Genomic DNA, 229,707 nt, shown 5'->3' with positions numbered 1-229,707 from the left:
GTTGACAACGATGTCGATACCGCCGAAGGCCAGCGCGCTGGCATCGATCGCGGCCTGTACCGCGGCCTCGTCGGTGACGTCCGCGGCAATGCCGATGGCGACATCGGCGTTGCCGATCTCGGCCGCCGCCTCGGCGGCTTTGTCGGCATCGAGGTCTGCGATCACCACGCAGGCGCCCTCAGCCGCCAGTCGGGTGGCGATGGCCTTGCCGATTCCGGAGGCGGCACCGGTGACCAGCGCGATGCGGGTGGCCAGTGGCTTCGGCTTGGGCATGCGGGCCAACTTGGCCTCTTCCAGGGCCCAGTACTCGATCCGGAACTTCTCCGACTCGTCGATGGGCGCGTAGCTGGAGATCGCCTCGGCGCCACGCATCACGTTGATGGCGTTGAGGTAGAACTCGCCGGCGACCCTGGCGGTCTGCTTGTCCTTGCCGTAGCTGAACATTCCGACGCCGGGGATGAGCACGATGGCCGGGTCGGCGCCGCGCATCGCGGGGCTGTCGGCGGTGGCGTAGCGCTGGTAGTAGGCCTGGTAGTCGGCGCGGTACTGCTCGTGCAGTTCGGTCAGCCGGGCTTTGCTTTCCTCGATGCCTGCGTCGGCGGGCAGGTCGAGGACCAGCGGCTTGACCTTGGTGCGCAGGAAGTGATCGGGGCAGCTGGTACCCAGCCCGGCCAGCCGGGGATGCTCGGCGGCGCCCAGGAATTCGAGTACCGGGGCCACATCGGTGAAGTGCCCGACCTGGGGGCGGTCGGCTGATGCCAGACCGCGGATGAACGGTGCCAGTGCGGCGGCCTTCGCGCGTCGCTGCGTCTCCGGCAGCGCGGCGTACCCGTCCAACGGTGCGCCGAACGGTTGCTCCGCACCGTTGGCGGAGATGTACTCCTCGGCTGCGCGGATGATCTCCAGTGAGTTGGCCTGCGCCTCATCGGAGGTCTCGCCCCACGCGGTGATGCCGTGCCCACCGAGGATGCAGCCGATCGACTGCGGGTTGGCCTTCTTGATCTCCGAGATGTCCAGGCCCAGCTGGAATCCGGGACGCCGCCACGGCACCCACGCCACCCGGTCGCCGAAGATCTTCTGGGTCAGCGCTTCTCCGTCGGCTGCGGTGGCGATGGCAATTCCGGAGTCGGGGTGCAGATGGTCGACGTGTGCGGCGTCGACGAGCCCGTGCATGGCGGTGTCGATCGACGGCGCGGCGCCGCCCTTGCCGTGCAGGCAGTAGTCGAATGCCGCGACCATCTCGTCCTCGCGGTCCACGCCGGGGTAGACGTCGACGAGGGCGCGCATGCGGTCCAACCGCAGCACGGCCAGTCCGCTCTCGGTGAGGGTGCCGAGGTCGCCGCCGGATCCCTTGACCCACAACAGGTCGACATTCTCACCGGTCACCGGGTCGGTATCGGTGCCCTTGGCCGAGGTGTTGCCGCCGGCGTAGTTGGTGTTCTTCGGGTCCGAGCCGAGCGCGTTGGAGCGTGCGATCAGTTCGGCGACTGTGGTGTTGTTGGCCATACCTATGCTCCCCACGAGGATTGGGTTCCGCCGACGCGGGCGGCGTTGATGGTGTCCTGGTATCCGCTGTCGCGGAACGCGGCCATCGGGTCGGCCGGGAGACCCTGGGCGGCGCGGCGTTCGGCGAGCATGGGACGGACGTCGGTGTAGAAGGCGTCCATGAAGATCTCGTTGGCGCCCAACACATCCCCAGATTCCTGCGCGGTGGTCAGTGCCTCGGTGTCCACCAACCCTGCGCGTGCCGTCATCTCCTGGACGTTGAGCACCGAGCGGATCTGGCCGGGGATCTTCTCCTCGACATTGTGACACTGATCGAGCATCAGGGCCAGGTCGGAGCCGCTGTCCAAACCGCCCCCGCGGATCACCTCGAACATGATCCGGAACAGCTGGAACGGATCGGCCGCCCCCACGATCAGGTCATCGTCGGCGTAGAAGCGCGAGTTGAAGTCGAAGGAGCCGAGCTTTCCCAGCCGCAGCAGCTGAGCCACGATGAACTCGATGTTCGTACCCGGCGCATGGTGTCCGGTGTCCAGGCACACCTTGGCCCGCGCGCCGAGCGCGGTCACGTGTGCGTAGGACGTGCCCCAGTCCGGGACATCGGTGGCGTACATGGCGGGTTCGAAGAACTTGTACTCCAGCACGAGTCGCTGCTCGGCGCCGATGTGCTGGTAGATGGCAGCCAGCGATTCGGCCAGCCGGTCCTGGCGGCCGCGGATGTCGCCCTGCCCGGGGTAGTTGGTGCCATCGGCCAGCCAGATCTTCAGATCGCGGGATCCGGTTTCGTTCATCACCTCGATGCAGGCCAGGTGATGGTCGATGGCCTTCTGCCGCACCGCCTTGTCGGTGTGGGTGAGGCTGCCGAACTTGTAGGCGTCGTCCTGGAAGGTGTTGGAGTTGATGGTGCCCAGCCGAACCCCGAGGTCCTCCGCGTAGCGCCCGAGAGCGGCGTAGTTCTCGACGGTGTCCCACGGAATATGCAGGGCGACAGCCGGTGCCAGCCCGGTGAGCCGGTGCACGGTGGCGGCGTCGGCGAGCTTCTCCTCGATGGTGCGCGGCGTGCCGGGGGTGCCGAACACCTTGAAGCGGGTGCCGGAGTTCCCGAATGCCCAGGAGGGCAGTTCGATGGCGAGATTGTCCAGTGCGGTATTCATCTGCGGATTCCTCAGACTGCGGTGTAGGGGGCTTGTGCCGGTGCGCTGACCGGTGCGCCGTAGCGCTCGGATTCGATCTGCTGCAACGACTTACCCTGCGTGCGGGGCGCCCAGACAGCGCCGATGATCAGGGCGACGGTGAGCAGTCCGACCAGCAGGATGCCCACGGTGGTCAGGCCGGTCGCAGCGAGCATGGTGGGGAAGAAGTAGCTGAGCAGACCGGTGGCGGTGCGCACCACGAAGAACATGATGCCCTGGGCGCTGGCCCGGTACGGGGTGGCGAACAGCTCGCTGGCCCACAGGCTGTAGAAGGCCTGGCAACCGATGCCTGCCGAGATGCCCCACAGCACAGCGAAGATCAGCATCGTGGAAATACCGCTGTCGGTGAAGGCGACCAGCACGATCCAGCCGACGATGCCCAGTGCGGCACCGAAGATGTAGAGGGCGCGCTGGGAGACCCTGTCGGCGTAGCGCATGAAGCCGAAGTAGGTGGCCGCCACCGTGCACCCCCACACCAGCACCTGCAGCAGGTTCTGCTGCACGGGGCTGTGCAGACCGGCGGTGTCATAGACGCGGGGCATGAAGATGCCTGCCTGGCCTGCCACGGTGTTCCAGAACAGGTAGATGCCACCGAGGAACAGCAGGGCGGTGATGTTCACCTTGCGGGAGAACAGGCCGCGCACACCACGTGCGCCGACCGAGGACTGCAGCTCGCGGCTTTCGTCGACGGCTTCCTCTTTCCAGATCTGCGACTCCTGCAGGCCCTGCCGGATCCACCAGACGACGGCGGCGACCACGAACAGGTGCACGAAGATGATGCGCGACCCGAGCAGTTCCAGCGGCGCCAGCGCCGCGGCGAGCGCGAAGCCGATGAACGGCCCGACCGACCAGGCGAGCTGGGCGGTGCCCACATGCTTGGCGCGCTCACCCGACGGCGCCTGCTCGGCGATATAGGTCCACGAGGCGGGCACCCCGGCGCCGACGGCGATACCGGTGATGATGAAGGCCGCCAGCAGCATGGTGAAGTTCATCGCGAAGGCGGCCAGCAGCACGCCCGCCATGTACACCAGCAGGTCGTAGGTGTAGATCGCCTTGCGCCCGAAGCGGTCACACAGCGGCCCGCCGATCGCGGCGCCGATGGCCGCGCCGAAAGCGTTGGCACTCAGGGCGGCCAGCAGGCCGACGGCGAAATTGCTGATGCCGAATTCGGCCTGCCAGAACCCGAGGCTGGTGGCGATCGCGATGATCGATCCGGCCTCGATGTAGTTCGACATGGCGACCGAGATTGTCGCCCGCCAGCCAGTGGTGGAGCGCGCTCCGATTTTCATGGGTGTCCTAGGTGTGTGCAGAGGTGGGGGTGATCAAGCGAGGTGGAAGTATTCGGTGAGCAGCTCGAGGCTGCTGTCGGGGTGGGCCTCGGTGCGGAAGTACTGAGCCATCTGCTCCTGCCACTTGTCGTTGATCGCGGTCCGGCTCATCTCGGCGGTGGCGCGGGCGAAATCATCGGTCTCCAGGTAACCCACCACCATGCCCTCGTCGGGGCGCAGGAACAACGAGTAGTTGTGCCAGCCGGCGGTACGCAGTGCGTCGAGCATCTCGGGCCAGACCTCGGTGTGCGCCTCGAGATAGTCGTCGACGCGGTCGGGCTTCAGGTGCATCACAAAGCACACGCGTCGGATGTCGTCCATTCGCCACTCCCTGATTGAAACGTTTCAATTTGTGATTGGGGCAACAATAGGACGTGACCGCCGACACGTCAAGCGCCCTCGTGCGCCGCCGTTCAGGTCCAGTTCAGGCCCTTGTCGAGAGCCGGGTCACCAGCTCGGGCTGGAACAGCACGTGACGGGGATGGCGGCCTGCATTCTCGGTCGCCTTGATCAGTAGATCGATTGCGGTGCTGCCGATTTCGATGCTGGGCTGGCGCACCGAGGTCAACGGGACGACCGCGGAACGGGCGAACTCGATATCGTCGTAACCCACCAGCGCGATGTGCCCGGGCACCGTCACATCGCCCATCAGGGCCAATGCCTGCAGCACACCGATGGCCACCAGATCGTTGGCGCAGAAGATGCCATCGGGCCGGTGCGGTGCGGGACGGTCGCGGATCTGCTCGCCGACGGCGCGGCCGGCCAGCACTGTCAGCGCCGGTGTCGTGATGACCTCCAGTTCGGCATCCGGTACCCGTTGCAAGGCGTTGCGGGCGCCCTGCAGACGGTCGCGGACCTGGCGCAGCTCGGGTGGGCCGCCGACGAAGGCGATCCGGCGTCGTCCGATCCCCGTCAGGTGCTCCACGGCCAGCGTGCCGCCGGCCACGTCGTCGACCGCGACCGAATCGAATTCCGTTCCGGACCCGTCGCGGTCGACCAACACGACGGGAGTGCCGCGCCGGCGCAGCACCTCGAGGCGGTCGAAGTCATCGCCGACCGGGGATACCAGCAGCCCGAACACCCGCTGCTCGTCGAAGGCGTCCACATAGGAGCGTTCGCGCTGCGGGTCGTCATCGGAGGTGCCCAGCAGCAGGGTCAGATTGTGTTCCAGCGCCCTGGCCCCGGCACCGCGGGCGATATCGGTGAAGAACGGGTTGCCCACGTCCAGTACGACCAGGCCGACGCTGCGGGAGCGGCCCGCCTTGAGCTGGCGGGCGGCGTCGTTGCGGACGAACCCGAGTTCGTCGATGGCGGCCTGCACCCGGGCCACGGTGGACGGGGACACCTTGTCGGGCGAATTGAGCACGTTGGACACCGTGCCGACGGACACGGCCGCCGCCGCGGCGACCTCCCGGATGCTCACCATGCGCGGTCGATCGCGTGGGCACGGACCGCGGGGGCGATCCAGGAATTCAAAAACGTCCGCAGGTCACGGCCGGTGCGTGCCGGCCGGCCCGGATCCAGGATGAACGACTGCAGGGTCCGCAGCATGAACTCGACCAGCTCGTCGAGTTTGTCCCCGGCGAAACCCGCTGCCGCCCAATCGACATCGAAGCGTTCCAGGATCGACCGGCCGAAGCCGATCGCCACATCCGAGGTCACCCCTGCGGTGAAGGCGCTGGCCTTGCCGGGTTGTAGGACCAGGCTCAGGTACCTGTCGTGCGGAAGTTGCTCGAACGTGTAGGCCAGGCCTTCGATCACCGCCTCCGTCGGGTCGGTGATCGAACCCAGCTGATCGGCCAGTCGATCGAGAAACGCCGCCACCGAGGACACGGCAGTAGCGGCGAGCAGGGCCTCCTGGGTGGGGAAGTAGCGGTAGACGGTCTGCCGGGTGACCCCGAGGGTCTGTGCCACCTCGGACACGCTCACCGTGCCGTGGGTGTCGATCGCCGTGCGGGTGGTCGCGATGATCCGGTTCACCGCGTCGTCGTCGTCGACCGGGATGTCACCCGACCAGCCATGCCTGCGCATGAGTCGATCGTCGCATGATCTACGCGGAAGGCTTGACAATACAATCAACAGTAAATGTATGGTCTGGATATGATCCCCAGCCCACCGAAGAGCACCGACGAAGAGCTGACCCGCCGCGCGCTGCGCCATGCCCTCGCCGGTACCACCGATATGGCCGACCGCGAACTGAAAGTGCCGCTGCACTATTACCGCGATCCGAAGATCACCGAAATCGAGGAATCCCAGATCCTGCGCAGGGTGCCGCTGGCCATCGTGCCGTCGGCGCAGATCCCCGGGCGCAACGACTATGTGGTGCGCACCGTCCTCGGCGATTCGTTGTTGGTCACCCGGGACCGCACCGGCAAGAGCCACGTCCTGCTGAACTACTGCCGCCACCGGGGTGCCATGCCGGCCTGCGGTGCCGGCAACGCCGCCAGATTCGTGTGTCCGTACCACGCGTGGACATACAAGAACACCGGAGAACTCTTCATGGTGCCCGGCAAGGCGGGCTTCGACTCGATGGACGTCAAGGACTACGGCCTGGTCGAACTGCCGTCGGAGGAACGCTACGGATTCATCTGGGCGGTGCTCACCGCGGACGCCGGCATCGATCTGGATTCCCATCTGGGGCCACTGAAAGATGAACTCGCACTGTGGGACTACCGCTCCTACGGCTATCACACCGAACGCGAATTCTCGTCAGAGGTGTCCTGGAAGGGGGCGCTGGAGGCGTTCGCCGAGGGCTACCACTTCCCGTTCGTGCACGGCGAGAGTCTGATCGGGCAGAACACCCTGCCCAACACGGGTGTCTACGATGAGTTCGGCAAGCACCACCGCATCGGATTCCCGTTCACCTGGATCAAGAACCTCGCCCCCGGGGCGACGGGTGAGACAGGGGGTGACCCGTCCGCGACCTTCGATCCATCGGCCAACATGGGCGTCATCTACTGGGTGTATCCCAATCTCATCCTCGCCAACAGTCCTGTCGGCGTGGAGATCATCGACATGCTGCCCGAGGGGGACCCGACCCGCTGCACCGTCCGGCACAGCTGGATGGGGCGCATTCCGGCGACCGATGACGATATGCGCGCGCTCTACGACACCGTCTACGAGGGTGTGCACGCTGCGGTGCGCGATGAGGATTTCGCGATGCTGCCGCAGTGCGGACAGGGCGTCCGGCACGGTCAGCATGACCATATGATCATCGGTCGCAACGAAATCGGAGTGCAGCACATGATCAAGGTCTTCGCGCAGGAGCTCGGCGTGGCGCTGGGGTAGCCGCGGCGGCGGCCGCCATCAGGGTGTCTGCCAGCCGGGTGCCCGCAGGCGTCATCCGCGCCGCCGGCGGTGAGGCCAGATACACCTGCCAGGTGACCTGTTGCGCCAACGGATGTGTCTGCAGATCGGGGAACCGGTCGGCCTCCGATGCCGGCATGAAGGTGGTGCCCAGGCCGTTGCGGACCAGCTCGGCGATCGCCGCGAACCCGGCGGGCACCTCGTACGGGGTGCGCGATTGCACACCGGCGGAGTGGAACGCGTCGTCCATCAGGCGCCGCAGGCCGAAGTTCGGCGGGAAGCCGACCAGCTCGGCATCCGCAAGATCCGCGAGATCGATCGCACCGCCCGCGATCTGCGCCTCCGCCCGGCGGCAGACGTAGACCATCGGCTCCTCGAACAGCAGGCGCATGTTCAGACTCGGTGGAAAGCGCTCCGGTACCGACACCAGTGCCAGGTCCAGTGAGCCCTCGGTGAGCGCAGACAAGTAGGCCGACGCGCCACTCTGGCTCAGGTGCAGTCGGAGTCGGACATGCGGATGGTCGCGATGGAACTGCCCGAGAGCGGCCGCGACATCCAGCGGACCGAAAGCGATCAGCGAACCGAATTCGACGGTACCCGAGAGGGTTCCGCGGAACTCCTGCACCGACTCCGCGGCGGACCTGGCCGTGTTCAGTACCTCCAGGGCGTGACTGCGGAACCGTTCGCCGGCAGCGGTCAGGCTGATCTGCTGGCGGGACCGGTCGAACAGCTGCACATCGAGTTCGCGCTCGAGCTTGGCCACCGAGGCCGACAGTGCGGACTGCACGACGTGGGCGCGGGTCGCGGCGCGGGAGAAGCTCATCTCGGCGGCCACCGCGACGAAGTGCTCGAGCTGGCGTAACTCCATCTCGTCAGCCTATCGACAGCAGTGATGACACGTATCGAAAGCAATCGTTGGACTTGATCGGTCTCAGGGGGTGTGATGAGCGGGTGGATATCAGCAGACGGAATTTCGCCCGCATCACCACCGCGGCGGCGGGTGCGTTGACACTCGCGGCGTGCACGACCGCGCCGCAGGCCACCGGAGCACCCGCGCCGGCACCTCCCGCGCCTGCGCACACCCTCGGCCCGGTGAAGCAGATCAAGGCCGGCCTGCTCGACGTCGGCTATGTCGAGGCCGGCCCGGCGGGCGGGCGGCCGGTCATCCTGCTGCACGGCTGGCCCTATGACATCCACAGTTACGCCGATGTCACCGCTGACCTTGCGGCCCAGGGCTTTCGGGTGATCGTGCCGTTCACCCGCGGGTTCGGATCCACCCGGTTCCTGTCCGGTGGCACCGTCCGCAACGGGCAACAGGCGGCGATCGGCCACGATGTGATCGATCTGATGGACGCACTGAACATCCCCAGCGCCATCCTCGGCGGGTATGACTGGGGTGGCCGGACAGCCAATGTGGTTGCCGCACTGTGGCCGCAACGCGTGAGCGGGCTGGTGGCGGTCAGTGGCTACATCGTCGTCAACCTCGCGGCGAACCTGGAACCGTTGTCGCCGCAGGCCGAGTACGGCTGGTGGTACCAGTACTACTTCGCCACTCCGCGAGGTGAACTCGGCTACCGGCGCAACACCAAGGACTTCAACCGGCTCATCTGGCAGAACGCCTCACCGCTGTGGCAGTTCGCGGACTCCACCTACGACCTGAGCGCCGCGTCCTTCGACAACCCCGACCACGCCGAGATCGTCGTGCACAACTACCGGTGGCGGCAGAGCCTGGCGCCGGGTGAAGCCCGCTACGACGCCGACGAACAGCGGCTCGCCGGCCGCCCCACCATCGCCGCGCCCACCATCACCGTCAGCAGCGATTTCGACGGCCCGGCCAAGGACGGCACCGGTTACCGCAAGCAGTACACCGGGCCGTACGAGCACCGGGTCCTCGACGGCATCGGGCACAATGTGCCTCAGGAGGCGCCCGCCGACTTCACCGCCGCGGTGGTCGATGTCAGCCGGATGTGACCAGAGTTTGTTGTCGTACCCCTCTGCGATAATCGTGATATGTCGCCTCCCGCAAACGTTTACGCCGAACACGTGCCTCCGGTGCGGCGTATCGAGGTGTTGTTCGATGAGATGGCGGAGTTGACCGGGCAGCGCAATGCGATCGATGGCCGGTTGGTGGAGATCGTTGCCGAGATCGACGGCAGAGGCACGGATGACGGCAACTCCTTGTGGGGGGCCACCGGATGCCGATCGATCGAAGCGCTGGTGGCGTGGAAGGCCGGGGTCAGCCCGCGCCGGGCCGAAGCCATGGTCGCCGTCGCACATCGCATCGACGAACTTCCCCGCTGCACCCAGGGCTTGCGGGAAGGCCGGGTCTCCTTGGATCAGATCGGGGTGATCGCTGAAGGCGGTGGCGAGGGCTGCGATGAGCATTACGCGGAGTTGGTGAAGGTCGCCACGGTCAGCCAGCTGCGGACCGCGGTCAAGCAGGAACCCCGGCCTGAGCCCGAGTCCAAACCCGAACCCAGGCGCAAGATCACCACCATCGAGGGCGACGATTCCACGACGTGGCGGATCACCCTGCCCAAGGTGGAGGCCGCGAAGTTCGAGGCCGGCCTGCAGTCACACCGCGATGCGTTGGTCGCGGACTGGAAACGCGACCACGACACGCACGACAGCATCGACCCCGAGNAGGCCGCGAAGTTCGAGGCCGGCCTGCAGTCACACCGCGATGCGTTGGTCGCGGACTGGAAACGCGACCACGACACGCACGACAGCATCGACCCCGAGGACGGCAGTAAACGCCAGTACGACGACGAGCCAAAGATCTCCGAGCAGGCACCGCCGTTCCCCGACGGGGTGGATGCGTTCATGAGCCTGGTTGAGGCCGGCTGGGACACCGAAGTGCAGCGGCGCCCGCACGGGCAGCACACCACGGTGGTGGTGCATGTCGATGTCGAGAAGCCTGTGGCGTCACTGCATCTGGGTCCTGCGCTGACAGCAGACGATCGGCGATATCTGCTCTGTGATGCGACGTGTGAGGTGTGGTNGTGGCGTCACTGCATCTGGGTCCTGCGCTGACAGCAGACGATCGGCGATATCTGCTCTGTGATGCGACGTGTGAGGTGTGGTTCGAACGCCACGGCCGCCCCATCGGGGTGGGCCGGGCGACCAGAACGATCAGCCGCCGGCTGCGCCGCGCCCTGGAGCACCGCGACCAGACCTGCGTTGTCCCGGGTTGCGGGGCCACCCGAGGTCTGCATGCCCATCACCTGGTGCACTGGGAGAACGGCGGGGCGACCGAGCTGTCCAACCTGGTCCTGCTCTGCCCGTTCCACCACCGGATGCACCACAAAGGCGGCATCACCCTCACTGGACCCGCCGAGAACCTGAAAGTCACCGACAGCGACGGTGAAACCCTCATCAACGCGTCGCTGGCCCGGCCACCGACGGTACCGCCACCCGACGTAGCACCGTGCCCGGGACCGCTCGGGGAACGCGCGCAATGGTGGTGGTACACACCCTTCGCGCCACCACCGCCGACGACCAACTAGGCGCCGGTTACTCCAACACGAAAACCGGGATCTGCCGGTCGGTCTTGGTCTGGTACTCCGCGTACGGCGGGTAGGCGTCAACAGCGAGCTTCCACCAGTGTTCGCGCTCGGCGCCCTCGATCTCGCGGGCGGTCAGCTCCACGACCTTGTCGCCGTCCTGGGCGGTGACCTGCGGGTGGGCCTTCACGTTGTGGTACCAGGACGGGTGCTGTGGATCGCCGCCCTTGGAGGCGACCATGGCGTACTTGCCGTTCTCCTCGACGCGCATCAGTGGCACATAGCGCTTCTTCCCGGACTTGGCGCCGGTGGTGGTGAACAGCACGACCGGGCGGTCCAGGACCTCGACCCCGTCGGTGGTGCCGTTCTCGATGATGCGTTTGGTCTGTTCGCGTACCCAGTCGGTGGGGCTCAGCTCGGGGTTGTCAGTCATAGGGCCAATAACAGCACGCCCGGCGCCGGCTATTCCACATCTTGACCGGATCTGAGACCCTCGCCGGGTGACTGCACGCGGTGATGTCTTCATATCTGTGCCCGAGCTCGTCCAGCGGCTGGACGCCGGCGACCCGACGACCATCCTGGATGTCCGGTGGCAACTGGGTGCGCCCGACGGGCGTGACGCGTACGAAGCCGGGCACCTACCCGGAGCGGTGTACGTCGCACTGGAGGAGGAACTCAGCGATCACGGCGTGGCCGATCGCGGTAGGCATCCGCTGCCGTCCGGCACGGATCTGCAGGAGGCCGCCCGGCGGTGGGGTGTGCGCCGCGGGGTGCCGGTGGTGGTCTATGACGACTGGAACCGTGCGGGGTCGGCCCGCGCCTGGTGGGTGCTGCGCGCCGCGGGCATCGATGATGTGCGCATCCTCGACGGCGGGCTGGCGAGGTGGCGGGCTGCCGGGGGTGCGGTGCAGACCGGGTCGTCGACACCGCCACCCGGGGACATCGTCGTCGAACACGATGATCTGTACGCAGGCGCACTGCCGACACTGACCGCCGAGGAAGCCGCCGAACATCCGAACCTGCTCGACGCCCGCGCGCCGGAGCGGTTTCGCGGCGAGGTCGAGCCTGTCGATCCGGTGGCCGGCCACATCCCCGGCGCCAAGAACCTGCCCAGCACGTCGGTACTGACCGACGATGGGACCCTGCTGTCCGAGGATGAGCTGGCGGCGCTGGCCTGGTCGTTCGGCGGTTCCGAGCAGGTCGGGGTGTACTGCGGCTCGGGTGTCACCGCCGCTTTTCTGGTGGCCGCCCTGTCGGCGGCCGGAGTGGACGCGGCGCTGTTCCCCGGCTCGTGGTCGCAGTGGAGTGCGCAGGACGGACCGGTCCAGACCGGTGATCAGTGATGGGCGATCATCTTGACCGCCACCACCGCGGCACCCGCACCGGCGAGCAGTAGCACGGCCATTGCCTGCTGCCACCAGACCAGCCCCGCCCGGTGCACCGCCGCGAAGGCGATGAGCCCCATCTCCGCGACCAGGAACCACATGGCGATCCACACCGCGGTGGGGGTGTCCAGTACGCCAAAACCGGCCAGCGCCAAGATCAATGCGGGCGCCGCCGCAGCCTGCAGGATCTGACCGGAGGATGCCAGCATCGCCCAGGCCGCCCGACCCCGCGGCGCCTTTCCCTCCACGCTGAGCCGGGCGATGAATTCGGCCAGCAGCGCCGCCGCCCACAGCCCGCCCGCGGCGACCGCGACGTCGATCACCCGGAACCAGGCGTTGGTGTCGATATTCGTGTAGCGGGCCAGTGCCGCGAGGGTGGCCAGACACGAGATCGCGCCGTACATCCGCTCCCGCAACGCGGCCACCACATGTTCGACCTCCGGGCCGTCCTGCACCGTGGGCGGCCTCACGTCAGCCGCTCCAGCAGGAAGGTGCCGATCTCGCGGATCGAGGTGTCCATGATCTCGCGGTTTCCCTGAGTGTTGAAGGCGTGATCGACCGGGTAGGCGGTGTGGGTGACATCGACGCCGCCCTCCCGCAGCCGGCCGGCGATCTCCACCATCTCCGGGCCCAGGGTGTCGAGGTCACCGGTCTGGATCAGGGTGGGCGGCATCTTCTTCGGCAGGTCGGTGTCGTGGTACGGCGATGCGACCGGACTGTCGTGACTGGCCGGGTCCACGAAATAGAGGCGGGCCGAAAGCTTCTGCAGTGTCGGAGAAATCGCCGCGTTGGCCTTGGGCGACGTGCGGTCGGTGCGCGTGCAGTCCGCGACCGCGTAGGACAGCACCGCCGCGCGCAGTGTGATCGCGGTGTCGTGCGCGTACTGCGCGAGGTTCATGCTGAGCTTGGCGCCGGCGCTGGCCCCACCGACACTGACCCGCTCGGCATCCCAGCCCTGCTGGTCGGCATGATCGAGCGCCCACTGCAGCACATCGATGCACTCCTCTTCTGCCACAGGGAATGTCACCTGCGGGGCAGCGTGATAGTCGATCGCGAGCACCACACAGCCGATATCGGAGGCCAGGTAGCGACAGATGTGGGCGTCCTCGTGGGTGTTGCGCAGCACGAAGCCGCCGCCGTGGATGTCGATGTGCAGCGGCGGGCGGCGGGTGGCGGTGCCGCTCAGCGGCGACGCGGGATGCGGCCGGTAGACGAAACAGCGGACCGGCCCGTGCCGGGTGGGCACCCGCACCACGGCGGGCGGGTCGAGACGGTGCGCCGGTCTGGGGATGTTGGGTGGCCGGAACACCAGCGGAGCGGCCTGCTGCGCCAGGTACGCCAGCGCGTACTCCAGCGGCGCGATCCGGGGGTTCGACATGGCTGACACGCTACCGTGGGCTATCGCCGGTCCCTACGGAATCGGCCGCACCGTCAGCATCTGCGATGACGCCCCGATCGGCCCGCTGTCGTCGTGAATGATGCTGTGGGTCAAGCCGAGTCCGTCGGCGCTGAACGACACGGTGGTGTCGAAACCCAGCCAGTCGCCGCGCGGCTCGGCGAACAGGTGTGCGGTCAGGTCGATATTGGGAAAGCTCACCTCGGTGGGCTCGGCGCGCACGGCCAGCCCGTTGGCGATGTCGAGCAGTCCGATGGCCCGGGCCGATGGACTGACCGGTTCACCGGCGACCAGCCCGGTATCGGTGCGCACCCACGCGCAGGAGCGGCCCGGCGCGTGCGCGAGGCGGCGCACCTCGGCCGATGCGATGAACCCACCCGGCCATACCCCCGACATGTCCCAGGACGGCATCTCGCCGGCGCCGGGGATCGACGGCAGCGCCGAGCCCACCAGATGTGCGGTCGGGAACCGCTGCATCAGCCAGGCGCGCAGCACCAGCACCGCGCGGCCGCCGTGGCTCATCGTCGCCTCGACGAGTTCGATGCTGCGGCCCGGTCGTAGCACCCGGACCGCCACCTCGACCGCCGCGACGGGCACCGTGCCCAGGATGTCGTAGGACAACCGGGTCAGCGGTAACCGGTCGTCACGACGGCGGTCACGGTCACGCTCGATCACGTGCGCGAGGAGTCCGAGGGATGGCGCGATGTGCTGCTCGGAGGGGCTCCAGGCACCCAGGGTGTATTCGGTGGCCCGGAAGCTCGAATCGCCGAGACGTTCGAAGTAGTGCATTGTGACCAAACGTTACAGCCCAGAATCGCGTCGATCGGATAGCTGGTGTCGCCACCTCGGTTCGGCCATCGTGGCGCGGTGAGCAAGCAGATCATCTTGAACGCGTTCGACATGAACTGCGTGGCCCATATCGTCGCCGGCACGTGGCGCCATCCCGAATCGCAGGCGGCCCGGTACAAAGACCTGGAGTACTGGACCGATCTGGCCAAGCTGCTGGAACGCGGGTTGTTCGACGGGCTGTTCATCGCCGATGTGCTGGGCATCTACGACGTGTACGGCGGCGGTCCGGAGGCGGCCCTGCGGGCCGGAACCCAAGTGCCGGTCAATGATCCGATGCTTCTCGTGTCGGCGATGGCGGCGGCCACCCGGCATCTCGGATTCGGTATCACCGCGGCAACGTCTTTCGAGCACCCGTACTCGTTCGCCCGCAGGATGTCCACGCTCGATCACCTCACCAAGGGCCGGATCGGTTGGAACGTGGTCACCGGCTACCTGGAGAGCGCGGCCCGCAACCACGGCCTGGACACCATCACCCCGCACGCCGATCGCTATGACATCGCCGACGAGTACACCGAGGTGCTCTACAAGCTGTGGGAGGGGTCCTGGGAGGACGACGCGGTAGGCACCGCCCCCGACCGCGCCCACTACGCCGATCCCGCGAAGGTGCACGCCATCGAGCATGACGGCAGGCACTTCCGGGTGCCGGGCATCCACCTCTGCGAACCCTCGCTGCAGCGCACCCCGGTGCTGTATCAGGCCGGCGCTTCCCACCGCGGCCGCGCGTTCGGCGCCGAGAACGCCGAGGTGATCTTCATCGGCGCACCGACCAAGGACGTTCTGCGCGAAGCGGTCGCCGACATCCGCACCCGCGCCTCCGATGCGGGCCGCGACCCGTACGACGTCAAAATTGTCAACGGCCATGTGGCGGTGACGGGCGCGACCGAGGCTGCCGCCAAGGCGCGCTACGAGGATTTCCGCAGGTACACCGATCCGGAAGGGGCCCTGGCGCTCTGGTCGGGCTGGCTGGGCAGCGATCTGTCGAAATTCGATCTCGATGACCCAGTGGCGGTCACCGACAACGAATACCTGAAATCGTCGGTGCAGATGTTCGGGCAGGGCCAGTGGACGCTGCGTGATTTCATCGACGCCCACGCCATCGACGCCGAGGGTGGTTTCACTGTCGGCTCGGGCACCCAGGTCGCCGATGACCTGCAGTCCTGGGTTGAGGACACCGACGTGGACGGATTCAACATCACCAACGTCATCACCCCCGGATCGTTCGCCGACTTCATCGACCATGTGATCCCCGAACTGCAGCGACGTGGGGTCTACAAGACGCAGTACACCGAAGGCACCCTGCGGCACAAGCTGTTCGGGCGTGGAGCCCGCCTACCCCAAACCCATCGTGCGGCGGGGTACCGCCGCGTCACCCAGGAGGCAACCCGATGACATCGACCGCGATCGAACCGCTGACCCACGGTTCCGCACGCCTGGCCGCGCTGCTGGCCGAGATCGGCGAAGGCGCGTTGGAGCGTGAACGCGCCAACGACCGCCCATTCGCGGTCATCGACCGGATCCGCGAGGAACGCCTCGGTGCGCTGCGGGTGCCGGTGGCAGACGGCGGAGGCGGCGCCAGCCTGCGCGAACTGTTCGCCACCGTCATCGCGCTGGCGGCCGCCGATGTCAACGTCGCGCACATCCTGCGCGGGCATTTCGCCCATGTGGAGGAACGGTTGCGCCTCTCCGGCGACGACCGGCAGCGGGCGATCGATCTGGCGTTGTCCGGTGCCATCGTGGGTAACGCCTCGACCGAACTCGGCTCCGAGCCCGCCGGCGGTTTCGTCTGGCAGACCAAGCTCACCAAGGACGGAGATGCCTACCGGCTCAACGGAAAGAAGTTCTTCACCACCGGCACGTTGTACGCCGACTACGCCGAGGTGCTGGCCAGCGACCCGGACGACGCCTCGGTCATCGCGTTGGTGCCCACCGACCGCGACGGGGTAACCGTACTCGACGACTGGGACGGCTTCGGTCAGCGGGCCACCGGCACCGGCACCGCGATCTTCGAGAACGTCGCGGTCTCCGCCGACGAGCTGCTGCAGTTCTCCCCGCCGGAAACCGATGCCGAGCGGCCGCCGCTGTACCACTCGGGCGCGTTCTTCCAGCTGTATGTGACGGCACTGGAAGTCGGTGTGCTGCATGCGCTTCGCGCTGACGCCGTCGCGCACGTGCATCAGCGGGCCCGCAGCTTCACCTGGGCCCCCAACCCGTCGGCGCCGGATGACCCCCTGCTGCAGCGCGAGATCGGGGAGATCGCCGCCGCAGCCTATGTCGGGGAGGCCACCGTGCTGGCCGCCGCCGACGCGCTGGCCATCGCCTATGCGGCCGACATCAGCAAGACCGACCCGAATCTGGAGCTCGCGCACGAGGCTTCGCTGCAGGCCGCGGCGGCCAAGGTGGTCATCGATCAGCTCGCGCAGAAGGCCGCATCGCAGATCTTCGATGTCGGTGGCGCCTCGGTGGTGCGGCAGTCCCACCTGCTGGACCGGCACTGGCGCAACATCCGGACCCTGGCCTCACACAACCCGACGTCCTACAAGGCCCAGGCGATCGGCGCGCTGTACACCCGCGGCACCAAACTCCCCGGCAGCGGCTACTTCTGACCCGCGATTTGTGGAGTCGCCGTCGGAACCATTCCGACCGCGGCTCCACAAATCACGAGAAAGCGCCGCGGTCTTCACCATGGCGTCGCAGCGCAAGCTCATCGTCAAATAGCCGCCTAGAATCGGGGCATGGCCCGTAACTATGCGACTGCTGACTCGGTCTCCCTCGAAGAACTGCTGGCGTTTGTCCGCCCTCGTCACGCAATGGTGCTGACCACCTTCCGCGCCGACGGGTCGCTGCAGAGTTCCCCGGTCACAGGTGGGGTGGACGAGCAGGGCCGCATCGTCATCGCCAGTTATCCGCAGCGCGCCAAATCGGTGAACATCGGGCGCACCCCGCGGGCCAGCGTGACCGTGCTGTCCGAGGAGTTCAATGGCCCGTACGTCCAGGTCGACGGCGATGCCGAACGCATCGACCTGCCCGAGGCGGTGGAGCCACTGGTCGACTATTTTCGTGCGGTGGCCGGCGAGCACTCGGACTGGGATGAGTATCGCCAGGCCATGGTCGATCAGGGAAAGTGCCTGCTGCGCATCACACCTCGACGGTGGGGACCGGTCGCCACCGGCGGCTTCCCGCCCCCGCGTTAGTTCGGGCGCCGGTACTTGCCTTTCGGGTCGAACCCGGAATTGCTTATGGCGGTGGATAATCCGGTGCCGATCGGTCCGAGGCGGTCGAACAGCCCGGTGGATCCGGTGGCGATCCCGTCGGCGCTGGTGTGGCTCAGCGCGGCGAGGCCGATGTACGGGCCGTCGGGTAACCGGCTGAGCGCCAGGGTGTAGTCGGCGTTGATGAACGCCAGCCCCGCGGTGCTGAAGTTGGTCATCGAGCTGGTGACATCGACGGCCATCGCCGCCCGGATGAACGGCGTCGGCGCTTCGCCGGCCACCAGATCACGGAACTCGCGGACCCACGCGTACCGCGGTCCCGCCTGCTGCCAAGGGAATTCCAGGCTGTTCGAGTCGGCGGTGGGTCCGTAGGCCCGGATGAACATCGGGACGGTGTCCCCGATGTTGGCGGGTTCGGCCGGTATCGGCGGGAGAGTGAGGGCGGTGCTCCAGAACTCACCGTCGGGCTGGGCGCCGCGACGCAGGTACAGCGCCGAGGCGCGGGCCACGAGGTGGCCGTCCTGGAGCATCGCGGCGTCCACGGCGCGCATCCGGCCGCCGGCGCGCACCACGGTGGCGCTGACCCGGACCGGTTCGGTGGCCACCCGGCGCAGGATCTCGACCGTAAGCCGGGCCGGGTGCAGGTCGGGGTCATCGACCTGGGCCTCGATGGCGCGGGCCAGCAGACCGCCGACGACCTGGCCGCCCAGTGTGGGCCCCCAGCCGCCGTGGGCGACGGGGTTGGGCACCAACTCGTCGCCGCGGCGGGTGAGAAACGGCGTCGCCGTGGTGCTCGTCATGTGGTTCCTTCCGAGATACTGCCGAAATCGTTACCGTTGTTGCAACGGTAACTCGTGGCGATTGCGGTGGTGGGCCGAGTCGGTGGATTAGCCTGAGCGCATGAAGCTGGACGGTCAGCAGCTGGCCGCGTTCGCCGCGGTGATCGAGCTCGGCAGCTTCGATGCTGCCGCCGAGCGGCTGCATGTCACCCCGTCGGCCGTCAGTCAGCGCATCAAGGGCCTCGAACAGCGGGTGGGTCAGGTCCTGGTGGTCCGTGAAAAGCCCTGTCGGGCAACCGCGGCCGGAATTCCGTTGCTGCGGTTGGCCGCGCAGACCGCGATCCTGGAGTCCGAGGCGCTGGCCGAGACCGCGGGCGGGTCGACCGAACGCACCCGCATCGCGATTGCGGTCAATGCCGATTCGATGGCGACCTGGTTCAACGGGGTGTTCGCTCAGCTGCCCGGCGTGCTCTTCGATATCCGGATCGAGGATCAGGACCACTCGGCGAGGCTGCTGCGCGAGGGGGCGGTGATGGGTGCGGTGACCACCGAACGCACCGCGGTGCCGGGTTGCCGCGTGCAGCCACTGGGCGTGATGCGCTACGTGCCGGTGGCCGTCGAGGAGTATGTGCGTGCGCACCTGCCCGGCGGGTTCACCGCCGCTGCTGCGGCGGCGGCACCGTCACTGGCGTGGAATCGAGATGATGCTCTGCAGGACAACCTGATCCGCAAGGTGTTCCGCAGACCGATCGCTCGCCCGGTGCACTATGTACCGACAGCCGAGGGTTTCGGGGCGGCGGTGCGGGCCGGTGTGGGGTGGGGCATGTATCCCGAGCAGCTCGTCAACGCGGACTTCGTCCAGATCGCCGACGTACATCTGGACGTGCCGTTGTACTGGCAGAGCTGGAAGATGGACAGTGTGCTGGTCGGCACCGTCGGGGCGGCCGTGCTGAGCGCGGCCGCAGCGCTGCGGCAGCGCGGCCGCTAGGCCGAGGCGCCGACCTTGCGGCGAGCGGCCTTCTCCTCGTAGAAGCGGGCCCGTTCGTCGACGGCGGCCAGGAACTGGGCGAGTTCGATGCGGGCCTGTTCGCCGTCGGGACCGAAGTCGCTGCGGTCGAAGATCTGCCAGAAGCGCAGCACCGGCTGCAGCACCTCGTCGTGGTGGATGCGCAGATCGTAGATACCGGCTTTGGCGATGAGGATGGAGTTCTCGTGAAAGTCGGTCATGCCGGCGCCGGGCATGGTGAATCCGATGACCTCATCGCGGATGGCCTGCATGGCGGCGTCCGGAGCGATCTCGAGCGCGGCCGCCATCAGGTTGCGGTAGAAGACCATGTGCAGGTTCTCGTCGGCTGCGATCCGGGCGAGCAATTGGTCGGCGATCGGGCAGCCGGAGGCCCGCCCCGTGTTGCGGTGCGAGACGCGGGTGGCGAGCTCCTGGAATGACACGTAGGCCAGCGCCGCCAGCGGTGTCTTGTCGCCCGAGTCGTATCCGGCGATGGTGTGCTCCATGCGCAGTGCCTCGAGCTTGGAGGGGTCCACGCCACGGGTCACCACCAGGTAGTCGCGCAGCGCGATGCTGTGGCGTCCCTCCTCGGCAGTCCACTGACCGACCCAGGTGCCCCAGGCACCGTCGCGTCCGAACCGGGTGGCGATCTCGCGGTGATAGGACGGCAGGTTGTCCTCGGTCAGCAGGTTGACGGTGAGCGCGGCCTTGGCGACCGGGTCCAGCGGGGAGTCCTCGGGCGCCCAGTCCTCGCCGCCGAGAAAGGCGAAGTCGCGCCCCCGGCTCCACGGGACGTAGTCGTGCGGGTCCCACGGTTTGACAGTGCTGAGGTGGCGCTCGAGGTTCTGCTCGACGATCGGTTCCAACTCGTGTAACACGCTGGTCTGATCCACCATGGCGGACTCCGTTTCCTCTGCATACAACGAAACCTACGGTACCGTAACTTACGGTACCGTAGGTTGTCGTGGTTGGAAATGGATCCGAAGATCCGGACCTGCTAGCCGATCCCGACAATCTCCTGGGCGATGGTGCTCAACCGCGACTGAGCGGCCGAAACCACGCGCTGGCGATTCTTGTGGAACTCTTCGTAGGCGATCACCACGCGGATATCCGCCGGCTCGTCCAGTTCCTTCACCGCCGCGACGGCGTCATTCACGTTGAGCTCGTCGTAGCCGGCGATGGGAAGTTCCGACGCCTCCAGGACGCCGGTGTTGCCGCGCAGGTTGTGCAGCGCATCGGCCACATCGTCGGCGCCCTCACGCCGGCTCACCTTCTCGGCCGCCGACAGCGCGGCGTCCCGGGAGGCGGACAGCGTCTTGGCGGCGATGTCGCCTGCCTGGCTGCCGCGGGCCAGCGCCTCGTCGACGGCCGGGCGGGTGGAGCGGACCGTGGTCAGCACCCGGTCGAATGCGCGGGTGGCCAGCTGCCCCGGCAGGTTGGCCAGCTTGACCGCCGCACCGGCCGCGGCCTGAATCGGCGTGCGGCGCAGCGCCGCAGGGCCGCCCAGCGCGTCCTCTGCGAGGACGGTGGTCAGCCAGATGACGGTCGCACTGTGCGCCTCGATCAGCGAGTCGGCGAGTTCCTGCACCTCGGTGTTACCGGCCGCGACGGCCAGCGACTTGAGGTAACGCGCGCGATCGACGAGCAGATGCTCCAGCGCGAGATCGCCCAGCAGCGCTTCGGCGAACGGTTCAGCCTGCTCGGTCAGTGCCTTCACCAGCGCGGCGGCGCGGCCGAGGAACGGTCCGAAGAAGGTGGGCGAACCGCCGAGCTCGCGGATGGTCGCCTCGATCAGCGCGGCGCGGGTGCGGGCGTTCTCGGCATTCTTGGTCAGCTCCTCGTGCACCGCATCGGTGCGCGCCTGGCTGGTGCGGAATTCAGCGATCTGGATCTCGGTGCTGGTCAGTTCCAGCACGGTTCGCAAGTTCGTGATGAGAGTGGTGGTGTCAGTCATGACGTGGGCCCCCTGAAATTGTTGGTCACGGCCGTGATGGCCGTGCGACGCGGACGCGCCCTGTCCAGTCGGCTACCCGGACCCCCTGCGCTTGACACAGAAAGGCCGGGGGATGTGGCCCAGATCTCGTTCTCGCGGCTTCCTGTCTCGACTCGGGCGCTATGTCAACTGTAATAACAGCAGTTCAAGCTAAGGTATGACGATCGTTATAGAAGGGTGGACGCTATGGGGATAACCGATCACGATGCGCGCAACCGCATGGTGTCCGGAGCGGCCGACATGCTGGGGCGGCGCGGTCTGAGCGCGATGACCGTGCGCGATCTCGCCAGGCACGCGGGCGCACCGCTGGGTTCGACGTACCACTACTTTCCCGGCGGGAAGGCGCAACTGGCCGCCGAAGCGGTCCGTTGGGCCGATGCGCACACGACGGCCGAACTGCAGCAGGTCGCCGACGCCGGCCCTGCCGCGATGCTGGATGTGCTGCTGCGCAGCTGGAACAAAGTGTTGGTGGACAGCGAGTTTCAGCGTGGCTGCGCGGTCCTGGCGGTCGCGGTGCAGAACTCGACCGATGACGACGACGATCCCGCGCCGCGGGATGCCGCAGTGTTCGCCTTCAGCAACTGGACGACGATCCTGGCGAGAGCGCTGCGTCACGCGGGTGTGGCCGACCCCGGGGCGACCGACACGGCGATCCTGATCGTGGCCGCCGTCGAAGGCGCGGTGGCCATGAGCCGCGCCGAGCGCAGTACCGACCCGCTGGCCGCGGTGGGCCGCCGTCTACACGCGATGCTCACTGCGCTCAGAGCTTGACCCGCAGCACGTCTCGAAGCGGCCGACGAGGAGTGGGTGGCGCCGTCTCGTCGAGTTCGGGAATCCGGCCCAGGCGCACCACCACCTGTGGGAACGGCCGGCCGACCAGCGCGCTGACGATGTCCCGGCTGACCGGCACCTCGGTCAGGTGACTCAGGGTGCACGATGCGTAACCCGCCATGGTGGCGTCGAGGAGCAGAGCGGAAAGGGCCTCACCGCAGCGCAGCAGGTCGTCGCGGGTGTCCTCGAGCGCGGAGATGACCGCCAGCTGGGCGGTGTCCTCGACGACATTGCGGCGACGCTCCTGATTGTGCGTGACGGGAAAGGACCGCCCGACGTCGACGCGATCCGCCTCGGCCGCCGACACCAGCGAGCTGTGCGGAATGCCGTCGTTCACCTCGAAGGGCGATGTCCACCAGTCGATCTCGTGATGGTACGCCGAGTCGTAGAGGCGCAGCGCGTCGGTGAGTTGGGAGGCGTCCGCGACGGCGGGCCGGTCGGCAGGGGCGATGATGTCCACTGCCACAGCGGGATCGGCGGACTCGCGCAGCAGCAACTCGAAGGACTCCCAGTCGGCGGGCGCCGTCATCGGTAGCCGGTCGGTACGGCGGCGCAGTATGGCATCGGCACGGCGTCTATGACCATCGGTGACGGTGTCCAGCGTGCCGAAGGTGATGGTGGCCACGTGGTGGTGGTCGTTCGGGTTGGGGTAGCGCTGCACACGAGCGTCCAATCCGGCGGCGGCCGCGGCGACCCGGAAGTGGTCCAGTGCTGCGCCACAACTGATCACGGCCTGCCTGCCGCCGGCGTCGGTGGCCACCAGCCGGTCGGTGTCGACGAACAGTTGCACGCCCTCGGCCGAGATGACCCACCGCCACGGCTGGCTGTTGTGATACGACGGGGCGCGGCACGCGAGGTGCACCATGTCCTCGATGGTCTTCGCAGGGACCAGGGTCGGCGATGTCGTTGCCATGAAACGAGTCTGCGCCGGTGTGCAGTCGGGCCGGTAGGGCCGGAAGTCCCTAACCCTCTAGGTACGCGACGATCGCCTTGGACAGCCCGTGCCGGGCCTCGTCGAGATCGATGTAGGAGCCGAGTTGGCGCTCGGAGGTGATGCCGCGCATTGCGCCCGGGATGAACAGTGCGACCTCACGGACCCGGGCCGGATCCACATCCAGATCGGAGAATGCGCTCTGGCAGTCGGTGATCCAGGTCTTCTGCCAGGAGGCCAGCTCGGCCGCGGTCTGCGGATAGTGCTGCTCCAGGTCGGTGCGATCGCGGGGGAGTGCGGCACGCAGATTCTCGATGGCCCGGGAATCGGTGCCGCTGAGCCCGTCGTAGAGGATGTCCAGAATCCCGGTGACGCGCTGCGCCAGGGAACCGTGCGGTGCCGCGTGCGCCGGGATGGTGCCGCGGCGTTCGGCGGTGCGTCGCAACACCGCCGCCCAGAGCCCGTCGATATCGCCGAACTGGTACTTGACCGTGCCCCAGGTGGCGCCGGCGTCCTTGGCGATGCGATTGCCCGAGACCGAGCCGGGAGCTCCGGATGCCAACGCCTCCAACGCCGCATCGAGCATGCTCTCGCGGCTGGCCTGCCCCCGCCGGTTGGTGCGGCGCTCGGCGGCTTCGGTCACCGGGTGGATGCTACGCGACTCTTGACTTTAATAGAACCCTCTGTGATTCTTGGCCCATGGCAAAGCCACCACTGTCGATGAAGCCGACGGGCTGGTTCCAGGTGGCCTGGTCGGACGAGATCGCCGTCGGCGATGTAAACCGGATGACCTACTTCGATCAGGAGATGGTCGCCTGGCGGGCGGAGTCCGGCCGGCTGACCGTCATGAACGCCTACTGCGAACACCTCGGCGCCCACCTGGGCTACGGCGGGCAGGTGAAAGGCGAAGTCCTGCAATGCCCTTTCCATGGCTGGCAGTGGAACGACGAGGGCCGCAACGTCTGCATCCCGTACCAGGAGCGGCCCAACCGCGGCAGGCGGATGCGGATCTATCCGGTGGTCGAGCGCAATGCGTCGGTCTACATCTGGCATGACGTCGAGAACCGGGAACCGTTCTTCGACGCGCCGGACATCTTCGCCGACTTCGGCGACCGCACCGAGGGTGACTACTACCCGCAGCAACGGCTGTTCCGGCAAGGGCTGGAACTGCATCCGCAGTACGTCCTGGAGAACGGGGTGGACTTCGCGCATTTCAAGTACGTGCACCAGACGCCCATCGTGCCGGTGTTCACCCGCCACGACTTCGCCGAACCCGTGTCCTACGTCGACTTCACCATCACCTTCGAAGGCGACGACGGACAGAAGATCGAGGATGTCAACAGCGGCGTCGAGGCCATCAACGGTGGGCTCGGTATCGCCGTGACCAAGAGCTGGGGGATGGTCGACAACCGGACGATCTCGGCGGTCACCCCCGTTGACGACCGCACCTCCGATGTCCGTTTCATGGTGTACATCGGCCGCACCCCGGGGCGCGACGACCAGCGGGCGGAGGACAAGGCCCGCGATTTCGGTGAGGAAGTCATCCGGCAGTTCACCCAGGACATCCACATCTGGTCGCACCAGCGCTATTCGGATCCGCCGGCGCTGGCCACCGCCGAGTACGAGGGCTTCACCGCAATTCGCAAGTGGGCCATGCAGTTCTATCCAGATGGTCTCGGTGGCAGCGCTGCGGACCTTGCCAGAGTGAGAAAGGTCGACACCCTATGACCGAGCAGATCCGCGTGTTCCAGGTTGCCACCGGCAACGTGGGCACCGAGATGATCAAACGGATTGCCGCGCATCCTGATCTGTCGCTCATCGGGCTGCACTGCTATACGCCGGAGAAGGTCGGCCGCGACGCCGGCGAGATCGTCGGCCTGGCGCCCAACGGCGTGATCGCCACCGGTTCGGTCGAGGAGATCATCGCGGCCAAACCCGATGTGGTCACCTTCCACGGGGTGTTCCCCGACGAAGACCTGTACGTGCAGGTGCTCGAAGCCGGAATCAACATCGTGACCACCGCCGACTGGATCACCGGATGGCACCGCGATACCAACCATCCGCATCCGTCCGGGCGTCCGGTCAGCGAGGTGCTGGCCGCGGCCGCCGCCAAGGGCGGGGCGACGTTCTACGGCACCGGGATGAACCCCGGCCTGAATCAGATTCTGGGCGTGGTGTGTTCGGCCGACGTCGCCGAGATCGACAACATCACCACCATCGAATCGGTGGACGTCTCCTGCCACCACTCCGCCGACACCTGGAAAGAGGTCGGCTACGGACTTCCCGTCGATGACCCGCGACTGCCCGGCATGCTGGAGAAGTACACCCGTGTCTTCGCCGATAGCGTGCTGCTGATGGCCGACTGTTTCGATGTGCAGCTCGACGAGGTGAAGTTCAGCTACGAACTCGGGGCCTGCACCAAGGATGTCGATCTGGGCTGGTATCAGCTGCCGAAGGGATCGCTGGGCGGCAACTACATCAAGTACCAGGGGTTGGTCGGCGGCGTGCCGAAGATCGAGACCCATCTGGAATGGCAGATGACCCCGCACACCGACCCGAGTTGGGATATCAAGGGCTGCTACATCACTCAGGTCATGGGCGACCCGTGCGTCTACAACAAGCACATGATCTTCCCGAAGCCCGGCGTCGACCTGTCCGACCCGACCAGCTTCGCGTCGATCGGGATGACCGTCACCGGTCTGCCCGCGCTGAACGCGATCAGGTCGGTGGTCGCGGCGCGGCCCGGCCTGCTCACCAGTGCGGATCTGCCGTTGCGCGGTTTTGCCGGACGGTTCAAGTAGCGCCGCAGTGGGGTGGCCGCGCGAGGCGCGCGGCGGCCCGCAGGTAGCTTGGGTTGGCGGTCGGCAGCGCTGTCGACCGACCGAACCGCCCGACTGTGAAGGAAGACCGATGACGGCCTTCGACAATGGAATCGCCCTTGAACCCGCCGGTGACGGGCTGCTGCGGGGCCGCACCGTGCCCGAATGGGCGAACATGGTCGGCCCGTTCGGCGGCATCACCGCCGCGGCGCTGCTGCGGGCCATCGAACTGCAGCCCGATGTGCACGGCCAACCGGTGGCCCTGACGGTGAACTACCTGGCCCCGATCGTGGACGGCGACTTCGAGATCAGCACCCGTGCAGTGCGCACCAACCGGTCCAATCAGCATTGGCTCGTCGAGCTCAGCCAGGACGGCGAGGTGAAGACCACCGCCACCGCGGTTTTCGGGATCCGGCGGGACACCTGGAGTGACACCGAACCGGCCAGGCCCGCGGTGCCGGCTCCCGCGGAGGTGCCCGTCGGGCCGGACAACGGCCCGACCTGGATGCGCAACTACGACATGCGCTATGTCACCGGTGCCATCCCGGATCCCGCGGACGGCGAATCCGCATCCTCGGAGACCACCCTGTGGGTGCGCGACAATCCGCCCCGGCCATGGGATTTCGCCGCACTGACCGCCGTGTGCGATATCTTCTACCCGCGGGTCTTCCTGCGGCTCGGCCGTCTGCTGCCGGCGGGCACGGTGTCGATCACCGTGTACTTCCACGCCGACACCGACACCCTGGCCGCCCAGGGCGATGACCACGTGCTGGCGACCGCACGCGCACAACAGTATTCGTCCGGTCATTTCGACCAGACCGCCCACATCTGGGGGACCGGTGGCACGCTGCTGGCCACCAGCCACCAGATCGTCTACTTCAAGGGATGAGCGCTGGACTCCAGTAGCCAATCCTCGAACCGGATCCCGAACAACGTCGCTCCGGCGCCGGGAACCAGGGTGTCGTCCTGCAGTTCGGCGCCCCAGTAGCGCGCACCCGGGTCGGCCACCACCGACCGGCTGTCACCATGCGCGGTGAGCGCAGTCCGGATCAGCTCGTCGAGCCGATAACGTTGCGGGCCCGCGACGTCGGCGATGCCCCCGACCGGGTCGCCGGCGGCGGCGATGGCGACCGCCTCGGCCACATCCGCGGAGGCCATCGGCTGGAAGGAGACCGGCGCCAGCCGCGCGGTGCCGGCGTCGGTCGCGGCGTCGGCGATGCCGGCGACAAACTCGAAGAACTGCGTCGCCCGCACGATGGTGAACGGCACGTCGGCTTCCCGGATGAGTGACTCCTGGGCCAGCTTGGCCCGGAAATAGCCACTCTGCGGCGCCAGCTTCTCGGTCCCCACCACCGACAGCGCCACATGGTGACCGACACCGGCGGCGGCCTCGGCCGCCAGCAGATTGGTCGTGGCGGTCCGGAAGAACTCCATGGCCGGCTCATCCTCGAAGGACGGCGAGTTCGACACATCGACGACGACGTCGGCGCCGGCCAGTACCTCGGCGAGCCCCTCGCCGGTGATGGTGTTCACCCCGGTCGACGGCGCGGCGGCGAAAGCGTCGTGGCCGTGTTCGGTCAATTCCCGCACCACCTGTGACCCGATCAGCCCGGTGCCCCCGATCACGACGATCCTCATGATGAACCCCCTCCGGTCGATGACGTGCCATGTGTGACGCGCCCGACAGCCAGAACGGCGCAATCACCCCGAAGTCATCCATCACCGGCTACGGCGTCGCCCTACGGACCGCTGACTACGGGTTTCCAAGGGTCCGCCCGGGGGCGGGAGGGACAAATCTGGGAACCGTGAAACTCATCAGCACCGTCACCGAGTCCGATGCCGAGCTGGCCGCGCGTTTCGAACGTGACACCGCGCCGCTGCGGCCCGTGTTGATGCGGGGTGCCCGCCGGCTGACCCGCAATGAGGCCGACGCCGAGGACCTGCTGCAGGACGCCCTCATGCACGCATTCATGGGTTTCCGCCGGTTTGAGCCCGGCAGCAATCTCAACGCCTGGCTGTTTCGCATCTTGCACAACCGCTGGATCAGCGGCTACCGGATGAAGCAGCGACGCCCGGCGGAGTACGCGGTCGAGTCGGTTGCCGATCTGGACCTGCCCGCCGGCTTGATGCGCAGCACCCCGTCGGCGGAGGCCGCGGTGATGGACGTCTTCCCGGACGCCGACATCAAGGCCGCGCTCGACGAACTTCCGGAGGGTTTCCGGATCGCCCTCTACTACGCCGACGTGCAGGGACTGACCTATGCCGAGACGGCCCGGGTGATGGGCACCCCCGTCGGCACCGTCATGTCCCGGGTGTTCCGCGGCCGCGCTCAACTGCGCGCCACCCTGGCCGGCGTCGCCCGCGAACGCGGCATGGGCCGCGTTCAGCTCGAACAGGTTTCCGCATGAAAAAGGAGATGCACGACATGACAAAGGAACTGACCGGACAGACCGCTCTGGTGACCGGCGGCACGGCCGGTATCGGGCTGGCTTGTGCGCGACTGCTGGCCGCCGCGGGAGCCACGGTGCTGATCACCGGGCGCAACCGGGAGCGGGGCGAGGCCGCGGCGGCCGCCATCGATGGCAAGGTCCGCTTCATTCAAGCCGACATGTCCGACCTCACATCGATCGCGGCGCTGGTCGAACAGAATCCACGGGTCGACATCCTGGTGAACAACGCCGCCACCTTCCCCGGCGCCATGACCGTGGAACAGGACGTGGTCTCCTTCGAGTCGACGTTCGACACCAACGTCCGGGGAACGTACTTCCTGGTGGCCGGATTGGTTCCGGGAATGCTGGACCGCGGCTACGGCAGCATCATCAACGTCACCTCGATGGTGGCGTCCAAGGGGGTGCCGGGCGCGTCGGTGTACAGCGCCTCGAAAGCCGCGGTCGAGTCACTGACCCGCACCTGGGCCGCCGAGTTCGGTCCGCGCGGTGTGCGGGTCAACACGGTGGCACCCGGACCGACGAACACCGAAGGGGTGGTCGCCGAATGGGGTGACACCAATGACGAACTGGGACGGACCCTGCCACTGGGCCGCACCGCGGAACCCGCCGAGATCGCACAGGCGGTGCTGTTCCTGGCTTCAGGCGCATCGAGTTTCGTCACCGGACTGACCCTGCACGCCGATGGCGGCGGGGCTGCCGCCTAGAGACAGGAGAGCTGACATGTCTGATGCATGGAAGACGGCGCTGACCGTTCTGCAGGAGGCGCAGCCCGACATCCCGCCCGGGGCGCACGTGATGACCGTCGTCATCGAGTTCCCGCCCGGTGACCCCGGAACGCCGCCACACCGGCACCCCGGGCCCGCCTTCGGGTACGTCATCGAGGGCGAGATGCTGTTCGAACTGGAGGGTGAGTCACCGCGTGTGGTGAAGGCCGGCGAGGCGTTCTGGGAGCCGGGTGGTGATGTCATCCATTACAGCGACGGCAACAACCGCACCGACATCCCGAGCAAGTTCACCGTGACGATGATGTGTGTGCCCGGCCGGCCGATGCTGGAACTGGTCGACCCAGAGGAATTGGGGCAGCGCAGAGACCGACGGTGGCAGGCGCAGGCCTGACCGCGACATCGTCGAAAAGGGAGTCGTCAGAAACGAGTTGAGCCCTCCCACCTGGCGGTGGGAGGGCTCAACTCGGAAAAGTAGGGACCCTAGCGGGCGGGCTTGCGGTGACGGCCCATCAGAGCGGTCAGCCAGCGAACATCGAGCAGCATATGTGTTCCGCCTTTCTGGTTATGCGGTCTTGTGCAGGAGTGGGAGCAGCCGGCGCCGGGCGAGAGTGCCCTCGGCGAAGTGGTGCAGCGCCTCTGGGACGGAGACCGTGATGGGGAATGCGTCGTCGAGCATGCGCAGGACGTCGAGGACCGCGGGGCTCGCGATGAGCGCCCACTCGACTCCGGCGATATCGCACTCATCATCGAGGGCGTAGAGGAGAGACACACCACGCGCGGAAAGGAACGTCACGTCACTCAGATCGAGTGCGAACGGCTTCTCCGCGAGGACCAGTCGGCGGACCTTGTGGGTGAGTCGATCGAAGTTGTCGTCATCGATGACACCGGAGACGGTCACCACCATCGCGAGGTGGCGGCACTGAGCTCGCAGTTCGGCGCCGTCGCACTTGACCGCCGGGTTGCCGTAGCGGAATGCGATCGTCATGTTCTGCCTCCCTTCTGGTTCTGACCTGTCGTTCTCGATATCACCGAAGTTATCGGCCGAATTTAAGGTACCGGGGAGTAGTGATTGAGACTTTGCTAAGAAGATAGTCTGAGAGCCGGGTAAGGTTTCGCTGAGCGAAATGTAAGCCGTTGTGCTGCAACGCTTTTCGGCGATGAGTTTAATTACCCGAAACGGCGGGTAAACCGTACCGTCGAGTAGCCTAAATTTCAGGGTCAGCGTTTGAACTGATTTCCCGAATATCCATCCCACGGCGAATAGTCCGCGATCAAGGTCTCCTGGGGTGGGCGGATGCCCTCCGGCACGTGCTGCAGATTGATCCGCACGCGGTACCAAATCGAGCTCGGACCACGCATCCCGTCGATGAGAACGTCGACCGGCTCCAGCCGCTCGGACGCCTCGGCATGGCGGCTCCGCCACAACTCCAGCGCCGCCATCGCCTCGTCGCGCGTCTTGGTCCGGGCGACCTCGATCAACGGCATCTGTGAGGCGCGGCGCCCGTCGGCGCTCTTCTTGCCGGGCGGTTTCTCCGCGGGCCCCAACCGCTCGGCGAGTTCCAGCAGTTCGGTCAGATCACCGGGATGGGCATCCATATCAGCCCATGGATCGCCGATCTCGGCGAAACGGGCCGGCACGGTGCGGACGGTGAACGCCTCCGGCAGGCAATCGGCGACCTCGTCCCAGTACAGCGGGGTGGACACCCGGGCGTCTGGCTTGGCGCGGACCGAATAGGCCGAGGCGACGGTGCGGTCCTTGGCGTTCTGGTTGAAATCGACGAACACACGCGCGCCGCGTTCCTCCTTCCACCACCGGGCGGTGGCAAGGTCGGGCGCCCGCCGCTCCACCTCCCGGGCCACCGTCTCGGCGGCCAGCCGGACCTGCTTGAACGGCCAATGCGGGTGGATTCGCGCGTAGATGTGGAATCCGCGGGAACCCGAGGTTTTCGGCCACGGGGTCAGGCCGTGATCTTCGAGCACCTCACGGGCCACCGCCGCGACGGCCAGGATCTGGCCCCAGTCGACTCCGGGCATCGGATCCAGATCGACCCGCAGCTCGTCGGGGTGTTCCAGATCCTGGGCCTGCACCGGGTGCGGGTTGAAGTCGATGCAGCCCAGACCGACCGCCCAGACCAGGCCGGCGTTCTCGGTGATCACCGCTTCCTTGGCCGACGTCCCGGACGCGTACTTCAACTCGGCCACGTCGATGAAGTCCGGACGCTTCTCGGGGGCACGTTTCTGGAAGATCGCCTCTTCGCTGATGCCCTTGACGAACCGTTTCAGGATCATCGGCCGGTTGTGCACACCGCGCAGCGCGCCATCGGCAACGGCCAGGTAATAGTCGACGAGGTCGCTCTTGGTGACATCGGCCCGCCCGTCGGCGCCGGGAAAGATGACTTTGCCGGGATTGCTGACGGAGACCTCGCGCCCGCCGACCTCCAGCGTCCTGCGACTGCCGGCCGAAGCGCCCATACGGCCATGGTAGTTATCTGCCGCGACTCGACACCCGTCACATATTGTGGCGTTCATGCCCAGTCTCACAGACCTGCCCGCTCAGGCAGCGGCCAAGGCCCAGCAATACCTCAGCCGCGGCGCCGCAGAGTTGCATTACGCGCGCAAGATGTTCGAGGCGGGAGCCCTGCGGCTCGAGTCGCCGCAGGCGATGGCCGCCATGCTCGCCGATATCCGGCGCTGGGGCGAGTTCGGGATGATCCCGGCGCTCAACGCCCGTCGCCATCCCGACGCCGTCGCCATCATCGACGACGACGGCGAGATGACATTCGGGGAGCTGGATCGTGCCGCCCACGCGGTGGCCAACGGGCTGCGCGCCAAGGGCGTCAAGGGCGGCGACGGTGTCGCGCTGCTGATCCGCAACCACCGCTGGTTCCTGGTCGGTGTGTACGGAGCGGCCCGGGTGGGCGCCCGGATCATCCTGCTCAACAGTGAGTTCTCCGGGCCGCAGATCAAAGAGGTCTCCGAGCGCGAGGGCGCGCAGATCATCATCTACGACGACGAGTACACCGCCGCGGTGTCGCAGGCCGACCCGGCGCTGGGCAAATTCCGGGCCCTGGCCACCAACCCCGACAAGGATGAGCCCTCGGGTTCCACCGATGACACCCTGGCCGACCTGATCGCGCGCAGCAGCAAGCAGCCCGCCCCCAAGGTGACCAAGCATTCGTCGGTGATCATCTTGACCAGCGGCACCACCGGCACCCCGAAGGGCGCCAACCGCAGCACGCCGCCGTCGCTCGCGCCCATCGGCGGCGTGCTGTCCCACGTCCCGTTCAAGTCCGGCGAGGTGACCTCGCTGCCCGCGCCGATGTTCCACGCACTGGGCTTCCTGCACGCCACCATCGCGATGATGCTGGGCACCACCCTGGTCCTGCGCCGTCGGTTCAAACCGGCCACCGTGTTCGCCGATATCGAGAAGCACAAGGTGACCGGCATCGTGGTGGTCCCGGTGATGTTGTCGCGCATGCTCGACGAACTCGACAAGATGCAGCCCAAGCCGAACCTGTCGAGCCTGCGGATCGCCTTCGTCTCCGGGTCCCAGCTGGGCGCCGAACTCGCCGGCCGGGCGCTGCGCGAGCTGGGGCCGATCATCTACAACCTGTACGGCTCCACCGAGATCGCGTTCGCGACCATCGCGCGGCCCAAGGATCTGTCCATCAACCCGGCGACCGTCGGCCCGCCGGTCAAGGGCATCACGGTAAAGATCCTCGACGACAACGGCGGTGAAGTCCCGCAGGGCGATGTCGGGCGGATCTTCGTGCGCAACACCTTCCCCTTCCAGGGCTACACCGGCGGCGGCGGTAAGCAGATCATCGACGGGATGCTGTCCTCCGGTGACGTGGGCTACTTCGACGAGCACGGACTGCTCTATGTTTCCGGGCGCGACGACGAGATGATCGTGTGCGGCGGCGAGAACGTCTTCCCCGCCGAGGTCGAAGACCTCATCAGCGGTCACCCGGAGGTCATCGAGGCCACCGCGCTGGGCGTGGAGGACAAGGAGTGGGGCCACCGGCTGCGTGCCTTCGTCGTCAAGGTGGAGGGTGCGAGCGTCGACGAGGACGTCATCAAGGCCTATGTGAAGGACAACCTGGCCCGCTACAAGGTGCCGCGTGAGGTCATCTTCCTCGACGAACTGCCGCGCAACCCGACGGGCAAGATCCTCAAGCGCGAGCTGCGCGAGATCTCCGTCGACGACTAGCCGGGGAATAGCGGTGGCGCCGTAGGGGTAGTACTACGGCGTGAATATCGACCTATCTGGCAAGACCGCACTCGTCACCGGCTCCACCCAGGGCATCGGCCTGGCCATCGCGCAGGGGCTGGCCTCGGCCGGTGCGCGGGTCATTGTCAACGGCCGGACCCAGTCCAGGGTCGATGAGGCGGTCGCCACGATCGGCGGTGATGCCATCGGCGTGGCCGCGGACGTGGCCGACGCCGCCGGTGCGGACGCCGTCGTCGAGAAGTTCCCCGATGTCGATGTGCTGGTGAACAACCTCGGCATCTTCGAGGCGGTGCCGGCCCGGGAGGTCACCGACGAACAGTGGCGGCGTTACTTCGACGTCAACGTGCTCTCGGCGGTCCGGCTGATCCGTGCCTACCTGCCCTCGATGACCGAAAAGGGCTGGGGCAGAGCCATTCAGATCGCCAGTGACTCCGCGATCGTCACCCCGGCCGAGATGATCCACTACGGGGTGTCCAAGACCGCGCTGCTCGCGGTGACCCGCGGCTTCGCCAAGGATGCCGCAGGCACCGGCGTGACGGTGAACTCCGTGATCGCCGGGCCGACGCACACCGCCGGTGTGGAGGACTTCGTCTACCAGCTGGTGGACAAGTCGGTGCCGTGGGACGAGGCGCAGCGCGAGTTCATGATCAAGCACCGTCCACAGTCGTTGCTGCAGCGGCTGATCGAGCCGGAGGAGATCGCCAACATGGTCACCTACCTGGCGTCCCCGCTGGCCTCGGCGACCACCGGTGGTGCGCTGCGCGTGGACGGCGGGTACGTCGACGCGATCCTGCCCTGACGTACTTCCCGCGAGCAGTCGCAAATGGCCCCCAAATCAAGCGATTTGGGGGCCATTCGTGTCTGCTCGCGCAGAGGGTTTACGGGTCGCGGGGCAGGCCGAGCAGACGCTCGGCGATGATGTTGAGCTGCACCTCGGTGGTACCGCCGTAGATCGTGGTGGCCCGGCTGAACAGCAGTCGCTCCGCCCACTTGCCCGGATCCTGCTCCTTGTCGCCGATCGCGCCGTCGGTGCCGAATGAGGAGACGCCGAACTCGGCGTAACCCTGGCCGGTCTTCATGGACAGCAGCTTGGAGATCGCCGCGGCCGGCATCGGATCGCCCCCGGCCAGCGTGAGCAGCGTCGAGCGCAGGTTGAGCACCTTGGCCGCGTAGCCCTCGGCGATCAGCCGGCCCGCGTGGTTCTGCTCGATCTGGTCGAACTGACCGTCACGCACGAACTCCACGAACTGCTCCAGGCTGGCCAGGAACGGCGGCTCGGCGCTACCGATCGACACCCGCTCGTTGGTGAGGGTGTTGCGGCTGACCTCCCAGCCGCGGTCCACCTCGCCGAGCACCATCGAGTCCGGCACGAAGACGTCATCGATGAACACCGTGTTGAACATGGCGTCACCGGTGAGCTCGCGCAGCGGCTTCACCTCCACGCCGGGCGACTTCATGTCGATCAGGAAATAGGTGATGCCATTGTGTTTCGGCGCAGTCGGATCGGTCCGGGCCAGCAGTGCGCCCCACTGGGAGTACTGCGCGCCGGTGGTCCAGATCTTCTGGCCGGTGATGCGCCAGCCGCCGTCGACCTTGGTGGCCTTGGTGGTCAGGCTGGCCAGATCGGAGCCGGCGCCCGGCTCGGAGAACAGCTGGCACCAGATCATCTCGCCGCGGAAGGTGGGCGGCAGGAACTGCTGCTGCTGCTCATCGGTGCCGTAGGCGACGATGGACGGGATGATCCAGGCGGCGATACCCATCTGCGGCCGGGCCACCCGCCCGCTGGAGAACTCCTGGGAGATGATGATCTGCTCGATCGGTGCGGCATCGCGGCCCCACGGCTTGGGCAGATGCGGCTGCACCCAGCCGCCCTCGGCGATTGCCGCGTTGCGCTCTTCGCGCGCAATGGCTTTCAGGCCGGCGACCTCGGCGCGGATCTCTTCGCGGACCTTTTCGGTATCGGGGTCCAGGTCGATGTCCAGCTTGCGCAGACCGTTGGCGGTCGAGGTGTCGACGACCCGCTGCGGGTAATCGGCGGCCCGCCCGAACGAAGCCGCCAGCACCAAAGCCCGGCGGTAGTAGACGTTGGTGTCGTGCTCCCAGGTGAAGCCGATACCACCGTGCACCTGGATGCACTCCTGGGCGGTGTGCTGAGCGGCAACCGGGGCCAGCGTGCCGGCGACCGCGGCGGCGAAGGCGTACTTCGAATCCTCGCTGCCGCCAGCCGAACCCGAATGGAATTCGTCGATCGCGCGGCTGGCATCCCAGACCGCGGCGGTGGCCCGCTCGGTCTCGGCGATCATGCCGGAGCACTTGTGCTTGATGGCCTGGAACTGACCGATGGGCCGGCCGAACTGCTCGCGGATCTTGGCGTACTCGGTCGCGGTGTCCGTGGCCCAACGGGCGACGCCGACGCATTCGGCCGACAGCAGCGTGGTGATGAGCGCCCTGGCGTGGTCGCGGCTGAGGTTGGACAGCACCCGATCGGTGCCGACCTCGACCGCATTGGCGCGCACGTGCGCCAATGGGCGCAGCGGGTCGAGACTTTTGACGTCTTCGACCTCCAGGGCGTCGGCGTCCAGCGCCACCCACTCCTCGCTGCTCTCGATCGAGACCGGCAGGACCAGGAGCGACGCCTGCGCCGCGGCCGGCACGGCGCGCACCTCGCCGCGGATGACGAGCTTGTCACCCTGACGGGTGGCGGTCAGGCCGGAGTCGATCGCGTAGGCGGCGATGGTGTCACCGGACGCCAGGCCGCCGAGGAGTGGCGATTCGGCGTCGTGGGCGGAGATCAGGGCGCTGGCGATGGCCGACGGGACGAAGGGTCCCGGCACCGCGCCGTAACCGAACTCGGCCAGCGTGATCGCCAGTTCCAGAATGCCGAAGCCCTGGCCGCCGACGTCCTCGGACAGGTGCACGCCCTGCAGGCCCTGCTCGGCGGCGGCCTTCCAGTACGGCGGGGGATTGGAGATCGGTGTCTCCAGCGCCGCGTGCAGGACATCTGCCGGGGCGACTTTGGCTACCAGCGACTTGACCGAATCGGCCAGGTCATTGTGTTCAGAGTTGATCGCGATGGGCACGCTTAACCTCCATGGGGCAACTTCCCTATTAACCGGTCGGTTGGGTTTCGAGGGTACCCCGCGGTGACAGGGGCCACACCAGTGGCCTAGCTGACTTGGTTTACCACGTTGGCCAACTCCCGGCCGCCCCGCAACCGGCGACAGTTGTCCACCGCGACCTCCAGATAGCGGCGCATGGTGTCGACCGTGTACCAGGTGACATGTGGCGTCAGCACCACGTTGTCCAGGCCGAGCAGCGGATTGCCGGGCTCGACCGGTTCGGTGGAGAAGACGTCCAGCCCGGCGGCGGCCAGGCGGCCCTCCCGCAGCGCCGCGGCCAGTGCTTCCTCGTCGACGATCGGCCCGCGCGCGGTGTTGACGAGCACGGCGTCGGGTTTCATCAGCGCCATCGCGTCCTTGTCGATCAGGTGCCGGGTCGCCGAGGTGAGTGGTAGGTGCAGCGAGACGATGTCGCTTCCCGCGAGCAGTGCCGGCAGCGGCCGCCAGTCGGGGTGGCCGTCGTCGCGGGTGCTGGTGTGCAGCACCCGCGCGCCCAGCGTCCTCAGCACCGTCTCGACCTGCTTGGCGATATTGCCGTAGCCGACCAGCCCGACCGTGCACCCGCCGATGTCGCGGACCGTCTCACCGAGACTCGGATCCGACGGCCAGCCCCGGCCCTCGCGGGTGGCGCGGTCCAGGACGGGCAACCGGCGCAGCGCGGCGAGCATCAGCAGCAGGGTGCCCTCGGTGACCGACGGGGCGTTCGCTCCGGGCATGTTCGCGACCGCGATACCGCAGCGTGTCGCCGCGTCGACGTCGATGGTGTTCACCCCGGCGCCCAGCTTGTGCACCAGCCGGCAGTTCACTGCGAGCTCCAGATCGCCGGCCGACAGCGGTCGCAGCACATGCCAGATCACCTCGGCGTCGGGCAGCTCGCGCTCCAGGGTGGTGTCATCGTCCTCGGCGCACCACCGAACGTGCAGCCAATCCGATTCTGCGGCAACGAGATCGAGTACTTTCTGGCCGGGGGTGAAGTGGGCGAGAACTCTCAGCGCCACCGTTTCGCGATCCACTTGGCGATGGTATCGGCCTGCTCGCTGCGCGCACCCGGCGTGGTGAAGTAGTGGTCGGTGTCGATCGACAACAGCGCCTTGTCGTCGCTACCCAGGGCGTCGTGGATGCGCTGGGCGTCCGAGGGGTAGACGCCGGTGTCCTGGTCGGCGTTGATGACCAGCGCCGGGCAGTCGATGAGCGCCAGATGAGGTTCGGCCCGGGTCTGGGCGTGCCGCAGGCTCCACATGCCGATCCAGTTGCGCAGCGTGCACGCGGCTGCGATGCCGTAGGCGGACCGGTTGGCCTTGACCGGGGGTCCGGCGTAACACATGTTGGCCTGACGCCTCGTCGGTTCCAGTGCAGGATCGACCATCCGCGGATCCGCCCAGGTGCGCAGCACGGTGAACGGCCGGTCCGAAAACCCGGCGGCTCGCACGCGGGTGAGCTCGGCCTCCGCCCAGTCGGTGATGGCCTCGTTGCGGGCGATCTGCGCGGCGCGGTAGCGGGCGATGAAGTCGCTCGAGTAGGGCGGGCCGTTGCGCGCGCCGAACAGGTCGAGGTCGGGATCGGTGGCCAGCGCGTCATTCTCGTCGGTGACCGAGGCGTCCATCCACGCGGTGAGCACATCGGGACGGCCGGGGTGCGCGGCGCTGGCCACGTAGCCGTCGGCCGCGGGCAGGTCGGTGAGACCCGCCGCCGGGCGCATCCCGTCGAGCGGGGTGACGTGGTGGTGCACAGCCTGGGCCTGATAGGCCGCCATCAGGGAGCCGCCACCGGAATTGCCCAGCAGCACCACGGTTTCGATGCCCTGTGTCTCCCGCAGCCAGCGCACCCCGACGCCGATGTCGACCAGCGCATGGTCCAGCAGGAAGGTGCTCTCGAAACCCCGGAAGCGGGTGTTCCACCCGAGGAACCCGATCCCGCGGGTGGCCAGGTAATCGGCGAGATAGTGCTCGGAGAAGTCGATTTGATAGTGCGTGGCGATCACCGCGACCTTGGGTTTGCGGCCGACCCCGCGGTGATACAGACCCTGGCACGGGTGCCCGCCGGCGCCGGCGCGGCGCGCGGTCGGGGAGTCCGTTCCGACGAATTCCCGGGTGACCCCCGGCGTCGGGCCTTTCGACGTCATGACTGCGCAATCTCCTTGTGATAGATCGTCCGGTGAAAGATCGCGGCCAGGGTGGCGACGCAGGCGTCGTCGTCGGCGGTCTGGGCTCCGGTACCCGAGAGTTGGGTGTAGCAGAACTGGTTCAGCATCGACACCAGGGCGACGGCGATCAGGTGCGCGTCATCGCCTGCGCAGCAGCCTTTGCGCTGGGCCCGCTGGACCATCTTGGTGACCAGGGCGATCGGCAGGGCGCAGATGTCGGCCCAGTACTGCGCGAAATCGTCGTTGACCGTGGCCAATTGCGAAACGGCGATGATCTCGGCGAGCCGGTGTCGATAGGTGTTCCAGTGCGCGGCGGCGGCGGCGTGTGCGCGCTCGGCATCGGTGAGACCGGGTTCGGCGGCGGCCATGGCGCGTTCGCGGGCCTCATCGCGGAATCGGACGGCCCACTCCCGGACCATCGCCTCCTTGGAGTCGTAATAGTTGTAGTACGACGCGGTGGAACGGCCCGCCTCGGCGGCGATATCGGCGATGGTGGTGGCCAGAATTCCCTTGCGCGCGATAACCGTTCGTGCTGCCGCGTCGATGGCGGCCTGTGTCTGACGCCCGCGTGCGGTGGGCAGCTCTACCCGTGCGGTCACGGAACCCTTTCCCCGGAGTTCGTTGATCGAATCTGAATCTGATGTTAGATTCAGATTCAGATCTGCGCCAGAGCTGCACAAGCCTTTCCCCGTCGCTCCGCTCGCCCCAGGAGAGCCATGATCAAGCCCGACAACCCCAACTCCGAGTTCACCCTCGGGGGTATCAACCACGTTGCACTGGTGTGCTCGGACATGCAGCGCACCGTCGACTTCTACTCCGGCGTGCTCGGCATGCCGCTGATCAAGTCGCTAGATCTACCCGGCGGGATGGGGCAGCACTTCTTCTTCGATGCCGGTAACGGCGATTGCGTGGCCTTCTTCTGGTTCACCGACGCCCCGGACGGCATCCCCGGTGTATCCGCGCCGGTCGCGCTGCCGGGCCTCGGGGAGATCACCAGCGCGGTGACCACCATGAACCACCTCGCCTTCCACGTGCCCGCCGAGAAGTTCGACGAGTACCGGGAGAAGCTGAAGGCCAAGGGCGTGCGCGTCGGGCCGGTGCTCAACCACGACGAGAGCGAATGGCAGGCCTCGCCGACGTTGCATCCGGGTGTGTACGTGCGCTCCTTCTATTTCCAGGACCCGGACGGCATCACACTGGAGTTCGCCTGCTGGATCAAGGAGTTCACCGAGGCCGACACCACCACGGTGCCCAAGACCGCCGCCGACCGGCGGCCGCGCGCAGTGGTCTAGAACTGCCGCTCGTTTTCGCCAGGTCCTGCCCGCCGACCGATTTCCCGGGTCGCTACACTCCTGCCCGCCGAGGGTCGGGGAACGTATTCAGCAAGGCGGTCAGTAGCTCGATCAGCTCGTCGCGGGTCAGCGCGATAGCCCCGGTGAGCCACCCGTGGATGGTCTGGTTGACCCCGCCGACGATGAAGTGCGCGATCGCCTTGATCTCGTCGCTGTCCTCGCGGGCCAGCACGGTCTGCGCGTGCTGGCCGGCCAGCACGGCGAAGAACCCGCCCAGCTCGGCCCGCTTGCGCACCAGAATTGCGTTGGACAACTGCGGATCGAACAGCAGCCTGCCGATCCGCGCGTCATCGCCGATGGTCCGCACCAGGTTGGTGATGCCGGCCCGGTTCTGTTCCGGTGGTGGGACGGCCGCGACCGCCGCCTGGGTGGTGCTGGCGATCTCGCCGATCACCGAGTCGAAAACCGCCGCGACGAACTCGTCCTTGTCGGCGAACGCCTCGTAGAAATGGCGGGTGGCGATACCGGACTGCCGGCAGATGGCCCGCACCGTGAGTTCGTCGTAGGTCTCGCCGAGGAGGTCCAGGCCGGCTTCCAGGAAGCGGCGGCGCCGCTCGGCCAATCGCTGCGGCGCCGCAACGCCGCGGTAGGGCCGGAGCTGCGTCATATCGTCCATCTTGACACCCGTCCGATGGGCGAGGCAATATCAGGAAACATTCGTTCTCACTTTCATCCACAGAGGTGTCAATGACGATCACCGAACGTCCGATCAGCCAGACCGCCGGCGTGCCGACCCGCCGGCCACGCTGGGGCGCCACCGTCGATGACGGGCTCATGGGGGTTGCGCTGCTGGCGGGTCCGGCGAACGTGGTCATGCAACTCGCCCGCCCCGGTGTCGGTTACGGCGTGCAGGAGAGCACGGTCGAGAGCGGTCGCGTGGACCGTCATCCCGTCAAGCGCGCCCGCACCACCTTCACCTACCTGGCCGTCGCGGGCCGGGGCACCGACCAGCAGAAGGCCGCCTTCCGGCGCGCGGTGAACACGGCGCACGCCCAGGTGCGCTCCACCCCGGAGAGCCCCGTGCAATACAACGCCTTCGACAAGGACCTGCAGATGTGGGTGGCTGCCTGCCTCTACAAGGGTTCGGTCGACATCCAGCGGATGTTCGTCGGGGAGATGGACGACGAGACCGCCGACAAGCATTACCTGGACGGGATGACGCTGGGCACCACCCTGCAGGTTCCCCCCGAGATGTGGCCCGCCGACCGCGCCGCCTTCGACAAGTACTGGCAGGAACAGCTGGACAAGGTGCACATCGACGACACCATTCGCGAATATCTGTATCCGATCGCGGTGGGCCGGCTGCGCGGTCTGCGGCTCCCCGGCCGCCTGCAGCGACTGCATGAGGACACCGCTGGGCTGATCACCACCGGCTTCCTGCCCCAGCGGTTCCGTGAGGAGATGCGGTTGCCCTGGGATCTGAAGCGTCAGCGCCGCTTCGACCGGCTGATGAGGGCGCTGCGCGTGGTCAACAACGTGATACCCGGCGCGCTCCGCCAGTTCCCCTTCAATGTGTTACTCAAGGATCTGGACTGGCGCATCCGCACCGGCCGTCCGCTGGTCTGACGTCCACGCCGGGCCCCATTTGCTGAAAATCGCATCAGCCGAGGTCAACCACGCCGGCTGCCCTTAACCGTCCGCGGTCACTGGATTCGTGGCACGCGGTGAGCGCCGTCACGGTCCCGGCCGACCCCGAACGTCTCGACAGGTTAGTTAATGCAATGCTAACTTCGGCGGAGTTAGCCTAGCCATACCAAAGGAGACGGCAGGGGGGCGTGTGCTTCTTTGCGAATGACATATGGACACGGTCAGTGACACGCTCACCTCGAGCGTAGGGGGAACCCGCGTCGATCGCGACGTGGTGAACAGGTTCGCGACCTGTTGTCGATCGCTGGGCCTGTCGGTCAACGACCGGCAGCGGCCCGCGGACCTGGCCGCCGCGCGGTCAGGGTTCACCGAGCTGACCCGGATCGCCCGCGAACAGTGCGACGCCTGGATCGGACTGGCGGCCGCCGGCGCAGGCGAGAACGCCGGCCGCGTCATCACCACCATCTGGCGCACCCTGGGCACCCTCGGCGCGCTCACCCGCGAAATCGACCTGGGCGCCGAGGATCTCGGATTCACCTACGACACAGGACTGTACCTGCAGTTTCGCGCGACCAGCCGCGACGATATCGTGTTGGCCTATGCCGCCACACTGGGCGAGGCCGGTGACTTCGCCGACGCCGATCAGCTTGTCGGGGAACTGATCTCACGCCGTCCCGCCTGGCTGCAGGCGCGCTGGGTCCGGGTGGCCCTCTATCACCGCAGCCGGCGCTGGTCGGATGTGGTGCGCACGCTCACCCCGGTGGTCAACGACCCCAAGCTCGACGAGCACTACGCCCACGCCGCCCGGGTGACGCTGGCCATCGCGCTGGCAAACCTGGGAATGTTCGCCCCCGCGCTGTCGCACCTGGAGAACCCGGAGGGTCCCGTCCCGGTCGCCGCCGTCGACGGTGGTCTGGTGAAGGGGCTGTGCCTGCGGGCGCAGGGCGAGGACGACGAGGCCGCCGACGTGCTGGCTGAGTTGTACGCCGCCAACCCCGAGCATGCCGGGGTGGAAGAGGCATTGTCGGACCAGTCATTCGGGCTGGACACCACCACCGCTGCGCGGATCGAGGCCCGCAGCAATCCGTGGGACCCCGCGACCGAGCCGGGGGAGTCCGACTTCGTGGACCCGGGTGCCAAGGAACGCAAGGCGCACCTGCTCATCGAGGCGGAGGCCGAACTCGCCGAATTCATCGGCCTCGAAGAGGTCAAGTATCAGGTCGCACGCCTTAAAAGTTCGGTGGCCATGTCGATCCGGCGCCAGGAACGCGGGCTGACCGTGGCCCAGCGCACCAACCACCTGGTCTTCGCCGGTCCGCCGGGAACCGGTAAGACCACCATCGCCCGGGTGGTCGCCAAGATCTACTGCGGGCTCGGACTTCTGAAGAAGGAGACGGTCCGCGAAGTGCACCGTGCCGACCTCATCGGCCAGCACATCGGCGAGACCGAGGCCAAGACCAACGCCATCATCGACAGCGCGTTGGACGGCGTGCTGTTCCTCGACGAGGCGTACGCCCTGGTGTCCACCGGCGCCAAGAACGACTTCGGCCTGGTGGCCATCGACACCCTGCTGGCCAGGATGGAGAACGACCGCGACCGGTTGGTCGTCATCGTCGCCGGCTACCGGGCCGACCTGGACCGCTTCCTGGACACCAACGAAGGTCTGCGATCCCGCTTCACCCGCAGCATCGACTTCCCGTCCTACAGCGCACCGGAACTCGTCGAGATGGCGACCCGGATGGCCGAGAAGCGCGACAGCGTCTTCGAACAGGTCGCCCACGACGAGATGGAGGCACTGTTCGCCCATCTGGCCGCCAGCACCACCCCGGATGCCACCGGCACCGCGCGGCGCAGCCTTGATATCGCGGGCAACGGCCGGTTCGTCCGAAACCTTGTCGAGCGTTCCGAAGAGGAGCGCGAATACCGATTGGACCACTCAGATTCCGACGACTTCACCGATGAAGAGTTGATGGCGATCACCGCCGACGACGTGAGCCGCTCGGCCGCCCCGCTGCTGCGTGGGCTCGGGCTTTCGGTGCCGCAGAAATGAGTGAGACGCCAGAGGACCGTCGCGAGTTCACCTCGCGCACACCGGTCAACGAGAACCCCGACCGTGTCGCCTACCGTCGCGGCTTCGTCACCCGTCACCAGGTCTCGGGCTGGCGATTCGTCATGCGCCGCATCGCATCCGGCGTTGCGCTGCACGACACCCGGATGCTCGTCGACCCGCTGCGCACCCAGAACCGCGCGGTGCTCGTGGGCGCCCTGGTATCGGTCACCGTCGTCGCAGGCTGCTTCGTGTTCTCCCTGATCCGCCCCGGCGGAGACGCGGGAAGCTCGACCATCCTGGCCGACCGCGACACCTCCGCACTGTATGTGCGCATCGGTGACGTGGTGCACCCGGCGCTGAACCTCACCTCGGCCCGGCTGATCGCCGGCCAGGCCGACAACCCGACCACGGTGAAGAGCAGCGAGATCGACAAGTTCGCCCGTGGCAACCTCATCGGCATTCCCGGCGCCCCGGAACGAATGGTGCAGAACACCTCTCGTGACGCCAACTGGACGGTGTGCGACGCCGTCACCGGCAGCGCCACCGGCGTCACCGTGATCGCCGGTACCCCGGACGAGCAGGGCGAGCGGGCCACCGCGCTGCCCGATGACCGCGCGGTCCTGGTGCAGAACGTCGGCGGCGTGCACTCCGGCACCTGGCTGCTGTGGAATGGCAAACGCAGCCCCATCGACCTGGGCAACCGGGCCGTCACCGACGCCCTCGGGCTGGGCACCGACATCCCCGCACCGCGCGTGATCGCGCCCGGCCTGTTCAACGCCATCCCGGAGTCCGCTCCGCTGGTCGCCCCGGCGCTGCCCGGCGCGGGTGAGCCACCGCGCTTCGCCCTGCCGGTCCCGGCCCCGGTCGGAGCCGTCGTCGCCGCCTATGAAGCCGACAACACGATCCGTTACTTCGCGGTGCACGCCGACGGCCTGCAGCAGGTGTCGCCGGTGCTGGCCGCGATCCTGCGGAACTCCAATTCCTATGGGCTGCAGCAGCCGCCACGCCTGGGTGCCGACGACGTGGCGAAGCTGCCGGTCGTCGGGGGTATCGACACCAACGCCTACCCCGCCGATGAGGTCACCCTGGTCGAGCCCGGTCCGGCGCCGGTCACCTGCGCCCACTGGTCCAAGCCTGCCGACGCGACCGAGAGCTCGCTGAGCCTGCTCGCCGGTGCCGCGCTGCCGCTGCCCGACGGGTTGCGCACCGTGGACCTGGTCGGCGCCGGCGGCGGATCGACCGCCAACCGGGTTGCGCTCGCCCCCGGTAGCGGTTATTTCGTGCAATCCGTCGGATCCGATGCCGGCGCACCACCCGCCGGATCGGCCTTCTGGGTCAGCGACACCGGCGTCCGGTACGGCGTGGATGCCTCCGGTGACGCCAAAACCGTTACTGCGCTGGGTCTGACGCCGCCGCCCCTGGCAGTGCCGTGGTCGGTGCTCACCCAGTTCGCGGCCGGACCCACTCTTTCCAGGGCGGATGCGCTCGTCGCGCACGATGCCGTGTCGTCCGCGGTCGCGTCCGGCCGCGAGGGAGAAAACTGATGAGTCGCTTGATCTTCGAGGCTCGCCGCCGCCTGCCCGCGCCGGAGGCGCGCAAGGGCACCATCACCATCGAGGCGCCGCCGTCGCTGCCCCGACTGGTGCCGCCGTCGCTGCTGCGCAGGGTGCTGCCGTACTTGATCGTCATCCTGATCGTGGGCATGATCGTGGCGCTGTTCGCGACCGGAATGCGGATGATCTCGCCGACGATGCTGTTCTTCCCGTTCGTGCTGCTGCTCGCCGCGACCGCGCTCTACCGCGGATCCGACAACAAGCTGCGCACCGAGGAGGTCGATGCCGAACGCGCCGACTACCTGCGCTACCTGTCGGTGGTGCGGGACAACGTCCGCGCGCAGGCCGCCGATCAGCGTGCGGCACTGGAGTGGTCGCACCCGGAGCCGGATCTGCTCGCCGCGGTGCCCGGCACCCGCAGGCAGTGGGAGCGCGACCCCCGCGACAGCGATTTCCTGGTGGTGCGGACCGGGCTGACCGATGTGCCGCTGAACACCACGCTGCGGGTCAAGGACGCCGCCGACGAGATCGACCTGGAACCGGTGGCGCACACCACCCTTCGTGGTCTGCTCGATGTGCACCGCACGGTGCGTAACGCACCGACCGGGATCGACCTGGCCAAGGTTTCCCGCATCACCGTGCTGGGTGAGCCCGACGAAGTCCGTGACGCCCTGCGCGCCTGGGTCGCCCAGGCGGTCACCTGGCATGACCCGGCGGTGCTCGGGGTGGCGCTGGCGGCCCCGGACTTGGAGGCATCGGACTGGTCCTGGCTGAAGTGGCTGCCGCACAACGACGTTCCCGGCAAAGCCGACGGTGTCGGCCCGGCCCGGTACCTGGCCACCACCGCCGACGGCCTGCACGGTCTGCTGGCCCCGGTGCTGGACGAGCGTGACGCCTTCACCGGCGCCGCACTGGCCTCGGGCAAGCACCTGCTGGTGCTGCTCGACGATCCCGACGCCGATCCCGACGCCGTCGTCGGCCGCACCGGTGCAGCAGGTGTCACCCTGATCCACCGGTCCGCCAAAGAACCGCACCGCGAACAGTATTCGGACCCGGAGCGGCCCATCCTGAAGATTGCCGACGGCAAGATCGCGCGCTGGCAGACCGGCGGCTGGCAGCCCTACGTCGACACCGCGGACGCATTCTCCGATGCGCAGGCCGAGCACCTGGCGCGCCGGCTGGCACGCTGGGACACCAACCCGGAGCAAGCCCGCACGGCAGCCACCGGTGCGACGACGTTCACCACGCTGTTCGGTATCCCGGACGCCTCCGCACTCGACGTGGCGGCGCTGTGGGCGCCGCGGCACCGCGACGAGGAGCTTCGGGTGCCCATCGGGGTCACCGCGACCGGCGAACCGCTGATCTTCGACCTCAAGGACGAGGCCGAGGGCGGTATGGGCCCGCACGGCCTGATGATCGGTATGACCGGATCGGGCAAGTCCCAGACGCTGATGTCGATCCTGCTCTCGCTGCTCACCACGCATTCCGCGGAACGGCTGATCGTCATCTACGCCGACTTCAAGGGTGAGGCCGGCGCCGATATCTTCCGGCACTTCCCGCAGGTCGTCGCCGTCATCTCGAACATGGCCGAGAAGCGTTCACTGGCAGATCGTTTCGCGGACACCCTGCGCGGCGAAGTGGCGCGGCGTGAGCAACTGCTGAAAGAGGCCGGGCGCCGCGTTCAGGGCAGCGCCTTCAACTCGGTCACCGAGTACGAGGCGGCGATCGCCGCCGGCCACGACCTGGCGCCGATCCCCACGCTGTTCGTGGTGGCCGACGAGTTCACCCTGATGTTGGCCGAGCATCCCGAGTACGCGGAGCTGTTCGACTACGTCGCCCGCAAGGGACGCTCGTTCCGCATCCACATCTTGTTCGCGTCCCAGACGCTGGATGTCGGCCGCATCAAGGACATCGACAAGAACACCTCGTACCGCATCGGCCTCAAGGTGGCCAGCCCGTCGATCAGCCGTCAGATCATCGGCACCGAGGACGCTTTCCAGATCGAGTCGGGCCGCGAGCACAAGGGTGAGGGCTTCTTGGTGCCCGCACCCGGTGCTAACCCGGTCAAGTTCCGCAGCACCTACGTCGACGGCATCTACGACCCGCCGCGCACCGGCCACTCGGTGGTCGTGCATTCGGTGCCAGAACCGCAGCTGTTCACCGCAGGCTGGGTGGAACCGGCGCCGGACACCGTCATCGTCACCGGCGAGATCGAGGACGTCCCGCCGCCGCGCAAGCTGATCGCCACCATCGGCGACCAGCTGGCCAACTACGGCCCGCGCGCACCGCAGCTGTGGCTGCCCCCGCTGGAGGAGGCCATTCCGCTCGTCGACCTGTTGGCGCGCACCGAGATCGGCGAACGCACATGGCGTTGGCCGCTGGGCGAAATCGACAAGCCCTTCGAGATGCGCCGCGACGCGCTGGTGTTCGACGCCGGCACCGCGGCGGGCAACCTACTGATCCACGGCGGACCGAAATCGGGCAAGTCGACTGCGCTGCAGACCTTCATGCTGTCGGCCGCGGCGCTGCACGCGCCCGGCGAGGTCAGCTTCTACTGCCTGGACTACGGCGGCGGCCAGTTGCGCGCAGTCGCCGACCTGGCCCATGTGGGCGCCGTCGCGACGCCGCTGGAACCCGAGCTCATCCGGCGCACCTTCGCCGAGCTGGAGCAGCTGCTGCGCACCCGCCAGGAGACCGGGGCACGCCCGGGCTCGGGCGGTTACGAGGACGGCTACGGCGAGGTCTTCCTGGTGATCGACAACCTGTACGCGTTCAGCCGCGACAACATCGACACCTTCAACACCCGCAACCCGCTGCTGGCCCGGGTCACCGAGCTGGTCAATGCCGGGCTGTCCTATGGCATCCACGTCGTGATCACCACCCCGAACTGGCTCGAAGTGCCGTTGGCCATGCGTGACGGCCTCGGGCTGCGACTTGAGCTCAAGCTCAACGACTCCCACGACAGCAATGTCCGGGTCGTCGGCGCGCTGACCCGCCCGGCCGACAGTGTGCCCGCCGATCAGCCGGGACGCGGCCTGACCATGGCCGCCGAACATTTCCTGTTCGCGGCGCCGGACCTGCGCGATATCGCGGTCATCAACGCCCGCCATCCCGGCGAGCACGCCCCCGCGATCCGGCTGCTGCCCACCCAGCTCACCCCCGCCGCCGTCGGCAGGATCTATGTGGGCCCGGAGCAGGTGGTCATCGGGCAGCGCGAGGAAGACCTGCGCCCGGTGGCGATCGACTTCGCGCGCAACCCACTGATGATGGTGTTCGGCGACAGCAGATCGGGCAAGACCACCCTGCTGCGGCATCTGATCCGCAGCATCCGGGACAACTCGACCGCGGACCAGGTCGCCTTCACGGTCATCGACCGGCGGCTGCACCTGGTCGAGGAGCCGCTGTTCCCCGACAACGAGTACACGCCGAACATCGACCGGATCACCCCGGCGATGCTGGGCCTGTCCGCGCTCATCAAGCACCGCCGCCCGCCGGCCGGCCTGTCCTCGGAGGACCTGCGCCGCTGGAGTTTCGAAGGGCAGACCCACTATCTGATCATCGACGATGTCGATCAGATCCCGGACGGTCCCGCGGTGAGCGGTCCGTACGCGGGCCAGCGGCCGTGGAGCCCGTTGCTGGGGCTGCTGGCCGAGGCCGGCGACCTCGGTCTGCGGGTCATCGTCACCGCCAGGGCCAGTGGATCGGCGCACGCGGTGATGACCGCGCCATTGTTGCGCCGCCTCAACGATCTACAGGCGACTACCGTGATGTTGTCGGGCAGTCCCGCCGACGGTGGCAAACTGCGGGGCATGCGCTTCAGCAGGCTGCCGGCGGGCCGGGCGATGCTGCTCGGCGACAGCGAAGAGGCGACCTATGTGCAACTGGTGAACCCCCTCGTGCCCGAGGAAGTTTCGCCTGCCGGTACGAACGGAAAGGAATACAGCTGATGACTCTGCGCGTGGTTCCCGAAGGATTGGCCGCCGCCGGTTCGGCGGTCGAAGCGCTGACCGCGCGGCTTGCCGCCGCGCACGCCGCGGCGGCACCGGTGGTGAACGTGGTGGTGCCGCCGGCAGCCGACCCGGTGTCGTTGCAGACGGCCGCCGGGTTCAGTGCCGCCGGTAACGAGCACAGCGCGGTCGCCGCGCTGGCCGTGGAGGAGCTGGGCCGCGCCGGGATGGGTGTCGCGCAGTCCGGCACCAGCTACGCCACCGGCGACGCGCTGGCCGCGTCGACCTACCTGATCGCGCGCGGCGGCTGAGATGACCGCTCCCGTCTGGATGGCACTGCCGCCCGAGGTTCATTCGGCGCTGCTCAGCAGCGGTCCGGGTCCCGGGTCGCTGCTTGCCGCCGCGGGAGCCTGGCAGTCACTGAGCGCCGAATATGCCGCCGCGGCAGCCGAACTGGTCTCCACGCTGGGTGGTGTGGCGGCCGGCGCGTGGGAGGGGCCGAGTTCCGAGCAGTACGTTGCCGCCCACCAGCCATACCTGATCTGGCTGGCGCAGGCCGGCGCGAAGAGCGCGGTCGCCGCGGCCCAACACGAGACCGCCGCAGCCGCTTACACCACCGCGTTGGCGACCATGCCCACACTGGCCGAGCTGGCCGCCAACCATGCCCTGCACGGCACGCTGCTGGCCACGAACTTCTTCGGTATCAACACCATCCCGATCGCGGTCACCGAAGCCGACTACGTCCGGATGTGGATCCAGGCCGCCACCACCATGACCACCTATCAGGCGGTGTCCGCGGCCACCGTCGCGGCGACGCCGGTGCTGGAACCGGCGCCGATGCTGCTGGCTCCCGGTGTCGGTGAGGCGGGTAGCGCCGGCGCGACCTCCACCCAGATGATCGCGCAGGCCCAGGCCATCAATTCGGCTGCGGCACTGAATGACTCGAACTTCATCCTGCAGTTCCTGGAGCAGTACCTCAAGAACGTGCCGGGTGGTCAGCTGATCATCGAGTTCATCCAGAACCCGATCGGCAACCTGCAGGCGCTGCTCACCGACTTCCTCACCAACCCCGCTGCGGCACTGACGACCTGGGGTCCGTTCCTGTTCGCGGTCGCCTATCAGGTGTTCTTCAACCTGGTCGGCTGGCCCACCTGGGGAATGATCTTCGCGGCGCCGTTCCTATTGCCTGCGCTGGCTACCCTCGGCATCGTCGGCCTCATCCTGATCATCGACAAGTTGCTGCCGAAGTTCACCGATCTGCCGATGCTGGATCTCGGTGAGCCTCCGGCCGCCGCGCAGCGCGAACCCACGCTGCCGGTGGCAAGCGTCGCGCCGGCCGGTACCCCGGCCCCGTCCGCTGCTCCCGCAGGCACCCCCGCCTCGGCGCCGGCGAGCGCGCCCGCGGCGGCACCGGCGGCCGCCACTCCGGCGCTGGCCGCCTACGCGGTCTACGGCGGGCACCCGGGCGGCGGTTTCAGCCCGACCGTGCGCGACACCACGTCGGCCAAGGCACCCGCCTCGGGTTCGTCGGCGGCAGTCGCCTCGGCCGCGGCACTGTCGGCGGCCGAGCGCCGGAAACGTCGGCGCAAGAAGGGCGGCGAGATCAAGGACCGCGCCTACGCCGACGAATACATGGACTACGACGAGGATCCCGCGCCGCGCGGACCGCGCCCCGAGCCCCGCGTGACGGCCTCCGAACACGGTGCCGGACCGATGGGCTTCACCGGTGCGGTCCCCGGCGAGGACACCACGGCGACCGGTGTGACCGAGTTGACCGGCGACTCGTTCGGCAACGGGCCGACCAATCCCATGCTGCCGGGCTCCTGGAGTCCCGACGATCCGTCGGCACCGGGAGGGGGACAGCACAGCTGAGCGCACCCCGGACACCCCAGATCGCCCACAGATACCCCCGAAAGGAAACGCCATGAGCATGCTCGACGCGCACATCCCCCAACTGGTCGCCTCCGAATCGGCGTTCGGCGCCAAGGCCGCGCTGATGCGCAGCACCATCGCCCAGGCCGAGCAGGCCGCCCAGGCCTCGCAGGCCTTCCACATGGGCGAGTCCTCGGCCGCCTTCCAGGCCGCGCACGCCCGGTTCATCGAGGTCTCGGCCCGGGTGAACGCCCTGCTCGACATCGCCCAGGTCAACCTGGCCGACGCCGCGGGCACCTACGTCGCGCAGGACGCGGCGGCCGCCAGCACCTACACCTCGATCTGACAACGCAAGCCGACCAGGAGAATCCACATGTCGCAGATCATGTACAACTACCCGGCCATGCTCGCGCTGTCAGCCGAGATGAACGGTTTCGCAGGCGCTCTGAACGCCGTCGGCGCGGATATCGCCGCCGAGCAGGCCGCGCTGTCGGGCGCCTGGCAGGGCGACACCGGTATGACCTACCAGGCCTGGCAGGCCCAGTGGAACGCCAGCATGACCGAGCTGGTGCGTGCGTACCAGGCGATGGCGAGCACCCATGAGACCAACACCATGTCGATGAATGCCCGGGACCGGGCAGAAGGCGCCAAATGGGGATAGATGGCTGCTAATGCGGTCGAGCTGACCGTCGAGCAGGCCTGGTTCATTGCAGAAGAGGTCGGCTCCGGCTCGTTCCCGTGGGTGCTGGCGATCACGCCGCCCTACAGCGAGCCGGCAGCCGCCGGACAGTTCGCGGCCGATCGGGTTGCCGAGCTGACCGAGCTGGGAGTGATGTCCGGCAGCGGAGTCATCAATCCCGCTGTCGTCCAGTGGATTCAGCAGACCTGCCGGGCGCGGCAGTGGCTCGAGTTACGGATCGTGGGAGCGCACGGCGACATGCTGCGCGGTCTCGTTGCGCGACACGACGAGACCTCGGTGGTCGCGCTGCGCAGCGGCGGTCTGGTGACCTTCACCGCGATGGAACTGCTGCACCCGAACGACCTGGTGCCGGTGCTGGTGGCCGGCCTGGCCGGACGGCGCGCTGCGTCCTTCGATGATTTCACCGTACCCGTCCGGGCCGGGGCCCGCGCCGACGAGAAGCTGCGAGCCGGCTCCAACCTGGCCGAAGTGCTTGAATACCTGGGCATTCCGACGTCCGCACGGCCGGTGGTGGAGGCAGTGTTCACCGGCAGGCGGAGCTACGTGGAGATCGTCGCAGGCGAACACCGAGACGGTCACCGGGTCAGTACCGAGGTCGGCGTGAGCGTCGTCGACTCCGAGGCCGGCCGCATCCTGGTGAGCCCCTCGAAAGCCTTTGACGGTGAATGGGTGTCCACGTTCGCACCCGGAACCGCGGTGGCCATCGCCGCCGCGGTCGACAGACTGATCGCAACACTGCCGCACGGATCGTGGTTTCCCGGCGCGCTTCAGAACCGAGATTTCGACCAGAGAACGGAAGACCGATGCCCGACAACACTGTGATGCCGATCGTGCGGGTGGCCGTGCTGGCCGCCGGGGACGGCGCCGACGGCGCCGGGCGGCTCACCGAGATGGCGCTGCCTGCCGAACTGCCGCTGCGCGAGATCATCCCGGCCGTGCAGCGCACCGTGCTGCCGTCGACAGACGCCCCCGAGGGCGCTCCGGCACGGCTGAGCCTGGCACCCATCGGCGGTGCCCCGTTCAGCCTGGACGCGACGCTGGACACCGTCGGTGTCGTCGACGGCGATCTGCTGGCGCTGCAGGCCATCCCGAACGGACCTGCCGCACCGCGCATCATCGAGGACATCGCCGATGCCGCCGTCATCTTCTCCGCCGCACGCGAACGGCCATGGGGTCCGGCGCAGATCCAGCGTGCGGCCGCGGTCGCCGTCATCGCGCTGATCCTGCTGGGCACCGCCCTCGCGACGGCCGCCCGGGTCGTCAGCGGGCACTCGGCCGGACTGTTCACCGTCGCCGGTATCGCCGCCGTCACCGTGATCGCGTCGTTCGCCACCCGAGCCCGGTTCCCGGGCCTGGGTACCGCGCTCGGGCTCACCGCGCTGGCCCCCGTCGCCGCAGCCTTCGCGCTCGCCGTCCCCGGCGATTTCGGTGCCGCGCAGGTGCTCTTGGCCGCCGCCGGTGTGGCCGCCTGGTCGGTGATCAGCATCGTCGTCTTCGAACGCGCCATCGCCACGTTCACCGCGTCGACGGTGCTCGGGCTCGGCGTGCTGCTGTTCGCGGTGCTGGCCACCATCTGGGACATGACCGACATCCGCACCGGGTCCGGTCTCATCGTCTTCGCGCTGTTGGTGACCGTGCAGGCCGCCCGCCTGTCCGCACTGTGGGCGCGGTTGCCCGTGCCGACCATTCCCGCCCCCGGCGATCCGACCCCGTCGGCGCAGCCACTGCGCGTGTTGGAGGATCTGCCGCGCCGCATCCGCGTCACCGACGCGCACCAGACCGGATTCCTGGCCGCCGGTGTCCTGCTGTCGGTGGTCGGCTCGCTGATCCTCGTCGGCTCGGCGGGCGCGTCGCCGTGGGCCTGGGTGCTGGTGATCGCGGCGGCGCTGGGCACCACTCTGCGTGCCCGGGTGTGGGATTCGACGCCGTGCAAGGCCTGGCTGCTGAGCCAGTCCTTCCTGCTGCCCGCCGCGCTGCTGGTGACCTTCGCCCTGACCGAGCGGTACGCGGCGGCCTGGTGGGCGCTGGCTGCCCTGGTGGCCGTGACCGTCGTCTGGATCGTGGTCGCGCTGAACCCGCGGATCGCCTCCCCGGACACCTACTCGCTGCCCGCTCGCCGGCTGTTCGGCTTCGCCAGTTCCGCCGTCGACGCCTCCGTCATTCCGGTGGCCGCCTACCTGGTCGGTCTGTTCGAATGGGTTCTGAACAGGTGACAGCACAGCTACTGCGTCGCGGAACCGCCGTGCTGGCAGCGGTTCTCGCGGTCGCAGCGGTCGGCTGCCCGGCCGCGGGCGCGATCACCCCGCCCGAGGTGGATGCCGACACCGCACCCCCGTCGGGTGCCGCCGGGCCCGTGCAGACCATGGCGCAACGCGGCACCTGCACGGTGACCGGGGTGATCCCGGGCACCGATCCCGGTGTCGTCAGTCCGAATCAGCTGACGCTGGACCTCGCCGAAGCATGGCGCCACAGCCGCGGTGACGGCCAGACGGTCGCGGTGATCGACACCGGTGTACAACCGGGACCCCGGCTGCCCAATGTCGAACCCGGCGGTGACTTCGTCGCCGGCACCGACGGACTGACCGACTGCGACGGACACGGCACGATGGTCGCCGGACTCATCGCCGGCCAGCCGGGTGCGGACGGTTTCTCCGGTGTCGCGCCGGGCGCGCAGCTGTTGTCCATCCGGCAGACCTCGGCTCGATATTCCCCGGCGGGCTCGCCGAACCAGCCGGGCCAGGACCCGGTGATCGTGGAGGCCAGCAACGACATCGCGACGCTGGCGCGCGCCGTGGTACGCGCCGCGGACCTGGGCGCCCGCATCATCAACATCTCGTCGGTGGCGTGTGTCCCGGCGAACACTTCCCTCGATCAGAGCGCGCTCGGTGCGGCGCTGCGCTACGCGGCCGTCGAGAAGGACGTGGTGATCATCGCGGCGGCCGGTAACACCGGCGGCGGTATCGCCGGCGGAAGCGCCTGTGCGGCCAACCCGTTGACCGACCCGGCCCGGCCGGACGATCCGCGCAACTGGGCGGGGGTGACCTCGGTATCGACGCCTTCGTGGTGGCAGCCCTACGTGCTGTCGGTGGGGGCGCTGAACCCGGCGGGCCAGCCCGCGCCGTTCAGCATGTCCGGTCCCTGGCTCGGCCTGGCCGCGCCGGGAGAGAACATCACCTCGGTGAGCAACACCCCCGACGGCGGGCTGGCCAACGGGCAGCCCAACGAGAAAGGCGAGTTGGCGCCGGTCAGCGGCACCAGCTATGCCGCCGCCTACGTGTCCGGCGTTGCGGCCCTGGTCCGCAGCCGTTTTCCCGAACTGAGCGCCGAACAGGTGGTGCGCAGGCTCACCAGTACCGCGCGCGGCGCGGACCGCTCGCCGTCGTCACTGGTGGGTGCGGGCACTGTCGACCCGGTGGCCGCCCTGACCTGGGATGTGCCCGGTCCGGGTAGCCCCGCCGAGACGACCAGACCCGTTGCGGCACCGCCGGAACCGGTACAACAGGACTCCACACCGCGGACCGTCGCGTATATCGGCACCGGTGTGCTCGCACTGGCTGCCCTCGTGACCGCCGCGATCGCCGCACACCGACGGAAGGACAAAGCCGCATGACGGCCCGACTCGCCCTGGCGCTGCTGTTCATCGTGCCCGCCGCACTGGCATACCCGTACGAGACGGTGACCCAGCGCTGGATCCTCGGCGTCGCGGTGGCAGTGGTGATCTTGCTGTTCGCCTGGTGGAAAGGTGATTTCGCGACCGCCAAGCTGGCGCGACGATGGACGATCTGGCGGGGCAACCACTCCGAGGCCGGTGTCGCCGAGGCGGGCGACACCGCCACGGTGCTGCTGCGTATCGACGAACCGGCATCCGATGAGCTTCCGGTGGCACTGATCGCCGGCTACACCGACCGGTACGGACTGCGCTGCGACAAGGTCCGGATCACCAGCCGCGACCTGGCCGGTGAACGGCAGACCTGGATCACCCTGACGCTGGACGCCGCCGAGAACCTGCGGTCGCTGCAGGCCCGGTCACCGCGGATCCCGTTGCACGACACCGCCGACGTGCTCGGACGGCGACTGGCCGACCACCTGCGCGAGAACGGCTGGGCGGTGACGGCCATCGACGAAGGGAACCGTCCCGCACCGCTGTCCGGCGAGGCCAAGGAGACCTGGCGGGCCATCACCGACGGCTCCGGATTCCTGACGGCCTACCGCATCCCGACGGCCGCATTGCCGGAGACGCTGGCCGCGGTATGGGCGCATCCGTCGGAGGAGACCTGGACCGCAGTGGAATTCGGTCCCGGCACGGTGGCTTCGGTATGCGCGGTGCGTACCGCCGAACGCCCCGCATCAGCGGCGCCGATCTCCGGGCTGGCCACGCTGGGCGGCCGTCAGCGCACGGTGCTCGACGCGCTGGACCCGCTGTCGTCGCGGCGTGTCGGCGACCATCAGCCCGCCGGCCCCGCGCTGGCCGAGGAACTCCGCTGGCCGACGGGCGTGGGCGTCAGAACATGAACGGCCGCAGGAACCTCGTCATCCGGCGCAGGTAGTCCGGCTGGCTGACATGCAGGATGTGGTTACCCGGGAACCAGTGGAATGCGCACCGATCCCAGTGCCGCCACAGGATTTCGGCCTGCTGCGGCGGCGCCAGCTTGTCGCCGAGTCCGGCGATGATCAGCCGACGGTCCTTGGGCACCAGGGGTGGGTAGGTCAGCGGTGAGTGGAACAGCGTCGCCGCGTCGGCTTTCGCCTTGTCCACGCCCGTCAGCCGGTTCCCCAACCGCACCAGCATGTTGGCGGGGAACCAGTCGTCGAACGCCGCCTCGGGTGTCACCACCGGCACGTTCGGGATGACGGCCTGGATCCGGTCGTCGACCCCGGCGATCAGCGCGGAGGTGTAGCCGCCCAGTGACATCCCGGTGAGCGCGATGCGATCCACGCCGGTGGACTCCAGATAGTCGACCACCGAACGGAAGTCGTGCACCGCCTGGGCCATCGCCTCGGCGAACCCGGCCATCCCGTCGGCGAAATAGCCGTACCCGCTGTAGGGCGAGTTCGCCTCGGCACGCCTGCCGTGGAACGGCAGCGTGTAGAGCAGCACGTCGTACCCGGATTTGAAGAACCACGGCAACGAGAAGAACAGCCCGTTGAACAGGTAGGCCGACCCCATGAAGCCGTGGATCAGGCACAGCGTCGGGCGCGGCCCGTCGCCGTGCACCCAGTGCTGGGCGTGCACGACGTTGTTGCGGGCATAGGAGCCGCGTTGCTCGCGCAGTGCGGGATTGACGGCTTGAAAACTGCTGGCGAACTCGATGTTGTTCACCGACCCGTGCGCGATCCAGGACGCCAGCTGGTTGGCAGGCCGCGTCGAGACCCGCGGCAGAGCCGTCGGTGCGGGGAACGACAGCAGCGGATCCTTCTGTGCGGCAAGGTCGATGTAGAAATCGAGTGCGGCGTCCTCATCGTGGACCCGGTTCGGGTGCAGGGCGGCACCGGCCAGGCGCGGCAGCATCGCTGCACCCACGATGCTGGCGACGGCGGTGCGCAGGCCGAGATCGGCGACGGCCGAAGCATCCACGACCATCCGCTGCTGGAGGGTGAGGTCGCTGCGCCGCGGCAGTCCGCGCGCGGTGGCGTCGGCACCGGGAACGTCGGGCACCGGGATGGGTGGATCAACGGGTGCGGTATCGAGCGGTGGCGCGTCGGTCACGTCGCTGGCCTTTCTCGCTGCGGCCCGCCGATGGTAGCCCGGCCCGGATGAAGGTGTCAGTCAGTCGGGTATCTGTAAAGCGAACAGTTCGGCTGCATTGCGATGGAACACCCCGCGCAGCCAGTCGTCGTCGATCCCGGGCAGTGCGGTGAGCACCGACATCGCGTGGGTGTAGCGGTACGGGATGTTCGGGAAATCGCTGCCGAACAGGATGCGCTCGCCCAGATCGCGCAGCCGCGGGTACGCGCCGGGTGGGAAGGGCATCGTCTCCTCGGCGAACGCGGTGAAGGCCATCGTGGTGTCCAGATGCACGCCGGCATGGCGCTCGCAGATGTCCAGGAACGGCTCGTATTCCGGCATACCCATGTGCGCGACGATCAGCCGGAGCCGCGGATGACGGGTCAGCACGGCCTCGATCGGCTCCGGACCGGTGAACGTGCCGGGGGCGGGACCCGAGCCGCAGTGGATGACGACGGGTGTCCCGGCGTCGGCCAGCACGCCCCACACGTCCTCGAGCAGGGGATCGGTCGGGTCATACCCACCGACCTGGACATGGGCCTTGAAGACCCGGGCACCGCCCTCGATGGCCGCGGTGACGTACCGGGCCGCGCCGGGTTCGGGAAAGAAGGTGGCGGTGGACAGGCAGTCCGGTGTGTCGGCGGCGAACTGCGCCGCCCACTGGTTGAGCCAGGCCGCCATCTGCGGTTTGTGCGGGTACACCAGCGAGGTGAAGGCCTGCACGCCGAACGCGCGCAGGGTGTGCAGCCGATCGTTCTCATCGGCGCGATAGGTGATCGGCCATTCCCGCCCCACCAGGGGCCCGGCGCTGTCGAAATACAGCCAGACCTTGTCCATCACGTTCTTCGGCATGAAGTGGGTGTGTACGTCGATGATTCCGGGCAGCCCGAGAGACTCCCAGATGCGCCGAACCGTTGTTGCCTCATCCATCACCGTCGATGATGTCAGTATGTGGAATCCCGACACCTACCTGGCCTTCGCCGACCACCGTGGCCGGCCGTTCTTCGACCTGGTGAACCGGGTGGCCGCGCGGCAGCCCCGCCGGGTGGCCGACCTGGGCTGCGGACCGGGCAACCTCACCGAGACGCTGAGCAGGCGCTGGCCCGGCGCGGTGGTGCAGGGCTGGGATTCCTCACCCGAGATGGTTGCCGCGGCCACCGGTCGTGGTCTGGATGTGCGCGTCGGTGGGATCGCCGAGTGGTCACCGCAAGCCGATACCGATGTGGTCATCTCCAACGCGGCGCTGCAGTGGCTACCCGAACACCGTGAGCTCGTAATGCGCTGGGCCGGGCAACTGGCGCCCGGATCGTGGATCGCGTTCCAGGTGCCGGGAAACTTCGACGCCCCCTCGCACGCCGCGGTGCGTGCGGTGGCCCGTCGTGAGCCTTTCGTCGAGGCGCTGCGCGATATGCCGTGGCGCGACGCCGATGTGGTCGGCACGCCGGTCGAGTACGCCGGGCTGCTGACCGACGCCGGCTGCGTGGTGGATGCCTGGGAAACCACCTATGTGCATGAGTTGGAGGGTGAGACACCGGTTTTGGACTGGATCACGGGCACCGCGCTGACCCAGGTGAAGGAGCGGCTCACCGAGCTGCAGTGGCAGCAGTACCGGGAGGCGATCATTCCCGAACTGGCGCAGGCCTATCCGGCCCGCGCGGACGGGCACACCTTCTTCCCGTTCCGGCGGATCTTCGTGGTCGCACAGGTGCGTTAGTCGAGCAGCGCGATGACCTGGGCGACCAGCTGATCGATATCGGCGCCGGTGGTGTCGACGACGAGATCCGGGTTCTCCGGTGGCTCGTAGGGTGCGTCGATACCGGTGAGCCCCTTGAGTTCACCGGCCCGGGCGCGGGCGTACAGGCCCTTGGGGTCGCGGCGTTCGCATTCGGCGACCGGGGTGGCGACGTGGATCTCCAGGAACGGCAGCTTGGCCGCGTCGTTCAGGGCGCGGGCCAGTTCGCGGTCGGATTTCAGCGGGGACACCAGCGAGGCCAGCGCGACCACCCCGGAGTCGGCGAGCAGACGCGTCAGATGCCCGACGCGACGGATGTTCTCGGCCCTGTCGCCCGCGGAGAACCCCAGGTCATCGGAGAGGCCGTGGCGCAGGTTGTCGCCGTCGAGCAGGTAGGCGACCCGGCCGGACTCCACCAGCGCCCGCTCCACCGCGACCGCGAGGGTCGACTTGCCGGACGCCGGCAGACCGGTGAACCAGATGGTCGCGCCGCGTTGTCCCGTTTTTCCCCAACGATATTCGCGATCCAGTGAGGACGGGTGCCACTTGATGTCGGAACGGTTGTGTCCGCTGGGCTTGACCTCGCGGGGCTCGGCGATGATGCCGGCGCCGACGGTGTCATTGGACACCTCGTCGATCAGGATGAACGCACCACTGTCCCGGTTGTCGGCATAGGAGTCGGCGACCACGATGGAACTGGTGCGCAGGGTGATCGACCCGATGTCGTTGAGCGACAGCTCGACCGGGCCGTCCACCTCATCCAGGGTCTCCGGGTCGAGTTTGGTGTGCAGTTCCTGCACGGTGGCTCGCACCGTACGGGTGCCCTGTTTGAGTGCGAGCCGGTCACCGGCGCGCAGCGGGTCGTCGAGGAACCAGCAGACGGTGGCGTCCAGCTCGCGGGCCAGCACCGGCAGCACTGCATCGTCGGCGGCGCTGACGAAGACATCGCCGCGGCCGACGTCGATATCGTCGGCGAGTTCGATGGAAACCGACAGTGGCGCAACCGCTGTGCTGCGTTCATCGTCCAGGGTGTCCACGACGGTGACGGTGGACTGGGTGCCCGACGGCAGGCTGACCACCGGGTCGCCCACCTTGAGGGTGCCCGCCGACAGTCGCCCGGTGTAGCGCCGGCGCTGTTCGGCGGTGGGCCGGGACACCCACTGCACCGGCAGGCGCAGGCTGGACGGCTCCGGGTGCGGCGCCGAGAGCTCGACGGCCTCAAGGTATTCCAGCAGGGTGGGCCCGGAGTACCAGGTGGTGTTGTCGGAGCGGTGCACGACGTTGTCGCCGAGCTTGGCCGCGATCGGGATGACGGTCAGCTCCGCCCCGCCGAGCCGCTCAGCCACCAGGCGCAGCTCCTGCTCGACCTCTGCGAACCGGGCCTGGTCGAAGTCCACCAGGTCGATCTTGTTGACGGCGGCCACGAAATGCTTGATGCCCAGCAGCTTTGCGATGCGGGCGTGGCGGCGGGTCTGGCGCAGCACGCCGGCGCGGGCGTCGACCAGCAGGATCGCCACGTGTGCATTGGAGGCACCGGTGAACATGTTGCGGGTGTAGCGCTCGTGGCCGGGGGTGTCGGCCAGGATGTAGCTGCGGTTCTCGGTGGAGAAGAACCGATACGCCACATCGATCGTGATGCCCTGCTCGCGTTCGGCGCGCAACCCGTCGGACAGCGCAGCCAGGTCCGCCACGCCCTCCTCGTCGGTGACGGCTTCCAAATGATCCAGCGGCAGGCTGTCGGTGTCGTGCATGAGCCGACCGATCAGGGTGCTCTTGCCGTCATCGACCGAACCGGCGGTGGTGATGCGCAGCAGCTGACGCGTGCTCATGCTGTTTCCCCCGTCGCTCCGCTGCGCTGCGCTCGCCCCATCATCAGAAATAGCCCTCTCGCTTGCGGTCTTCCATTGCCGCAACGGATGTGCGGTCGTCGGCGCGGGTTTCCCCGCGTTCGGAGACGGTGGCCGCCGAGATCTCGGTGATCACCCGGTCGATCGTGGTGGCTGTGGAGCGGACCGCACCGGTGATGGTGAGGTCGCCGACGGTGCGGTAGCGCACCCACTCCACCGCCGCGGTCTCCGTGCCGGTGGGCTTGGCGAATTCCGATACCGCCAGCAGGATGCCGTCACGCTCGAACACCTCACGTTCGTGCGCGAAGTAGATCGAGGGCAGTTCGAGGTTCTCCAACTCGATATAGCGCCAGATGTCGATCTCGGTCCAGTTCGACAACGGGAAGACGCGCACCTGTTCGCCCTTGCGGATCCGACCGTTGTACAGCGACCACGGTTCGGGCCGTTGCGCGCGCGGATCCCACTGTCCGAACTCGTCGCGGAAGCTCAGGATGCGCTCCTTGGCCCGAGCCCGCTCCTCGTCACGGCGCGCACCGCCGAACGCCGCGTCGAAACCGCCGGCCTCCAGGGCGTCGAGCAGGGTGCGAGTCTGCTGCCGGTTGCGCGACGCACCCGGGCCCGGGTCGGCGACCCGGCCGCTGTCGATGGTCTCCTGCACCGATCCGACGAGCAGCTTGTGCCCGACGCCGGTGGTGCGCCGGTCGCGGAACTCGATGACCTCAGCGAAGTTGTGCCCGGTGTCCACGTGCAGCACCGGAAACGGCAGTGGTCCGGGCCGAAAAGCCTTCTCCGCCAACCGGAGCAGGACGATCGAGTCCTTGCCCGCGGAGAACAGCAGCACGGGGCGCTGCAGTTCGGCCGCGACCTCGCGGATGATGTGGACGGCTTCGGCCTCCAACAGCCGGAGCTCATCGACCAGAACGGTGTCGGTACTGGCGGTCATGTCGGCAGCCCCTCTCGGTGTGCGTCGGCGCGATAACGGTCTACCCAATCGTCGGAACGTTGATCGGCCTGACGTTCCAGGACCGGTTCCGGCGCCAGCCGGGGATCGAGGCCCAGCTGCTCCAGCACGGTGGCCACGACGGTGGTGAGGTTGCGCCACAGGTATGGGTAGGACACGTCGAGCGGTTCGACGCCCTCTTCCTCGAACCAGTTCCGCCAGCCCTCTTCCTGCGCCCGCAGCATGGTGATGACGTGCGCGATTGCCCCGGCGTGGTACTCGGCCCGGGCATCGCGGTTCGGGTCGGGACGTCCACGCCACACGCGGGTCTGCACTGCGCGCCAGAAGGAGACGGCCTGCGACACCACATCGGGCCGGTAGACGTGCACCAGCACCGGATCGCTGCCGACGACGTCGCGGATGGCCGACAGCAGGCCCTGACCGGAGCGGTCCGGCAGCCCGGCGGCACGGTCCAGCAGCAGCGGGGTCTGATTCCACATCAGCTTCCCGCCCCAGATCCCGTTCGGGGTGCGGCCGACCGTCTGGATGTAATCGCGCCAGATGGTCGCCGGCGCCAGATCCGGTTTGCCCTCGTCCAGCGGGTCGAGCAGGCGCAGGATGGATTCGTCCTCGACGCCGGTGAACCACTGACGCGGCTGGGGCGACTGACTGGTGGTGGGCAGGTACTGGAAGAACTCCTGCGGCTCACCGGCGACACCGGTGGCACGCAGTGATTCGACGAGCAGCGTGCTGCCACTGCGCTGGGATGCGAGGACGAGATACGCCTTCGGATGAGCCATGGGCGAGACTCTAACCGCTATTGTTTTCCCGGCGCAGACGGGATATTCGCGTCAGGCTGAATTTAACTATTGCGAAGACTGCTCGGCGTCTTCGATACCGCGGTCGGCCGCAATCGCCGAGCGGCTCAATGCCGGCCATTCCTTGATCGTCAAATACGTTTGTGTGTAGCGCTCCGAAATGCGGGTGCCGGCGAACTCGGAGGGGATGACATCGTTGGTCTTCTCGCGCCAGTCGTTCAGTCGGAGTGCGAGGTCACGGGCGACTTCCTCCATTTCGGCGCCAGAACTCGTCTCGAGAAGGTTCGTGGACTCGCCAGGATCGGTGCGAAGGTCATAGAGCTCCCGCTCCGGCCGCGGGCTCAGCGAATTCGGGCCGACGATGGCGCCGGGGGCGCTGTCGGCGATATCCCAGGGCAAATCCAATAATGGTCGTGATGCGTAATTCTCGATATACGAGAAGTCCTTTGTGCGAATGGCTCGGATGGGGTCGAAAGAATCGTGATAAGTCTTTGTCGAGTACACCTCGGTGCGCACCGGCACGTCGTTCTCGGCGGGTGCGAGCAGACCCGCGGCATGTGACAGACCCTGCACTTCGGTGGGCACCTCGACACCGAGCAGATCCAGCAGGGTCGGGACCAGATCGACGCCGCTGAACAGTTCGTCGTAGACGTGTGGCGGCACCGCCGACCCGGTGGGTGGCCGCACGATCATCGCGATCCCGGTGCCCGCGTCGTACAGCGTGGACTTGGCTCGCGGCAGCGCCGGACCGTGGTCGGTCATGAACACCACCCAGGTGCTGCGGTCCAGCCCGGTCTCGGCGAGGGTGTCCAGCAGTCGGCCCACAGCAGCGTCGGCCACGGTGATCGACCCGTAGAAATCGGCGAGGTCCTGGCGGACCGCCGGGGTGTCGGGCAGGTAGTCGGGCAGCTGCACCGCGGTGGGGTCGGCGGGGTCGTAACGGTCATGCGGGTAGGGACGGTGCGTCTCGAAGAATCCGGTGGTGAGCAGGAAAGGAGCCGCCGGTGCCTGGCGCAGCCAGGTGTCGGCGTGTTCGACGACGTACTCGCAGTAGGAATTGGAGACGTCGAACTCGTCGAACCCGAGGCGGCTGGGGTAGGACGTCTCGTGCTGCATACCGAACAGTGCGGTGTGCCAGCCGGACTTGCCGAGGATGTCCGGCAGGGTGCGCACATCGGTGCGGTACTCCCAGCCGTGGTGCGCCAGGCCGACCAGTCCGTTGCTCTGCGGGTAGCGGCCGGTGAACAGCGACCCCCGCGACGGCGAGCACAGCGGCGCGGTGGCGTGCGCGCGGGCAAGCAGGATCCCCTCGGCGGCGAGCTGGTCCAGTCGCGGGCTGCGCACATCGCTGTGCCCGTACGCCCCGAGATGGCGGCCCAGGTCATGCCAGTGCACGATCAGCACATTGTCGCGCCGTGCGTCTGTCACAACGGACACCTCCTATTCGTCTGTTGGCAATATCCCACAGCGGAAGTCTGGTCCGCCGTTGGGTTTTGCGCAGCGCGGTTCGTGCGCTGTACGGCCCTCACCGCATGTGCTAGTCACTTCCAGGCGAACACCGGCTGCTCGAGTTCGTCGACGGCGTCGCCGCGACCCTCCAGCCCGAGCCAGCGCATCTGGAGCAGCACCGCGCCCGTCGGCGCGTGGATCAGGTCATTTCCCAACGGGATCTGCACCACCGGGCGCGGGCTTTCCGGGATGGTGATGAAACGTGGTGAGTCCGCGCGTTGCAGCTGGTGCAGGCCGACCCGGTAGACGGCGACCACCTCGTCAGGGGATGGGTGCAGATCCAGCCGGCCCCCGCCCCACAGCACCACCGGGGTGATGACGTAGCCGGAGCGGGTGGGGTAGTCGTCGAGCAGGCCCAGAACCGAGCTGCCCGGCAGATCGACACCGACCTCTTCGTGGAGTTCGCGCAACGCGGCATCGACGGAGGACTCGCCCGGGTCGAGGCGCCCGCCGGGCAATGCCCACTGTGCGGCATGCGAGTTGAGCCGGGACGCCCTGCGGCACAACAGGAAAGCGGCACCGCCGGAGACGTCGACCATCCGGCCGTCCAGCGAGTCGGGCATGGGCCGCCCGGCGATCCAGTCCTCGACCGGTGCCGGGTCCACCCGATCCTCGCCCAGGTGCGAGTCCACCAGCGTCACCGCGACGGCGGCACGCCGCTTGGTGGTGTCGGTGAACGTGCGGCGCTCATGCCCGGCGAGGTTGGCCCGGATCCGCTCCCGCAGATGTTCGTCGTAGCTGATGGTCACGGGTGGTACGGCACCCCGACGGCACGGAAGATGAACTCCGGCGGCACGTCGTAGGCCAGCGACCGGCGCGGCAGGCGTGCCAGCACGTCGTCGCTCAACGGCTCCTTGTAATGCAGGGACAGCTGGCCCGAGCACCGTGGGTCGACCTGGGCGACATCGAGGTTGATGACCAGGCCGGCCGAGGAGATATCGGCGATCACCGGGCCCGATTGCGGTGCGTCCCATTGCAGGTCGATGGCGCGTCCGGCGAGCTTGGGGACGGTGGACAGCGTGCCGAGCACACGCTGGGAGGTGAACACCAGTGAACCGGAGAAACTGGTGACGCTGCCGACCGAGCGTTTCCCGGGCACCTTTCCGGTGAAACGCCTGGTGACGGGCACGTATTCGGCGTAGTGGATGACGCCTTCGGCTTCCACAGCCTCGCGCAACTCGCTGGGAAGTTTGCCGATGCGCAGTAGTTTGCGCAGGAACACCGCCATGTTTCGCACGATACCGGCAACCCGACTTCGCGGCGGCGGCGATCCGGTGGTCGCCTATGCTCGGCCGCAGACCGATGTCCGCAGGGGGAACGGCGAGAGTGGGGTGGGACGTGGGCGCACGCCGCACTGCGCTGCAGGCCGGCGCCGTGCCTGCCGCGGCGGTCTTCCTGCTCGCCCTGGCCGGGGTGCTCGGGCGGTGGGAGTGGATGGAGAACGCCGACTGGGCGGTGCTGGATCCGCTGTACCGCTACGGCGTCGCGCATCCGGGCTGGGTAACCGCGTGGGATGTGCTGTGCACGGTGTTCCACCCGGCGGTGTTCCGCCTGATCGCCCTGATCTGGATCGTGTACCTGTTGATGGGGCGCAGGCCGGACCGGTACCGGGTGGCGTTGTTCCTGGCGGCGACGGTGGAGTTCTCCGCGCTGATCGTGGTGTTCGCGAAAGCGGTTGTGTCGCGGCCACGTCCGGTCACCGCGCTGGTCCCGGAGTTTTCGTCGTCCTTCCCGTCCGGCCACGCGCTCGGCACGGCGGTGGCGGTGACGGCGATGTTGTTCGCCGCGTCACCGTGGCTGCGCGGCCGGTGGCGCAGCGCGGCCATCGCGATCGGCGTGCTGATCGTCGTCGCGGTCGGCGTGGGCCGGGTGGTGCTCAACGTGCATCACCCCTCCGATGTCCTGGCCGGTTGGGCGCTGGGCTACCTGTGGGTGCTGGTCTGTCTGCCGATACTCACCAGCAGGCGCGTCACGGTAGTGGACGAAAAACCGGCAGCGCCCGGTACAGCGCCTTGAAATTCGCTTCCTGCGCAACGACTTCCACCTCACCGTCGTGCGCGATTGGCGTGGGACCGTCCACAGCGGTGAAGCTGAACTCGGGGACCCGCAGTTCGCGGTAGAGCGGGCTGTACACCAGCCTGCCCGTCGCCAGGGCGGTCAGGATCCGCACCGTGCTGAACCTACGACCGGTTTCCAGGATCCTGACGTCGATGAGGCCGTCATCCATCCGCACCCGGCGTGACGGCGCGAAACCCGACGGCGAGTACAGCGAATTGCCCAGGAAGAACAGCGATGTCTGCACGGTCTTGTTGTCGTACCGGATGCGCACCGTGGCGTCGCTGCTCAGCGTCCGGTACAGCGCGTAGGCGCCGGCCAGGGGTTTGCCCATCTTGTGCTCGAGCTTTTCCCGGATGCGGACGAACTTCGGATAGGCGCCGATGCTCGCGGTGTTGACGACGGTGTCGGAGTCGTTGAACCGGATGATGTCGACGTACGCGGCGGATCCGGCGCGGATCGCCTCGACGGTGGCGGCGACCGTCTCGCAGCCGATGTCCTTGGCGAAGTGGTTGAAGGTGCCGCCCGGAAAAACCGCCAGCGGCACGTTCGCCTCGTAGGCGATTCCGGCGGCGCACGAGACGGTGCCATCGCCGCCCCCGACGGCCAGTACCTCGGCCCGATCGGCGGCCTCGCGCAACTTCTCCTCGATGTCTTCGGTGTCGCCGACCTCGACGATCTCGGCCTTGGGCAGTGCCTCGCGGACCTCGTCGAGGATGCGCCCGCCGGTGCCGCTGCCGGAGTTCGGGTTGACCACGAGCACCACGCCCTCGCCGTTCGGGCGGGGCTCGGTGTCTAAAACGCGCGGCTCGGACGCGATGGCCGGGGGTTGTCTGAGCGGTTTCACCACGCCTGCGCCGACGAGCGCGATGGCGGTGCCGATTCCGAATCCGGCCAGCACATCGCCCGGATAGTGCGCGCCGGTGGCCACCCGGGACAGGCCGACCAGGCCGGCGAGCGCACCGAGACCGAAACCCAGGTTGCGATTCTCCAGGCCGACACCGACCGCGAAGGCGGCCGCGCTGGCGGAGTGCCCGGACGGCAGCGAGTTCGATGTCGGCATGCGCCGCGAGCGCCGGACGAAGGGCACCGTTGCGAAGTCCGGTCGCTGCCGCACCCAGATGCGCTTGGCTCCCTGATTGGTGACCAGGCTGGTCACCGACAGCGTGAGCAGGCCGCGGGCTGCGCCGCGGCGCATGGATGGGGTACCCGCGGCGATGAGTCCGGCGCCGATCGCGAACCACAGTTTCGAGTGGTCGGCGGCCGAAGTCAGCTTGGGCATCACCGTATCGAGTACTTTGCTGTCGGATTCTGCAACGGCCAGGAAAATGCGCCGGTCGACCGTTCCAAGTCCCATGGCTACAAGGTACGCACAAAGCGCCGTGTCCAAACCTTGACTTGACCTGAGTCACCTGCGGTGCCGACGATGGTCGGATGCGCCGACTACTCGTGGTGTTGAGCGCGCTCTGGCTGGCCCTCGGGTCGGCGCCGGTCGTCAACGCCGCCGAGACACCCTGGTTCGTCAACTCCGTCGGCAACGCCACGCAGGTGATTTCGGTTGTGGGCGTGGGGCCTACGACGGCGAAAATCGATGTGTGGGAGCGGACCGCCGCGGGCTGGAACCCGGTCGGGATCGGCATACCGGCCCACATCGGTTCGAGCGGCATGGCACAGGAGATCCGCGAGGGTTCGATGAAGACGCCGATGGGTGTGTTCAGCCTCGACTTCGCGTTCGGCACCCAGGCCAATCCCGGTGGTGGTCTGCCCTACGTCCAGGTGGGGCCGAATCACTGGTGGGACGGCGATGTGAACAGCGCGACCTACAACACCATGCAGGTGTGCGAGAAGGCGCAGTGCCCGTTCGCGACCGAGGACAGCGGCACCGAGAACCTGCAGATCCCGCAGTACGCGCACGCGGTGGTGATGGGGGTGAACAAGGCGCGGGCGCCCGGCGCGGGTAGTGCGTTCTTCCTGCACACCACCGACGGCAGCGCGACGGCGGGGTGCGTCGCCATCGATGACGCCGCGCTGGTGAAGATCATCCGGTGGCTGCGCCCGGGAGCCTTGATCGCCGTCTCGAAGTAGTCAGATGTTCACGGCCCGACCGGCTTTCACCTTGAAGCCGACGGTCTCGGTGGACAGCGAGGCGTCGTAGGTCCGGTCGTAGCCGGTCTTGCTGATCTTCCAGCCGTCCGCGGTGCGCCGGTAGCTGTCGTGATAGAAGCCGGCTCCGATGAGCATGAAGTTGAACTCGGCGGCGATGACCTTGTCCTGCAGGTACCAGATGCCGGTGGCCTCGTCCCCGTCGATGGCGATCTCGGGATGGGTCACCCGGTGCTCGGTGATGATGCCGGCCGGCATCGAGTTGCGCATGAACTCCACGAGCGTCGCGCGGTCGGTGAAGTGATGCTCCTCGCCGAGTGATTCGCCGTAGTCCCCGACCACGTCCTCGGTGAGGGTGTCGGCGAAATCGTCCCAGTGTTTGGTGTCCAGCGCACGCAGGTAGCGGTACTTGACCTGTTTGATTGCTTCGATTTCAGCGAGGTTGTCAGCCATGCCCGACATCACAACACAGGCTTTCCCCGCGTTGTGTCCGTTCGGCCGATCGGAGTGGCGGCGGTTATGGTGGGCCCAATGACCGACCCGTTGGGGTTGTCCATCGGGACGACCAACCTGGTCGCGGCACGTGTCGGCGACCTGCCCGTGACTCGGCGCGCTGTTCTGACACTTCCGGTGCAGGGCGCGCCGGAAGTCGGTGCGCCATCCGGTCAGCCCGGACAGGTGCTGACCGGATTCGTTGACCGCGTGGGGGATCCGGTGCCGCTGGTGGCCTCGGACGGATCGTCCTATCCGGCCGACGACCTGTTGGCCGAGGCGCTGGAGGCGATGGTCGGTGTCGTGGGCGGCACCGCTTCGGCGCAGACAGCCGTCGCGGTTCCCGCGCACTGGAACGCTGCGACGCTGCGGGCGCTGCGGGCGACGCTGCGGACCAACCCGGTGCTCTCCCCGAACGGGACACCGCCGAGGCTGGTCTCCGATGCCGTCGCCGCGTTGACCTCGCTGCACATCAATCCGGGCCTGAGCGCCGGCGGTCCGGTGGTGCTGGTGGATCTGGGCGGTGGTGGCACCAGCATCACTCTCGCCGATTCCGGCGCGGCCTTCGAGCCGCTCGACGAGACGACCCGGGTGGCCGAATTCTCCGGTGACCTGATCGACCAGGCGCTGCTGACCCACGTGCTGTCCGGCATCGAGGACACCGACCCGGGCGCCACCGCCGCGGTCGGGCTGCTCGGTGCATTGCGTGAGGAGTGCAGGCAGGCCAAGGAGCGGTTGTCCGCGGCGACGGCCACCGAGATCCCGGTGGCACTGCCCGGATACCGGTCGGTGGTGCGGGTGACGCGCGCCGAGCTGGAGGCGTTGCTCGCCGAGCCGCTGCAGCAGGTTCTCGATGAGCTGGACAATCTGTTGCAGCGCAACAGGATCGGCTGGAACGATGTATCCGTGATCGCCACCGCGGGTGGCGGTGCCAGTATTCCGCTGATCACCCGGCAGCTGTCCGCGCACACCCAGATCCCGGTGGTCAGCACCCCGCAGCCTGCACTGGACGCGGCCGTCGGGGCGGCGCTGTTCGCGGCCGGTGCGGCCGAGGCCGGCGCGCAGACCGGGATGGCTCCGGCACTCGGTGCCGACGCCCCCACCAGCCTGGCACCGCCCATCGTGATCCCGGACCAGTCCGGGTCCTCGACGTTCCGGGCGCTGGCGTGGTCGCAGGATGACGACGGCGGCGGCGAGCCGGTGCCCTACACCGGCCCCGACGACTACCCCGAGGTCAGTGCGGCGAACCCGTACATCGGGGATGAATCCACCCGCATTGTCTCCCAACATGTTCCGGCCCAATACGAGGACGAGTCCCGGGGCGTGCCACGGCTGCCGATGGCGGTTTTCGCCGCCGCGGGAATCCTGGCCGTCGTCGCGCTCGGCGGCGTGGCGATCGCGTTGACCGGTGTCTCGGAAACCGACACACCAACCCCGTCGACCGCGCCGGTGTCGGGGGTGTACACCCCACCTCCTGTTGAGCAGCCGCCGGTGATCGAGACGCCGCCGCCCGTCCTCACCGTGACCGAGGCGCCGCCCGCACCGCCGCCGCCACCGGAGCCCGTCGCACCGCAGCCGGTGGCGCCGACGACGCACACGACCACGACGACGCCGCCGACAACAACCACGACGACCACCACCACGACGACCACGACCACCACGACGACCACCACGACGCCGTCCACCACGACGACCACGACCACGACCACGACGGTGCCGACGACCACCACGACGACGGCGCCGAGCACGTTGCCGACCACCACCGCGGAGGTCACCACGGTGTCTCAGGCACCGGCGATGACGACGACGTACATCAACATTCCTTTGCTGCCGCCGATACCTGTCCAGGTGCCCAACCCGGCCGCTCCGGCGGCCCCGTAGGCCGGGACCTGCCACTTCACCTGCTCATACCAATCTCACAAAGAGTTGAGCTGCTGCGACACGCCGGGTTATAGTCACCCGGGTTAAGTCACGGATAGGTAACGACAAGCAAACGGCCGGGTCTCGGCGGTTGCTGAAGTCGAAGTCGGCGAGCTCGAAGGTGTGGTGAATGCGGCGACAAGGAATGGCTCACGGCCGACTGCGGTCGACTGCCGCGCTCGCCGCCATCGTGGCGCCGGCGGCCGTGCTCTTCTCCATCGGCGGCGATATCCAGCCTGGTACGGCCCCTGATCCCGGGGCACGAGTCGCTGCTCCGGCCGTGGTCACCGCCGCCGAGGCCGCCCCGTTGGGCGTCGAGGTCGTGGCCGCGCCGGCATCCTTCGGCTGGAGCCCGTCCGCCATCGTGGCCGCCGCCCCTGAGGTCGCCTCCGCGCAACTCGTCTCGGCGTCGAGGTGGCGCGCGGACACCCGATCACTGCTGCTGCCCAAGGGCGTGGCTCCCGAGCACGGTCTGCAGATCAAGACGATTCTGGCCGCCCGTGCCATCAGCGCGGTGTTCCCGGAAATCCGCAGTATCGGCGGCGTGCGCGCGGATGCGCTGCGCTGGCATCCCAACGGTCTGGCGTTGGACGTGATGATCCCGAACCCCGGAAGCGCGGAGGGTGTCGCGCTGGGCAACCAGATCGTCGCCTACGTCACCAAGAACGCCGCCCGTTTCGGCATGCAGGACGCCATCTGGCGGGGCACCTACTACACCCCGAGCGGTGCGGCGGGCTCCGGCGGTTACGGCCACTACGACCACGTGCATGTCACCACCACCGGCGGCGGTTATCCGTCGGGTGACGAGCAGTACTTCCGCTGATTCCCGGGAGGGTCAGCCCACGAGCGCGGTGACCTCGCGCGCGCAGCCCCAGCACAAGGTGATCCCCGAACCGCCGTGCCCATAGTTGTGCACCACTCGTGCGCCGGATCGCAACCGCTCGCCTTCCTCGAGCCGGACGGCCGGGCGCCCGGGCCGCAGTCCGACGACCTGCTCGTGTACTCGAGCGTCGCGTAGCGCGGGCACCAGCTCGGCGCACCGTGCCAGGATCGCCGCGCCGACGGCCGGGTCGGCCGTGGTGTCCCATTGCCCCTCATCGAGGGTGCCGCCCAGAATGCAGTCCTCGGTCCGCGGGTGCACGTAGGCGCGGCCACCCGGATGCTCCTCGTCGCGAACCGACATCGTCAGACCGGGATTGCTGACCCGCACGACCTGCCCCCGCACCGGATACACCGACGGGTCGTCGACCAATTCGCCCGCGCCGAGGCCGGCACAGTTGATCACCACGTCGGCCCCGTCGCCCACCTCGTCCAGTGACCCCAGCTGCCGCTGGGTGACCTGGGCACCGAGGGTGCGGACCCGGGCCTCCAGCCATGGCAGGTAGTGGGGCATCTCCGCCAGCGGCACCGCGTAGCGCAAGCCGTAGGGGTAGCCCTCAGGCAGTTCGTCCGGCCGGGCCGGCCGGACATCGCCGACGGCGGCTGTCCACCCGGGTTCGCCCGGCGGTGTTCGATAGAGGCTGAGCGACTCGCGCATCACCATCCCCGGGGCGTGCGCCGCCGCCTGCTCGGCGAGCACCTCGAAGGTGTGCGCGCCCCAGCCCGATACGCGTTCCCACGGGGCGACGTGGGTGGGGAACCACACCGCCGCCGCCACGGCCGAGGTGGTGGACATGGCGCGGTCTGCGGCCACCATCCGCACCCGGTGGCCGGCCTCCAGCAGAGAGATGGCCGTGGTCAGCCCGCTGATCCCGGAGCCGACCACGACGGTCTGCAGTGCCGCGGTCACGGTTCGAAGCTACGCGTGGCCGGCGGGTACGGCAGGTTGCTGCTGGTATGCGGATCGACCTGAACGGGTCGGCCCACATACGGAAACGCCCGTTGTGGGCAGACCGGCCGGTCGCAGATGCGACAGCCGGCCCCGATCGGCACGGCTGCGTCGGCATCGGTGAGGTCGATGCCCACCGAGTAGACCAATTTGTCGGCGTAGGCCAGGTCGCAACCCAGGCCGATCGCAAAGCTCTTCGGGGTGCCCAGATACCGGCTGGGTGTGGACACCGAGGTCTTGGCCAGCCAGAAGTAATTGCGGCCGTCCGGCATTTGCGCCACCTGGGTCAGGAACTCGCCGGGGCGCGCGAACGCATGATGCACCACCCACAGCGGGCAGTTGCCGCCCACCCGGGAGAAGTGAAAAGCGGTGGCCGACTGACGCTTCGAGATGTTCCCCGCGCTGTCCGTGCGGACGAAGATGAACGGCACGCCGCGGGCGTCGGGACGTTGCAGGGTCGACAGCCGGTGACAGACCGTTTCGAAACCCAGCTCGAATCGCCGTGCCAGTCGGTCGATGTCGTAGCGCAGCTCCTCGGCGGCGGACAGGAAGATCCGGTAGGGCAACAGCAGTGCACCGGCGAAGTAGTTCGCCAGCCCGATGCGGGCCACGTCCCGTGCCTCGTTGCTGAGCTGGTCGTCGGTGGCGACGATCGCCGAGATCAGCTCCGAATGCAGTAGCAGCGCGAGTTGGGTGGCGAGCTGAAACGCACGTTGTCCGGGTAGCAGCCAGCGCGCGAGATACAGCGTGTTCGTCTCGGCGTGGAAGCGCCGCTTCACGTCTGAACCCAGCCTGTCTCCGTCGTCGACGATGACCGTGATCCCGAATTCGTCGGCCAGCAGCGTGGCCAACTGGGCATCCACACCACCCAGTTGCAGACGGTGTCGGGTGAACAGCTCCTCGGCGGCCCGGTCGAGCGCGTCGATGTAGTTGCGCCGGTCGTAGAAGAAGTCGCGGACCTCTTCGAACGGCATCGGCTGCTGGGTCCCGGCTTGCGCGTCGAGGTTGGCGCGCCCGTGCACGGTTTCGAGTTCGGACGTCGCGTCGTGCAGTCGCCGGTGCATGCTGACGACGGTCTGGCCGACCTCCGGCATCCGGGCCACCAGTTCTTCGATCTGGGCGATGGTGGCGGGCCCGTCGGCGAGGATCTCCCGCAGATCCGACAGCAGCCGGGCGTCGGAATCCGGGGCGAAGTAGTGGGTCGGTAGGTCGAAGCGATCGGCGAGGGCGAGGAGTACCGAAACGGTGATCGGGCGCTGGTCGTTCTCCAGCTGATTGACGTAACTGGTGGACAGGCCGAGAGCGCGGGCCAGTGCGACCTGAGTCAGGCCTCGTTCATCTCTGAGCCGCCGTAGCCGGGCTCCCGCGAAGGTCTTCGCCACCGGGTGTAACCCTATAACAGGCGTCTTACACAACATTCGCAAAATGTGCCGGCCAAGGACGCACAATTACGCATTTACAGGTACTTTCGCACGATATCGCCGCCTGCGTACCGTGCGGAATATGCAGATCCATGACGTCCGGACACGACGCAGCGCCGAAGACTTTCCCCGCACCGAGCACCTCGCCTGGAAGATCGCCGAGGTGGCCGCAGACCCCGTCGAGGTCGCGCCGGAGACCGAGGACATGGTCATCAACCGCCTCATCGACAACGCCGCGGTGTCGGCCGCCTCGGTGATCCGTCGCCCCGTCACGGTGGCCCGGGCGCAGGCACTGGCCCACCCCAACCGTCATGGCGCCTCGGTGTTCGGAGTCGACGGCAAGGTGTCCGCGGAATGGGCCGCATGGGCCAACGGTGTCGCGGTGCGTGAACTCGACTTCCACGACACCTTCCTGGCCGCCGAGTACTCGCACCCAGGCGACAACATCCCGGCACTCGTGGCAGTCGGCCAGCAGCTCGGTGTGCGCGGATCCGACCTCATCCGCGGGCTGGCCACCGCCTACGAGATCCAGGTCGACCTGGTCAAAGGTATCTGCCTGCACGAGAACAAAATCGACCACGTTGCGCACCTGGGTCCGGCGGTCGCCGCCGGCCTTGGCACCATGCTGCGACTGGACACCGAGACCATTTATGCCGCGATCGGTCAGGCACTGCACCTGTGCACCGCGACCCGGCAGTCCCGCAAGGGATCCATCTCCAGCTGGAAGGCGTTCGCGCCGGCATGGGCCGGCAAGGTCGCCATCGAGGCCGTGGACCGTGCCATGCGCGGCGAGGGCTCCCCTTCACCCATATGGGAGGGCGAGGACGGCGTCATCGCCTGGATGCTCGGCGGCCCCGAGCGCAGCTACCCGGTGCCGCTGCCCGCGCCGGGCGAGTCCAAGCGCGCCATCCTGGACACCTATACGAAAGAGCATTCCGCGGAGTACCAGAGCCAGGCGCCCATCGACCTGGCCCGCCGCATGCGGGATCGCATCGGCGATCTCGATCAGATCGCCTCGGCGGTGCTGCACACCAGCCACCACACCCATGTGGTGATCGGCACCGGATCCAACGACCCGCAGAAGTTCGATCCGGGTGCCTCCCGCGAGACGCTCGACCATTCGGTGATGTACATCTTCGCCGTAGCCCTGCAGGACGGTGTCTGGCACCACGAGCGGTCCTACGCCCCCGAGCGCGCACACCGGCCCGACACGATCGAGCTGTGGAGCAAGATCTCCACCGTCGAAGACCCCGAGTGGACCCGGCGCTATCACAGCACCGATCCGGCGGAGAAGGCGTTCGGCGCCAAGGCCGTCGTCACGCTCAAGAGCGGTGAGACCATCGTCGACGAGCTCGCCGTGGCCGATGCGCACCCGCTGGGTGCCCGCCCGTTCGCGCGCGAACAGTATGTCGGCAAGTTCAGCGACCTCGCCGAGGGTGTGGTGGAATCCGAAGAGCAACAACGCTTTCTGAGCGCCGTCGACGCAGTTGCCGGAATCAAGCCCGGGGGACTCGGAGTGCTGAACATCCGCGTCGATCCGCGCGTGCTGGACAAGGCGCCCACGATTCCGTCGGGGATATTCCGGTGACGGGCCTGCTCGGTTCCGCTATCTCCGCTGCCGACAAACGGATCAGGTTCCGCAGCGCGCTGAAGTCCGGACGCCTACAACGCTTCCCAGGAGCCTTCTCCCCGTTGGTCGCCAAGCTGGTCGCCGACATCGGGTTCGACGGGGTGTACGTCTCCGGAGCGGTGCTGTCCGCCGATCTCGGTCTACCCGATATCGGGTTGACGACGCTGACCGAGGTCACCGGCCGGGGTGCCCAGATGGCTGCGGCAACGGATCTGCCGACGCTCATCGACGCCGACACCGGATTCGGTGAGCCGATGAGCGCGGCCCGCACGGTCACCGTTCTCGAGGATGCCGGGCTGGCCGGCCTGCACCTCGAGGACCAGGTCAACCCCAAACGCTGCGGGCATCTCGACGGCAAGGCCGTCGTCGAGACCTCCGAGATGGTCAAGCGTGTGCGGGCGGCTGTCGCGGCCCGCAGGGACCCGAACTTCGTCATCTGCGCGCGCACCGACTCCGCGGGTATCGAGGGAATCCCGGCGGCCATCGATCGAGCCAAGGCCTACGCCGATGCGGGCGCCGACCTCATCTTCACCGAAGCGCTGCACGCCCCAGCCGAATTCGAGCGGTTCCGCGACGCGGTGGACACCCCGCTGCTGGCCAACATGACCGAGTTCGGCAAGTCGGAGTTACTCACCGCGAGTCAGCTGTCCGATATCGGCTACAACGTGGTCATCTATCCGGTGACCACTCTGCGACTGGCGATGCACGCTGTCGAGGTCGGTCTGCGTGAGATCGATTCGGCGGGAACACAAGCCGGACTGCTCGACCAGATGCAGCACCGCAGCAGGCTCTACGAACTGCTGCGCTACGCCGAATACAACGAATTCGATTCAGACATCTTCAACTTCAGCATTCAGGGAGCATCGACATGACCAGCGCCATCGAAGACACGCCGAAGATCTACAAGGGGCTGGCCGGCGTCGTCGTGGACACCACCGCGATCTCCAAGGTGGTCCCCGAGACCAACACGCTGACCTACCGCGGCTACCCGGTGCAAGACCTGGCCGCGAAGTGCAGCTTCGAGCAGGTCGCCTACCTGCTGTGGCACGGCGAGCTCCCAGGAGATCAGGAGCTCGCGCTGTTCAATCAGCGTGAACGCTCCTCGCGGCGACTCAACCGGTCGTTGTTGTCGCTGCTGACCAAGCTGCCGGAGAACTGCCATCCGATGGACGTGGTACGCACGGCGATCAGCTATCTGGGTGCCGAGGACCCCGATGAGGACGACAGCTCGGTTCCGGCAAACTACGCCAAGGCATTACGGATGTTCGCCGTGCTGCCCACCATCGTGGCCGCCGATATGCGCCGCCGCCGCGGGCTCGACCCGATCGCGCCGCACAGCCACCTGGGCTACTCGGAGAACTTTCTGGCCATGTGCTTCGGCGACGGGGCGAGCGGAGCGACAGGGAAGGGCTGGGTGCCGGACCCCGTGATCGTCGAGGCCTTCGAGCAGTCGATGGTGCTGTACGCCGAGCACAGCTTCAACGCGTCCACCTTCGCGGCCCGCGTGGTGACCTCGACCCAATCCGATATCTACAGTGCGGTCACCGCCGCCATCGGTGCGCTGAAGGGCTCTCTGCACGGCGGCGCCAACGAGGCCGTCATGCACGACATGATGGAGATCGGACGCGCCGACAATGCGTCGGCCTGGCTGCACGACAAGCTTTCCCGCAAAGAGAAGGTGATGGGCTTCGGCCACCGCGTCTACCGCCACGGTGACTCCCGGGTCCCCACCATGAAAGCGGCGCTGGAATCCGTCGCGGCGGCCAGAGACGGGCGCCGCTGGCTGGACATCTACGACGTGCTGGAGAAGGACATGCAGGCGGCGACCGGCATCAAACCGAATCTGGATTTTCCGACCGGGCCCGCATATCACCTGATGGGCTTCGACATTCCGAGCTTCACCCCGATCTTCGTGATGAGCCGCATCACCGGCTGGACCGCGCACATCATCGAGCAGGCCGCCTCCAACGCGCTCATCCGGCCGTTGAGCGACTACAGCGGGCATCCGCAGCGCGCGCTGAGGTGATCAGACCCGAGGATTGGCGACATCAGGCTCGATGCCGTGACACGGATCCCGACCTGTTCTTCCATCCCGACGGTGAACAGGTGCGGTCCCGGCGCCGACGGTTGGCGGTTGCCCGGGAGATCTGTGGAAAGTGCCCGGTCAGGTGGGAATGCGCGAGGTTTGCGATCGACAGCGGTGCGGACTTCGGAATCTGGGGAGGAATGTCGGAAACCGACCGCGCCAGGCTGTTCGTGATTGCCGATCAACGTCGCGGCGCATGAGCGAGGAGACTGTGGCCCGGATCCCGTGGGGATCCGGGCCACAGCGCTATCTCAGTGCTCGGTGCGCACCAACGCGGCGGCCTGCACCAGGTTTCGCAGCGACGCCGTCACCTCGTCGGTTTTACGGGTCTTCAGGCCGCAGTCGGGATTGACCCACAACCGCTCGGCCGGCACGGCCCGCAGCGCGGCCCGCAACGACTCGGCCATCTCGTCGGTGCCGGGGACCCGCGGGGAATGGATGTCGTAGACACCCGGACCCACGCTGTTGGAGAACCCGATCGCGTTGAGGTCGTCGAGCACCTCCATGTGCGAGCGCGCCGCCTCGATGGAGGTGACATCGGCATCCAGGTCGGCGATCGCGCCGATCACCTCACCGAACTCCGAATAGCAGAGGTGGGTGTGGATCTGGGTGCTGTCGTCGACACCCGAGGTGGAGAGCCGGAACGCACCGACCGCCCACTCCAGGTACGCCTGCTTCTCCTTGGACCGCAGCGGTAACAGCTCCCGCAGCGCCGGCTCGTCGACCTGGATGATCGCAATCCCCGCCGCCTGCAGATCGACAGTCTCCTCGCGGATGGCCAGCGCGATCTGATTGGCGGTGTCCGCCAACGGCTGATCATCACGCACGAACGACCAGGCCAGGATGGTCACCGGCCCGGTCAACATGCCCTTCACCGGCTTGGTGGTGAGCGACTGGGCGTAGGTGGCCCAGTCGACCGTCATCGGCTCGGGCCGCACGACGTCGCCGTACAGGATCGGAGGACGTACGCAACGGGTGCCGTAGGACTGCACCCAACCGTTCTGGGTGGCGAAGAAGCCATCCAACAGTTCGGCGAAATACTGCACCATGTCGTTGCGCTCGGGCTCGCCGTGCACCAGCACGTCCAGCCCGATCTCTTCCTGCAACCGGATGACCTCGGCGATCTCGGCCTTCATCTGCTCGTCGTAGCCGGCCTGATCGATCTCGCCGGACCGCAAAGCCGCGCGGGCCTTACGGATCTCGGTGGTCTGCGGGTAGGAACCGATGGTGGTGGTGGCCAGCGCCGGCAGGTTCAGCCGCTCATCCTGGCTGCGCCGCCGGTCTGCGGCCGGGCCACGCGTGGTTCCGGACGCCAGCACCGTGTCCAGCTGGGCACGGACCTTCGCGTTGTACAGCCGAGGATCTGTCTTCCGCGAGGCCGCGGCCCGGGTCGACGCGGCGATCACGTCCGCCACCGCATCCCGGCCGTCCCGCAGCGCAGTGGCCAGCGTCGCGACCTCGGTCACCTTCTCGGCGCCGAACGCCAGCCAACTCCGCAGTGCCGCACCGAGTTCGGTTTCGGGATCCAGGGAGTAGGGCACGTGCAGCGTTGAGCACGACGTGGAAACGGCGACTGCGCCAGCCTGACCCAGCAGGGCGGTCAGCCGCCCCAGCGTGGCATCCAGGTCCGTCGCCCAGATGTTGCGGCCGTCCACGATGCCCGCGACGAGCAGCTTGTCGGCGAGTTCGGGCACCGAGACCACGGCCTGGTCGCCGCCGGCCACCAGATCGACACCGATGGCTTCGACCCGTGTGCGGGCCAGCGCAGGCAGCACGTTGTCCAGTGCACCGAAGTAGGTGGCCACGAAGATCGCCGGACGCTGTTCTGCGACAGCGAGATCGGAGTACACCCGCTCGGCCAGACCTGCGGGGTCCGCCACGATGTCGGTGACCAGCACCGGCTCGTCGATCTGGACCCACTGAGCACCCGCGGCGGCCAGGCGCGCGAGCAGATCCCGGTACAGCGGCAGCAGTTCGCCGATGCGCTCGATCGGCGCGCCGGCCCCGTCGACCGCCTTGGACAGCGCCAGGAAGGTGATCGGTCCGATGATCACCGGACGGGCCGGGATGCCCTGGGCAAGAGCTTCTTTGAGCTCACCGAGCACCTTCGACGGGTTCAGCGAGAACGACGTCTGAGCGGAGATCTCGGGGACGATGTAGTGGTAGTTGGTGTCGAACCACTTCGTCATCTCCAGCGGCGCAATGTCGCCGGTGCCACGCGCGGCGGCGAAGTAGCGATCCAGTTCGTCTTCGATTCCGGCGACGCGGGGCGGCAGCGCACCCAGCATGGCCGCGGTGTCCAGCACCTGGTCGTAATAGGAGAACGTGTTGACCGGGATGGAGTCCAGACCGGCGGAGGCCAGCGCGGACCGCGTGCCGTGCCGCAGGCCCGAGGCGGTTGCTTCCAGCTTGGCGCGGTTGATCCGGCCGGCCCAATAGCCCTCGGTGGCGCGTTTCAGCTCGCGGTTGGGGCCGACCCGTGGCGATCCCAGGGTGGTGGCGGTGAACGGTGCAGCAGATTGTGGTGACACGGTACGTCCTTCGACAAGATGGGAAGCCCATCGCCCATAGGTACGTACAACCGAAGAAACCACCGTGAGCATTCCGTGCGCACGATGACCACACCGGCCATACGCCCAGTCCTCGAGGCGATGCGCCGCCGGGCGCGGCGCGCCCAGCACAGCTGGCAGGTCTTCGGACTCACAGGCGCACACCGTTGAGGTGTTCCTACTGGCCGTCGCTTCCCGGCGTCAGCGTGAGCTGCGCACCAGTGCCTATGACGGCGGTCGTTCCTGCTTACCGCTGCGGGACAGTCCCGGATTCTCACCGGGTTCCCTCTCACGATGCGGTCGTCGCCGACCGCATTGCTCGATGCCGCAAACGCAGAACGCACGTTCGTGGCAGACCAGCTGCACCTGGCACTTTACCGGTCAGCAGACCGACGCAGCGGGCCAGGTCGAGGCGACTGTGGGCCCCGTGCACGCAGACCACCTCGATCCTGTGCATGAGGCCCACAGTGGATGCTGAGTTACTCCGACGCGGTGGATTCGCCCTTGCCGCCACCGGCTTGCGAGTCCGAGCGGGACGTCGACCCGCCCCCGGTGAGCTTCTTGACGGTGCGGCCGACGTTGTCACGGAAGTCCTTGATGCCCTGCCGGATTCCGGCGGCGGGATCGACCTTCGCGGGCTTGACCGGCTTGGTGGTCGCCGTCTCGTCGGTGACGGTTTCGCCTTCGGTTTCGGTGATGTCTGTGTCGTCGGCGGCGGGGGTGGCCGTTTCGGTGGGTTCCGGTGTCTCCACGACCGTCTCGGGCTCGACAGTCTCGATCACCGGCTCGACGGCGGCCTCCACCGGGCTTTTGATGACGGTGTCGGTGGTGGGTTCGATGACGGCGGTGTCCGCCTCGTTGGCACTCTCGACGCGACCGGTGGACAGGCTGACCAGGTTCGTGTTGGCATCGGGGACCGTGGTGACGATGTCGTTCGGCGTCTTGATGGCGCGGACCCGCGGCGGTTTGCCCCACGGCGTGAACAGACCCGGCGCCGGGATGTAGTGCCCCTCACGGCCGGGCAGGATCGGGCCGAGGTCGCCGTAGCCGCCGAAGAGCAGGCCGTCGATCACGTGGAACGGCGCCCTGACGATGGCCTCGATGAAGGGCTCGATGCGCAGCGTCGTCATCGAGTAGAAGATCTCCGAGTGCGCCACCCCGGCACCGCCGATGGCACTGAGGACCGGCCCGATCAGCCGAACGAACGCATACTCGACAAAGTCGGGGATCTGGCGGATCTGATCGCCCAGGACCGGGAAATTGCGCGCCACGGCCTCGGCCACCGCGTCGTTGAGCGGGCCGATGAGCAGCGGTGTGATGGGCGCCAGGAAGATATCGGTGACCAGGGCGTAGTTCCAGTGGAGCAGGTCGGCGTCGGGCCACTGCTCGTGCACCGTCCACCACAGATCGGGGATCTTGCGGGTGAGCGCGTCCACGCTCTGCTCCACCGCGGCCCGGGCGCCGTTACCGATGAGCTGCAGGTCCTGGACCAGCCCGGCCGGCATCACGTCGGTGGTGACGACGCGCGGGGTGTCGACGACGGCGCGAATCTCCGGAGTCACGGTCACCGGGGTCAGCGCGATGGCACCGGCACTGGCAAGAACAACGCCCGCGGTGAGGGTCTGTCGAAATACCTTGTTGGCCATGCCTTTTATGACTCCCGCGTCGGATCCGTTAGTTTGCCGACGCAAACGCTAGCCGAGCCTGCGGTGAAAGTGGGGCCTCCCTTTTCGCCGTCCGCGGGGTTCGCTGTTCGCGTGGTTGCGCGCGAAACCCGCCCTTTCTCGTTTATGGTTCGGCTGTGCCTGATTTTGATCGACGCAGTGCCTTGATGATGCTGGGACTGGGTGCGGCCGCCGCCGCACTACCCTCCCCGGCGGCCCACGCCGAACCCATCCCGGGGGATTTCCCGCCCGGACCGGTGCCCGGCCCCGGCGCTCCGGCGCCCGCGGCGGCCGCGCCGGCAATGCTGTTCCAGGACGAGTTCAACGGTCCTGCGGGATCGCCTCCGGACCCGGCCGCATGGTTCATCGTGCCCGTCCGGGAGACCATCAGGAACCCCGTCGAATGGGACAAGCCCTACAACATGGGCCGCTACGTCACCGATCAGGAGCATGTCTTCCAGGACGGCAACGGCAACCTCGTCATCCGCGCCACCCGCGGCGAGGGCGCGAACATCCAGGAGAAGTACGCCAGCGCGAAGATCATCGGCAATTGGCGCGGCGGAATCGGCACCACCTGGGAAGCCCGCATCAAACTCAACTGCCTGACCGACGGCGCATGGCCGGCGTTCTGGCTGCTGAACGACGACCCGGTTCGCGGCGGTGAGATCGACCTGGTGGAGTGGTACGGCAACCGGGACTGGCCGTCGGGCACCACCGTGCACGCTCTGCTCGACGGCACCGCGATGGCGACCGACAAACATCCGGTCGACGGCAATTGGCACACCTGGCGCATGACCTGGCAGCCGACCGGCCTGTACTTCTGGAAGGACTACCAGCCGGGCATGGAGCCCTACTTCACGGTGCCGGCGAACTCGCTGAACCCGTGGCCTTTCAACGATCCCGGCTACACCATGGCGCCGATCTTCAACATCGCGGTCGGTGGCTCCGGCGGGCGCGAGCCCGCCGGCGGCAACTACCCGGCCGAGATGCTGGTCGACTGGATCCGGGTGTTCTGAGGCGGGTTACTTCACCCCGCTGGACGCTGCGGTCTTCGGTGCCTTTGCCGTCTTGGCGGTCCGCGTCGTGGTCGTCGTACGGGCGGTGACCGGTGGCGCGGTCTCGGCCTCCTCGGCGGGCTCCTGCTCGGCTTCCTCCGCGTCCGGCTCTTCGGTCACGTCGTCGGACGGGGGAGCGGGTGCCTCGGTCTCGGTGGCCTCGGGTTCGGCGGTCACGGGGACCTCGGTTTCGGTCACTTCGGGTTCGGCAACCTCAGGCTCGACGGTGGCGTCGGGTTCGACGATATCGGCGTCGACAGGCTGAGTGTCGACACCCTCGGTGGTGACGACTTCAGCGTCGCCGGCGGTGGGCTCGACCACTTCCGGGTCGGCGGGATTCTCCGGGACCGCCGGGGTGTCCTCTTCCTTCGCGGGGTCGTCGACCGTCAAAACTGTTGCAGCAGCCATCATCCGGTTCTGCGCCGGCGCGGTGCTCTCGATTCCCAGGCAGCTCTTGACCTTCTCGACCACCCAGTTCACCGAGTTGACGATGGCGTCGGCGATACCGTGCACGACCTTGGACGTGATGTCGACGATGCCCTCGACGACGTTGACGGTCACCTCGGCAATCGTCTTCACCACCCACACCGTTGCATCGATGAATGCCTCCACGCCCCACACGATGGCATCCACCACGCCGTTGATCACCTCGCCGGTGATCTCGACCACGCGGCTGACGACCTGGCGGATCGCGTCCCAGATGGGGTTGTCGGGTTCGAGATCTTCGAGGAAGTCTCGGATGACCTGTACCGCAGGCTTCTCGGACCAGTCGGTGTACCAGATGCCGAAGTTGTCCTGATCGCTTGTGCTGCCGGTGTTGATGTCTCGGGTGGAGTAGATGAAGATCGGTCCGGTACCGTCCTCGCGCTGCCAGCTCGCCAGGAAGTCCGCGAGGAACTCGGCCTGCTTTTCCGGCGAGTTGTACAGCAGCGGATGGGTCGGGTCGAACGGCGTTGTGGGAAGGCCGTATTCGCTGGCCCACACCTTGAGATCACCGTCGCCGTACTGCTCCATCAGTTCCCTGATCGCGCGCAGCTGCAGAATCGGGGAGTCCGATTGTGTTGCACCCTCGGAGAACGGGATGTCGTAGTGGTAGGGGTGGAAAGAGAACGCATCGAAAAAGCCGTGTGCGTCGGCGTCGTACATGCCCTGCAGGAAATCGATGGGGTTCATGGTGAAGTCGTTGCCGACGGTGCGGCCGGATCCCAGCACGCCGGCGACGACGGTGATGTCATCGTCCGGGTCGTCGGGATCGTCGAATGCCTTGATGGCTGTGTAGGCGGCTTTGACCATGCTGGTGTAAGCGGCGGGGTCGACGGGGTTGAGGAAGAACCGGCCGTTCGGTTCATTCCAGACTTCGAGCGCGGAGACCTTGCCCTCGTATCGCTCGGCGACCGCGCCGGCGAATCGGCCGAACGCATCAAGATTCGGTACCCCCGACAGCGGCGGGCTGCCCGCCCACGCCGGAGTCTCATGAAGGACGCCGAGCACACCCATGCCGCGCCGGTGCGCTTCGTTGATGACGTAATCCGTGGCACCCCAGAAGAAGTTGCCATCCTCGGTGAGCTGCGTCGAGATCCAGGAGATGCCGATGCGGACGTTCTGGACACCCAGCGCTTGCATCATGTCGAGTTGCTTGTTGATGAGGTCCTCGTCGTCGAGGCGGACCAGGTTCGAATCGGCCAGGCCGATGGTGGTGGGTGTCTCTTCGATGGCGGCGACCATGTCGACGGCATAGGACGCCGCGCGCAGGCTGATCGGTGGCCGTTGTTCGGTGGTTGCGCACACCGTGGCGAGTACCACGGCCGCGGAGACGGTGACGATCGTTCGCCGCTGAACGCTGCGACGAGCTGGCTTCCTCATGACGACTCCCGACGGTCGTGAAAGCGGCCGGCGGAAGCTCAGCCAGTTCAGAGACTAGCCCAACCAGGCATCCTGAAATAGGCAATGACGTGGTCAAACGGCCGAAATTTGACGGGTATCCCAGGTGGTCGGGAGAGGAACCGCGCCATGATTTGCGGACAGTGCGTATCTCGCGCGGAAGTACGCTCTTTGCCACCCTGCTTGCGCTGGCAAGCAGTTAGCGGAGACAAGAGTCAGCCGGGGCAGGCGGACATCCTGCCCCGGCTGACTTGTCTGGTTATTCGCCCGAGCTACTGGACGAGCTGTCGCTGTCCGAAGAACCGTTGGACGAGCCGTCGCTGTCCGAAGAACCGCTGGACGAGCTGTCGCTCGCCGTGCTGCTGGACGAGCTGTCGCTCGCAGAAGCCGACCCGGACTCGGCTTCTCCGGATTCCGAACTCGACGATGCCGAGCCTGCGCTCGACTGAGTGGCGGTCGATCCGGCGGTCGCCGAACCACTTTCGGAGGTTTCCGACTCGGTAGCAGCGGACTCCGTGGTATCGGACGCGGTGGTGTCGGACTCTTCCGTATCGGTCGACGCGGACGCGTCGGGCTCATCGGTCGCGGTCGCGGTCGGGGCCGCTGTCTCGGTCTCCGCAGTGTCGGATTCGGGCTCGGCCTGCGTGGCTTCGATCAACGCTGCGCGGGACGAGTCTGTGCTCTCCAGTGCGGGATCCGTTGCGCTGGCGGGCTCTCCAACCTCGGCCTCGGCCTCGGCGTCGGACTCGGTCAGATCGGCAGGTTCAGCCGGTGCTTCTTCGGGTGCTGCCGCGGTCCGAGCCGACACCGTCGTCGTGGCCGGCGCGGTGGTGGTGGCCTGACCCCATGCCGCCGCCCAGTTCGCCGCGGCTTCGGCCAGCGCCTTCTGCCAATTCGCCACTGCCTCGGCCACCGGGTCAGCCGGTGTCGGGGTAACCGGCTCCTCGGCCACCGGATCGGTCGGTACCGTCGGGATCCCGATATCGGGGATCTCGTCGATCGGCGGAAGGCCATCGGACGGAAGCGGACCGTTCTCCTCAATCCAGGCCTGCACGATCGCCGCTGCCTGCTTCGGGGTGTAGTCGTCACGGAACAGACCCCAGGTGTCCTCAACATCGGTCGACGCGCTGTTCCGGTCGATCAGCGAGTAGATGAACATGGGACCCGTGCCCTCGTGTTCGGACCAGGTATCCATGAAATCGTCGATGAACTCGGCCTGCTGAGCCTCCGAGACATACGAGGTCGGCAGACCGTATTCGCTTGTCCACACCTCTTTCTCGCCGTCGCCGTACTGCTCCATGAGCGCCTGCATGGCCTCCAGCTGGCCCACCGCCGAGATCGCGTTGCCGGCGCCGTCGCCGAACTTCCAGTCGTAGTTGTACGGGTGATAGGACAGCGCGTCGAAGTACCCCGCCGCGCCGCTTTCATACATTGTCTGGACGAACTCGACCGGGCTGATGTTGACGTCGCCCCAGGTCAGTCCGGCGGTGACCACGCCGCCGACCACGGTGCCGGTCGGGTCGACTTCCTTGATCGCGGTGTAGCCGGCCTTCAGCAGTTCGGTATAGGCGGCGGGGTCGGGCTTCGGTGACCAGAAGACGAAACTCTGTGGCTCGTTCCAGATTTCGTATGCGGAAATGCGTGCGGATTCGGGATCGCCGTCGCCGGCGCCGTAGCGGCTGGCCAGTTCGCCCATGAAGTCGCCGAAGTCCTCGGGGTCGCGCGGTGCGCCGTATGCGGAGTCCTGGACATCTGATGCCCAGGTCGGGGTGCTCGTGACCGCGCCCAGAACGGCCATGCCGCGCTCCTCGGCTGCGTCGATGACCTTGTCCACGTCGGCCCAGTTGTAGGTATCCGGGGAAGCTTCCACCGCACGCCAGGGGATGAACATGCGGAACTGGGTGACACCCATGGACTGCATGGTGTCGAGGGCGACGCCGACCTCTTCCGGGGTCATGAAGTACAGCTCGGATTCGGCGATGCCAACGGCGTTGGATGAGGTGTCGATGGCCGCAGCCAGTGACACAGCCGCCGATACCTGCCGGATCGCGTCCTGTTGCGGCGACATGCTCAGCGGTGCCGCGGCACCCACGTGCACTGCTGCACCGACGAGCGTGAACGCGAACAACGGTGCCGCGACTGAGCAAATCGGTTTTGCTGATCGCTGCCTAGGGCCCCACATGATGTCATCTCCAAACTTCCGCAAACCCCGGAATAGTTGTTGTGATGCGGTTCACACCGCGGACAACTCGAGCAATACCCGGGCCGCAAATGATCCAATCAGGGCAGTTGAAAAGAATGGCGAATAGAGAATGGTTTGATGGACTCAATAACGCATGAATTGCCTGGTCACAGGCTAATCGTGAATTGCTGTCCGGGTCAATTACCGTGTGAAATTGCGTGAATCGGCTCACCCTCGCCAATCATATTTCTAGATCGTCAATTTCTGACGAATGCAGCACGTTAAACAATTTGCAGTCGCGCAAATTGCACGCTTATAGCAAATCACGACCGGAAAAGGCTTTTCAAGATCGTATTTGCTGACCTTCAATATCAGTACGAAATGTCCTAGTAATCGGCGAGGCGAGCGCAGCTTGACGCTTCGCGACAACTGGCAACATCTGCCAAAACTTCGCCACGTGGCTCACATGGCAAGGAACTAGCGGACCGCCTCGGTCCCGGTGAGCTCGATATCGGTGCGCCGCACGGTCTCCCACTGCGACCGGGCCATCGAGAACGACAGCATGGTGTCGGGCCGGTCGCGGCGCAGTTCCTCGGTGACGCAGGCCGCCGAGCAGGGCAATGAGCGGGTCACCCCGAGGGAGGCGGCGTTGTCGTGCCATACCCGGGTGACAGCGCGCGGGACGTCCGCAACGGATTTTCGGCATACAGGTGGGGAGCCGACCCGCGCAAACTGTCCATCTTGCGAGGTCTACGCGGTGCTCTTGTTTGATCGGAGGTCAATGCGGGCATCCAAGCGCGGCAATGGTGGCCCGTTGAACAGTTGCTGGCCCGTGGATTTTCCCTGAAGAGGTAAGTGTGACCACCGCATATCCTTTTGAACCCGACTCACGCTTCATCGGCGTGGTGCCCGACGGCGTGTACGCACCGCGCGAGGACTCGCAACTTCTCATCAACGTCATGGACAAGACCGCGTTGGCGCTCGGTAGCAAGGTGGCCGACCTGTGCACGGGTAGCGGTGTCGTCGCCATCAATGCCGCAGCCCAGGGCGCGTCGACGGTGGCTGCTTTCGACATCTGCCCCAAAGCAGTTCGGTGTGCTCGGGCCAACGCACGCATGCATGATGCCGCGGTTGATGTCCACCTGGGCTCGTGGGCGCGGGCGGCGGAGTTCGGCCCGTTCGATCTGGTGGTGTGCAACCCGCCCTACGTTCCCCATGATCCCGATCATCAGGAACTACCCGCAGATGTCGGACCCGCTCGGGCGTGGGATGCCGGCTCCGACGGGCGGATGGTCCTGGACCCGCTGTGCGAAGCGGCGCCTGACCTGCTGGCTGACGGCGGCAGCTTGCTGTTGGTGCAATCGGAGTTCGCCGACCCCCGTAAGACGCTGGAGTCGCTCTCGGCCGCCGGCCTGGACGCCGATATCGTTGCCTGGGAATGGATCCCGTTCGGACCGGTGATGCACTCGCGTGCGCAGTGGCTCGAAGACACCGGGCTGCTGCAACCGGGCCGACGCGAAGAGGAACTCCTGGTGATTCGAGCCGACAAACCATGACCGACGGCGAACGTCGTTCGGTGCGGGTGGTGCGGCGGGGACCGGTCATGGTGGAAGGGCCGGTCAGCATCGAGATGCCGGACGGCACCTGTGTGGAGTCCGATCGCTTCATGGTGGCGATCTGCGCCTGCGGGCGCAGCAAGAATTTCCCGCTGTGCGACACCAGCCACCGACGACAAATCCGGGCCAAGGGCGCCAAGCCGAGTCGCGCGACGCCGCAATCCGCCTGACGCAGCTCAGTCGCGGGTGTCGATCACCCGTTGAGCGACGTCGACCAGCTTGGTGTTGCTGTCCTGCGATATCTGGCGGAGCATCTCGAAAGCCTGCACGTCGTCGACCTTGTAGCGCTCCATGACGATTCCCTTGGCCTGGCCGATGCGGTCCCGGGTGGACAGGGCCGCCTCCAGCTGCTGTCCTTCCTGGCTGGCAAGGATGGCGGCCGCTGCGTGGGCTGCGAGAATCGCGCCGATGGTCTCGGCTTCCCCGCGCCAGATGTTCGGCTGAAATCCGAACAGGTTCAGCGCGCCCGCGGTGCGGTCCGAGGTGTAGAGCTTGAACGACAGGCCGCTGAGGACGCCGATCTTCACGCATGCCGGCGCGTACTGGGGCCAGCGCGTTTCTTCGCGGAAATCATCGGTACGCACGATCAGATCGCCCAGCGCCGCTTGCACACAGGGGCCCTCGTCGAACTGCATCTGTAGGCGGTGCAGCTCATTGGTCAAGCCTGCGTCTTTCGGCACCGTCTCGAAGGTGTGTTCCTTACCGATGAGCAGGACCCCGGCGGCGTCGACCCCGGGGATGAGTTCCAATGCCGCGGAGGCGACCCCGGAGAGCACTTCATCGAGGTTGCGTGGGCCGGCGAGGGTGCGAGCCAACTCGGCCATCCTCGCGGCCAGGTCTCGCTTCTCCAAGAACGTCATGACGGCATTCTGCTCTACCTCTCGAACATCCGTGCAAAGAGCCGGGTAAGGCCCGGTGGCGGCGGCGGATGCCACCGCACGAACTGTCCGGTGGTCCCGGTGGGTGGTTCGGATTCCGGACAGAGATTTCGTTAGGGTCGTCTTAGTTGCTGAAGCTGTACGTGCTGGTCACAATGATCGATTGTGACTCTGATTGACGGTGATCCGACTGGCGAACGACGTCGGTTCTACGACGCGATGCAACGCGCCGTCATTTTCCAGCAGCGGGGTGAGACCGACGTCGAACAGGCGCTGCGGGAGCTGAACGAAGCGACGGTGGCGTCCATCCCCGGGGCCCGATATGCAGGCATCACCCTCGTCGACGAGCACGGTCAGGTGACCTCGGTGGGCGCGACCCACGATTTCCCCAGAATGCTCGACGACCTGCAGGGCGAGCTGAATGAGGGGCCGTGTCTGTCGGCGGCGTGGGAAAACCACACCATGTTGATCGACGACCTGGTGGCCGAGCAGCGCTGGCCGGCCTACTGCAGCGAAGTCACCAAGCGAACCCCGGTGCGGTCGGTGTTGTCGGTGCAGCTCGATACACCGGCCGCTGGGATCGCCGCGCTGAACTTCCAGGCAGAGGCTGCCGGATCCTTCGACGAGGACTCAGCCGAGCTGGCCCGGGTCTTCGCGGCGCACACGACATTGGTCTGGAACTCGTTGCATCGCGAAAGGCAGTTCCAGACAGCCCTGGGTAGCCGTGACCTGATCGGACAGGCCAAGGGCATGCTGATGGAACGGTTCGACATCGATGGTGTCGCAGCGTTCGACGCCCTGCGGCATCTCTCCCAGGACATGAACATCAAACTGGTCGACGTGGCCGAAAAGATCGTCTCGGCCGGGCCCGACCGTCCCTAGCAGCCGCTTACAGCAGCGGCTCGCGGTGAGCGTCAATCAGCGGACAGCGCGGTCAGGGCCTCGTCAAGGGTGGGGAAGACGTCGATGATGTCGGCGATCCCGATCAGTTTGAGCGGACGGCTGGTGGCCGGGCCGTCGGCGACGAGCGCGAACCGGATCGCGGGCGTCAAATCCGAATGCGCGGTGACCAGCACCCCCATCCCCGAAGATCCCAGGAAGTCCACCGCACTGAGGTCGACGATGACGCCGGCGGGGGAACCCGTGGCAGTCGCTTTGACTCGGGTTTCCAGGTCCGGGGCGGAAAGCACGTCGAGTGTGCCGGTAATGGCGACGACGACAACGTCACCGACGGTGCGTTCTTCCACGGTGCAGCCGGGGGCCGCTTTGGGACTGCCGACGACCGATTCGTGTTCGCCCGCCATCTTCACCTCCGAATAGCTGTGCACCCCGACCCGACAATGGACCGAATACTAGCCGTGGTCGGGGGGCGCAGCGCTACCGGTGGCACTGGAAGGTCAAACGGCGCAAGCGTATCCAGGCAACGAAGTGTCTGAATCAGTCAAGTGGTCGGCGCAAGGAGCTTTCGCCCGCCGACCAGCACTGCATCATGTGGTCGGCGAGCAGGTCCTCGACGAAAGCATGCGCTCGGATCCCGAACACGACATCGCCGTCGAGGTGCGGTTCGCGGGCGACCATATCGCCGACGACGTCGGTGCGGACCACCTGCTCGTGCACCGCGTCGGCCTCGACATGTTCGGCGTAGAAGCCGATGCAGGGCTGCGGTGCGTTCATCCGGCGCAGCGCGTCCACCAGCCGCTGTGAACCCGGAGGTGAGGTGATTTCGGTGGAGGCGAAGTGCCCGACCGCGGCTCCGCGCAGCTTGCGGTGCAAGCCGAACAGCGACATCAGGTTCACCGCGGCCAGCGCCTCGGCGGGGACATGATCGATATAGCCGAGGTAGCTCGAATCCAGGTCGGCGGCATCCAGCAGGTCAGCGAACAACTGCTGATGCAGGCGCGCGCCCCTCCCGGCGCCGAACTCGTCGTATTCGACCGCCACGAAGGCGGCCTTGGCCTGCCCGATCAGCCGCGGTATCGCCCACGCGTGCGGGTCGCCCTCTTTGAGGTGGTAGAGCGAGCGGTGCACGAAGTACTCCCGCATCTGACCCCAGGTGCCGGTATCGCGCAGGTAGTACGACAGACCTTCGCCGTCGGCGGGTTCGATCGACAGCTTGTCCATCTCGGCCACGGCAGTCTCGTCGGCGCCGATCTCGCCGACCCGGCTGCGGACTTCGGCCAGGAACGTGTTCTCCAGGCGTCCGCGCAGGTGCAGCAGACCGGCATTCCACTCCCAGCCCGGATCGACGGTGTCGAAGCCGCGGTAGTGCAGTTCATAGCAGATGTACAGCGCGAGTTGGAGATCGAGCCCCAACGGGTCGGCGTCACTGATGGACGCCTCCACCTGGGTGAGTCGGTTGACGGGCGCCCGCTCGGCGAGCAACTCCGTCACGGCCAGCGACAGCGGGCCGCGCGGATCAGGTAGTCGGGGTTCCACGCTGAGAGAAGCAAGAGTCACGCAGTGAGGTATACCCGCCGCTACCCAGCGGAAACGTCTACTCTCCTGGCCATTCACCGGTCCAACGGGCGAAGGCTTTGGCGCCCTGTCGGTCGATCACGGTCTTGACGACGGAGAAGATCAACCCCTGCAATGCGGCCGCGATCACGACTTCCTTGAAGGAGTAGTTGCGGTCCAGGGCATTCGGTGGATCCGGATGGTCGCCGTCGGAGGCGCGCTTCCAGATCTGCTTGAAGATCGCGCCCGCGACCAGTCCGCCGGCGAGTGAACTGGCAAGCCCGACCGGTCGGTACATCAGCTTCGCCGTCAGGCTCGACTTGTAGGTGGTCATCGCTTTCCTCCTTGTCGGCGGCGACGCCACACGATGATTCCGAGTAGGACGGCGGCAGTGGCCACCACGGTGGCGGCGGCGGGCAGGCCGCGTTTGACCGCCCCCTTGTCGTCGGTGACGGCACTGACGACATCGTGGCGGGCGGTCTCGGCCACGTCGGCGACGCGAGCCTTGGTCTCCGCCACCTTGTCCTGCGCCCGCCCCTTCACGTCGAGCTTGTCGGTCAATGCTGAAACCGTCTCGCCCACTTCGTGTCGGGTGCGTTCGATGTCCTCGGTGATCTCTTCCACACTCGCTCCTTGGGCCGGCTCCGGGTGATCGTCAGTTCCGGGCATGGCGGGCTTCTTTCACGGTGTTGACGTCCTCGGTCACGCTGGCGACCACTTCCTGGGCGGCCACAGGAGCCTGCTCGACCTGCTTCTTGCCGATGACCGCGGCGATACCGGCGGCAGCCAGCAGCACGACGGCGACGATGGCCGCGGCGGCCCAGACCGGCAACACCAGCGCCAGTGCCGCGATGGCGGCAGTCACCACCGCCAACAGGCCGGTGAAAGCGAGCAGGCCCGCAGTGCTGAACAGACCGGCGCCGATTCCGGTGCGTTTGGCGGCCAACTGAAACTCTTTTTGCGCCAACTGGATTTCGTCGCGCACCAGACGTGAGGTCTGGGTGGTCAGGCGGTCTATCAATTCGGGTATCGAAGCCTGTTCGGCGGGCTTCGTCTCAAGGTTTGTCATGCGAAGATCCCATCGCTGGACACTCGGCGGAACACCGCCCCATACGGCCATTGCATTACCTGCCCGTCTGCGCGCTAAACCTCGAGCGTGTGGTGTGTTTCTTTTCGATTCGCAGGGGTATTCCGATCGCGCAGCGTCCTCAAGAAGGGTGGGAACGCCGACCCGTGACTGAACCGGGTCATCTCTGCCATCGACCATGACGATGCCATGCACCGAGGAGTTCGCCTTGCGCATTGCCTCTGTACCCGCTTCGCACGTTTACGTGCAGCATCTGTCCCACCCGGGAGAGCTGGAACCTGTTGTGCGCCTGAATGATCCGGTGCCTACCGATGGTCGAAAGGTGCCCGGTGGGTGGTGGCCGCCGCTCATGCTGGAGTCGGGATGGATCGCCCACCATCACGATGACTTCGACGCGTTCCACATCCACTTCGGGTTCGATGCAGTGACCACCCAGGATCTTGTCGACGTCGTGGAGCAACTTGAGCGGCACCAGAAGCCGTTGATCTACACCGTGCACGACTTACGCAATCCCCACCATCCCGATCCCTCGGCTCACGAAGACCAGCAGGATGTCCTGGTCGCTGCCGCCCACACACTGATCACTCTGACCGAGGGCGCCGCGCGGGCGGTCGAGGACCGGTGGGGCCGCAGGCCCCACGTACTCCCGCACCCGCATGTGCTGGGCAGCCAGTGGATCGAGCGCCCCCGTTCGCGCAGCGAACAGTTCGTCGTCGGTGTCCACGTGAAGAGTCTGCGGGCGAACATGGACCCGTTGGCGATTCTGGATACCCTTGTCGAATCGGTGACAGCGCTGCCCGGTGCCGTCCTGCAGATCGACGTCCACGATGAGATCTTCGAGCAGGACAATCACTGGTTCGCTCCCGACGTGGGCCGCACCCTGCTGGAATACCAACGCAACGAACGGGTGCGGGTCGCGGTTCACCCGTACTTCACCGATGCTGAGCTCTGGGACTACCTCGCGTCGCTCAACGTCTCGGTGCTGCCGTACCGGTTCGGCTCACACTCGGGTTGGCTGGAAGCCTGCCACGACCTCGGCACCGAAGTCATCGCCCCCAGCTGCGGGTTCTACCGCGAGCAACGCCAGTGCGAAGTGTTCGAGTTGACCGAGGGCACCTTCGACGAGAACTCGCTGCATCGTGCGGTGAGCGCAACCCATAGACGGTGGAGTGCAGGGATATCCGCGCCGCGCGCGAGCTGGGCGGACCGGTACCGCGAACGGGTGGCCCTGTCCGCCGAGCATGCCCGGCTCTATGACGAAGCGGCGTCATGACCTGCCGGCTGCGGATCGCGCTGATCGCCTCCAACCGCTTCCCGATCAAGCAGCCCTTTGCCGGGGGGCTGGAATCGCACGTCTGGCATCTGGCGCGGGCCCTGGCCGCACGTGGGCACAGCGTCTCGCTGTTCGCCGACAACGGGTCGGACACTGCCCCGGAATGGCATGCGTTGACGGTGCGCCGACTGGCTCTGTCGGACGCGGCGAAACGCGACACGTCCATGCCCGCTGAGGCATTCATGGCCGACCACCACGCGTACCTGAGTGTGATGCTCGAACTCGCACAGACCGGCGCCGAGTGCTTCGACGTCGTGCACAACCACAGCCTGCACCACCTGCCGGTGGCGATGGCCCCGATGCTGGACGTGCCGATGCTGACCACCGTGCACACACCGCCGACGCCGTGGCTCGAATCCGCGCTGACGGCGACGTCGGGGGAGGGCACCCGATTGGCGGCCGTCAGCCGGCACACCGCGCATTCATGGGCGCACATTGCGCGCGATGTCGAGGTCGTTCCCAACGGGATAGACACCACGCACTGGACGCTCGGGCCGGGCGGCGACGAGTTGGTGTGGTTCGGGCGGATCACACCGGAGAAGGGGCCGCATCTGGCCATCGCGGCGGCGCACCGCGCCCGGGTGCCCCTGGTGCTGGCCGGGCCGGTGTCCGACCCGGTCTACTTCGCCCAGTCCGTCGAGCCGATGCTCGATCACCGGATCCGCTACGCCGGACATCTCACCCATGGTGAATTGGCGCAGTTGGTCGGCGCATCGTCGGCGGCGCTGGTCACCCCGGCCTGGGATGAGCCGTACGGACTGGTGGTGGCCGAGGCGATGTCCTGCGGGACGCCGGTGGTGGCTTTTGCCCGGGGCGGAATACCTGAACTTCTCGATCCGTGCGCCGGGCGGTTGGTGGCACCCGGCGATGTGGAATCGATGGCCGCAGCCATCCCGGAAGTTCTTGCGCTGGACCGGTTTGCGGTCCGCCGGCACGCCAAAGACCACTGTTCGGCAGAGGCCATGTTGGACAACTATCTGACCTTGTATCGGCACATGATCACAGAGCACGGGGGCAAGGACGATGATCGGCTACTACGTGCACCATCACGGCTTCGGGCACCTCGCGCGAGCGATGAGCATCGGGGCACATCTGAACCATCCGGTCACCGTGTTGACCAGCCGGCCGGTACCGGAACCGCATCCGTTCACCTCCCTTGTCGAGCTACCGCGTGACGACTACGCCGTCGCTCGTGCCCATAACCCGACCGCCAACGGCGCCCTGCACTGGGCCCCGCACCTGGACACCGGGTACGGCGACCGTATGGGTGCCATCGTGCAGTGGGTGCGCGACGCCCAGCCCGAGGTCTTCGTCGTCGACGTGTCGGTCGAGGTGGCGGTGTTCGTGCGGTTGCTCGGAGTTCCGGTGGTGGTGACGGCGCTGCCGGGCAACCGCATCGATGCGCCGCATCGGTTGGTGCACCGGATGGCCGATCAGATCATCGCGGCATGGCCGAAGGACCTCCGGGTGCCGTCGTGGTTGCGGCCACATGAGAACAAGACGGCCTTCGTGGGCGGGATCAGCCGCTTCGATGGACGCCCGCGATGCGAAGACGAGCATGCCGGCACGCGGGTCGTGGTGCTCTCCGGTGCCGACGGAATGTGCGTGCGCGAGAGCGAGGCGGACGCCGACGCAGGTCGTGACTCCGTGACCTGGATGTCGTTGGGGGCGAAGCCCGGTGACTGGACGGCGGATCCGTGGCCGCAACTGAGCGCGGCGGATGTGGTGGTCACGCACGCAGGGCAGAACTGTATCGCCGATGTCGCTGCGGCGTCCCGGCCCACGATCGTGATCCCGCAGACCCGACCGTTCGACGAACAACGAACGACCGCGGAAGTGCTGCATCGCCACCACCTCGCCGTGGTGGCGTCCCGCTGGCCACAGCGCCATGCCTGGCCCGCGCTGCTGGACCGGGCCAGATCGATGGACACCGAACGGTGGAAGTTGTGGGAGACCGAAGGCGCGGCGGGTCGCGCGGCGAAAGCGATCGAGGATACGGCGCTGCGATGCCGGGGTAGGTCCGTGTGATGAGAACCGCCGTCATCACGACCGTCCGCGGCAGGTCCGGGCACCTACGCAATCAACGCATCGGACTCCTGGGCAATGGGCGACACACCGACCTGCATGTGATTGTCGCCCTTGATGATCCGGACGTCTCGAATATCCTCGGCGAGGCGGACGTGCCCACTGTCCTGGTGAATTGCCCGGCCGCGGACGACGCGCTGCCGATCGCTCACGCGCGCAACCTCGGGGCGGCCACCGCGCTGAAGGAAGGGGCGGATCTGCTCGTCTTCCTCGATGTGGATTGCATACCCGGGCGCGACCTCGTGTCGTGTTACCACGAGGCCGCCGAACATCCCGAACATGCCGGCGCACTGCTGTGCGGGCCGGTGACCTACCTGCCGCCACCCGGGGCGGACGGTTATCCGATGACCCGACTGCACGAACTGGCCAGTCCACATCCGGGCCGCCCGGCTCCTCCCGGCCGCCAGATCGTGGTCGGTGCCGATTACCGGCTGTTCTGGTCGTTGTCCTTCGCCGTGACGTCACCCACCTGGCACCGAATCGGCGGTTTTTCGGAGGAGTACCGCGGTTACGGCGGGGAGGACACCGATTTTGCGCAGCGGGCGGCGGCCCGGGGTGTCTTCCTCAAGTGGATCGGCGGTGCGGATGCCTTCCATCAGTACCACCCGGTGTCGGATCCGCCGGTCGAACACCTCGAGGACATTCTGCGCAATGCTGCGGTGTTCCAACAGAAGTGGGGATGGTGGCCGATGGAAGGATGGCTGCAGGCTTTTCAGTCGCTCGGGTTGATCGCCCGCGACCCGGACGGCAGGCCCCATCGGCTGCCCGATCCTGCGCTCAGTACCGGCTGATCACAGGGTGTCGGGAAGGTTGGCCTCGGTGGCCAGCCGGGCGTACTCGCGCATCAACCGTAGGGCGGTGCGGCGGTCCAGCGCTGGGTCGCGGGCCACGATGCGATAGCCGAAGTAGTCCTCCATCGACATCAACGTCATGGCGATGTCGCGGGCGGGGGAGTTCAGCTGGAACGCGCCGGCCTGCGCGCCCGCCGTGAGCAGGTCACTGTAGAGATCGACCTGTCGGTGGTAGATGGCCTGCACATCGCGGCGCTGATCGAGTTCGAAACCGGCGGCCAGCACGGCCCGCCAGATGGCGCGCCACTCGGCGTCTTCGGGTCCGGATGGCAGGCCGGCCGCGATGGTCAACGCGAGCTGGGTCGCCGGGTCATCGGTCTGCGAGCCGATCTGCAGGCGCTCGTCGTAGAACCGGACATCGGAGCGGAGCGCGAGTTCAGACAGCAGATCGGTCATGTCCTTGAAGTAATACCGCAGCGCATTGGTGGTGAGGCCGAGCTCGGCGGCCACATCCGCGAGTTTGAGCGTGGCCAGATCGTGGCGTTCGATGACGGCGATGGCGGCGTCCAGGATCTCGCCACGTCGCTCTTCTTGCCGGTTCGGTCGCGCCATCACCCTATTTTGCCGTTTCTGTTGCGCGGAGGCGCACGCGGGCGCATAGTTCTTTTCCAAATAGGAAAATAACTCCTGAACGAAAAGAAACCAATGCGTGCCAGAGATCTCGGCGTGGTCATCGGACAGCACCCCACCGGACCCCACAACGCCATCACCGATGTGCCGGGTGTGCGCGTCGGCCACACCACGCTGCAAACCGGCGACGTCAACACCGGCGTGACCGTCGTCGTCCCGCACGACGACATCTGGACCGAACCGGTCTTCGCGGGCTCGCACGTGCTCAACGGCAGCGGTGAGTTGACCGGACTGGAATGGATCCGCGAATCCGGCGAGCTCACCACCGCCGTCGGGCTCACCAACACCCACAGCGTCGGGGTGGTGCGCGACAGCCTGGTGGCCGAGCAGGTGCGTGTGCGCGGTGACGGCGTCTACTGGTCGTTGCCGGTGGTGGGCGAGACCTATGACGGCTTCCTCAACGACATCAACGGTTTTCACGTCCGGCCCGAACATGTCCGCGAGGCCCTGGCTTCGGCCTCGGGTGGCCCCGTCGCCGAAGGCAATGTCGGTGGCGGCACCGGGATGATCTGCCATCAGTTCAAGGGTGGTATCGGCACCGCATCGCGGGTGCTCGGCTACACCGTGGGTGTGCTGGTACAGGCCAATCACGGCCGCCGCGAACGGCTTCGGATCAACGGAACGTCCATCACGCAGCCCACTGTCCCGCTGCCGGCCTTTCCGCCGGGGTACGCGCCGGGATCAGGGTCGATCATCGTCATCGTCGCCACCGACGCACCACTGCTGCCGCATCAATGTCAACGCCTGGCCCAGCGCGCGGCGCTGGCCGTCGGCCGGCTCGGCGGCACCGGCGAACAGTACAGCGGTGACCTGATGCTCGCATTCGCCACCGGCAACCGCGGCATCCCGCCCTACGGCGTCAGCGAGGACGTGGCCGAGATCGCGCCGGAGATCCCGCTGCGCATGGTCGGCCCACAGTTGATGGATGTGCTGTTCGATCTGACCATCGAGGCCACCGAAGAAGCGATCGTCAACGCCATGGTGGCCGCCGAAACGGTCACCGGCTACCGGGGATACACCGTGCACGCCATCGACCACGACCAGCTCACGTCGGCCCTTCAGGAGAACTCATGACCAGCACCGAAAGTCGTCGCCTTTCCGGGCGCCTCGGACCCGTCGGCATCGTCTTCATGGTCGTCGCGGCGGCCGCCCCGCTGACTGTCATCGGCGGCAACATGCCACTGGCGATGGGCCTGGGCAACGGCGCCGGCGCACCGGTCGGCTTCCTGATCGCCTCACTGGTGCTATTGGTCTTCAGCGTAGGTTTCGTGACGATGACACCGCACGTCCCCGAGGCGGGGGCCTTCTTCTCCTATGTGACAGTCGGTCTCGGCGAGCGGATGGGCAAGGGGATCGCGGTGGTGGCGCTGATCGCCTACACCGCAATTCAGGTCGGCATCTACGGCTACATCGGCTGGGCCATCAGTGACACGGTCGCGTTCTATGACGGTCCGGTCATCCCGTGGCCGGTCTACTCCTTCGCAGTGCTGGCGGTCGTCGCGGTCCTGGGCTACCGGCACATCGGACTGAGCGCGAAGGTGCTCGGTGTGGCACTGGCCCTGGAGATCGGCATCGTGGTGATCCTGGATCTGGCCATCGTCGCCGACCCCGGTCCGGCCGGCATCACCTTTGCCTCCTTCACCCCGGATGTGTTCAGCCAGGGCGCCATCGGCATCGCCATCCTGTTCGCGCTCACCGGGTTCATCGGCTTCGAGGCGACCGCGGTCTTCCGCGACGAGGCCCGCGACCCCGAACGGACGATCCCGCGGGCCACCTACGCGGCGGTCATCCTCATCGGCGCCTTCTACACGCTGACCGTGTGGGCCTTCGTGGTGGCGATCGGTCCCGACCTGGTGGCGGCCACCGCGCAGCAGACGCTCGACGGTGAGGGCAACATGCTGCTGGACACCACCGACGGCGCGCTCGGCCGCATCGGCCGCGACATCGTCAACATCCTTTTGCTGACAAGTCTTTTCGCCTGTGTGCTGTCCTTCCACAACGTGATCGCCCGGTACCAGTTCGTGCTGTCACGCAAGGGTCTGTTGCCTGCCCGCCTCGGCGCGGTGCACGACAGCCATGAGTCACCGGCATTCTCCTCGGTGGTGCAGACCGTGACGGCCGCCGTCATCGTCGCTATCCTGGCGGTCCTCGGAATCGACCCGCTGGTCGGCGTTTTCGGCTCGATGGCGGGTGTCGCCACGGTCGGTATGGTGCTCCTGATGCTCACCACATCGGTGGCGGTGCTGGTCTTCTTCCTGAAGAACCGCGATCTCGGCGGCGCCCGGGTGTGGCACACCCGGATCGCTCCCGTGCTGGCCGTGCTGGGTCTGCTCGCCTCTCTGTGGCTCGTGCTGTCCAACTTCACCCTCGTCACCGGTGGCAGCGCCACCCTGAGCACCATCCTGGCCGCGGTGCCGTTCGCCGGTCTGCTGGTCGGCGCGCTGCTGTGGAGGCCGGCCGGCACCAAAGTGACCTGATCGACAGTTGTTGCTGAAAGTGCTGTGATCTTGGTGTGGTGCGCCTTACCAGAACTGCAGCGAGGCGTGAGTTCCCCAACCTCGGTGTTTAGCGGAGGGCACCCACCGGGCATTAACCCCCGGTGCCCCGCCGTGAACCGAACCCACATGTCTTCGTCGTGTTCGGCGCCACCGGCGATCTCGCCCAGCGAAAGCTGTTTCCCGGTCTGTACCGCCTGGCGGCGACAGAGAGGCTGCCAGGCGATTACGCCGTGATCGGATCGGGCCGGCATTCGCCCGGCAGCGACGACGAGTTCCGCGACACCATCGGCGCGGCCCTGCGCGACTCGGTCGACGGGCTGGACGATGGCGTGTTGTCGGACCTGTTGTCCCGCATCAGCTTCCAGGTCTCCGATGCCGACGATGGCGCCGATCTGGCGGCCGCGGTACGGGAGGCGCGGGAGAAGCTGGGTGACGACGCACGGGTGGTGATCTATCTGTCGGTGCCGCCCCAGGCGATGCAGTCCATGATCGGCATGCTCGGCCATGAGGGGTTGGCCGAGGACGCGCGCATCGTGGTCGAGAAACCGTTCGGCACCGACCTGGCGTCCTCGCGTGATCTGGACGCGGCGCTCAAGCAGATCGCCGATGAGGACCGGGTGTACCGCATCGACCACTTCCTGGGAAAGGAAGCGGTGCAGAACATCCTGGCGCTGCGGTTCGCCAACGGGCTCATCGAGCCCTCCTGGAACCGTGAGCACCTGGAGTCGGTGCAGATCGACGTGCCCGAGGAACTCAGCATCGAGGGCCGCGGCAGCTTCTACGAATCGACGGGCTGCTTCCGCGACATGATCACCACCCACCTGTGCCAGGTGCTCGGCTTCATCGCGATGGAGCCCCCGCAGCGCGTCGACGCGGTGTCGTTGCGGGACGCGAAGGCCGAGGTGTTCGCGGCGCTGCGCCCCTTCGATCCCGACCGGGTGGTGTTCGGTCAGTACGACGGCTACCGCGACGAGGACGATGTCGACGAGGATTCGGCCGTCGAGACCTTCGTGGCGCTGGAGGCCTTTGTCGACACACCGCGCTGGCAGGACATGCCGTTTTATCTACGGACCGGCAAGACCATGGGCGATACCCGCCGCACCGTCACGCTGACGTTCCGGGCGCCGGAGGCGGGCCCGTTCACCGGCGACGACCACGGCCCGAACAGGCTGGTCCTGGAACTGACCGACGAACCGGGGGTCGGCGCGCACCTGCTGGCCAAGCGGCCCGGTCCGGACCTCGACTTGATGCCGGTCGACCTGACCTTCGACCTCGGCGAGACGGTGACCGAAGACGTTCCGCTGGAGGCCTACGAGCGGCTACTGCTGGACGTCATCCGCGGTGACCAGACACTGTTCACCCGTTCCGACGAAGTCGATCGGCTCTGGCAGGTGTGCCAGCCGGTGCTCGACGCGCCGCCGGCGGTGAAGACCTACGCCAAAGGGTCATGGGGGCCGGACGAGGCGCTGGCGCTCACCGACTGGTGGCTGCCCGATGAGTGAGCGCCCGCTCGCGATCTCGCAGCACGGGTTGATCGGCGATCTACGCACCTGCGCGCTCGTCGGCACCGATGGCACCATCGACTGGTTCTGCGCACCGAGATTCGACTCTCCCAGTGTGTTCGGGTCGATCCTGGATCAAGACCGCGGCGGCAGTTGGCAATTGACACCCACCACCGAGGTCACCCGCACTCAGCAGTTCTACTACCCGGACACCGCGGTGCTGATCACCCGGTTCCTCACCGACGACGGCGTGGTGGAGGTCCACGACTTCATGCCGGTGCTCTCGCCCGACGAGCCGGAGCACCGTCAGCGGCTGGTACGGCGGGTCAGCGGGGTGCGAGGCTGTCTGCGGCTGCAGATGCGCCTCGACGCGCGACCTGATTACGCCCGCCAGTCGTGCACCGCGGAGCGCTCAGGGGAGGGGGTCCTGGTCACCGGTGACGGTGTGCGGCTCGGACTGATCGCCTCGACCGACCTGGCGATCAGTGAGGACGACGAGAACACCCTCGTGACAGCAGAATTCGAGCTGAAAACCGGCGACACGGCGTCGTTCATCCTGGAGATGCTCGCCGACGGCGACGAGGTCACGGCCGACTCGATGGACCGCACCGACGCGCTGCTGGACGCGACGACGGCATTCTGGCGGGACTGGATTTCCTCGTCGACCTACACCGGGCGCTGGCGCGAGACTGTGCACCGCTCGGCCATCACACTCAAGCTGCTCACCCACGAGCCCACCGGTGCGATCATCGCCGCGCCGACCACCAGCCTGCCCGCCCCGATCGGGGGCAGCCGCAACTGGGACTACCGCTACGTCTGGATCCGCGATGCCGGATTCAGCATGTACGCCTTGCTGCGCCTCGGATTCCTCAATGAAGCAAGGGAATTCACCCGTTGGCTGTCCGAGCGGATGGGGCAGCGCGACGGCAAGGACGACAAGCGTCTCGGTCCGCTCCGGGTGCTCTACGACATCGACGGCAATCTGCCCGAGGAGTACGAACTCGACCACCTGTCGGGGCACCGCGGGTCCAGGCCGGTCCGGGTCGGCAACGCGGCCGCCACGCAGCTACAGCTCGACATCTACGGCGAGATCATCGACTCGGTCTACCTGTTCAACAAGTACGGCCCGGGTATCAGCCACGATGCGTGGATGGATGTCTGCGACATCGTGGACTGGGTCGCCGAGAACTGGGACCGATCCGACGCGGGTATGTGGGAGGTCCGCGACGAGGCCATGCCGTATACGACATCGCGGTTGATGTGCTGGGTGGCAATCGAGCGGTCGATCCGCATCGCCCGGGCCCGCGGACTGCCCGGGGACCTGGTCGCCTGGGGCAAGGCCCGCGACGACATCTACGAACGCATCATGACGAAGTCCTGGAATCCCGAGTTGGAAGCCTTCACCCGGGTGGAGGGCGGCGAGGATCTGGACGCCGGGGTGTTGCTGATGCCGATGGTGAAGTTCCTGTCGCCGGCCGATCCGCGGTTTCTGTCGACGTTGCGGGCCGTCGAGAAGCATCTGGTCACCGACAGCCTGGTATTCCGGTACGAACCGGGGACCGACGGACTCGACGGGAAGGAGGGCACGTTCTCGATCTGCTCCTTCTGGTACGTCGAGGCGCTCACCCGCGCAGGCAGACTCGCCGACGCCCAGCTGGCGCTGGAAAAGATGTTCACCTACGCCAACCACGTCGGCCTCTACGCCGAGCAGGTCTCGGCGACCGGCGACCAGGTCGGCAACTTCCCGCAGGCGTTCACCCATCTGGCGCTCATCAGCGCCGCCATAAACCTGGACCGCGCACTGAACGGCTGATCTGCCGGTCCCTTGCCGAAACGGCCGTGCCGCAGTGCGCGGTGGCCTAGCCTCCACATGACATCGCATGTTGTCAGGGCGTAGGGGGTCGGCGGTGCAGTCTGAGGAGCGCGTCACGGGCAGGTCGTTGCGGTTCGGTGTGGCGGCGATGCTGCTCAGCGCGGGTCTCGTGGTCGCGCCCGCGCCGGCGGTGGCGTGGGCTGACGACACCGGGTCGACGTCATCGACGTCCAACGACTCGGGTTCGACGAGCACACCGGATCCGTCCGACGAGCCCACGAAACAGGCCGACCCGGACAAACCGGAATCCGGGGACACCACCGAGAACCCGACCGACGACAAGCCGGGCTTGTCGGTCAAAGAACCCAGGACCACCCCGAAGCGCGCCGGCGCCGAGGCCAGACTGGACCGCGACGAGCCGCTCACCACCCGCCGGGTCGAGCGGTCCGTGCGGACCGCACGCGCCGCGAGCAACAGTGCGGTGTCGGTCGCGGTGCTGACGGTCCAGGACGCGCCGCCACACTTGGCGGAACCTGCAGTGACGGCCAAGACCGCGGCGCCCACAGTGCTCGGCACCCTTGCCGCCGCCGTCGAGGTGACCACACCCGCGCCGCCGAGACCGCTGTCGCCGATCGCGACCGTGCTCGAGCTGCCCGGCCGCGTCATCAACGCGGTACTGCAGTTCCTCGACTTCACCGCTGGAGCGAGTGGCCCACGCAGCCCGTTCAACATCGCGCCGATCAATGATCTGCTGTTCGCGGCCTTCCGTGAACTGGAACGCCTCGGCGGGCTGCACCGGACACCGGCGGTGCAGCCGGTGCTGCCCACCATGACCTACACCGGTCCCACCGACCGGCCGACGCCGACCGTGGCCCAGTTCCTCAACGCATCGACGGCCGCTTACGGCTGGGGCACCACGCCCGGCGGCATGGTGCCTTTCACCGTCAACGGATTCCAGCTCCAGTCGACCAACATCTTCTCCGGCATGTCCGGCAAGGCCTGGGTGACTCCGCAGGGACAGGTCGTGATCGCCTACCAGGGCACCACCGGCGGCACGAACCTGCTGATCAACCCACTCATCACGCTGACCCAGATCGCCGCCGACATGCAGGTGATCCTCACCGGCACAACGCCGTTGGCGTTCTATGATGCGCTGCGCTTCGCGCGCCGCGTCCAGGACGAGGCCGCCCTGCAGGGCTACGCGGCCGACGATGTCTTCGTCACAGGCCATTCGCTGGGTGGCTGGGAGGCGCAGTTCGTGGCGCAGCGCACCGGTCTGGCCGGGATCGGATTCGAGTCGCCCGGCCTCAACACCAAGATCGCGGGCAACGGCGCCGACTCGAACTTCGTCAACGTCGCGCAGTACGGCAGTCCCGCCGCGTTCATGGCCACCGATCTTCCTGCGCTGCAACCGTTCTTCCCGCCCTACGTGCCCGGCGGTGGCAGCAAGCCGCACTACGGTCCGATCGTGCTCATCGGTGATGCCGAGGCCATGAACCCGATGCGCAACGCGGCCGCCATGTGGGGCAAGAGCCTCATCGGCAGCCTCGTCTTCGCGGTCGACTTCCTCGGCAATTTCTTCCAGTACCACCTGATGGGGGTGCAGGCCTACCACCTCGACGTCGATCCGACCCCCGGCGTGGTGCCCTGGTTGGGGACGCGGCGGGGCACCGTCCACACCGGTTACGGCGAGCTGACCATCCAGCAGTTGCTCAAGGCGGCGTCCGACGACGGAATCCTGATCACGCCCTGACGCTCCGATCGCTTGCGCAGACGACAATTACAGGAATGTTTCCTGTCAGTTCCCTGGGAGACCAGAAAATTTACGCTCTTCGGACTGCGGAATCATAGATTTCCGGCCAAGATGGCTACCCGGATCGCTTAAGAAGCGTAAACGTGGACGGGACTCGCCCGAGCCGCGAACCTAGGGAGCCAGATGAGCAAGCTGCGCACAGCCCTGCGCAAGACGACTGTCGTGTCCTGTATCTCCGTTGTCGCCGTCTTCGGCGTCGCCGCGTGTGGCGGCGACGAAGGCTCCGACGCCTCAGGCGGCGGGGGTGACATCAACATCTCGATGACGTCGTTCCCGGATTACGTCGACCCCCAGCTGTCGTACACCGTCGAAGGGTGGGAGGTGCTGTACAACACCTACACCCCGCTGTTGACGTACAAGCACGCCAAGGGCAAGGACGGCACCGAGGTGGTGCCCGGGCTGGCCGAAGCCATGCCGGAGGTCTCGCCGGACGGCAAGACCTACAAGCTGAAGCTGCGGTCGAACATGAAGTACTCCGACGGCACACCCATCAAGGCCTCGGACTTCACCTACGCCATCCAGCGACTGTTCAAGGCGGATTCGGGTGGCTCGGTGTTCTATCAGGCGATCGCCGGTGCCGGCGACTACGCCGACGGTAAGGCCGACACGATCAGCGGCATCGTCACCGATGACAACACCGGCGACATCACCATCACACTGAACGAAGCAAACGGCACGTTCGAAAATCTGCTCGGGCTGACCTTCGTGGCGCCCGTTCCGCCCAGCACCCCGCTGTCCGATGACGCGACGAACAACCCGCCGCCGTCCAGTGGTCCGTTCATGATCACCAAAGTCGAAGCGCCGCAGACCATGACGCTGGAACGCAACCCGAACTTCCAGACGGTCAAGGATGCCGGCGCCGACGAAGTGGCCGATGCCAGCGTCGACAAGATCACCGTCACGCAGAACAAGAGCAATACCGCGCAGGTCACCGGTGTCGAGCAGAACACCATCGATTTCATGGTGGACCCGCCCGACGCCGATCGGCTGGCGGAGGTGAAGGCCAAGTTCGGTGACCGGTTCCGGCTCGAGGAATCGATCAACACCTACTACTTCTGGATGAACAACAAGACCGCCCCGTTCAACGACATCAAGGTCCGGCAGGCCATCAACTACGCGGTCGACCCCGAAGCGCTCAACCGGGTGTTCGGCGGGCGGCTGCACCCGACACAGCAGATCCTCCCGCCGGGGATGCCCGGCTACGAGGAGTACAAGCTCTACCCGGGACCCGATATGGAGAAGGCGAAACAGCTGATCGCCGAGGCCAATCCGACGGACCGCGATATCACCGTGTGGACCGACGATGAGCCGGATCGCAAGCGCATCGGCGAGTACTACCACGACGTGCTGACCCAGTTGGGCTTCAACGCCACACTGAAAGTGATCGCCGGCGACGTGTATTGGGCGACGATCGGCAACCAGAGCACCCCGGATCTCGATACCGGGTTCGCGGACTGGTTCCAGGATTTCCCGCACCCGGATGACTTCTTCCGCCCGCTGCTGAACAGCGAGTCGATCCTGCCCACCAATGGCAACAACTTCTCCCGGGCGTCCTTTCCGGAGTTGGACGCCAAGATGAACGAGTTGCGCACCAAACTGCTCACCGACGGTGACACCGAGGCGCAGTACGCGGCACTGGACAAGGCCTACATGGAGCAGGCGGCGTGGGCGCCGTACGGGAACGAGGAGTTCGCCACCTTCGTCTCCGACCGGATGGACTTCGACAAGGCCTACAGCCACCTCCTGTTCAATCAGGACTGGTCGGCGCTGGCACTGAAGTAGGTATGGCCACCCCGATCGACGCGGTCGAAGGACCCGGGGACCCCGCACTTCCGGTGGGGGTTCCCGCGGCCCAGATCCAGGGCCGAAGCCCTTGGTATCTGGCGTGGCTTCGGCTGCGGCGCAACAAAGTCAGCCTCGCCTTCGGAGTGCTGTTCATCGTGATCGTGCTGTTCTGCCTGGCGGCCCCGCTGTGGGCCGAGCATGTGGCGCACACCGGGCCCAACGAGAACCACATCACCGACGTGGTGATGATCGACGGCCAGGAGACCGACGTCGTCTCACCCGACGGCACCCCGATCGGGCCGGGCCTGCACGGCCGGTATCTGCTGGGCGCGGACCAGAACGGCCGCGATGTGATGGTGCGCCTGATGTACGGCGGCCGGACCTCCATCTACATCGGTGTCGCGGCTGCGGCCATCACCACGGTGCTCGCCGTCCTGGTCGGGCTGCTGTGCGGCTTCTACCGCGGGTGGATCGACGCCACGCTGTCGCGGGTGATGGACGTGGTGTGGGCGTTTCCGGTACTGCTGCTGGGCATCGCGCTGGGCACCGCACTTGCCTTGGGCGGGTTGAAGATCGGCGCGCTGCAGGTGGCCGGTGACTCGTTGTGGATCCCGATCCTGATCATCGGGCTGGTCTATGTGCCCTATATGGCCCGGCCGATCCGCGGCGAGATCCTGGCGTTGCGGGAGAAGGAGTTCGTGGAGGCGGCGGTGGCGCAGGGCAAGGGGCCGGTGCGGATCATGGTCAGTGAGCTGCTGCCCAACATCGTGTCCACCATCATCGTGTTCTTCACCCTCAACATCGCCAACAACATGCTGCTGGAGTCGGCGCTGTCGTTCCTGGGTGCGGGCGTGCGGGCCCCGAATGCTTCCTGGGGCACCATGATCGCCGACGGTTACCAGACCATCTACACCGCGCCGCACCTGACGATCGTGCCCGGTTTGATGATCGTGCTGACGGTGTTGTCGCTCAACGTGTTCGGCGATGGTTTGCGGGACGCGCTGGATCCGCGCGCCAAGATCCGGTTGGAGCACTGACATGCTGCGTTTCGTGGTCCGACGGCTGATCGGCATGGTCGGCGTGCTGTTCGCCATCTCGGTGCTGGTGTTCCTGATCTTCAATGTGATACCCAACTCCGATCCGGCGGCGCGCATCGCGGGTAAGAACGCCGACCCGGAGCTGATCGCCAGGGTGAGTGCCGATCTGGGGCTCGATCAACCGGTGTACGTGCAGTACCTGACGATGATGAAGCAGATCTTCACCGGCCAGCTGACCTCCTATGCCAGCTCGCAGAACGTCGTCGAACAGATTTGGAAGGGCCTGCCCGCCACGCTGTCGCTGTGCATCGGTGCTGCGGTGCTGTGGATGGCGCTGGCGATCTGGTTCGGGTATCTCAGCGCCGTGCATGCCGGAAAGTTCACCGACCGGGCGCTGACCATCCTGTCGTTGGTGGGCATCTCGATGCCGGTGTTCTGGTTGGCGGCAATCCTGTTGTACTACTTGAGCTTCAAGGCCGAGCTGTTCCCCACCAGTAGTTACGTACCCCTCACCAAGGATCCGCTGGACTGGGCGTATCACCTGATCCTGCCGTGGCTGACGTTGGCGGTGCTCTACGTCGGGTTCTACAGCCGCGTGCTGCGGTCCAACATGCTCGACGTGATGAACGACGACCATGTGCGTACCGCGCGGGCCAAGGGCATCAGCGAACGGCAGGTGCGCATCAAACATGTGCTGCGCAACTCGATGATCCCGATCGTCACCCTGTTCGGGCTGGACTTCGGCGCCGTTGTCGGCGGTGGCGCGATCCTCACCGAGACGGTGTTCAACCTCAACGGCGTCGGACTGTATGCGGGACAAGCGATCGGGTCACTGGACCTGCCGCCGTTGATCGGGGTGACGATGTTCGGCGCGTTCTTCATCGTGCTGTTCAACACCCTGGTCGACGTGGCGTACGCATTCCTGGATCCACGGATCCGGCTCGGAGAGGCAGCACCGGTATGAGTCCCTTGCTCGAAGTCGACAATCTGCGTGTCAGTTTCACCACCCAGGACGGTGTGGTCGGTGCCGTCGACGGCGTCTCGTTCGACCTGTCCGCCGGGGAGGTGCTGGCCATCGTGGGCGAATCGGGATCCGGCAAGAGCGTGACCGCGCAGACCGTGATCGGGCTGACCCGCGCGCCGAACGCGACCATCGGCGGCGCGGTGCGATTCGACGGCAGGGATCTGACCCAACTCGACGACCGTGAATTGCAGGGTGTGCGAGGCGAACACATCGCGATGGTGTTCCAGGATCCGATGACCTCGCTGAATCCGGTCTATCGGGTGGGTGATCAGATCACCGAGATGATCCGCGCGCACCGCGACGTCTCCCGGGGTGAAGCGCGTGACCGCGCGGTCGAGCTGCTGCGCACAGTGGGTATTCCCAATCCGGAGCGGCGCGTGCGCGACTACCCGCACGAGTTCTCCGGCGGTATGCGCCAGCGGGTGATGATTGCCATGGCATTGTCCCTGGAGCCCGAAGTGTTGATCGCCGATGAGCCCACCACCGCCCTGGACGTCACGATTCAGGCCCAGATCCTGCGGCTGCTGGCCGATCTCAACGCCGAGCGGGATCTGGCGGTGGTGCTGATCACCCACGATCTCGGGGTGGTCGCCGAGGTCGCCGACCGGGTGCTGGTGATGTACGCGGGGCAGGTGGTCGAAGACGCCAGCGTCGAGGACATCTTCTACGATCCGCAACATCCCTACACCTGGGGCCTTTTCGGTTCGCTGACGCCGCTGGACGCACCGCAGCATTCGCGGTTGCCGCAGATCGGGGGAGCTCCGCCGTCGCTGCTGTCGCTGCCGCCGGGATGCCGTTTCGCGCCGCGTTGCCCGCATGCGTTCGACAACTGCACGCAGCTACCGCCCTTGGAGACGCGAGCGGCGGTCGGCCACCTGGACCGGTGCTGGCTGGACCCGGTGCAGAAGTCGACGCTGCGTGACGTGGACGGCCGGATCGGTCTGCGTAAGGCGGTGAGCTCATGAGCGCCGGTGAGCCGCTACTGGAGGTGACCGACCTGGTCAAGCATTTCCCGATCAAGGCGGGCGCGGTCATCGAGCGTGAGGTGGCTCGGGTGCGTGCCGTGGACGGCGTCAGCCTGACCCTGCACGAGGGGGAGACCCTGGGTCTGGTCGGTGAGTCCGGGTGCGGGAAGTCGACCCTGTGCCGGCTGATCCTGCAGTTGCTGGCGCCCACCTCGGGATCGGTGCGGTTCCAAGGGCAGGAGCTGGTGGGGCGGTCCCGCCGGGATCTGCGCCCGATCCGGCGCGACATCCAGATGGTGTTCCAGGACCCGTACGCGTCACTCAATCCGCGCAAGCGGATCGGGCAGATCGTTGGGGACCCCCTCGAGCTGCACGGGCTGGCCAGCGGCGGCGAGGTGAAGCGCCAGGTGCAGGACCTGCTGGACCGGGTGGGCCTGCAGGCCGAGCACTACAACCGCTTCCCGCATGAGTTTTCCGGCGGGCAGCGGCAGCGGATCGGGATCGCCAGAGCATTGGCGTTGCGGCCCAAGTTAATCATCGCCGACGAGCCGGTATCGGCTTTGGACGTCTCGGTGCAGGCGCAGATCATCAACCTCTTCGAAGATCTCCAGCAGGAATTCGGGTTGTCGTATCTGTTCGTCGCCCACGACCTCGGGGTGGTGCGGCACGTCTCGGACCGGGTGGCGGTGATGTACCTCGGAAAGATCGTCGAGACCGCTGCGGCGAACGAGCTGTACGACAAGCCATTTCACCCGTACTCGAATGCGCTGCTGTCCGCGGTCCCGATACCGGATCCACGGCGCAACGCCGCCCGCGAGCGGGTGATCCTGGAAGGCGACGTGCCCAGCCCGATCGACCCACCGTCGGGGTGCCGCTTCCACACCCGGTGCCGCTGGGCCACCGACGTGTGTACGGCCGAGGAGCCGGACATGATCGAACGGGAGCAGGCGCACGCGGCGGCCTGCCACCACCCGCGCAATCTGGAGACGGTGGCTGCCGGCTAGCGCACCCGGACCAGGGTGCGTCCCCGGTTGCCCCCGGCACGGATACGCTCCAAAGCGGTGGGTACATCGGTGAGCGCGACCTCATCGGCGGCCAGCTCGTCGAGCAGCGGGGGACGCAGGTCGCGGCCGAGCCGAGCCCACACGTCGCGGCGACGGTCGATCGGGCACTGCACCGAATCAATCCCCAGCAGCGAGACACCGCGCAGGATGAACGGAAAAACCGTGGTGGGCAACGCTATTCCACCGGTGTTACCCGACGCGGCCACCGCGGACCCGTACCGCAGCGAGGCCAGCACCGCTGCGAGGGTTTCACCGCCGACGCTGTCCACTGCGGCGATCCAAGCTTCCTTCTGCAGCGGCCGCTTCGGATCACCCACCGCCGACCGGTCCACCACCTCAGTGGCGCCCAGGGTGCGCAGCCAGTCGGCGGCCTCTGCCTTGCCGGTCACCGCGGTGACGGAGTGGCCCCGGGCGGCCAGGATCGACACGGCCACGCTGCCCACGCCACCGGTGGCTCCGGTGACCAGGACGGGGCCCTCGTCACTGGTGGTGAGTCCGTGTTCTTCGAGTGCGATCACGCTGAGTGCGGCGGTGAATCCCGCGGTGCCCACGATCATTGCCTCGCGCAGGCTCAGGCCGTCGGGCAGCGCGACGACCCAGTCGGCCGGGACGCGCGCATACTCGCTGTAGCCGCCGTGATGGGCGACTCCCAGGTCGTAGCCGTGTACCAGCACCTCGGCGCCCTCGTCGAGACCGGAAGTGCCCGGGTCGACGATCGTGCCGGCCAGGTCGATTCCGGGGATGAGCGGGTCGATGCGGGCAACCTTGCCGTCCTTGCTCGTGGCGAGCGCATCCTTGAAGTTCACGCTCGACCACGACACGGCGATCAGGACGTCGCCGTCGCCGAGTTCGGATAGGGGGAGCGAACGGACGGCCAGGACCGTTTCAGGTCCGGACGAATCGGCGACGAGGGCGCGAGTCGTGTTGGTCTCTTCAGATGCCACGGTGCCTCCTAGGTGATGTACCGGCGCAGTGATTCGTGGAGCAGCGTAGTCCGAGCGGTCAGGTGGCGGTGACGCCCGGAATCCGCCCCTCGCGAAACGCTTCGACGAAGTGCCGGTGGTCGTCGCGAACCCTGGCCGCGTACTCGAGTCCGAACGCGACGATGTCGGCGACGAAGTCGGCCTCGTTGTCACCGATCGCGGTGACGATGGCCTCCTCGGTCTGAAAGTCGACCAGCGACTGGTCGCTGTCCGTGTCGCTGACGCAGTGCACCTTGGCGACCGCCTGACCGAGTTGCTCGATGACCTCGGCGAGTTCGTCCGGCTCGGTCAGCTCGCTCCAGTCCAGATCGGCCTCATAGGGCGAGATCTCGCTGACCACGAAACCGACCCCGTCGATGTCGGTGTAGCCGAGCAAGGGATCGGCGTGTGCCTGTAAAGCGCGCTGCGAGACCACCGTTCGGTGGCCGTGATGCGTGAAGTAGTCGTGGACTTCCTTGTCGTCGATCACCCGGCTCGGCGCCGCCACATTGCCCTGCTTCATCGAGAGCACGGCGTCGTTGTCGAGCGCCTGGTTGAATCCCTCGATCAGCACCGTGTAGGCGGGCAGGCCCGCGCTGCCGATACCGAAGCCGGTCTTGGCGATGACATCCTTGACGTCATAGACGATCCCACGGAAGCGCTGGGTCTCGGGGATCGTCTCGAGGTACCTCTCGAAGGCCGCCACCACCTTCTCGCGTTCCTGGTCGTCGAGTCGCACGACGCCGGGTAGCTCGCGGAAGCGACGGTCCCATTCGTCGACGACGGTCATGCGGTCGAGCATCCCGGCGCGGGTCGAGAGGCGGGCCGACTGCAACGCGGACAGCACCGCGCCGCGGGCCGTCTCGAGGTTGAGGGAGAACGCGGAATCGTCCTCGATCTCGACGAACCAGCGAACCTGGTTCAGGTATGCGCGCGCGAACGTCTCGATCAGCATCGTGATCGTCTCGTCCGAAAGCGCCTTCTGCCAGCACATCAACGCCACACTTGCGGCGAAGCGCTGCAGGTCCCAGGTGAAGTGGCCGACGTAGGCCTCGTCGAAATCGTTGACGTCGAAGATGAGGACCCCGGCGCCGTCCATGTACGTGCCGAAGTTCTCGGCATGCAGATCACCCTGGATCCAGACCCGGCTGGTGCGTTCGTCGGCCCACCTGTCCTCCAGGGCGAACACGTCGGCGTAGAACAGGCAGGCGCTCCCGCGGAAGAACGCGAACGGGTCGGCGGCCATCTTGCGGAACTTGGTCCGGAAGGCGTCCGGGTCCGCCTCCATCAGATCGCTGAAGGCGTCGACGAGTGTCTCGACGATGAAGGACTCCCGGTCGTCGCCGTCCGTGACCGTCTCGGTCATCGGGCGCCTGTGTTCATGGTTGTCCCTTCAGACTGCCGATTCCGAGCGAACCGTCCTTGGGCCGCTGCTCGGCCTTGGCCTCGACGTCGTCGACGTAGCTCTGCGGGTCGCGATCGACGATGAGCAGGCCTTTGGGGGTGGGATGCTGGGCCATGAACTTCCGGTACTCGCGGCCCAGTTCGTTGCGCAGATCAGCAGGTGCGTTCGATCGGAAGTCTGCCAACCCGTCGCGCTCTTCCTCACCCATGTGTTCGTCGTTGGCCTCGCGCGTCCGACCGACGGCTGCCCACCAGGCAGCCGAACCGACCGACGCCGCGTCCGCGTCCCGGACGCCGTCGCGGATGTCGTTGTGATCACCGATGGCGTCCAAGGTCTCCTCTTCGGGATCGTCGGCGCCGCGCTCCAGCAGTCGCGGATAGAAGATCTTCTCCTCGATATAGGCGTGCACGTCCAACTTGTCCGCAAGCGGGCGCCACACCTGCTGCAGTGCTCTGGAATCCGACGATTCCTGTGCGTGTAGGTCGTCCAGTTTGGCGAACTGCTCCCGGAACCAGTCGTGGTCCTCCCGGATCAGATCGGTGATGTCTGAGGTCATATGATCGGTTCCTCCTCGGGGCCCAGAACGCGCAGCCAGCGATAGCCGTACGGGGCGAGGTCCAACTCGACCCGGCCGGATTTGTCGAGCTCGGTCTCGGTGAGACCGTCGAGCAGGTCGACGAGCACGGATCCCGGTGCGGTGTCAGCGAGTTCGAGAGCGACGATGCAGCCTTCGGCTCCGAAGTTGTGTAGCGCGACCATCGACCACCCGGACTCTTCCCGGCACACGTGCGCCAGGACCGCCCGGTTGGGCTGCTTGAGGATCTCCACCGTCGACCAGCCGATCTCTGGCTGCTCGCGGTAGGTGTAGATGAGATTGCGCATGAACCACCAGAAGGAGCCGTGATCGCGGCGCTGATCGGCGGCGTTGACGCGTTCGGGTCCGTACAGGCCGTCCGGGAGCGGGCGGGTGAGCCGGCGTTTCGATCCGCTGGAGAAGCCGCCATTGGGTCCGCCGGTCCACTGCATCGGACTGCGGACCGCGAGTCGTCCTGGAATGTCCGGGTTTTCCGCCATCCCGATCTCCTCGCCGTAGAACAGCACGGGAGTTCCCGGCAGGGAGAACGCGAGGGAGTACGCCATTTTCATCCGGCGCTCGTCGCCGCCGAGCATCGCCGGCAGCCGCCTGCGCAGCCCTCGGTCGTAGAGTTGCATGTCGGGGTCGGGCCCGAAGGCGTCGAAAACCTCTTGTCGCTCACTGTCGCTGAGCTTGTCGAGGGTGAGCTCGTCGTGATTGCGGATGAAGTTCGCCCACTGGCTGGTCGGGTCCAGCGTGGGTCGCTGACGTAGGGCCTTGGCGATGGGTCGGGCGTCGCCGCGGGCCATGGACAGGTAGATCTGCTGCATACCGATGAAATCGAACTGCATGTTGAGCCCGTCACCGTCGGGGCCGCCGAAGAACTTCTTCTGATCCTTGTATGGCAGGTTCACCTCGCCGAGCAGAACGGCGTCACCCAGCCTGCGGGTGATGAAGTTGCGGATGTCGCCGAGGTACTGGAAGGGGTCGAAAGTGGCTTTCTGCCCGGGCACCGTGTCGTTCGCGAACAGGAACGGGACGGCATCGACCCGGAACCCCGACACGCCGAGCTCGAGCCAGAACCCGAGGGTGCGTGAGATTTCTTCCTGCACTTTGGGATTGTCGATGTTGAGGTCGGGTTGGTGCTTGTAGAAGTGGTGCAGGTACCACTCGCCGGTCTTGGGGTCGAGTTCCCAGATGCTGTCTTCCTGGTCGGGGAAGACGACGTCCTTGGGGCTCGACTTCGGTTCGGTTGCGCTCCACACGTAGTAGTCGCGGTACGGGTCGTCCTTGCTGCGCCGTGCCGACTTGAACCACGGGTGCGCGTCCGAGGTGTGGTTCATGACGAAGTCGACGATGACACGGATGCCCTTCGCCTTCGCGGTGCGCACCAACTCGACGAAGTCGCCGAGGGTTCCCAGACGCGGGTCCACACCGTAGAAATCGGTGATGTCGTAGCCGTCATCCTTGCGGGCGGTGGGGTAGAACGGCATGAGCCACAGACACGTCACGCCGAGGTCGTTGAGGTACTCGAGGCGGTCGGTCATCCCGCGGATGTCGCCGGTGCCGTCGCCGTTCCAGTCGTAGAAGGTCTCGATGTCGGCGCAGTAGAAGACGGCGTTCTTCCACCACAGGTCGCCCGAGTCTGCCGATCTCATGCGGGCTGCCGAGTCGCGGACAGCTGCGGCAGCACGTGCTGGCCGAACGCGTCGATGAAGCCGGCCTGCTGCTGGCCCACGAAGTGCAGATACAACTCGTCCCACCCTTGGTCGACGTACTGTGCGAGCCAGTCCGCGTGCTGAGCCAGGTCGCTGGACACGTTCACCGACTTCCTCACCTGGTCGGTGGACACGGTTTCCCCGATGACGTCGAACGCCTCCACGGTCTCGAGGTCCCAGGACACCGGCGGGGCGAAGACGTTGTTGCGCCACTGGTCGTGCGCGATGGCGACGGCCTGCTCCTCGGTGGGAGCCCAGCTGAGGTGGACCTGCAGACGCGCGGGACCCCGGCCCCCGGCCTCGCGGTAGGAGTCCAGGATCTTCTGCAGAGTGTCCTTCGGCTGGTTGACGGTGATCAGGCCGTCGGCCCAGGCGGCGTGCCGGGCCGCGGTCTGCGGGGTGACGGCCGGGCCGACGAGGTCGGGGACGGTGTCCGGCAGCGTCCAGAGCTGCGCACGGTTGACGTGCACGAGCCCCTCGTGGCTGACCTCCTCACCCTGCAGCAGCCGCCGGATCACCTGCACGCATTCGACGAGGCGTTCGTCGCGTAATTCCTTGCGCGGCCACACTTCTCCGGTGACACGTTCATTCGAGGCCTCCCCGGATCCGAGGGCCGCCCAGAAGCGGCCGGGGAACATTTGCGCCAGCGTGGCGATGGCCTGGGCGATGATCGCCGGGTGGTAGCGCTGCCCGGGGGCGTTGACGACGCCGAAGGGCAGTTGCGTGGTGGCCAGGGCCGCGCCGAGAAACGACCAGGCGAAGCCCGACTCGCCCTGGCGGGTGCTCCACGGGCTGAAGTGGTCCGAGGACATGCCGGCCATGAAACCTGCGCGCTCCGCGTGCTGGACGTCCTTGAGCAACTGGGCCGGACTGATCTGCTCGTGGGAACAGTGGAATCCGATGACCGCCATCGAGCGTGCATACCCGTTCTGGCCCGCACCTACGCGCTGGTCAATATGGAGCCGATGACGGGAATCGAACCCGCGTATTCAGCTTGGGAAGTCGATTCGAGGCGTCCCCTAGCTTCCGTCGGTGTTCGTAGACTGCTGTTACCTGGGCTGATGTGTCCAGTAGCGTCCGACGTTGTAGGCGAAGGTCTGCGCACGTTGTGACAACACCGTGACACCGAAAGCGGACGCCTGGTGCTCGTCTGAGATCTACCTGCCGCGGTGCCCGCCGGCGGAGTAATAGCGAGGGCGGACCTACTCTACTCATGGCCCGCGGTGTCCTACTGGGAATCGATTGGTTCAGCGGACAACCGCCCTAGTCGCCACCGATGTGTTGGGACGATGCCGCGCCCGCTCATAGACATTCAACTGGTCACTGCGCCACCACTTGGCGTGTAGTCCGCGCTCGTTCCGGTGGCCGCAGACCCGCATTCGAGGAGGGTTGTCGGCCGGATCCCTGGTCGCCGGACCTCGTCGGGCAACTCGCCGCGACCAACCAGGGGTTTGAAGGTTTGCACGCGCGGGACTGTGCGGCCGACGGCGCCGCGAACTGACCGTCTATTGGTGGCAATCGTCGAGGTGCGCGACAGTTGGCCGTGTAGGCGAGACCAGGCGCTGATCCGGTGGGTCGCCTACCGACCGACTTGTCCGTCGAACGTCTTACGTCAGAACAAACCTGATACCGAAAGCCCGGATGATCGGTAGGCTCTCGGCGATTTGCATAGGTGCCGCGGGGTCGTCGCGCCTAATGACTTTGTTGCCCGGAAACTCTTATTGCACTCGAACTATTCGGAGGCGCTTGCGGTGTGGCTAGATAATGAAACTGAAATTGACTATGTCAACTTCAGTGGCGTCGCGGAGTCAGTCGCAGAATTAATCGTACAGGCCGACGGAAAGCCGCTATCGATCGGCGTATCAGGTCCGTGGGGCGCGGGTAAGTCTTCAATGATTAAGCTGACTAAACAGGCACTAGCGAGCCGGCAGGCGCCGAGTGCTGATGATGCTGAAGACCGAGAAAAGTACATATTTGTCGATTTCAATGCGTGGCTCTATCAGGGATACGACGATGCGCGTGCAGCCCTCATGGAGTCGATCGCGGTGAAGTTAGCTGAACTTGCGGTTGACCGCAAAACGGGCATCCAAAAGACGCAAGACTTCTTGAAGAGCATCGACTGGTTCAGGGCAGCAAGTTTAACCGCGGGATCCGCCGTCGCCCTGGCACTCGGACTCCCTCCAGTGGGAATGCTGGGCCAGGCCGCGAACCTCATTAAGCGTGTACGAGATTCTGGCGCTGACTCCGAGGTAATTGAAGATGGTCAAGCACTGGTAGAGCAGGGTATCGATACCGCAAAAGGTCTTGTGAAGCCACGTGCGCAACAGCGCGGAGAGTCCGCACGGGAGAAGATCGCCGAACTTCGGTATTCCTTCGAGAAAGCGTTGGAGGAACTAGGCGTAACGCTAGTTGTCCTGATCGACGATTTGGATCGATGCATGCCTGAGACTGCAGTCTCAACGCTCGAAGCGATTCGACTCTTTCTATTCCTCGAAGGCACCGCATTCGTCATTGCAGCCGATGACCAGATGATTAAACACGCAGTACGAAGACATTTTGATAATCCCGATGAATCGCTTGTTATCAACTATTTCGATAAGCTTATTCAAATACCTATAAGAGTTCCGCAGCTGGGAACTCAAGAAGTACGAGCGTATATGTTTTTGCTTTTCGTACACGCAAGTAGCCTGTCGGCAGATAACAAAGAAGCCATTCGCGAGGCAATAATAACGCGCCTGCGAGAGAGCTGGCAGGGCAAACGAATCGATCGCATGTTCGTGGAGTCGCTGAACATCGAGTTGCCGGCGGACCTTGTGCTACAGCTGGATACTGCAGACCGATTGGGCCCAATCATGACGAATGGCAGCGGGATCGCTGGCAACCCCCGATTGATCAAGAGATTTCTCAACGCGCTCTCGATCCGGATGACGGTATCGCGCACACAAGGCGTCAGTGTTGATGAGGCAGTTCTCGCCAAGTTGATGCTGTTCGAACGTCTTGCCCCCGATGGGCTGTACGCCGAGCTGGCGACCGCGATAATCAAAGACCCCGGCGGTCGACCGTCTGTCATTGCGACCTGGGAGAACCGACCTGCCGATAAGCCGTTCGATCTAGATGGTCTTTGGGATAACGATTTCGTACGAGACTGGTTGAACCTCCGGCCAGCACTCGGAGATCTCGATTTACGTGGCGCGCTATATGTAAGCCGCGAACACCTCCCTGTCATTACACCTGAGGATGGTCTTTCGTCCCGGGCTTCCGAGATTCTGTCGGCGCTACTCGATTCGCCAGAAGTTGCAAGTCAACTCACGGACGACGTAACACAGCTAGCGGCGGTCGAACTGAACACCATCATGGGCCGTCTGCTCGATCAGGCCCGTCGTGAGGAGGTATGGGGAACACCGGCGATCCTGGAGGCATTGCTTGTGCTGGCACGCGCAAACGATGGTATCGCGAAACGGCTTTCAGGTTTCCTCGGCGATCGGCCAGCATCTCAGATCCAACCTGACATTGTGCCCAAAATCGCCGATGAACCCTGGGCAAAGGATCTGTTCAAAGCTTGGTCCAGTAACAACGTATCTGCTCCAGTGGCTGCCGCAATGAAGATGGACTAAGAGTTGGGGACTTCGCAAAGCAGCAGCGGGCCGAACTCTGGCACCGCGCTCGTGCCACCTTGGGCATCGCCGCTGGACGGAAGCGCGGAGTCCGCTGACTCCGATAGTGTTGAGGAGGATTCTGGCGAAACCTCTGACGACGTTGCCGGCAGTGAGCCGAACTATGGCGTACCAGTTGCGCCTCCGAGGAGATTTGCCTCTGCACGAACAAGTCTGGGGCACTTCTCTCGAACTGGGGACACTGAGCGACTTCGGTCGGGAGTGGCTTCCTATGTGTCCCAGGGCTACGCCGGAGCGTCTACGCTAACCCGTCGAATGGGGCGGACGGGGTCAACAGCGTCTGCCCTCTCCCGCGCGCTCAACCCGGAGTCGGCTGCTCAAGCTCTAGGCATCGATCTATTGGCCGGGAGGTCAGCAGACGAGATTATGGACGCTGTCGTCGAGGCTGTTCGTCCGCACGACGGAACCCTCGACGCGGAATCATCGCGAGAGGCAGTGCGAACAGCGTTGTCCGACTTGCTCCACCAATATCCTGAGGCAGATCTGCTCTCGTTGACGGACCAGCAACGGGAGTTCGCAGTTGAGCGATACACCGCCGAGGATGTCTTCAGGAGATTTTGTCTAGACGTCGGCAAGCATATTTTGTCTAGAGCGCCTGACAAAGTAACGGGACTAGCGAGACTTAAACAGGTGCGAAGCTACATCCGTGAGGTTGTAGCTCAGTCATTTCGCCGGCTTCGCGAGCAAGGCCTTAGTTTGACTAGTCGATCGGTAGGGGGCACCGTGCGTCAAGCGCTCGCTGATACTTTCACAGTGTTCGAAAGCTACGCTCTATGAAGTTTCGTGCGATTATCGATCTGGAGCCAGCCGCCGATGGCGGTGTCAGGCGAGCGGATGAATACGTGCCCTTCTCGCTCTATGGTCAGCCGAGTAGCGGCATTGAAATGTCGGTAGGCGGAGCCGTTCTCAGTTCAATCAGGCGCAAGCAGCTCGCCCCGTCTACGATCGCCTGGGACTTTCTGTCAATTGCGATGTCGGCAATTCTTGTGGACGCGGCGAGTTTACGAGCGCACAGCCCGGACGGCTGGACGCGGGAGTTGACGCTAGAAATACCGGTGTCAGACCCTGCGAGATGGTCTGCGAATGCCCCTGCATTAGAGGCGGCATTGTCGTTTCTTACAACGGACATATGGACTTTGCGTTTTAGCAAGGGGACTCCTCATAGTCAACCCGCCAAGCACCCGGTAGTGCCAGAAAATGATTGCGTTGCAATGCTTTCGGGTGGATTAGATAGCCTCATTGGCGCAATCGACCTAGTGTCAGATGGTCGCCGACCCTATTTAGTAAGCCAGACAGTGCGGGGAGACCGACGCGCTCAGGAGGAGTTTGCGGCCGAGGTGGGGGTTTCAGAACATATCCAGCTGAACCACAACGCACGAACCGGCCAGGCTGTAGATGAGGCCTCGCAGCGTTCACGATCGCTCGTGTTCATTGCGTACGGGGTGCTAGTGGCGTCCACCCTTGCTGCGACAGCTGAAGGGCGAACTGTTGAGCTTTTTGTGAATGAGAATGGCTTCATTGCAATCAATCCGGCAATGACACCGATGAGAGTGGGGAGTCTCAGTACCCGGACTGCGCATCCGCTGTATTTCCGCTTGTTGCAACAGGTTTTTGATGCCATGGATATCAGGGTGAGACTATCTAACCCATACAAGTTCCAGACCAAAGGCGAGATGCTTGCTAACTGCGCGAATCAGGAGCTTCTCCGGCAACTCGCGCGCAGGAGCACCAGCTGCGGCCGATACCAGCGGTACGGATACACTCACTGTGGCAGATGTATTCCGTGTCAGGTGCGACGTGCTGCCTTTTTGCGTTGGCCGGAGCCAGATTTGACTGGTTACGTTTTTGAGAACCTTGGCGCTCAAACTGAACATTGCGCGGGCTTTGATGATGTGCGGTCGTTGGCAGTTGCGCGCCTAGTGATAGCCGACGAGGGGTTAGCGCGATGGCTTGGAACCGCACTTAGCTCGGTGCCGAGCGACGACAAGGCGCCGACCCGAGATATGCTGTCGCGTGCCATGGGTGAACTAGGAGCGCTACACGACAGCTATGGCGTCGGCTGATGATGGTCGACTTCCACTGCCATCTGGATTTGTACGATAACCCATCTGAGGTCGTTGAACACACGCAAAGCTTCAGCGTCGCAACCCTTTCGGTCACCACGACACCCTCCGCTTTCGCTGGGACACGTGCGCTGGGTGCTGGCAAGTCGATGATCCGTACGGCGCTCGGACTGCATCCAGAACTGGCTCACCTGAGATCTCATGAGCTGTCGCTGTTTGACGACTTGATTGCATCGACTCAGTACGTGGGCGAAGTTGGACTAGACGGTAGCAGTCGATTCGCAGCGACTCAGTCGAAACAGCTTGAAGTTTTTCGCCACGTACTTCGACGATGTGCGGATGTCGGTGGGCGCCTTCTGTCTGTGCACAGCAGGCACGCGGGTCACGAGGTCATCGATGCGATTCGGCAGTTCCCTGGGTTGGGCACTCCTGTGTTGCACTGGTACACCGGTGGTGTTAGGGATCTAGAGGCTGCGATTGAGCTGGGTTGTTGGTTCAGCGTTGGACCCGCGATGGTCGCCACCAGCAACGGACGTCGACTGGTCGCTCGAATGCCATGGGACCGGATAGTGACTGAATCCGACGGCCCATTTGCCCGGGGAAAAGCCGGTCCGTTGCATCCCTGGGAGGTGGGCGCGGCCTACGGCCCTCTTTCGAATATTTGGAATGTTGATCGCTCCGAGGTGGATTCGCGGATTCAGCAGAACTTTCAGCGGCTGTTAGCAACCGGCAGTGGGGCGGCGAGTTGACCCACTCGAGTGCAGCGGACCCCTGTGTGTAGGCAGTCTTGCGTGTCCCCGGAGTAGTCCGACTCGGCGGGATCGCTGTCGATGTCGATGATGTCGGCGGAGATCCGGGAACTATTAAGCCGATTGGCTAAGTCTGGGTCGAGTCCCAACAAACCGGAGAAGCTGGGCGTACGGAGCACGTCGGATTAGGGCATCGTCGGTGCGTCTATTTGCGCTCGTCCAGCAACGTCCGGGGATCAACCCCCAGAAACTCCGCGATCTTCTCCAGTGTTTGAAGAGTTAGATTGCGCTCGCCGCGCTCGACTGAGCTGAAGTACGTTCGGTGGACACCCATCCGCTCCGCGAACGCTTCCTGGCTGTAGCCCTGCTCCAGGCGGTGCCGGCGTAGGTTGCGGCCCACGACCTGTTGAAGCTGACCCTCCATAACGGCGCCCACGTTTCCGCGCCGCTACTTGAAGGTCTACATACTTATAAGTAGCATCCGGGTACCTCGTTGCCGCCCCGTGCTGGTGACGGAACGGATGAGTGGACTGGACGCGAGTAGTAAGGCCGCACTGGAGGGTGCATGGACTGGACAATGGAACAGCCTGACTACTGGGTGTCGGGGGTCTACGCGCTGCAGAAGGTCGCAGCGCCGGACCGTCCGAAGCGTCACGCGTTCCGGGTGATGAGCGCCCCACGGCACTTCCGTGGAGACCGCATCTACGACACGATCGACCTCGCAAAGAGTGCGTGCGACTCCCAAGAGCGACTCCACCAGAACATCGTTGAGGCCGGCCCGGTGACCCCTGAGCAGGGTCGGGTCGTAGCCGACGCCTTCGCCGAGGGGCGCGCCCGTGACCGGCAGACGCGCACGCGGCGTTCCGCTACTGCTCGGCCGCCGAACGGCTTGGTCCGCAGAGAAATCGCCGGCCAGTCACGCCCGAACGAGGAGGTGTTAGCCGAATGGCAGGCGAAGGTCGCGGAGAACCCGATGTGGAGCGTCTGGTACGGCGAGGCCGAGGATATCTTTCGGTGGCGAGTCGCGTTTGATTGTGGCTGCACGAGGGAGCGGCTCAGTAGAAGCGACGACCCGCAAATCCTTCTTGACCACTCAGACACAGACGTGTCTACGGGACGGAGGTTGCCGCCAGGGCAGTACCGGTGTTCGGGTGAGCACGAGAATGTGTCATTTCCGCTGCGCGACTTTGCCTCATGGGACGGCTTTACACGCCGGTACGTGGAAGCGGATCCGGTCGACTGCCCAGACTATTGCGTCGATCTCGGCCAAGAGTGGTGGGATCGACGTCGACGCAAGGAGCCTGGTTGGATCCATGATTGGGACGCGACGTTGACCTGCGGTCACCCCGTCAGTGTCGGATTGCGGGACGTCAACTGGAAGCCGGAAGAAATCCGGCAGCGGGTCACCCCGGAGCGCCTGGCCGAGTTGAGGGCGCGCTACGAGGACGAGGATTGCAGAGATCAGTTCGTAGACAAGATGCTTGAAGCCGGTTGGCCCGCGTTGGGAAGATACCGAGATTGCGATCTATGTCCGGTCGTGCGGAAGATTGTCGCCTTTGAACCTCTGGGGTGGTTAGTTCCGCCTCCGCCGCGACCGCGCAAGCAGAGGTCACCGCGGGAACGCATGCAGGCGAGGCTTATGCAGGCTGAGCGTGAAGCCGAGCGCATCCGCGAGGAGCTGAAAGGGCTCGACGGCGCTTAGGCTCGGGCTCTCCGTGCACAGCAGCGGAGCTCCGGGGTAGACACAGCCGACATAGAGAATTCGGTCAGGTGATGGTGAATCCACCGTCTACACATATCGTCTGTCCATGTACGTAACTCGCGGCATCTGAAGCAAGCCACACTAGTGTCGCAGCAATCTCGTTCGGTGTGCCGAGCCGCTTAATCACCGTGCGCTGCGCAAAATTCTCCAGTTTGGACTCGTCATAAACTGACGTCATCTCCGTCTCGACGTACCCGGGTGCGATGGCGTTGACGCGGATTCCTCGGCGCGCTGCCCACTGTTGCGCAAGATCGCGGGTTAGTCCGATGACAGCCGCCTTACTCGCTGAGTATGCGGCCTGGGGTAATCCCGCGGTCGTGATCCCCAGGACGCTTGCAATATTGATTATGGTCGCCCCGGCGCCCATTTGGCGCGCGGCAGCTTGGCACAACCAGTACGTGCCGTTGAGGTTGGTATCGATCACGGAGCGGAACTGTTCGGGTGTTTCCTTCATTGCGGATACAGCGGTTCCGACGCCCGCGTTGTTGACGAGTATGTCGACTCGGCCCAACTGTTCGACCGCAGCATTGATAAGTCTTGTGCACTGCTCAGGGTCGGCGATATCGACTGTGACCGCTAATGCCTGTCGACCAGTACTTTTGCCGATTTCCTCGGCCACCGCGCCCAGCTCGGTGGTACGTCGCGCAGCGAGCACGACATCCGCGCCGGCCTCTGCCAAGGCGGTGGCGAAGGCAACGCCTAATCCCGAGGAAGCGCCGGTAACTACCGCTACACGATCGTCGAGGCGGAAACCGTCGAGCACTGACATCGGCGTCTAACTCCCGGTCCAGGAGGGTGGACGTTTCTCGGCGAACGCTTGGGCACCTTCGCGCGCATCGTTGGATGCGAAAACCGGGATACAGATCTCCTCTTGTCGCTGCCACGACTCGGCGGGAGACCAGCTATCGGATTCGGAGATGATCTTCTTTGTAGCCACGATCGCGAGCGGCCCGTTCGCCGTGATCTCCGCAGCCAGATCGAGTGCCACCGCTAACGCAGTGCCGGGTTGAGCCAGGTGGTTGACGAGGCCAAGTTCATGAGCGCGTGCCGCATCCAGGCTTTTCCCGGTTAGCGCCAGCTCGACGGCTATCTGGTACGGGATACGACGAGGCAATCGCAAAAGGGCGCCGCCACCAGCAACCAGACCGCGTTTGACCTCGGGGACACCGAACTGGGCCTCGGTCGAAGCGACTATGAGGTCTGTCGCGAGCGCCATCTCGGTGCCGCCTGCGAGGGCGTAGCCTTCGACCGCGGCGATGACGGGTTTAGCTGGTGGGTTCTGAGTGAAGCCCATGCCCCGGCCGGGTATGGCTATCTCTTCTCCTCTGGAGAAGGCCTTGAGATCCATTCCTGCGCAGAAGGTTCCACCTGCGCCCGTGAGTATGCCCACCGAAAGAAGCGGATCACCGTCCAGTTCGTCCATGGCGTCGGCGATGCCGCGGCTGACTGCGCCGTTGACGGCGTTCTTGGCGTGAGGTCTGTTGATCGTGATGATGAGGACCCTGCCGCGTCGTTCGGTGAGGACGTCACTCGAAAAATCTTCCGGTGGGCTGTCCTTGGCGGGCATGAGATCTCCTTGCAGAGCCTTGTTCGTGGGTGCGGTCGTCGGGCGCCGTCTTGGCTCGAACCGTGGAATTGGGTGCGAAGCTGCAACATCGGCTGACCGGGTTTGCCAGGCCCTGAGGCGCTTCTGTAGATCGGCTTGCAGATCGATATCACGGCGCCGGATAACCGCGATCGAAACAGAGATCGCTGCGTCGTAGTCGCCCGCTCCGAGCATGGCGAACAACATATTTCGCTCGCCTTGGCGCATCGCGGGTCTGCATTGGTCTGCCAGTGCCCACGCAAGGTTCGAGCCGATGTCGATCGTCATTGAATGCTCACCCCGTCGACGTGATCCGAGCTAGAAGCCCATTCCGCGGCCGACGATGTCGAGCATGATCTCGTTGGTGCCGCCGTAGATTCGCTGCACACGGGCATCTCGCCACAGGCGGGCGATCTCGTATTCGTTGACATAGCCGTATCCGCCGTGCAGCTGCAGGCAGCGGTCGACGATCCGCCATTGTGTCTCGGTGGCCCACCATTTGGCACCTGCTGCTTCGTCGGCGGTGAGATCGCCGGCATTGACGGCCATGATGGCTTTGTCCACGTAGGTCTGGAGGACATCGACCTCGGTGGCCATCTGGGCGAGAGCGTGGCGATTAACCTGGAAGGTACCGATGGGCTGGCCGAATGCCATACGGTCGCGAGCGTATTCGATGGACAGGTGCAGAGCTCGGCGCGCCTGCGCCGCAGCGTGGATGGCGATACCCAGACGTTCCGCGGGCAAGTTGGTCATCAGATGGTAGAAGCCTCTATTGAGCTGCCCGAGCAGGTTCGCAGCGGGCACCCGAACCTCGTCAAATATGAGTTCTGCTGTATCAGCAGACTTTTGGCCGATTTTGTCGAGCTTGCGGCCGCGAGTGAAACCCTCCATGCCGGCTTCGACCACGAGCAGGCTGATGCCTTTGTGCGGCGCAGAGGCTTCGGGGTCGGTGCGACAGACGACGATGACAAGATCGGCGAGCAATCCGTTGGAAATGAAGGTCTTGGATCCGTTGACGATGAAGTCGTCGCCATCGCGTCGCGCGGACGTCGAGATCTTTGCCAGATCAGATCCCGCTCCGGGTTCGCTCATCGCGATAGCGCTGATCAGCTCGCCGGTGATGTATCTGGGCAGCCAGCGATCCTTCTGTTCGTCGGTGGTCAGGTTGTTCATGTAGCCGGCGACGATGTCGTTCTGAACTCCTAACCCAATACCGACTGCTCCTGTCGCGTGGAACTCCTCGGTCATGATCGCGTTGAACCGGAAGTCGTGGATCGCTGCGCCGCCATACTGCTCGGGCAGTTCCCAGCCGATCAAGCCGAGTTTGCCGGCTTCCAACCACGCATCTCTGTCGACGTAACCCCGCTGCTCCCACTCGTCGGTGTGCGGGACGCATACCGCCTCATAAAACGATCGGGCTGTAGCCCGGAAGTCGTCGTGCTCAGGTTCGAAGATGTCGCGTCGCATGAAGGCACTTCTCTTTCGACGTCCTTGTCCTTGCGGGAAATCCGCTGAATGTCACCAAACTATACGTGTATAGTCGGCCTGTACGCAATCGTCTGAACGCGCGTTCTCGCGATATGAGCACAAGGAGAAGTAGATGCGTGATGCGGTCATCGTGGCAGCTGCCAGGACCCCTATCGGTCGCCGCAACGGCGGCCTCAAGGATGTCCATGCCGTCGATCTCTCGGCGGTGATCCTGCGTGAACTTGCCAGCCGCAGTGGGATCGATCCACTCGTCGTCGACGACGTGCACTGGGGCAACGTGATAAGCATCGGACAGCAGTCCGGCAATGTCGGCAGGATGGCAGTGCTGGCGGCCGGTTGGCCGGAAAGCATTCCCGGATTTACTCTCGACCGTCAGTGCGGATCTTCTCAGCAGGCTATTTCAACGGCAGCGGCAGCTGTGATCTCCGGACAGGCCGACGTCGTGATCGCCGGCGGAGTGGAAATGATGTCGGGGGTGCCGATGACCGCGGCCTACGTCGAAGGCACCGGGGAGATGGGCGGAAGCGCTGTCGACCGCTATGCCTCGGCGCTGACCGGTCCGGGATTCAACGGCCGCTTCAACCAAGGCGCGGGTGCAGAACTGATCGCCAAGGAGTACGGCTTCACCCGCGGCCAACTCGACGAGTACGCGTTGCTGTCGCACGAGCGCGCCGCCAAGGCACAAGACGAGGGTGCATTCGATGATGAGATCGTCGCTGTGCCGGCTCAGGATTCGCACATCGTCGCCGATGAGGGGGTGCGGCGCGAGTCGAATTTGGAGTCTTTGGGCAAGCTCAAGACACCGTTCCTGGCTGACGGCAAGATCAGCGCCGGCAACAGCTCACAAATCTCCGACGGCGCGGCCGGTGTCATCGTGACGACTTCTGAACGGGCAGCCAGCTTGGGGTTGGATCCGCTGGCGCGCGTGCACACCGCGGTCGTCACGGGCGATGATCCGGTGAAGATGCTGACTGGGCCGATACCTGCTACTGCGCTGGCACTGAAGCGCTCGGGGCTGTCGATTGAGGACATCGACGCCTTTGAGGTCAACGAGGCCTTCGCTTCGGTTCCACTGGCCTGGCAAGCCGCAGTCGGTGCCCCGCTCGACAAGCTCAACCCCGTCGGCGGTGCTATCGCGCTTGGTCACCCTCTGGGGTGCTCAGGCGCCCGCCTAGCCACCACACTGATCCACCATTTGCAGCGGACCGGCGGCCGGTTCGGTTTGCAAACCATGTGCGAAGGCGGCGGCACCGCCAACGCGACCATCTACGAACGCCTTTCGTAGCCGCGCCGATATGAAAGGAATCTGGCTGCAATGGGAGTGAACACACGATCATCGGTGTTGGTCAGCGGTGGGGTTGGGGGCTTGGGTGCCGCCACCGCGCGCCGGCTGCACGCAGAAGGACTGGCTGTCGTGATCTGCGACCTGGCCGAGGATCGCGGTCAATCGCTGGTGTCCGAGCTCGGAGAGCGAGCGGTTTTCGCACCCACCGATGTCACCGATGCCGACAGCATCGAGGCCGCGATCGCCGCGGCCATCGAGCTGGCACCGCTGCGCTATGCAGTGGTAGCCCACGGCGGCCCAGGCGTGGCCCAGAGAATCGTCGGCCGCGACGGAGCAGCCGCCGATTTCGACGCCTACCGGTCCACTATCGATGTGTATCTCAACGGGACGTTCAATCTGCTGCGGCTGTCGGCGGCAGCGATCGCCTCGGCTGAGCCCGAGCCGGATGGCGAACGCGGCGCAGTCGTGCTGACGTCATCGATCGCCGCCTACGAGGGACAGATCGGGCAGGCCGCATACGCTGTGGCCAAAGCGGGTGTAGTAGGGCTGACTCTGGCCGCGGCTCGTGACCTCAGCGCCGTTGGTGTGCGGGTCAATTCGATCGCACCGGGCACCATGAAGACGCCGATTATGGAGTCTGTGGGGGAAGAAGCTCTGGCCAAATTCGCCGTCAGCGTTCCCTTCCCGAAGCGCCTGGGATCCCCGGAAGAGTTTGCCGACGCGGCGGTCTTTCTTCTCGGCAATCGGTACGTCAACGGCGAGGTCCTCCGGCTGGACGGGGCGCAACGCTTCGCACCGAAGTAAGACACGGCAACAGAGCCGTGTGTGGCCGGGTCCGGCCGCTGGCCAGGCATATCGGAGGGCGGCCGACAACGTACTGAACGGGTAGAGGGTAGATCGGAGGGCTGATGCGGACTGTTGCTAGCTCACCGATACCGCCCGGTCTGCGGCGCCGGTACCTACGCGAGGGTCTATGGGACAATCTGACTCTCGGCGACATCCTCATGGCCGGTCTGCGGCGACGCCCGCGGCAGCGAATCACACTGTGGAACAACCGTGTCCGGCGCAGCGAAACTTTTGCGACGCTGGACGATGCGGCGAGGCGGTTCGCCGCGGGATTGATTGCTCGCGGTGTCCGCCCGGGCGATCCGGTAGTGCTGTGGTTGCCCAACGGGTGGGAGACGCTGGTCGCTTTCGTGGGCTCTGTGATTGCCGGGGCGGTCGTCGTTCCCATCGCATCGTTCTACGGACGCAAAGATCTCGTTCACGCTGCCTGCACGGTGCAGGCCATCACAATTGTCACGTGTGTATCGCATCGCGGACGGGATTATCTCGACGAGGTCCGCGGGTCGCTGAAAGACATGCCGACGGTAGGTTCCGTGGTGACGTGTGGCGTCCTGCGCCCGGACGAAGTTTCTGGCGAGAAGCTGGTCGCCTTCGAAGAACTTCTGGCAGCGCCGTCGGCAGGGGCAGTGCGGCGCGCGCCGGACGATGCGTGCCTGATGGCGCTCACGTCCGGCACCAGTGGAGTCGCCAAAGCCGTCGTGCACACCCACCGCACGCTAGGCGCAGAGGTGCGACACCACCTCACGGCAATGGTTCCCGGTGGGGCGACCCCGCAGATCATGGCGTCTCCTGTTGCCCATGCTGCTGGAATGACCCTGGGGCTGTTGGCCCCGATACACCGCGGCGAACCGATCAATCTCATCGATTCTTTTGACGTCGACTTCTTGCTCGACACGGCCCACGCTGAAGGGTTGGCCCCGGGCGGGGGAGCGTCGGTGTTTCTGTCCGCGCTCATTGATCATCCCCGTTTCACCGATGAGTTAGCCGAGCGCATGCGGTATGTGATTCTCGGGGGGTCCGTGGTTCCCGAAACGCTGGTTACCAAAGCGGCATCTCGCGGATTGACGGTTCTGCGATCCTATGGACTGACCGAACACCCCACGGTGAGCGCCAGCGCACTGACCGACGAGAAGGGTGCACTGGCGCGTACCGATGGCCGTCTCTTAGCCGGCGTGGAAGTCGAGATCCGCGATCGGACCGGCGCGGTGTTGCCGGCGGGCACCGAAGGAATGATCTTCACGCGTGGCCCCGATCGGTGTGCGGGTTACCTAGAGGCGGAATCGAATGTCGCCTTCGACCGGGAGGGCTGGCTGGACAGCGGGGACGTCGGTGTGCTCGACGCTAACGGTCGACTGGCAGTGACCGACCGACGTAAAGACTTGATCATTCGCAATGGGGTTAACATCGCACCGGCCGAAGTGGAAAACGTGTTGCTGACCGCGCCGTCGGTGGCCGAGGTGGCGGTCGTGGGCGTTCCTGATGACCGCACGGGGGAACGAGCCGTCGCATTTGTGGTCCCGGCGCCGCATCACCACGTCACGTTGGCAACCCTCGTCGACCACCTCGCCGCATCGGGCATGGCGAAACCGAAATGGCCCGAAGAGCTTCGACTGACCGATCGTCTACCCCGCACTGCATCTGGAAAGGTGCGTAAAACTGACCTCCGAAAGGCATGAGATGACCACGACTGCAGAAGCTTTGGACCTTGAGGCACTCGCCCGCCACTTCGATGACATCGGTGTCGCCCAGACCGGCCCGCTGCGCAGCGAACTGATCTCCGGTGGACGTTCCAATCTGACATTCCTGATTTTCGACGATAAGTCGACCTGGGTGCTGCGACGACGGCCGCTTCAGGGCGTGACACCGTCAGCACACGACATGGGCAGAGAGTATCGGGTGGTCCAGGCGCTGTCCGACACCGGAATACCGGTGGCACGTCCGGTCACCCTGTGCGAAGACGACTCGGTACTGGGCGCACCCTTCGCTGTGGTGGAGTATGTAATGGGCCAGGTGATCCGCACCAGTGCCGAACTGGCAATCATTGACACCGATTCGGCAGTTCGCGATTGTGCTTACGGGTTGGTAGACGTGCTGGCATCGCTGCATGCCGTTGACCCCGACAGCGTCGGACTGGGGGACTTCGGTCGACGCGACGGCTACCTGCAACGGCAGATTCGGCGGTGGTCAGGACAATGGGACCTGGTACGTCATCCCGATGATTCGCGCGACGCCGAGGTACACAAGTTGCACCAGTTGCTGGCAGAGTCTGTTCCTGTCCAGAGCGATACCTCAATCGTGCACGGCGACTACCGGATTGACAACACCATCCTGGAAAATGGCGCACCGCATCGTGTTCGTGCAGTGGTGGATTGGGAGATGTCAACGCTGGGTGATCCGCTGGCTGACGCTGCATTGATGTGTGTTTACCGCGAGCCGGTTTTTAATCTCGTGATCGGCGCCGATGCTGCGTGGACCTCACCCCGGATGCCGAGCGCCGAGGATATGGCTCAGCGCTATGCGCTGACATCCGGACGGGACCTGCAGCACTGGGAATTTCACCTGGCGGCCGGTTACTTCAAAGTGGCCATCATCGCGGCGGGCATCGCGTACCGGCGCCGCACCCTCGACGGCACCGAGGACGCAGCCGACGATGCCGTGGCCCCGCTCATCGCCAAGGGACTGCAGTTGCTGAGCGGGGCGGGCTGATCGCTCGTCAGCGGGCCGCTGCCGACTTTGCCCGTGCAACGGCCACGGCCTGACGATGTTCGTCGGAGTGCATACTGGCCAGCTCGCCTGTGAGCGCCGTGTCGAAGGCGTTGTAGAGCTGGGCCTCCAAATAGCCGTTCAGTGCCTTCTTGGTGCTCTGCAGCGCCTGGGCGGGCACCGCGGCCAGCCGATGTGCCAGGCTCAGAGCCTCATCCAACAGAGTCGCAGCCGGCACCACGCGACTGGCGAGCCCGAAACGGACGGCTTCCTCGGCAGGAATTCGGCTGCCCAGAAACAGGTACTCTTTGGCGCGTGACAGGCCGATGAGCGCCGGCCATGCCATCCCGCCGTCGCCAGGGACCAATCCCATGCGCAGGTGTGGATCGGCCAAGAAGCTGCCCTCGGCCATCAGCACTATGTCGCTCAGGACAGCCAGGCTGCACCCCAAACCGACTGCAGGTCCGTTGACGGCGGCCACTATGGGCACTCGGCAACGCACCATGCCTTCGATGATCAATCGACCCTCCTGCATGGTCTGCGAGCGCAGCTTCTCATCGTCGAGGTTCTCCTGCATATAGTCGAAGTCGCCGCCCGCGCTGAACGCAGATCCGTTACCGGTGAGCACGACTGCCCGCGCGTCGTTGTCAGCGTCGATGAGTGGCCACAGTCGTGCCAGCGTCTGGTGCATTGCCCGGTTCGCGCCGTTGAGTTGATCGGGGCGGTTCAGGGTGACAATGCGAACCGGACCGTCTGGCCTGACGGTGACCTCGGGTGAGAGGTCGTATCCAGCGTCGGCGAACTCGGCCATTGAAGCTCCTCGGATTCGGTAATCTTCTGACTACTTTACATGTATAGCGATCCGATCGGGAGCAGCCATGTTTGACCTCGACATCGTGGAACCGGACCAGCAGCTCGCCCACCGGTATCGCCGAAAAGGTTGGTGGACGGACACATCGCTGGCCGACCTGCTGGCCACATCTATGGGCGGCGCCGGCAATCGCACGATGTGGCTGCACAGCCGCGCCGCTTCGCAACAGGTGTCGATGTCCGACGTCCGCGATCTCGGACACCGATTGGGTGCAGGATTGGCAGCCCGCGGGCTGCGCCCAGGCGAGGTTGTGGCCTTTCAGTTGCCGAACAGTATTGAAGCCGCGGCGGTGTTCTACGGGCTCGCGCATTCTGGCGTGGTTCTGGTGCCGCTGAGCCACGCGATGGCACCCCGTGAGGTTCTCACCGCCGTTCAGCATTGCGGAGCCCGGGCAGTGATTCTCGACGCCCACGGCCCAGAGGCGGCCGATCTTGCCGCACTTGTGGGGCAGTGCACCGAATACGTCGTCCTTGTCGGAGCACCGTCGCGCTCAACCCGCGTCCTCGGTTTCAACGCGCTTGTCGACTCCGCAATTGACCGAAGCGCGGTACGCATCGATCCGGCGGCGCCCGCGGTGATCGGCTGGACATCAGGCAGCACCGCCGAACCGAAGGGCGTGATACTCACTCATCGCGCGCTGGTGGCCGAGGCCAGACTGCACATGGCACCGATGTTGGCCGGATCGCCACGGCCGATGTTGAGCACGTCCCCGGTCAGTCACGTCACGGGGATGCTGATCTCGCTGCTGGTGCCACCGCTGATCGGTCGCGATATCCATCTCATGGACTATTGGGATGCGACCGCGGCGTTGGCGCTGATTACACGCCACAACCTCACTGCCGGCAGCGGAGCGCCCATTTTTCTGCAAACGCTGCTCGACGATCCGTCATGCACGCCAAAGCATCATGAACTGATCGGTCAGGCGTTCCTCGGCGGCGCGACGGTAAGTGCGGCCCTGGTGCAGCGGGCACAATCATGCGGCATCGTGGCTACCCGCAGTTACGGCTGTACCGAACACCCAAGCATCTCCCTGGGACGTGTCGAGGATGAACTGTCGGTACGTGCAGGCACCGACGGGCACGTGAACACCGGCGTCGACGTGCGAATCGTCGATGACAGTGGCCGCGTCTGCAGCTCAGGGCAACCGGGCGAGCTCCAAACTCGCGGCCCCGACCTGTTTAGTGGCTACCTCAATCCTGCGATGAACGAGGAGGCCTTCGACCGTGGCTGGTTTCGCACTGGCGACATCGGCACCCGTGATGATCGCGGCCATGTCGTGGTCATGGACCGCAAGAAAGACATCATCATTCGTGCCGGGATGAATGTCAGTGCCGCCGAGGTCGAAGCCATTCTCAACGCGATGCCGGAGGTGAGGGAAGCTGCAGTGGTTGCGGCACCAGATCCCCGCACCGGTGAACATGGCTGCGCCTTCATTCGACCGAATTCCGGTCACGCGCCGCCTGGAATCGACGCTGTGCAGCGGGCGCTGACTGCAGCCGGACTGGCCAAATACAAATGGCCAGAGGAGATTCGACACCAGGTAGCCGACTTCCCACGCACAGCTGCGGGCAAAGTCCGCAAAGCTGATCTTCGTAGGATGGTCCGGGGCCAGGGTTGACGATCAGGCCGGCGGATAACCCGGCGGGGGATACTGGCCACGCAGAATCCAGGCAAACCAGCTGAAGCCGTACTCCACTTCGTCGCTGATGTCGTAGTCAGGATTCGGGTCCATCTGAACGCCTCTCGATTGGCGGTCTGCAGAAGGGGCAGAGTGGGGTAGCCGCTGGGCGGGCCAGCTGCCGTCCACTCCGAGGTGATGCGATCAGAAGCTGACCGGAATTCGGGTTGCCGAGCGGATACCGGGGATTGCTTGGTACCGGATCGGGTCGCCCTCGGTCACGGTGTAGGAGGGAATGCGCTCATGGAATCGGTTCAACGCCGCAACCATCTCCAGACGCGCCAGGTGCGATCCCAGGCAACGATGTAGGCCGACAGCAAAGGACATGTGCCGGTTGGGTTTTCGGGTCAAGTCGACACCCATTGGATCCTCGAACACGGAGGGATCGATGTTGGCGCTGGCCCAGCCCAGGAAGATCATGTGACCTTTCTTGACCTCAACGCCGTTGATCTCAATATCCTCTGCAGCCCAACGCAAACCACCCTGTGGTACAGGGGATTCGGTGCGCATCAGCTCTTCCACGGCAGTCGGCCACAGCGAAGGGTTTGCGACCAGCCGCTGGCGTTCCTCGGGATGAGTGGCCAGGAAGGCGAACTGCACCGATAGTGACGAGGTCACAGTATCGAGACCGGCGATGGTGAACATGTGCATCAGGTTCACGATCTCATCGTCGGTCAGTTTGTGTCCGTCGAGCTCGAAGGTCAGGAATTGACTGATCAGATCCTCGCCGTGCGGTTCGTTCTTGCGCTCGGCGAGCCGCTTGGACAGGTGTTCACGCAACCGGTCCCCGGCGGCGATTCCGGCCTGTTCGCGACCGTCGAGCGTGTCGCCGGTGGCGCTCAGGATGTCATCCTTGAATTGGATGAGAGCTTCCCGGTCATCCTGCGGCAGACCGAACAAGCGGAGGAAGATCTTCGTCGGAAGTGGCTGGCACACTTGCTCGTAGAGTTCGGCGTGGCCGTCGCCGATGAATCCGTCGATCAACTCATCGGTGAGCTCGCGGACCGCATCCCCCCACGGTTCCATGCGTTTGGCGGTCAGCAGCGGAGTCAGTAGCTTGCGGTAGCGAAGGTGGGTGTCGCCGGTTAAGTGCAGGGGTATCAACTGATCTCGTGACCCCATGCCCATCGAGAGCCCGGTGTACGGGTTGACCGAAATGACTCCGGGATGGCGGCCGGCCGCAGTGATGTCATCGGCGCGGAAGAACCCGACGCCCATCTCCCATTTGATGACGGGATAATCGCGCAGAAGTTCGTCCCACACGGGTCGCGGATCATCGACGCTGAAGGTCGGATTGGCTTCATAGAGGATGGCCGCGCGCATCGCGGGCGTCATGTCGGCCATGCCGATCTCGTGGATGTCTGTGCGCACTGCGCTCTCCTTTGGACGTGGGACAGATTCTCGACAGTCCGTCATCAGGACTCGTGGAGGTGGATAGCCTGCTCTGGGCAGCTGTCAGCCGCCAAGCGTGCTTCGGTGTGCCACTGATCAGGTACCTCAGTGAGCAGCGCTATGGCGCGTCCCTCGTCGTCGGCGTCTATTACGTTCGGTGCTTCGGCGTAGCAACGGCCGTGCCCCACGCACGCGGTCAGGTCGATCTCCAAGCGCATGTGACCATGCTAACAGGGAGAGCTTTACATGTATAGTTCGATCAGCGCTTGGTCCGCTTTGCCGGTGCTTTCCGCGGTGTAGCCAACGATTTTCGCGGAGCGGTCCGCTTGGGGGGCGGCGCGGGCGCGTAATGGTCGAGCAGCCCCGCCAGCGCTGAATGGAAGGAGGCTCGGCTGTGCAGTGCGTCCATGTAGACCAGGAGGTCATCGTCGTCGGGCAAACGGGTGTGGATGTCGAAGTTGGAGCTCGACTCGACCATCAAGCGTCCGATGCTGAGTTGGTGCAATCCTGCGTAGGCCAGTTTGGCCTCTTCGGCGCTGAGGCCGGCACGTTCGAATTGGCCGATGCAGAAGAACAGCAGCCGACGCGCATGAGGCAGCAGGGTGCGCGTCAACAACACAGAGGTCATTCCCGGCACGCTGAGCAGTGCCTCGTGCGTGGCGTGAACCACCTGGGTGAGCAGGTCGCGCCAGTCGCCGGATTCAGGATCGGGAAGCTCGATATGGGCCAGGATGTCGTCGCCGACCAGGCGCACGATTTCGTCTTTGTCGGCGACATGATGGTAGAGCGCCATGGCCGAGACGCCGAGTTTGGCGGCGACTGTGCGCATGGTAAGGGCCTCGATGCCTTCCGCCTTGATCAGATCGGCGGCGACCGATGAGATGAGCTCCCGCGTCAGCGGAACCCGTTCGACGGCACTACGTCGCTTGGCCACTTTTCCTCCGACCGATCATGAGCCACATACCGCACTTGACCATACGCGTATAGGCCGACGGATGTATTGCCACCTGGCCGAGTGTGACACGCAAAGAGACGAAAGGTAGAACATGACTCAACACACCCACCCTGTACCGGATCCTCGGCGTATTGCGCTGGTCATGGATCGCGTCCGACTCGAGATCGACGCGGGCACGTTGCCCTCGGCGCAGGTAGCTTTCAACGTCGCTGGGCACGAGTATGCCTTTGAATCCTTCGGCGACGCCGACACATCAACGCGCTATGTACTGCAGTCAGCTGGACGGCCCGTGGTCGCCGGGGTGGTGTGGAAGCTGATATCCGACGGGCTGCTCGACATCACCCGTACTGTGGCGTCCTACATCCCTGAGTTCGGCACCAATGGCAAAGACTCGGTCACGGTGGAGCAGGTCCTGACCCATGTCGGCGGTTTTCCGCTGGCGCCGCTGGCTTATCCCGCAATGCTCAGCCGCCCGGAACGTCTTGCTGCGTTCGCAAAGTGGCGGCTCACGGCCGCGCCGGGCAGCGAGTTGCAGTTCCATCTCACCTCTGCCGCCTGGGTCATCGGCGAACTCTGTCAGCGGGTGACCGGGCGTCCCATCGATCAGTATCTCGCAGACGAGCTGACCGGCCCCCTCGGCCTACCTACCATCGAAATCGGTCCCTCACTTGAGGATCAAGGCGACGTAGCGCCGTTTGTGCGCACGGGTGACGACGACGGCGGCGAGGTCAATCCCTGGGGGCCGTGGTATCTATCGCGCCCGGAAATCCTGGCCGCCGGTGAGCCCAGCCACTCCATGGTCGCCACCGCCTCGGATCTCGCCGGCTGGTATCAGGGGCTGATGGGATCGTCGCTGTGGCGTCGTGATGTAGTAGCCGATGCGCTGCGGGTGCGGGTCACCCTGCCGGTCGTTGGCGAGCGTGGCGGTACCCGCAGCGTGCCGGGCAACGTGGCGTTGTTCGTCCTGGTAGCCGGGGACGACGGATTGTCTCGGGGATTCCTGCCCACCGCGTGCAGCCCCGTTACCTTCGGACACGGTGGCGCACCGTCGCAGATCGGGTTCGCCGACCCCGAGACCGGCTTGTCCTTCGCATTTCTGACCAACGGCTACCCGGCATCGGGCTACGAGCAGTCGCGTGCCGGTTTGAACAGGATCATCAACATCGCGAATATGGCCGCCGACTGCTTCTGAGCCGCGAGCGAGCGTCTGCTGGTCCGCGCGGGCTAGATGCCCAAGCGGTCCAGCAGACGCTCATGGCTGACGGCAGGCCCGCCGAGCAGCAGCTGCGATGATGCTGCTCGGCGGAAGTACACATGGGCGGGGTGGTCCCAGGTGAATCCGATGCCGCCGAGCACCTGGATGGTCTCCTTGGCCGCGAACATCGCGGCCGCACTGCACGTTAGATGCGCCGCCGCCGCATCAGCGGAGGCCCTATCCGAGTGTTCGTCGGCGCTGTGGATGGCGTCCTCTGTTGCGGCGCGGGCCATCTCGACATGGGTGAGAATTTCCGCGCACAGGTGTTTGACGGCCTGGAAGCTGCCGATCGGGCGCCCGAACTGCGTGCGCACCTTGGCGTAGTCCACGCTGATCTCCAGGCATCGTTGCGCGAGACCCACCTGTTCGGCGCACAGCGCCAGCACGGTGACATCGAGCAGCTGCGACAGTAGATGGCCTCCAGCACCCTCGCGGCCGACGAGTTGGGCGTCGGCATCGGTGAGTGTGACGGTGTACAGGGGGCGGGTTTCGTCGAGGACACGCATCGGTTCGACGGTCACGCCTATAGCGCGTGGGTCGATCCGGAACAGCGTCGGACCTGCGGTCGTGCGGGCCAGGACCAGCAACACCTCCGCACCATGTGCATCGGGCACCCAGTTTTTGGTCCCGCTCAACGACCACGAATTCTCTGTCTGGACCGCGCGGGTACTGATGACCGCTGCATCCCAGGAACCGTCGCGCTCGGCGATGGCAATGGTGGGGCGGCTTTTGCCTTCGGCAAAGCGCGGAAGCAATTCCTGGCATTGCTCTTCGTCGCCGGACAGCAGCAGGGCCTGAATCGCCGCGAAGCTGGAGAAGTAGGGGACAGGCGCTACCGCACGCGCCAACTCCTCGAAAACCACTGCCAGCACCGGCAGGCCAGCACCGTCGCCGCCGAACTTTTCGGGAATGACCAAACTGTGAAGACCTAACGCATCGTTCATGTCACGGAACAAATCAACGCCCAGCGGCTTGCCGTCGGCAACGTTGATTAACTCGGTCTCCGGCAGGCGGCTCTGCAGATACTTGCGGATCGCGGCGCGCAGTTCGTCGAGTTCGGCTTGGGTCGCGGTCACAGCTGTGCTCCCTTGGCAGCGGGGGGTTGGGTTGGCGTTGTCTTGATCGTGGCGGCCGGCTCTTTGGGCAAGCCGAGGACTTGCTCGCCCAAGATGTTCTTCATGATTTCTTCGGTGCCACCGAGAATGCGTAACGCCGGAGAGGCCAGCAACAGGTCTGACCACGCAAAGGTGCCCCATTGTCCACTGTCGGCGATGATCCGCGGACCCAGTACCTCGGAGACGAAATGTGCTGCGCGAGTGATGTTGCGTGCGTGCACGAGTTTGGCTACCGAGCGCTCAGGGCCGACGGGCTGGCCGGCCTCGATCTTCCGAGCGGCCATGGCATTGAGGCTCTCCACCGCCCGCGCCTCGGCCAGTAGTGCAGCGAGTTGCCGGCGTAGAGAACGGTCATCCCATGTGTAGGTCGCTCGCATCAGCGCCGAGAGATGTTCGGATGTCAGTGCGCGCGCCACTTCCGGCGAGTCCACGCCCGCCACCACATCGCGCTCTGCGGTTAGCGTCGTCAGAGCAACCGCCCACCCGCCGTCTACCTCGCCCAGCCGGTTGCCGTCGGGCACTCGCACATCGGTGAGGAAGACTTCGTTGAATTCGCTGCCACCGGTCATCTGCCGCAGCGGTCGGATCTCCACTCCGGGCGCCTTCATGTCGATCATGAAGGCTGTCAGGCCTTTGTGCTTGGGGGCATCCAGGTCGGTGCGGCACAGAATTTCGCCGACATCGGAATGCTGGGCTGCCGAGGTCCATACTTTTTGGCCATTGATGATCCAGTTGTCGCCGTCCCGGACGGCGCGCGATTGCACGCCGGCAAGATCCGATCCTGCGGCCGGCTCGCTAAAGAGCTGGCAGGCGACCGCCTCGCCCCGGTACATCCGCGGCAGCAGCGCATCTCGGAGTTCCTGCTGGCCGTGCGCCAGCACAGTAGGGCCGACCATCCCGAGGCCGACAACCGACAGCTGGCTGGTATCAGGGACTACGTATTCCTCTTCAGCGCGCTGATACAGCAGTTGGTAGGCCACCGAGAGTCCCAGACCGCCGTACTGCTGTGGGCCCGTGATCCAGCCCCAGCCGTGCCCGTATCGCAGGCCCTGCCAGCGACGCGCGGCCTGCACGGCCTCGTGCTCCTGTTCTGCGGTGCCTGAGGCGAAATAGGACACGCGGTCGCTGCCCGAACCCCAGGTCACACCCTGGTCATGAGTGCGTTCGGCGTGGGCAGACAGGAACCGGTGGGCCGATTCAGTGAAAGCCTGCGGGCTGCTGGTATCGGGTCCGAGCTGTGCGGCCGAGTCGGGCATGCGCTCACCGTCCTTGGTGGGGAACTGGGGGACTCAACTGGAGCCATGACAAGGTCACTATACATGTAAAGCTGAGCCGGAATTGCGGCTTTTGTGACGCGTTGGGCTCGGTTGCCGCTTACGGCCGCGGTCACACATTTCCTCCGACCGACGAAGCTATACATGTATAGTTGAAAATGACATCTATGCGGACCGCACTCAGCGTGGCCCACCGCGATACGGAGGCAGCAATGACGAAGATCTGGGCGAACTCAGCCGATTCCCACGTCCTTGAACCCGACGACCTGTGGGTGCAACGGCTTCCCAAGCGACTCGCCGACCGGGCGCCCAGGAGCGAACGCGGCGACAAGTACGAGATCCTCTACATCGACGGTAAGCAGATCAATCGCCAGCTCAACGATTTCATGGACGCCATCCGCCCGCCCGGTGCGCGCGACCTGGACATCCGGCTCAAAGATCTCGACCAAGAAGGGGTGTGGGCGCAGTTGGCCTTTCCCTCGATGGGTTTCTGGACCGTTGAGATCGGTGATGCCGAATTGGCCCGAGAGGTGGTCCGCGCCTGGAACGACTGGGCTCACGAAGATATCCTGCAGCGCAACAACCGGATCTTCACCCCTGCGATCGTCCCGCTGGTCGATGTTCAGGACGCCGTGGCCGAACTGGAACGCGCAGTCGAGTTGGGCTTCCAAACGATCTTCCTGCCGTGCGGCACCCGGCCCGGCGAGGAATGGGGTCACGACAAGTGGGAACCGCTATGGACGGCGGCTGAGCGCAATAACACTGTGTTGTCGTTCCATATCGGCACTGGCGGGGAGAACGTTGTCTACCGCGGCCCCGGCGGGGCGGTGGTTAACTACATGGAAACCACCTATCCAGGGATGCGGGTTGTATCGCACATGGTGGCCGGCGGTGCTCTCGATCGACATCCCGATCTGAAGATTCTCATCGCCGAGGGTGGCGCGGCCTGGGTGCCGGCGATCGGGGATCGGATGGACGAAGCGTACCGCCAGCACGGGATGTTCGTGCGGCCCAAACTGTCTCGACTCCCCAGCGAGATCGTTCGCCACCAGGTGTACGCCTCGTTCCAGCACGACATCAGTGGTGTGCAGATCATCGAGGGCACCGGGTATCGCAACGTGTGCTGGGGTGATGACTACCCACACCTGGAAGGGACGTACGGCCACACCCAGGAGACGTTGCGCACGATCTTCGACGGCGTCAGCCCGGAGATCCAGGACCGGGTTCTGCGCGGCGCGATGGCTGAGCTGTTCCGGATTCCCGAGCGTACCGCCGCCGACGAAGCCCGCTGAGCACGAACTGCCTTCACCTGAGGAGGCGCCGGTTATGACCCGCACCGCAGTCGTGACCGGCGCGTGCATATCATTTTGCTGACGGTTGTAGCGACGCCGTGATCCGCGGTGAAAACAGCTGGTAGTTGGATCATCCGGTGGCGGTCGCGAGGATCGCGTGCGCCTCCGCCTCGACTGCCTCCCTTCGGGTGCGTGAATTGTGGGCGAACGCACCAAACACCTCGGATCGCCTTGCCGGCGATATGCCCCGCACGCACGTCTGAGATAAGAAGAACTGCTGGCCAATCGAGCTGGCCAGCAGATACAACGCGCCCGGGGCCAGGCGCGGTACACGACGACATAACCACACGCCAGCGGCTTAAAAGTTCCTGGGCGGAAAGTGCTCGTAGCTGTCACAGTCGGTCAGCACCAACGCACCCAATACGAGAAATGTCTAGAACCGGGTCACCGAGCGCGCCAACACCAGTGCACCGACGGTGTCGTTGGCCACCAAAAGGTGACCTCGCTCAAGTCGAGCGTCGCCAACATCTCGATGATACGACGCGCCGTCGCAGCAGCGGATAAGTCGACCCCAGGTGGAGCCGGTTCGTGGGCGTCCAGCGGCCAGCAGGTCGGTGCAAGGCATCTAACACGCCCGCCAAGAGTAGTCACCACGTCGTTCCACAGCGCTGCAGTGACATACACACCGTGGACAAACATCACCGGCGGACCCGATCCGATGTCACTAAAAGGAGATCGGTATCCCGTCGACCGTGCAGGTGCGCCACACCGTCGACGAATCTAGCCGCGATCTTCAATGATGAGATCGGCTGCCCGCCAAGCCATAGCCATCATCGGACCGTTCAAGTTCCCCGAAACCATGGTTGGCATCACCGAACAGTCGATCACGCGTAGGCCCTGCACCCCACGGACCCGAAGTCGACTGTCCACGGGATCGCTGTCGTCGGGACCCATCGCGACCGTTCCGACGGCGTGGTAGCCACAGTATCCCTTGTCCAGTGCCGCATCGATGATGGCGTCATCGTCGATGACATCTGCGCCGGGATTCGTCTCGTGGTCGACCAGTGCCGCAATCGGATCCTGTTCGAAAAGCTGACGCATCTTTGCGAACAACGCGACTCCGACCCGGCGGTCGTAGTCGGTGTCGAAGAAGTTCGGATCGATATCGGAGGGCGCCGCAGGATCTGACGAGGTGATGGTGACACTACCTTCGCTGGTAGGTCGCAACACGTATCCGATTGCTGAGACACCGGGAGCACGCTCGAGTCCGAGTTCCTTTCCGGCCTGCAGCGGTGCCGCGGTGAACGGTGCCGCCAGAATCTGGGCGTCGGGGCGCTCGGTGCCGGGATCGGTCTTGAGAAAGCCGACCACGTCGTACGCGCCGCCCGCCAGTGGCCCCTTCTTGGTGGCCAGGTATTTCAGCCCGGTCAGCGCCTGGCCCGTGCCGGTGGACAACTGGCGGTTGTAGCCGATGTCGCGGTTGAGCCGGAATTGGATTGCAAGGCAGCGATGTTCGAGCATGCGCTGCCCGACGAGCGGGCTTTCAGCATGCACCCTGATGCCGAGTCCCTCCAAGTGTCGCCGTGCGCCCACACCGGACAGTTGCAGGACCCGCGGGCTGGCGAGGCTACCCAACGCCAGAATGACTTCGCCTGTGGCCCGGTACTGAGCTTTGCCCTTGGCGGTCGCGGCCTCGATGCCGGCGGCGCGTCCGGACTCGATCAGCACTCGAGTGACCTCAGCGCCGGTGATAACGGTCAGGTTGGGACGTGACCGCACCGGATGCAGGAACGCGTGTGCCGCACTGACTCTTTGACCGTTCTTGATTGTGCGTGCCGACGGGCCGATGCGTTCGCCGTCACCGTCGTTGATGTCGTTGGTACGAAGCCAGCCCATCTTCTGTCCGGCCTCGACCACGTCATCACAGATCTCGGGGAAATCCGGGGCCAGGGACACCGCAAGGGGTCCTCCGGCGCCGCGGAACGCGGTGGCGCCGAGTTCGTGATCCTCCATGGCGGTGAAAATGGGCAGCATATCGTCCCATCCCCATTCAGGATTGCCCAACGCGACCAGTTCGTCGTAGTCGGCGCGGTGGCCGCGGTTGTAGACCATGCCGTTGACGGCGCTGGACCCACCCAAGGTCTTGCCGCGTACCCATTGTTCGACCTTGTTGTTCGGCCCGATCGGCCGCACAGTGTGGTGCCAGGCCAGCTTCGGGTTGCCCAGGATCTTCCCGAACCCTTTCGGGATCTTGATCAACGGGCTGGTGTCCTTGCCGCCGGCTTCGAGCAATAACACCCGGTTTCGGGGATCGGCGCTGAGGCGGTTGGCCAGTACGCAACCTGCTGAACCGGCGCCGGCGATGATGTAGTCGAATGTCGTCACGGAGTGGCTTCCTTACGCGCCGGCCGGTGTGGCGATTGTTTTGACCTGCAGGTAATCGCGGAATCCGTCTTCACCGTGTTCGACGCCATCGCCGCTGATGCCGTAACCGCCGAACGGGGCGTCGGGGGACAGGTAGAAGGAGTTGTTGATGTTCACCGTGCCGGCCTGCAGCTTATTGGCTACCCTCCACGCGCGGTCCTCATCGGCGGACTGCACGTATCCCGACAGACCGTAGCGGCTGTTGTTGGCCACTCGTACGGCTTCCTCGTCATCGCCGTCGTAACGGATCACTGTTAGGACGGGTCCGAAGACCTCGGTCTGTGCGAGCTCGGCGTTCTCGTCGACATCGGCGACCACGGTCGGCAGATACCAGAAGCCCTTGCCGCCTCGGTCGGCGCGCTTGCCGCCGACGATCAGCCGAGCGCCCGCCGCCACGGCGCGGTCGACCAGACCTTCGATGCGGTCGAGCTGCTCTGCGCGGATGATCGGACCCACCATGGTGGTTTCGTCGCGCGGGTCGCCCCATGGCACCGCACCGACACCCGCCTCCAGGCGTGCGATGACCTCGTCGTAGATATCGGCATGGACGACCATCCGCGTAGCGAGCGCGCACCCTTGTCCACTGTTGGACATGCACATTCCGACACCGACGGCACACGCGAGATCGAGGTTGGCGTCGGGGAGCAACACGTTGGCGGATTTCCCGCCCAGTTCCAGGACGGTATGGCGGATGCCGACCGCGGCGTTCTGTGCGATGCGCTCGCCGACCTGGGGTGATCCGGTGAAGTGGAGGAGCCCAACGCGCGGGTCGGTGGTCAACGCCTCACCGGCAATTGCTTTGTCCGCCGAACTGATGGTGTTCAGCACCCCAGGCGGCAGATCGGTCTTCTCAGCGGCAACTTTGGCAATGAGTGCTGCCGTCAGCGGGGTGTCGGGGGCGCTCTTGAGCACCACGGTGTTCCCGGTGGCCAGGGAATGCCCGACCTTCCAGATGTTGGTCATGAACGGTGCATTCCACGGCGAGATGGCACCGACCACACCGTAGGGTTCGTAACGGATGCGCCGGTTGCTGCGCATGCCGAGCAATTCATAGACCGGCAGATCCCGTTCCCACGGCCACGTCTGGATGAGTCCGTTGAAGTAACTCATGTCCTCGATCTGGGCGGTGACATGTGTCAGTGTCGCGGAGTACGGTGTGCCCGCCTCGGCGACGGCGAGCTGGCGTGCGCTCTCAGCCTCTTCGAGCAGACCCGTCTGTAACTGCTGCAAGCAGTGCAGACGGAACTCGTGGTTGGTGGCCCAATCGGTAGTGCGTGCGGCATTGACCGCCGCGTCGACGGCTTTGGTGACATCCTCGGGATCGGCATCGACCGCAGTGCCGACAATGGATTCGTCGGCGGGGTTGACCACCTCGTATCGCCTCCCCGCCACCCCCTCGGTGAACTTGCCATCGATGAACAGGCGGCCTTCGTATTCGTCACTGAACGTCATGATCGTTTCCCATCGTGAGGGTGGACACCGCGCCGCCGGAAATATGGCAGCGGCCTCTATCGCAACCAAACTATACATGTATAGTAACGAGATGTGAACGGCCTCACAGCACGACATTCCCGTGTGCGGCGCCCGGCCGGAACCCCTTGGCGCCGCCGATGTTCGAGGAGCCCACAGTGGGGTTGAATCCCATCGCCGAAGACCTGTTCTGCGACACCGATGAAGGCATAAGCCTCATCGGAGGTCGGTGCGCCGACTGCAGCCAGGTCACCTTTCCTGCCCGTGCGCGGTGCGGACAGTGCTACGGAACCACCATCGAACGCGAGCTGTTGCCCCGCCGGGGCACGGTATGGACGTGGACGACCCAGTCATTTCTGCCCAAGGCCCCATACATGGGTCCTGAAACCGAAGACAACTTCACAGGCTTCGTCGTCGGATATGTCGATCTGCCAGGAGCGTGCCGGGTGCAGGCCCGCTTGGACGTCCCCGCCGATCAGGCGGCAGCCCTTGCGGCCATAGGCACTGAGATGGAATCGGTGGCCATCGAATTCACCACCGACGCCGATGGACAACCTGTGCACGTCTACGCGTTCCGGCCCGTCAACTCTGCTACCGCGACTCAGGAGGTTCGCCAGTGAGCGCAACCATGGCCATCGTTGGCATCGGAATCTACCCGTTCGGCCGACACGATCTCAGTGCACAACAGATGGCGCTGGCCGCCATCGCTGACGCACTCGGTGATGCCGGCGTCGCCTGGCCCGACATCGAGCTGGCTGTCGGCGGCAGCCTTGACGGGGGTCAGGCCGACGTCATGGTCGGCCAACTCGGCCCCACCGGCATCCCGTTCATCAACGTCCTCAACGGCTGCGCGACCGGCACGGCCAGCCTCATCACCGCCCGCAACATGATTTCGGCCGGCATGGGGGACCTGGGCCTGGTGGTCGGCTTCGACAAGCATCCGCGCGGGGCATTCGCAGCCACCGATGTGACCACCTGGGGCGTCGGCAGCTGGTACGGCGAGCTCGGCATGTTCATCAATCCGCAGTTCTTCGGGTTGAAGGCGCAGCGGTACATGCACGAGCACTCGATCCCGGTGGAAACCCTTGCCGCAGTGGCTGAAAAGGCGTTCAACAACGGTGAGCGCAACCCCAACGCATGGCGCCGCAAGCCGTTGAGTCGGGAACAGATCCTCACCTCCAGGATGATCAACGATCCGCTGCGTCAGTACATGGTGTGCTCACCCAGCGAAGGTGCCGTCGCACTGGTGGTCTGCCGGGCAGAGGTCGCCGACCGGTACACCGACACCCCGATCTATCTGCGGGCCGCTGAACTGGCCAGCCGCAAGAATGGGTCCTTCGAGCTCTTTCAGACCTCCTTGCCGACCCAACTGCCGCCCACCCCTTCTGAATTGGCGTCCCAGCGCGCGTACGCCGCAGCCGGGCTGACAGCGTCGGATATCGACGTGTGGCAGCTGCAGGACACCGAGAGCGGCGCGGAAGTGATGCACATGGCCGAGGTTGGACTGTGCGAACACGGCGCACAACCGACCCTCATCGAGGCAGGTGCCACGACGATCGCCGGTGCCCACCCGGTCAATACCGATGGCGGTCTGCTGGCCAACGGCGAACCTGTCGGGGCCTCCGGGTTGCGGATGGTCTTTGAGATCTGCACGCAGCTACGCGGCGCTGCGGGCGAGCGCCAGGTCCGCGACCCGCGCACCGGCTTCACCCACGTCTATGGCGCCCCAGGCATCAGTGCGTGCACCATCCTGTCCAAAGATTCCGCACCATGACCGCCACAGTGGACACATCGGCAATTTTGGATGACTTCACCGCTGCTCTGTCGGCGGCGGCGACCGAACTGGCACCGCTGCGTGCACCTGCAACTGATGTGGCCACCGAACTGGCGCACTCGCGGAGCCTGATGAACTGGTTGTATGACGGAGGCTGGAGTCGCTGGGGCTGGCCCGAGGAGGTCGGCGGCGTGGGCGGTTCGCCGCTGATCCGGTGCCAAATCCTCGAACGCCTGGCGCTGGCCGGGTACCGCATCCCAGAGCATCTGCTGGTTTTGGAAGTGGTCGGCCCAGCGGTCGTCACCTATGCACCCGAGTTGGCGGCGAAGTACCTGCCCGCGGCACTTCGTGGTGATGAGTTGTGGTGCCAGGGATTCTCCGAACCCGAAGCCGGCAGTGACCTGGCGGCATTGCGTACCAAAGCGGTTACCCAGGGCGACGGTACGTATCTCATCAACGGTCAGAAGATCTGGACATCCTACGGGGCGTTCGCCGACCGGATCGTGCTGCTGGCCCGCAGCGGCGCGCTCATCGACCGCCACCGAGGACTGATCATGCTGTTGGTCGACCTCGACGCAACCGGCATCGAACGGCGCCCCATCGCGCTGGCCAGCGGCCGCGAGGAGCTGGCCGAGGTCTTCTTCACCGATGTGGCCACCTCCGCGGACCGTCTCATCGGCGACGACGGCAGCGGATGGGCGGTGGCAATGGATCTGTTGCAATACGAACGCGGCACCTACGCGTGGATGCGGATGGCTACCGCCACGGCCTATCTGCAGCAGCTACTGACCACACTGACCAACCGGGACGACCACACCGACGCGCGTACCGCCGCGGCAATCGGCCGGACCTATCTCAACCTGGCGGCCCTGCGCGCACGGACGGCGAGCACCTTGCGTCGTCTGGCCGACCAGCAGACCGTTGGCCCGGAAACCAGTGTGGACAAACTGTTGTTGTCCACCACTGAACAAGACGTCCTGGATACTGCCCTGTCGCTGTTGGGGACAGAAGCCCTACTGTCCGACGACGAGGACGCAGCAGACTGGCGCGATCGCTGGTGGTACTCACGCGCGGCCTCCATCTACGGCGGCGCCCGCGAAGTCCAGTACAGCATCATCGCCGACCGCATCCTCAAACTGCCCAGGGAGAACACCAGTGGACGTTGAAACCCAGGATCTGCTCCGAGGTTCGGTGCGTGAGATGTTCGCCGCCGGTGACGACGACATCGTCACCGGGTTAAGCGATCTCGGATGGGAGGACGTCGTCGCCGACGATCCCAACGCAGCCATCGACCTGCTCTTCAATGAACAAGGTCGCAGCGGACAATCCTCTTCTGCTCTGGACACCATCGCCTACGCCACCACCGATGACGGCACCTATCCGGTGGTGCATCCATTCGGCGCCCCCGCGCCCGGACATCGCAACGACGACAGCACTATCGGCATCGACGGCGTGCTGCTGGCCGACCCGCAGGGACCGATCATGGTGCCGACCGCTGAAGGTCTCGGCTATCTTGTCGGACCGCAGATCATCGAATCAGCGTCCACGCCAGTGAGCGGTTTTCACGCCGGATCCCGGCTGCGACGAGTGAGGACCCAGCTCGACGCCTCCGCCCTCGAGTCGGTGGCGTTCGATTGGACGTCGGTGAGAGCGGTCGCCCACCGAGCACTGGCCACCGAATTGGTGGGCAACGGCAACGCCATGCTGGCCATCGCCACCAACCAGATCGCCGATCGTCAGCAATTCGGTCGGCCGATTGGCGCCAACCAGAGCCCGCGTCACCGGCTCGCCGAAAGCTACGCGCTGCTCAGCGGTGCCGCTGAGTTGGTCAAGATGGCCTGGCAGTCCGGCACGCCCTGGGATGCGCGGGTCGCAAAGGCCTACGCCGGGCACGCGTTGGACACCACCAGTCGGGCTTGCCTGCAGGTCTGCGGGGCGATCGGCCTGACCACCGAGCATGAGCTGCCGACCTTTGTGAAGCGCGCCCGAGTGTTGGATGCGCTCTACGGCTCGTGGTCGGATGCCATCACCGAGATAGGTGCTCAGCTGCTGGGCGCGGTGGCAGTTCCCCCCGGTGGTCGGCTGTGACGCCGATAGACGTCCATGCCGAATTCAGCACACCCGAGCCGGGTATCGCCGTAATAAGAATCAACAGGCCCGACCGGCTCGGTGCCTACACGCCGCAGATGTGCCAGGAGCTGCTGGCACATCTGCGGACCTACCGGCTCGACGACGATCTGCGGGTACTGGTCCTCACCGGAACCGGCCGAGGCTTCTGCACCGGCGGAGACGTCTCACCTGACGCCGGCTTCGCCGATGCGTTGAGTCACCAGATCGGGCGTGCCCGCGAGCTGCGAGAAGATGCGCACGCGGTCATCAGCGCACTGCATCGTCTCGACAAGCCCGTTGTGTGTGCGGTCAACGGCATCGCGGTCAACGGGGGATTGGCGCTCGCACTGGCCTGCGATATCCGGCTCGTCGCCGCGAGTGCCCGAATGGGGGACACCAGCACCCGTGCCGGTTTATTGCCCGACGAGGGTGGTGCATGGCTGTTTCCCCGAGCAATGGGTTATGACAATGCTTTCCGGATGGTGGCTTTGTCTGAAATCTATGACGCAGCGCAATCTCAACGCTTGGGTCTGGCGACCGAAGTGGTCGAGGACGATCAGTTCTTCTCGCGCACAATGGAGCTGGCGCGCCACCTCGCTGCCGGTGCGCCTCTCGCCCTGCGAGCGGTGAAATTCATGATGCGCCGAGCGTTAGAGGGCACCCTCGACGGAGCGCTCGGTGACGCACAGCAGGCGGTGCTGTGGGTGGGGCCCAGCGATGATGCCGCTGAAGGCAAAGCCGCGTTTCTGGAGCGGCGCAAACCCAACTTCACCGGTCGATAACGTCAGGCGGCGCAGCGCCGGGCGCCGAATCCGCGAGCAACGTGCGCACGGTGCGTCGACACCGTCCGCACTGCGCTCCGGCTCCACACGCTTCGTCCACTTCGCGCGAGGTGGACGCTCCGCCACGGATGGCATCGAGCACCTGCGTGTCGGTGGCGCCCGTACACAAACAGACATACATCAGGCCGGGTCGCCATCGGCTCGCAGATCAGCAGCGGCGAGTCTGGTGCCGGTGAAGACCGGCGGATAGATCCGCAGGCTGTTCGTCACCGAAATGCACTGTGCCTCGGTGTGTTCCGGCGAAAACCGGCGGGATGTCGATGACGCCGGCTGCGTCGAACCATTGCATGACCGCAGGATTGGCCAGCAGGCGACTCACGGAGGCGGTCGCGCTGGCCGCAACGGGTCGCACGACGTCGCGGTGGTTGTGCACCGCCTGATAAGCAACCACCTGACTGGCCCCCAGCCGAGTGAGTCCATCGTGACGGACGCGAAGGGCAGCCCACAGGCGGTCTGTGTTCAGCACGGTGAACTGCGATGCCAGCTGCGTCGCCGGCCCGGTGCGGATGCGGTGTCCCGCTCGTAGGCTCCCCATGCGTATCACTCCCGAAGCCGTCTCCGGAGGGCTTCCCCGCACCAAACTATACATGTATAGTAGGGCAATCGCCTGCAGCGCAGCACGTCGGTGTTTGCGCGCGAATGGACGGGTGAATACGGCGAAAGGACTAGTCTCATGGCGGTTATCGAGAACACCGTTGGTGAACTCCCATACCAGCTCACCGACTTTGACCAGCACTCCTACGAATCGGAAGATTGCTTCACGCGATTCATGCCGAAAGCAAAGCTGGACACCGCGGTCCGTCCGATCATTGCTCCGTCGGGACGCAAAATTCTGCTGGCCAACGACCGGGTGGTGACGGCGCTGGAAAACGATCTGGACCAGGCCTACGTCCCAGGGTCGCTGGTCGAGATGCTCAAGCAGCGGGCGTCGGGCAACGCCACCGATGCCGACCGCTTCTATGAGCCGATGCAGACCGAGTACCTCGACCGTGATGCGCGATTGGTCCAGTTGACCGAACAGCAGATCGAGCGAACCATCATGTACCCCGGCGGTTGGGCCCTGATGGCCGAACAGTACCTGCAGGGCATCGACCCCTTGTACGACAACATCGAGTCGTTCAACAAGTGGATCAACGAGGACTGGGGCTTCAACTACAAGAACCGCATCTACGCACCGGCTTTGTTGTCGATGCGAGACCTCGACCGGGCCTGCGCCGAACTCGACCGCATCCTCGATGCGGGTGCCCGGTTCATCGTCCTTCCGGCGGGCCCCGCCTACGGGCGGTCTCCGGGCGACCCGTACTTCGATCCGTTCTGGGCACGCATCAACGAAGCCCGGGCAGTGGTCTGCTACCACATTGCCGAGTTCTACTACCAGGACCACGTCGCATCCGGGTGGGGCTGGGGTCTGGTGCCGCCGTTCCAATTCTCGGCATGGCAATGGCAGAACACCTACGGCGAACGCCCCATCACCGACACCATCTCGGCGCTGATCTTCGACAACGTCTTCGGACGCTATCCCAACATCAAGGTGCTGGTGAGCGAGTTCGGTGCAGAGTGGGTGCCACACTTCATCCGGCACATGGACAAGAGCCGCGGAATGGCGCGCAACGGGCAGTGGCTGGGCGGCCAGCTCGACGAACGACCCAGCACCATCTTCAAGAAGCACGTGCGTGTGGTTCCGTACCCGGAGGACGACACGGTCGCCATGATCGAGAAACTGGGAACCGACGAGACCCTGCTGATGGGGTCGGACTGGCCGCACGCCGAAGGACTGCGCGAGCCCGCCGATTTCTACAACAAGGTCGACGGCCTGAACGAATCCATGAAGCGCAACTTCCTGCGCGAGAACGGCATCAAGCTCACTGAGGGCATCAACTGAACGCCGAGACGGCGACCGGGGGTCAGGTCAGCGACGATGAGCTCGTTGACCGGTTCCCTGGCGAAGTGCTGACACACGACAACGCCGAGCATTATCGGGGACGCCTGCGCCGCGAGTTGCTGGTCAATCGTTGCGATGACTGCCAGAACTGGCATGCGCCGCCCAAACCGATCTGTCCGCGCTGCTGGTCGTCTGCCATCACCCCTACCGCGGTCGCCGGATCCGGGACGATCCATCTGCTCACGCTCCTGCACCAGGGACCGCCGGCACCCGGTGTCAGTTATGAGCAGCCCTATCCAGTCGTGACCGTGGAACTCGACGAACAGACGGGCGTGCGTTTCACCTCCACGGTGGTCGATGCCGAAGCCAACACCCCGGCCATCGGCGCCCGCGTCGAATTGGTGTGGCGTGAGGTCGATCGCGCGCCGATGCCGGTGTTTGTCCTGGCCGAGGATCAGCAATGAGCCCTCTGCGCAACGCTATGAAGGACCAGGTGGCAATCGTTGCGGCAACCACCACCGGCTTCACCGCCGCGAACACCGCGACGACCCAGACTGCGCTGGCCGCACGCGCCGGTATCGACGCGATACGCGCCGCGGGGCTGACCGCTCAAGACATCGACGGTCTGTGTGGCAGCTGGCCGAGCACTGCGGTTTTGCAGTCGACGCTCGGGCTGCCCCGGCTCACCTGGTCAGGCAACCCGGTGATTCCCCTGGTCGACCATATCGCCACCGCCGCCGCCGCCGTGCACGCCGGGTTGTGCGAGACGGTACTGGTGTACCACGCCGCCTACCGGTCGGCGTGGAATACCGGTGCCGCGCTGAAAGATCCGTTCCGGCGACTGGCCACGCCAGGCCTGAACGACCGCCCCCCGCGCCCGGAATCGATGGCCTCCAGCGTGGGATACGCCGGGTGGGCTGCCCGCTATCTGTACGAGTTCGGTTTGCATCGCGACGCTTTCGCCCCGGTGGCGCTCAATGCACGTGCCAATGCCGCCGACAACCCGGCAGCAGCGCGCCGAGAACCGTTGACTCTGGACGATTACCACAACGGCAGGATGGTCCGCTGGCCGCTCTCGGTTCACGATATGGATGTGGCCGTCGACGGCGCCGATGCATTCATCGTGACCACCGCCGAGCGTGCCCGCGACCTCGCCTTACCGCCGGTGTTCATCCATGCTGCAGTTCTGGGTCAGGCAAGCCCGGCCGAGGAGGACCAGAACACCAGCCTTCGCCACCACGGCCAGCAAATCGTGATCGACACCCTGCGCGCCAAGAGTGACTTCTGGCTCGACGGCGTGGACGTCTACTTTCCCTACGATGGGTTCACTCCCATCACCCTGAACTGGATCGAGAATGCCGGCTGGTGTGGTTTCGGAGAAGCACCCGCCTTCCTGCGCGAGCACGCGACTGAATCCGGACGAGTCCTGATCGGCGGCACCATCGCGGTCAATCCGCACGGGGGATCCCTGGCCGAAGGTGGCACCCAGGGATCCGGACACATCCGGGAAGCAGTGCATCAATTGCAGGGCACCGCCGGCACCCGCCAGGTGCCGGGAGCGCGCACCGCTCTGATCACCGCCGGCGGGTTCTTCTTCAACGCACAAGGTCTGATGCTCCGGGCAGCCTGATCAGCCCACCGACGACAGGAGGCCCCGCATGCCCGGGCAGCCAACCCACCATCCCCAGTCCGACACCATCTTGGAGGTGTTCGCACGTACGGTTGCGACAGCACCACAGTCGGCCGCCTTGGTGTACTTCGACACCACCGTGACCGCGGCTGAGCTCAACGACATGAGCGACGCGCTGGCCGCCGCCTTGCAATTCGACGTCCGACCGCACCAGCGGGTTGCGTTGTACCTGCAGAACATGCCGCAGTACGTCATTGCCCTCCTGGCAGTGTGGAAACTCAACGCGACCGCGGTTCCGGTGAATCCCATGCTCACCCCGCACGAGGTGCATAAGCTGGTCGAGGATGCAGATCCGCAGGTCCTCATCGCCCTGGACGCGCTGTGCACCGCTGAGTTGACCGAAGTGCTGGCCGGCACCGCGGTCCGGCGCATCGTCACCACGAGTGCCTGGGATCTGCAGCACAGCAACGACACTCGGGTTTTGCCATCGCCACGGCACACCGCCGCTGCCGGCGCCGAAGACCTGATGACGTTGATCGAAGGTCATCAGGGGCAAGCGGTCGCCGCCGTGCCTGCCGGTCCCGACGATGTCGCCGTCATCACCTATACCTCGGGCACTACGGGAAAACCCAAGGGAGCCCTGAACACTCATCGCAATGTGCTCACCGGTGGTCAGGCCTACTGCACCTGGTTCGACCTCGATGCGAACGACAGTATCCTCGGCGTCGCACCCCTGTTCCACGTGACCGGACTGTCTGGGCATATCGCCGCCGCCATCACAGCGGGCGGGCCGCTGATCTTGTCGTACCGATTCCACGCCGGCGTCCTGACCGACATGATCCGGACATACCGACCGACCTTTACCGTCGCCGCACTCACCGTCTTCATCGCCCTCCTGGAATCCGGGGTCACGCGCGAAGACCTCAGCAGCCTCGGCAAACTCGCCTCCGGGGGCGCCCCGGTCGCCGCCGGCGTGCTGCAGCGATTCGTGGACACCTACGGCACATATATACACAACGTCTACGGGATGACCGAGACGACCTCGCCGGTGCTCGCCGTGCCGGTGGGCAGCACGGCGCCCGTCGACCTGCAAACTGCTGCACTGTCGGTCGGCAAGCCCATGCTCACAGCCTCGGTCACCGTTGTGGACGAGGAAGGGCAGCCGGTGCCGCCGGGGCAGGTCGGCGAACTCGCCACCATGGGCCCGCAGGTGGTTCCCGGCTACTTCAACAAACCCGAACAGACCGCGGCCGCATTCCGTGACGGATGGCTGCTGACCGGCGACGTCGGCTACGTCGACGAGCAAGGCTGGTTCTATCTCGTCGACCGTAAGAAGGACGTCATCGTCGCCAGCGGTTACAAGGTCTGGCCACGCGAAGTCGAGGACGTCCTCTACACCCACCCAGCGGTACGCGAGGCTGCTGTCGTCGGGGAACCAGACCCCTACCGCGGGGAAACGGTCAAGGCATTCGTGTCTGTGCGCGAGGGTATGTCCGTCACTGCAGACGAACTGATCGACTACTGCCGCCACCAGTTGGCCGCTTACAAATATCCCCGCGCAGTCGAGATTCTCGACGACATCCCCAAGACTGCCACCGGCAAAATCCTGCGACGCAACCTGCGTGGCACCGAGCCGGCCCAAGTTGGACAGCCCTGAACACGTCAAGGAGACCATGATGGATTTCGCGATGTCTGCCACCGCCGCCGACTATCACCGCAGACTCACCGATTTCATCGTCGAGCACGTCGTGCCGGCCGAAGCCAGCTACGAACAGTACCGACGCCAAGCCGGTCCCGGCGACCACACCGTTCCCCCCGTCGTCGAAGAGCTGAAGGAGCTCGCCAAACAACAGGGACTGTGGAATCTGTTCTTGCCCGCCATCTCCGGACTGGCCAATGTGGAATACGCACCGCTGGCCGAACTGACCGGGTGGAGCATGGACATCGCACCCGAAGTGCTCAACTGTGCCGCCCCCGACACCGGAAACATGGAAACATTGCACCTGTTCGCCACGGACGAGCAGCGAGTGCGGTGGCTGGAACCCCTGCTGAGCGGCGACATCCGCAGCGCCTTTTCCATGACCGAACCGGCGGTAGCCTCCAGCGATGCCCGCAACATCGAGACTTCGATCGTCCGGGACGGCGACGACTACGTCATCAACGGACGAAAGTGGTGGACCACGGGCGCGTCGGATCCCCGCTGCCGGCTGTTGATCGTGATGGGGCGGAGCAACCCCGATGCCGCTGCCCATCAACAACAGTCGATGGTCCTGGTGCCGATGGACACTCCCGGCGTGACCATCGTGCGGTCGACACCAGTCTTCGGATGGCAGGACCAGCACGGTCACTGCGAGATCACCTACGACGATGTCCGGGTGCCAGCCAGCAACCTGCTCCACGAGGAGGGCAGCGGTTTTGCCATCGCCCAGGCACGTTTGGGCCCGGGTCGCATCCACCACTGCATGCGTGCGATCGGCTGCGCCGAACGCGCACTGGCATTGATGGTTGAGCGGGTACAGACGCGGGTGGCCTTTGGCAAGACACTCGCCGAACAGGGCGTGGTACGCGAAGCAATCGCAAAATCCCGCATCGAGATTGACCAGGCGCGGCTGCTGTGCGAGAAGGCCGCGTGGACCATCGATCAGCACGGAAACAAAGCAGCCCACGTGCTCGTGTCACAGATCAAAGCTGTCGCCCCACAAATGGCCTGCAACGTCATCGACCGCGCCATCCAGGTCCACGGCGGCGCCGGGGTCACCGACGACACGCCCCTGGCGCGGCTCTACGGATGGCATCGCGCCATGCGCCTGTTCGACGGTCCCGACGAGGTGCATATGCGCACCATCGCGCGCGCCGAACTGGGCCGCGACAAGTCGGCTCTGGCTGCCGCGGTCTGCTGACCCATACCGACAGATCGTGACGTTCGAGAAAGGAATTTATCCATGGGTGTGCTCGACGGAAAAGTAGCGTTCGTCACCGGCGCCGCACGCGGCCAGGGACGCTCCCACGCCGTACGGCTGGCCGCCGAAGGTGCCAGCGTCATCGCCGTGGACATCGCCGGTCCGGTCAGCGACGACAGCCGCTATCCATCGGCCACCGAAGACGATCTCGCAGAAACTGCACGACTTCTCACCGGCGAAGGTCGGCCTCATCACGTAAGAATCACCGATGTTCGAGACTCAGCATCGCTGGAGGCGGTGCTGTCCGAGACTGTTCCGGCGCTGGGAGACCGCCTCGACGTGGTGGTGGCCAACGCAGGCATCTGCAACTGGAACCGCTTCTGGGAGATGTCCGATGACCAGTGGCAGACCATGCTCGACGTCAACCTGACCGGGGTGTGGCGCACCCTGCGGGCATGTGCACCCATTATGATCGCGGCCAGCAACGGTGGATCGATCATCACCGTCAGCTCGGTGGCCGGAATCAAGGCGCTGCCCGGTCAGGCTCATTACAGCGCCGCCAAACACGGGGTGGTCGGACTGACAAAGTCCGCCGCACTGGAATTGGGGGAGTACGGAATTCGGGTCAATTCAATTCACCCGTGGGGTGTGAACACCGCCATGCTAGAAGACCCCTCTACCGCCGCCATGCTGGACGCGCACCCGAATTTCCTAGCGTCTTTCGCCGCAGCGCTACCCGCGCTGCCGGTCGCCGAGACCGACGACATCTCCGATGCCGTCGTATGGCTGGCTGGATCGGCGTCGCGAGCGGTCACGGGCACTCAGCTGACCCTCGACATGGGTGCAACCAAAATCTGATGCCGCCCGACTGCGGCCCACAGCGTGGGTCCGACGAAAGCTGGGCCAAGCTGGAGCATCGCGACCGCGAATCGGCGTTGTTCGTCGACAGGTCCGAGTCCGGAGTGTTGCTATGCCGCGGATGTGGCGCGCTGCGTCATTGCCGACTCGGTATCCAACGAGAGACGCTGAACGCCGATGGGTCGGTGCACTCAGAGGTCACCTGCCCACCTGACCACGAGGGCGGGCCCATGGTGGCCCACGGCGGATGGACCGCCAGCGTGATGGACGAAATGTCGGGACATGCGCTGCTGCTGCGTGACGAGTTCGCCGTCACCGGCAGTCTGACCGTCAACTTTCGCAAACCCGTTCCACTGGCCCACGCGTTGCTCGGGCGGGCATGGATCACCGCGCGGCAGGGACGCCGAGTACACGTGGAAGCCGAACTACGCTTGGCCGATGCCGGCGGCGACGTGGTCGCCACCAGTGCCGCAGTGATGATCCGGCGCCCCGGCGATCACTTCGACCGCCACCAGCACTGGTTGGCGTCGCGGTCAGCATCAACGACGACGCCACCCACTGACGGGGCGGGCGACGTCACTCGCTGATCGCTAAGTCGCGACGTTTCGTCCACCGGGGTATCCGCCTCCGCCGAATCGTGCATCAAGCGCGTCGTAGTCCGGTCGGCCGCCGACGAGGGGTAGTTGGTCGACGAATTCGACGAATTTCGGCTTCTTGTAGGACGCGATCCGGGCCCGACAGTGCTCGATGAGCTCCTGTGCGCTGGCTTCGGCGCCCTCGTTGAGAACGACGACCGCCTTTACCGACTGGGCGTACTTCGGATCCGGGACCCCTATGACAGCGGCGCCGGATACAGCTGGGTGGGTGCTCAGACAGCGTTCGACCTCGGCGGGATAGACGTTCTCCGCAGCGGACTTGATCATCCTGGTCATCGTGCCGAGGAACTCCAACGTTCCGTCGGCTTCGAGGCGACCGAGATCGGTGGTGTGCCACCAGCCGTCACGCATCCGTTCGGCGTTGCGGTCAGGGCGGTTCCAGTATCCGAGGTGCACGGTATCCCCGCGCACGGTGATCTCGCCTGCCTCGCCGACGGGCACCTCGTTACCTTCGGGATCGACGATACGCACCTGGCACAGCGGTGTGGGCCTTCCGGAGTTGCCGGTGCCCTTGCCCCCATACCCGTTGAGAATGCACAATCCGGTCAGCTCAGTCTGACCGAACCCACCCGTATGCCGGGCCCAGGTGCTGGTGTCGGGTGCAAGTGCATCACCCCACAACGGAGCGAACGGGCCGGCCCGAAGCGAGGAAATATCCAGTTTGAGTTCGGCGTTGAGTTCTTTCATCTTCAGAATGGTCGGCGGCATCAAGAAGGCCGAGGTGACCCGCTCCTGCGCCACAAGGCGAAGTAGCTGCTCCTCCTCGACCCGCCGCACATAGACATTTGTCCCGCCCCGGACGAACACCGGCAGCGAGTCGAACTGGAAGTTTCCGATGTGGAACAGCGGACCCGAATTGATGAACACATCACCGTGATCGACGCCGGTGATGGCAGCGGTCATGGTGGCCATCGCGATCAGATTGCGCTGACTTAGCAGCGAGCCGGCCGGCCGGCCGGCCGTTGCAGCGGTATAGATCACCAGAAGCGCAGAATCAGCGTCCACCGGTACCTCCACAGGGGCGCCGTCAGAATCTGCCACCAGATCCAGGTAACCACCCGCTTCATCGGTGTCGTGGCGGATCCAGCTCCCGGCGTAATCGGAGGACAGTCGGCGCGCTTCGGCGACGGCGGCGCCGATCTCCTCTTCCTGCCACACGATGACGGCCGGGTCGAAATCAGCGATGACAAACGCCAACTCTTCGCCGGATTGTCGCCAGTTCACCGGGCAGATCATCACGCCCAGCCGAGCACAGGCCAACATCAATTCCAGGAAGCGCACCGAGGTCTGCGCGATCCACAACACCCGGTCGCCGGCAACGACGCCCTGATCAGCCAGCATGCGTGCCACTTGGTCGATGCGCCTATCGAACTCCGGCCAGCTGTAGCGGATATCCCCGTCGATCGCGGCGACACCTTGTGGAAATCGGCGGGCGTTCTCGCGACAGACATCGGAAAGGTTCACAGATGGCATGGGTGTCCTCCGGGGTTGTTCGGACATGGTCTACGGCGTTGCTTGTGAGCTACCTTACGTGTAAGAATCGAATCCACTTTACGCGTATACCTGGAGTCGGCGAAACGCACAGCAACCGCGGCAAAGTCGCCGTGAGGAGAGTCGAGGGTCATGACGGTCAACGTGAACGTGCCAGACGCTGCAACACCGAGCGCCAGTGCCACGTCCCGACGGTTCTTAGAACCGCATATCGAGACAATGCCGCGAACGCAGCTGGCTGAGCTCCAGGAACGTCGCATCACTGACTTGGTGCGCTACGCATGGACACACTCAGCGTTCTATCGGGACCACTGGACCAAAGCCGGTGTCGATCCAGAAGCCGTCAACTCCATCCGAGACTTTCTCGACATCATTCCCACGATGTCGAAGTCAGACATCCAGGCCTATCGCGACCGCACGGGGGACCCCTACGGTGGCTTATTGTGTGTCGCCCCGACCGAACTGACCTCCATCACTTCGACCTCCGGCACGACGTCGCTGCCCGAGCCACTTCCCGAGATCTGGTCGGCCGCGCCGCCGCTGCCGACGATCTCCGCGCGCGACATGTGGGAGATCGGCGTACGCCCCGGGGACCGTGTCATCGTCCAGACCGGCACGATGCGCAACTATTTCGATGACTTCCTGCATCAACTCGGTGTGGTCCCCATCTTTATCGACACCTGGGTCGGCGAAGGGGAACGCGTCTTGCAGGCCATCGAGAAGTATCACGTGGCATACCTGCAACTGATGCTGCCGCTGGTCATGGAGTTCGAGCGTCTGGAAACGAAATACGACATGCGCAAGATGCTCGCCAGCTTGAAGGGTGCGGCTTTTGCCGGCCAGCCGCTGGGCAAGGTACTGACCGAGAAGGTGCGTAACGACTGGGGCGTGGACCTCTACACCTACACCAGCGCCGGTGACACCGGAACCGCATGGGAGGGTCGCGAACACGACGGCTACTACCTCTGGGAAGACACCGTATTCGCCGAGACCAGAGACCCCGTCACCTACGAGCCCGCCGCAGACGGCGGCCTCGGTGAACTCATCGCTACCGACCTCGACAACTGGGCCTCGCCCTACATCCGCTTCCGGTCAGGCGATCTCGTGCGTCTCACCCGCCAACCTGGCGCGCACGGACGCACGCACAGCCGATTCTGGGTAGCCGGACGAAAAGGCGACGAAACCGTCGTCGATGGAAAGGCGATCGTGGTCTCGCAGGTGTGGGAAGCAGTGGAAACCATCTCTGAGCTTTCCGACGGCATATTCCAGATCGTGCGCGCACCCGAAGCGATGCACCGATTGCGTCTACGTACCGGATACGCCCCCGACCGGACCTCAGACAAGGCCGAGCTCCTGATCCGGGCAACGGCGGTGCTGCGCGAACGCCTGGGGGTGGAGGTCGACATCGAGTTGTTCACGTGCGACGATCTGCTCGCCAAGAGCACCAGCGTCGCCAAATTCGCCAGGGTGGTCAAAGCATGAGCAGACAGACAATGATCGATGCCACCGCCGACCTGGATCGGCCGCCACTGTATGGGCTGGCCAGCTGCCTGGTGGGGTCGCAACACCTGGACTTCGAAATCGGCTGGCCGGAGTTCGAGCGGGATACCGCATGGGCCCAATCGGTTCTGCATCGCTCTGGTTTGCGTTCCGGCGACATGGTTCTGGTGACTGTCACCAATTGGGAGTCGCCCTGGGCCAGCCCCATCGTCCACGCGCTGCGCAACCTCGGCATCACCTACGTGACCGCCGAGGTGTTCGGCTGGGATGTGCGACGGGTCTTGATGTTCTTGCAACGCTTCCCGATTAAGGCGGTCATCGGGCTGAGCGGCCAGACCTTGACTGGGCTGTCAGACGCCGGTGCAAAGACCGCCGAACTGCTTTCCCACACCGAACTCATCTGGGCGCGGCCCAAAGCGGCCGCTGCGCTGGCCGAGATCCGTCGCGACGTGCTGCCCTACGCCAGATTCGGACCGGCACTGGCGCTGGGACTGCCCGGGGTCCGCGGCGGCGCGGTCAACGCCAAAGAATGGGATGTTACCTCGACCGAAGCCGGTCTGGTGGTCTCCAATATCGCCGAGCGCGCGACCACATTCCGCGAGATCGCCAGCGGATTCCGCGGCACCGTGACAGCAGTGGGAGACGAGCTCGCCGTCTACGGTGACCCCGTCAGCTAAAGCCGCCCATCGGCACACCCCGTAACCACATCACGGGCCGGCCGGGGTACTTCCGTTGTCGGCATTCAGCGGAACGCGGCGTCACTGCATTGCCATGGCAACCCTCTCGAATCGATGCATCGGAGAACTGATGGCCGAATACAGCACGTTCACAGCGCATCTGGGTGAACGCATCTCGCGCATCACCCTCGCCCGGCCCAGAACCGCCAACGCGATGGACCTCGTGATGGTGGCCGAGCTGGCTGACGTCGCGGCCCGGTGCGCGGCGAGCGACACAAAAGTCATCGTGCTCGATGCCACGGGCAGGTTCTTCTGCGCCGGAGGTGATCTTGGCGACTTTGCGGCTGCCACGGACCGGTCGGGACACATCAAAGTGATCGCCGATACCCTGCACCGCGCAGTGTCGACGCTGGCACGCACGGACGCTGTGGTCATCGTGGGGGTCAACGGCGTCGCAGCCGGCGCAGGACTGTCGCTGGTGGCCGGAGCCGACATCGTGGTCGCTGCTGAGTCCGCCACCTTCACCATGGCCTACACCCGTGTCGGCCTGAGCCCCGACGGCGCCGGATCGTACTATCTACCAAGGCTTATCGGGCTGCGGCGCACCCAAGAGCTGATGCTGACCAACCGGACCCTCACCGCAACCGAAGCACTCGAGTGGGGCATCGTCACCGAAGTGGTGCCCGACAACGAACTTGCGAAACGGCTGGACACCCTGGCCGAACACTTCGCGCAGTCCGCCAAGCAGTCCAACACCGCAGTAAAAAAGCTGCTGCTCGCCACGTTCGGCAACGGCCTGGAAGAGCAGATGGAGTTGGAAGCTGCCCTCATCGCCCACAACGCCGGCAGTCCCGACGGGCACGAAGGCGTGAACGCCTTTCTTGCCAAGCGCGCAGCGCGTTACCGGTAACCGCCCCTAGCCAGCGGCCGAGGACCGCGGGCGGTAGAACAGCAGCAGTTGACCGATACCCCCGGCCAGACCCAAACCCAGGGCAATCGCCAACCCGGACCAGCCTGCCAGCCACGTCCACGACAGCGCCGAGTCCAGGCTGAACCGCCCCGCGCCCATCGCCGCAACCGACACCGCCGTGACCGCGAGCACCAGGTTGTACTCCCAGCCTTCTTTGACGATGAAGAACCCGTTGTGTCGATGGACGGTCCAGCCAGCCACCAACATCAACGCAACGAACCCTGCCGAAGCGATCGGAGTCAGCAAGCCCACCGCCAGTCCGATACCCGCAGCGACCTCGGTACCGGCGGCGACGCGCGCATGCAGCCACCCCGGACGCATCCCCATGCTGTCGAACCATCCGGCGGTCCCTGGAAGACGGCCACCGGCAAAGAACTTATTGAAGCCATGGGCCGCCATCGTGAGTCCCAGGCAAACCCTCAAAATCAGAAGGGCTACATCAACAGCGGGCTGTGTAGTCAACGTAATTCTCTCTCGACGACTTTCGTATCGAATGGCAGCCTTCACCCGGCTTGGACGGCAGCCCTACTATACATGTATAGTACCGACCCGTTGGCGGGCCTGGCACTGAAGGGGATCGGACCATGGATATCGACGTATCTGTCGCCATTGTCACCGGTGGGTCATCAGGCCTCGGCCTGGCGACCACCAAGCGACTCGTCGATCACGGCGCCACCGTCGTGGTACTCGACCTGAAGGACACACCGGAGCGCCAATCGCTGGGCGCACGAGCCCATTTCATGCAGGGAAGCGTCACCGACCCCGACGCGGTAGCCGCTGCAGTGGATGCCGCCGAAGAAAAGGGCCCGCTGCGCATCGCGGTCAATTGCGCGGGAGTCGCCAACGCGGTCAAGACGCTCGGAAAGGCTGGTCCGTTCCCGCTCGAAGACTTCCGAAATGTCGTCGAAATCAATCTCATCGGCTCGTTTAACGTCATCCGGTTGGCTGCCGAAAGCATCGCGAAAACCGAACCCACCAACGGTGAACGAGGCGTCATCATCAACACCGCCTCGGTCGCGGCCTTCGATGGCCAGATCGGCCAGGCCGCCTACTCGGCATCCAAAGGGGGAGTGGTCGGAATGACCCTGCCTATCGCGCGAGACCTTGCGCGAAGTCTCATCCGTGTCGTCACCATCGCGCCCGGCCTGTTCAAGACGCCGCTGCTGGGCTCGCTGCCCGAAGAGGCGCAGAAGTCACTCGGACAACAGGTCCCGCACCCCGCGCGGCTGGGCGACCCCGATGAATACGGTGCGCTGGCCGTGCACATCGTAGAGAATCCCATGCTCAACGGTGAGGTGATTCGCCTCGACGGCGCAATCCGCATGGCGCCCCGGTAGATCGGGACAATAGCCATGACCATCATCACCAAGTTCACCCAGACATTTGGTGTGAAGCATCCGATCGCGCAAGGCGGAATGCAGTGGATCGGGCGGGCCGAACTGGTCGCCGCCGTAGCCGATGCAGGCGCGCTGGGTCTCCTGACCGCGTTGACCCAGCCGAGCCCTGCTGATCTTGCCAACGAAATCGCACGCACTCGCGACCTCACCGACAAGCCCTTCGGTGTCAACCTGACCATCCTGCCGTCGATAAATCCACCACCCTACGACGAATATCGCCAGGTGATAATCGATTCCGGCATCAAGATCGTCGAGACTGCCGGCGCCAACCCCGCAGCACACCTGCCGATCTTTCACGACCATGGTGTGAAGGTGCTCCACAAATGCACAGCCGTGCGTCACGCCGTCAAGGCGCAGGATCTTGGTGTCGACGGAATCAGCATCGATGGCTTCGAGTGCGCCGGCCACCCCGGTGAAGATGATATCCCCGGATTGGTGCTCATTCCCGCAGCCGCACGGCAGATCGAGATTCCGATGATCGCCTCTGGTGGGTTCGCCGACGCCCGGGGCCTCGTCGCTGCCCTGGCGCTAGGTGCCGATGGTATCAACATGGGTACGCGGTTCATGTGCACCGCGGAATCGCCTATTCATCACAACGTCAAGCAAGCGATCGTGGACGGGGATGAACGTGGCACAGAGCTTATTTTCCGCACCCTGAACAACACTGGACGTGTAGCCAGCAACTCGGTGTCGCGCGATGTCGTCGACATCCTGAATCGGGGTGGCGCTTTCAGTGACATCGCGCAATTGGTCTCAGGGGCGCGCGGTCGTACCGTCTACGAGACTGGCGACATCGAGGCAGGCATCTGGTGGGTTGGAGCGTCCATGGGACTGGTCCACGACGTGCCCACGGTCGGCGAGGTCGTCGGCCGCATCGTCGGTGAGGCCGAGGGCCTGATCGTCGATCGGTTGGCGGGTCTGGTGGACACCGCCGCGATGGGCGACTGAACCTCGCCAACCGCCGTAGCCGGTACGGCGAACTGTAACGCGCACGGTTGCCCCGTTTGTGCAAAATCGTTGCTGGGTTTCGCATTGCGCTGACAGTGCTGATTGCTCGCGAGCAGTGTGATGAGGCTGCGAAGCCGCGCAAAAGTTGCTCTGACCATGTGGTTTGAGTCACATCGCTTACCGTGTATAGTTCTGCCTTACATGTAAAGCTGTGGTGTGCGTGCCGTCACTGACACGGTCGCCCGACAGGCAGGAGAACATCCGAATGGCAACCCTCTCGCTCGGCGCGATCTCGGGTCCCGCCCGGGCGCTGGGCCAGTTCTTCGCCATGTCGCTGGACACCGTAATGCTGATGTTCCGCCCGCCCTTCGCCTGGCGCGAATTCCTCTTGCAGACTTGGTTTGTCGCGCGGGTCTCCCTCGTTCCGACGATGATGCTGTCGATCCCATTTACGGTGCTGACCGTCTTCATCCTCAACATTCTGCTAGTAGAGATCGGCGCTGCCGACGCATCCGGCGCCGGTGCGGCACTAGGTGCGGTCACCCAGATCGGCCCGGTGGTCACGGTGCTGGTTGTGGCTGGCGCCGGAGCCACCGCGATGTGCGCGGATCTAGGCGCACGCACGATCCGGGAAGAGCTCGATGCCCTGCGAGTGATGGGTGTCGATCCGATACAGGCATTGGTGGTGCCGCGTGTGCTGGCGGCGACCCTGGTCGCGTTGCTGCTGTCATCAATCGTCACCCTGATCGGTCTGACAGGCGGGTTCATCTTCTCGGTGTTCATCCAGCATGTGACCCCAGGTGCGTTCGCCGCCGGGTTGACACTTCTTGTCGGACTACCCGAAGTCATCACGTCGGTCGTCAAGGCCGCGCTGTTCGGCTTTGCCGCCAGCCTCATCGCCTGCTACAAGGGCACGCACGTCGCCGGCGGACCTGCCGGCGTGGGTAACGCCGTCAACGAAACGGTGGTGTTCTCCTTCATGGCGCTGTTCTTCATCAACGTCATCACGACGGCCGTCGGCGTGCAGGCAGGCGCATGAGCGCCGTCTCCCCGCGCAACTTCCCGCGTATCCACCGCCGGCTCAAACGATGGTCAGATGGACTTGATCGGGTTGGCTTCCAAACCCTGTTCTACGGTCGGACACTGACCTCCGTCACGGATGTTTTCCTGCACTACCGCACCGAATTGCTGCGTTTGATCGCCACCATGAGCCTTGGCACCGGTGCGCTAGCAATCGTCGGCGGCGCGGTCGTCATCATCGGGTTTCTCACGCTCTCCGCGGGCGCCGTCCTGGCCGTGCAGGGGTACAACTCGCTGTCCGGTATCGGAGTCGAAGCGCTCACCGGATTCATCTCCGCCTACATCAACGTTCGCATCGCGGCGCCCCTGGTCGCAGGCATCGGACTCGCCGCCACCATCGGCGCAGGCGCAACAGCGCAGTTGGGTGCGATGCGAATCAACGACGAGATCGACGCGCTGGAGGTCATGGGTATCCGCTCGATCGCCTACCTCGCCTCCACCCGGCTGGTCGCCGGCATCATCGTCGTCATCCCCCTGTACTGCGTCGCGGTCGTCATGTCGTTCTTGTCGGCACGCTTTGCCACCACAGCGATCTACGGGCAGTCGACCGGCGTGTACGACCACTATTTCGGAACCTTCTTGAACTGGACCGATCTGATCTGGTCGTTCCTGCAGGCGATCGCCATGGCGATCGTGGTGATGCTCGTACACACCTATTACGGCTTCACCGCCGGTGGCGGACCCGCCGGTGTGGGAGAGGCGGTCGGGCGTGCAGTCCGAACCTCCCTGATCTGCGCGGTCATGGTCACCCTGTTCGTTTCACTGGCCATCTATGGCCAATCCGGCAACTTCAACCTCTCTGGATAGCCAACGATGGAAACCCTTTTCCGGGATACCCGGCTGCGACCGAAGTGGGCGGCAGCCATCCTGATGCTCGTCGTCGTCCTGCTCGTTGTGGTGTGCTCACTGCTGTTCGCGGGCACGCTGCGGCCACGGGTCACTGTCACCTTGTCCTCGGATCGAGCAGGCCTGGTGATGGAGTCCGGCGCGAAGGTGAAGTTACGCGGTGTGCAGGTCGGCGAGGTCGGCACGATTGCAGGGGATCATGACCGCGTACGGCTCACACTCGACCTCAATCCCGATCAGCTGCACTTCATCCCGGCCAACGTAGAGGGCCGCATTCGGGCCACTACCGCCTTCGGCGCGAAGTATGTCGACCTGGTGATGCCCGCCGATCCCAGCGACAAGCACATCGCTGCGGGCGCAGTCGTCCAGTCGCTCAATGTCAGCACCGAAGTCAACACTGTTTTCGAGAATCTGACCGGCGTCCTGGAGCAGGTCCAGCCGGAAAAGCTCAATTCGGTACTGACAGCGCTGGCCGACGGTGTTCGGGGCCAGGGCGAACGGATCGGCGAGGCCACCACGGGGGCCACACAAGTGTTGACCGCCCTGAACGCACGCGCCGATACGCTTCGCGGGGATTGGCGTTCCCTGGAGGCCTTCAGCAACGCGTATGGCAGCGCTGCACCGAACATCGTGCGGATCCTGGATGCTGCCACCACCACCGGCGCTACCGTCACCGAACAAGCGGACGACTTGGACGCATTGCTACTCAACACCATTGGTCTGTCCAACTCGGCGATCAACCTGCTGGCACCCAACCAGCAGAACCTCATCGACTCGGTCAACATTCTGCGTCCCACCACCGACCTGCTGATGAAGTACAACCCCTCTTACACCTGCCTGCTTGTCGGCGCCAAATGGTGGCTGGACAACGGTGGTTACGACGCAGTCGGAGGCAACGGCTATTCCGATGTCGCTGACGCTGCGCTGCTATGGGGAAAAGACCCCTATCGTTTTCCCGACAATCTTCCGAAGGTAGCGGCGAAGGGCGGACCCGGCGGCAAGCCGGGCTGCGGCTCGCTTCCCGACGCCAGCAAGAACTTCCCGGTGCGCCAACTGATCACCAACACTGGGTGGGGCACTGGCGTCGACATCCGGCCCAACCTGGGAATCGGCAGCCCCTGTTACGGAAACTATCTGCCGGTTACCCGGGCGGTACCTGAGCCACCCAGCATTCGGCAGTGTCTGCCCGGCCCGGCGATCGGTCCGGTGCCCTACCCGGGCGCACCGCCCTACGGAGCCCCGCTGTACGGCCCCGGTGGAGTGCCACTGTGGCCCGGGATTCCGCCAGCACCGCCCCCGCCACCGGCACCCGCGCCCCCACCCGTGGCGCCGGCGCCCGTCCCATGACGACCACACCAGCCCGAAAAGAGGTGGCACAGTGAAAGACAATCTCGCAGGAGCAATCTGGAGACTCATCGTCTTCGTCGTGGTGTGCGTTCTGGGCTTGGTCGGTCTGCTCGCAGTGTTCGCACAACTACGCTTCAACGAAGAGAACACCTTCCGCGCCGAATTCAACAACGTCTCAGGCCTCAAAGACGGCGACTTTGTTCGCATGGCCGGCGTCGAAGTGGGTAAGGTCAAATCAATTGCGGTGCAGCCGAATGCAGTCGTTCTGGTCGAATTCAGCGTTGACCCCGCAGCGGTAAGTTTGACCGAGGGCACCCGCGCCGCGGTGCGCTACGACAATCTGATCGGCGACCGCTATCTGGCAGTAGAGGAAGGTGCAGGCAGCGTACGTCAGCTACAGCCCGGTCAGACGATCCCGCTGGCGCGCACCGACTCCGCACTTGACCTGGACGCCCTCATCGGAGGGTTCCGGCCTCTGTTTCGCGCACTGGATCCCGATCAGGTCAACGCGCTGAGCGGCCAGTTGATCCAGGCACTGCAAGGCCAGGGAACCACCATCAGTTCCTTCTTGAGCCAGACATCGACGTTGACCAACACTCTTGCTGACCGTGACGAACTGATCGGCCAGGTGATCACCAACCTCAACACAGTGCTGACATCGTTGGGAGATCAAAACACCCAGTTCGATAAGGGTGTCCGCTCGCTGTCGGAATTGGTGACGGCCCTGTCGGATCGACGGGGAGATATCAGCAATACCGTGGCATACGCCAACGACGCCGCCGGCACCATCGCCGATCTGCTATCCGAGGCGCGGCCCCCGCTGAACATGGTGGTGAACCAAACCGACCGGGTGGCCGCACAGGCGCTCACCGACCACGAGTACCTCGCCAACCTCCTGGACACACTGCCCGACAAGTACCGCGCGTTGGGCCGCCAGGGACTCTACGGCGACTTCTTCAGCTTCTATCTGTGTGATGTCATTCTCAAACTCAATGGCAAAGGCGGACAGCCGGTTTACGTCAAGGCGGCCGGACAGTCGTCAGGACGGTGCGCACCGAAACCATGAAACGTTTCTCCGAACGTAACCCCTACATCGTCGGTGCCGTCGGCGTCGTCATCGCCATCGCACTGGTCCTCGGCGCGCTGCAATACAAGAAGCTGCCGTTCTTCAACTCTGGTGAGACCTACGAAGCGTTCTTCGCCCAAGCCGGGGGCCTGACCTCCGGGGCGGCGGTACAGGTCGGCGGGTATCGCGTCGGTGAAGTGACCGGACTTCAACTCGACGGCGCGCAGGTGCTCGTCACCTTCACCGTAGATGAATCGATTCCGCTCGGTGACCGAACGGAAGCGGCCATCAAGACCAAGACCCTGCTGGGTTCAAAAGTGCTGGAAGTCATCCCGCGTGGAGACTCCTCGATCGCTGGGCCGATTCCGCTGACGCGCACGACATCGCCGTATCAGCTGCCGGAGGCACTCGGTGACCTGACCGAGACGATCAGCGGATTGGACACCGGTCAAGTGTCTCAGTCCCTAGACACGATCGCCCAGACTTTTGCCCAGACGCCGCCCGATCTGAAGATCGCGATTCAGGGAGCGGCACGGTTCGCCGACACACTCAACAAACGCGACGCCCAGCTGCGTAGCCTGCTCGAAAATGCCCGGAAAGCTACGACTGTTCTGCGCGAACGTACCGACCAGATCGTGACATTGGTGTCAGCGACCAACGCCTTATTGGCCGAGCTGCGCAATCAGAGCGCTTCCCTGGACGCCATATCCCGCAACATCTCTGCGGCAAGTCGCGAACTCGGCGGGTTCATCGAGGACAACAACGAGACGCTCAAACCCGCCCTGGAGAAACTCAACGGCGTTCTGACGATCGTCGATGACCGCAAAGGCAAAGTCCAGGAATCGATCGTCCGGCTGAACGCCTATTCGATGTCATTGGGGGAGTCGGTGTCCTCAGGGCCATTCTTCAACGCCTACATCTCGAACCTTCTGCCCGGGCAGTTTGTGCAGCCTTTTGTCGACGCTGCCTTCTCCGATCTGGGTCTGGACCCCAATGTGTTGCTGCCCTCGCAACTCGTCGATCCCCAAGTCGGACAGCCCGGTACTCCGGCCCTGCCCGCCCCGTTCCCGCGGACGGGCCAAGGTGGTGAACCACGCTTGACCGTGCCTGATGCCATCACCGGTAACGCTGGAGACCAAGCATGCGGAGCGCCAGGGGCGCCCACCCCCGGACCGGGCTGCTATCCCTACCGCAAGCCACTGCCCGCACCTGCCCCCGGCGGGCCGCCCCCGGGTCCGCCGGCGCCGGGTACGGCAGAAATTCCTCTCTATCCGCCGATCTTCCAGCAGGCGCCGGGCGAGCCCTCACCGCAACAGATGGGACCTCTCCCATGACCGTAAGCCGACTCCGCATCGGCCTGGCGTTCACGCTGGTTGTACTGGTCTTAAGCGGACTGGTGTACGCATTGGGTGCAACAAATCGTTTCACCCGGACCACGGTCACTGCCTACTTCGCGAACAGCAACGGAATCTTCACCGGTGACGAGGTGCGGATTCTGGGAATTCCTGTCGGCGAGATCGAACGCATCGAACCCGAACCTGACAGGGTCAAGATCACGTTCTATTTCGGTAGGCAGTACAAGGTGCCCGCCGAGGCCAAAGCCGTCATCCTGTCGCCGAACCTGGTGACATCCCGGGCGCTCGAACTCACCCCCGCCTATACCGGCGGATCGACCATGCAAGACGACGCGGTCATTCCCCAAGAGCGCACCGCCGTGCCGGTGGAGTGGGACGACTTCCGAGCCCAGCTGGAGCGCCTCACCGAGACGTTGCAACCCGCCGAACCCGGGGGGGTCAGCACGCTGGGAGCGTTCATCGACACGGCCGCAGACAACCTGCGCGGAGAGGGCGCCAACATCCGCGACACCTTGGTGAAGCTTTCGCAAGCGTTCTCCGCGCTTGGCGATCATTCGACAGATATCTTCTCCACGGTGCGCAACCTGTCCACGCTGGTGTCGGGCCTACAGGGGAGTGCAGATCTGATGGCACAATTGAACCGGAATCTCGCCGCGGTCACCGGCGTGCTCGCCAACGACCCGACCGAGGTGTCGACAGCAGCAGAAGACCTCAATACCGTAGTCGGTCAGGTACAAACCTTCGTCGCCGACAACCGAGAAACGGTGGGCATCACCACCGACAAACTGGCATCTATCACGCAGGCACTCAACGACAGTCGCGACGACATCAAGCAGACCCTGCACGTCACCCCGACCTCGATCAGCAACTTCGTCAACATCTACCAACCAGCCCAGGCAACATTCACCGGGGTGCTGGCAGCACAGAACTTCTCCAACCCAGTCGGTTTCCTCTGCGGCGCAATACAAGCCGCTTCTCGGCTCAATGCCGAGCAATCAGCCAAGCTCTGCGTCCAGTACCTTTCGCCGATCGTCAAGAACCGGATGTTCAATTTCCCACCGATCGGCCTCAACCCCATCGTTGGCGCACAGACGCGACCCAACGAGGTCACCTATAGCGAAGAGTGGATGCGCCCCGATTACGTGCCACCACCGCCGGCGCCTGCACCGGCACAGGCGCCGACCCCACCGGACGCGGCCGGTCCGCCTGCATCGTCGAGCGGGCCCGCTCTGGCTGCTGAAGCGCACCCCGCCGACGTGCCGCCGCTGCTACCGCCCGACCCGATCGCGACCACGCCCAGTGCCGGTCTGCCCGGACTCATGGTGCCCCCGGTGGCCGGCTCATGACCGGCTCGCATCGTGTGCGTGTCGTCGCCGCCGCGGCAGCAGCCTGTGCAGTGCTGGCCGGCTGCGAATGGCAGGGCGTGAACTCGCTGCCTCTGCCCGGCACCGCCGGCAAGGGGCCGGGGTCCTACAGCGTGCAGGCACAGCTGCCGGATGTAACCAATATTCAACGTAATTCGCGGGTTCGTGTCGGTGACGTGACGGTGGGCAGTGTGACCGCCATCCAGCCGCAAGGCTGGCACGCTCTGGTCACCATGCAACTCGACCCGAATGTCGTCCTACCCGCCAACGCGACGGCAAAGGTTGGTCAGACAAGCCTTCTGGGGTCGCTGCACATCGAATTGGCGCCCCCAGTTGATCTCCCACCGGAAGGAAAGCTGCACGATGGATCGCTGATCCCCCTCGAACGTGCAGGCGCCTACCCGACCACCGAGCAGACCCTGGCCACGGTGTCGATGCTGCTCAACGGCGGCGGGATCGGGCAGATTCAGGACATCACCACGGCATTCGCCACAGCCTTCGCCGGCCGCGAACAGGACCTACGCGACCTCATCAACCAGCTGGACATCTTCATCGCCAACACCAATTCCCAGACCGACGACATCATCGCTGCGACAGAAAGTCTCAACGGACTCGTCGGGACATTTGCTGAGAATAAGACGGTCGTCGACGAAGCTCTGCGCACACTGCCAGACGCACTGGCAGTGCTGAGCGAGCAACGGAATAACCTGTCCGAAGCACTCGTTCAGATCGGACAATTCAGCGCCCTGGCCGCCGATGCAGCACATCAGACCAAGGAATCGCTGGTCCAGAATCTAAAGAACCTCGGTCCGGTGCTGCAGTCACTTGCCAACGCGGGGCCCGCGATGACCAAGTCGTTGAGCATGATCACCACCTACCCATTCCCGAACGAAACGATCGAGAAATGGATCCGCGGCGACACCGGAAACCTCACCGCGATCGTCGATCTCACACTGAGTCGGCTCGATAATTCATTCCTGACCGGCACTCGGTTCGAGGGTGCGCTAACCCGCCTCGAATTGCAGTGGGGACGCACCATCGGACAGATCCCCAGCCCATACACATCGGGAAATCCGCTGACCGTTCCCTACAACCTGAATCAGGGGCCGTGACATGCTCACTCGTCGCGTCAAGGTGCAGTTGGCCGTGTTCACCGTCGTCGCAATAATCTTCGCCGGGGTCATGATCTTCGGCTACATGAAGTTGCCCGCACAATTGTTCGGCGTGGGTCGCTACACGGTGACACTGCAGTTGCCGGAGACAGGCGGTCTATACAAGAACGCTAACGTCACCTACCGGGGTACTGAAGTCGGCCGCGTCCAATCGGTGGACCTGACGCCCACTGGTGTCGTCGCCAGGCTGTCGCTCAACTCGGGTGTCGCCATTCCTGCCGATGTCCGGGCAGAGGTGCACAGCCAGTCCGCGGTCGGTGAGCAGTATGTTGCCCTGCTACCCCGAAGCGGCGATGGACCGTCGCTGGCTGACGGCGCCCTCATCCCGGCGGCCGACGCGACGGTCCCGCCGGACATCAATGCCCTGCTGGATGCCACGAACACCGGCCTGCAGGCCATACCGCGCGAGAATCTGCAGACCGTTATCGACGAATCCCATACCGCGATAGGCGGACTCGGAGCCGAAATCGCTCGGTTTGTCCGAGGGTCGACCACCCTCGCGATCGATGCTCAGGCAAATCTCGACTCGCTTACGGCCCTCATCGAACAAGCCCAACCTGTTTTGGATTCCCAAGCCGACACCGCCGACTCCATTGATGCGTGGGCCAGCCACGTCGCCACCGTCACCGACGAACTGCGTACGAGCGATTCAGCCGTTTCGGGCATCCTGACCAACGGTGGTCCCGCGGCCGCGGAGGCGCAACAGCTCATCGACCGTATACAGCCAACCGTGCCGGTGCTGTTGTCCAATCTGGTCAGTCTCGGTCAGATTGCCGTGACGTATCAGCCTGCGGTGGAGCAGCTGCTCGTTCTGCTTCCGCAGGGCGTGGCTGCGCTTCAGGCCGGCGTCATCGCCAACCTCGGCACCAAGCAGGACTTCAAGGGCGCATTCCTGAGCTTCAACCTGAACTTGAACAATCCGACAACGTGCGCGACCGGTTTCCTTCCTGCCCAACAAATGCGCACACCGGCCTCAGTGGACTCGCCCGAGCGTCCGGCCGGTGACATTTACTGCCGGATTCCGCAGGACGCAGACCGCAACGTGCGTGGTGCGCGCAACCTGCCGTGCCTGACCGTCCCCGGCAAGCGAGCACCCACGGTGAAGATGTGCGAAAGCGACCAACCGTACGTTCCGCTCAACGACGGATACAACTGGAAAGGCGATCCCAACGCCACCCTGTCCGGTCAAGGTGTTCCGCAACTCCCGGAAAACACTCCGATGGTTCCCGCGGCGCAGCCCCTGCCACCGGTAGCCGTTGCCGAGTATGACCCAGCCACCGGCAGTTATCTCGGACCTGACGGCAAGCTCTACACACAAGCCGACCTCGCCCACACCGCCCCGAAAGACAAGACATGGCAATCGATGCTGACACCCCCGGCCAGCCCGTAGAGCTGACCGGCGATGATATTTCCGACCAGCCGGTCGAGCAGAACACCAGCGCCGACCCCCGCGCGACTGACGAGGTCCCCACTTTGAAGAAGTCGCGACCCATCGCGCGGATCGCCTTGCTGTTGATGCTGGTCGTACTGGCTGGGCTCGCGGGCGCCGGAGTGTGGATGTTCAACAACGTTTCCGAAGAGCGTCGTGCCGTCCAACACCGGCAGATGCTGGTGGACGTCGGGCGACAAACTGCGCTCAACCTCACGACCATCGACCACACGACCGTCAATGCCGACATCGAGAGGATCCTCACGGGTAGCGTCGGCGACTTCCATGATGACTTTGAGAAGCGTGCAGGAGAATTCGTCGCTGCCGTAGCTGAATCGCAGTCGAAATCCGTGGGTACGGTGACCGAAGCCGGCCTGGAATCTCAGGACGGCGAGTCCGCGGACGTACTCGTGGCAGTAGCGGTCCAAACGTCGCTCGCCGGAGCCGAAGAGGCACAGCCCCGGGCGTGGCGGATGCGTATCACCGTGACACAGCCACCAGGGCAGGAAGCCAAGGTGTCCAATGTGCAGTTCGTCCCGTAATCAATCCCCGTCGGGCAAATGGAGCCAACGTGACCGAAATCAGCACACCTAAAACAGACATCGTAGAGTCGACACCGTCACCAGCAGAATCCGCGACAGCGCCGCAACCGCGGAGTCGTGTGGGACGGAAATTTTTGACCTATGGCGCGCTTGCGGTGCTGATCGTCGGCGCCGCTGGTGGCCTTGGTTATCTGCGCTGGCAGCAATGGTCGCTGGAATCGTCCGGGTCAGCTGCGCAAAGCTCGTTCGCTGCGGCCTCCGAGGCCGCTGTGGCGATCCTGTCGTACCAGCCGGACACCGTAGAACAAGACTTGACCGAAGCTGAATCCAAGCTGACCGGCGCATTCCGCGACTCCTACCGCTCGCTCACCAAAGACGTCGTGATACCGGGTGCCAGAGACAAGGGCGTTTCAGCCGAAGCGAGTGTGCCCGCCGCAGCATCGGTGTCGGCAACCCCGAACCGCGCCGTGGTCTTGGTCTTTGTCAATCAGACCCTGATTGTCGGTGATGACCCTCCCACCGCCAGCACATCCAGCGTGCGCGTCACGATGGACCACGTCGACGGCAAGTGGTTGGTCTCCGGTTTCGACCCCGTGTAGACCGCCTCAGCCCCGAAATCCGGCGGCCGAATGCCTGAGCTGCCAGATGACGTCGGGGCAGAGCTCCTGAGCAGACTGAGATATCAGGTAGGACGCCTGGTAACTGTCGTTGGTGGCGAAGTCGTGCTTGACGGTCGAGATGAGTTCAGGGTAGGCCAGTCCGTTGCGGACCCGTCCGCATATCGAACGGCCATAGGCCAGTGCAGCTTCTGCGTTCGCGAAGTTGTAACCCGGTCGCACAGTCACATTGACCAGATAGGCGACCTCGTCGGCCAATGCTGTCGGTGTACTGAGCACCATGCTTGTTGCAATGCCGCATCCGGCGATCAGCGCGGACAGCGACACCCTCCGCGTGACGCTCATTGGACCGCGCTGCTGCCGTAGACAGCGACGACCACGGTGCGGTCGAGACTGTTCTCCGACCAGACTCCGACAGCATCATGACTACAGTCCTGCATGATCGCTCGACTGACCGGGTTGTGCCACCACTGATTAAGTATCTCGACGCCGCTGATCGCCAGCGCGGGATTAATCGCAACTGTCTCCGCGACCGATCCCGCGAAGCCGGCGGCGAGGGCTCGGTCCTGTGTGGTGCTTCCGTCGGAGCCGATGCTGCCGTTTATGTTTCGGTGGTCACGGACATCGAACGTGTGACGTTGTGCCGCTTCTACCAGGCGCGGATCAAGTCGAGTGTCGGTCCTGCATCCATTGCGGTGCTGCGCGGTGAAGATATTGACGAACACGCTCTCGTTGAGTCGCCGATTATCGGCATGGGCCGTTGGTGCGACGGGCAACAAGGGCGCTACTGCGGCGGCCAGGGCGGCCAGGGCGGCCGCGTTAGCAGGACGCCGCGCGGCATGCAGGTATATGTCTGATGGATAGCGCATCTCGTCACCTAGTCACGCAGAGGGTTTCGACCGATTCTTTACAGCAAATCGAACTGTACATGTAAAGTAACAAAGGACACTAGCTACCGAAGGGATTGGCTGCTGTGCGGTTTGGGTTCCAGGTGTATCCGTGGGATCGATGGCCCAGGATTGCAGATATCGCAGCCGTGGCGACACTGGCCGAACAGTGCGGGTTCGACGCTGTAGCGATACCCGACCACATCATTGCTCCCGAAAACGCTGACGGGCGTGCACCGTTAGGCCCCGTGTGGCCTGATCCATTTCTTGTGGCCTCCCACATCGCCGCGCACACCACGACAATGAAACTGCTGCTCTACGCCGCCGTCATCCCATATCGACCAGTTCTACTTCAGGCAAAAGCCATCGCCACGCTCGATCAGCTGTCGGACGGGCGATTGATCGTGGTGGCTGGGTCTGGCTGGTGCGCCGACGAATTCGACAGACTTGGGCTCGACTTTCGGCAGCGTGGCCCGCTGACCGACGAGTATCTCCAGGCGATGATCGCGTTGTGGACCGAGGAGCGGCCCAGCTTCGATGGCAAGTATGCCCAGTTCGATTCCGTCCAATTCGCACCTCGGTGTGCGCAGACGCCGCACGTCCCCATCTGGGTGGCCGGATCCGGTAAGCGGCCGCTGGAACGTTTGATCGCTTACGGCGCGGGTTGGGCACCGATGGCCGGGCAGCTGCCAGAGCTCGCATCCGCTATCGCAGCAATCAAAAGGGCGCTGACAGACGAGGGTCGAGACACGGACGCGGTCGAATTCTCATTCGGCCTGACCTACGGCGAGCCGGATCGTTCCGTCACCCGGGCTCTCGGCCATGTCAACAATGCTCACGTCCAGACCACCGCCGCCACGACGCAGCAGACGATCGAATCCATTGCTGCGCACGAAGCCGCCGGATTCACCTCGCTCATTCTGAATACGGCATGGGAGACGCCCGCAGACCTCTGTCGGCGTATCGAGTGGTTCGCCGGCAACGTCATGCCCCACTTTCCCGACGACGCGCGCACACCGTCCGGCTAACGAAACCGCAATGGAGGCAATCATGAAACGTGCACGTCAGCTCGCCAGCGTACTGACAGCGACCCTACTGGCGATGGCGCTCTTCCCGGCGGTATCGACGAAGGCCGACACTATTGAGTACCTCATGGTTCCCTCGGCGGCGATGGGGCGTGGCATACCGGTAGCGTTCCAGCACGGTGGTCCCCACACCGTGGTACTACTTGACGCCTTCAACGCCGCCCCGGACGTCAGCAACTGGGTCGGCGCCGGAGCTTTCACCACCTTGGCCGGACGGGGCATGTCTGTAGCGGCTCCAGCAGGCGGAGCGTGGAGCCTCTACACCAACTGGGAACAAGATGGCGCAAAGCAATGGGAGACCTTCCTCGCAAACGAACTACCCAACTATTTAGCTGCCCAGAAGGGCCAAGAACCGGGTGGACACGCCATCGTTGGCGTGTCGCAGGGCGGCACCGCAGCGGTCACCATGGCAGCGTTCCACCCCGGGCGATACCGATACGCTGGATCGTTTTCCGGATTTCTCACCCCATCGAACACGGCTATGAATGGTGCCATCACAGCCGGAATGGCCCGCTTCGGCGGAGTCAATACGCAAGCAATGTGGGGCGCGGCCCAACTCGGGCGTTGGAAGTGGCACGACCCAGATGTTCACGCGCAGTTGCTCGTCGACAATAGTGCTCGGCTGTGGATTCACAGCCCGGGGGCGGTTGAGTGCACGGATCCTGCCGCAATGATCGGCTACTGCGATCAAGCCCAAGGAAGCAACCGCACCTTCTATCAGAACTACCGCAGGGTCCGTGGCAACAACGGGCACTTCGACATCGGTGGACCAGGCCAACACGACTGGGCGACCTGGCGCGCACAGCTTCAACTTATGGCTGCTGACCTAGAAGCTGCAATCAGATAGAGGGCTGACAGCACGACACTAGGCCAGCAGACGGTCCTAGCACCCACTCGTGAGGATCGATTAGTCTCGTCGTGGAGAGAGGTCTCCAATGACGATGAAAGATCACGACCGAAAGAAACTTTGGGGCCAGGCCGCCGCAACTTGCAGCATGTGTCGCAAGCCGCTCGTTTCCATCGCGAGCAATGCGTCAGATCCTGATGCGCTCATCGGAGAAGAGGCACACATTATCAGTGCTTCTCGACGGGGACCCCGTGGCGCAGCATCCGTTGCTGGTATGGATCTCGACGGGTATTACAACAAGATACTTCTGTGCCGCGTCCACCATCGTATCGTCGATGAGCAGACGAATGCTTTCCCGGTCGAAAAGCTGCGAGAAATCAAGAGTCAGCATGAAGAGTGGGTTCGCAATCGTCTACACGTAATAGACGGCGACGTCGACAACCATCCGTTCGGTTTGCGGCATAAGTCCTCGGGATCGGGCATGATCCTGCCACGACTTCGAAATGGCAAGGACGCCTGGCATGCGGTGGCTGGCTCATCGTTCTATCTATTAGAAAGTATTGATGAGGATGAGGGCGGCCCTGCGGCCTGTGAGGCGGCGGACTCATTCCTCGCACTCCTACGCGATACCGCAGAAATCTACGATGTGATTTCAGACGGCGGTCCCCAAGCGATCCGGAGCGCACAACGGGACCTGCGTTCGGGACTTGATAATTTGGAACGCGAACGCCTGTCAGCGTTCGGTGCGCTGCGTGCCATGCTCTTGACAGGAGGGGCAACACCGGTGCCTTGCACGATGGCTGTCGCGGTCGTTCGACCGACCGATACTGATGGTGAAAGTGAATCGCTGCCAATCGCTTTTGGACGCCAGAGCTAGTTCCCGCAGGAGTTCGGCCGCATCGCCAGAGAGAGAGAAGGCGCTGAGGCGGAACGAGGCGGCCGCTTCTTGCATGGGGGGTACCCCCCACCCTTCGCTGGTTGCTAGCGAGGGAGAGGACAACTCGGATGCTCAACGATGGTGAAACGCGACAGTACACTCCGTCAGCGGGCGACTATCACCGCGTCCGCGAACTCACTGGTGGTGTACGTGCGACCGGTATCTGGCTTCAACAGCGCAGCGATACTCCGAATACCGTTGCGTGGGTTGATATGAGCACCATCTGCGTGTATCGCGTCGTGTAGGAATAGTTTCGCGATTGCTCTGCCCTATCGGGTTGGAGCTTTGTCGGTTGTGTCAGTTCTGTCAGTGACACATGGTCGGGTGGCGCCTGTCCGCTAGGCGCCACCCGACCGATGTGATGCTCTACGCTATGTCGCGTCTCGCTTCAGTCCAACGAAATCCGAATGCTCCACAGCACACGCAGAGCTCTTCGAAGTCGATGCTTGGACTCGCGGACAGCGCACCGAAGAGCATACCGAAATGCATCTCGATCTTGTCGACCGTACTTTTAAAGTGCTCACACAAGTACTCGATGAGTTCATCGGGACGTACCGGGTCATCACTGCTCTCGTCCGTGGTGTTGTGGATGAAATCCTTTGCGGTGAAGAAGAGTTCACGGACTCCCACGTGGCCACCAGCATCGCTCATTGCTAGGTCGTTCGCGAACTCATTTGCTGGGTAGTAGATCTCGCCCGTGCAGTGCTTGAGAAGCTCCTTGTAATCCATCATTGTGCTACCTTCCGTTTGTTATTGTTTCCTTCTTCCGGTGGGCGCCGGATGAAGATTGGGGGGTTACGCATTGCCGTCCGTGACATACGGCAACGCGCTGACAGAACTGTCAGAACTGACAGAACTGCTATGCCGCAGGGCGGTTGAACAAGTACTGAGGCGACCTCGGCCGACCGCGGGCACGCTCCGGGGCCGGCAGCCGCAGCAGATGTCGATGCTGAACCAGGCACTCTATGGCAGAGACGAGTTCAGCCTTGGTCTTGAAACTTTGGGCGAGTCGCTGCATGTCACGCTGATCGACCACCTCCTCACCGAGCTCAACGAGGCGCCTCAGAAGGTAGGCGGCCTTCGCGACCTCGGGGTCTGCACCGATCTCGGTGAAAACTTGAATGGCACAAGCCTTGTAGTAGATCGCCATGCGTTCCGCGCGAGATACCGTGTCAGCGTCGACGAGCTGTTGGACGCTACCGTGGTGGCCGTGCTTGGCCATGTGGATGAGACCTGCGATGCGCGCCGTCGCACCAGCATATTTGGCGCCCCAGTCGGCGAGGCCTGCAAGTTCGCCTTTGCCGACGAGGGTGGGTTCGGCCGCACGCTCGATCGCCGTGAAGGCTGCCTGCGCGAACTCGTCTAGGCGGATCACAGCTGGCGTTCCGCTGCGCCGCAACGTCCCGTCGATCAGAGTGGTGATGAAACGCGAGTAATCATCGAGCACCTTGGCGGGAACGGGGGAAGGCGCGATCTCCCGCCGTCCGACGCGCGACGTCAAGTAAGCGTAGAGGAAGCGAGCCAGTAACCCACGCCCGCGAAAGCCCGGAGTCGACGCGATGGCCTCAACGACGGCGGGTTGGATCATCAGTCCGAGCGTCAGCGCTGGGCTCGGGATGCGTTCTGCCGGGCGCCCCTTCCGGTCCACCTTCACGGTGTCTCCGGAATGGCCCTTCAGCCAAATGTCCATGTTCGGGATTGAGGTATAGCGGCCCGCCATGATGTCGAAGATGCCGCCTTCGGCCGAGATGATGGCGAGACGGCCGCCCTGATCAGCCAGTGCACTCACGGCCGCTTCGGGCGTGATGTCGTCCGCAACGATCAGAGGCACTGGTGGGATGGTGATGCTCTTTGCATAGTTGTCAGCGCTAATCGCATTCGCTAACGCGGCATCTGTGCCTTCGTTCGCAGCGGCATTCAGCATCCGTTCGGCCACCTTCACCGCGACCTTCTGGCGGGTGCTTGTCTCGTCACGGTGTGCAGACGTGCGCTCGACGAGAACTGCTTCGTACTCACGCAGGGGCCGTGTCATGGCAGCCTGGACACTGGATTTACGCTCGCCGGGATTCGCGATGGACGCGGTGTACAGGCACAGCGGTTCGCGCCATCCGGGCCGTACCTGAATCTCTGCCCGTCCGCCGACGCACGCCGCGAGTACGGTGAGCGCCGACGTGGCCGCCATTGCCGGATCGGTTTGAGTCGCCTCAGCCAGCGCCTCGACCATCTCGGCGATGGGTCCCGGAAACGCATCAACAGGAAAGCCTGGGATCGCCGCCTGCCCGGAATTGAGCGGGATGGGTGCAACGTTGTCGTCGAGGCCATGCTCGGCCGGGCTGGCCGCATCGGTGCTGCTGGCTGTGTCGTACAGAGTCATAACAGTGAGTCCTGATTGGTCGTGGGTCGGAGATGGTCGGTGGTGATGAACGATTAGGCGGCGTCGGCCGAGCCGTCGTCGAGGGAGCTGATGTAGTCGATCAGTGCTGCTTCGGTGATCAGCCGTCGACTGCCAACCTTCACGGAGCGCAAATGACCTCGCTCGATCTCCAAGTAGATGGTGGAACGGCTCAGCCGCGTACGTGCGATCACGTCCTTGATGCTGTTCAGGCGGAAGAGGTCGGTCATGGGGGTCTCCTGTTAGAGTGCTCCGATATGGAGCAAATTGGAAGCTTGAATGCGCCGATCTAGAGCCTAAGGTATGCTCCGTTATGCGTCAAGTGTCGAGAAGGAGTGATCCAATGCCGAGCATGAACGAAGAGGCGAAGGCCTATGAAGAGGACCTGGCGGGCCAGTTCGCGAAGGCGCTAAGTCGGAGACGCCGGGCGGTCAAGCTCACAGCCATCGAGCTGTCCCGGCGCACGGAGGAGCTCGGATATCCGATCAGTCGAGGGGCCATCGCAAAAATGGAGAGCAACTCGCGCGGCGGCAAGATCGACGTGGCAGAACTGCTCGTTTTGGCGGCTGCGTTGAAGATCCCGCCGGTGCTGATGCTTTTTCCGGATTTTCCTTACCGTGCGGCGCGCGTACTGCCGCAAGTGATAGCCGAAAGCAGTGAGGCGGTCGCCTGGTTGGCCGGTGAGGTGGTTTTCCCGCAGGACATCGATGCCCGACATAACAACTCTATTGATTCTGGCTTCAGATCACATGGAACTAAGCTCATTTCGGCGGATTTTGGTCTTAGGCGAGCTATGAGAGCTGAAGCTGACCTAACTGACCGTCTTCTCGAGTACCAACTTTCGGGAGCTAGTGATCTGGTCGCTATTACTCAACAGGCGATCGAAGTGAACAACCGTGAGCTTGCGCTGCGAAAACGCGAACTTGAGGAAGCTCTTGTTGACCTATGGGAGCCGGCTGAGGACCGAGTTCTTAAAATCCCGAGCGAAGCGTCCGTAGAAAGGATCAAGGAATGACGCGACAGCAACTGCCGCCGCAGATCAAGAAGCTCACAGTGAAGGACCGCTCGACCGGAAAACTTGTTGTGAGCTATCAGGTTACGGTTGACGTGGGCACGCATCCGACAACGGGTAAGCGCCAGCAGGCGAAGCGCCGGTTCCCGACGGAAAAGGCGGCGCGTTCTGCGCTGACGGAGCTTCAAGGTGCCCGAGTGAAGGGTGATTTCGTCACCCGTGCGACTACTTCGGTCGGCGAGGTGGTCGAGGCCTACGTCCTTGGGCGTCGAGGACTCCGGGAGTCGTCGCGGGCGAAACTGCAATACGACCTCGCGCCGCTGGTGGAACGCCATGGAATGCTTGCGGTTCAGAGACTTTCGAAGGCGCACGTCGATGGCCTCGTTAACGAGCTGGTAGCCGGCGGGACCGCAACTACGAAGGGGAGGACTCGCAAGCCGTGGTCGCCGTCGTCGGTTAATAAGTTCATCGCGACTGTCGAGCAGGTGCTTGAAGACGCCAGGAAGCAAGGGCTCGTGCCGCGGAACGTCGGAGCTTTGGTGGATCGACTGCCGATGGGTGACGTGCAGGTGGACACGTACACAGAACGCGAAGTCTGCGTCATCCTTGCCGCGATCGCTAACGATCGGCTGGGGCACGCGTGGGAGCTGGCGCTCTCAGGTCTACGTCGTGGCGAAGTTGCTGGGTTACGTTGGAGTGACGTCGATCTGGATTCCGGAACGCTGAAAATTGACAATAACAGGGTGTCGGCGGGCGGTCGCACGGTCGAAAACGCTCCGAAGTCAGCGGCGTCTAGGAGGACGCTGCCCTTGCCCGATCGGTTGGTGGCGGTTCTCCGCGCGGCGAAAGCCCGTCAGGCTGCCGAACGCCTGGCGCTTGGCGGGGGAGTATTCAAATACGTCGCGAGCAATGAAATGGGTGAACCATACTCGCCGGCTGTTTTGTCCCGATACTGGCGGGATCGCGTGAAAGCAGCTGGGGTACGCCACATTAAGTTGCACGGGGCGCGCCATACGTGCGCAACGTTGATGCACTTCCAGCAGGTACCGACGGCGGTGATCGCGGCCTGGGTAGGACATAAGGACGCAACGTTGACGATGAAGCTCTACGTGCACTCGCAGGATGAGGCCCTCAAGGCCGCCGGCGCGGCGCTGAATCGTCAGCTGCCGAGCCGCGATATGGCTTGAACGACATGTAGATTCGCCCCTTTGCGTTCAGTTGCGTTCTCGCCAAACACGTCGGGCCTAGTGGTGTTTGGACTTCTGTAACACCGCGGCTAGGACCGCCTTCTCATCAAGGCCACGATCACCGCCGAATACATCTAAGGCCATCGCCTTGATCGTCTCGATCGGGAGCCACGGAGGAGTGTCGGGATAGTCGCGTTCAAGCCCAACGATGGCCCACGTGTGAGAGTCTCGCTCCTCGCTCCAACCTGCACAGGAGACAACAATTGTCTCTAGTAACTCGGGGTTCGTTTCGAGAGCTTGGGACAAGCAATCCCGCACCTGTTCGTCTGAGGTCACGCGGGCGAACGCTTGCATCATTTGCCGGCCGTTTACATCGTTTCCAACCCAAGAGGTTTCGCTCGACCAATCCGATTCCGACCATAGACGGCGCAAGTTCTCGCGCGCGGCATGGGCGGGAGCATTTTCTCCGTCACCGCGAAGGGTGGCGGCCTGAAGTAGCGCAGCCGCGGCACATATTGGAAGCCGAGTCCTGTCGCGCTCCACTAGGTCGAGCAACTCTTCATCGCTCGCGTTCCTCGCAACTGACATAGCGAGGCTGGCTGTGGTGTCCAGTCCGATCGTCAAAAAGTGAAACGCGAACGGGATAGCCGCCGCTTGGCCGGTCGCCACTGCAACACTTTCGCGTAGCTCCGGGTTGTAGGGAAGATGGTCAACTCGTGAGAACGGTCGCGCTTCGTCAAGGAGGATCCGGTGGGCTGCGAGAGGATCTACCTCTGTTTGCTCGGCGGCGACGTGTTGGGGCTCTGGCAAGTCAACCTGCTCGCCGCGAGATGCCCGTCCTAGGTCGGTAGCGGATTGTTGAAGGGTGGCAATTGCGTCCTCAAATACGTTGTCCGCTTGCGGATCAGGGCCCCCTGACCATGTCGCAACGTTTTCGACCAGGTTGGTGATCGCCCGATCGAGCGCTTCGCACCACGGGGCCATCTGTGTTCGCGTGACGCGGACTGCCGCGATTTCGATCTGAGCTGACTCCGCCGCCGGCTGGACTTCAACAAGCGCGGCAGCTAGGGCAGCCTGAAGGCCTTCTTTTATGGGGAGAAGCTCCATGTATGAGGGTTGGAGGTACAGGGGATTTCCTTCGTCATCCCAAGCGGTGAAGGACTGCCGTGCCCGTTCGTTCGCCTGCTGCCATTTGCGAGACCAAGATCGAGCGGCGGTTCGGGTTCTAGTGGCAGCGAGCCGAAGTGCTTCAACCCGACGAGCCAACTCGACAATTGCCGGAGCGTGCAAAGCATCAAACGACTCGGACGCGACGAGCACTTCAGCCACCTCGTCGTCATTGATCGGCCAGTTGCGTTGAAGACGGTCGTACTCTGCGACCTGCGCGGCTTTCCACTCGCGAAGCGTTTCGGGTGGGAATAGCTCCGGAGCCTCGTCGATCTCGTACGAGTGCTCAATGCATAGCAGTACAAGATTGTCCAAGGCTCGATTTTCCTCGGGAGGCATGTCGATCCATCGCGCAGCTCCCTTGCGTCGTCCATGAATGTGTGCAACTCGACTGTTGAGTACCCGGTCGCCCGAGTCGTCGGTCAGTTTGTATAGCGGTCGAGTGCACTCTGGATGTGCGCAGCGAAAGGCGGACCCGTACAACTGTCGCACTGTCGACAGTGTCGGTCGTGGATACTCAGAGTCCGTCATGCGCACCTGTCCTTAAGTTGTCCCCACTACTCGCGTTTATCGTCGTGGGCTCATCCCGAAACCGCGGCGTCAAGGTTCGAGGCACCATCGCACATTACGGGGACACATGAGGGCGTGAGGGCGACGGTTCGCCCAGTCGGGTTCGGTTGCCACCACGACCCCGCACGGGGTAGTCCGCATGGCTTCTTGAAAGTCTTGCGAAATGCCTGGCGTCTCAACCTGCCTCAATTGGAGGTCGGCGGCGATGTTGCCTCTTGAGGGAATGGTTTACGGAGTTTTCATTGAATCCAAGTCGGCAAGTCGCGGGCAACCGAGACGGGTGGACCCGAAGGTAGAGATATGGCAAAGAAAAAGGACAAAACCCCGTTGGAGCTCCGCGGCCAGCTAATGCTGCAGATTGCTGCTGGGCGGTTCTTCCGCACTGGGGTCGAAATCAACGAACGTCTCCATCGTCGGACGGTGTACACCAACGCGGAGCTTTCCAGCAAGGAGCCTGTCGAGCTACCCGTCGGAACAGTCACCGCGTCGACCGAACGAGGAGAAGTGTCCACGGTTATGGTCGAAGCAACGGACCGCCTCGAAGCGACCTCTTGGGGCGGTGTTCCAGAGTTCCTGTTCGCGACAAATGGCGATGACCTAATTGACGACATCACGTATGTAACGACGTTTATGCTGAACCGTACTTTTTGTCGAAGCCACGACCAGGCGAATCGCCTTATTACATCTGACGGCGTGTCCCATCGCCGCCACACGGCAGCCAACTTGTTTCCCGGATTGTTTGAACCCTCGCAGATCGTTGCGGAGGGCGATTTAGTTTCATTAAAGGTGTTCATGGGTGACTTGATCGCACTCGATCGCGACAATTTCGCTCGTGTTATGCGAGTTATTCGCAATACAGTCGATGCGACGCGAACAGCAATTGACGACCCTACCGGTGCCTACACTGACATCGTTGCAGCGCTCGAATCGCTAGGTGAAGACAGTCTCACTACGCCAGCGACATGGGATAGGTACGACTCAGCTAAGCGCAAGATTATTGATGGAGCACTTAAGGACGTTGACAGTTCGGTCGTGGAGCGGGTGCGCGCAGCGGTCCTCGAAGCGGACAGGGCGGGCCTTAGGCGCCGCTTCATATCGTCCACATTGGCTCGCGTATCTCCCTCGTATTATCGCGCTGAATCCGTCAAGAGTGTGCAATCGCCCCGCGCGGCGGAACTTGAACGAATGTTGGCTATCGCTTACGACATTCGTTCACGACGTAGCCATGTTCTTCAAGATTTAGGCAGTGAAGCGTGGGTCTTCACCGACGGTGCTGAGACGACGTTCGAGGCGAACTTCGAGCGCATACTCACGCTCGCCGGGCTGTGGAGGCTAGTCCGGCACGTAGTGCGTCGATTCGTTGTCGACGCTCAAAAGGTTGGGTCAGAACCGTGGGACTACCGGGAAGCGTTGCCGGGACTGATTCGAGCTCAGCTCGCACCCCAGTACTGGATCGGTCAAGCTGAGGGATTCAACGTCAAGAGCGCGCCCCGTTGGTTCAATGGCGCTGCCGACGCCCTGATCGCCTGGCTATCGGACGAGGACGGCGACCGTTTTAACCTGACCGGCGTCATCGAGCGAATCGAGCAATTGGTGCCAGGGATGTCAGAAGGGGAGGCTAGGGACACTTTGGTGGCGATCCACGTTCTCTGGCATGAGTGGCTGCGCCCGGAAGACCACACCAGTAGCGCGAAGAAATTTATCGAGCGATATGGATCGTGCCTCGATCTCCCCACACCGCACGCCTTCGCCGTGGGTGTTCTCTCCAATCGTGAACTACCTGTTTGGAGCCCTGATGAGTGGGCGACCATGGCCGCGAGTCGCCACGCTGCGAGGCGCAAAGGCAAAGATTTGCCGCTGCCTGCGAAGGTCGATGCACTCTTGCAGCTTGAAGCCGCGGAACAATTGGAAGCTGCAGGGCGCCACGAGGAGGCAATCGTTCTTGCCGCAAACGCGGTCGAGGAATGTCCTGGTGACGTGAACTTGATCGCCTGGGAAGAACGGTTGCAGTCTGGGGAGCTCGCCCTCGATTTTGACGCGCACCTTTTCCTTCTCGGCAGGAGCGCCGACGTGGAGGGCAAGCCTTCCTCGGAAGCGGCACCCGAGTGAGGAGCGGACTGGGGCGGCGACCAGAGGGCCGCAATAGGTGTCTGGCTGCAACCTGATCGCTTAGTGGCGTGCAAGCGGGAGGCAGCCAGTTGAGGCGCAGTTGTGACATCGTGTGACACCGAGCAGTGGTGTTCGAACGCTTCGAACACCATTCATGCTGGTAAACCTGGAGCCGATGACGGGAATCGAACCCGCGTATTCAGCTTGGGAAGCTGATGTTCTGCCATTGAACTACATCGGCATGCTCGATCAGGAAGGCTAGCACCCAGTTCGCGCCAGTTCGTGAGTTGGGGGATCCATGAAACGTCTCGCCGCCACCACTGCAGCCGCGCTGGCCGTCATCACCGCACCGAGCGCAACAGCCACACCCGCCGAGGGCGACGTCGAACGCACCGACCTGGCCAGCGGCACCAGCTCCGAGCCGGTGCAGATCGACACCACCGGCCCGACCACGCTCTATGTCCAGGAACTGCTGCTGCACCCGCCGTCGAGCAGCGGCTGGCACACCCACCCGGGCCCGGAACACACCGTCATCACCGGTGGCACGGTGTCCATTCAGGCCGCCCAGCAGTGCGCGCCGACGCCCTATCTCGCCGGCCAGGCCATCTTCATTCCGGCGGGTGTGCCGCACATCGTGCGCAACGACAGCCCGCACGACGCCAACGCCGTCGTCACCTACACGCTGCCCGCCGATGCGCCCGTGCGCGTGGACGCGCCACCGGCATGCCCATGACCTGAGGCGGTTACGCTCGTCGCGTGCTGCTCTCCGATCGCGATATCCGCGCCGAGATCGCCGCGGGCCGGCTGGCGCTGGACCCGCACGATGACTCCCTCATCCAACCGTCGAGCATCGACGTGCGCCTGGACAGTCTGTTTCGGGTGTTCAACAACACCCGCTACACCCACATCGACCCGGCGCTGCGCCAGGACGATCTGACCACCCTGGTCGAGCCCAAGGAGGGTGAGCCGTTCGTGCTGCACCCCGGTGAGTTCGTACTCGGGTCGACGCTGGAGCGGTGCGCGCTGCCCGACGATCTGGCCGGCCGGCTGGAGGGCAAGTCCTCGCTGGGACGGCTCGGGCTGCTGACGCACTCGACGGCGGGATTCATCGACCCGGGGTTCTCCGGGCACATCACCCTGGAGCTGTCCAACGTCGCCAACCTCCCGATCACGCTGTGGCCGGGCATGAAGATCGGGCAGCTGTGCCTGCTGCGGCTGACCAGCCCGGCCGAGCATCCCTACGGCTCCTCGGCGGCCGGATCCAAGTACCAGGGGCAGCGCGGGCCGACCCCGTCGAAGTCCTATCTGAACTTCGTCAAACCCTGAACCCGAGTAGGGTTTATTTCGTGCTCTAGCTAACGCCGCCATGTGTAACGGAGGCGCTGCTCACGGCGATGAACTATCTAGTTGCCGGTTTGTGTCGAGTGCTCGGCGTCGACGAAATGAGCTACGTAGCAAACACTTTGGAGGGGTAAAGTGGACATCGTATTAGGTGTGTCGATGACACCTACCACGGTGCGCATGGTGCTGGTCGAAGGCGAGAAGGGCGACGGCGCGACCGTCGACCACGATGTCTTCGAGGTATCGGCATCGGGTGACTCAGCAACGCTCAACGCGGCCGATCAGGTCGTCCAGGCGGTGCTCGGAACCCAGGAGAGCGCGCAGGCCGGCGGACACCATCTGAAGTCGATCGGCGTCACCTGGACCGATCACACCGACGCCTCCGCGCTGCGCGAGGCGCTCGACGCGCACGGCATCACCGACGTGATGCTGGTGTCCGAACTGCACGCCGCCGGCGCACTGGCGCAGGCGGCCGGGCGCGCGGTCGGCTACAGCTCCACGGCCCTGCTGTTCCTCAACCGCGACACCGCCACCTTGTCGGTGGTGCGCGGTGACGACGGCTCGGTGGTCAAGGTGCTCAGCCGCAGCCTGCACAGCACCGACGCGATGGCCGTGCTCGCCGATATGGCCGCCGCGGTGGCCGGGCAGGACACCGCCCCGGAGGGCATGTTCATCGTCGGCTCCGGTGTCGACGTGGCCTCGGTCAAAGCGCACCTGAGCGATCTCGTCGACATCCCGGTCAGCGCGCCGGAGGAATCCGGACTGGCGCTGGCACGCGGCGCGGCCCTGGCCTCGGCCAGCGCGCCCGCCTTCGAGGCGTCCACCGTCGGGCTGGCCTACTCGCTGGACCCCGACGGTCCCACCGCGGGTTCGGTGCTCGCCGCAGCCGACACCCAGCTGGCCCCGGCCTCGGTCCCGAACTACGTCGACGTCCCCGACGATATCGCCGGCCTGGACGTGGAACCCGCGCCCGAGGGGCACAAACCCTTCCTCCTGGTCGGCAGCATGGCGTCGATCTTCGTGATCGGCGTCGTCGCACTGGCGGTCTCGTTGGCCGTGAGCATCCGCCCGACCGCCGATGAGCGGCCCGCCCCGGCGCGCGCTGCGGTGGCACCGAGCGTGCAGGCACCCCCGCCCGCCGCGGTGCCCGAGGCCCGTCCCGTGCAGCCCGCCCCGGCTCCGCCTCCGGCGGCGGCCGAGACCATCAAGGCGCCCATCCCCGTCGTGCAGCAGGCCCCGCAGCAGGCGCCGCGCCAGGTGTACGTCGAACGGGCTCCCGCGCCGCAGGCACCTGCCCCGGCTCCGGCGGCCCCGCCGCCGGCTCCGGCCCCGGTCGCGCCGCCCGTGGTCCCGCCGGTGTGGACACCGCCGGTGGTGCTGCCGCCGCCGGTGATCGTGCTGCCGCGCCCGCAGTGGCCGGTCTGGCGTCCGCCGTGGGAGCAGAAGCCGCAGCAGCCGCAGCGGCCCGACTATCCGGACTATGACGACGACGATTACCCGAATTACCCGCAGCAGCCGCAGCCTCCACAGCCGCAGCCGCAGCAGCCCAAACCGCAGCAACCGCAGTGGCCCTGGCCGACCGGCGGTAACGGTGGAAACGGTTCGGGCGGAGGCAATTCCGAGGGTTCTCGTGGTGACTCCGGTTCACGCAGTGACTACGGCCGCGGCGATTCCGGTGGCCGTGGCGGCGGCCCTGGGGGTCAGGGTGGCGGCGGCCAGGGCGGCAACTGCTTCCTGATCTTCTGCAACTGACATTTCGCCACAGGTCGGGCCGCGTCTTCGGGCGCGGCCCGATTTTTGACCTGCCCCGCTTTACGATCGGCAAGTAGATTACTTTACGATCGGCAAGTAGACCGGGAGTGGGGAGTGGGCCATGGACGCAGCGGGCACCCGCGCGCGGCTCATCGACGCCGCAATCGAACTCTTTCAGCAGCACAGCTTCGCCGGCACCTCGCTGCAGATGATTGCCGATGAACTCGGCCTCACCAAGGCCGCGATCTACTACCACTTCCGCTCCCGCGAGCAGCTGCTCACCGGAGTCGTCGAGCCGATCTTCCGGCAGCTGGAGACCGTCGTCGACGCCGCCGAGGGACTGCGCAGCGTGTCGGCCCGGGCGGACGCCGTGCTCTGCGGCTACGCCGAGATGGCGGTCCGACATCGCGCGCTGGTCTCCGTGCTCGGCGGTGACCCCAGCGTCATCCGCCAACTCAGCACCCAACCCGGCTGGGCCGAACTCATCGAACGACAGATGAGCCTGCTCGCCGACGTCGAACCCGGCCCCGGCGGACTGGTGAAGGCGGCCGTCGTGGTCGGCGGCATCGCCGGCGCCGTCGGGCCCGCCTGGATCAGCATCGACGACGACGACCTGCTCGGCCATCTGGTCGAGACCGGGCGACGGACGCTGGGCCTGCGTGCCCCGCGGCGTTCGCCCGCAACCGATTCCACGAAGGGAACCAGATGAAGACAGCAGTGGTCACGGGCGGCGGATCCGGTATCGGGCGGGCCATCGCGCAACGCCTGGCGGCCGACGGCTACAACGTCGCCACCCTCGATCTGAACGCTTCCGGCGAGGACTTCTCCTTCACGGCCGACGTGACCGACCGCGCCCAGGTCGACGCCGCACTGGACCAGATCCGCGAAAAGCTGGGCCCCGTGGCGATTCTGGTGAATTCGGCAGGCCTGGACGGCTTCAAGCAGTTCACCGACATCACCTTCGAGGAGTGGCAGCGGGTGATCAACGTGAACCTGCATGGCGTCTTCCACACGGTGCAGGCCGTCCTGCCCGACATGATCGACGCCGGCTGGGGGCGGATCGTGAACATCTCCTCCTCCAGCACGCATTCCGGTGTGCCGTTCATGAGCCACTACGTGTCGGCCAAGTCGGCGGTCAACGGCCTGACCAAATCGCTGGCCCTGGAATACGGCCAGTTCGGCATCACCGTCAATGCGGTGCCGCCGGGCTTCATCGACACCCCGATGCTGCGCGGCGCCGAAAGCCGGGGACTGCTGGGCGATATCAACGACACCATCGCCGCCACGCCGGTGCGGCGGATGGGCAGGCCCGAGGACATCGCCGCGGCATGCTCGTTCCTGATCTCGGAGGAAGCCGGCTACATCACCGGCCAGATCCTCGGCGTCAACGGCGGCCGCAACACCTAACGCGATGCCTGTTTGAGCATCCCGTCGAAGCCCTGCCACAGCAGCATGGACACCAGCTCGACGACCCGTTCACGGGGCACCTCGCGGTTCTCGTACCACCAGGTGGCCACCCCGTGGCAGGCCGACTGGGTGGCGCGCGCCAGGATCCACGCCGAATCGTCGAGGCTGATGCCCCGCACCGAGGTGGTGTCACCGGCGCCGAACCGGATCAGGTCGGCGATGGCCGCGGTGCCGCGGTCGGCGATCTCCTGGACCACCGCCGCGGTCTGTGGGTCGGCCGGGGGATCGCGGTGCAGGAAGCGCCACATGAACGGATCGGCCTCGACGAACGCGAAGTAGTTCGCGATGCTCGCGCGCACCAGTTCCTCGGCGCTGGCGCCTTCGACCCGGCGCAGCGAACGCTCCCGCAGTTGCTCGGCGTGCAGCTCCAGCACCGCGATGTGCAGCTCGCGCTTGGAACCGAAATGGTCGTAGAGCACCGAGGGCACCACGCCGGCGAGCTTGGCGATGTCCTGCATCTTGGCCTCGGCGAATCCGTGCTCGGCGAAGGCTTCGACGGCCGCATCGAGGATGCGGGCACGCCGCTGTGCCGCCGGGATCCGAGTCCTTGCCATACCGAATTGTAATTCGGTAGGCTGCCATCACAGTACCGAACCACGATTCGGTTTCCCGGCGGGCAGGAGCGAAGCGACCCGGGAATCAAAGGGGATGTCATGAAGCAAGGCCCGATTCAACAACGTCTGCACTGGCTGGCGATGCACGGCGTCATCCGCGGGATATCCAAGGTGTTCGCCCGCCGCGGCGATCCGCAGGGCCGGTTGATCGCCGACCTCTCGGTGCGGGCGGACCCGGTCGCGTTCACCGAGGAACTGCGCGCCCAAGGCCCCATCGTGAAGGCCCGCGTCGTCTACATGAGCGTCGACCACAAGATCTGCAGCGACGTGCTGCGCTCCGAGGACTTCCGCGTCATCGCGCTCGGATCCAATCTGCCCAAACCGTTGCAGTGGGTCATCGACCGCACCAAACCCGATGTGCTGCACCCCTTGCAGCCGCCGTCCATGCTGTCGGTGGAGGCGCCGGATCACACCCGCTACCGCAAGCTGGTGTCCTCGGTGTTCACCACCCGGGCCGTCGCCGCGCTGCGGGACAGGGTGCAGGACACCGCCAACCGGCTGCTCGACGACCTCGCCGACGAGGGCGGCACCGTCGACATTGTGGCGCGCTACTGCGGGCAACTGCCCGTCACCGTCATCGGCGACATCCTCGGGGTACCCGAAGACGCCCGTCCGCACATCCTGGAATTCGGCGAGCACGGCGCCGCAAGCCTGGACATCGGACTGACCTGGCCGCAGTACAAGGTGGTCAGCGGGGCCGTGCAGGGCTTCAACGACTGGCTGTCCGCGCATCTGGAGGAGCTGCGGCGCAATCCCGGTGATGACCTGATGAGCCAGATCATCCGCGCTTCGGAGGCCTCCGAGGAAGGGCCGCTGACGCAGCGCGAGCTGGTGGCCACCGCCGGGCTGGTGCTCGCTGCCGGCTTCGAGACCACGGTCAACCTGCTGGGTAGCGGGATCCGGCTGCTGCTGGAACACCCCGAGCACCTGCAGACGCTCGCCGAACGTCCCGAACTGTGGCCGACGGCCGTCGAGGAGATCCTGCGGCTGGAATCCCCGGTGCAGCTCAGCGCCCGCATCGCCGTCAAGGACGCCGAACTGGGGGGCATGCACGTGCCCGCGGGCGCCGGGATCCTGGTCTACATCTCCGGCGCCAACCGCGACCCGAACGTCTTCACCGATCCGCACCGCTTCGACATCGAACGCGACAACGCCGGCAGGCACCTGTCGTTCTCCGGCGGGCGGCACTTCTGCCTGGGCGCGGCGTTGGCCCGCGCCGAAGGCGAGGTCGGGCTGCGGACGTTCTTCGAGCGCTACCCGAACGCGCGGCTCGCCGGTGACGGCGCCCGCCGGGATACCCGGGTGCTGCGTGGGTGGTCCAGCCTGCCAATCGCCCTCGGCGACTCCCGCACCGCGCTACGGTCGTAGGCGTGGATTTCCGAGCCGCCCTGCTCGAGCAGACCAAGACCTTCGGTGACCTGATTCGCGACGCTGACCCGTCGACGCCGGTGCCGACCTGCGACGAGTGGACCTTGAAACAGTTGTTCCGCCATGTCGGACGCGGGAACCGTTGGTGCACACAGATAATCGCCGAGCGCCGCACCGAACCGTTGGACCCGCGCGAGGTGTCCAACGGTAAGCCGCCCGAGGACATCAACGAGGCCGTCGACTGGCTCAACGACGGTGCGCAGGCGCTCATCGACACCGTCGAACGGATCGGCCCGCACGCCAAGGTGTGGACCTTCGTCGGCCCGCACATCCCGGGCTGGTGGATCCGGCGCCGGGTGCACGAGCAGGCTGTGCACCGCGCCGACGCCGAGATGGCGCTGGGCAGGGAGTTCACCCTGCCCGCCGAGCTGGCCGCCGACGGTGTCAGTGAATGGATCGACCTGGCGACCGCACGGTATGCACCCATCGAACGCGGCCAGACGCTGCATCTGCACGCCACCGACGACGGCCTGGGCCCGACCGGCGAGTGGACCATCGTGCACGACGAGGACGGGGTGTCCTGGTCGCATGCGCACGGCAAGGGCGACGTGGCCGTGCGCGGGCCGGCCGTCGACCTGCTGATGGCCATCACCCGCAGACGCACCGCCGCCGACGCCGGCCTGGAGGTCCTGGGCGACGCCTCGGTATGGGACGGCTGGCTGGCCAACTCGCCGTTCTAAGGTTGCAGCATGAGCACCTCGGAAATCGCCACCGTCCTTGCCTGGCACGACGCGCTGAACGCCGGCGACAACGACACCCTGCTGGCCCTGTGCAGCGACGATGTCGAGGTCGGCGACTCGAACGGCGCGTTCCAGGGACACCAGGCCCTGCTGGACTGGGTGCAGAACTCCGGCCGCGGCGTCGTGGAGGTCGGCAGGCTCTACGTGCACGACGGCGTCGTCGTCGCCGAACAGACCGCCACCGGGGCCGACGGCGTGGCCGACGCATCGGCGTTCCGGGTCGTGCACGACCACGTCACCTCGGTGTTCCGGCACGAGACGCTGGAGGCAGCGCTGGCCGCGACGGGCCTGTCCGAACGGGATCTCGACACCTAGATGCGCGGCATCATCCTGGCCGGCGGATCTGGCACCCGGCTGCACCCGATCACCCGGGGGATCAGCAAGCAGCTGCTGCCGGTCTACGACAAGCCGCTGATCTACTACCCGCTGAGCACCCTGATGATGGCGGGCATCCGCGACATCCAGATCATCACGACCGGGCATGACGCTGCGGCGTTTCACCGGTTGCTCGGCGACGGTGCCGATCTCGGCATCAACCTGACCTACGCGGTGCAGGATGAACCCGACGGACTGGCGCAGGCCTTCGTCATCGGCGCCGATCACATCGGCAACGACACGGTGGCACTGGTGCTGGGCGACAACATCTTCTACGGTCCCGGGCTGGGTACCGGGCTGCGACGTTTCCAGAATGTCAGCGGCGGAGCCATTTTCGCGTACTGGGTGGCGAACCCGTCGGCCTACGGTGTGGTCGAGTTCGACGCCGACGGCAGGGCGCTGTCGCTCGAGGAGAAGCCGGCCAAACCGAAATCGCACTACGCGGTGCCCGGGCTGTACTTCTACGACAACGACGTGGTGGAGATCGCCCGGTCGCTGCAGAAGTCGGCGCGCGGTGAGTACGAGATCACCGAAATCAACCAGATCTATCTGCGCCAGGGCAGGCTGTCGGTGGAGACCCTGGCCCGCGGCACCGCCTGGCTGGACACCGGGACCTTCGATTCCCTACTGGACGCAAGCGATTTCGTGCGGACCATCGAGCAGCGCCAGGGCCTGAAGATCAGCGCCCCCGAAGAGGTGGCGTGGCGGCTGGGCTTCATCGACGACGAGCAGCTCGCCGAGCGGGCGCAGGGACTGCTCAAGTCCGGGTACGGGGCGTATCTGTTGGAGTTGCTGCAGCGGTAGGGGTCGAGAGCACCGCCGCGATCGCGGTCGTCAACGGCACCGACAGCGCCAGTGCGATACCGCCGACCGCGGAACGCGCGATCTCGATGGCCACGCTCTCGCTGACCAGCACATCACCCAGCGACCGGTTGGCCACGCTGAACAGCAGCAGCAAGGGCAGCGCGCTACCGGCGTAGGCGAGCACCAGGGTGTAGACGGTGCTGGCGATATGGTCGCGACCCACCCGCATCGCACCGAAGAAGACCGCACGCCGGGACTCGCTGTGCTCGGCGAGCTCGAAGGCCGTCGACGCCTGCGTCACGGTGACATCGTTGAGCACACCGAGCGAGCCGATGATGAACCCGGCCAGCAGCAGTCCGGTGATCGACACGCCGCCGAGATAGGTCGCGACGGCGTTGTTCTCCTCCTCGGACAACCCGGTCAGCTGCGTCAGTTCGATTGCCGCCCAGGACAACACGGTGGCAAGCACCAGTGAGGTCAAGGTACCGAGCAGGGCGGCGCTGGTACGCAGGCTGACGCCGTGCGCTAGGTAGAGCACGGCGTAGAGGATCAGCGACGAGGCCACCAGCGCGACCGGAATCGCGTCGGCGCCGTCGCGCAGCGCGGGCAGCATGAACACCACCAGCACCCCGAACGCGACGACGATACCGATCAGCGCCCGCAACCCGCGCCAGCCGGCGATCGCCACGACCACCACCGCGAAGGCGGCCGCCAGCGCCGCCAGCGGCCACGCGCGCTCGTAGTCGTAGAACGAGTAGGCCGTGGTGCCGGTGGGATCGACCGCGCGGGTGATCCGGATGTCGTCGCCGACCGCCAGCTGTGGCTGGCCGGGACCGCCGCTGAACTCCAGCAGGGTGTACGCCCCGGCGTTGGGTCCGGAGTTGATTGCGATGAACGCCTGGGTGCAGTGCGTGTCCGCGCCGGTGGTCGCGGCCGGCGGGGCGGTGATGACCACCCCTACCGATGGGCCCCCGCATTGGGCTGCGCTGACGGACTGCACCTGCCCGGCTTCGGTGCTGACGCTGCCGCCGGCCGAGCTCTGGAACGGCAGCGGGATGTCGACCTTCTGCTGGCTCGGCCACAACCACGCCGCGCCCGCCAGCGTCAGGACGCCGAGAGCGATCAGCAGTCCGACCACGATCCGGGCGGCCAACGGGCCCAGCGGTGCCGGACCGCTCAATGAGTGGGAATGCGAGTGTGCCACCGCAACAGCGTAGGCGGCGTCTCGGCTACTGCCGGTAGCTCACCAGGAAGTTGCCGAGACGTTCGATGGCGCTGGCCAGATCGCGCGACCACGGCAGCGTCACGATGCGCAGGTGATCCGGTGTGGGCCAGTTGAATCCGGTGCCCTGGGTCACCAGGATCTTCTCCTGCAGCAGCAGATCGAGCACCAGCTGCTCGTCGTCGTGGATGTCGTAGACCTCCGGATCGAGCCGGGGGAAGGCGTACAGCGCACCCTCGGGCTTGACGCAGGAGACACCGGGAATCTCGTTGAGCTTCGTCCAGGCGGTATCGCGCTGTTCGAGCAGCCGGCCACCGGGCAGCACCAGGTCGTCGATGCTCTGATGGCCGCCGAGGGCCACCTGAATCGCATGTTGGGCAGGCACATTCGGGCACAGCCGCATGTTGGCGAGCAGGTTGATGCCCTCCAGGAAGCTGCTTGCATGCTCCTTGGGTCCAGTGATCACCAGCCAGCCCGAGCGATATCCCGCCACCCGGTAGGCCTTGGACAGCCCGTTGAACGTCAGGCACAGCATGTCGGGTGCCAGCGTCGCCAGGCTGATGTGCTTGGCGTCGTCGTAGAGGATCTTGTCGTAGATCTCGTCGGCGAGCAGCAGCAGCTGATGCTTGCGCGCGAGTTCGACCATCTGCTCCAGGATTTCGCGGCTGTACACCGCGCCGGTCGGGTTGTTCGGGTTGATCACGACCAGCGCCTTGGTGCGGTCGGTGATCTTGGATTCCAGGTCGGCGATATCGGGATTCCAGCCCTGGGTCTCGTCGCACATGTAGTGCACCGGGGTGCCGCCGGCCAGCGCCGTGGACGCCGTCCACAGCGGGTAATCCGGTGCCGGGATCAGGACCTGGTCGCCGTTGTCGAGCAGGGCCTGCAAGGTCATGGTGATGAGCTCGGAGACGCCGTTGCCCAGAAAGACGTCGTCGACGTCGAACTTCGGGAAGCCCTCGACCAGCTCGTAGCGGGTGAACACGGCGCGGCGGGCCGGGATGATGCCCTTGGAGTCGGAGTAGCCCTGCGCGTGCGGCAGCGCACCGATGATGTCGCGCATGATCACATCGGGGGCCTCGAAGCCGAACGGCGCCGGGTTGCCGATGTTGAGCTTGAGGATGCGATGCCCCTCGGCCTCCAGACGGGAGGCCTGCTCGTGCACCGGGCCGCGGATCTCATAGAGAACGTCCTGCAGCTTGGTCGACTGAGCGAACGTCCGCGGGCGCGGCTGCTGGCTGGAATGCCACGTCTTGTCCGGCAGCTGATGGGTACTCACGGGCTCAAGTCTCCCACGGGTTCGCAAACCGATTTTCTGGCCGAAGTAACAATTCGACACCCGCGCCATAAATTGACGGGCATAACCGGTGCGTATCCGTGGTTTTTCGGTGGCGCGGTGCTATTTTCCGGATCATTATGACGTCGATAACACGTTCGCTGGGCGCGGCATTCGGGATCACTGTGGCTGTCGGTGTGGCATTCGCCGCCGCTGCGCAGGCTGAACCACCGCTGCTCAATGGCGCCTATTCCGGCGCGGAGGGTGACCCCGAGAACGTCTGGAACATCGCGAGTACCTGCGGGCCGGCCGGCTGCGCGGGGACCGTCGCCAGCAATGCGGGCTGGACAAGCCCGATGACGTTGACCAATGGCATCTGGTATTTCTCCGTCACCAAACCCGACGGATTCATTTGTCCGGACGGCAGTTTCCAGCCGGCCGTCATTTCGATGGAGGTCGACCCGGTGTCGCTGCGCGGCATCTTGTCCGCCGATTCCAATGGCGCGTGTCCGGGCGGAATCACCAGTGCGACGCCATTCCAGCTGAAACAGGTCTCCTGAACGAAGTTGCGCACATTCCGTAACGGTGAGCGTTACGGAATGTGCGCAAATCGCGGGTGGAGCTGAGAGTCAGCGCTTGCCCGGTCGGCGGGTGCCCTTGGCGATACCGAGACCCTTGACCGGTGCTTCGTCGCCGACGACCCGGTCCGCACCGCTGGAACCGTTCGACGACGGCTCGGCGGCCGGTGCCTCGGGTGCTTCAGGTGCTTCGTCGACCACCTCGGGCTCGGCCTCGGCGACAGGTTCGGCGGCGGGCTCCGCCGCGGGAGTCGGCTCAGCAGCCGGCGCCGTGGGCGCTGCCTTCTTCGCACCCGGACGGCGTGCGCCGGCGGCAATACCCAGACCCACGACCGGCGGCTCTGGCTTGGCCGGTTCCGCGGGCTGAGCGGGCTCGGCCGCAGGCGCCTCGGCGACCGGGGCCTCCTCGGCCTTCGGAGCGGCCGGCGCGGCCGCTGCCGGAGCAGCCTTCTTGGCACCCGGACGGCGTGCGCCCGAGGCGATCCCGAGTCCCTTGACCTCCGGTTCGGGCGTGGCAGGTGCGGCCTCGGCGGGGGCTTCGGCAGCCGGAGCGGCCGCAGCAGCAGGTGCAGCGGGCGCGGCGGCCTTCTTGGCGCCCGGACGCTTGGCGCCGCCGGCCAATCCGAGCCCCTTGACCGGTGCCGCGGGGGCAGCGGCCTCAGCGGCCTCAGCGGCGGGTGCGGCCTCGGCAGCCGGGGCAGCAGCGGCAGGAGCGGCCTTCTTGGCACCGGGACGCTTGGCGCCCCCGGCCAAGCCGAGCCCCTTGGCCGGTGCCGCGGGGGCGGCTGCCTCGGCAGCGGGTGCGGCCTCGGCGGCCGGCGCGGCGGCCTTCTTGGCGCCCGGACGCTTGGCGCCCCCGGCCAATCCGAGTCCGGTGACCGGAGCTGCGGCGGCCGCAGCGGCCGGCTTGTCGGCCTCCTCGACCTCGTCTTCGACGGCGGGAGCAGCCGCGACAGCGGCCGCTTCCTGCTCGGCCTCCAGCGTGGCACGGGCCTCGGCGCGTTCTGCGGAAGCCGCTGCGGCGGTGCCCTTTTCGGGCAGCGTGTACAGGCTGGTGTCCAGCGAGTTCAACAGCAGCTGCGCGACGTCGAGCACTTCGACCTTCTCGATGTCCCGGGCGGCGGCGACGTCGTCGACACCGTCGGTGATCATCACGCGGCAGAACGGGCAACCGGTCGCGATCGCGGAGGCGCCGGTGTCGATGGCTTCCTCGGTGCGCTCGGTGTTGACGCGCTTACCGATGTGCTCTTCCATCCACATCCGAGCACCACCGGCACCACAGCACAGGCCGCGGTCCGCGTGGCGGGGCATCTCGGTGAGCTTCGCGCCGGCAGCGCCGACCAGCTCACGCGGGGCCTCGTACTCCTTGTTGTGCCGGCCCAGGAAGCAGGGGTCGTGGTAGGTGACTTCCTGGTCGACCGAGGTCACCGGGATGAGTCGCTTGTCGCGGACCAGGCGGTTCAGCAGCTGGGTGTGGTGCACCACGGTGTAGTTGCTGCCCAGCTGCGGGTATTCGCGGTTGATCGTGTTGTAGCAGTGCGGGCAGGTGACGACGACCTTGCGGTCGACGGCTTCGACGCCCTCGAACAGCTCGTTGATGGTCTCGACGTTCTGCGCCGCGAGCTGCTGGAACAGGAACTCGTTACCGGCGCGACGGGCGGAGTCGCCGGTGCAGGTCTCTCCGGTGCCCAGCACCAGGTACTTCACGCCCGCGGTGGCGAGCAGTTCGGCGACCGCCTTGGTGGTCTTCTTGGCGCGGTCCTCGTAGGCGCCGGCGCAGCCGACCCAGAACAGGTACTCGAAACCGTCGAACGAGTCCACGTCCTCGCCGTAGACCGGGACGTCGAAGTCGACCTCGTCGATCCAGTTGGTGCGGTCCTTGGCGTTCTGGCCCCAGGGGTTGCCCTTGTTCTCCAGGTTCTTGAACAGCACGCCGAGCTCGCCGGGGAACTCGGATTCGACCATGACCTGGTAGCGGCGCATGTCCACGATGTGGTCGATGTGCTCGATATCGACCGGGCACTGCTCCACGCAGGCACCGCAGTTGGTGCAGGACCACAGCACGTCGGGATCGATGACGCCGCCCTGCTCAAGGGTGCCGACCAGCGGCCGGGTCGCCTGCAGCGGGGAATCGGCCGGGATGCGCTCGAAGCCGGACTCGGGCACGTGGTCGTGCGAATGCTTCTCGTCGTGCTTCTCGCCGCGGATCTCCTCGCCCAGACCACCCTCGGGGGTGTTCTCGAGCGGGCTCTCCTTGCCGTCGAGGAAGTACGGCGCCTTCGCGAACATGTGGTCGCGCAGGTTCATGATCACGAGCTTGGGGGACAGCGGCTTGCCGGTGTTCCAGGCCGGGCACTGCGACTGGCAGCGGCCGCACTCGGTGCAGGTGGTGAAGTCGAGGTAGCCCTTCCAGCTGAAGTCCTCGATCTTGCCGCGGCCGAACACCGCGTCCTCGGCGGGATCGTCGAAGTCGATCGGCTCGCCCTTGTGCTCCATGGGCAGCAGCGGGCCCAGGCCGTCGGGCAGGCGCTTGAAGGTGACGTTGATGGGGGCCAGGCCGATGTGCAGGTGCTTGGAGTGCAGCACGATCAGCAGGAACACCAGCATGACGCCGATGTGACCCATCAGGGCCAGGGTCTCGATCCACATGTTCGCGGTCGCGCCGAGCGGGGCCAGCAGCCAGGCCATGCCATCGGAGAGGAAGGCGCCGGACTGGTAGGGGAACTCCTCGCCGAGCACGTTGACCGCGGCACCGCGGAACAGCACGTAGGTGGCGATGACCAGGAAGATCATGAAGAGGATCTCCCACGCGCCGCCGGTGTGCGAGCCGTAGAAGCGGGAGTCACGGCCGATCTTCTTGGGCTCGCGGGTCAGACGGATGATCGCGAAGGTCAGGATGCCGAGCAGCACCATGAGGGCGAAGAAGTCCTGCAGGAATCCCAGGACGGCCCAGCGGCCGACGAACGGGATGTGGAACTCGGGGTCGAACAGCACGCCGAAGGCCTCGACGTACACCGAGCCGAGGACGAAGAAGCCCCACATGGTGAAGAAGTGCGCGATACCGGGGATCGACCATTTCAGGAGCTTCGACTGGGCGAAGACTTCCTTGTTCTGATTCAGGAAGCGCTTGACCAGATCGTTCTTCCGGCCGCGCTCGTCGCCCACTTTCTGGCCCGAGCTGATCAGCTTCGTAAGCCACAGCACGCGCTTGGCGGCGAACACCAAGACGACGGCGGTCATCAGCATTGCGAGGACCAACCTGCTCACTTCGAGCGTGTGCTGCACCGCGTGCCTCCCCGAGGTTTAAGTTACTAGCCGGTAACTTGAGTGTAGTTACTGACCGGTAACTTAGGCTATTTGCCTGCTCATAGTTACATCACCGTTTGTCATACCGCTAGCAAGGCTGACCTAACTCACTAGTTGGTCGCCTCGAGGGACGGGTGCCCGAGCTCAGGCCGGAGTGCCCAGAAGTGCGCGCAACATCGACAACATCTCCGAGCGGGACTCCGCTCCGAGGCGGCGCCGGATGCGTGCGACGTGATGTTCGACGGTCTTGGCCGAGATGAAAAGTTGGCTACCGATATCGCGGTAGGGCATACCGAGCAACAGCAATTCGGCGACCTCGCGTTCGCGGTCCGACAGTCGCGATGACGGCGCCGCGTCGGCACGCGGGACGGCTCCCGGCGGCCGCGCGGCGTCGGCGAAGGTCTCGCGCGCATCCGGACCGTCCGGGGCGTCGGGGGTGGTGGACTTCAGGTCCCGCGCGAGTTGCAGCATCACCCCGGACACCCGGGGATCAGGTGTCTGCAACGCGGCCTGACTGGCCAGCCGGGTCGCATCCCAGGTCAGCCCGAACTGTGCGAGCGCGCGGGCGGCCAGCGTCACGTCGTCGACGTCGACCTGGTTGGCGAGCACCCGCAGCCACGCCCGCCCGGCGGTGGCCAGCGCCCGCGCATAGGTGCTGTCGGCGGCCGCCGCGGTGAGGGCCTGACCGTGCGGGGCGACCGCGTCCGGTGAATTGGCCAGGATCCCGGCGTGCACCCCGGACCAGTGCAGCGGCACCGACCACAGCGGCGGCCGGCCCAGCGTGTCCAGCAGGTCCAGCGCGTCATCGAGGTGATGTTGCAGCCGGTCCACCAGGCGCAGCCGGGCGGCCGCGACCCACAGTTCGCCCAACGGCAGCAGCGAGAACAGGTCCATCGAATACTCGGCCAGCACCTCCATGGCGGCATACCAGTGCTGTTGCATGGCGCCGGTGTCACCGGCGCGCCGCGCGATCGCGGTGCGCAGCGCTGCCGACCAGAGCGCGTCGCGGCGGTGCAGGGCCGCCGGGTCGACCGCGGCGGCATCGGCGGCGGCCCGGTTGAGCTGGCCATCCAGCATCCGGGTCCAGCCCAGCAGCAGCCGGTGCCGGTGAGCGCTGAAGACCTCGCCGTGCCCGGGTTCGGCACCGGCGGCGCGCCCGATGATGCTGCGGGCGCGAACCGGATCGCCGCCGTGCAGCGCCGCCAGGGTGACCAGGGCGGCGGGGCTGTCCGGCGCGACCCAGGTGGACGACCACTCCGCGGTGATCGCCTGACTCAGCCGGCCGATGGCGGTCGGGAACGGCCGATCCAAGGTGTAGAGCAGTCCTTCGGCGAGGCTGCGGGCCGCGCGCGCGGTGGAAGTCGGCGGACCGCTGTCCTCGACATCGAGTGCGGCCCGGGCGGTGGCGATGTCACCGGTGGCGACCGAAACCACAACGCCCGCCGAACCGATGAACGCATCCGGGTACGGACCGAGCCAGCGGAACAGGTCGGCTGCCGCGGTGGCGCTGCCGTCATGCATGGACACACTCGCCGCGATCCGCACCGCCGCGGCACGCTGCGCGGGGTCGGCGGAGCCCAGTAGGTCGTCGGCCAGCCGCGCGGCGGTTGCACAGTCACCGGTCAGAGCCAGCGCATCGCCGAGTTCGGTGCTCAGCTGGGTCGAGCCGGCATCGGATGCCGCGCGGTACAGCCGCGCCGCCCGCGCGGGTTCGTCGCGGTGCCGCGCCGCCAACGAGGTCAACGCCTCGGCCAGTCGGCCGTCCCGCAGTCCGTGTTCTGCCAGTCCGAGCGCGAGATCGGCTGACAGCGTGGTCATGTCGAGCTGCGACTGCAGCAGCGCAATCTCGGTGTCATGGTGGCGCGCGGTGCCGACGATCTCGGCCACCGCCTGATGCAGGGTGCGCCGGAACGCTCGGTGCCGGCCCGGCTCCAGCAGCCCACTGGCCCGGGCGCGATCCACAAGTGCTTGGGCCGCAACGGCTTCCACCCGCAACGCGGCGGCGATATCGTCGGGCCCGAGACGCGGATCCAGTGAGCACAGCAGCAGGGTGTCGAGCACCGGTTGATCGAGGCGGCGCAATCGTTCCACGAGCGCGAACCGGGCAGCGTCGGCCGGTGCGTCGGCGCCCTCCGCGGCCGCGAGCAGGAACGGTATCCCCGCCGTCGCTGCCAGCACGGCGTCCAGCTGCTCGACATGGGCCAGCTCGGCGGGCGTGCGGGCACCCAGTATCACCGCGGGATTCTCCCGGGTCAGCGCCAGCGTCAGTGCACGCAGGGCGCCGTGGTGGGCCAGTGGTTCGGCGGCCACGACGACGGTGCGCCCCGGCTCGGCGGCCCGCTCGCACAGCAACGCGAGTTCGTCGTCGCCGAGCAGATGGGCGTCATCGACGATCAGGGCGCCGGGGCTGTCGTCCGCGGGCCGGCTCAGCACCGGCACGCCGGCCTCCCGCAAGGCGGTGCGTACCGTGCTGAGCAGTGTCGTCTTACCGGCGCCGATACCCCCGGAGATCAGCACCTTGACCGGCTCGGAGGGAGCCGCGATCAACGCCGCGATCGCACCGGAGTCCGAGCCCACGATGACTATCCGGCCGCGGCGGCGGGCTCCGCGGGCTCGGGCTCCGGTATGGGCTCCGGCTCGGGTTCGGGCTGCGGGGGCGGCACCACGGTGGTCGTCGTGACGGGCGGTGCAGTGGTCGTGGTGACCGGCTTCGTCGTCGTCGTGGTGGGCGGAGTCGTCGTGGTCGTCGTCGTGGTGGTGGTCGTGGTGGTGGTGGTGGTCGTCGTCGTGGTGGACGACGTGGTCGACGGGGTGGTGGTCGTCGTCGTGGTCGACGGCGGCGGTGGCGGCGGAATCTCGGAGGTCGTCACCAGACCGTCGTCACCGGTGACGGTCACGGTCTGGGGTTCGGTCACCACCGGCTCGCCGGGCTGCCCGGGCTCGGTGGAGAAACTCGTCGCGGTCTCGGTGACCGGACCACTCGGGCTGCTGGTCCCGGTCAGGGTGACGGCGAGGCCACCCACGGCCAGCAGGGCGGCCGCGGCGGCGGCGCCGAACAGCAGTGGCGGGCGCTTGTACCAGGGCAGCGGTTCGGGCTCGGCGGGGTAATCGTCCTCGCCGGGGGTGAACGCAATCGGCGGGCGGGCATCGGTAGGGGTTGGGGCGTAACCGGTTTCGTAATCAGGACCCTGGTAGGGGACCGGTTCACCGGTCGGTGCGTCCTCATCCTGGGACCACGCCAGGCCGCCGGGGGCCTCCGCGTCGGCGGCGGCTGCACCACCGGCCCAGCCCATCGTCGGGGCCATTCCGGTGGCTTCGGGATCCGGGACCGCCGCCGGGGCCAGGCCCGTCGCCGCGCCGGCCTCGGAGGCGAGATCGGCAACCAGGACCGCGCCGGCCGCCGCGAGGGTCGCGGCCTGCGGGGCGGTGACGACCGGAACCTGCAGGCGTTCGGAGAGCCGTTGCGTGACAAGCGGAATGGCGGCACCGCCACCGACGGTCGCGACCGCGCTCAACCGTCCGGGCGCAATGCCGCTCTGCTGCAACAGTTCTTCGACACCGGCCAACAGCCCGCCGAGCGGCGCATCGATGAGCTGGTCGAGCTCGGCGCGGGTGACCCGCACATCGGAGCTGTAGCCGGGAAGTTCGGCGGGCACCACGGTGGCGGTGTCGGCGGACAGGCGTTCCTTGGCCCGGCGGCATTCGTCGCGCAGCCGTCCCAGTGACCCGACGGCGGCGGTGCCTGCCGGGTCGGCGTCGCCGGCATCGGCGATACCGGCGATGACGTGGTTGAGCAGCGCCTGGTCGATCTGCTCACCGGAGAAATCGGCGTACCGCAGGGTCGCGCCGATCGGGGCGAGCTGAGCGCCGGCGTCGGCCAGCGTCACGCTGGTGCCGCTGCCACCGAGGTCGACGAGGGCGACGACACCCTGGGGCGGGAGGCTGGAACGCAGACCGGCCAGCGCGGCGACCGAATCCGGCACCACCGCCGCGGCGGCCAGTCCGGGCTTGTTGCGCAGGGCGGTCTGCAGGGCAGCCACCACCGAGGGCGCCCAGTGCGCGGGCAGCGCAATGGTGATGGGGTTGCCGCCGCCGACCGTGTGGGTCATGGCGTCGAGAGCTTCGGCGAGTACCTGATCGCCGCGGTGTGAGGACCCGTCGGAGGCCACCAGCGGTACCGGGTCACCGACGCGGTCCACAAAACCGCCGAGCACCAGGCCGGGTTGGCCCAGGTTGGGGTTCTCGCTGGGGACGCCGACCTCGGGCGCCCGGTCGCTGAACAGGGTCAGCACCGACCGGCGTGTGACCGGCGGCCGACCCTCGCGGGCCGCCACCAGATTGGTCATCCCGACGGACAATCCGAGCGAGTCGCTCATGCGACCTCCTTCTGCAAGCACTCACCTTAACGGCTGGCATACCCCATCAGCGGGAATCCCCCTAACGTGTCGGAACCCCTAACGGGCGATCCCCTAACGGGTGCACCTGATGGCTGGGTTCAGCACCGATCTCGGCGGGCCCATCCCTCGATAACATCGGTGCACAAGCTTCAGATGTAACTCCGGGAAGGATGGGGCGGGCACCAACTCATGGCCAACTCACTGCTCGACTTCGTGATGTCGCTGGTGCGGGACTCCGACGCTGCGGCACGCTACGCCGCGGATCCCGCCGCGGCCATCGCCGACGCCCACCTGTCTGATGTGACGAGTGCCGACGTCGACCAGTTGATCCCGGTCGTCGCCGAATCGCTGTCCTCGGCGGTACCCGGTGTCGATGCCACCAGCTGGGCCGGCACCCTTCCGGCCGTCGATTCCAACGTCTGGACCAGCGGCGCCGCCACCGCGGCCTTCGATGCCTTCGGTATCGACGATTCGGTGCCGGTGATCGCCGACGGGCTGGACAACCTACCCGTCCACGAGGTGCCGAGCATCACCGATGACGGTGTCGGGGTCGTCCAGGGCCTCGACGATGAGTACGCCGATGTCCCGGTGAACACCGTGGTCGAGGATCTCCCGCTGCACGACAACATCCTCGATCACGAGTGGAGCGCGGCACCGGACGCGGCCGGCTTCGACCTCTTCGACTGATCACGCTCGACCCGAGCCCGCCCAGCTGCGATTCCCCGCGGCAGGGCGGGCTTTTTCGTGTGCCCCCACGACCCCCTAATCCCCTAATGGGGGCGTCCCCCACACCCCGGTACGGGGGTGGTGGAGGAGGGGATTCGGCCCCGTTTCACGGGGGTCGCGGCGCCCATAACGTTGTCTTCAGTTCGCCGGACCACCCAGCGACAGGAACCACATACCTCCTGAGAAAGGCACTCCAATGACCACCATCATCGACTACATCCTCGACCTCTTCCGTAGCCCCGACCTGGCCGGTGCCTTCGTGAGCGATCCGGAGCAGGCCCTGCGTGACGCCGGCCTGCCGAACGTCACCGCCGCCCAGCTGTCGGCCGTCGCGGCCACCGCAGCCCCGGCCGGCGTCGCCCTCGGTGGCGGGGACCCGGTGCTCGGCCTGCAGCGCGCGGTCGCCGATCACCACAGCCTGGCCAACTCGTTCGCCCCGATGTACGCCCCGCAGCGGACCTTCGCCCCGGAGACCGACATCGCCAGCCACAACAAGACCAACGCGGAGTTCCTGAGCCCCGACCAGAGCTCCGGTGCCAACTCGCAGGTCGGCGGCTTCAACCTCGGCTTCGGTGACATCACCTTCGGCAACAAGACCTCCAACACCGCCACCGACGGCGGCGTCGTGGTCGACGGTGACAACGCGGGCACCGTCACCACCGGCAACGGCAACGTGGTCGGCGACGAGAACATCACCGGCGAGGACATCGTGGTCGGCGACGAGAACGTCACCGGTGATAGCAATGTGGTCGGCGACGACAACGTCACGGACAACACCAAGGTCGACGTCGAGACCGGCAACCACTCGCCGGTCATCATCGGCGACGAGAACGAGGTGGAGGACAACTCCCAGATCGCCGGGGACGACATCATCTCCGACAACGAGGGCCCGGTGCTCAACGACGTCGACACCAGCGGCGGCAACGGTGGCGGCTCGGTGGCCGGCGGCGGCCTGATTGGGGGCGGTCACTCCAGCGGCGGCGACGCCGGCAACGGTGGCGGCATCACCATCATCGACAACTCCGGCACCCTGGACGCCAGCGATGACGACAGCGTGACCACCACGGTGGTGGACACCGATATCGACAACTCGGTGGACAACTCCAACACTCTCGACGTGGACAACACCATCGAGACGAACGTCGACGCCGGACTGTTCTGATTTCCCGTCGCTACGCTCGCCCGGGAGCCCTGATCCCGGACCCGACAATCCGACTGGCGGGGACCGCTTCCTGGTCCCCGCCAGTCGGCGCGCCTACGGTTGACCCTCAGGAAGGGGCGAGATGACGCAATCCGCACGCCCGGTCAAGGTGATCGTCGAACTCATCGACCACACCACCAAGATCGCCGGTCTGTACGAACGCGCCGACCTGGCGGAACGGCTGCGCATCGCCAAGGAGCGGATCACCGATCCGCAGATCCGGGTGGTCATCGCCGGCCAGCTCAAGCAGGGCAAGAGCCAACTGCTCAACTCGCTGCTGAACATCCCGGTGGCCCGGGTCGGGGACGACGAGAGCACCGTGCTGGCCACCGTGGTCTTCTACGCCGAGACGCCGACCGCACGCCTGGTGGTGGTGACCCCCGAGGGCGACGATGCCGAATTCGTCGACATCGACATGTCGGAGCTGAAGAACGATCTGCGCCGGGCACCGGCCGCCGAGGGGCGCGAGGTGCTCCGGGTCGAGGTCGGCGTGCCCAGCCAGATGCTCAAGAACGGCCTGGCGTTCGTGGACACCCCCGGTGTCGGCGGGCACGGCCAGCCCCACCTGTCGGCGACGCTGGGTCTGCTGCCCGACGCCGATGCCATGCTGATGATCAGCGACACCAGCCAGGAATTCACCGAACCGGAAATGACCTTCATCCGGCAGGCCGTCGAAATCTGCCCGGTCGCAACAATTGTCGCCACCAAGACCGACCTGTACCCGCATTGGCGGGACGTCGTCGCCGCGAACGAGGCCCACCTGCGCCACGCCGCCGTGAGCACCCCGGTGATCCCAGCCAGTTCGGTGCTGCGCAGTCACGCCGTCACCCTCAATGACAAAGAGCTCAACGAGGAATCCAACTTCCCGGCCATCATCAAATTCCTGTCCGAAAAGGTGATGTCACGGGAGAACGATCGGATCCGTGACCATGTGCTCGGTGAGATCCGCGCCGCCGCAGAACATCTGACGCTCACCGTGCACAGTGAGCTGTCCGTGCTCAATGATCCGGCTGCCCGCGAACGGCTCACCGCGGACCTTGAGCGGCGCAAAGAAGAAGCCCAGGAAGCGTTGCAGCAGACCGCGCTGTGGCAGCAGACCCTCAACGACGGCATCGCCGACCTGACCGCCGATGTCGATCACGATCTGCGCAACCGCTTCCGCCATATCACCGCCCACACCGAGAAGGTGATCGACGGCTGCGATCCCACTCAGCACTGGGCCGAGATCGGCACCGAACTGGAGACCGCCGTGGCCACCGCGGTCGGGGACAACTTCGTCTGGGCCTACCAGCGTGCCGAGGCGCTGGCCGCCGAGGTCGCCCGGTTGTTCACCGAGGCGGGCCTCGACGTCGTCGAACTGCCCGAGGTCAGTGCCCGCGACATGGGCGCCGGTTTCGGGGAGTTCAAGTCGGTGGCCCGGCTGGAGGCCAAACCGATCAAGGCCGGCCACAAGGTGGTCACCGGCATGCGCGGCTCCTACGGCGGCATCCTGATGTTCGGCATGCTCACCTCGTTCGCCGGGCTGGGCATGTTCAATCCGTTGTCGCTGGGGGCGGGATTCCTGTTGGGCCGCAAGGCCTACAAGGAGGACATGGAGAACCGGATGCTGCGGGTACGCAACGAGGCGAAGACCAATGCGCGCCGATTCGTCGACGACATCTCCTTCATCGTGAACAAAGAATCCCGGGACCGGTTGCGCGCCGTGCAACGGCAACTGCGCGACCATTACCGCGGTATCGCCAACCAGACCAGCCGCTCACTCAACGAGTCGCTGCAGGCCACTCTCGCGTCGGCCAAGATGGAAGAGGACGAGCGCAACACCCGCATCAAGGAGCTGGAACGTCAGCTCAACATCCTCAAGCAGGTCGTCGACAACGTCGACAAGCTGGTAGCCCCCCGTTGATTCCCCGTCGCTTCGCTCGCCCCCTGTGTTTGTTCCCCCGTCGCTTCGCTCGCCCCCTCTAAGCTTGGCTCCGTCATGAGCACCAGCGATAACGTGCGCGCAATTCTCGGTGGCACGATTGCGGCCTACCGGGCCGACCCCGTGTACCGGCAGCGCCCCGATGTGCACGCCGAACTCGAACGGATCGAGCGCCGGCTGAACCAGCCGATGCGCATCGCGCTGGCCGGCACACTGAAAGCCGGCAAATCCACGCTCGTCAACGCACTGGTCGGCGAGGACATCGCCCCGACCGACGCCACCGAGGCCACCCGCATCGTCACCCGGTTCCGGCACGGGCCGTCCCCGAAGGTGACGGCCAATCACCGTGACGGCCGACGGTCCAACGTTCCGATCGCCCGCGCCGCCGGCGACCAGCAACGCAGCCTGACGTTCAGCTTCACCGGACTCGACCCCGAGGACGTCGAGGATCTCGACGTGGAATGGCCGGCCGCCGAACTGACCGACGCCACGATCATCGACACCCCGGGCACCTCGTCGCTGTCGCGCGACGTGTCGCAGCGGACGTTGCGGCTGCTGGTCCCCGAGGACGGGGTGCCGCGGGTGGACGCGGTGGTCTTCCTGCTGCGCACCCTCAATGCCGCCGACATCGCGCTGCTCAAACAGATCGGCGAACTCGTCGGTGGGTCCTCGGGTGCGCTCGGCGTGATCGGGGTGGCCTCCCGCGCCGACGAGATCGGTGCCGGTCGCATCGACGCCATGCTCTCGGCCCGTGATGTCGCTACCCGGTTCACCGCCGAGATGGACAAGACCGGCATCTGCCAGGCCGTGGTGCCGGTGTCAGGGCTGCTCGCGTTGACCGCGCGCACACTGCGCCAGAGCGAGTTCGTCGCGCTGGAGAAGTTGGCCGGGGTGCCGTCCGCGGAGCTGGCGAAGGCGATGCTGAGCGTGGACCGCTTCGTGCGGGAGGATGCCTCGCTGCCGGTCGACGCCGCGACCCGCGCCGCCCTGCTGGAGCGGTTCGGCATGTTCGGTATCCGGATCTCCATCGCCGTGCTCAGCGCCGGGATCAGCGATTCGGTGGCGCTGGCCGACGAACTGCTGGAACGCAGCGGCCTGATCGCGCTGCGCGACGTCATCGACCAGCAGTTCGCGCAGCGCTCCGACCTGCTCAAGGCGCATACCGCGCTGCTGTCGTTGCGTCGATTCGTCCAGATCAATCCGATCTTCGCGAGCCGGCAGATCCTCGCCGACATCGAACCGCTGCTCGCCGATGCGCACGCCTTCGAGGAGCTGCGCCTGTTGAGCCAATTGCGTTCCCGGCCAACCACCTTGACCGAGGACGAGATGTCCTCGCTGCGGCGCCTGATCGGTGGCTCGGGAACCGACGCGGCCAGCAGGCTGGGCCTGGGTCCCGACGCTCCCAACGATGGCCCCCGCGCGGCGTTCGCCGCCACCCAGCGATGGCGCCGTCGCGCCGATCACCCGCTCAACGATCCGTTCACCACCAGGGCGTGCCGGGCGGCGGTGCGCAGCGCCGAAGGGCTCGTCGCGGAGTTCCACGCGCGGGGTCGATGAGCGCTCGCGCGACGAGAAGACGACGACGCTAGGGCTGCGGGTACAGCGTCCGGGTCTCGTTCTGGCGGGCCCGGCGCCGGGTTGTGGTGGTCTCGTCCTCTTCGTCGTCATCGTCGTTCGCCCGCGAGCGCGGCGTGCGGGTCGGCCGCTCCGATGAGGATGAGGTCTCCGAGGAGGACGACGGCGCGGAGATGTCGGTGATATCGGTCGTCTCGGGTGGCCGGGTACTGGTGATCGTCGACGTCGTGGTCGACGATGAGTCGGTGCTGGACGAACTGTCCGAGAACGGCGTCACGTACTCCAGCGGTGCCGGCTCGGTGGTGCCGGCCTGGCGGACCACGAACATCGTCAACCACACGATCAGTGCGATGGCCGCGAGTGCGGCCACGCTGGCCGCCAGCAGGGTGGGCGTTCGCTCATGCCACTTGGGATCGCCCGTCACGGCCACCGATAGTAGCCCCGGATCAATCCAGCTGCCGGATGACCTCCGAGGAGAAGAACGCCAGGTGGTCGAGATCGGACATGTCCAGAACCTGCAGGTAGACCCGCTGGACGCCGGCCCGGGTGAAGGCGCCCAGCTTGTCCACGATCTCGTCGGCGGTGCCCGCGACCGGTGAGTTGCCGCGCATCTCATCGAGTTCCCGGCCGATCGCTGCGGCGCGGCGGGTGAGCTCGGATTCGCCGCTGCCCGCGCACAGCACGAAGCAGGCCGAGTAGATCAGCGAGTCCGGGGCGCGGCCGGCGGCGGCGACCGCGGTGGCGACCCGATCGTATTGCGCTGTCAGGTCTTCCAGCGAGGCGAACGGAATGTTGAACTCGTCGGCGAACTGCGCGGTCAGCGCGGGTGTCCGCTTGGGGCCGCCGCCGCCGATGATGATCGGCGGGTGCGGTGTCTGCGCAGGCTTGGGCAGCGCCGGGGAATCCTTGACGGTGTAATGCGTTCCCGCGTAGTCGAAGGTCTCGAAGACCGGGGTGTCCCACAGCCCGGTGAGGATGTGCAGCTGCTCGGTGAGCCGGTCGAAACGCTCACCCAACGGCGGGAACGGGATGGCGTACGCCGCGTGCTCGGCCTCGAACCAGCCGGCGCCGATACCGAGTTCGACTCGGCCGCCGCTCATTTCGTCGACCTGCGCGACGGCGATGGCCAACGGTCCCGGGTGCCGGAAGGTAGCGGAGGTGACCATGGTGCCCAACCGGATGGTGTTCGTCTCGCGCGCGATGCCGGCCAGCGTCACCCAGGAATCGGTCGGGCCGGGCAGGCCGTCACCGGCCATCGCCAGGTAGTGGTCGGACCGGAAGAAGGCGGAATATCCGAGCTGTTCGGCGGCTTGCGCGACGGCGAGCTGATCGGCGTAGCTCGCGCCCTGCTGGGGTTCGACGAAGACACGGAAGTCGAGGGAAGGCATGCGAGCAAGCCTAGTTGCTTCACCCGGGCAGGGCGGCGATCGCGACGGTGAACCCGGCCCGCTCGAACAGTTCTTGGGTGCAGCTCACCCCGGTGATCCGCTCGGCGAGTGTGAAACCGGCTGCGGTCAGGTCGGCGCCCAGATCCTGCAGGTCCCCGAGCACATGGGGTTCGGCGCCGAGCCGCTCGTCCGGGAACAGCAGATCGACATCAAGCAGTAACCGGCCGTCACGCCACCAGTGGAAGCGGCTGACCGAGTTGATGTTGCGGAAATGCGAGACGACGGTCCGGCCACCGGACAGCGGCTCCATGGCGGCTTCGGTGACGCCGAGATAGCCGTTGACCTCGGCGATCAACGACCAGCCGGGGCCGGCTTCGGTGACCGCGATGATCGCCTCGTCGGGCCGGTAGCCGGCATCCCAGCGCTCGACCGTGCGGGCCACGACGGCGTCGATACCGTCGGCGTGCGCGATGGTGCTCGCGCCGAGCGCCGCGAGGACCGCGTCGGGTTCGATGCCGCTGAGCAGTGTGACGCAGTGACCCTCATCGGTCCAGGACCCGTCGGCCATCACAGACCGCGGCGGCTGCCCTGTACCGCGGCGATGGCGTCGGCGTCCCCGTCGAAGCTGACCCGGGCCGGCTCGCGTCCGGCGGAGAACAACAACAACTCACCGGGATCGCCGGTGACTGTCACCGGCGCACCCTTGCCCGCGGTGGCCAGCACCTTGCCCTCTCGCGTGGTCAGCGATACCCGGGCCGGGGACTTCGACAGCGTCATCCGCGCGAACATGCCGACCTGGTTGCTCAGCGCGTCCGTCGTCTCTTCGTCGAGAATCCTTGGTTCCCAGCTGGTTCCGGCACGGCGGACATCCTCGTTGTGGATGAACATCTCGCTGACGTTTGCGAATCGGTCGATCAGGATGAAGGGGGAGTAGAGCGGCGGGCCGGCCGCGACCTGGGCGAGCAGTTCGGGCCAGTCGGTGGACGCTGTCACCTGCTCCTGCACGCGGGCGGTGTAACCGGCCAGCTTGGGCACCAGGATTCCGGGCGCGGCGTCCAGGCGCCGTTCGCGGACCACCAGATGCGCGGCCAGGTCACGGGCGTTCCAGCCCTCGCAGAGGGTGGGTGCGTCGGGTCCGGCGGCCCGCATGGTGTCCACCAACGCCGCACGTTCCTTGCGGGCAACAGTCATCAGTACGTCTCCACACCTTCGATTCGGACCAACATGCCATGCCCGGTCCCGTCGTTGGTGAAACGCGTGCCGGCCTCCGTGGCCTCGATGGTCCAGCCCAGCGCGGTGTAGGTGCGGTAATCCAGCGGCACCGTCGGGATGTCGCCGAGGTTCCCGGACACCCAGGTGACGGCGCCGTCGGCGTTGAGGTTCACGCCGTTGGCCGGAAACCCGTCGATGCTCGGTGACTTCTCGAATTCGGCCTCGCAGCTGACTGCTTCGACGTTGAGCTGGCAGCGGGTGAGCCCCGATTTCGTCTCGAGATAGACGTAACCGTTCTGCGGTGCGAGGGCCTCGGGACCGGCCGGCACCGGGGTGGCCGATGTGGGCGGCGCAGGTGGCGTCGTGGAGGTGGTGCGGCTGGGCCGCGTCGTCGGGAAGTCGGGTTCGGTACCCGAGGGCGCCGAACCGACTGGGTTTCCGTCTGTGCTGTCGCTGCATCCGGCGAGCACCAGGGTGAGCGCGATGGCGCCGGTCCCGATGCACGCCGCTGCCCGTATCGCCCTGCCTGCCACGAGTTCGAGGCTACCGGGCAGATCGCCGATCATCGGGGCAGCACACCGTGCTTCCGGCTACTGGTGCAGCGCGATGCGCAGCGCGTCGGGCAGCGCCTGGTGGCCCGGCTCGTTGCCGAAGTTCTCGATGAGCACCACCTGGAGTTCGCCGACCACCCCGCCGAGGACGGCACCGACCGCGATCATGGTCGGCTCGTCGTCCTTGAAGACCGGCCGCAGGATGGACTCGTACTCCTCGTTGCTGAGCTGGCTCATCTTGTCGATGATGGTGTTCTCCAGGTCGAGTACGTTCATCGCGTAATCCTGGGCCTCCAGCAGCGTGGTCGGCAGCTGCGCCAGCACCATCTGGACCATATTGTCCTTCAGTGCGTTGTACCGCTGGGTGCCGACGGCCAGCTTGACCAAGGGGGCGGCCATCCCGGTCTGCGCATCGATGGCCGCGCTGACTTCCTTGCCGACGAGACTGAACAGTTTGTCCGCGCCCGGGCCGCGCAGCACGCCGTCGAACAGGATCTCGGGGGAGAACAGGTCCTCGGCCAGAATCCTGGCGTAGTCGCGGGTGACCTTGTCCCGCTGCGCGTGCAGCAGACCTTGGAACGGGATGAAGCCGAGATACTTCTTCGGTTCGATGGGTCGGAACAACATGTTCAAGGCGATGTAGTCGCTGATGAAGCCGACGCCGAAACCGAAGGCCGGCATGATCCACGGATTCTGGAACAACGCCCAGGCGAACATCTGCACGACGCCGATGACGAGCCCGAAATAGATGCCGCTGCGCCGGACGAACGCCATCGCGTCATCGCCCATACCGCGCATCAGCTTGTTCAGCTTGTCCTTGTTGCGGACCAGGGTGGTGACGGCCAGGTACTGGATGTCGACGAATCGGGGGAGATCGGAGCGCATCTCGTTCATCAGCGATTCCACGACGCGCGGTGTCTCATCGTGGATGCGCTTCTGGATGGCGCGCCGGCCGGCTTCGGGCAGCGAGTCCCACAGGCCGGGCCGGATCTGTTCGGCGACCTCGCGGGAGATCTCGTCGATGGCTTCGGTCAGCGGTTCGCGCAGCGCCTCGACGGCTTCCTTGGCGTCGACGCGGTCGAGCAGTTCCTCGGGTTTGAGCAGGTTCTGGGTGAGCAGTTCGATGGTCTTGGAGCCCACCTTGCCGGCCCGGCGCGGCACGATGCCCTGCCAGCCGAACGGGCCGATCCCCTTGAATTCCATTGGGCGGTAGAGCATCTCCACCGCGACGATCTTGGTGCTCCACCCGACGAAGGCCGCCACGAACGGCATGGACAGGTAGATGAACCAGTTGGCGCCGAAATCGGCCTGAATCTCCTGCCAGGACTGGATGGCGAGGACCGTCTGGCTACTCATTGGCGACTGCGGCCGCCCACAGCCCCTGGCCCAGCCCCGACAGGCGCAACGACAACTTCTCCGTCCGGGCGATCAACGGCCCGCGCGATGCGCTCTTGACCGCCTTCAGCACCATCGGCTCCGCCATCAACACCTCATAGTCCGCTTTTCGGGACGGGTCCTCGGGACCGGTCTCAACCAGACCAAGGGATAGCAGATGATCGACGTACTGCGGGACCATATGGGGAAGTGCGACGTTTGCGGTGCGCCCAATGAGGCACGCGTTCTGCAGCACGACCTGGTTGCGCGACCGGCTGTGCACGTTGACCAGCGGTGAGGACGTGCCGTCCGACAACGCGCCGACGATGCGAGCTTCATCGGCGACGAGCTGGTCGAGTAGCCGGTGATAGAGCTCCTGCTGGCTGCCGCTGGTGCTCTGGTCCAGGGCGCGATCCAGCAGCCGGCCCAGCTTGGTGTGCAGCGAGTCGGTCGCCGACGGCGCATCCTCTGCGGACTTCAACGGCCGCGGCGCGGCGTCCAGGGCTTCCAACCGGTTCTTCACCAAGGTGGCGAGCTGCTCCTCGGTCCAGCTGGCGAGTTTGAGGCCGGTCTTGGCGGCGTCGATCGCGCGATCCGTGATCCCCAGCGGGTCGAACCATTTCGGCACCACCGGTTGCTGCTTGGGGGTGCGGATGGCGATGGCGATGTCACCGAGCGGGGTGGCGAAACGGAACCCGCGGCGGTTGAAGCCGTTGCGCTTGACCGGTGTCTTGTCGGTGACGGTGGCCTCGACAGGTTCCTCGGCCTCGGGGGTTTCGACGGTCTCGGCCGGGCTGTCGATGACATCCTCGATCGGGACGTCTACGGGGACCTCGGCCGGGCCGTGATGACGACTTTGCTCTGACACCTGTGATCGACCCCTATGTGCGCGACGGGTGAGCGGCTCTGCGGTCCACTCTGACCGGATAAGGCACGTTACCGGCTAGAGCGACGGCGGCGGGTCGGTGCCCTCGGTCGCGGACCGGACCTGGGTGCACAGCAGCGTGCTCAGCGGCACCGCGAACAGCAACAGGGCCAGCGTCGTGTCGTCGGGTGAGAAGTCCTGATAGACGGTGACGATGCCGGCCGCCGCCGCGACCAGAAGCAATTGCGCCGATACCGCGAGCACGACTCCGGTGTGCGCCGCTCCGGAATCCGGCGGCATGGCCCACAGCAGCGCGAACAGCGCGGCCGTCACCGCGATGACCGGCGTCAGCGGCACCGCGAGGACGCTCGGGATCCACGCGGTGCCGACGACGATGAGCAGCGGGATCAGCACCAGTCGATTCACCAGCTCGGACGGGATGGGCGTGGGCCGGCCCACGAGGCCGAGAATGGTTGCCGCACATCCGATCACGACGAGGCAGGTGACGACCTGGGTGGGCTTGGCCCAGAACGCGACGGGTACGGTCACGCCCAACTGGCCCAACGTGATGTTCACGTAGACGGGTAGGAGATACAGCAGACCCACCCGGGCGACGAGCTGTCCGACCGTGCCGTTGCGGCTTCGGCGCACGGCGACGGGCACCAAGGTGAACAGCGCCAGCCACATGATGGCGAGCTCCAGACCCGCCGGCGGCGCGATGCTGGCCTCGGTGGGGCCGGTGATCGCATTGGCGACCAGGTTCACGATGATCACCACCGCGATGACGATCTGGCCGGCCAGCGCACTGATCCCGACAGCCAGCGTGGTGCGCACATCGCCGCGGGGCAGCAGGGCCGACCGGAACGATCGGCGCGTGCCGTAGGCAATGGCAAGGGCGACCAGGATCGCGTGCGGCCAGGTGCCCGGACCGCCGGGGGTCCAGTAGTTCTCCTTGAAACCCGAGGAGATGCCGCCCACTTCGGTGATCTCGAGGACGACGATGATCACGGCCACCGTGCACAGCAGCGCGGTGTACTTCCAGCCCTGCCGGTGCCGCGACACGCTGTGCGCGATGGCCGACCGGGAATGTGCGGCCAGCGCGACACCGCCGGTGGCCATCGCTGCCACGAATGCCAGCGCGATCGCCGGGACGTAGGTCTGGGCCCCGATGTCATCGAGCAGCAGGTAGAGGAGGTCGTTCGGGTCCGCGGGTGGCGCAGCGTGCAGCGCCTGGCCGAACCGGATGTTGGCCCAGATGCTCGGGATCCACGGCGCGGCAACCAGGCAGGTCAGCAGGAGGCTCAGCCAGGGACCGGTCGGTCGCCGACGGATATGGAGCTGGGCGATCACCAGCGTCGCGGCCACCAGCCACGCCGCGAGCGCCGGGAATACCTGCCAGGCCCGGTCGGCGGTCAGGATCAGGATCGGCAGGAGTGGGGTCGCGATACCCGCGCACCAGGCCAGCAGCGCATGATGCCGGGGCGCATCCGGAGCTGTGGCGGTGTAGACGTAGCCGACCACCGCGACACCGGAGCCCACCGCCAGACCGCACAGCAGCGGCCAGATCGGTGAGTACTTGAAGACCAGCTCGCCGCCGAAAAGTGAATGCTCCTCGGGTGCAAAGAAGCCGGGGATGAAGCCGAAGGCGAGCATCACCGCCGCGCCCACCCAGGTGGTCACCGCCAGGGCGAGCAGGGACGCAGGAAGAGCGCGGGGCCTCAGATGGGTGGGCCGGCGGCGGGCTTCCTGCCAGAGCGGGGACAAAGCGTGTTGTACGGCCGACCGTCGGCCAGATTCAGGTTGCACAGCAGAACTATGGCCGAAGGCGCTTGCAATCGACTTGGGATCGGTAGCCGCCGATATGCCGTCTCATTCATGTCATGAACATGTGGAAGTTGTCGCTGCCCGTCATCGCGGCCGCACTGCTCGCGGGTTGCACGTCGGAGCCCGTCACGCCGGCCGCCGAGTCCGATACCTCGCCGGTCCCGACCAGTGCACCGGCTCAAACCACCACGGTGGTCGCGACCCCGCCGGTCACCGTGACCGTCACCGCGCCGCCGTCACCGGTCGCCTCGGAGCCGGGAGTGCCCACGCCCTGCGCGGATACCGATTTGGTGGTGTCGAACAAACCGCTGGAATCGCAGGGCTCGGAGTACCTGCTGGTGTTGCTGTTCGAGAACGTGACCAACAAGGCGTGCACACTGCAGGGCTACCCGGGCGCGGACATCGTCGACGTGGACCTGCCGATCGTGCACGTCGAGCGCCGCCACCAGAACGCCGCGCCCCTGCTGACCCTGGCGCCCGGCGACATCGCCACCGCTGATCTGCAGGCCAGCGACGTGAACCGGGAGACCGAAAGCCCGTGCGGGAAGTGGGGACTGGTCGTCATCATCGCCCCCAACACCTTCCAGTCGCGGCACCTGGACGTCGGGATGCCGATGTGCAGTGCGCTGATCAGTTCGGTGACCTGAGGCGAGGTATGGTAGTGACCAGACAACAGATTGTGGTCACTACGAAAGGGCCTCGTGATGCCCCGTCCGCTGATCCCCGATCGGCGAGAACGTCTGCTGACCGCGGCGCGCGCACTCGCGCTCGACAAGGGGTGGACGACTACCACCGTCGCCGAAATTGCTGCCCGGGCCGGCATCGGCAAAGGCGCTGTCTACCTTGAGTTCCCGGACAAGTCCGCGATCCTGGCGGCCGTGCTGAACCGCAGCATGCGCGCCATGACAGTCGACGTCCATCGACGGGTGCTCGACGCGGGCGAGGTGATCGACCTGCCCATGATCTACCGGTTCGGTGTGGAGGCGCTGCTCGCCGAACCCTTGATGCGCGCCCTGTATCTCGGCGACGAGGCCATCCTCGGCGATCATGTCCGCGCCGTTTCCGACGGCCGGTACCAGCAGCGGTTCGACTGGCTCGCCGACTACATCGTCGCCCTGCAACGCATCGGGGTGATCGACGCGGAGATGGCGATCGAACCGCTGGTGCGCATGTTGAGTGTCTTCACCGTCGGGCTGCTGCAGGCGCCGGGCATCGTGGACGTCGGCGGCGACGACCAGCTCCGCGACACCGTCGGGCTGTTCGCCGATCTGGTCGGGCGGGGACTGGCGACCGGTCTGCCCGTCGATCCCGCGGCAGCCCGGCGGGCGCAACTGATTCTGCTGGAACGGCTCGATGCCCAGCTGCATCAGTTGGACGCGCCCTGATGTCCGCGGTGTTCGAATCCCATACCGATCTGACGGTCTGTGGAGGGCCCGTGCGGCTGTACCGTGCGGGCCGGTCCGGACCACCCCTGCTGTTGTTGCACGGTGCGATGCTCGACACCGGCCAGGGCGTGTGGCACGACGTGGTCCCGGACTTGGCGCGCGACCACCGCGTCCACATCATCGATCTGCCCCGGCACGGCGGCAGCAGGCCCTGGGCCGGCACACTCGACGACGCCTTCTACCGCCGGTTCATCGCGGAGCTGCTCGATGAGATCGGGCTGGCGCGGGCCGCACTGATCGGACTGTCGATGGGTGGCGGTGTGGCAGTCGGATTCGCGCTGGAGCACCCGGACCGGGTGAGCGCGCTGGTGTCGATCGGCCCCGGGGGGATCGGCGCCAAGCGGCCCCATCAATTCCTCACCTGGGCGACGATGCACACACCCGGTCTGCTGAGGCTGTGCAGCTGGATTCTGGCCCGGTATCCCGGCTACGTCCGGTCATCCATGGCGGCTAACTTGACGGCCGGTGCCGATACCCCGGGATTCGAGCGCATCATCGTCCAGGCTGTCACCGAGGCCCGGGCGAAGAACCGCCACCGAGAGAAAGCGCTGGACGACTGGCAGATCGAGGCATACGGCCCCCGCGCGATGCGCCTCGACCTGACACCCGCGCTGCACACGCTGACCGTCCCGATCTTGTGGATGCGCGGCGGTCGAGACCCGTTGGTCGCCGCGGCCGACCTTGCTGCCGCCCACGCGCAGACGCCTGGTTCGAGGTTTGTCACCGTCGCGGACGCCGGCCACATCGTGACCTATGACCGTCCCGACGAGTTCGTTGCCGTGGTCCGGAACTTCCTCGCCGAGGTGCTTTAGGCAGACCTGAGTAGTGCACTACTCAGGTCTGCGGCGCCGGGCGCGAGGAGCATCGGCCCCAGTGGACTCGGCAACGGCGGCGGGGGTCGATCATGAGCATTGGCAAGCACTTCGGGGCGCTGGCAGTCACGGCGCTGGTGATGACGGCGGCGGCCGCTCCGATACCGCAGCCGCCGGCGGTGAAGCTGGCTGCGGAGTCGACAGTTCTCACGGTGTGCGGCGTCACCTGCCCGACATGGCTCCCCGCCGACATCGAACGCATCATGGATCAGTTCGTCACGCCCACCCATCCGCTGCTACCCGGTGACACCGTGACAACGGTCGCGGTGACTGCGCCGGGGGAGCTCTGGCCCCTCACCGGACTCGCGCGCCTCGTCTTGCTCGCCCTCGCGGATCCGAGGTTGGGCGGACTCGGTGGCGGTGCGTGGCCGGATGTGCCGCTGTGGAAACTATCCGGACTGTTCGACCTCACCGCCAACCGATCGGTGCAGGTGGGGGCGGCTGCTCTGCAAGACGCGATGGCCGCGAACCCCAGCGAGCATCAGGTGATCTATGGCTACTCGCAGGGCGCAGGCGTCGCGAATGTGGTGAAGCGCAGGCTGGCCGCGCAGTACCCCGGACCCGGTGCCCCCGATATCGACTTCGTGCTTGGTGGCGATCCGAATCTGCCCAACGGCGGCTTGATGTCCCGGTTCCCGGGGCTCTACATACCGCTCCTCGATTTCTCGTTCAACGGCGCCGCGAAATCCGACACCGAGTTCGACACGGTCGAGATCAACGGCCAGTACGACGGGTTCGTCGATTTCCCCTTGTATCCGCTCAATCTCCTCGCCACCGTGAATGCGATCCTGGGTATCGCCTACGTGCACGGATGGCCGTTCGACCCCAGCCTGCCCGCCGACGATCCCACGAAATCGCCTGCGTACCAAGGAGTTCACGGCGACACCAGCTACTACTTCTTCGAGTCGCAGAACCTGCCGTTGTTCGCACCGCTGCGCACGCTCGGAGTGCCCGAGGCCCTGATCGACGTGGTCGAGCCGTTCTTCCGGGTGCTCGTGGAACTGGGCTACGACCGCAGTATCCCGGCGTGGGAGCCGACGCCGGCGCGATTGATCCCCCGGTTGGATCCGGCGAAGGTACTGATCGATCTGCTGAACGCGGTCGGCGAGGGCATCAACAACGCAGCGGCCATCGTCGGCTTACCGCCGCTGGTGCGCACTCCTGAACCTGCCGCCGCAACCATCACGACCACGATCACCGAGACCAAGAAGTCGGAGCCGTTTGAGCTGACGACCTCGAAGCGCGACGGCGACACACCCGATGGTTCGGTGATCGACACTCCCGGAAGCAGCGCACTCGACTCGTCCGCCGACCCGACCCTCGATCCTTCATCGACGCCGGACCCCGAGCCCGAGTCGCGCGAAGCCTTCGAGGACGAGCTGGAAGCCTCCGACCCGTCCGGCAACGATGACAGCCACCAGCTGAGCAACGGCGCGACAGATGACAACGCGACGGGTGGGAGTGGTGCCGGCGGCACCCAGGACTTCGGCGATACCGGTGTGACCGAGGACACGGAGCAGGGTGGTGACACCGAGGAATCTGGCGACACCGAGGAATCCGGCGACACCGAAGCCGGTTCAACCGGCACCGACAGGCAACCGAACGACGAGTGAGACCGACGTTTCTGCTGTTCGGGAGCCTCCGCGGCCGCAGAAACGTCGGTTTCGGCGTGGCGGGAACAAATCCGTGCGGCACCCCGTTGACCATTTCGACAACTTGAGTGACACAGGCTCAACTCTGGCTTGACAGGCAACCGCCTCCAGGTGCAGGCTTGAGCGAGGTTCACTCAGATCCGAAGAAAAGCTAATCAGGAGGCAACAACTATGGCTCGTGCGGTCGGTATCGACCTCGGGACCACCAACTCCGTCGTCGCAGTGCTGGAAGGTGGCGACCCCGTCGTCGTCGCCAACTCAGAGGGCTCCCGGACCACTCCGTCGGTTGTCGCGTTCGCGCGCAACGGCGAGGTGCTGGTCGGCCAGCCCGCCAAGAACCAGGCGGTGACCAACGTCGACCGGACCATCCGTTCGGTCAAGCGTCATATCGGCACCGACTGGACCGTTGCGATCGACGGCAAGGACTACAACCCCCAAGAGATCAGCGCGCGCATCCTGCAGAAGCTGAAGCGCGACGCCGAGGCCTACCTGGGTGAGGACATCGCCGACGCCGTCATCACGGTGCCCGCGTACTTCAACGACGCCCAGCGCCAGGCCACCAAGGAAGCCGGTCAGATCGCCGGCCTCAACGTCCTGCGCATCGTGAACGAGCCCACCGCGGCCGCCCTGGCCTACGGCCTGGACAAGGGCGAGAAGGAACAGACCATCCTGGTCTTCGACCTCGGTGGCGGCACCTTCGACGTGTCCCTGCTGGAAATCGGCGACGGTGTCGTCGAGGTCCGTGCCACCTCCGGTGACAACCACCTCGGTGGCGACGACTGGGATGACCGGATCGTCGAATGGCTCGTCGACAAGTTCAAGAGCACCAGCGGCATCGACCTGACCAAGGACAAGATGGCCATGCAGCGGCTTCGTGAAGCCGCCGAGAAGGCCAAGATCGAGCTGAGCTCCGGACAGAGCACCTCGATCAACCTGCCCTACATCACCGTCGACGCGGACAAGAACCCGCTGTTCCTCGATGAGCAGCTGACCCGCGCGGAGTTCCAGCGCATCACCCAGGATCTGCTGGACCGCACCCGTGCGCCGTTCCAGCAGGTGATCAAGGATGCCGGCATCTCCGTCGGCGAGATCGACCACGTCGTGCTGGTGGGTGGTTCCACCCGTATGCCCGCCGTCACCGATCTGGTCAAGGAACTGACCGGCGGCAAGGAGCCCAACAAGGGCGTCAACCCCGATGAGGTTGTCGCCGCGGGTGCCGCGCTGCAGGCCGGTGTGCTCAAGGGCGAGGTGAAAGACGTTCTGCTGCTTGACGTCACCCCGCTGTCCCTCGGTATCGAAACCAAGGGTGGCGTGATGACCAAGCTGATCGAGCGCAACACCACCATCCCGACCAAGCGCAGCGAGACCTTCACCACGGCCGATGACAATCAGCCCTCGGTGCAGATCCAGGTGTTCCAGGGTGAGCGCGAAATCGCTTCGCACAACAAGCTGCTCGGCTCCTTCGAGCTGACCGGCATCCCGCCGGCCCCCCGCGGCGTGCCGCAGATCGAGGTCACCTTCGACATCGACGCCAACGGCATCGTGCACGTCACCGCCAAGGACAAGGGCACCGGCAAGGAGAACACGATCAAGATCCAGGAGGGCTCCGGCCTCTCCAAGGAGGAGATCGACCGGATGATCAAGGACGCCGAGGCGCACGCCGACGAGGACCGTCAGCGCCGCGAAGAGGCCGACGTCCGCAACCAGGCCGAGTCGCTGGTCTACCAGACGGAGAAGATCGTCAAGGAGCAGCGCGAGGTCGAAGGCGGATCGAAGGTTCCCGCCGAAACCTTGGACAAGGTCGATTCCGCAGTCGCCGAGGCCAAGACGGCCCTGGCAGGCACCGATATCGCGGCCATCAAGACCGCGATGGAGAAGCTGGGCGTCGAAGCCCAGGCCGTCGGCCAGGCGCTCTACGAGGCCACTCAGGCCGAGCAGGGTGCTGATGGCGCAGACGGTTCGGCCGCCGCCGACGACAATGTCGTCGACGCCGAGGTCGTCGAGGACGAGGACAACCGGGAGAACAAGTGAGCCAGGGCGATTCGCACGAAGAGCCGGTGACCATCACCGACAAACGGCGCATCGATCCGGAGACCGGCGAGGCTCGTGACCCGGCGTCCGCCCCCAGTGGGGCGGCGCCGGGTGCGGACCCCGCCCCGTCCGAGGAAGGCGACAAGGTCGCCGAGCTCACCGCCGATCTGCAACGGGTACAGGCCGATTTCGCCAACTACCGCAAGCGGGCCCTGCGCGATCAGCAGGTCACCGGCGAGCGCGCGAAGGCGGCGGTCATCACCCAACTGCTCGGCGTGCTCGACGATCTCGATCGCGCCCGCAGCCACGGTGATCTGGAGTCCGGACCCCTCAAGGCGGTGTCGGAGAAGCTCGTCACCACCCTGGAAGGTCTCGGCCTGACCAGCTTCGGCGCCGAGGGCGAGGATTTCGACCCCTCGCTGCACGAGGCCGTCCAGCACGAAGGCGACGGATCGTCGCCGGTGGTGGGCACGGTCATGCGCCGCGGCTACAAGGTGGGCGACCAGGTGGTCCGCCACGCCATGGTTGGTGTGGTCGACACGGTCGAGAATGCCGACGTGAACAGTGAACAACCCGCAGAATCAGAAGACTGACCCGGTGAGGAGGTGACGCATGGCTCAGCGTGAATGGGTCGAGAAGGACTTCTACAAAGAGCTCGGCGTCACCTCTGATGCCGGCAAAGACGAGATCAAGCGCGCCGCGCGCAAGATCCTCGCCGAGAACCACCCGGACCGGAATCCGGGCAACTCCGCGGCGGAGGAGCGCTACAAAGCCGCCTCCGAAGCCAAAGAGGTGCTGACCGACGACGCCAAGCGCAAGGAGTACGACGAGACGCGGCGCCTGTTCGCCAACGGGGGCTTCGGCCGCCGCGGGCCCACAGCAGGTGGCAACTTCGGCGGATTCTCCAGCGAGGGAGCCGAATTCAACCTCGGTGACCTGTTCGATCAGGCGGGTCAGTCCGGCGGCGCCAATATCGGCGACCTGTTCGGTGGCCTGTTCGGCCGCGGCGCCCAACAGCCGCGTCCGAGCCGTCCGCGGCGAGGCAACGACCTGGAGACCGAAACGGAACTGTCGTTCCTGGAGGCCACCAAGGGCGTGGCGATGCCGCTGCGGCTGACCAGCCCGGCACCGTGCACCAACTGCCACGGCAGCGGTGCGCGGCCGGGCACCAGCCCAAAGGTGTGCCCGAGCTGTAACGGCGCGGGTGTCATCAACCGCAACCAGGGCGCGTTCGGGTTCTCCGAGCCGTGCACCGAATGCCGGGGCAGCGGCTCGATCATCGAGCACCCGTGCGATGAGTGCCATGGCACCGGTGTCACGACCAGGACCCGCACCATCAACGTGCGGATCCCACCGGGCGTCGAGGACGGTCAGCGGATCAGGCTGGCCGGCCAGGGCGAGGCCGGGCTGCGGGGTGCCCCCTCGGGGGACCTGTATGTCACGGTGCACGTCCGCGCCGACAAGGTGTTCGGTCGTGACGGCGACGACCTGACCGTCACCGTTCCGGTGAGCTTCCACGAGTTGGCATTGGGCGCAACGCTTTCGGTGCCGACCCTGGAGGGCAAGGTCGGGGTGCGGGTGCCCAAGGGCACATCGGACGGTCGTATCCTGCGCGTGCGTGGGCGCGGTGTGCCCAAGCGTTCGGGTGGTCACGGAGACCTGCTCGTCACGGTGAAGGTGGCAGTGCCGCCGAACCTGGAAGGGGAGGCCGCCGAGGCGCTCGAGGCATACGCGAAAGCCGAACGGGCCAGCGGGTTCGACCCGCGTGCCGGCTGGGCAGGAAACCTCTCGTGAGCCGCAGCGACGACGCCCGGACGTTCCTGATCTCGGTGGCCGCCGAGCTTGCCGGTATGCATGCGCAGACCCTGCGCACCTATGACCGGCTCGGCCTGGTCAGCCCGCAGCGCAGCTCTGGAGGAGGTCGGCGTTACTCGCAGCATGACGTCGACCTGCTCCGCGAGGTGCAGCGGCTGTCCCAGGACGAGGGCGTCAACCTCGCTGGTATCAAACGAATCATCGAGCTGACGAACCAGGTCGAGGCGCTCCAGAACCGCGTCGTCGAACTGGCCACGGAGGTCGAGCAGTTGCGCAAGCCCAGCACCGCCCTGGTGCTGTGGCAGCCCGGAGCGCGCCGCGCCCGTTAGACCACCCGGATGCTGAATTGCGTGGTCACCGGTTCACCCGCGGCCACCCGGTAGCCACCGCGGCGCAGCGCGTCCGTGGGAGCGGTCATCGGCTCGATCGCCACCAGTGCGTCACCGGCGGGTGCGAACAGTTGCGCTGCCGGATAGCCCCGCTCGAAGGTGACCTCGATCCGGCGGTCACCGCCCGCTATCGCGAACACCGACCCCTGGGCCACGTCGTCGAAGCCGTCATCGAGCACCCGGTCGGCCAGCGGCGCCGACTCCGCGGCCCACGGCTCGTGCGCGCCGGTCGGGAGGCCGCGGTCGTCGACCGGTAGGTGGCGCATCGCGGGAGTGCTCAATTCCCACTCGTCGCGCGGCGCATCCGGAATCGTGAAGTACGGGTGATACCCGAAACACAGCGGAACCCGACCGTCACCCGGCTCGACGGTGGTGGCGATGGTCAGCGTCCGGTCGGCCAGCGTGATCCGCTGCGTCAGCAGGTGCGGGAACGGGAACGCCGCCAGCAGTTCGGGTGTGCGGTAATCCAGCGTGGCGACAACGGTATTGGTGGAAAGCTCACTGATCTGCCAGCCCGGATGGGCGGCCAGCACTCCGTGCATCGGTGCGCCGTGCGGATCGGTACGCACCCCCGGTGCAGCCGCCAGATCGACGCTCTTCCCGTCCACCGCGTAGTCGGTACCGCTGAGCCGGTTGGCCCACGGGTAGAGGATGGGGATACCCATCGTCTTCCCGTCGGTGACGTAGGCCTCGAGGCCGCGTCGCTGGCCGAGGAACTCGACGCCGTCATCGGCCAGCGAGGTACCGAT

Annotated in this window: 214 protein-coding genes, 1 tRNA gene, 2 pseudogenes and 1 riboswitch (2 of these 218 only partly in view); of the genes and pseudogenes, 126 read left to right on the top strand and 91 right to left on the bottom strand. The window is 65.7% G+C overall.

Going from position 1 to position 229,707, the window contains the following annotated elements:
• The 6 genes from ASE48_RS28275 to ASE48_RS28250 all read right to left on the bottom strand — a co-directional run.
• Nucleotides 1-1,506, bottom strand: the 5' portion of a protein-coding gene (locus ASE48_RS28275; protein ID WP_057170464.1) for a bifunctional rhamnulose-1-phosphate aldolase/short-chain dehydrogenase. It extends 534 nt beyond the left edge of the window; only the first 1,506 of its 2,040 coding nucleotides appear in the window; the start codon lies at nt 1,504-1,506; its stop codon lies beyond the left edge, outside the window.
• Between the two features lie 2 nt (nt 1,507-1,508).
• A complete protein-coding gene (gene rhaI / locus ASE48_RS28270; RefSeq protein ID WP_057170463.1) occupies nt 1,509-2,657 on the bottom strand; it encodes an L-rhamnose isomerase in 1,149 nt (382 codons plus the stop codon).
• 11 nt (nt 2,658-2,668) lie between these two features.
• Entirely contained in the window at nt 2,669-3,985 is a 1,317-nt protein-coding gene (locus tag ASE48_RS28265) for an MFS transporter (RefSeq protein WP_057170462.1), read from the bottom strand.
• Between the two features lie 33 nt (nt 3,986-4,018).
• Nucleotides 4,019-4,345 (bottom strand): L-rhamnose mutarotase, encoded by a 327-nt coding sequence (locus ASE48_RS28260; protein ID WP_057170461.1) that lies wholly within the window; start codon nt 4,343-4,345, stop codon nt 4,019-4,021.
• Nucleotides 4,346-4,448: 103 nt separating this feature from the next.
• The gene (locus tag ASE48_RS28255) at nt 4,449-5,450 is read right to left on the bottom strand and encodes a LacI family DNA-binding transcriptional regulator (RefSeq protein ID WP_057170460.1); all 1,002 of its coding nucleotides are present in this window, start codon (nt 5,448-5,450) and stop codon (nt 4,449-4,451) included.
• Nucleotides 5,444-6,055: a TetR/AcrR family transcriptional regulator gene (locus ASE48_RS28250; RefSeq protein WP_057170459.1), complete on the bottom strand. Its 612-nt coding sequence runs from the start codon at nt 6,053-6,055 to the stop codon at nt 5,444-5,446. The genes ASE48_RS28255 and ASE48_RS28250 overlap by 7 nt, the downstream gene beginning before the upstream one ends.
• A 63-nt stretch (nt 6,056-6,118) precedes the next feature.
• On the opposite strand from ASE48_RS28250, the gene ASE48_RS28245 reads away from it, so the two are divergent.
• A complete protein-coding gene (locus ASE48_RS28245; RefSeq protein ID WP_442928781.1) occupies nt 6,119-7,312 on the top strand; it encodes an aromatic ring-hydroxylating oxygenase subunit alpha in 1,194 nt (397 codons plus the stop codon).
• Here the strand turns inward: ASE48_RS28245 and ASE48_RS28240 are convergent.
• A complete protein-coding gene (locus ASE48_RS28240; RefSeq protein ID WP_057170458.1) occupies nt 7,272-8,198 on the bottom strand; it encodes a LysR family transcriptional regulator in 927 nt (308 codons plus the stop codon). The genes ASE48_RS28245 and ASE48_RS28240 overlap by 41 nt on opposite strands.
• 83 nt (nt 8,199-8,281) lie before the next feature.
• On the opposite strand from ASE48_RS28240, the gene ASE48_RS28235 reads away from it, so the two are divergent.
• The 4 genes and pseudogenes from ASE48_RS28235 to ASE48_RS33570 form a co-directional block, all read left to right on the top strand.
• Complete coding sequence (locus ASE48_RS28235) at nt 8,282-9,301, top strand: alpha/beta fold hydrolase (RefSeq protein ID WP_442928773.1); 1,020 nt, start codon at nt 8,282-8,284, stop codon at nt 9,299-9,301.
• Nucleotides 9,302-9,340: 39 nt separating this feature from the next.
• A pseudogene (locus ASE48_RS33580) lies at nt 9,341-9,973 on the top strand (DUF222 domain-containing protein); the annotation flags it as partial.
• A gap of 1 nt (nt 9,974) precedes the next feature.
• Nucleotides 9,975-10,331: pseudogene (locus tag ASE48_RS33575) on the top strand (DUF222 domain-containing protein); the annotation flags it as partial.
• A 1-nt stretch (nt 10,332) separates the two neighbouring features.
• Nucleotides 10,333-10,836, top strand: a 504-nt coding sequence (locus ASE48_RS33570) for an HNH endonuclease signature motif containing protein (RefSeq protein WP_162264281.1), incomplete at its 5' end; no start/stop codon positions are given.
• A gap of 7 nt (nt 10,837-10,843) precedes the next feature.
• Here ASE48_RS33570 and ASE48_RS28225 read toward each other — a convergent pair.
• Nucleotides 10,844-11,266, bottom strand: coding sequence for a nitroreductase family deazaflavin-dependent oxidoreductase (locus tag ASE48_RS28225; protein WP_057170457.1), 423 nt, complete (start codon nt 11,264-11,266; stop codon nt 10,844-10,846).
• 67 nt (nt 11,267-11,333) lie between these two features.
• On the opposite strand from ASE48_RS28225, the gene ASE48_RS28220 reads away from it, so the two are divergent.
• Nucleotides 11,334-12,176, top strand: coding sequence for a sulfurtransferase (locus tag ASE48_RS28220; protein ID WP_057170456.1), 843 nt, complete (start codon nt 11,334-11,336; stop codon nt 12,174-12,176).
• Here ASE48_RS28220 and ASE48_RS28215 read toward each other — a convergent pair.
• From ASE48_RS28215 to ASE48_RS28205, 3 genes are read right to left on the bottom strand one after another with little or no spacing between them, the layout of a single operon-like run.
• Entirely contained in the window at nt 12,170-12,688 is a 519-nt protein-coding gene (locus ASE48_RS28215; RefSeq protein ID WP_057170455.1) for a hypothetical protein, read from the bottom strand. The genes ASE48_RS28220 and ASE48_RS28215 overlap by 7 nt on opposite strands.
• A complete protein-coding gene (locus ASE48_RS28210; protein ID WP_057170454.1) occupies nt 12,685-13,596 on the bottom strand; it encodes an alpha/beta hydrolase in 912 nt (303 codons plus the stop codon). Before ASE48_RS28210 ends, ASE48_RS28215 begins: the two co-directional genes overlap by 4 nt.
• A 33-nt stretch (nt 13,597-13,629) precedes the next feature.
• Complete coding sequence (locus ASE48_RS28205; protein WP_057170453.1) at nt 13,630-14,403, bottom strand: thioesterase family protein; 774 nt, start codon at nt 14,401-14,403, stop codon at nt 13,630-13,632.
• Nucleotides 14,404-14,481: 78 nt separating this feature from the next.
• Between ASE48_RS28205 and ASE48_RS28200 the strand changes: the two genes are divergently transcribed.
• From ASE48_RS28200 to ASE48_RS28190, 3 genes are all read left to right on the top strand, one after another.
• Nucleotides 14,482-15,852: an LLM class flavin-dependent oxidoreductase gene (locus ASE48_RS28200; RefSeq protein ID WP_057170452.1), complete on the top strand. Its 1,371-nt coding sequence runs from the start codon at nt 14,482-14,484 to the stop codon at nt 15,850-15,852.
• Entirely contained in the window at nt 15,849-17,066 is a 1,218-nt protein-coding gene (locus ASE48_RS28195; protein WP_057170451.1) for an acyl-CoA dehydrogenase family protein, read from the top strand. Before ASE48_RS28200 ends, ASE48_RS28195 begins: the two co-directional genes overlap by 4 nt.
• 129 nt (nt 17,067-17,195) lie before the next feature.
• Nucleotides 17,196-17,654, top strand: coding sequence for a PPOX class F420-dependent oxidoreductase (locus tag ASE48_RS28190; RefSeq protein ID WP_057170450.1), 459 nt, complete (start codon nt 17,196-17,198; stop codon nt 17,652-17,654).
• Here ASE48_RS28190 and ASE48_RS28185 read toward each other — a convergent pair.
• A complete protein-coding gene (locus ASE48_RS28185; protein WP_057170449.1) occupies nt 17,651-18,472 on the bottom strand; it encodes a thioesterase family protein in 822 nt (273 codons plus the stop codon). The genes ASE48_RS28190 and ASE48_RS28185 overlap by 4 nt on opposite strands.
• A gap of 100 nt (nt 18,473-18,572) precedes the next feature.
• On the opposite strand from ASE48_RS28185, the gene ASE48_RS28180 reads away from it, so the two are divergent.
• Entirely contained in the window at nt 18,573-19,439 is an 867-nt protein-coding gene (locus ASE48_RS28180) for a LysR family transcriptional regulator ArgP (RefSeq protein ID WP_057170448.1), read from the top strand.
• Here ASE48_RS28180 and ASE48_RS28175 read toward each other — a convergent pair.
• Both ASE48_RS28175 and ASE48_RS28170 read right to left on the bottom strand, forming a co-directional pair.
• Complete coding sequence (locus ASE48_RS28175) at nt 19,436-20,353, bottom strand: acyl-ACP desaturase (protein WP_057170447.1); 918 nt, start codon at nt 20,351-20,353, stop codon at nt 19,436-19,438. The genes ASE48_RS28180 and ASE48_RS28175 overlap by 4 nt on opposite strands.
• Nucleotides 20,354-20,454: 101 nt before the next feature.
• Complete coding sequence (locus ASE48_RS28170; RefSeq protein ID WP_057170446.1) at nt 20,455-21,411, bottom strand: hypothetical protein; 957 nt, start codon at nt 21,409-21,411, stop codon at nt 20,455-20,457.
• Nucleotides 21,412-21,636: 225 nt separating this feature from the next.
• On the opposite strand from ASE48_RS28170, the gene ASE48_RS28165 reads away from it, so the two are divergent.
• Nucleotides 21,637-22,221, top strand: a complete 585-nt coding sequence (locus tag ASE48_RS28165) for a TetR/AcrR family transcriptional regulator (RefSeq protein ID WP_057170445.1) — start codon at nt 21,637-21,639, stop codon at nt 22,219-22,221.
• Here the strand turns inward: ASE48_RS28165 and ASE48_RS28160 are convergent.
• Nucleotides 22,211-23,194, bottom strand: a complete 984-nt coding sequence (locus ASE48_RS28160) for an Acg family FMN-binding oxidoreductase (protein ID WP_057170444.1) — start codon at nt 23,192-23,194, stop codon at nt 22,211-22,213. The two genes, ASE48_RS28165 and ASE48_RS28160, sit on opposite strands and share 11 nt — an antisense overlap.
• Before the next feature lie 49 nt (nt 23,195-23,243).
• Complete coding sequence (locus ASE48_RS28155) at nt 23,244-23,855, bottom strand: TetR/AcrR family transcriptional regulator (RefSeq protein WP_057170443.1); 612 nt, start codon at nt 23,853-23,855, stop codon at nt 23,244-23,246.
• A gap of 56 nt (nt 23,856-23,911) precedes the next feature.
• Between ASE48_RS28155 and ASE48_RS28150 the strand changes: the two genes are divergently transcribed.
• From ASE48_RS28150 to ASE48_RS28140, 3 genes are all read left to right on the top strand, one after another.
• Nucleotides 23,912-24,940, top strand: coding sequence for a Rieske 2Fe-2S domain-containing protein (locus ASE48_RS28150; protein WP_057170442.1), 1,029 nt, complete (start codon nt 23,912-23,914; stop codon nt 24,938-24,940).
• Nucleotides 24,937-26,013, top strand: coding sequence for an NAD(P)H-dependent amine dehydrogenase family protein (locus tag ASE48_RS28145; protein WP_057170441.1), 1,077 nt, complete (start codon nt 24,937-24,939; stop codon nt 26,011-26,013). The genes ASE48_RS28150 and ASE48_RS28145 overlap by 4 nt, the downstream gene beginning before the upstream one ends.
• Before the next feature lie 109 nt (nt 26,014-26,122).
• Nucleotides 26,123-26,920, top strand: coding sequence for an acyl-CoA thioesterase (locus ASE48_RS28140; RefSeq protein ID WP_057170440.1), 798 nt, complete (start codon nt 26,123-26,125; stop codon nt 26,918-26,920).
• Here ASE48_RS28140 and ASE48_RS28135 read toward each other — a convergent pair.
• Nucleotides 26,905-27,669 carry an SDR family oxidoreductase gene (locus tag ASE48_RS28135; RefSeq protein WP_057170439.1) on the bottom strand — a complete coding sequence of 255 codons (765 nt, stop codon included), beginning with the start codon at nt 27,667-27,669 and terminating at the stop codon, nt 26,905-26,907. The genes ASE48_RS28140 and ASE48_RS28135 overlap by 16 nt on opposite strands.
• A gap of 167 nt (nt 27,670-27,836) precedes the next feature.
• Here ASE48_RS28135 and ASE48_RS28130 point away from each other — a divergent pair, with 167 nt between their 5' ends.
• Genes ASE48_RS28130 through ASE48_RS28120 form a run of 3 tightly spaced genes read left to right on the top strand, consistent with a single transcriptional unit; the run spans nt 27,837 to nt 29,597 of the window.
• A complete protein-coding gene (locus ASE48_RS28130) occupies nt 27,837-28,439 on the top strand; it encodes a sigma-70 family RNA polymerase sigma factor (RefSeq protein WP_235571625.1) in 603 nt (200 codons plus the stop codon).
• A gap of 17 nt (nt 28,440-28,456) precedes the next feature.
• A complete protein-coding gene (locus ASE48_RS28125) occupies nt 28,457-29,185 on the top strand; it encodes an SDR family NAD(P)-dependent oxidoreductase (RefSeq protein ID WP_057170724.1) in 729 nt (242 codons plus the stop codon).
• A gap of 16 nt (nt 29,186-29,201) precedes the next feature.
• On the top strand, nt 29,202-29,597 hold the full coding sequence (locus ASE48_RS28120) for a cupin domain-containing protein (protein ID WP_200962278.1): 396 nt from the start codon (nt 29,202-29,204) through the stop codon (nt 29,595-29,597).
• A gap of 171 nt (nt 29,598-29,768) precedes the next feature.
• Here ASE48_RS28120 and ASE48_RS28115 read toward each other — a convergent pair whose 3' ends face one another.
• Entirely contained in the window at nt 29,769-30,191 is a 423-nt protein-coding gene (locus tag ASE48_RS28115; RefSeq protein WP_057170437.1) for an STAS domain-containing protein, read from the bottom strand.
• A gap of 233 nt (nt 30,192-30,424) precedes the next feature.
• The gene (locus ASE48_RS28110) at nt 30,425-31,678 is read right to left on the bottom strand and encodes a DNA polymerase domain-containing protein (protein ID WP_057170436.1); all 1,254 of its coding nucleotides are present in this window, start codon (nt 31,676-31,678) and stop codon (nt 30,425-30,427) included.
• Between the two features lie 55 nt (nt 31,679-31,733).
• Here ASE48_RS28110 and fadD2 point away from each other — a divergent pair, with 55 nt between their 5' ends.
• A complete protein-coding gene (gene fadD2 / locus ASE48_RS28105) occupies nt 31,734-33,416 on the top strand; it encodes a long-chain-fatty-acid--CoA ligase FadD2 (RefSeq protein ID WP_057170723.1) in 1,683 nt (560 codons plus the stop codon).
• 40 nt (nt 33,417-33,456) lie between these two features.
• On the top strand, nt 33,457-34,236 hold the full coding sequence (locus ASE48_RS28100) for an SDR family NAD(P)-dependent oxidoreductase (RefSeq protein WP_057170435.1): 780 nt from the start codon (nt 33,457-33,459) through the stop codon (nt 34,234-34,236).
• Between the two features lie 79 nt (nt 34,237-34,315).
• On the opposite strand, the gene ASE48_RS28095 is transcribed toward ASE48_RS28100, so the two are convergent.
• The 4 genes from ASE48_RS28095 to ASE48_RS28080 form a co-directional block, all read right to left on the bottom strand.
• A complete protein-coding gene (locus ASE48_RS28095) occupies nt 34,316-36,517 on the bottom strand; it encodes an acyl-CoA dehydrogenase (RefSeq protein WP_057170434.1) in 2,202 nt (733 codons plus the stop codon).
• An 86-nt stretch (nt 36,518-36,603) separates the two neighbouring features.
• A complete protein-coding gene (locus ASE48_RS28090) occupies nt 36,604-37,569 on the bottom strand; it encodes a 2-hydroxyacid dehydrogenase (protein ID WP_235571623.1) in 966 nt (321 codons plus the stop codon).
• Complete coding sequence (locus ASE48_RS28085; RefSeq protein WP_057170433.1) at nt 37,545-38,678, bottom strand: alpha/beta hydrolase; 1,134 nt, start codon at nt 38,676-38,678, stop codon at nt 37,545-37,547. Before ASE48_RS28085 ends, ASE48_RS28090 begins: the two co-directional genes overlap by 25 nt.
• Nucleotides 38,675-39,298, bottom strand: a complete 624-nt coding sequence (locus ASE48_RS28080) for a TetR/AcrR family transcriptional regulator (protein WP_082614471.1) — start codon at nt 39,296-39,298, stop codon at nt 38,675-38,677. The genes ASE48_RS28085 and ASE48_RS28080 overlap by 4 nt, the downstream gene beginning before the upstream one ends.
• 117 nt (nt 39,299-39,415) lie before the next feature.
• Here ASE48_RS28080 and ASE48_RS28075 point away from each other — a divergent pair, with 117 nt between their 5' ends.
• Nucleotides 39,416-39,991, top strand: a complete 576-nt coding sequence (locus ASE48_RS28075) for a VOC family protein (protein ID WP_057170432.1) — start codon at nt 39,416-39,418, stop codon at nt 39,989-39,991.
• Between the two features lie 52 nt (nt 39,992-40,043).
• Here ASE48_RS28075 and ASE48_RS28070 read toward each other — a convergent pair whose 3' ends face one another.
• Nucleotides 40,044-40,658 carry a TetR/AcrR family transcriptional regulator gene (locus tag ASE48_RS28070; RefSeq protein ID WP_082614511.1) on the bottom strand — a complete coding sequence of 205 codons (615 nt, stop codon included), beginning with the start codon at nt 40,656-40,658 and terminating at the stop codon, nt 40,044-40,046.
• 80 nt (nt 40,659-40,738) lie between these two features.
• Here ASE48_RS28070 and ASE48_RS28065 point away from each other — a divergent pair, with 80 nt between their 5' ends.
• From ASE48_RS28065 to eccE, 12 genes are all read left to right on the top strand, one after another.
• Complete coding sequence (locus ASE48_RS28065) at nt 40,739-41,617, top strand: oxygenase MpaB family protein (protein ID WP_057170430.1); 879 nt, start codon at nt 40,739-40,741, stop codon at nt 41,615-41,617.
• A gap of 232 nt (nt 41,618-41,849) precedes the next feature.
• On the top strand, nt 41,850-43,688 hold the full coding sequence (eccA, locus tag ASE48_RS28060; RefSeq protein WP_057170429.1) for a type VII secretion AAA-ATPase EccA: 1,839 nt from the start codon (nt 41,850-41,852) through the stop codon (nt 43,686-43,688).
• Nucleotides 43,685-45,232 carry a type VII secretion protein EccB gene (gene eccB, locus ASE48_RS28055; RefSeq protein WP_057170428.1) on the top strand — a complete coding sequence of 516 codons (1,548 nt, stop codon included), beginning with the start codon at nt 43,685-43,687 and terminating at the stop codon, nt 45,230-45,232. Before eccA ends, eccB begins: the two co-directional genes overlap by 4 nt.
• A complete protein-coding gene (gene eccCa / locus ASE48_RS28050) occupies nt 45,232-49,188 on the top strand; it encodes a type VII secretion protein EccCa (protein WP_057170427.1) in 3,957 nt (1,318 codons plus the stop codon). Before eccB ends, eccCa begins: the two co-directional genes overlap by 1 nt.
• Nucleotides 49,188-49,499 (top strand): PE family protein, encoded by a 312-nt coding sequence (locus ASE48_RS28045; protein ID WP_057170426.1) that lies wholly within the window; start codon nt 49,188-49,190, stop codon nt 49,497-49,499. Before eccCa ends, ASE48_RS28045 begins: the two co-directional genes overlap by 1 nt.
• Nucleotide 49,500: 1 nt before the next feature.
• A complete protein-coding gene (locus ASE48_RS28040; protein ID WP_057170425.1) occupies nt 49,501-51,060 on the top strand; it encodes a PPE family protein in 1,560 nt (519 codons plus the stop codon).
• A gap of 52 nt (nt 51,061-51,112) precedes the next feature.
• Nucleotides 51,113-51,406, top strand: coding sequence for a hypothetical protein (locus ASE48_RS28035; RefSeq protein ID WP_057170424.1), 294 nt, complete (start codon nt 51,113-51,115; stop codon nt 51,404-51,406).
• 27 nt (nt 51,407-51,433) lie between these two features.
• Nucleotides 51,434-51,721: a WXG100 family type VII secretion target gene (locus tag ASE48_RS28030; RefSeq protein ID WP_057170423.1), complete on the top strand. Its 288-nt coding sequence runs from the start codon at nt 51,434-51,436 to the stop codon at nt 51,719-51,721.
• On the top strand, nt 51,722-52,582 hold the full coding sequence (locus ASE48_RS28025; RefSeq protein ID WP_057170422.1) for an ESX secretion-associated protein EspG: 861 nt from the start codon (nt 51,722-51,724) through the stop codon (nt 52,580-52,582).
• Complete coding sequence (gene eccD, locus ASE48_RS28020; protein WP_057170421.1) at nt 52,564-53,973, top strand: type VII secretion integral membrane protein EccD; 1,410 nt, start codon at nt 52,564-52,566, stop codon at nt 53,971-53,973. Before ASE48_RS28025 ends, eccD begins: the two co-directional genes overlap by 19 nt.
• The gene (gene mycP, locus ASE48_RS28015; RefSeq protein WP_442928772.1) at nt 53,970-55,370 is read left to right on the top strand and encodes a type VII secretion-associated serine protease mycosin; all 1,401 of its coding nucleotides are present in this window, start codon (nt 53,970-53,972) and stop codon (nt 55,368-55,370) included. The genes eccD and mycP overlap by 4 nt, the downstream gene beginning before the upstream one ends.
• Nucleotides 55,367-56,272, top strand: a complete 906-nt coding sequence (gene eccE, locus ASE48_RS28010; protein ID WP_057170419.1) for a type VII secretion protein EccE — start codon at nt 55,367-55,369, stop codon at nt 56,270-56,272. The genes mycP and eccE overlap by 4 nt, the downstream gene beginning before the upstream one ends.
• Here eccE and ASE48_RS28005 read toward each other — a convergent pair.
• A complete protein-coding gene (locus tag ASE48_RS28005; RefSeq protein WP_057170418.1) occupies nt 56,262-57,467 on the bottom strand; it encodes an alpha/beta hydrolase family protein in 1,206 nt (401 codons plus the stop codon). The two genes, eccE and ASE48_RS28005, sit on opposite strands and share 11 nt — an antisense overlap.
• A 60-nt stretch (nt 57,468-57,527) precedes the next feature.
• Nucleotides 57,528-58,415 (bottom strand): amidohydrolase family protein, encoded by an 888-nt coding sequence (locus ASE48_RS28000; protein WP_057170417.1) that lies wholly within the window; start codon nt 58,413-58,415, stop codon nt 57,528-57,530.
• Nucleotides 58,416-58,434: 19 nt separating this feature from the next.
• On the opposite strand from ASE48_RS28000, the gene ASE48_RS27995 reads away from it, so the two are divergent.
• Nucleotides 58,435-59,199 carry a trans-aconitate 2-methyltransferase gene (locus tag ASE48_RS27995; protein WP_057170416.1) on the top strand — a complete coding sequence of 255 codons (765 nt, stop codon included), beginning with the start codon at nt 58,435-58,437 and terminating at the stop codon, nt 59,197-59,199.
• Here the strand turns inward: ASE48_RS27995 and cysC are convergent.
• The 6 genes from cysC to ASE48_RS27965 all read right to left on the bottom strand — a co-directional run bounded on the left by cysC (nt 59,196) and on the right by ASE48_RS27965 (nt 65,559).
• The gene (cysC, locus tag ASE48_RS27990) at nt 59,196-61,046 is read right to left on the bottom strand and encodes an adenylyl-sulfate kinase (RefSeq protein ID WP_057170415.1); all 1,851 of its coding nucleotides are present in this window, start codon (nt 61,044-61,046) and stop codon (nt 59,196-59,198) included. The genes ASE48_RS27995 and cysC overlap by 4 nt on opposite strands.
• A gap of 43 nt (nt 61,047-61,089) precedes the next feature.
• Entirely contained in the window at nt 61,090-62,007 is a 918-nt protein-coding gene (gene cysD, locus ASE48_RS27985) for a sulfate adenylyltransferase subunit CysD (RefSeq protein WP_057170414.1), read from the bottom strand.
• A complete protein-coding gene (stf0, locus tag ASE48_RS27980) occupies nt 62,004-62,804 on the bottom strand; it encodes a trehalose 2-sulfotransferase (protein WP_057170413.1) in 801 nt (266 codons plus the stop codon). The genes cysD and stf0 overlap by 4 nt, the downstream gene beginning before the upstream one ends.
• A 66-nt stretch (nt 62,805-62,870) precedes the next feature.
• A complete protein-coding gene (locus tag ASE48_RS27975; RefSeq protein ID WP_057170412.1) occupies nt 62,871-64,250 on the bottom strand; it encodes a sulfatase family protein in 1,380 nt (459 codons plus the stop codon).
• 113 nt (nt 64,251-64,363) lie between these two features.
• The gene (locus ASE48_RS27970; RefSeq protein ID WP_057170411.1) at nt 64,364-65,080 is read right to left on the bottom strand and encodes an NUDIX hydrolase; all 717 of its coding nucleotides are present in this window, start codon (nt 65,078-65,080) and stop codon (nt 64,364-64,366) included.
• Nucleotides 65,077-65,559, bottom strand: a complete 483-nt coding sequence (locus ASE48_RS27965; RefSeq protein WP_057170410.1) for a hypothetical protein — start codon at nt 65,557-65,559, stop codon at nt 65,077-65,079. Before ASE48_RS27965 ends, ASE48_RS27970 begins: the two co-directional genes overlap by 4 nt.
• Before the next feature lie 110 nt (nt 65,560-65,669).
• On the opposite strand from ASE48_RS27965, the gene ASE48_RS27960 reads away from it, so the two are divergent.
• A complete protein-coding gene (locus ASE48_RS27960) occupies nt 65,670-66,347 on the top strand; it encodes a phosphatase PAP2 family protein (protein WP_235571620.1) in 678 nt (225 codons plus the stop codon).
• Here the strand turns inward: ASE48_RS27960 and ASE48_RS27955 are convergent.
• Nucleotides 66,301-67,743, bottom strand: coding sequence for a bifunctional phosphatase PAP2/diacylglycerol kinase family protein (locus ASE48_RS27955; RefSeq protein ID WP_057170409.1), 1,443 nt, complete (start codon nt 67,741-67,743; stop codon nt 66,301-66,303). The two genes, ASE48_RS27960 and ASE48_RS27955, sit on opposite strands and share 47 nt — an antisense overlap.
• A gap of 77 nt (nt 67,744-67,820) precedes the next feature.
• Here ASE48_RS27955 and ASE48_RS27950 point away from each other — a divergent pair, with 77 nt between their 5' ends.
• Nucleotides 67,821-68,471 (top strand): L,D-transpeptidase family protein, encoded by a 651-nt coding sequence (locus ASE48_RS27950; protein ID WP_057170408.1) that lies wholly within the window; start codon nt 67,821-67,823, stop codon nt 68,469-68,471.
• On the opposite strand, the gene ASE48_RS27945 is transcribed toward ASE48_RS27950, so the two are convergent.
• Nucleotides 68,472-68,951, bottom strand: coding sequence for a nuclear transport factor 2 family protein (locus ASE48_RS27945; protein ID WP_057170719.1), 480 nt, complete (start codon nt 68,949-68,951; stop codon nt 68,472-68,474).
• A gap of 69 nt (nt 68,952-69,020) precedes the next feature.
• Here ASE48_RS27945 and ASE48_RS27940 point away from each other — a divergent pair, with 69 nt between their 5' ends.
• Nucleotides 69,021-70,862: an Hsp70 family protein gene (locus ASE48_RS27940; RefSeq protein WP_057170407.1), complete on the top strand. Its 1,842-nt coding sequence runs from the start codon at nt 69,021-69,023 to the stop codon at nt 70,860-70,862.
• A 169-nt stretch (nt 70,863-71,031) separates the two neighbouring features.
• Nucleotides 71,032-71,724 carry a hypothetical protein gene (locus ASE48_RS27935; RefSeq protein WP_057170406.1) on the top strand — a complete coding sequence of 231 codons (693 nt, stop codon included), beginning with the start codon at nt 71,032-71,034 and terminating at the stop codon, nt 71,722-71,724.
• Between the two features lie 12 nt (nt 71,725-71,736).
• Here ASE48_RS27935 and ASE48_RS27930 read toward each other — a convergent pair whose 3' ends face one another.
• The gene (locus ASE48_RS27930; RefSeq protein ID WP_235571618.1) at nt 71,737-72,690 is read right to left on the bottom strand and encodes an FAD-dependent oxidoreductase; all 954 of its coding nucleotides are present in this window, start codon (nt 72,688-72,690) and stop codon (nt 71,737-71,739) included.
• Nucleotides 72,687-74,111: a short-chain fatty acyl-CoA regulator family protein gene (locus tag ASE48_RS27925; protein ID WP_442928771.1), complete on the bottom strand. Its 1,425-nt coding sequence runs from the start codon at nt 74,109-74,111 to the stop codon at nt 72,687-72,689. The genes ASE48_RS27930 and ASE48_RS27925 overlap by 4 nt, the downstream gene beginning before the upstream one ends.
• A gap of 121 nt (nt 74,112-74,232) precedes the next feature.
• Here ASE48_RS27925 and prpD point away from each other — a divergent pair, with 121 nt between their 5' ends.
• The 4 genes from prpD to ASE48_RS32380 are packed head-to-tail and all read left to right on the top strand — an operon-like array spanning nt 74,233 to nt 78,066.
• Nucleotides 74,233-75,738 carry a 2-methylcitrate dehydratase PrpD gene (prpD, locus tag ASE48_RS27920; protein ID WP_057170404.1) on the top strand — a complete coding sequence of 502 codons (1,506 nt, stop codon included), beginning with the start codon at nt 74,233-74,235 and terminating at the stop codon, nt 75,736-75,738.
• The gene (prpB, locus tag ASE48_RS27915; RefSeq protein WP_057170403.1) at nt 75,735-76,652 is read left to right on the top strand and encodes a methylisocitrate lyase; all 918 of its coding nucleotides are present in this window, start codon (nt 75,735-75,737) and stop codon (nt 76,650-76,652) included. Before prpD ends, prpB begins: the two co-directional genes overlap by 4 nt.
• Complete coding sequence (locus ASE48_RS27910; RefSeq protein ID WP_057170402.1) at nt 76,649-77,806, top strand: bifunctional 2-methylcitrate synthase/citrate synthase; 1,158 nt, start codon at nt 76,649-76,651, stop codon at nt 77,804-77,806. Before prpB ends, ASE48_RS27910 begins: the two co-directional genes overlap by 4 nt.
• Entirely contained in the window at nt 77,803-78,066 is a 264-nt protein-coding gene (locus tag ASE48_RS32380; protein WP_082614469.1) for a WhiB family transcriptional regulator, read from the top strand. Before ASE48_RS27910 ends, ASE48_RS32380 begins: the two co-directional genes overlap by 4 nt.
• 51 nt (nt 78,067-78,117) lie before the next feature.
• Here ASE48_RS32380 and metE read toward each other — a convergent pair whose 3' ends face one another.
• Both metE and ASE48_RS27900 read right to left on the bottom strand, forming a co-directional pair.
• Complete coding sequence (gene metE / locus ASE48_RS27905) at nt 78,118-80,397, bottom strand: 5-methyltetrahydropteroyltriglutamate--homocysteine S-methyltransferase (protein WP_057170401.1); 2,280 nt, start codon at nt 80,395-80,397, stop codon at nt 78,118-78,120.
• 137 nt (nt 80,398-80,534) lie between these two features.
• Nucleotides 80,535-80,741, bottom strand: a riboswitch (cobalamin riboswitch).
• A 153-nt stretch (nt 80,742-80,894) separates the two neighbouring features.
• Entirely contained in the window at nt 80,895-82,061 is a 1,167-nt protein-coding gene (locus ASE48_RS27900; protein ID WP_057170400.1) for a hypothetical protein, read from the bottom strand.
• A 185-nt stretch (nt 82,062-82,246) separates the two neighbouring features.
• Here ASE48_RS27900 and ASE48_RS27895 point away from each other — a divergent pair, with 185 nt between their 5' ends.
• Nucleotides 82,247-83,095 carry a glycoside hydrolase family 16 protein gene (locus tag ASE48_RS27895; protein ID WP_057170399.1) on the top strand — a complete coding sequence of 283 codons (849 nt, stop codon included), beginning with the start codon at nt 82,247-82,249 and terminating at the stop codon, nt 83,093-83,095.
• 6 nt (nt 83,096-83,101) lie between these two features.
• On the opposite strand, the gene ASE48_RS27890 is transcribed toward ASE48_RS27895, so the two are convergent.
• The 3 genes from ASE48_RS27890 to ASE48_RS32915 all read right to left on the bottom strand — a co-directional run bounded on the left by ASE48_RS27890 (nt 83,102) and on the right by ASE48_RS32915 (nt 87,830).
• Nucleotides 83,102-84,997: a cellulase family glycosylhydrolase gene (locus ASE48_RS27890; protein WP_082614467.1), complete on the bottom strand. Its 1,896-nt coding sequence runs from the start codon at nt 84,995-84,997 to the stop codon at nt 83,102-83,104.
• A gap of 277 nt (nt 84,998-85,274) precedes the next feature.
• The gene (locus ASE48_RS27885) at nt 85,275-87,107 is read right to left on the bottom strand and encodes a cellulase family glycosylhydrolase (protein ID WP_162264280.1); all 1,833 of its coding nucleotides are present in this window, start codon (nt 87,105-87,107) and stop codon (nt 85,275-85,277) included.
• 567 nt (nt 87,108-87,674) lie between these two features.
• Nucleotides 87,675-87,830, bottom strand: coding sequence for a hypothetical protein (locus tag ASE48_RS32915; RefSeq protein ID WP_156409405.1), 156 nt, complete (start codon nt 87,828-87,830; stop codon nt 87,675-87,677).
• A 224-nt stretch (nt 87,831-88,054) separates the two neighbouring features.
• Here ASE48_RS32915 and ASE48_RS27880 point away from each other — a divergent pair, with 224 nt between their 5' ends.
• A complete protein-coding gene (locus ASE48_RS27880; RefSeq protein WP_057170396.1) occupies nt 88,055-88,753 on the top strand; it encodes a HemK2/MTQ2 family protein methyltransferase in 699 nt (232 codons plus the stop codon).
• On the top strand, nt 88,750-88,983 hold the full coding sequence (locus tag ASE48_RS27875) for a CDGSH iron-sulfur domain-containing protein (protein ID WP_057170395.1): 234 nt from the start codon (nt 88,750-88,752) through the stop codon (nt 88,981-88,983). Before ASE48_RS27880 ends, ASE48_RS27875 begins: the two co-directional genes overlap by 4 nt.
• Before the next feature lie 6 nt (nt 88,984-88,989).
• Here ASE48_RS27875 and ASE48_RS27870 read toward each other — a convergent pair whose 3' ends face one another.
• Nucleotides 88,990-89,673, bottom strand: a complete 684-nt coding sequence (locus ASE48_RS27870) for a GAF and ANTAR domain-containing protein (protein WP_057170394.1) — start codon at nt 89,671-89,673, stop codon at nt 88,990-88,992.
• A gap of 183 nt (nt 89,674-89,856) precedes the next feature.
• Between ASE48_RS27870 and ASE48_RS27865 the strand changes: the two genes are divergently transcribed.
• Complete coding sequence (locus tag ASE48_RS27865) at nt 89,857-90,573, top strand: GAF and ANTAR domain-containing protein (protein WP_235571616.1); 717 nt, start codon at nt 89,857-89,859, stop codon at nt 90,571-90,573.
• A 32-nt stretch (nt 90,574-90,605) separates the two neighbouring features.
• Here the strand turns inward: ASE48_RS27865 and ASE48_RS27860 are convergent, their stop codons facing one another.
• The 5 genes from ASE48_RS27860 to ASE48_RS27840 all read right to left on the bottom strand — a co-directional run bounded on the left by ASE48_RS27860 (nt 90,606) and on the right by ASE48_RS27840 (nt 93,214).
• The gene (locus ASE48_RS27860; protein ID WP_327049668.1) at nt 90,606-91,019 is read right to left on the bottom strand and encodes an STAS domain-containing protein; all 414 of its coding nucleotides are present in this window, start codon (nt 91,017-91,019) and stop codon (nt 90,606-90,608) included.
• 109 nt (nt 91,020-91,128) lie between these two features.
• A complete protein-coding gene (locus ASE48_RS27855; protein ID WP_057170392.1) occupies nt 91,129-92,148 on the bottom strand; it encodes an iron-containing redox enzyme family protein in 1,020 nt (339 codons plus the stop codon).
• Nucleotides 92,149-92,185: 37 nt separating this feature from the next.
• Nucleotides 92,186-92,479 carry a DUF4235 domain-containing protein gene (locus ASE48_RS27850; RefSeq protein WP_057170391.1) on the bottom strand — a complete coding sequence of 98 codons (294 nt, stop codon included), beginning with the start codon at nt 92,477-92,479 and terminating at the stop codon, nt 92,186-92,188.
• Nucleotides 92,476-92,814, bottom strand: a complete 339-nt coding sequence (locus ASE48_RS27845) for a DUF3618 domain-containing protein (protein WP_057170390.1) — start codon at nt 92,812-92,814, stop codon at nt 92,476-92,478. The genes ASE48_RS27850 and ASE48_RS27845 overlap by 4 nt, the downstream gene beginning before the upstream one ends.
• Entirely contained in the window at nt 92,801-93,214 is a 414-nt protein-coding gene (locus tag ASE48_RS27840) for a phage holin family protein (protein ID WP_057170389.1), read from the bottom strand. The genes ASE48_RS27845 and ASE48_RS27840 overlap by 14 nt, the downstream gene beginning before the upstream one ends.
• Before the next feature lie 202 nt (nt 93,215-93,416).
• Here ASE48_RS27840 and ASE48_RS27835 point away from each other — a divergent pair, with 202 nt between their 5' ends.
• From ASE48_RS27835 to ASE48_RS27820, 4 genes are read left to right on the top strand one after another with little or no spacing between them, the layout of a single operon-like run.
• The gene (locus ASE48_RS27835; RefSeq protein WP_057170716.1) at nt 93,417-94,505 is read left to right on the top strand and encodes a hypothetical protein; all 1,089 of its coding nucleotides are present in this window, start codon (nt 93,417-93,419) and stop codon (nt 94,503-94,505) included.
• A complete protein-coding gene (locus tag ASE48_RS27830; RefSeq protein WP_082614465.1) occupies nt 94,502-95,740 on the top strand; it encodes a glycosyltransferase family 4 protein in 1,239 nt (412 codons plus the stop codon). Before ASE48_RS27835 ends, ASE48_RS27830 begins: the two co-directional genes overlap by 4 nt.
• Nucleotides 95,640-96,593 carry a glycosyltransferase gene (locus tag ASE48_RS27825; RefSeq protein WP_082614464.1) on the top strand — a complete coding sequence of 318 codons (954 nt, stop codon included), beginning with the start codon at nt 95,640-95,642 and terminating at the stop codon, nt 96,591-96,593. Before ASE48_RS27830 ends, ASE48_RS27825 begins: the two co-directional genes overlap by 101 nt.
• Nucleotides 96,593-97,441, top strand: a complete 849-nt coding sequence (locus ASE48_RS27820) for a glycosyltransferase family 2 protein (protein ID WP_057170714.1) — start codon at nt 96,593-96,595, stop codon at nt 97,439-97,441. The genes ASE48_RS27825 and ASE48_RS27820 overlap by 1 nt, the downstream gene beginning before the upstream one ends.
• Here the strand turns inward: ASE48_RS27820 and ASE48_RS27815 are convergent, their stop codons facing one another.
• Entirely contained in the window at nt 97,442-98,053 is a 612-nt protein-coding gene (locus ASE48_RS27815; RefSeq protein WP_057170388.1) for a TetR/AcrR family transcriptional regulator, read from the bottom strand.
• Nucleotides 98,054-98,146: 93 nt separating this feature from the next.
• Between ASE48_RS27815 and ASE48_RS27810 the strand changes: the two genes are divergently transcribed.
• The 10 genes from ASE48_RS27810 to ASE48_RS27765 all read left to right on the top strand — a co-directional run bounded on the left by ASE48_RS27810 (nt 98,147) and on the right by ASE48_RS27765 (nt 111,572).
• A complete protein-coding gene (locus ASE48_RS27810; protein ID WP_057170387.1) occupies nt 98,147-99,205 on the top strand; it encodes a DmpA family aminopeptidase in 1,059 nt (352 codons plus the stop codon).
• Nucleotides 99,202-100,608: an APC family permease gene (locus ASE48_RS27805; protein ID WP_057170386.1), complete on the top strand. Its 1,407-nt coding sequence runs from the start codon at nt 99,202-99,204 to the stop codon at nt 100,606-100,608. The genes ASE48_RS27810 and ASE48_RS27805 overlap by 4 nt, the downstream gene beginning before the upstream one ends.
• A 122-nt stretch (nt 100,609-100,730) precedes the next feature.
• Nucleotides 100,731-102,131, top strand: coding sequence for a glucose-6-phosphate dehydrogenase (zwf, locus tag ASE48_RS27800; RefSeq protein WP_057170385.1), 1,401 nt, complete (start codon nt 100,731-100,733; stop codon nt 102,129-102,131).
• The gene (locus ASE48_RS27795) at nt 102,124-103,944 is read left to right on the top strand and encodes a glycoside hydrolase family 15 protein (protein ID WP_057170384.1); all 1,821 of its coding nucleotides are present in this window, start codon (nt 102,124-102,126) and stop codon (nt 103,942-103,944) included. The genes zwf and ASE48_RS27795 overlap by 8 nt, the downstream gene beginning before the upstream one ends.
• A gap of 148 nt (nt 103,945-104,092) precedes the next feature.
• A complete protein-coding gene (locus ASE48_RS27790) occupies nt 104,093-105,697 on the top strand; it encodes a hypothetical protein (RefSeq protein WP_235571685.1) in 1,605 nt (534 codons plus the stop codon).
• Between the two features lie 183 nt (nt 105,698-105,880).
• The gene (locus ASE48_RS27785; protein WP_057170382.1) at nt 105,881-107,539 is read left to right on the top strand and encodes an ABC transporter substrate-binding protein; all 1,659 of its coding nucleotides are present in this window, start codon (nt 105,881-105,883) and stop codon (nt 107,537-107,539) included.
• A gap of 2 nt (nt 107,540-107,541) precedes the next feature.
• Nucleotides 107,542-108,579, top strand: a complete 1,038-nt coding sequence (locus ASE48_RS27780) for an ABC transporter permease (protein WP_057170381.1) — start codon at nt 107,542-107,544, stop codon at nt 108,577-108,579.
• A 1-nt stretch (nt 108,580) separates the two neighbouring features.
• Complete coding sequence (locus tag ASE48_RS27775) at nt 108,581-109,543, top strand: ABC transporter permease (RefSeq protein ID WP_057170380.1); 963 nt, start codon at nt 108,581-108,583, stop codon at nt 109,541-109,543.
• Nucleotides 109,540-110,568: an ABC transporter ATP-binding protein gene (locus tag ASE48_RS27770; protein ID WP_057170379.1), complete on the top strand. Its 1,029-nt coding sequence runs from the start codon at nt 109,540-109,542 to the stop codon at nt 110,566-110,568. The genes ASE48_RS27775 and ASE48_RS27770 overlap by 4 nt, the downstream gene beginning before the upstream one ends.
• Entirely contained in the window at nt 110,565-111,572 is a 1,008-nt protein-coding gene (locus tag ASE48_RS27765; protein ID WP_057170378.1) for an ABC transporter ATP-binding protein, read from the top strand. The genes ASE48_RS27770 and ASE48_RS27765 overlap by 4 nt, the downstream gene beginning before the upstream one ends.
• Here the strand turns inward: ASE48_RS27765 and ASE48_RS27760 are convergent.
• The 5 genes from ASE48_RS27760 to ASE48_RS27740 are packed head-to-tail and all read right to left on the bottom strand — an operon-like array spanning nt 111,569 to nt 117,202.
• Nucleotides 111,569-112,576, bottom strand: a complete 1,008-nt coding sequence (locus ASE48_RS27760) for an oxidoreductase (protein WP_057170377.1) — start codon at nt 112,574-112,576, stop codon at nt 111,569-111,571. The genes ASE48_RS27765 and ASE48_RS27760 overlap by 4 nt on opposite strands.
• 58 nt (nt 112,577-112,634) lie before the next feature.
• On the bottom strand, nt 112,635-113,960 hold the full coding sequence (locus ASE48_RS27755) for a DUF2252 domain-containing protein (protein ID WP_057170376.1): 1,326 nt from the start codon (nt 113,958-113,960) through the stop codon (nt 112,635-112,637).
• Between the two features lie 13 nt (nt 113,961-113,973).
• Nucleotides 113,974-114,555, bottom strand: coding sequence for a hemerythrin domain-containing protein (locus tag ASE48_RS27750; protein WP_057170375.1), 582 nt, complete (start codon nt 114,553-114,555; stop codon nt 113,974-113,976).
• Entirely contained in the window at nt 114,552-116,231 is a 1,680-nt protein-coding gene (locus tag ASE48_RS27745) for an alpha-amylase family protein (protein WP_057170374.1), read from the bottom strand. Before ASE48_RS27745 ends, ASE48_RS27750 begins: the two co-directional genes overlap by 4 nt.
• On the bottom strand, nt 116,228-117,202 hold the full coding sequence (locus ASE48_RS27740; protein ID WP_057170373.1) for a TIGR03885 family FMN-dependent LLM class oxidoreductase: 975 nt from the start codon (nt 117,200-117,202) through the stop codon (nt 116,228-116,230). Before ASE48_RS27740 ends, ASE48_RS27745 begins: the two co-directional genes overlap by 4 nt.
• A gap of 840 nt (nt 117,203-118,042) precedes the next feature.
• Between ASE48_RS27740 and ASE48_RS27735 the strand changes: the two genes are divergently transcribed.
• From ASE48_RS27735 to qatD, 4 genes are read left to right on the top strand one after another with little or no spacing between them, the layout of a single operon-like run.
• On the top strand, nt 118,043-119,905 hold the full coding sequence (locus tag ASE48_RS27735) for a KAP family P-loop NTPase fold protein (RefSeq protein ID WP_057170372.1): 1,863 nt from the start codon (nt 118,043-118,045) through the stop codon (nt 119,903-119,905).
• A gap of 51 nt (nt 119,906-119,956) precedes the next feature.
• Nucleotides 119,957-120,742 carry a Qat anti-phage system associated protein QatB gene (qatB, locus tag ASE48_RS33915; protein WP_442928770.1) on the top strand — a complete coding sequence of 262 codons (786 nt, stop codon included), beginning with the start codon at nt 119,957-119,959 and terminating at the stop codon, nt 120,740-120,742.
• Complete coding sequence (qatC, locus tag ASE48_RS32370) at nt 120,739-122,028, top strand: Qat anti-phage system QueC-like protein QatC (RefSeq protein ID WP_082614462.1); 1,290 nt, start codon at nt 120,739-120,741, stop codon at nt 122,026-122,028. Before qatB ends, qatC begins: the two co-directional genes overlap by 4 nt.
• Nucleotides 122,028-122,777 carry a Qat anti-phage system TatD family nuclease QatD gene (gene qatD / locus ASE48_RS32365; protein ID WP_200962277.1) on the top strand — a complete coding sequence of 250 codons (750 nt, stop codon included), beginning with the start codon at nt 122,028-122,030 and terminating at the stop codon, nt 122,775-122,777. The genes qatC and qatD overlap by 1 nt, the downstream gene beginning before the upstream one ends.
• A 205-nt stretch (nt 122,778-122,982) precedes the next feature.
• Here qatD and ASE48_RS27730 read toward each other — a convergent pair whose 3' ends face one another.
• Nucleotides 122,983-123,201, bottom strand: coding sequence for a helix-turn-helix domain-containing protein (locus tag ASE48_RS27730; RefSeq protein WP_057170371.1), 219 nt, complete (start codon nt 123,199-123,201; stop codon nt 122,983-122,985).
• A 153-nt stretch (nt 123,202-123,354) separates the two neighbouring features.
• Between ASE48_RS27730 and ASE48_RS27725 the strand changes: the two genes are divergently transcribed.
• A complete protein-coding gene (locus ASE48_RS27725) occupies nt 123,355-124,479 on the top strand; it encodes a hypothetical protein (RefSeq protein ID WP_156409404.1) in 1,125 nt (374 codons plus the stop codon).
• A gap of 64 nt (nt 124,480-124,543) precedes the next feature.
• On the opposite strand, the gene ASE48_RS27720 is transcribed toward ASE48_RS27725, so the two are convergent.
• The 3 genes from ASE48_RS27720 to ASE48_RS27710 all read right to left on the bottom strand — a co-directional run bounded on the left by ASE48_RS27720 (nt 124,544) and on the right by ASE48_RS27710 (nt 127,591).
• A complete protein-coding gene (locus tag ASE48_RS27720) occupies nt 124,544-125,308 on the bottom strand; it encodes an SDR family NAD(P)-dependent oxidoreductase (RefSeq protein WP_057170369.1) in 765 nt (254 codons plus the stop codon).
• A gap of 6 nt (nt 125,309-125,314) precedes the next feature.
• On the bottom strand, nt 125,315-126,106 hold the full coding sequence (locus ASE48_RS27715) for a crotonase/enoyl-CoA hydratase family protein (RefSeq protein ID WP_057170713.1): 792 nt from the start codon (nt 126,104-126,106) through the stop codon (nt 125,315-125,317).
• A 336-nt stretch (nt 126,107-126,442) separates the two neighbouring features.
• The gene (locus ASE48_RS27710; RefSeq protein WP_057170368.1) at nt 126,443-127,591 is read right to left on the bottom strand and encodes an acyl-CoA dehydrogenase family protein; all 1,149 of its coding nucleotides are present in this window, start codon (nt 127,589-127,591) and stop codon (nt 126,443-126,445) included.
• A 133-nt stretch (nt 127,592-127,724) separates the two neighbouring features.
• Between ASE48_RS27710 and ASE48_RS27705 the strand changes: the two genes are divergently transcribed.
• The 4 genes from ASE48_RS27705 to ASE48_RS27690 all read left to right on the top strand — a co-directional run bounded on the left by ASE48_RS27705 (nt 127,725) and on the right by ASE48_RS27690 (nt 132,449).
• Nucleotides 127,725-128,897, top strand: a complete 1,173-nt coding sequence (locus ASE48_RS27705; protein WP_057170367.1) for a thiolase family protein — start codon at nt 127,725-127,727, stop codon at nt 128,895-128,897.
• Nucleotides 128,898-128,927: 30 nt separating this feature from the next.
• Entirely contained in the window at nt 128,928-129,701 is a 774-nt protein-coding gene (locus ASE48_RS27700; RefSeq protein ID WP_057170366.1) for an SDR family oxidoreductase, read from the top strand.
• Nucleotides 129,702-129,901: 200 nt separating this feature from the next.
• The gene (locus ASE48_RS27695; protein WP_162264279.1) at nt 129,902-131,419 is read left to right on the top strand and encodes an AMP-binding protein; all 1,518 of its coding nucleotides are present in this window, start codon (nt 129,902-129,904) and stop codon (nt 131,417-131,419) included.
• A gap of 1 nt (nt 131,420) precedes the next feature.
• Nucleotides 131,421-132,449, top strand: a complete 1,029-nt coding sequence (locus tag ASE48_RS27690) for a phosphotransferase family protein (RefSeq protein WP_057170364.1) — start codon at nt 131,421-131,423, stop codon at nt 132,447-132,449.
• A gap of 7 nt (nt 132,450-132,456) precedes the next feature.
• On the opposite strand, the gene ASE48_RS27685 is transcribed toward ASE48_RS27690, so the two are convergent.
• Entirely contained in the window at nt 132,457-133,257 is an 801-nt protein-coding gene (locus ASE48_RS27685) for an enoyl-CoA hydratase/isomerase family protein (RefSeq protein ID WP_057170363.1), read from the bottom strand.
• A 67-nt stretch (nt 133,258-133,324) separates the two neighbouring features.
• On the opposite strand from ASE48_RS27685, the gene ASE48_RS27680 reads away from it, so the two are divergent.
• The gene (locus ASE48_RS27680; RefSeq protein ID WP_057170362.1) at nt 133,325-134,935 is read left to right on the top strand and encodes a class I adenylate-forming enzyme family protein; all 1,611 of its coding nucleotides are present in this window, start codon (nt 133,325-133,327) and stop codon (nt 134,933-134,935) included.
• A 3-nt stretch (nt 134,936-134,938) separates the two neighbouring features.
• On the opposite strand, the gene ASE48_RS33565 is transcribed toward ASE48_RS27680, so the two are convergent.
• The 4 genes from ASE48_RS33565 to ASE48_RS27665 form a co-directional block, all read right to left on the bottom strand.
• Complete coding sequence (locus ASE48_RS33565; RefSeq protein WP_156409403.1) at nt 134,939-135,049, bottom strand: hypothetical protein; 111 nt, start codon at nt 135,047-135,049, stop codon at nt 134,939-134,941.
• 90 nt (nt 135,050-135,139) lie between these two features.
• The gene (locus ASE48_RS27675; protein WP_162264278.1) at nt 135,140-136,339 is read right to left on the bottom strand and encodes a cytochrome P450; all 1,200 of its coding nucleotides are present in this window, start codon (nt 136,337-136,339) and stop codon (nt 135,140-135,142) included.
• 71 nt (nt 136,340-136,410) lie between these two features.
• On the bottom strand, nt 136,411-136,605 hold the full coding sequence (locus ASE48_RS33910) for a ferredoxin (RefSeq protein WP_057170360.1): 195 nt from the start codon (nt 136,603-136,605) through the stop codon (nt 136,411-136,413).
• A 41-nt stretch (nt 136,606-136,646) separates the two neighbouring features.
• A complete protein-coding gene (locus ASE48_RS27665) occupies nt 136,647-137,321 on the bottom strand; it encodes a TetR/AcrR family transcriptional regulator (protein ID WP_057170359.1) in 675 nt (224 codons plus the stop codon).
• A 112-nt stretch (nt 137,322-137,433) separates the two neighbouring features.
• Here ASE48_RS27665 and ASE48_RS27660 point away from each other — a divergent pair, with 112 nt between their 5' ends.
• On the top strand, nt 137,434-138,534 hold the full coding sequence (locus tag ASE48_RS27660; protein WP_057170358.1) for a serine hydrolase domain-containing protein: 1,101 nt from the start codon (nt 137,434-137,436) through the stop codon (nt 138,532-138,534).
• Between the two features lie 32 nt (nt 138,535-138,566).
• Here the strand turns inward: ASE48_RS27660 and ASE48_RS27655 are convergent, their stop codons facing one another.
• Nucleotides 138,567-139,673, bottom strand: a complete 1,107-nt coding sequence (locus tag ASE48_RS27655) for an acyl-CoA dehydrogenase family protein (protein ID WP_057170357.1) — start codon at nt 139,671-139,673, stop codon at nt 138,567-138,569.
• Nucleotides 139,670-140,968 carry an acyl-CoA dehydrogenase family protein gene (locus ASE48_RS27650; protein ID WP_057170356.1) on the bottom strand — a complete coding sequence of 433 codons (1,299 nt, stop codon included), beginning with the start codon at nt 140,966-140,968 and terminating at the stop codon, nt 139,670-139,672. Before ASE48_RS27650 ends, ASE48_RS27655 begins: the two co-directional genes overlap by 4 nt.
• Before the next feature lie 230 nt (nt 140,969-141,198).
• Here ASE48_RS27650 and ASE48_RS27645 point away from each other — a divergent pair, with 230 nt between their 5' ends.
• Nucleotides 141,199-142,278: an amidohydrolase family protein gene (locus tag ASE48_RS27645; protein WP_057170712.1), complete on the top strand. Its 1,080-nt coding sequence runs from the start codon at nt 141,199-141,201 to the stop codon at nt 142,276-142,278.
• 780 nt (nt 142,279-143,058) lie between these two features.
• On the opposite strand, the gene ASE48_RS27640 is transcribed toward ASE48_RS27645, so the two are convergent.
• Nucleotides 143,059-144,663 carry a GMC family oxidoreductase gene (locus ASE48_RS27640; RefSeq protein WP_057170355.1) on the bottom strand — a complete coding sequence of 535 codons (1,605 nt, stop codon included), beginning with the start codon at nt 144,661-144,663 and terminating at the stop codon, nt 143,059-143,061.
• 12 nt (nt 144,664-144,675) lie between these two features.
• Complete coding sequence (locus ASE48_RS27635) at nt 144,676-146,154, bottom strand: aldehyde dehydrogenase family protein (RefSeq protein WP_057170354.1); 1,479 nt, start codon at nt 146,152-146,154, stop codon at nt 144,676-144,678.
• Nucleotides 146,155-146,312: 158 nt separating this feature from the next.
• Here ASE48_RS27635 and ASE48_RS27630 point away from each other — a divergent pair, with 158 nt between their 5' ends.
• Genes ASE48_RS27630 through ASE48_RS27610 form a run of 5 tightly spaced genes read left to right on the top strand, consistent with a single transcriptional unit; the run spans nt 146,313 to nt 150,837 of the window.
• Nucleotides 146,313-146,792, top strand: a complete 480-nt coding sequence (locus ASE48_RS27630) for a Zn-ribbon domain-containing OB-fold protein (protein WP_057170353.1) — start codon at nt 146,313-146,315, stop codon at nt 146,790-146,792.
• 8 nt (nt 146,793-146,800) lie between these two features.
• Nucleotides 146,801-147,946, top strand: a complete 1,146-nt coding sequence (locus ASE48_RS27625; protein WP_156409426.1) for a thiolase family protein — start codon at nt 146,801-146,803, stop codon at nt 147,944-147,946.
• Entirely contained in the window at nt 147,943-149,112 is a 1,170-nt protein-coding gene (locus tag ASE48_RS27620) for an acyl-CoA dehydrogenase family protein (RefSeq protein ID WP_057170351.1), read from the top strand. The genes ASE48_RS27625 and ASE48_RS27620 overlap by 4 nt, the downstream gene beginning before the upstream one ends.
• Nucleotides 149,102-150,034, top strand: coding sequence for an acyl-CoA dehydrogenase family protein (locus ASE48_RS27615; protein WP_057170350.1), 933 nt, complete (start codon nt 149,102-149,104; stop codon nt 150,032-150,034). Before ASE48_RS27620 ends, ASE48_RS27615 begins: the two co-directional genes overlap by 11 nt.
• Entirely contained in the window at nt 150,031-150,837 is an 807-nt protein-coding gene (locus ASE48_RS27610; RefSeq protein ID WP_082614459.1) for an enoyl-CoA hydratase/isomerase family protein, read from the top strand. The genes ASE48_RS27615 and ASE48_RS27610 overlap by 4 nt, the downstream gene beginning before the upstream one ends.
• Here the strand turns inward: ASE48_RS27610 and ASE48_RS32360 are convergent.
• Nucleotides 150,824-151,018, bottom strand: coding sequence for a (2Fe-2S)-binding protein (locus tag ASE48_RS32360; RefSeq protein ID WP_082614458.1), 195 nt, complete (start codon nt 151,016-151,018; stop codon nt 150,824-150,826). The genes ASE48_RS27610 and ASE48_RS32360 overlap by 14 nt on opposite strands.
• A gap of 552 nt (nt 151,019-151,570) precedes the next feature.
• Between ASE48_RS32360 and ASE48_RS27600 the strand changes: the two genes are divergently transcribed.
• The 7 genes from ASE48_RS27600 (at nt 151,571) to ASE48_RS27570 (ending at nt 158,754) form a co-directional block, all read left to right on the top strand.
• Nucleotides 151,571-152,779 (top strand): amidohydrolase family protein, encoded by a 1,209-nt coding sequence (locus ASE48_RS27600; RefSeq protein ID WP_057170348.1) that lies wholly within the window; start codon nt 151,571-151,573, stop codon nt 152,777-152,779.
• A 65-nt stretch (nt 152,780-152,844) separates the two neighbouring features.
• Nucleotides 152,845-153,243 carry a Zn-ribbon domain-containing OB-fold protein gene (locus ASE48_RS27595; RefSeq protein ID WP_235571607.1) on the top strand — a complete coding sequence of 133 codons (399 nt, stop codon included), beginning with the start codon at nt 152,845-152,847 and terminating at the stop codon, nt 153,241-153,243.
• A 29-nt stretch (nt 153,244-153,272) separates the two neighbouring features.
• Complete coding sequence (locus ASE48_RS27590) at nt 153,273-154,409, top strand: thiolase C-terminal domain-containing protein (RefSeq protein WP_235571598.1); 1,137 nt, start codon at nt 153,273-153,275, stop codon at nt 154,407-154,409.
• A gap of 28 nt (nt 154,410-154,437) precedes the next feature.
• Nucleotides 154,438-156,066: a class I adenylate-forming enzyme family protein gene (locus ASE48_RS27585; RefSeq protein ID WP_082614457.1), complete on the top strand. Its 1,629-nt coding sequence runs from the start codon at nt 154,438-154,440 to the stop codon at nt 156,064-156,066.
• Nucleotides 156,067-156,097: 31 nt separating this feature from the next.
• Nucleotides 156,098-157,309 carry an acyl-CoA dehydrogenase family protein gene (locus ASE48_RS27580; RefSeq protein WP_057170709.1) on the top strand — a complete coding sequence of 404 codons (1,212 nt, stop codon included), beginning with the start codon at nt 156,098-156,100 and terminating at the stop codon, nt 157,307-157,309.
• A gap of 42 nt (nt 157,310-157,351) precedes the next feature.
• Entirely contained in the window at nt 157,352-158,167 is an 816-nt protein-coding gene (locus tag ASE48_RS27575) for a mycofactocin-coupled SDR family oxidoreductase (RefSeq protein ID WP_057170345.1), read from the top strand.
• Nucleotides 158,167-158,754, top strand: coding sequence for a PaaI family thioesterase (locus ASE48_RS27570; protein WP_235571595.1), 588 nt, complete (start codon nt 158,167-158,169; stop codon nt 158,752-158,754). The genes ASE48_RS27575 and ASE48_RS27570 overlap by 1 nt, the downstream gene beginning before the upstream one ends.
• 3 nt (nt 158,755-158,757) lie before the next feature.
• On the opposite strand, the gene ASE48_RS27565 is transcribed toward ASE48_RS27570, so the two are convergent.
• Nucleotides 158,758-160,296 carry an AMP-binding protein gene (locus ASE48_RS27565; RefSeq protein ID WP_057170344.1) on the bottom strand — a complete coding sequence of 513 codons (1,539 nt, stop codon included), beginning with the start codon at nt 160,294-160,296 and terminating at the stop codon, nt 158,758-158,760.
• A gap of 150 nt (nt 160,297-160,446) precedes the next feature.
• On the opposite strand from ASE48_RS27565, the gene ASE48_RS27560 reads away from it, so the two are divergent.
• The 3 genes from ASE48_RS27560 to ASE48_RS27550 all read left to right on the top strand — a co-directional run bounded on the left by ASE48_RS27560 (nt 160,447) and on the right by ASE48_RS27550 (nt 163,401).
• The gene (locus tag ASE48_RS27560) at nt 160,447-161,796 is read left to right on the top strand and encodes a phenylacetate--CoA ligase family protein (protein ID WP_057170343.1); all 1,350 of its coding nucleotides are present in this window, start codon (nt 160,447-160,449) and stop codon (nt 161,794-161,796) included.
• Nucleotides 161,793-162,491, top strand: a complete 699-nt coding sequence (locus tag ASE48_RS27555) for a hypothetical protein (RefSeq protein ID WP_235571592.1) — start codon at nt 161,793-161,795, stop codon at nt 162,489-162,491. Before ASE48_RS27560 ends, ASE48_RS27555 begins: the two co-directional genes overlap by 4 nt.
• A 130-nt stretch (nt 162,492-162,621) precedes the next feature.
• A complete protein-coding gene (locus ASE48_RS27550) occupies nt 162,622-163,401 on the top strand; it encodes an enoyl-CoA hydratase/isomerase family protein (RefSeq protein ID WP_057170341.1) in 780 nt (259 codons plus the stop codon).
• A gap of 6 nt (nt 163,402-163,407) precedes the next feature.
• On the opposite strand, the gene ASE48_RS27545 is transcribed toward ASE48_RS27550, so the two are convergent.
• On the bottom strand, nt 163,408-163,923 hold the full coding sequence (locus tag ASE48_RS27545; RefSeq protein ID WP_057170340.1) for a DoxX family protein: 516 nt from the start codon (nt 163,921-163,923) through the stop codon (nt 163,408-163,410).
• 122 nt (nt 163,924-164,045) lie between these two features.
• On the opposite strand from ASE48_RS27545, the gene ASE48_RS27540 reads away from it, so the two are divergent.
• From ASE48_RS27540 to ASE48_RS27485, 12 genes are all read left to right on the top strand, one after another.
• Nucleotides 164,046-164,798 carry a 3-hydroxyacyl-CoA dehydrogenase gene (locus tag ASE48_RS27540; protein WP_057170339.1) on the top strand — a complete coding sequence of 251 codons (753 nt, stop codon included), beginning with the start codon at nt 164,046-164,048 and terminating at the stop codon, nt 164,796-164,798.
• A gap of 15 nt (nt 164,799-164,813) precedes the next feature.
• Entirely contained in the window at nt 164,814-165,806 is a 993-nt protein-coding gene (locus ASE48_RS27535; protein ID WP_057170338.1) for an NAD(P)H-dependent flavin oxidoreductase, read from the top strand.
• 265 nt (nt 165,807-166,071) lie between these two features.
• Nucleotides 166,072-166,845: an MlaE family ABC transporter permease gene (locus ASE48_RS27530; protein ID WP_057170708.1), complete on the top strand. Its 774-nt coding sequence runs from the start codon at nt 166,072-166,074 to the stop codon at nt 166,843-166,845.
• Nucleotides 166,842-167,693, top strand: coding sequence for an ABC transporter permease (locus ASE48_RS27525; RefSeq protein WP_057170337.1), 852 nt, complete (start codon nt 166,842-166,844; stop codon nt 167,691-167,693). The genes ASE48_RS27530 and ASE48_RS27525 overlap by 4 nt, the downstream gene beginning before the upstream one ends.
• A 6-nt stretch (nt 167,694-167,699) precedes the next feature.
• Nucleotides 167,700-169,079: an MCE family protein gene (locus ASE48_RS27520; RefSeq protein WP_057170336.1), complete on the top strand. Its 1,380-nt coding sequence runs from the start codon at nt 167,700-167,702 to the stop codon at nt 169,077-169,079.
• 31 nt (nt 169,080-169,110) lie between these two features.
• Entirely contained in the window at nt 169,111-170,145 is a 1,035-nt protein-coding gene (locus tag ASE48_RS27515; RefSeq protein WP_057170335.1) for an MCE family protein, read from the top strand.
• Entirely contained in the window at nt 170,142-171,479 is a 1,338-nt protein-coding gene (locus tag ASE48_RS27510) for an MCE family protein (RefSeq protein ID WP_057170707.1), read from the top strand. Before ASE48_RS27515 ends, ASE48_RS27510 begins: the two co-directional genes overlap by 4 nt.
• Complete coding sequence (locus ASE48_RS27505; protein WP_057170334.1) at nt 171,476-172,846, top strand: MCE family protein; 1,371 nt, start codon at nt 171,476-171,478, stop codon at nt 172,844-172,846. The genes ASE48_RS27510 and ASE48_RS27505 overlap by 4 nt, the downstream gene beginning before the upstream one ends.
• Complete coding sequence (locus ASE48_RS27500) at nt 172,843-173,976, top strand: MCE family protein (RefSeq protein ID WP_057170333.1); 1,134 nt, start codon at nt 172,843-172,845, stop codon at nt 173,974-173,976. Before ASE48_RS27505 ends, ASE48_RS27500 begins: the two co-directional genes overlap by 4 nt.
• A gap of 1 nt (nt 173,977) precedes the next feature.
• Entirely contained in the window at nt 173,978-175,426 is a 1,449-nt protein-coding gene (locus ASE48_RS27495) for an MCE family protein (protein ID WP_057170332.1), read from the top strand.
• Nucleotides 175,390-176,007, top strand: coding sequence for a hypothetical protein (locus ASE48_RS27490; RefSeq protein ID WP_082614456.1), 618 nt, complete (start codon nt 175,390-175,392; stop codon nt 176,005-176,007). Before ASE48_RS27495 ends, ASE48_RS27490 begins: the two co-directional genes overlap by 37 nt.
• A gap of 29 nt (nt 176,008-176,036) precedes the next feature.
• A complete protein-coding gene (locus tag ASE48_RS27485) occupies nt 176,037-176,606 on the top strand; it encodes a hypothetical protein (protein ID WP_156409402.1) in 570 nt (189 codons plus the stop codon).
• Nucleotides 176,607-176,612: 6 nt separating this feature from the next.
• Here ASE48_RS27485 and ASE48_RS27480 read toward each other — a convergent pair whose 3' ends face one another.
• Nucleotides 176,613-176,969, bottom strand: coding sequence for a DUF732 domain-containing protein (locus tag ASE48_RS27480; RefSeq protein ID WP_057170331.1), 357 nt, complete (start codon nt 176,967-176,969; stop codon nt 176,613-176,615).
• Nucleotides 176,966-177,493: a CAP domain-containing protein gene (locus tag ASE48_RS32355; RefSeq protein WP_082614455.1), complete on the bottom strand. Its 528-nt coding sequence runs from the start codon at nt 177,491-177,493 to the stop codon at nt 176,966-176,968. Before ASE48_RS32355 ends, ASE48_RS27480 begins: the two co-directional genes overlap by 4 nt.
• A gap of 104 nt (nt 177,494-177,597) precedes the next feature.
• On the opposite strand from ASE48_RS32355, the gene ASE48_RS27470 reads away from it, so the two are divergent.
• The 3 genes from ASE48_RS27470 to ASE48_RS32905 all read left to right on the top strand — a co-directional run bounded on the left by ASE48_RS27470 (nt 177,598) and on the right by ASE48_RS32905 (nt 180,320).
• Entirely contained in the window at nt 177,598-178,539 is a 942-nt protein-coding gene (locus ASE48_RS27470) for a TIGR03619 family F420-dependent LLM class oxidoreductase (protein WP_327049667.1), read from the top strand.
• 22 nt (nt 178,540-178,561) lie between these two features.
• Nucleotides 178,562-179,443 (top strand): alpha/beta hydrolase-fold protein, encoded by an 882-nt coding sequence (locus tag ASE48_RS27465; RefSeq protein ID WP_057170704.1) that lies wholly within the window; start codon nt 178,562-178,564, stop codon nt 179,441-179,443.
• Between the two features lie 88 nt (nt 179,444-179,531).
• Complete coding sequence (locus ASE48_RS32905) at nt 179,532-180,320, top strand: hypothetical protein (RefSeq protein WP_156409401.1); 789 nt, start codon at nt 179,532-179,534, stop codon at nt 180,318-180,320.
• Nucleotides 180,321-180,746: 426 nt separating this feature from the next.
• Here ASE48_RS32905 and ASE48_RS27455 read toward each other — a convergent pair whose 3' ends face one another.
• The 3 genes from ASE48_RS27455 to ASE48_RS27445 all read right to left on the bottom strand — a co-directional run bounded on the left by ASE48_RS27455 (nt 180,747) and on the right by ASE48_RS27445 (nt 183,002).
• A complete protein-coding gene (locus tag ASE48_RS27455) occupies nt 180,747-181,112 on the bottom strand; it encodes a hypothetical protein (RefSeq protein WP_057170327.1) in 366 nt (121 codons plus the stop codon).
• Between the two features lie 127 nt (nt 181,113-181,239).
• Nucleotides 181,240-182,754: a YfjI family protein gene (locus ASE48_RS27450; RefSeq protein WP_057170326.1), complete on the bottom strand. Its 1,515-nt coding sequence runs from the start codon at nt 182,752-182,754 to the stop codon at nt 181,240-181,242.
• Nucleotides 182,755-182,807: 53 nt separating this feature from the next.
• Entirely contained in the window at nt 182,808-183,002 is a 195-nt protein-coding gene (locus ASE48_RS27445) for a helix-turn-helix domain-containing protein (RefSeq protein ID WP_057170325.1), read from the bottom strand.
• A 122-nt stretch (nt 183,003-183,124) separates the two neighbouring features.
• Here ASE48_RS27445 and ASE48_RS27440 point away from each other — a divergent pair, with 122 nt between their 5' ends.
• Together ASE48_RS27440 and ASE48_RS27435 are read left to right on the top strand one after the other, a co-directional pair.
• A complete protein-coding gene (locus ASE48_RS27440; RefSeq protein ID WP_156409400.1) occupies nt 183,125-183,787 on the top strand; it encodes an XRE family transcriptional regulator in 663 nt (220 codons plus the stop codon).
• Complete coding sequence (locus ASE48_RS27435; RefSeq protein ID WP_057170323.1) at nt 183,784-184,971, top strand: tyrosine-type recombinase/integrase; 1,188 nt, start codon at nt 183,784-183,786, stop codon at nt 184,969-184,971. Before ASE48_RS27440 ends, ASE48_RS27435 begins: the two co-directional genes overlap by 4 nt.
• A gap of 57 nt (nt 184,972-185,028) precedes the next feature.
• Here the strand turns inward: ASE48_RS27435 and ASE48_RS27430 are convergent, their stop codons facing one another.
• On the bottom strand, nt 185,029-186,453 hold the full coding sequence (locus tag ASE48_RS27430) for a hypothetical protein (RefSeq protein WP_156409399.1): 1,425 nt from the start codon (nt 186,451-186,453) through the stop codon (nt 185,029-185,031).
• A 555-nt stretch (nt 186,454-187,008) separates the two neighbouring features.
• On the opposite strand from ASE48_RS27430, the gene ASE48_RS27425 reads away from it, so the two are divergent.
• Nucleotides 187,009-188,817 (top strand): hypothetical protein, encoded by a 1,809-nt coding sequence (locus ASE48_RS27425; protein WP_057170321.1) that lies wholly within the window; start codon nt 187,009-187,011, stop codon nt 188,815-188,817.
• Nucleotides 188,818-188,984: 167 nt separating this feature from the next.
• On the opposite strand, the gene ASE48_RS27420 is transcribed toward ASE48_RS27425, so the two are convergent.
• Nucleotides 188,985-189,058: transfer RNA gene (locus ASE48_RS27420), tRNA-Gly, on the bottom strand.
• A 57-nt stretch (nt 189,059-189,115) separates the two neighbouring features.
• On the opposite strand from ASE48_RS27420, the gene ASE48_RS27415 reads away from it, so the two are divergent.
• The 5 genes from ASE48_RS27415 (at nt 189,116) to ASE48_RS27395 (ending at nt 193,317) form a co-directional block, all read left to right on the top strand.
• On the top strand, nt 189,116-189,550 hold the full coding sequence (locus ASE48_RS27415; RefSeq protein WP_057170320.1) for a cupin domain-containing protein: 435 nt from the start codon (nt 189,116-189,118) through the stop codon (nt 189,548-189,550).
• A gap of 23 nt (nt 189,551-189,573) precedes the next feature.
• On the top strand, nt 189,574-190,143 hold the full coding sequence (gene dcd, locus ASE48_RS27410; RefSeq protein WP_057170319.1) for a dCTP deaminase: 570 nt from the start codon (nt 189,574-189,576) through the stop codon (nt 190,141-190,143).
• Nucleotides 190,144-190,293: 150 nt separating this feature from the next.
• A complete protein-coding gene (locus ASE48_RS27405) occupies nt 190,294-191,910 on the top strand; it encodes a DUF7159 family protein (RefSeq protein WP_082614452.1) in 1,617 nt (538 codons plus the stop codon).
• Between the two features lie 121 nt (nt 191,911-192,031).
• Entirely contained in the window at nt 192,032-192,619 is a 588-nt protein-coding gene (locus ASE48_RS27400) for a TetR/AcrR family transcriptional regulator (RefSeq protein WP_057170317.1), read from the top strand.
• On the top strand, nt 192,616-193,317 hold the full coding sequence (locus tag ASE48_RS27395) for an SDR family NAD(P)-dependent oxidoreductase (protein ID WP_057170316.1): 702 nt from the start codon (nt 192,616-192,618) through the stop codon (nt 193,315-193,317). The genes ASE48_RS27400 and ASE48_RS27395 overlap by 4 nt, the downstream gene beginning before the upstream one ends.
• Here the strand turns inward: ASE48_RS27395 and ASE48_RS27390 are convergent.
• Nucleotides 193,314-193,931: a TetR/AcrR family transcriptional regulator gene (locus tag ASE48_RS27390; protein WP_057170315.1), complete on the bottom strand. Its 618-nt coding sequence runs from the start codon at nt 193,929-193,931 to the stop codon at nt 193,314-193,316. The two genes, ASE48_RS27395 and ASE48_RS27390, sit on opposite strands and share 4 nt — an antisense overlap.
• Before the next feature lie 99 nt (nt 193,932-194,030).
• Between ASE48_RS27390 and ASE48_RS27385 the strand changes: the two genes are divergently transcribed.
• The 4 genes from ASE48_RS27385 to rfbA are packed head-to-tail and all read left to right on the top strand — an operon-like array spanning nt 194,031 to nt 197,338.
• On the top strand, nt 194,031-195,359 hold the full coding sequence (locus ASE48_RS27385; protein WP_057170314.1) for a cytochrome P450: 1,329 nt from the start codon (nt 194,031-194,033) through the stop codon (nt 195,357-195,359).
• Between the two features lie 2 nt (nt 195,360-195,361).
• On the top strand, nt 195,362-196,099 hold the full coding sequence (locus ASE48_RS27380; RefSeq protein WP_057170313.1) for a maleylpyruvate isomerase family mycothiol-dependent enzyme: 738 nt from the start codon (nt 195,362-195,364) through the stop codon (nt 196,097-196,099).
• A 9-nt stretch (nt 196,100-196,108) separates the two neighbouring features.
• Nucleotides 196,109-196,474, top strand: coding sequence for a nuclear transport factor 2 family protein (locus tag ASE48_RS27375; RefSeq protein WP_057170312.1), 366 nt, complete (start codon nt 196,109-196,111; stop codon nt 196,472-196,474).
• Nucleotides 196,475-197,338, top strand: coding sequence for a glucose-1-phosphate thymidylyltransferase RfbA (gene rfbA, locus ASE48_RS27370; protein ID WP_057170311.1), 864 nt, complete (start codon nt 196,475-196,477; stop codon nt 197,336-197,338).
• Here rfbA and ASE48_RS27365 read toward each other — a convergent pair.
• Together ASE48_RS27365 and ASE48_RS27360 are read right to left on the bottom strand one after the other, a co-directional pair.
• Nucleotides 197,292-198,542: a YibE/F family protein gene (locus ASE48_RS27365; RefSeq protein WP_057170310.1), complete on the bottom strand. Its 1,251-nt coding sequence runs from the start codon at nt 198,540-198,542 to the stop codon at nt 197,292-197,294. The genes rfbA and ASE48_RS27365 overlap by 47 nt on opposite strands.
• 25 nt (nt 198,543-198,567) lie before the next feature.
• Nucleotides 198,568-199,908: a pyridoxal phosphate-dependent aminotransferase gene (locus ASE48_RS27360; RefSeq protein ID WP_156409398.1), complete on the bottom strand. Its 1,341-nt coding sequence runs from the start codon at nt 199,906-199,908 to the stop codon at nt 198,568-198,570.
• Nucleotides 199,909-200,033: 125 nt separating this feature from the next.
• Here ASE48_RS27360 and ASE48_RS27355 point away from each other — a divergent pair, with 125 nt between their 5' ends.
• Entirely contained in the window at nt 200,034-200,396 is a 363-nt protein-coding gene (locus tag ASE48_RS27355; protein ID WP_235571585.1) for a hypothetical protein, read from the top strand.
• A 69-nt stretch (nt 200,397-200,465) separates the two neighbouring features.
• On the opposite strand, the gene ASE48_RS27350 is transcribed toward ASE48_RS27355, so the two are convergent.
• The 3 genes from ASE48_RS27350 to ASE48_RS27340 form a co-directional block, all read right to left on the bottom strand.
• Nucleotides 200,466-203,660 (bottom strand): (Fe-S)-binding protein, encoded by a 3,195-nt coding sequence (locus ASE48_RS27350; RefSeq protein WP_057170308.1) that lies wholly within the window; start codon nt 203,658-203,660, stop codon nt 200,466-200,468.
• 204 nt (nt 203,661-203,864) lie between these two features.
• Nucleotides 203,865-206,297, bottom strand: coding sequence for an isoniazid response ATPase/transcriptional regulator IniR (gene iniR / locus ASE48_RS27345; protein WP_235571582.1), 2,433 nt, complete (start codon nt 206,295-206,297; stop codon nt 203,865-203,867).
• A gap of 5 nt (nt 206,298-206,302) precedes the next feature.
• A complete protein-coding gene (locus ASE48_RS27340; protein WP_057170306.1) occupies nt 206,303-208,096 on the bottom strand; it encodes an Hsp70 family protein in 1,794 nt (597 codons plus the stop codon).
• Nucleotides 208,097-208,306: 210 nt separating this feature from the next.
• On the opposite strand from ASE48_RS27340, the gene ASE48_RS27335 reads away from it, so the two are divergent.
• The 4 genes from ASE48_RS27335 (at nt 208,307) to ASE48_RS27320 (ending at nt 213,522) form a co-directional block, all read left to right on the top strand.
• Nucleotides 208,307-208,804 (top strand): Rv0340 family IniB-related protein, encoded by a 498-nt coding sequence (locus ASE48_RS27335; protein WP_057170305.1) that lies wholly within the window; start codon nt 208,307-208,309, stop codon nt 208,802-208,804.
• A gap of 235 nt (nt 208,805-209,039) precedes the next feature.
• Complete coding sequence (locus tag ASE48_RS27330; protein WP_057170304.1) at nt 209,040-210,005, top strand: IniB N-terminal domain-containing protein; 966 nt, start codon at nt 209,040-209,042, stop codon at nt 210,003-210,005.
• Nucleotides 210,006-210,126: 121 nt separating this feature from the next.
• Complete coding sequence (gene iniA / locus ASE48_RS27325) at nt 210,127-211,947, top strand: isoniazid-induced dynamin-like GTPase IniA (RefSeq protein WP_057170303.1); 1,821 nt, start codon at nt 210,127-210,129, stop codon at nt 211,945-211,947.
• A gap of 75 nt (nt 211,948-212,022) precedes the next feature.
• On the top strand, nt 212,023-213,522 hold the full coding sequence (locus tag ASE48_RS27320; RefSeq protein WP_057170302.1) for a dynamin-like GTPase family protein: 1,500 nt from the start codon (nt 212,023-212,025) through the stop codon (nt 213,520-213,522).
• 28 nt (nt 213,523-213,550) lie between these two features.
• On the opposite strand, the gene ASE48_RS27315 is transcribed toward ASE48_RS27320, so the two are convergent.
• The 8 genes from ASE48_RS27315 to ASE48_RS27280 form a co-directional block, all read right to left on the bottom strand.
• On the bottom strand, nt 213,551-213,964 hold the full coding sequence (locus ASE48_RS27315) for a hypothetical protein (RefSeq protein ID WP_235571580.1): 414 nt from the start codon (nt 213,962-213,964) through the stop codon (nt 213,551-213,553).
• 22 nt (nt 213,965-213,986) lie between these two features.
• Nucleotides 213,987-214,928 carry an LLM class F420-dependent oxidoreductase gene (locus tag ASE48_RS27310; RefSeq protein ID WP_057170301.1) on the bottom strand — a complete coding sequence of 314 codons (942 nt, stop codon included), beginning with the start codon at nt 214,926-214,928 and terminating at the stop codon, nt 213,987-213,989.
• Nucleotides 214,929-214,947: 19 nt separating this feature from the next.
• On the bottom strand, nt 214,948-215,496 hold the full coding sequence (locus ASE48_RS27305) for a DUF6461 domain-containing protein (protein ID WP_057170300.1): 549 nt from the start codon (nt 215,494-215,496) through the stop codon (nt 214,948-214,950).
• Nucleotides 215,496-216,119: a TIGR03085 family metal-binding protein gene (locus ASE48_RS27300; protein WP_057170299.1), complete on the bottom strand. Its 624-nt coding sequence runs from the start codon at nt 216,117-216,119 to the stop codon at nt 215,496-215,498. Before ASE48_RS27300 ends, ASE48_RS27305 begins: the two co-directional genes overlap by 1 nt.
• The gene (locus tag ASE48_RS27295) at nt 216,119-216,706 is read right to left on the bottom strand and encodes a hypothetical protein (RefSeq protein WP_235571578.1); all 588 of its coding nucleotides are present in this window, start codon (nt 216,704-216,706) and stop codon (nt 216,119-216,121) included. The genes ASE48_RS27300 and ASE48_RS27295 overlap by 1 nt, the downstream gene beginning before the upstream one ends.
• Before the next feature lie 24 nt (nt 216,707-216,730).
• The gene (locus ASE48_RS27290) at nt 216,731-218,047 is read right to left on the bottom strand and encodes a hypothetical protein (RefSeq protein ID WP_057170298.1); all 1,317 of its coding nucleotides are present in this window, start codon (nt 218,045-218,047) and stop codon (nt 216,731-216,733) included.
• Nucleotides 218,040-218,933: an Abi-alpha family protein gene (locus ASE48_RS27285; protein ID WP_327049666.1), complete on the bottom strand. Its 894-nt coding sequence runs from the start codon at nt 218,931-218,933 to the stop codon at nt 218,040-218,042. Before ASE48_RS27285 ends, ASE48_RS27290 begins: the two co-directional genes overlap by 8 nt.
• Nucleotides 218,934-219,008: 75 nt before the next feature.
• Nucleotides 219,009-220,736 carry a hypothetical protein gene (locus tag ASE48_RS27280; protein ID WP_162264276.1) on the bottom strand — a complete coding sequence of 576 codons (1,728 nt, stop codon included), beginning with the start codon at nt 220,734-220,736 and terminating at the stop codon, nt 219,009-219,011.
• A 74-nt stretch (nt 220,737-220,810) separates the two neighbouring features.
• On the opposite strand from ASE48_RS27280, the gene ASE48_RS27275 reads away from it, so the two are divergent.
• The 8 genes from ASE48_RS27275 to ASE48_RS27240 all read left to right on the top strand — a co-directional run bounded on the left by ASE48_RS27275 (nt 220,811) and on the right by ASE48_RS27240 (nt 228,898).
• Nucleotides 220,811-221,401, top strand: a complete 591-nt coding sequence (locus ASE48_RS27275; RefSeq protein ID WP_057170296.1) for a DUF4232 domain-containing protein — start codon at nt 220,811-220,813, stop codon at nt 221,399-221,401.
• Nucleotides 221,402-221,458: 57 nt separating this feature from the next.
• On the top strand, nt 221,459-222,139 hold the full coding sequence (locus ASE48_RS27270; RefSeq protein ID WP_057170295.1) for a TetR/AcrR family transcriptional regulator: 681 nt from the start codon (nt 221,459-221,461) through the stop codon (nt 222,137-222,139).
• A gap of 50 nt (nt 222,140-222,189) precedes the next feature.
• On the top strand, nt 222,190-223,011 hold the full coding sequence (locus tag ASE48_RS27265) for an alpha/beta fold hydrolase (RefSeq protein ID WP_235571575.1): 822 nt from the start codon (nt 222,190-222,192) through the stop codon (nt 223,009-223,011).
• Between the two features lie 92 nt (nt 223,012-223,103).
• Nucleotides 223,104-224,684, top strand: a complete 1,581-nt coding sequence (locus tag ASE48_RS27260) for a PE-PPE domain-containing protein (RefSeq protein WP_057170293.1) — start codon at nt 223,104-223,106, stop codon at nt 224,682-224,684.
• A gap of 210 nt (nt 224,685-224,894) precedes the next feature.
• Nucleotides 224,895-226,754: a molecular chaperone DnaK gene (gene dnaK, locus ASE48_RS27255; RefSeq protein WP_057170292.1), complete on the top strand. Its 1,860-nt coding sequence runs from the start codon at nt 224,895-224,897 to the stop codon at nt 226,752-226,754.
• Nucleotides 226,751-227,347, top strand: a complete 597-nt coding sequence (gene grpE, locus ASE48_RS27250) for a nucleotide exchange factor GrpE (RefSeq protein ID WP_057170291.1) — start codon at nt 226,751-226,753, stop codon at nt 227,345-227,347. The genes dnaK and grpE overlap by 4 nt, the downstream gene beginning before the upstream one ends.
• Before the next feature lie 19 nt (nt 227,348-227,366).
• Nucleotides 227,367-228,548 (top strand): molecular chaperone DnaJ, encoded by a 1,182-nt coding sequence (dnaJ, locus tag ASE48_RS27245; protein WP_057170290.1) that lies wholly within the window; start codon nt 227,367-227,369, stop codon nt 228,546-228,548.
• A complete protein-coding gene (locus ASE48_RS27240; RefSeq protein WP_057170289.1) occupies nt 228,545-228,898 on the top strand; it encodes a heat shock protein transcriptional repressor HspR in 354 nt (117 codons plus the stop codon). The genes dnaJ and ASE48_RS27240 overlap by 4 nt, the downstream gene beginning before the upstream one ends.
• On the opposite strand, the gene ASE48_RS27235 is transcribed toward ASE48_RS27240, so the two are convergent.
• Nucleotides 228,895-229,707 carry the 3' portion of an aldose 1-epimerase gene (locus ASE48_RS27235; protein WP_057170288.1) on the bottom strand. Its footprint extends 78 nt past the window's final position, so 813 of the gene's 891 nt are visible here — the last part of the coding sequence; the start codon falls outside the window, past its right edge; it ends in the stop codon at nt 228,895-228,897. The two genes, ASE48_RS27240 and ASE48_RS27235, sit on opposite strands and share 4 nt — an antisense overlap.

The organism is Mycobacterium sp. Root265, assembly GCF_001428895.1.
Taxonomy (GTDB): Bacteria; Actinomycetota; Actinomycetes; order Mycobacteriales; family Mycobacteriaceae; genus Mycobacterium.
The sequence above is the reverse complement of the archived record's forward strand: the minus strand, read 5'-3'. Positions and strand labels throughout refer to the sequence as shown.

Bases quoted from the DNA above. Each gene is read 5' to 3' on its own strand.
- ASE48_RS27720 (WP_057170369.1), bottom strand. From the start codon at position 125,308: ATGTCAGTGCTCGACGGTTTCCGCCTCGACGATCGTGTAGCGGTAGTT.
- ASE48_RS27750 (WP_057170375.1), bottom strand. From the start codon at position 114,555: ATGACCTCAGACATCACCGATCTGATCCGGGAGGACCACGACTGGTTC.
- ASE48_RS33910 (WP_057170360.1), bottom strand. From the start codon at position 136,605: ATGCGCTTGGAGATCGACCTGACCGCGTGCGTGGGGCACGGCCGTTGC.
- ASE48_RS27535 (WP_057170338.1), top strand. From the start codon at position 164,814: ATGACCATCATCACCAAGTTCACCCAGACATTTGGTGTGAAGCATCCG.
- ASE48_RS27565 (WP_057170344.1), bottom strand. From the start codon at position 160,296: ATGCCATCTGTGAACCTTTCCGATGTCTGTCGCGAGAACGCCCGCCGA.
- ASE48_RS27810 (WP_057170387.1), top strand. From the start codon at position 98,147: ATGCGTGCCAGAGATCTCGGCGTGGTCATCGGACAGCACCCCACCGGA.
- ASE48_RS33565 (WP_156409403.1), bottom strand. From the start codon at position 135,049: ATGGACCCGAATCCTGACTACGACATCAGCGACGAAGTGGAGTACGGC.
- ASE48_RS27900 (WP_057170400.1), bottom strand. From the start codon at position 82,061: ATGGCCAACAAGGTATTTCGACAGACCCTCACCGCGGGCGTTGTTCTT.
- prpD (WP_057170404.1), top strand. From the start codon at position 74,233: ATGCAGATCCATGACGTCCGGACACGACGCAGCGCCGAAGACTTTCCC.
- ASE48_RS27500 (WP_057170333.1), top strand. From the start codon at position 172,843: ATGACCGGCTCGCATCGTGTGCGTGTCGTCGCCGCCGCGGCAGCAGCC.
- ASE48_RS28135 (WP_057170439.1), bottom strand. From the start codon at position 27,669: ATGAGGATCGTCGTGATCGGGGGCACCGGGCTGATCGGGTCACAGGTG.
- ASE48_RS27505 (WP_057170334.1), top strand. From the start codon at position 171,476: ATGACCGTAAGCCGACTCCGCATCGGCCTGGCGTTCACGCTGGTTGTA.
- ASE48_RS27335 (WP_057170305.1), top strand. From the start codon at position 208,307: ATGGCCAACTCACTGCTCGACTTCGTGATGTCGCTGGTGCGGGACTCC.
- ASE48_RS28170 (WP_057170446.1), bottom strand. From the start codon at position 21,411: ATGACTGACACCACCACTCTCATCACGAACTTGCGAACCGTGCTGGAA.
- ASE48_RS27780 (WP_057170381.1), top strand. From the start codon at position 107,542: ATGGCCACCCCGATCGACGCGGTCGAAGGACCCGGGGACCCCGCACTT.
- ASE48_RS27945 (WP_057170719.1), bottom strand. From the start codon at position 68,951: ATGTCGGGCATGGCTGACAACCTCGCTGAAATCGAAGCAATCAAACAG.
- iniA (WP_057170303.1), top strand. From the start codon at position 210,127: ATGACGCAATCCGCACGCCCGGTCAAGGTGATCGTCGAACTCATCGAC.
- ASE48_RS28000 (WP_057170417.1), bottom strand. From the start codon at position 58,415: ATGGATGAGGCAACAACGGTTCGGCGCATCTGGGAGTCTCTCGGGCTG.
- ASE48_RS27310 (WP_057170301.1), bottom strand. From the start codon at position 214,928: ATGCCTTCCCTCGACTTCCGTGTCTTCGTCGAACCCCAGCAGGGCGCG.
- ASE48_RS28035 (WP_057170424.1), top strand. From the start codon at position 51,113: ATGAGCATGCTCGACGCGCACATCCCCCAACTGGTCGCCTCCGAATCG.
- eccE (WP_057170419.1), top strand. From the start codon at position 55,367: ATGACGGCCCGACTCGCCCTGGCGCTGCTGTTCATCGTGCCCGCCGCA.
- ASE48_RS28040 (WP_057170425.1), top strand. From the start codon at position 49,501: ATGACCGCTCCCGTCTGGATGGCACTGCCGCCCGAGGTTCATTCGGCG.
- ASE48_RS27805 (WP_057170386.1), top strand. From the start codon at position 99,202: ATGACCAGCACCGAAAGTCGTCGCCTTTCCGGGCGCCTCGGACCCGTC.
- ASE48_RS27555 (WP_235571592.1), top strand. From the start codon at position 161,793: ATGAGCAGACAGACAATGATCGATGCCACCGCCGACCTGGATCGGCCG.
- ASE48_RS27585 (WP_082614457.1), top strand. From the start codon at position 154,438: ATGCCCGGGCAGCCAACCCACCATCCCCAGTCCGACACCATCTTGGAG.
- cysC (WP_057170415.1), bottom strand. From the start codon at position 61,046: ATGAGCACGCGTCAGCTGCTGCGCATCACCACCGCCGGTTCGGTCGAT.
- fadD2 (WP_057170723.1), top strand. From the start codon at position 31,734: ATGCCCAGTCTCACAGACCTGCCCGCTCAGGCAGCGGCCAAGGCCCAG.
- ASE48_RS27895 (WP_057170399.1), top strand. From the start codon at position 82,247: ATGATGCTGGGACTGGGTGCGGCCGCCGCCGCACTACCCTCCCCGGCG.
- ASE48_RS28075 (WP_057170432.1), top strand. From the start codon at position 39,416: ATGATCAAGCCCGACAACCCCAACTCCGAGTTCACCCTCGGGGGTATC.
- ASE48_RS27490 (WP_082614456.1), top strand. From the start codon at position 175,390: ATGGCAATCGATGCTGACACCCCCGGCCAGCCCGTAGAGCTGACCGGC.
- ASE48_RS27785 (WP_057170382.1), top strand. From the start codon at position 105,881: ATGAGCAAGCTGCGCACAGCCCTGCGCAAGACGACTGTCGTGTCCTGT.
- ASE48_RS28085 (WP_057170433.1), bottom strand. From the start codon at position 38,678: ATGACGTCGAAAGGCCCGACGCCGGGGGTCACCCGGGAATTCGTCGGA.
- ASE48_RS27415 (WP_057170320.1), top strand. From the start codon at position 189,116: ATGAAACGTCTCGCCGCCACCACTGCAGCCGCGCTGGCCGTCATCACC.
- ASE48_RS28160 (WP_057170444.1), bottom strand. From the start codon at position 23,194: ATGGCAACGACATCGCCGACCCTGGTCCCTGCGAAGACCATCGAGGAC.
- ASE48_RS27480 (WP_057170331.1), bottom strand. From the start codon at position 176,969: ATGAGCGTCACGCGGAGGGTGTCGCTGTCCGCGCTGATCGCCGGATGC.
- ASE48_RS27875 (WP_057170395.1), top strand. From the start codon at position 88,750: ATGACCGACGGCGAACGTCGTTCGGTGCGGGTGGTGCGGCGGGGACCG.
- ASE48_RS27625 (WP_156409426.1), top strand. From the start codon at position 146,801: ATGGCCATCGTTGGCATCGGAATCTACCCGTTCGGCCGACACGATCTC.
- eccD (WP_057170421.1), top strand. From the start codon at position 52,564: ATGCCCGACAACACTGTGATGCCGATCGTGCGGGTGGCCGTGCTGGCC.
- ASE48_RS27360 (WP_156409398.1), bottom strand. From the start codon at position 199,908: ATGGCGCGGGTGTCGAATTGTTACTTCGGCCAGAAAATCGGTTTGCGA.
- ASE48_RS27550 (WP_057170341.1), top strand. From the start codon at position 162,622: ATGGCCGAATACAGCACGTTCACAGCGCATCTGGGTGAACGCATCTCG.
- ASE48_RS32360 (WP_082614458.1), bottom strand. From the start codon at position 151,018: ATGTATGTCTGTTTGTGTACGGGCGCCACCGACACGCAGGTGCTCGAT.
- ASE48_RS27770 (WP_057170379.1), top strand. From the start codon at position 109,540: ATGAGTCCCTTGCTCGAAGTCGACAATCTGCGTGTCAGTTTCACCACC.
- ASE48_RS28180 (WP_057170448.1), top strand. From the start codon at position 18,573: ATGAAGCTGGACGGTCAGCAGCTGGCCGCGTTCGCCGCGGTGATCGAG.
- ASE48_RS27835 (WP_057170716.1), top strand. From the start codon at position 93,417: ATGCCATGCACCGAGGAGTTCGCCTTGCGCATTGCCTCTGTACCCGCT.
- ASE48_RS27955 (WP_057170409.1), bottom strand. From the start codon at position 67,743: ATGGGACTTGGAACGGTCGACCGGCGCATTTTCCTGGCCGTTGCAGAA.
- qatC (WP_082614462.1), top strand. From the start codon at position 120,739: ATGAAGTTTCGTGCGATTATCGATCTGGAGCCAGCCGCCGATGGCGGT.
- ASE48_RS28255 (WP_057170460.1), bottom strand. From the start codon at position 5,450: ATGGTGAGCATCCGGGAGGTCGCCGCGGCGGCGGCCGTGTCCGTCGGC.
- ASE48_RS27520 (WP_057170336.1), top strand. From the start codon at position 167,700: ATGGAAACCCTTTTCCGGGATACCCGGCTGCGACCGAAGTGGGCGGCA.
- ASE48_RS27300 (WP_057170299.1), bottom strand. From the start codon at position 216,119: ATGACTGTTGCCCGCAAGGAACGTGCGGCGTTGGTGGACACCATGCGG.
- ASE48_RS27465 (WP_057170704.1), top strand. From the start codon at position 178,562: ATGAAACGTGCACGTCAGCTCGCCAGCGTACTGACAGCGACCCTACTG.
- dnaK (WP_057170292.1), top strand. From the start codon at position 224,895: ATGGCTCGTGCGGTCGGTATCGACCTCGGGACCACCAACTCCGTCGTC.
- ASE48_RS27630 (WP_057170353.1), top strand. From the start codon at position 146,313: ATGTTCGAGGAGCCCACAGTGGGGTTGAATCCCATCGCCGAAGACCTG.
- ASE48_RS27620 (WP_057170351.1), top strand. From the start codon at position 147,943: ATGACCGCCACAGTGGACACATCGGCAATTTTGGATGACTTCACCGCT.
- ASE48_RS27830 (WP_082614465.1), top strand. From the start codon at position 94,502: ATGACCTGCCGGCTGCGGATCGCGCTGATCGCCTCCAACCGCTTCCCG.
- ASE48_RS27710 (WP_057170368.1), bottom strand. From the start codon at position 127,591: ATGCGACGCGACATCTTCGAACCTGAGCACGACGACTTCCGGGCTACA.
- ASE48_RS27695 (WP_162264279.1), top strand. From the start codon at position 129,902: ATGGCCGGTCTGCGGCGACGCCCGCGGCAGCGAATCACACTGTGGAAC.
- ASE48_RS27910 (WP_057170402.1), top strand. From the start codon at position 76,649: ATGACCAGCGCCATCGAAGACACGCCGAAGATCTACAAGGGGCTGGCC.
- ASE48_RS27825 (WP_082614464.1), top strand. From the start codon at position 95,640: ATGAGCATCGGGGCACATCTGAACCATCCGGTCACCGTGTTGACCAGC.
- ASE48_RS27995 (WP_057170416.1), top strand. From the start codon at position 58,435: ATGTGGAATCCCGACACCTACCTGGCCTTCGCCGACCACCGTGGCCGG.
- ASE48_RS27690 (WP_057170364.1), top strand. From the start codon at position 131,421: ATGACCACGACTGCAGAAGCTTTGGACCTTGAGGCACTCGCCCGCCAC.
- ASE48_RS27775 (WP_057170380.1), top strand. From the start codon at position 108,581: ATGCTGCGTTTCGTGGTCCGACGGCTGATCGGCATGGTCGGCGTGCTG.
- ASE48_RS27795 (WP_057170384.1), top strand. From the start codon at position 102,124: ATGAGTGAGCGCCCGCTCGCGATCTCGCAGCACGGGTTGATCGGCGAT.
- eccA (WP_057170429.1), top strand. From the start codon at position 41,850: ATGGACACGGTCAGTGACACGCTCACCTCGAGCGTAGGGGGAACCCGC.
- ASE48_RS28140 (WP_057170440.1), top strand. From the start codon at position 26,123: ATGACGGCCTTCGACAATGGAATCGCCCTTGAACCCGCCGGTGACGGG.
- ASE48_RS27385 (WP_057170314.1), top strand. From the start codon at position 194,031: ATGAAGCAAGGCCCGATTCAACAACGTCTGCACTGGCTGGCGATGCAC.
- ASE48_RS27455 (WP_057170327.1), bottom strand. From the start codon at position 181,112: ATGATGGATTACAAGGAGCTTCTCAAGCACTGCACGGGCGAGATCTAC.
- ASE48_RS27935 (WP_057170406.1), top strand. From the start codon at position 71,032: ATGCGGCGACAAGGAATGGCTCACGGCCGACTGCGGTCGACTGCCGCG.
- ASE48_RS28070 (WP_082614511.1), bottom strand. From the start codon at position 40,658: ATGACGCAGCTCCGGCCCTACCGCGGCGTTGCGGCGCCGCAGCGATTG.
- ASE48_RS27350 (WP_057170308.1), bottom strand. From the start codon at position 203,660: ATGCTGATGACCGCCGTCGTCTTGGTGTTCGCCGCCAAGCGCGTGCTG.
- ASE48_RS27740 (WP_057170373.1), bottom strand. From the start codon at position 117,202: ATGGCGGTCATCGGATTCCACTGTTCCCACGAGCAGATCAGTCCGGCC.
- ASE48_RS27305 (WP_057170300.1), bottom strand. From the start codon at position 215,496: ATGGCCGACGGGTCCTGGACCGATGAGGGTCACTGCGTCACACTGCTC.
- ASE48_RS27290 (WP_057170298.1), bottom strand. From the start codon at position 218,047: ATGAGTAGCCAGACGGTCCTCGCCATCCAGTCCTGGCAGGAGATTCAG.
- cysD (WP_057170414.1), bottom strand. From the start codon at position 62,007: ATGACCGCCAGTACCGACACCGTTCTGGTCGATGAGCTCCGGCTGTTG.
- ASE48_RS28250 (WP_057170459.1), bottom strand. From the start codon at position 6,055: ATGCGCAGGCATGGCTGGTCGGGTGACATCCCGGTCGACGACGACGAC.
- ASE48_RS28165 (WP_057170445.1), top strand. From the start codon at position 21,637: ATGGGGATAACCGATCACGATGCGCGCAACCGCATGGTGTCCGGAGCG.
- ASE48_RS28260 (WP_057170461.1), bottom strand. From the start codon at position 4,345: ATGGACGACATCCGACGCGTGTGCTTTGTGATGCACCTGAAGCCCGAC.
- ASE48_RS27635 (WP_057170354.1), bottom strand. From the start codon at position 146,154: ATGACGTTCAGTGACGAATACGAAGGCCGCCTGTTCATCGATGGCAAG.
- ASE48_RS27375 (WP_057170312.1), top strand. From the start codon at position 196,109: ATGAGCACCTCGGAAATCGCCACCGTCCTTGCCTGGCACGACGCGCTG.
- ASE48_RS27450 (WP_057170326.1), bottom strand. From the start codon at position 182,754: ATGACTCTGTACGACACAGCCAGCAGCACCGATGCGGCCAGCCCGGCC.
- ASE48_RS28225 (WP_057170457.1), bottom strand. From the start codon at position 11,266: ATGACTGACAACCCCGAGCTGAGCCCCACCGACTGGGTACGCGAACAG.
- ASE48_RS27570 (WP_235571595.1), top strand. From the start codon at position 158,167: ATGCCGCCCGACTGCGGCCCACAGCGTGGGTCCGACGAAAGCTGGGCC.
- ASE48_RS27965 (WP_057170410.1), bottom strand. From the start codon at position 65,559: ATGGCGGTGTTCCTGCGCAAACTACTGCGCATCGGCAAACTTCCCAGC.
- ASE48_RS27660 (WP_057170358.1), top strand. From the start codon at position 137,434: ATGACTCAACACACCCACCCTGTACCGGATCCTCGGCGTATTGCGCTG.
- ASE48_RS28175 (WP_057170447.1), bottom strand. From the start codon at position 20,353: ATGGTGGATCAGACCAGCGTGTTACACGAGTTGGAACCGATCGTCGAG.
- ASE48_RS27390 (WP_057170315.1), bottom strand. From the start codon at position 193,931: ATGGCAAGGACTCGGATCCCGGCGGCACAGCGGCGTGCCCGCATCCTC.
- ASE48_RS27845 (WP_057170390.1), bottom strand. From the start codon at position 92,814: ATGCCCGGAACTGACGATCACCCGGAGCCGGCCCAAGGAGCGAGTGTG.
- ASE48_RS27680 (WP_057170362.1), top strand. From the start codon at position 133,325: ATGTTTGACCTCGACATCGTGGAACCGGACCAGCAGCTCGCCCACCGG.
- ASE48_RS28205 (WP_057170453.1), bottom strand. From the start codon at position 14,403: ATGCACTACTTCGAACGTCTCGGCGATTCGAGCTTCCGGGCCACCGAA.
- ASE48_RS28045 (WP_057170426.1), top strand. From the start codon at position 49,188: ATGACTCTGCGCGTGGTTCCCGAAGGATTGGCCGCCGCCGGTTCGGCG.
- ASE48_RS28110 (WP_057170436.1), bottom strand. From the start codon at position 31,678: ATGGGCGCTTCGGCCGGCAGTCGCAGGACGCTGGAGGTCGGCGGGCGC.
- ASE48_RS27725 (WP_156409404.1), top strand. From the start codon at position 123,355: ATGGAACAGCCTGACTACTGGGTGTCGGGGGTCTACGCGCTGCAGAAG.
- ASE48_RS27850 (WP_057170391.1), bottom strand. From the start codon at position 92,479: ATGACCACCTACAAGTCGAGCCTGACGGCGAAGCTGATGTACCGACCG.
- ASE48_RS28240 (WP_057170458.1), bottom strand. From the start codon at position 8,198: ATGGAGTTACGCCAGCTCGAGCACTTCGTCGCGGTGGCCGCCGAGATG.
- ASE48_RS27755 (WP_057170376.1), bottom strand. From the start codon at position 113,960: ATGACCGAGACGGTCACGGACGGCGACGACCGGGAGTCCTTCATCGTC.
- ASE48_RS32355 (WP_082614455.1), bottom strand. From the start codon at position 177,493: ATGCGCTATCCATCAGACATATACCTGCATGCCGCGCGGCGTCCTGCT.
- ASE48_RS28145 (WP_057170441.1), top strand. From the start codon at position 24,937: ATGACCGAGCAGATCCGCGTGTTCCAGGTTGCCACCGGCAACGTGGGC.
- ASE48_RS28265 (WP_057170462.1), bottom strand. From the start codon at position 3,985: ATGAAAATCGGAGCGCGCTCCACCACTGGCTGGCGGGCGACAATCTCG.
- ASE48_RS28025 (WP_057170422.1), top strand. From the start codon at position 51,722: ATGGCTGCTAATGCGGTCGAGCTGACCGTCGAGCAGGCCTGGTTCATT.
- ASE48_RS27650 (WP_057170356.1), bottom strand. From the start codon at position 140,968: ATGCCCGACTCGGCCGCACAGCTCGGACCCGATACCAGCAGCCCGCAG.
- ASE48_RS27580 (WP_057170709.1), top strand. From the start codon at position 156,098: ATGTCTGCCACCGCCGCCGACTATCACCGCAGACTCACCGATTTCATC.
- rhaI (WP_057170463.1), bottom strand. From the start codon at position 2,657: ATGAATACCGCACTGGACAATCTCGCCATCGAACTGCCCTCCTGGGCA.
- ASE48_RS27815 (WP_057170388.1), bottom strand. From the start codon at position 98,053: ATGGCGCGACCGAACCGGCAAGAAGAGCGACGTGGCGAGATCCTGGAC.
- ASE48_RS27705 (WP_057170367.1), top strand. From the start codon at position 127,725: ATGCGTGATGCGGTCATCGTGGCAGCTGCCAGGACCCCTATCGGTCGC.
- ASE48_RS28185 (WP_057170449.1), bottom strand. From the start codon at position 18,472: ATGACGAGCACCACGGCGACGCCGTTTCTCACCCGCCGCGGCGACGAG.
- qatD (WP_200962277.1), top strand. From the start codon at position 122,028: ATGATGGTCGACTTCCACTGCCATCTGGATTTGTACGATAACCCATCT.
- ASE48_RS28150 (WP_057170442.1), top strand. From the start codon at position 23,912: ATGGCAAAGCCACCACTGTCGATGAAGCCGACGGGCTGGTTCCAGGTG.
- ASE48_RS28210 (WP_057170454.1), bottom strand. From the start codon at position 13,596: ATGTCGAACCCCCGGATCGCGCCGCTGGAGTACGCGCTGGCGTACCTG.
- ASE48_RS27495 (WP_057170332.1), top strand. From the start codon at position 173,978: ATGCTCACTCGTCGCGTCAAGGTGCAGTTGGCCGTGTTCACCGTCGTC.
- ASE48_RS28120 (WP_200962278.1), top strand. From the start codon at position 29,202: ATGTCTGATGCATGGAAGACGGCGCTGACCGTTCTGCAGGAGGCGCAG.
- ASE48_RS27950 (WP_057170408.1), top strand. From the start codon at position 67,821: ATGCGCCGACTACTCGTGGTGTTGAGCGCGCTCTGGCTGGCCCTCGGG.
- ASE48_RS27790 (WP_235571685.1), top strand. From the start codon at position 104,093: ATGCTGCTCAGCGCGGGTCTCGTGGTCGCGCCCGCGCCGGCGGTGGCG.
- ASE48_RS27440 (WP_156409400.1), top strand. From the start codon at position 183,125: ATGAACGAAGAGGCGAAGGCCTATGAAGAGGACCTGGCGGGCCAGTTC.
- ASE48_RS27890 (WP_082614467.1), bottom strand. From the start codon at position 84,997: ATGAGGAAGCCAGCTCGTCGCAGCGTTCAGCGGCGAACGATCGTCACC.
- ASE48_RS27295 (WP_235571578.1), bottom strand. From the start codon at position 216,706: ATGATCGGCGATCTGCCCGGTAGCCTCGAACTCGTGGCAGGCAGGGCG.
- ASE48_RS27435 (WP_057170323.1), top strand. From the start codon at position 183,784: ATGACGCGACAGCAACTGCCGCCGCAGATCAAGAAGCTCACAGTGAAG.
- ASE48_RS27715 (WP_057170713.1), bottom strand. From the start codon at position 126,106: ATGCCCGCCAAGGACAGCCCACCGGAAGATTTTTCGAGTGACGTCCTC.
- dnaJ (WP_057170290.1), top strand. From the start codon at position 227,367: ATGGCTCAGCGTGAATGGGTCGAGAAGGACTTCTACAAAGAGCTCGGC.
- ASE48_RS28115 (WP_057170437.1), bottom strand. From the start codon at position 30,191: ATGACGATCGCATTCCGCTACGGCAACCCGGCGGTCAAGTGCGACGGC.
- ASE48_RS27765 (WP_057170378.1), top strand. From the start codon at position 110,565: ATGAGCGCCGGTGAGCCGCTACTGGAGGTGACCGACCTGGTCAAGCAT.
- ASE48_RS28195 (WP_057170451.1), top strand. From the start codon at position 15,849: ATGACATCGACCGCGATCGAACCGCTGACCCACGGTTCCGCACGCCTG.
- eccB (WP_057170428.1), top strand. From the start codon at position 43,685: ATGAGTGAGACGCCAGAGGACCGTCGCGAGTTCACCTCGCGCACACCG.
- ASE48_RS27870 (WP_057170394.1), bottom strand. From the start codon at position 89,673: ATGACGTTCTTGGAGAAGCGAGACCTGGCCGCGAGGATGGCCGAGTTG.
- eccCa (WP_057170427.1), top strand. From the start codon at position 45,232: ATGAGTCGCTTGATCTTCGAGGCTCGCCGCCGCCTGCCCGCGCCGGAG.
- ASE48_RS27600 (WP_057170348.1), top strand. From the start codon at position 151,571: ATGGCGGTTATCGAGAACACCGTTGGTGAACTCCCATACCAGCTCACC.
- ASE48_RS28125 (WP_057170724.1), top strand. From the start codon at position 28,457: ATGACAAAGGAACTGACCGGACAGACCGCTCTGGTGACCGGCGGCACG.
- ASE48_RS27575 (WP_057170345.1), top strand. From the start codon at position 157,352: ATGGGTGTGCTCGACGGAAAAGTAGCGTTCGTCACCGGCGCCGCACGC.
- ASE48_RS27425 (WP_057170321.1), top strand. From the start codon at position 187,009: ATGGCAAAGAAAAAGGACAAAACCCCGTTGGAGCTCCGCGGCCAGCTA.
- ASE48_RS27320 (WP_057170302.1), top strand. From the start codon at position 212,023: ATGAGCACCAGCGATAACGTGCGCGCAATTCTCGGTGGCACGATTGCG.
- ASE48_RS27730 (WP_057170371.1), bottom strand. From the start codon at position 123,201: ATGGAGGGTCAGCTTCAACAGGTCGTGGGCCGCAACCTACGCCGGCAC.
- ASE48_RS27840 (WP_057170389.1), bottom strand. From the start codon at position 93,214: ATGACAAACCTTGAGACGAAGCCCGCCGAACAGGCTTCGATACCCGAA.
- ASE48_RS27330 (WP_057170304.1), top strand. From the start codon at position 209,040: ATGACCACCATCATCGACTACATCCTCGACCTCTTCCGTAGCCCCGAC.
- ASE48_RS27395 (WP_057170316.1), top strand. From the start codon at position 192,616: ATGAAGACAGCAGTGGTCACGGGCGGCGGATCCGGTATCGGGCGGGCC.
- ASE48_RS27540 (WP_057170339.1), top strand. From the start codon at position 164,046: ATGGATATCGACGTATCTGTCGCCATTGTCACCGGTGGGTCATCAGGC.
- ASE48_RS28030 (WP_057170423.1), top strand. From the start codon at position 51,434: ATGTCGCAGATCATGTACAACTACCCGGCCATGCTCGCGCTGTCAGCC.
- ASE48_RS27510 (WP_057170707.1), top strand. From the start codon at position 170,142: ATGAAACGTTTCTCCGAACGTAACCCCTACATCGTCGGTGCCGTCGGC.
- stf0 (WP_057170413.1), bottom strand. From the start codon at position 62,804: ATGGCTCATCCGAAGGCGTATCTCGTCCTCGCATCCCAGCGCAGTGGC.
- ASE48_RS27675 (WP_162264278.1), bottom strand. From the start codon at position 136,339: ATGGCCGACATGACGCCCGCGATGCGCGCGGCCATCCTCTATGAAGCC.
- ASE48_RS32905 (WP_156409401.1), top strand. From the start codon at position 179,532: ATGACGATGAAAGATCACGACCGAAAGAAACTTTGGGGCCAGGCCGCC.
- ASE48_RS27525 (WP_057170337.1), top strand. From the start codon at position 166,842: ATGAGCGCCGTCTCCCCGCGCAACTTCCCGCGTATCCACCGCCGGCTC.
- ASE48_RS27275 (WP_057170296.1), top strand. From the start codon at position 220,811: ATGAACATGTGGAAGTTGTCGCTGCCCGTCATCGCGGCCGCACTGCTC.
- ASE48_RS27745 (WP_057170374.1), bottom strand. From the start codon at position 116,231: ATGAGATCGGCAGACTCGGGCGACCTGTGGTGGAAGAACGCCGTCTTC.
- ASE48_RS27340 (WP_057170306.1), bottom strand. From the start codon at position 208,096: ATGAGCGACTCGCTCGGATTGTCCGTCGGGATGACCAATCTGGTGGCG.
- ASE48_RS27445 (WP_057170325.1), bottom strand. From the start codon at position 183,002: ATGACCGACCTCTTCCGCCTGAACAGCATCAAGGACGTGATCGCACGT.
- ASE48_RS27400 (WP_057170317.1), top strand. From the start codon at position 192,032: ATGGACGCAGCGGGCACCCGCGCGCGGCTCATCGACGCCGCAATCGAA.
- ASE48_RS27270 (WP_057170295.1), top strand. From the start codon at position 221,459: ATGCCCCGTCCGCTGATCCCCGATCGGCGAGAACGTCTGCTGACCGCG.
- ASE48_RS27940 (WP_057170407.1), top strand. From the start codon at position 69,021: ATGACCGACCCGTTGGGGTTGTCCATCGGGACGACCAACCTGGTCGCG.
- ASE48_RS27645 (WP_057170712.1), top strand. From the start codon at position 141,199: ATGACGAAGATCTGGGCGAACTCAGCCGATTCCCACGTCCTTGAACCC.
- ASE48_RS27685 (WP_057170363.1), bottom strand. From the start codon at position 133,257: ATGGCCGAGTTCGCCGACGCTGGATACGACCTCTCACCCGAGGTCACC.
- rfbA (WP_057170311.1), top strand. From the start codon at position 196,475: ATGCGCGGCATCATCCTGGCCGGCGGATCTGGCACCCGGCTGCACCCG.
- ASE48_RS27820 (WP_057170714.1), top strand. From the start codon at position 96,593: ATGAGAACCGCCGTCATCACGACCGTCCGCGGCAGGTCCGGGCACCTA.
- ASE48_RS28190 (WP_057170450.1), top strand. From the start codon at position 17,196: ATGGCCCGTAACTATGCGACTGCTGACTCGGTCTCCCTCGAAGAACTG.
- ASE48_RS27560 (WP_057170343.1), top strand. From the start codon at position 160,447: ATGACGGTCAACGTGAACGTGCCAGACGCTGCAACACCGAGCGCCAGT.
- ASE48_RS27700 (WP_057170366.1), top strand. From the start codon at position 128,928: ATGGGAGTGAACACACGATCATCGGTGTTGGTCAGCGGTGGGGTTGGG.
- ASE48_RS27530 (WP_057170708.1), top strand. From the start codon at position 166,072: ATGGCAACCCTCTCGCTCGGCGCGATCTCGGGTCCCGCCCGGGCGCTG.
- ASE48_RS28065 (WP_057170430.1), top strand. From the start codon at position 40,739: ATGACGATCACCGAACGTCCGATCAGCCAGACCGCCGGCGTGCCGACC.
- ASE48_RS27260 (WP_057170293.1), top strand. From the start codon at position 223,104: ATGAGCATTGGCAAGCACTTCGGGGCGCTGGCAGTCACGGCGCTGGTG.